Annotated in this window: 220 protein-coding genes, 9 pseudogenes and 2 riboswitches (1 of these 231 running past the window's edge); of the genes and pseudogenes, 57 read left to right on the forward strand and 172 right to left on the reverse strand. The window is 42.4% G+C overall.

The window, feature by feature from the left end:
• The 5 genes from mnmL to QM873_RS00275 form a co-directional block, all read right to left on the reverse strand.
• Positions 1–884: the 5' portion of a tRNA modification radical SAM protein MnmL/YtqA gene (mnmL, locus tag QM873_RS00255; RefSeq protein ID WP_048688267.1), read on the reverse strand. It extends 49 nt beyond the left edge of the window; the window shows 884 of its 933 coding nt (coding positions 1–884); the start codon lies at positions 882–884; its stop codon lies off the left edge, out of view.
• A gap of 23 nt (positions 885–907) precedes the next feature.
• Positions 908–1,219, reverse strand: coding sequence for an MGMT family protein (locus QM873_RS00260; protein WP_048688271.1), 312 nt, complete (start codon positions 1,217–1,219; stop codon positions 908–910).
• Between the two features lie 3 nt (positions 1,220–1,222).
• On the reverse strand, positions 1,223–1,873 hold the full coding sequence (locus tag QM873_RS00265) for a phosphatase PAP2 family protein (protein WP_414278603.1): 651 nt from the start codon (positions 1,871–1,873) through the stop codon (positions 1,223–1,225).
• Positions 1,863–2,420 (reverse strand): ECF transporter S component, encoded by a 558-nt coding sequence (locus QM873_RS00270; protein WP_414278604.1) that lies wholly within the window; start codon positions 2,418–2,420, stop codon positions 1,863–1,865. The genes QM873_RS00265 and QM873_RS00270 overlap by 11 nt, the downstream gene beginning before the upstream one ends.
• Positions 2,421–2,635: 215 nt before the next feature.
• Positions 2,636–2,870, reverse strand: a riboswitch (FMN riboswitch).
• An 85-nt stretch (positions 2,871–2,955) separates the two neighbouring features.
• Entirely contained in the window at positions 2,956–3,498 is a 543-nt protein-coding gene (locus QM873_RS00275) for a tRNA (cytidine(34)-2'-O)-methyltransferase (protein ID WP_048688281.1), read from the reverse strand.
• Positions 3,499–3,798: 300 nt separating this feature from the next.
• Between QM873_RS00275 and trkA the strand changes: the two genes are divergently transcribed.
• Together trkA and QM873_RS00285 are read left to right on the forward strand one after the other, a co-directional pair.
• A complete protein-coding gene (trkA, locus tag QM873_RS00280; protein WP_293872819.1) occupies positions 3,799–5,154 on the forward strand; it encodes a Trk system potassium transporter TrkA in 1,356 nt (451 codons plus the stop codon).
• 3 nt (positions 5,155–5,157) lie between these two features.
• The gene (locus QM873_RS00285; RefSeq protein ID WP_048688288.1) at positions 5,158–6,618 is read left to right on the forward strand and encodes a TrkH family potassium uptake protein; all 1,461 of its coding nucleotides are present in this window, start codon (positions 5,158–5,160) and stop codon (positions 6,616–6,618) included.
• Positions 6,619–6,695: 77 nt separating this feature from the next.
• Here the strand turns inward: QM873_RS00285 and yidD are convergent, their stop codons facing one another.
• From yidD to QM873_RS00355, 14 genes are all read right to left on the reverse strand, one after another.
• Positions 6,696–6,950: a membrane protein insertion efficiency factor YidD gene (gene yidD, locus QM873_RS00290; RefSeq protein ID WP_048688293.1), complete on the reverse strand. Its 255-nt coding sequence runs from the start codon at positions 6,948–6,950 to the stop codon at positions 6,696–6,698.
• Entirely contained in the window at positions 6,950–7,678 is a 729-nt protein-coding gene (locus QM873_RS00295) for a pseudouridine synthase (RefSeq protein ID WP_414278605.1), read from the reverse strand. Before QM873_RS00295 ends, yidD begins: the two co-directional genes overlap by 1 nt.
• Positions 7,668–8,237 (reverse strand): SMC-Scp complex subunit ScpB, encoded by a 570-nt coding sequence (gene scpB / locus QM873_RS00300; protein WP_023024095.1) that lies wholly within the window; start codon positions 8,235–8,237, stop codon positions 7,668–7,670. The genes QM873_RS00295 and scpB overlap by 11 nt, the downstream gene beginning before the upstream one ends.
• Positions 8,230–8,940 carry a segregation/condensation protein A gene (locus tag QM873_RS00305; protein WP_154853585.1) on the reverse strand — a complete coding sequence of 237 codons (711 nt, stop codon included), beginning with the start codon at positions 8,938–8,940 and terminating at the stop codon, positions 8,230–8,232. The genes scpB and QM873_RS00305 overlap by 8 nt, the downstream gene beginning before the upstream one ends.
• A complete protein-coding gene (xerD, locus tag QM873_RS00310) occupies positions 8,940–9,671 on the reverse strand; it encodes a site-specific tyrosine recombinase XerD (RefSeq protein ID WP_195323677.1) in 732 nt (243 codons plus the stop codon). The genes QM873_RS00305 and xerD overlap by 1 nt, the downstream gene beginning before the upstream one ends.
• Positions 9,668–10,129 (reverse strand): cyclic-di-AMP-binding protein CbpB, encoded by a 462-nt coding sequence (cbpB, locus tag QM873_RS00315; protein ID WP_048715404.1) that lies wholly within the window; start codon positions 10,127–10,129, stop codon positions 9,668–9,670. The genes xerD and cbpB overlap by 4 nt, the downstream gene beginning before the upstream one ends.
• On the reverse strand, positions 10,126–10,647 hold the full coding sequence (locus tag QM873_RS00320; RefSeq protein ID WP_048688308.1) for a metallophosphoesterase: 522 nt from the start codon (positions 10,645–10,647) through the stop codon (positions 10,126–10,128). Before QM873_RS00320 ends, cbpB begins: the two co-directional genes overlap by 4 nt.
• Complete coding sequence (locus QM873_RS00325) at positions 10,632–11,600, reverse strand: nucleoside-triphosphate diphosphatase (protein ID WP_023027152.1); 969 nt, start codon at positions 11,598–11,600, stop codon at positions 10,632–10,634. The genes QM873_RS00320 and QM873_RS00325 overlap by 16 nt, the downstream gene beginning before the upstream one ends.
• On the reverse strand, positions 11,597–12,391 hold the full coding sequence (gene racE, locus QM873_RS00330; RefSeq protein ID WP_023027153.1) for a glutamate racemase: 795 nt from the start codon (positions 12,389–12,391) through the stop codon (positions 11,597–11,599). Before racE ends, QM873_RS00325 begins: the two co-directional genes overlap by 4 nt.
• Positions 12,392–12,470: 79 nt before the next feature.
• A complete protein-coding gene (locus QM873_RS00335) occupies positions 12,471–12,713 on the reverse strand; it encodes a YneF family protein (RefSeq protein WP_006595782.1) in 243 nt (80 codons plus the stop codon).
• Positions 12,714–12,769: 56 nt separating this feature from the next.
• Positions 12,770–14,020 carry a diaminopimelate decarboxylase gene (locus tag QM873_RS00340; RefSeq protein ID WP_414278606.1) on the reverse strand — a complete coding sequence of 417 codons (1,251 nt, stop codon included), beginning with the start codon at positions 14,018–14,020 and terminating at the stop codon, positions 12,770–12,772.
• 82 nt (positions 14,021–14,102) lie between these two features.
• Positions 14,103–14,789, reverse strand: coding sequence for a Bax inhibitor-1/YccA family protein (locus tag QM873_RS00345; RefSeq protein WP_129270194.1), 687 nt, complete (start codon positions 14,787–14,789; stop codon positions 14,103–14,105).
• A 29-nt stretch (positions 14,790–14,818) separates the two neighbouring features.
• Positions 14,819–15,283, reverse strand: a complete 465-nt coding sequence (locus QM873_RS00350) for an HDIG domain-containing metalloprotein (RefSeq protein WP_414278701.1) — start codon at positions 15,281–15,283, stop codon at positions 14,819–14,821.
• 61 nt (positions 15,284–15,344) lie between these two features.
• On the reverse strand, positions 15,345–16,085 hold the full coding sequence (locus QM873_RS00355; protein WP_023024117.1) for a TrmH family RNA methyltransferase: 741 nt from the start codon (positions 16,083–16,085) through the stop codon (positions 15,345–15,347).
• Between the two features lie 73 nt (positions 16,086–16,158).
• Between QM873_RS00355 and QM873_RS00360 the strand changes: the two genes are divergently transcribed.
• Positions 16,159–16,437 carry an acylphosphatase gene (locus tag QM873_RS00360; RefSeq protein WP_023024118.1) on the forward strand — a complete coding sequence of 93 codons (279 nt, stop codon included), beginning with the start codon at positions 16,159–16,161 and terminating at the stop codon, positions 16,435–16,437.
• Positions 16,438–16,515: 78 nt separating this feature from the next.
• A complete protein-coding gene (gene yidC, locus QM873_RS00365) occupies positions 16,516–17,454 on the forward strand; it encodes a membrane protein insertase YidC (protein WP_414278607.1) in 939 nt (312 codons plus the stop codon).
• Between the two features lie 232 nt (positions 17,455–17,686).
• On the opposite strand, the gene greA is transcribed toward yidC, so the two are convergent.
• The 19 genes from greA to QM873_RS00460 form a co-directional block, all read right to left on the reverse strand.
• Complete coding sequence (gene greA, locus QM873_RS00370; protein WP_023024120.1) at positions 17,687–18,169, reverse strand: transcription elongation factor GreA; 483 nt, start codon at positions 18,167–18,169, stop codon at positions 17,687–17,689.
• Between the two features lie 68 nt (positions 18,170–18,237).
• Positions 18,238–19,839: an endolytic transglycosylase MltG gene (gene mltG, locus QM873_RS00375; RefSeq protein ID WP_462217792.1), complete on the reverse strand. Its 1,602-nt coding sequence runs from the start codon at positions 19,837–19,839 to the stop codon at positions 18,238–18,240.
• A gap of 62 nt (positions 19,840–19,901) precedes the next feature.
• Positions 19,902–20,402, reverse strand: coding sequence for a GNAT family N-acetyltransferase (locus QM873_RS00380; RefSeq protein WP_414278609.1), 501 nt, complete (start codon positions 20,400–20,402; stop codon positions 19,902–19,904).
• 12 nt (positions 20,403–20,414) lie between these two features.
• A complete protein-coding gene (locus QM873_RS00385; protein WP_023027159.1) occupies positions 20,415–20,843 on the reverse strand; it encodes a GNAT family N-acetyltransferase in 429 nt (142 codons plus the stop codon).
• 9 nt (positions 20,844–20,852) lie between these two features.
• On the reverse strand, positions 20,853–22,187 hold the full coding sequence (murC, locus tag QM873_RS00390; RefSeq protein ID WP_006595771.1) for a UDP-N-acetylmuramate--L-alanine ligase: 1,335 nt from the start codon (positions 22,185–22,187) through the stop codon (positions 20,853–20,855).
• A 14-nt stretch (positions 22,188–22,201) separates the two neighbouring features.
• The gene (locus QM873_RS00395; protein ID WP_023027160.1) at positions 22,202–22,870 is read right to left on the reverse strand and encodes a hypothetical protein; all 669 of its coding nucleotides are present in this window, start codon (positions 22,868–22,870) and stop codon (positions 22,202–22,204) included.
• A 57-nt stretch (positions 22,871–22,927) separates the two neighbouring features.
• Positions 22,928–26,023: a DEAD/DEAH box helicase gene (locus QM873_RS00400; RefSeq protein ID WP_414278610.1), complete on the reverse strand. Its 3,096-nt coding sequence runs from the start codon at positions 26,021–26,023 to the stop codon at positions 22,928–22,930.
• A 401-nt stretch (positions 26,024–26,424) separates the two neighbouring features.
• Entirely contained in the window at positions 26,425–26,871 is a 447-nt protein-coding gene (locus QM873_RS00405; protein WP_129270178.1) for a hypothetical protein, read from the reverse strand.
• A 6-nt stretch (positions 26,872–26,877) separates the two neighbouring features.
• Positions 26,878–28,188: a ribosome biogenesis GTPase Der gene (gene der, locus QM873_RS00410; protein WP_414278611.1), complete on the reverse strand. Its 1,311-nt coding sequence runs from the start codon at positions 28,186–28,188 to the stop codon at positions 26,878–26,880.
• Between the two features lie 16 nt (positions 28,189–28,204).
• Positions 28,205–28,921 (reverse strand): NADPH-dependent oxidoreductase, encoded by a 717-nt coding sequence (locus QM873_RS00415; RefSeq protein ID WP_414278612.1) that lies wholly within the window; start codon positions 28,919–28,921, stop codon positions 28,205–28,207.
• Positions 28,918–29,817, reverse strand: a complete 900-nt coding sequence (dnaI, locus tag QM873_RS00420; protein WP_414278613.1) for a primosomal protein DnaI — start codon at positions 29,815–29,817, stop codon at positions 28,918–28,920. Before dnaI ends, QM873_RS00415 begins: the two co-directional genes overlap by 4 nt.
• Positions 29,818–30,990 (reverse strand): replication initiation and membrane attachment family protein, encoded by a 1,173-nt coding sequence (locus QM873_RS00425; RefSeq protein ID WP_195213674.1) that lies wholly within the window; start codon positions 30,988–30,990, stop codon positions 29,818–29,820.
• Complete coding sequence (gene nrdR, locus QM873_RS00430) at positions 30,991–31,464, reverse strand: transcriptional regulator NrdR (RefSeq protein ID WP_006595763.1); 474 nt, start codon at positions 31,462–31,464, stop codon at positions 30,991–30,993.
• Positions 31,465–31,577: 113 nt separating this feature from the next.
• Positions 31,578–32,393: an endonuclease/exonuclease/phosphatase family protein gene (locus QM873_RS00435; RefSeq protein ID WP_129822394.1), complete on the reverse strand. Its 816-nt coding sequence runs from the start codon at positions 32,391–32,393 to the stop codon at positions 31,578–31,580.
• A gap of 63 nt (positions 32,394–32,456) precedes the next feature.
• On the reverse strand, positions 32,457–34,646 hold the full coding sequence (locus QM873_RS00440) for a PTS transporter subunit IIBC (RefSeq protein ID WP_154854190.1): 2,190 nt from the start codon (positions 34,644–34,646) through the stop codon (positions 32,457–32,459).
• A 276-nt stretch (positions 34,647–34,922) separates the two neighbouring features.
• Positions 34,923–35,612 (reverse strand): response regulator transcription factor, encoded by a 690-nt coding sequence (locus QM873_RS00445; protein ID WP_129822395.1) that lies wholly within the window; start codon positions 35,610–35,612, stop codon positions 34,923–34,925.
• 9 nt (positions 35,613–35,621) lie between these two features.
• Complete coding sequence (gene gndA, locus QM873_RS00450; protein WP_006151777.1) at positions 35,622–37,046, reverse strand: NADP-dependent phosphogluconate dehydrogenase; 1,425 nt, start codon at positions 37,044–37,046, stop codon at positions 35,622–35,624.
• Between the two features lie 169 nt (positions 37,047–37,215).
• Entirely contained in the window at positions 37,216–38,694 is a 1,479-nt protein-coding gene (locus tag QM873_RS00455) for a flotillin family protein (protein ID WP_003005145.1), read from the reverse strand.
• A gap of 124 nt (positions 38,695–38,818) precedes the next feature.
• A complete protein-coding gene (locus QM873_RS00460; protein WP_195323663.1) occupies positions 38,819–39,358 on the reverse strand; it encodes a DUF177 domain-containing protein in 540 nt (179 codons plus the stop codon).
• 206 nt (positions 39,359–39,564) lie between these two features.
• Between QM873_RS00460 and QM873_RS00465 the strand changes: the two genes are divergently transcribed.
• From QM873_RS00465 to QM873_RS00475, 3 genes are all read left to right on the forward strand, one after another.
• Positions 39,565–40,425, forward strand: a complete 861-nt coding sequence (locus QM873_RS00465) for a helix-turn-helix domain-containing protein (protein WP_414278614.1) — start codon at positions 39,565–39,567, stop codon at positions 40,423–40,425.
• 263 nt (positions 40,426–40,688) lie between these two features.
• Positions 40,689–40,865, forward strand: a complete 177-nt coding sequence (locus tag QM873_RS00470) for a hypothetical protein (protein ID WP_414278615.1) — start codon at positions 40,689–40,691, stop codon at positions 40,863–40,865.
• On the forward strand, positions 40,862–42,079 hold the full coding sequence (locus tag QM873_RS00475; protein WP_414278616.1) for an MFS transporter: 1,218 nt from the start codon (positions 40,862–40,864) through the stop codon (positions 42,077–42,079). Before QM873_RS00470 ends, QM873_RS00475 begins: the two co-directional genes overlap by 4 nt.
• Before the next feature lie 462 nt (positions 42,080–42,541).
• On the opposite strand, the gene htpX is transcribed toward QM873_RS00475, so the two are convergent.
• Positions 42,542–43,438: a zinc metalloprotease HtpX gene (gene htpX / locus QM873_RS00480; protein WP_048716550.1), complete on the reverse strand. Its 897-nt coding sequence runs from the start codon at positions 43,436–43,438 to the stop codon at positions 42,542–42,544.
• 1 nt (position 43,439) lies between these two features.
• Positions 43,440–44,000 (reverse strand): LemA family protein, encoded by a 561-nt coding sequence (locus tag QM873_RS00485; protein WP_003013312.1) that lies wholly within the window; start codon positions 43,998–44,000, stop codon positions 43,440–43,442.
• Between the two features lie 71 nt (positions 44,001–44,071).
• On the opposite strand from QM873_RS00485, the gene rsmG reads away from it, so the two are divergent.
• Positions 44,072–44,785 carry a 16S rRNA (guanine(527)-N(7))-methyltransferase RsmG gene (gene rsmG / locus QM873_RS00490; RefSeq protein WP_129270164.1) on the forward strand — a complete coding sequence of 238 codons (714 nt, stop codon included), beginning with the start codon at positions 44,072–44,074 and terminating at the stop codon, positions 44,783–44,785.
• 177 nt (positions 44,786–44,962) lie between these two features.
• Here the strand turns inward: rsmG and QM873_RS00495 are convergent, their stop codons facing one another.
• From QM873_RS00495 to QM873_RS00520, 6 genes and pseudogenes are all read right to left on the reverse strand, one after another.
• Positions 44,963–45,865, reverse strand: a complete 903-nt coding sequence (locus QM873_RS00495) for a carbohydrate kinase family protein (RefSeq protein ID WP_414278617.1) — start codon at positions 45,863–45,865, stop codon at positions 44,963–44,965.
• A gap of 72 nt (positions 45,866–45,937) precedes the next feature.
• Complete coding sequence (locus QM873_RS00500) at positions 45,938–46,693, reverse strand: SDR family oxidoreductase (protein WP_414278618.1); 756 nt, start codon at positions 46,691–46,693, stop codon at positions 45,938–45,940.
• 4 nt (positions 46,694–46,697) lie between these two features.
• Positions 46,698–47,528, reverse strand: a complete 831-nt coding sequence (locus QM873_RS00505) for an energy-coupling factor transporter transmembrane component T family protein (protein ID WP_414278619.1) — start codon at positions 47,526–47,528, stop codon at positions 46,698–46,700.
• Positions 47,521–48,324 (reverse strand): annotated as a pseudogene (locus QM873_RS00510) (energy-coupling factor ABC transporter ATP-binding protein); the annotation flags it as partial. The pseudogene QM873_RS00510 and the gene QM873_RS00505, both read right to left, overlap by 8 nt.
• Before the next feature lie 27 nt (positions 48,325–48,351).
• Positions 48,352–49,203: pseudogene (locus QM873_RS00515) on the reverse strand (ATP-binding cassette domain-containing protein); the annotation flags it as partial.
• Positions 49,204–49,977, reverse strand: a complete 774-nt coding sequence (locus QM873_RS00520; protein WP_223355557.1) for a nucleoside phosphorylase — start codon at positions 49,975–49,977, stop codon at positions 49,204–49,206. It lies immediately after the preceding pseudogene.
• Between the two features lie 550 nt (positions 49,978–50,527).
• Between QM873_RS00520 and QM873_RS00525 the strand changes: the two genes are divergently transcribed.
• The gene (locus QM873_RS00525; RefSeq protein ID WP_414278620.1) at positions 50,528–51,808 is read left to right on the forward strand and encodes a uracil-xanthine permease family protein; all 1,281 of its coding nucleotides are present in this window, start codon (positions 50,528–50,530) and stop codon (positions 51,806–51,808) included.
• Positions 51,809–51,842: 34 nt separating this feature from the next.
• Here the strand turns inward: QM873_RS00525 and QM873_RS00530 are convergent, their stop codons facing one another.
• The 24 genes from QM873_RS00530 to QM873_RS00645 form a co-directional block, all read right to left on the reverse strand.
• The gene (locus tag QM873_RS00530) at positions 51,843–52,739 is read right to left on the reverse strand and encodes a DUF4299 family protein (RefSeq protein WP_414278621.1); all 897 of its coding nucleotides are present in this window, start codon (positions 52,737–52,739) and stop codon (positions 51,843–51,845) included.
• Between the two features lie 94 nt (positions 52,740–52,833).
• On the reverse strand, positions 52,834–53,817 hold the full coding sequence (trhO, locus tag QM873_RS00535) for an oxygen-dependent tRNA uridine(34) hydroxylase TrhO (RefSeq protein WP_414278622.1): 984 nt from the start codon (positions 53,815–53,817) through the stop codon (positions 52,834–52,836).
• Positions 53,818–53,975: 158 nt separating this feature from the next.
• Entirely contained in the window at positions 53,976–54,452 is a 477-nt protein-coding gene (locus tag QM873_RS00540; RefSeq protein WP_414278623.1) for a DUF6773 family protein, read from the reverse strand.
• Between the two features lie 28 nt (positions 54,453–54,480).
• A complete protein-coding gene (locus QM873_RS00545; protein ID WP_003005328.1) occupies positions 54,481–54,675 on the reverse strand; it encodes a helix-turn-helix transcriptional regulator in 195 nt (64 codons plus the stop codon).
• Positions 54,676–54,813: 138 nt separating this feature from the next.
• Positions 54,814–55,407 (reverse strand): ECF-type riboflavin transporter substrate-binding protein, encoded by a 594-nt coding sequence (locus tag QM873_RS00550; protein WP_414278624.1) that lies wholly within the window; start codon positions 55,405–55,407, stop codon positions 54,814–54,816.
• Positions 55,408–55,420: 13 nt separating this feature from the next.
• Positions 55,421–56,269 (reverse strand): SAM hydrolase/SAM-dependent halogenase family protein, encoded by an 849-nt coding sequence (locus tag QM873_RS00555; RefSeq protein ID WP_006595737.1) that lies wholly within the window; start codon positions 56,267–56,269, stop codon positions 55,421–55,423.
• A gap of 17 nt (positions 56,270–56,286) precedes the next feature.
• Complete coding sequence (locus QM873_RS00560; RefSeq protein WP_411399989.1) at positions 56,287–56,865, reverse strand: MptD family putative ECF transporter S component; 579 nt, start codon at positions 56,863–56,865, stop codon at positions 56,287–56,289.
• A 15-nt stretch (positions 56,866–56,880) separates the two neighbouring features.
• Positions 56,881–57,573, reverse strand: a complete 693-nt coding sequence (locus QM873_RS00565) for a methionine ABC transporter permease (RefSeq protein WP_006595735.1) — start codon at positions 57,571–57,573, stop codon at positions 56,881–56,883.
• The gene (locus QM873_RS00570; protein WP_414278625.1) at positions 57,570–58,637 is read right to left on the reverse strand and encodes a methionine ABC transporter ATP-binding protein; all 1,068 of its coding nucleotides are present in this window, start codon (positions 58,635–58,637) and stop codon (positions 57,570–57,572) included. Before QM873_RS00570 ends, QM873_RS00565 begins: the two co-directional genes overlap by 4 nt.
• Positions 58,630–60,003, reverse strand: a complete 1,374-nt coding sequence (locus QM873_RS00575) for a M20/M25/M40 family metallo-hydrolase (RefSeq protein WP_414278626.1) — start codon at positions 60,001–60,003, stop codon at positions 58,630–58,632. The genes QM873_RS00570 and QM873_RS00575 overlap by 8 nt, the downstream gene beginning before the upstream one ends.
• Before the next feature lie 68 nt (positions 60,004–60,071).
• Positions 60,072–60,944, reverse strand: a complete 873-nt coding sequence (locus tag QM873_RS00580) for a MetQ/NlpA family ABC transporter substrate-binding protein (RefSeq protein ID WP_135782720.1) — start codon at positions 60,942–60,944, stop codon at positions 60,072–60,074.
• A 32-nt stretch (positions 60,945–60,976) separates the two neighbouring features.
• Positions 60,977–61,804, reverse strand: coding sequence for an amino acid ABC transporter substrate-binding protein (locus tag QM873_RS00585; protein WP_414278627.1), 828 nt, complete (start codon positions 61,802–61,804; stop codon positions 60,977–60,979).
• Between the two features lie 128 nt (positions 61,805–61,932).
• Positions 61,933–63,075: an amidohydrolase gene (locus tag QM873_RS00590; RefSeq protein WP_414278628.1), complete on the reverse strand. Its 1,143-nt coding sequence runs from the start codon at positions 63,073–63,075 to the stop codon at positions 61,933–61,935.
• 188 nt (positions 63,076–63,263) lie between these two features.
• Positions 63,264–63,980 carry a YebC/PmpR family DNA-binding transcriptional regulator gene (locus QM873_RS00595; RefSeq protein ID WP_006146163.1) on the reverse strand — a complete coding sequence of 239 codons (717 nt, stop codon included), beginning with the start codon at positions 63,978–63,980 and terminating at the stop codon, positions 63,264–63,266.
• Between the two features lie 217 nt (positions 63,981–64,197).
• Positions 64,198–65,010, reverse strand: coding sequence for a hypothetical protein (locus QM873_RS00600; RefSeq protein WP_414278629.1), 813 nt, complete (start codon positions 65,008–65,010; stop codon positions 64,198–64,200).
• A gap of 70 nt (positions 65,011–65,080) precedes the next feature.
• Positions 65,081–66,172: a nucleotidyltransferase gene (locus QM873_RS00605; protein ID WP_414278630.1), complete on the reverse strand. Its 1,092-nt coding sequence runs from the start codon at positions 66,170–66,172 to the stop codon at positions 65,081–65,083.
• Positions 66,173–66,178: 6 nt separating this feature from the next.
• A complete protein-coding gene (locus QM873_RS00610) occupies positions 66,179–66,919 on the reverse strand; it encodes a class I SAM-dependent DNA methyltransferase (RefSeq protein WP_414278631.1) in 741 nt (246 codons plus the stop codon).
• A gap of 208 nt (positions 66,920–67,127) precedes the next feature.
• On the reverse strand, positions 67,128–67,481 hold the full coding sequence (gene rsfS, locus QM873_RS00615; RefSeq protein WP_003014310.1) for a ribosome silencing factor: 354 nt from the start codon (positions 67,479–67,481) through the stop codon (positions 67,128–67,130).
• Complete coding sequence (locus QM873_RS00620) at positions 67,478–67,996, reverse strand: cysteine hydrolase family protein (RefSeq protein WP_414278632.1); 519 nt, start codon at positions 67,994–67,996, stop codon at positions 67,478–67,480. The genes rsfS and QM873_RS00620 overlap by 4 nt, the downstream gene beginning before the upstream one ends.
• Entirely contained in the window at positions 67,997–68,593 is a 597-nt protein-coding gene (gene yqeK, locus QM873_RS00625; RefSeq protein WP_120701678.1) for a bis(5'-nucleosyl)-tetraphosphatase (symmetrical) YqeK, read from the reverse strand. It abuts the gene before it with no gap.
• Positions 68,590–69,222 (reverse strand): nicotinate-nucleotide adenylyltransferase, encoded by a 633-nt coding sequence (locus QM873_RS00630; protein WP_120701677.1) that lies wholly within the window; start codon positions 69,220–69,222, stop codon positions 68,590–68,592. The genes yqeK and QM873_RS00630 overlap by 4 nt, the downstream gene beginning before the upstream one ends.
• 21 nt (positions 69,223–69,243) lie before the next feature.
• Positions 69,244–69,555, reverse strand: a complete 312-nt coding sequence (gene yhbY / locus QM873_RS00635; protein WP_006595720.1) for a ribosome assembly RNA-binding protein YhbY — start codon at positions 69,553–69,555, stop codon at positions 69,244–69,246.
• A gap of 218 nt (positions 69,556–69,773) precedes the next feature.
• Positions 69,774–70,880 carry a ribosome biogenesis GTPase YqeH gene (gene yqeH / locus QM873_RS00640; protein ID WP_023027189.1) on the reverse strand — a complete coding sequence of 369 codons (1,107 nt, stop codon included), beginning with the start codon at positions 70,878–70,880 and terminating at the stop codon, positions 69,774–69,776.
• A 2-nt stretch (positions 70,881–70,882) separates the two neighbouring features.
• Positions 70,883–71,410 (reverse strand): YqeG family HAD IIIA-type phosphatase, encoded by a 528-nt coding sequence (locus tag QM873_RS00645; protein WP_123159640.1) that lies wholly within the window; start codon positions 71,408–71,410, stop codon positions 70,883–70,885.
• Between the two features lie 173 nt (positions 71,411–71,583).
• Here QM873_RS00645 and QM873_RS00650 point away from each other — a divergent pair, with 173 nt between their 5' ends.
• The gene (locus QM873_RS00650; RefSeq protein ID WP_414278633.1) at positions 71,584–72,204 is read left to right on the forward strand and encodes a TVP38/TMEM64 family protein; all 621 of its coding nucleotides are present in this window, start codon (positions 71,584–71,586) and stop codon (positions 72,202–72,204) included.
• Positions 72,205–72,237: 33 nt separating this feature from the next.
• Here the strand turns inward: QM873_RS00650 and QM873_RS00655 are convergent, their stop codons facing one another.
• The 10 genes from QM873_RS00655 to QM873_RS00700 form a co-directional block, all read right to left on the reverse strand.
• Positions 72,238–73,149 (reverse strand): DMT family transporter, encoded by a 912-nt coding sequence (locus tag QM873_RS00655; protein WP_129822418.1) that lies wholly within the window; start codon positions 73,147–73,149, stop codon positions 72,238–72,240.
• Between the two features lie 124 nt (positions 73,150–73,273).
• The gene (locus tag QM873_RS00660; protein ID WP_414278634.1) at positions 73,274–76,972 is read right to left on the reverse strand and encodes a pullulanase; all 3,699 of its coding nucleotides are present in this window, start codon (positions 76,970–76,972) and stop codon (positions 73,274–73,276) included.
• A 155-nt stretch (positions 76,973–77,127) separates the two neighbouring features.
• A complete protein-coding gene (locus QM873_RS00665) occupies positions 77,128–78,168 on the reverse strand; it encodes a 2,3-butanediol dehydrogenase (protein WP_061564287.1) in 1,041 nt (346 codons plus the stop codon).
• Positions 78,169–78,276: 108 nt separating this feature from the next.
• Positions 78,277–78,657: a hypothetical protein gene (locus QM873_RS00670; RefSeq protein WP_195348043.1), complete on the reverse strand. Its 381-nt coding sequence runs from the start codon at positions 78,655–78,657 to the stop codon at positions 78,277–78,279.
• A gap of 100 nt (positions 78,658–78,757) precedes the next feature.
• Positions 78,758–80,200: an Asp-tRNA(Asn)/Glu-tRNA(Gln) amidotransferase subunit GatB gene (gene gatB / locus QM873_RS00675; RefSeq protein WP_154853633.1), complete on the reverse strand. Its 1,443-nt coding sequence runs from the start codon at positions 80,198–80,200 to the stop codon at positions 78,758–78,760.
• The gene (gatA, locus tag QM873_RS00680) at positions 80,200–81,666 is read right to left on the reverse strand and encodes an Asp-tRNA(Asn)/Glu-tRNA(Gln) amidotransferase subunit GatA (protein WP_129822422.1); all 1,467 of its coding nucleotides are present in this window, start codon (positions 81,664–81,666) and stop codon (positions 80,200–80,202) included. Before gatA ends, gatB begins: the two co-directional genes overlap by 1 nt.
• Positions 81,666–81,968, reverse strand: coding sequence for an Asp-tRNA(Asn)/Glu-tRNA(Gln) amidotransferase subunit GatC (gene gatC, locus QM873_RS00685; RefSeq protein ID WP_342991881.1), 303 nt, complete (start codon positions 81,966–81,968; stop codon positions 81,666–81,668). Before gatC ends, gatA begins: the two co-directional genes overlap by 1 nt.
• Before the next feature lie 136 nt (positions 81,969–82,104).
• On the reverse strand, positions 82,105–82,674 hold the full coding sequence (locus tag QM873_RS00690) for a cysteine hydrolase family protein (protein ID WP_342991880.1): 570 nt from the start codon (positions 82,672–82,674) through the stop codon (positions 82,105–82,107).
• Positions 82,674–83,462, reverse strand: coding sequence for a GTP-sensing pleiotropic transcriptional regulator CodY (gene codY, locus QM873_RS00695; RefSeq protein ID WP_342991879.1), 789 nt, complete (start codon positions 83,460–83,462; stop codon positions 82,674–82,676). Before codY ends, QM873_RS00690 begins: the two co-directional genes overlap by 1 nt.
• A 184-nt stretch (positions 83,463–83,646) precedes the next feature.
• Positions 83,647–84,861: a pyridoxal phosphate-dependent aminotransferase gene (locus QM873_RS00700; protein ID WP_023024219.1), complete on the reverse strand. Its 1,215-nt coding sequence runs from the start codon at positions 84,859–84,861 to the stop codon at positions 83,647–83,649.
• Between the two features lie 213 nt (positions 84,862–85,074).
• On the opposite strand from QM873_RS00700, the gene QM873_RS00705 reads away from it, so the two are divergent.
• Positions 85,075–85,527, forward strand: coding sequence for a universal stress protein (locus QM873_RS00705; protein ID WP_048716469.1), 453 nt, complete (start codon positions 85,075–85,077; stop codon positions 85,525–85,527).
• A gap of 41 nt (positions 85,528–85,568) precedes the next feature.
• Here QM873_RS00705 and QM873_RS00710 read toward each other — a convergent pair whose 3' ends face one another.
• Positions 85,569–86,981, reverse strand: coding sequence for a Cof-type HAD-IIB family hydrolase (locus QM873_RS00710; protein ID WP_343093843.1), 1,413 nt, complete (start codon positions 86,979–86,981; stop codon positions 85,569–85,571).
• 64 nt (positions 86,982–87,045) lie between these two features.
• Here QM873_RS00710 and QM873_RS00715 point away from each other — a divergent pair, with 64 nt between their 5' ends.
• The gene (locus QM873_RS00715; RefSeq protein ID WP_342991877.1) at positions 87,046–88,008 is read left to right on the forward strand and encodes an asparaginase; all 963 of its coding nucleotides are present in this window, start codon (positions 87,046–87,048) and stop codon (positions 88,006–88,008) included.
• A 359-nt stretch (positions 88,009–88,367) separates the two neighbouring features.
• On the opposite strand, the gene recG is transcribed toward QM873_RS00715, so the two are convergent.
• From recG to manA, 6 genes are all read right to left on the reverse strand, one after another.
• Positions 88,368–90,383, reverse strand: a complete 2,016-nt coding sequence (gene recG / locus QM873_RS00720) for an ATP-dependent DNA helicase RecG (RefSeq protein ID WP_342991876.1) — start codon at positions 90,381–90,383, stop codon at positions 88,368–88,370.
• Between the two features lie 97 nt (positions 90,384–90,480).
• Positions 90,481–91,608 carry an alanine racemase gene (gene alr, locus QM873_RS00725; RefSeq protein ID WP_414278635.1) on the reverse strand — a complete coding sequence of 376 codons (1,128 nt, stop codon included), beginning with the start codon at positions 91,606–91,608 and terminating at the stop codon, positions 90,481–90,483.
• On the reverse strand, positions 91,598–91,960 hold the full coding sequence (gene acpS, locus QM873_RS00730) for a holo-ACP synthase (RefSeq protein WP_023024231.1): 363 nt from the start codon (positions 91,958–91,960) through the stop codon (positions 91,598–91,600). The genes alr and acpS overlap by 11 nt, the downstream gene beginning before the upstream one ends.
• 83 nt (positions 91,961–92,043) lie before the next feature.
• Complete coding sequence (locus tag QM873_RS00735) at positions 92,044–93,075, reverse strand: 3-deoxy-7-phosphoheptulonate synthase (RefSeq protein WP_414278637.1); 1,032 nt, start codon at positions 93,073–93,075, stop codon at positions 92,044–92,046.
• A gap of 20 nt (positions 93,076–93,095) precedes the next feature.
• Positions 93,096–95,615, reverse strand: a complete 2,520-nt coding sequence (gene secA, locus QM873_RS00740) for a preprotein translocase subunit SecA (protein WP_023024235.1) — start codon at positions 95,613–95,615, stop codon at positions 93,096–93,098.
• Positions 95,616–95,822: 207 nt separating this feature from the next.
• A complete protein-coding gene (manA, locus tag QM873_RS00745) occupies positions 95,823–96,767 on the reverse strand; it encodes a mannose-6-phosphate isomerase, class I (protein WP_195323642.1) in 945 nt (314 codons plus the stop codon).
• A gap of 143 nt (positions 96,768–96,910) precedes the next feature.
• On the opposite strand from manA, the gene queG reads away from it, so the two are divergent.
• A complete protein-coding gene (gene queG, locus QM873_RS00750; protein ID WP_343093845.1) occupies positions 96,911–98,050 on the forward strand; it encodes a tRNA epoxyqueuosine(34) reductase QueG in 1,140 nt (379 codons plus the stop codon).
• 212 nt (positions 98,051–98,262) lie between these two features.
• Here queG and QM873_RS00755 read toward each other — a convergent pair whose 3' ends face one another.
• The 4 genes from QM873_RS00755 to QM873_RS00770 form a co-directional block, all read right to left on the reverse strand.
• Positions 98,263–98,778, reverse strand: a complete 516-nt coding sequence (locus tag QM873_RS00755; RefSeq protein ID WP_414278638.1) for a phosphatase PAP2 family protein — start codon at positions 98,776–98,778, stop codon at positions 98,263–98,265.
• Between the two features lie 44 nt (positions 98,779–98,822).
• Positions 98,823–99,233 (reverse strand): peptide deformylase, encoded by a 411-nt coding sequence (locus QM873_RS00760; RefSeq protein ID WP_343093847.1) that lies wholly within the window; start codon positions 99,231–99,233, stop codon positions 98,823–98,825.
• A gap of 108 nt (positions 99,234–99,341) precedes the next feature.
• Positions 99,342–100,235: a fructokinase ScrK gene (scrK, locus tag QM873_RS00765; protein ID WP_343093848.1), complete on the reverse strand. Its 894-nt coding sequence runs from the start codon at positions 100,233–100,235 to the stop codon at positions 99,342–99,344.
• A gap of 199 nt (positions 100,236–100,434) precedes the next feature.
• Positions 100,435–102,354, reverse strand: coding sequence for a sucrose-specific PTS transporter subunit IIBC (locus QM873_RS00770; RefSeq protein WP_195323638.1), 1,920 nt, complete (start codon positions 102,352–102,354; stop codon positions 100,435–100,437).
• Between the two features lie 380 nt (positions 102,355–102,734).
• On the opposite strand from QM873_RS00770, the gene QM873_RS00775 reads away from it, so the two are divergent.
• Together QM873_RS00775 and QM873_RS00780 are read left to right on the forward strand one after the other, a co-directional pair.
• Positions 102,735–104,189, forward strand: coding sequence for a sucrose-6-phosphate hydrolase (locus QM873_RS00775; RefSeq protein WP_195323637.1), 1,455 nt, complete (start codon positions 102,735–102,737; stop codon positions 104,187–104,189).
• The gene (locus QM873_RS00780) at positions 104,170–105,135 is read left to right on the forward strand and encodes a LacI family DNA-binding transcriptional regulator (RefSeq protein ID WP_023024250.1); all 966 of its coding nucleotides are present in this window, start codon (positions 104,170–104,172) and stop codon (positions 105,133–105,135) included. The genes QM873_RS00775 and QM873_RS00780 overlap by 20 nt, the downstream gene beginning before the upstream one ends.
• Positions 105,136–105,188: 53 nt before the next feature.
• On the opposite strand, the gene nusB is transcribed toward QM873_RS00780, so the two are convergent.
• From nusB to uvrA, 5 genes are all read right to left on the reverse strand, one after another.
• Positions 105,189–105,617, reverse strand: a complete 429-nt coding sequence (nusB, locus tag QM873_RS00785) for a transcription antitermination factor NusB (RefSeq protein WP_023024252.1) — start codon at positions 105,615–105,617, stop codon at positions 105,189–105,191.
• On the reverse strand, positions 105,610–105,999 hold the full coding sequence (locus QM873_RS00790) for an Asp23/Gls24 family envelope stress response protein (RefSeq protein WP_006595687.1): 390 nt from the start codon (positions 105,997–105,999) through the stop codon (positions 105,610–105,612). The genes nusB and QM873_RS00790 overlap by 8 nt, the downstream gene beginning before the upstream one ends.
• 36 nt (positions 106,000–106,035) lie before the next feature.
• Positions 106,036–106,596 carry an elongation factor P gene (efp, locus tag QM873_RS00795; RefSeq protein ID WP_023024254.1) on the reverse strand — a complete coding sequence of 187 codons (561 nt, stop codon included), beginning with the start codon at positions 106,594–106,596 and terminating at the stop codon, positions 106,036–106,038.
• A gap of 513 nt (positions 106,597–107,109) precedes the next feature.
• Positions 107,110–108,177 (reverse strand): M24 family metallopeptidase, encoded by a 1,068-nt coding sequence (locus QM873_RS00800; protein WP_023024257.1) that lies wholly within the window; start codon positions 108,175–108,177, stop codon positions 107,110–107,112.
• On the reverse strand, positions 108,174–110,999 hold the full coding sequence (gene uvrA, locus QM873_RS00805) for an excinuclease ABC subunit UvrA (protein ID WP_414278639.1): 2,826 nt from the start codon (positions 110,997–110,999) through the stop codon (positions 108,174–108,176). Before uvrA ends, QM873_RS00800 begins: the two co-directional genes overlap by 4 nt.
• A 121-nt stretch (positions 111,000–111,120) precedes the next feature.
• Between uvrA and QM873_RS00810 the strand changes: the two genes are divergently transcribed.
• Both QM873_RS00810 and QM873_RS00815 read left to right on the forward strand, forming a co-directional pair.
• A complete protein-coding gene (locus QM873_RS00810) occupies positions 111,121–112,065 on the forward strand; it encodes a magnesium transporter CorA family protein (protein WP_023024261.1) in 945 nt (314 codons plus the stop codon).
• A 28-nt stretch (positions 112,066–112,093) separates the two neighbouring features.
• Positions 112,094–112,768 (forward strand): DUF1129 family protein, encoded by a 675-nt coding sequence (locus QM873_RS00815; RefSeq protein WP_023027207.1) that lies wholly within the window; start codon positions 112,094–112,096, stop codon positions 112,766–112,768.
• A gap of 37 nt (positions 112,769–112,805) precedes the next feature.
• Here the strand turns inward: QM873_RS00815 and QM873_RS00820 are convergent, their stop codons facing one another.
• The 4 genes from QM873_RS00820 to rpsF form a co-directional block, all read right to left on the reverse strand.
• On the reverse strand, positions 112,806–113,324 hold the full coding sequence (locus QM873_RS00820; protein WP_023027208.1) for a GNAT family N-acetyltransferase: 519 nt from the start codon (positions 113,322–113,324) through the stop codon (positions 112,806–112,808).
• 310 nt (positions 113,325–113,634) lie between these two features.
• Complete coding sequence (gene rpsR / locus QM873_RS00825; protein WP_000068664.1) at positions 113,635–113,874, reverse strand: 30S ribosomal protein S18; 240 nt, start codon at positions 113,872–113,874, stop codon at positions 113,635–113,637.
• Positions 113,875–113,915: 41 nt separating this feature from the next.
• Positions 113,916–114,410, reverse strand: coding sequence for a single-stranded DNA-binding protein (locus QM873_RS00830; protein ID WP_006595680.1), 495 nt, complete (start codon positions 114,408–114,410; stop codon positions 113,916–113,918).
• A gap of 26 nt (positions 114,411–114,436) precedes the next feature.
• The gene (gene rpsF, locus QM873_RS00835; RefSeq protein WP_023024266.1) at positions 114,437–114,727 is read right to left on the reverse strand and encodes a 30S ribosomal protein S6; all 291 of its coding nucleotides are present in this window, start codon (positions 114,725–114,727) and stop codon (positions 114,437–114,439) included.
• A gap of 277 nt (positions 114,728–115,004) precedes the next feature.
• Between rpsF and QM873_RS00840 the strand changes: the two genes are divergently transcribed.
• Genes QM873_RS00840 through QM873_RS00850 form a run of 3 tightly spaced genes read left to right on the forward strand, consistent with a single transcriptional unit; the run spans position 115,005 to position 117,343 of the window.
• Positions 115,005–116,057, forward strand: a complete 1,053-nt coding sequence (locus QM873_RS00840; RefSeq protein WP_414278640.1) for a glycosyltransferase — start codon at positions 115,005–115,007, stop codon at positions 116,055–116,057.
• Entirely contained in the window at positions 116,044–116,946 is a 903-nt protein-coding gene (locus QM873_RS00845; RefSeq protein WP_343093851.1) for a phosphodiester glycosidase family protein, read from the forward strand. The genes QM873_RS00840 and QM873_RS00845 overlap by 14 nt, the downstream gene beginning before the upstream one ends.
• Positions 116,921–117,343, forward strand: a complete 423-nt coding sequence (locus tag QM873_RS00850) for a hypothetical protein (RefSeq protein ID WP_343093852.1) — start codon at positions 116,921–116,923, stop codon at positions 117,341–117,343. Before QM873_RS00845 ends, QM873_RS00850 begins: the two co-directional genes overlap by 26 nt.
• Before the next feature lie 107 nt (positions 117,344–117,450).
• Here the strand turns inward: QM873_RS00850 and QM873_RS00855 are convergent, their stop codons facing one another.
• Positions 117,451–119,835, reverse strand: coding sequence for a phosphoketolase family protein (locus tag QM873_RS00855; RefSeq protein WP_343093853.1), 2,385 nt, complete (start codon positions 119,833–119,835; stop codon positions 117,451–117,453).
• Between the two features lie 359 nt (positions 119,836–120,194).
• On the opposite strand from QM873_RS00855, the gene QM873_RS00860 reads away from it, so the two are divergent.
• On the forward strand, positions 120,195–121,166 hold the full coding sequence (locus tag QM873_RS00860; RefSeq protein WP_126404776.1) for a hypothetical protein: 972 nt from the start codon (positions 120,195–120,197) through the stop codon (positions 121,164–121,166).
• 109 nt (positions 121,167–121,275) lie between these two features.
• Here the strand turns inward: QM873_RS00860 and hutI are convergent, their stop codons facing one another.
• Positions 121,276–122,523 (reverse strand): imidazolonepropionase, encoded by a 1,248-nt coding sequence (hutI, locus tag QM873_RS00865; RefSeq protein WP_414278641.1) that lies wholly within the window; start codon positions 122,521–122,523, stop codon positions 121,276–121,278.
• A 200-nt stretch (positions 122,524–122,723) separates the two neighbouring features.
• On the opposite strand from hutI, the gene QM873_RS00870 reads away from it, so the two are divergent.
• From QM873_RS00870 to hutG, 8 genes are all read left to right on the forward strand, one after another.
• Positions 122,724–124,754, forward strand: coding sequence for a urocanate hydratase (locus tag QM873_RS00870; protein WP_414278642.1), 2,031 nt, complete (start codon positions 122,724–122,726; stop codon positions 124,752–124,754).
• Between the two features lie 82 nt (positions 124,755–124,836).
• Positions 124,837–125,736, forward strand: a complete 900-nt coding sequence (gene ftcD / locus QM873_RS00875; protein WP_023027213.1) for a glutamate formimidoyltransferase — start codon at positions 124,837–124,839, stop codon at positions 125,734–125,736.
• Positions 125,737–125,748: 12 nt separating this feature from the next.
• Positions 125,749–126,378, forward strand: a complete 630-nt coding sequence (locus QM873_RS00880) for a cyclodeaminase/cyclohydrolase family protein (RefSeq protein WP_023027214.1) — start codon at positions 125,749–125,751, stop codon at positions 126,376–126,378.
• Between the two features lie 52 nt (positions 126,379–126,430).
• Positions 126,431–128,104 (forward strand): formate--tetrahydrofolate ligase, encoded by a 1,674-nt coding sequence (locus QM873_RS00885; RefSeq protein ID WP_129270069.1) that lies wholly within the window; start codon positions 126,431–126,433, stop codon positions 128,102–128,104.
• A 15-nt stretch (positions 128,105–128,119) separates the two neighbouring features.
• Positions 128,120–128,698: a HutD/Ves family protein gene (locus QM873_RS00890; RefSeq protein WP_129270067.1), complete on the forward strand. Its 579-nt coding sequence runs from the start codon at positions 128,120–128,122 to the stop codon at positions 128,696–128,698.
• 20 nt (positions 128,699–128,718) lie between these two features.
• Positions 128,719–130,047: an APC family permease gene (locus tag QM873_RS00895; protein WP_414278643.1), complete on the forward strand. Its 1,329-nt coding sequence runs from the start codon at positions 128,719–128,721 to the stop codon at positions 130,045–130,047.
• Between the two features lie 229 nt (positions 130,048–130,276).
• A complete protein-coding gene (gene hutH / locus QM873_RS00900) occupies positions 130,277–131,818 on the forward strand; it encodes a histidine ammonia-lyase (RefSeq protein ID WP_023027218.1) in 1,542 nt (513 codons plus the stop codon).
• Between the two features lie 87 nt (positions 131,819–131,905).
• Positions 131,906–132,892 carry a formimidoylglutamase gene (gene hutG, locus QM873_RS00905; RefSeq protein WP_117744652.1) on the forward strand — a complete coding sequence of 329 codons (987 nt, stop codon included), beginning with the start codon at positions 131,906–131,908 and terminating at the stop codon, positions 132,890–132,892.
• Positions 132,893–132,994: 102 nt separating this feature from the next.
• On the opposite strand, the gene QM873_RS00910 is transcribed toward hutG, so the two are convergent.
• The 5 genes and pseudogenes from QM873_RS00910 to QM873_RS00930 all read right to left on the reverse strand — a co-directional run bounded on the left by QM873_RS00910 (position 132,995) and on the right by QM873_RS00930 (position 142,296).
• Complete coding sequence (locus QM873_RS00910; protein ID WP_414278644.1) at positions 132,995–135,931, reverse strand: AAA family ATPase; 2,937 nt, start codon at positions 135,929–135,931, stop codon at positions 132,995–132,997.
• 131 nt (positions 135,932–136,062) lie between these two features.
• Complete coding sequence (gene metF / locus QM873_RS00915) at positions 136,063–136,938, reverse strand: methylenetetrahydrofolate reductase [NAD(P)H] (RefSeq protein WP_123160586.1); 876 nt, start codon at positions 136,936–136,938, stop codon at positions 136,063–136,065.
• A gap of 72 nt (positions 136,939–137,010) precedes the next feature.
• Positions 137,011–139,260 carry a 5-methyltetrahydropteroyltriglutamate--homocysteine S-methyltransferase gene (gene metE, locus QM873_RS00920; protein ID WP_414278645.1) on the reverse strand — a complete coding sequence of 750 codons (2,250 nt, stop codon included), beginning with the start codon at positions 139,258–139,260 and terminating at the stop codon, positions 137,011–137,013.
• 272 nt (positions 139,261–139,532) lie between these two features.
• Positions 139,533–141,142: pseudogene (locus QM873_RS00925) on the reverse strand (alpha-glucosidase).
• Positions 141,143–141,255: 113 nt separating this feature from the next.
• The gene (locus tag QM873_RS00930) at positions 141,256–142,296 is read right to left on the reverse strand and encodes an acyltransferase family protein (RefSeq protein ID WP_195347710.1); all 1,041 of its coding nucleotides are present in this window, start codon (positions 142,294–142,296) and stop codon (positions 141,256–141,258) included.
• Between the two features lie 120 nt (positions 142,297–142,416).
• Here QM873_RS00930 and pabB point away from each other — a divergent pair, with 120 nt between their 5' ends.
• The 5 genes from pabB to QM873_RS00955 all read left to right on the forward strand — a co-directional run bounded on the left by pabB (position 142,417) and on the right by QM873_RS00955 (position 147,082).
• On the forward strand, positions 142,417–144,144 hold the full coding sequence (gene pabB / locus QM873_RS00935; RefSeq protein WP_123160589.1) for an aminodeoxychorismate synthase component I: 1,728 nt from the start codon (positions 142,417–142,419) through the stop codon (positions 144,142–144,144).
• Positions 144,144–144,794: an alpha/beta fold hydrolase gene (locus tag QM873_RS00940; protein WP_123160590.1), complete on the forward strand. Its 651-nt coding sequence runs from the start codon at positions 144,144–144,146 to the stop codon at positions 144,792–144,794. Before pabB ends, QM873_RS00940 begins: the two co-directional genes overlap by 1 nt.
• Before the next feature lie 372 nt (positions 144,795–145,166).
• Entirely contained in the window at positions 145,167–145,352 is a 186-nt protein-coding gene (locus QM873_RS00945; protein ID WP_195347711.1) for a hypothetical protein, read from the forward strand.
• 12 nt (positions 145,353–145,364) lie between these two features.
• Positions 145,365–146,273, forward strand: coding sequence for an ABC transporter ATP-binding protein (locus QM873_RS00950; protein ID WP_270308317.1), 909 nt, complete (start codon positions 145,365–145,367; stop codon positions 146,271–146,273).
• A gap of 56 nt (positions 146,274–146,329) precedes the next feature.
• Positions 146,330–147,082, forward strand: coding sequence for an ABC transporter permease (locus QM873_RS00955; protein ID WP_117744659.1), 753 nt, complete (start codon positions 146,330–146,332; stop codon positions 147,080–147,082).
• A gap of 30 nt (positions 147,083–147,112) precedes the next feature.
• Here QM873_RS00955 and QM873_RS00960 read toward each other — a convergent pair whose 3' ends face one another.
• Both QM873_RS00960 and QM873_RS00965 read right to left on the reverse strand, forming a co-directional pair.
• A complete protein-coding gene (locus QM873_RS00960; protein WP_414278646.1) occupies positions 147,113–147,994 on the reverse strand; it encodes a sensor histidine kinase in 882 nt (293 codons plus the stop codon).
• On the reverse strand, positions 147,994–148,683 hold the full coding sequence (locus QM873_RS00965; protein ID WP_023024311.1) for a response regulator transcription factor: 690 nt from the start codon (positions 148,681–148,683) through the stop codon (positions 147,994–147,996). Before QM873_RS00965 ends, QM873_RS00960 begins: the two co-directional genes overlap by 1 nt.
• 203 nt (positions 148,684–148,886) lie before the next feature.
• On the opposite strand from QM873_RS00965, the gene QM873_RS00970 reads away from it, so the two are divergent.
• The gene (locus QM873_RS00970) at positions 148,887–149,420 is read left to right on the forward strand and encodes a hypothetical protein (protein ID WP_120701646.1); all 534 of its coding nucleotides are present in this window, start codon (positions 148,887–148,889) and stop codon (positions 149,418–149,420) included.
• A gap of 125 nt (positions 149,421–149,545) precedes the next feature.
• Here the strand turns inward: QM873_RS00970 and QM873_RS00975 are convergent, their stop codons facing one another.
• From QM873_RS00975 to QM873_RS00995, 5 genes are all read right to left on the reverse strand, one after another.
• The gene (locus QM873_RS00975; RefSeq protein ID WP_120701645.1) at positions 149,546–150,985 is read right to left on the reverse strand and encodes a 6-phospho-beta-glucosidase; all 1,440 of its coding nucleotides are present in this window, start codon (positions 150,983–150,985) and stop codon (positions 149,546–149,548) included.
• Between the two features lie 208 nt (positions 150,986–151,193).
• On the reverse strand, positions 151,194–151,541 hold the full coding sequence (locus QM873_RS00980; RefSeq protein WP_123160597.1) for a VOC family protein: 348 nt from the start codon (positions 151,539–151,541) through the stop codon (positions 151,194–151,196).
• A gap of 152 nt (positions 151,542–151,693) precedes the next feature.
• Entirely contained in the window at positions 151,694–153,469 is a 1,776-nt protein-coding gene (gene spxB / locus QM873_RS00985) for a pyruvate oxidase (protein ID WP_195550343.1), read from the reverse strand.
• Positions 153,470–153,803: 334 nt separating this feature from the next.
• Positions 153,804–154,436 (reverse strand): SGNH/GDSL hydrolase family protein, encoded by a 633-nt coding sequence (locus QM873_RS00990; protein ID WP_414278647.1) that lies wholly within the window; start codon positions 154,434–154,436, stop codon positions 153,804–153,806.
• A gap of 50 nt (positions 154,437–154,486) precedes the next feature.
• On the reverse strand, positions 154,487–155,320 hold the full coding sequence (locus QM873_RS00995; protein ID WP_195550341.1) for a Cof-type HAD-IIB family hydrolase: 834 nt from the start codon (positions 155,318–155,320) through the stop codon (positions 154,487–154,489).
• A 249-nt stretch (positions 155,321–155,569) separates the two neighbouring features.
• Between QM873_RS00995 and QM873_RS01000 the strand changes: the two genes are divergently transcribed.
• Positions 155,570–156,445 carry an AraC family transcriptional regulator gene (locus tag QM873_RS01000; RefSeq protein ID WP_048688652.1) on the forward strand — a complete coding sequence of 292 codons (876 nt, stop codon included), beginning with the start codon at positions 155,570–155,572 and terminating at the stop codon, positions 156,443–156,445.
• A gap of 92 nt (positions 156,446–156,537) precedes the next feature.
• Here QM873_RS01000 and QM873_RS01005 read toward each other — a convergent pair whose 3' ends face one another.
• The 5 genes from QM873_RS01005 to QM873_RS01025 form a co-directional block, all read right to left on the reverse strand.
• A complete protein-coding gene (locus QM873_RS01005) occupies positions 156,538–158,220 on the reverse strand; it encodes a MutS-related protein (RefSeq protein WP_414278648.1) in 1,683 nt (560 codons plus the stop codon).
• Between the two features lie 18 nt (positions 158,221–158,238).
• Entirely contained in the window at positions 158,239–159,516 is a 1,278-nt protein-coding gene (locus tag QM873_RS01010; RefSeq protein ID WP_414278702.1) for a CapA family protein, read from the reverse strand.
• Positions 159,517–160,107: 591 nt separating this feature from the next.
• Complete coding sequence (gene msrB, locus QM873_RS01015; protein WP_414278649.1) at positions 160,108–161,043, reverse strand: peptide-methionine (R)-S-oxide reductase MsrB; 936 nt, start codon at positions 161,041–161,043, stop codon at positions 160,108–160,110.
• A 270-nt stretch (positions 161,044–161,313) separates the two neighbouring features.
• Complete coding sequence (locus tag QM873_RS01020) at positions 161,314–161,643, reverse strand: helicase BlpT (RefSeq protein WP_195213636.1); 330 nt, start codon at positions 161,641–161,643, stop codon at positions 161,314–161,316.
• Positions 161,644–161,853: 210 nt separating this feature from the next.
• Complete coding sequence (locus tag QM873_RS01025; protein ID WP_414278650.1) at positions 161,854–162,789, reverse strand: dihydroorotate oxidase; 936 nt, start codon at positions 162,787–162,789, stop codon at positions 161,854–161,856.
• A gap of 374 nt (positions 162,790–163,163) precedes the next feature.
• Here QM873_RS01025 and gdhA point away from each other — a divergent pair, with 374 nt between their 5' ends.
• Positions 163,164–164,510: an NADP-specific glutamate dehydrogenase gene (gene gdhA / locus QM873_RS01030; protein ID WP_117744673.1), complete on the forward strand. Its 1,347-nt coding sequence runs from the start codon at positions 163,164–163,166 to the stop codon at positions 164,508–164,510.
• A gap of 243 nt (positions 164,511–164,753) precedes the next feature.
• Here the strand turns inward: gdhA and dnaJ are convergent, their stop codons facing one another.
• The 12 genes and pseudogenes from dnaJ to QM873_RS01090 form a co-directional block, all read right to left on the reverse strand.
• Complete coding sequence (gene dnaJ / locus QM873_RS01035; RefSeq protein ID WP_414278651.1) at positions 164,754–165,896, reverse strand: molecular chaperone DnaJ; 1,143 nt, start codon at positions 165,894–165,896, stop codon at positions 164,754–164,756.
• A 267-nt stretch (positions 165,897–166,163) separates the two neighbouring features.
• Positions 166,164–166,796 carry a DJ-1/PfpI family protein gene (locus QM873_RS01040; RefSeq protein ID WP_414278652.1) on the reverse strand — a complete coding sequence of 211 codons (633 nt, stop codon included), beginning with the start codon at positions 166,794–166,796 and terminating at the stop codon, positions 166,164–166,166.
• Positions 166,797–166,987: 191 nt separating this feature from the next.
• Positions 166,988–168,811 (reverse strand): molecular chaperone DnaK, encoded by a 1,824-nt coding sequence (gene dnaK / locus QM873_RS01045; RefSeq protein WP_414278653.1) that lies wholly within the window; start codon positions 168,809–168,811, stop codon positions 166,988–166,990.
• 255 nt (positions 168,812–169,066) lie between these two features.
• Positions 169,067–169,609: a nucleotide exchange factor GrpE gene (grpE, locus tag QM873_RS01050; protein ID WP_023027243.1), complete on the reverse strand. Its 543-nt coding sequence runs from the start codon at positions 169,607–169,609 to the stop codon at positions 169,067–169,069.
• Positions 169,610–169,615: 6 nt separating this feature from the next.
• Entirely contained in the window at positions 169,616–170,650 is a 1,035-nt protein-coding gene (gene hrcA / locus QM873_RS01055; protein WP_313965727.1) for a heat-inducible transcriptional repressor HrcA, read from the reverse strand.
• A 167-nt stretch (positions 170,651–170,817) separates the two neighbouring features.
• A complete protein-coding gene (locus QM873_RS01060; RefSeq protein WP_414278654.1) occupies positions 170,818–171,591 on the reverse strand; it encodes a M15 family metallopeptidase in 774 nt (257 codons plus the stop codon).
• Positions 171,584–172,282 (reverse strand): histidine phosphatase family protein, encoded by a 699-nt coding sequence (locus tag QM873_RS01065; protein WP_023024350.1) that lies wholly within the window; start codon positions 172,280–172,282, stop codon positions 171,584–171,586. The genes QM873_RS01060 and QM873_RS01065 overlap by 8 nt, the downstream gene beginning before the upstream one ends.
• 41 nt (positions 172,283–172,323) lie before the next feature.
• A complete protein-coding gene (locus QM873_RS01070; protein ID WP_023024352.1) occupies positions 172,324–173,040 on the reverse strand; it encodes a histidine phosphatase family protein in 717 nt (238 codons plus the stop codon).
• A gap of 133 nt (positions 173,041–173,173) precedes the next feature.
• Positions 173,174–174,511, reverse strand: coding sequence for a PFL family protein (locus QM873_RS01075; protein WP_023024354.1), 1,338 nt, complete (start codon positions 174,509–174,511; stop codon positions 173,174–173,176).
• 18 nt (positions 174,512–174,529) lie between these two features.
• Positions 174,530–174,796, reverse strand: coding sequence for an ACT domain-containing protein (locus QM873_RS01080; RefSeq protein ID WP_023024356.1), 267 nt, complete (start codon positions 174,794–174,796; stop codon positions 174,530–174,532).
• A 146-nt stretch (positions 174,797–174,942) separates the two neighbouring features.
• Positions 174,943–175,547: pseudogene (locus QM873_RS01085) on the reverse strand (rhomboid family intramembrane serine protease).
• A 114-nt stretch (positions 175,548–175,661) separates the two neighbouring features.
• The gene (locus QM873_RS01090) at positions 175,662–176,369 is read right to left on the reverse strand and encodes a CPBP family intramembrane glutamic endopeptidase (protein WP_414278655.1); all 708 of its coding nucleotides are present in this window, start codon (positions 176,367–176,369) and stop codon (positions 175,662–175,664) included.
• A 458-nt stretch (positions 176,370–176,827) separates the two neighbouring features.
• Here QM873_RS01090 and QM873_RS01095 point away from each other — a divergent pair, with 458 nt between their 5' ends.
• A complete protein-coding gene (locus QM873_RS01095) occupies positions 176,828–177,031 on the forward strand; it encodes a CsbD family protein (RefSeq protein ID WP_021154436.1) in 204 nt (67 codons plus the stop codon).
• A gap of 716 nt (positions 177,032–177,747) precedes the next feature.
• Here the strand turns inward: QM873_RS01095 and QM873_RS01100 are convergent.
• Complete coding sequence (locus tag QM873_RS01100; protein ID WP_342992258.1) at positions 177,748–178,695, reverse strand: AEC family transporter; 948 nt, start codon at positions 178,693–178,695, stop codon at positions 177,748–177,750.
• 83 nt (positions 178,696–178,778) lie between these two features.
• A complete protein-coding gene (locus tag QM873_RS01105) occupies positions 178,779–180,404 on the reverse strand; it encodes a malolactic enzyme (protein WP_342992259.1) in 1,626 nt (541 codons plus the stop codon).
• Between the two features lie 353 nt (positions 180,405–180,757).
• On the opposite strand from QM873_RS01105, the gene QM873_RS01110 reads away from it, so the two are divergent.
• Both QM873_RS01110 and QM873_RS01115 read left to right on the forward strand, forming a co-directional pair.
• On the forward strand, positions 180,758–181,108 hold the full coding sequence (locus QM873_RS01110; RefSeq protein WP_342992260.1) for a helix-turn-helix domain-containing protein: 351 nt from the start codon (positions 180,758–180,760) through the stop codon (positions 181,106–181,108).
• A 132-nt stretch (positions 181,109–181,240) separates the two neighbouring features.
• The gene (locus QM873_RS01115; protein ID WP_342992261.1) at positions 181,241–182,119 is read left to right on the forward strand and encodes a LysR family transcriptional regulator; all 879 of its coding nucleotides are present in this window, start codon (positions 181,241–181,243) and stop codon (positions 182,117–182,119) included.
• 578 nt (positions 182,120–182,697) lie between these two features.
• Here QM873_RS01115 and QM873_RS01120 read toward each other — a convergent pair.
• Positions 182,698–183,285, reverse strand: a complete 588-nt coding sequence (locus QM873_RS01120) for an SMI1/KNR4 family protein (protein WP_342992262.1) — start codon at positions 183,283–183,285, stop codon at positions 182,698–182,700.
• Positions 183,286–183,712: 427 nt separating this feature from the next.
• Positions 183,713–184,225 carry a GNAT family N-acetyltransferase gene (locus QM873_RS01125; RefSeq protein ID WP_342992263.1) on the reverse strand — a complete coding sequence of 171 codons (513 nt, stop codon included), beginning with the start codon at positions 184,223–184,225 and terminating at the stop codon, positions 183,713–183,715.
• 120 nt (positions 184,226–184,345) lie between these two features.
• On the opposite strand from QM873_RS01125, the gene QM873_RS01130 reads away from it, so the two are divergent.
• A complete protein-coding gene (locus QM873_RS01130; RefSeq protein WP_075227838.1) occupies positions 184,346–184,540 on the forward strand; it encodes an integrase in 195 nt (64 codons plus the stop codon).
• A 612-nt stretch (positions 184,541–185,152) separates the two neighbouring features.
• Here the strand turns inward: QM873_RS01130 and QM873_RS01135 are convergent.
• The 14 genes and pseudogenes from QM873_RS01135 to QM873_RS01200 form a co-directional block, all read right to left on the reverse strand.
• Positions 185,153–186,202, reverse strand: a complete 1,050-nt coding sequence (locus QM873_RS01135; RefSeq protein ID WP_000126416.1) for a DUF389 domain-containing protein — start codon at positions 186,200–186,202, stop codon at positions 185,153–185,155.
• On the reverse strand, positions 186,199–186,522 hold the full coding sequence (locus tag QM873_RS01140; protein WP_001253404.1) for a potassium channel family protein: 324 nt from the start codon (positions 186,520–186,522) through the stop codon (positions 186,199–186,201). The genes QM873_RS01135 and QM873_RS01140 overlap by 4 nt, the downstream gene beginning before the upstream one ends.
• Positions 186,523–186,535: 13 nt before the next feature.
• The gene (locus tag QM873_RS01145) at positions 186,536–186,877 is read right to left on the reverse strand and encodes a hypothetical protein (protein ID WP_000397556.1); all 342 of its coding nucleotides are present in this window, start codon (positions 186,875–186,877) and stop codon (positions 186,536–186,538) included.
• Entirely contained in the window at positions 186,802–187,104 is a 303-nt protein-coding gene (locus tag QM873_RS01150) for a TMEM175 family protein (protein WP_004240734.1), read from the reverse strand. Before QM873_RS01150 ends, QM873_RS01145 begins: the two co-directional genes overlap by 76 nt.
• Before the next feature lie 353 nt (positions 187,105–187,457).
• Positions 187,458–187,565 (reverse strand): annotated as a pseudogene (locus tag QM873_RS01155) (30S ribosomal protein S9); the annotation flags it as partial.
• A gap of 108 nt (positions 187,566–187,673) precedes the next feature.
• Entirely contained in the window at positions 187,674–187,958 is a 285-nt protein-coding gene (locus tag QM873_RS01160) for a hypothetical protein (protein ID WP_227197827.1), read from the reverse strand.
• Between the two features lie 69 nt (positions 187,959–188,027).
• Positions 188,028–188,162: a hypothetical protein gene (locus tag QM873_RS01165; protein WP_023024363.1), complete on the reverse strand. Its 135-nt coding sequence runs from the start codon at positions 188,160–188,162 to the stop codon at positions 188,028–188,030.
• 43 nt (positions 188,163–188,205) lie between these two features.
• Positions 188,206–188,544 (reverse strand): Cd(II)/Zn(II)-sensing metalloregulatory transcriptional regulator CadX, encoded by a 339-nt coding sequence (gene cadX, locus QM873_RS01170; protein WP_000711078.1) that lies wholly within the window; start codon positions 188,542–188,544, stop codon positions 188,206–188,208.
• Between the two features lie 11 nt (positions 188,545–188,555).
• On the reverse strand, positions 188,556–189,170 hold the full coding sequence (locus QM873_RS01175; protein WP_002911684.1) for a CadD family cadmium resistance transporter: 615 nt from the start codon (positions 189,168–189,170) through the stop codon (positions 188,556–188,558).
• 299 nt (positions 189,171–189,469) lie between these two features.
• Positions 189,470–191,533, reverse strand: coding sequence for a heavy metal translocating P-type ATPase (locus QM873_RS01180; RefSeq protein ID WP_002893754.1), 2,064 nt, complete (start codon positions 191,531–191,533; stop codon positions 189,470–189,472).
• A 1-nt stretch (position 191,534) separates the two neighbouring features.
• Entirely contained in the window at positions 191,535–191,813 is a 279-nt protein-coding gene (locus QM873_RS01185; protein WP_002893755.1) for a DUF6110 family protein, read from the reverse strand.
• A gap of 180 nt (positions 191,814–191,993) precedes the next feature.
• Positions 191,994–192,584 (reverse strand): annotated as a pseudogene (locus QM873_RS01190) (IS256 family transposase); the annotation flags it as partial.
• 148 nt (positions 192,585–192,732) lie between these two features.
• A pseudogene (locus QM873_RS01195) lies at positions 192,733–193,066 on the reverse strand (diacylglycerol/lipid kinase family protein); the annotation flags it as partial.
• Between the two features lie 3 nt (positions 193,067–193,069).
• Positions 193,070–193,213 (reverse strand): annotated as a pseudogene (locus tag QM873_RS01200) (IS982 family transposase); the annotation flags it as partial.
• Between the two features lie 350 nt (positions 193,214–193,563).
• Between QM873_RS01200 and QM873_RS01205 the strand changes: the two are divergent.
• Together QM873_RS01205 and QM873_RS01210 are read left to right on the forward strand one after the other, a co-directional pair.
• The gene (locus tag QM873_RS01205; protein ID WP_002893760.1) at positions 193,564–194,172 is read left to right on the forward strand and encodes a DUF1269 domain-containing protein; all 609 of its coding nucleotides are present in this window, start codon (positions 193,564–193,566) and stop codon (positions 194,170–194,172) included.
• Positions 194,173–194,416: 244 nt separating this feature from the next.
• Positions 194,417–194,638 (forward strand): tyrosine-type recombinase/integrase, encoded by a 222-nt coding sequence (locus tag QM873_RS01210; protein ID WP_002893762.1) that lies wholly within the window; start codon positions 194,417–194,419, stop codon positions 194,636–194,638.
• Positions 194,639–195,024: 386 nt separating this feature from the next.
• On the opposite strand, the gene QM873_RS01215 is transcribed toward QM873_RS01210, so the two are convergent.
• Positions 195,025–195,351, reverse strand: a complete 327-nt coding sequence (locus QM873_RS01215; protein WP_040802962.1) for a helix-turn-helix domain-containing protein — start codon at positions 195,349–195,351, stop codon at positions 195,025–195,027.
• A gap of 141 nt (positions 195,352–195,492) precedes the next feature.
• Here QM873_RS01215 and QM873_RS01220 point away from each other — a divergent pair, with 141 nt between their 5' ends.
• Positions 195,493–195,732 carry a hypothetical protein gene (locus QM873_RS01220; RefSeq protein ID WP_414278656.1) on the forward strand — a complete coding sequence of 80 codons (240 nt, stop codon included), beginning with the start codon at positions 195,493–195,495 and terminating at the stop codon, positions 195,730–195,732.
• An 11-nt stretch (positions 195,733–195,743) separates the two neighbouring features.
• A complete protein-coding gene (locus QM873_RS01225) occupies positions 195,744–196,190 on the forward strand; it encodes a hypothetical protein (RefSeq protein WP_145958745.1) in 447 nt (148 codons plus the stop codon).
• A gap of 172 nt (positions 196,191–196,362) precedes the next feature.
• Here the strand turns inward: QM873_RS01225 and QM873_RS01230 are convergent, their stop codons facing one another.
• Positions 196,363–196,860: a hypothetical protein gene (locus QM873_RS01230; RefSeq protein WP_006595613.1), complete on the reverse strand. Its 498-nt coding sequence runs from the start codon at positions 196,858–196,860 to the stop codon at positions 196,363–196,365.
• 259 nt (positions 196,861–197,119) lie between these two features.
• On the opposite strand from QM873_RS01230, the gene QM873_RS01235 reads away from it, so the two are divergent.
• From QM873_RS01235 to QM873_RS01260, 6 genes are all read left to right on the forward strand, one after another.
• The gene (locus QM873_RS01235; protein WP_414278657.1) at positions 197,120–197,500 is read left to right on the forward strand and encodes a hypothetical protein; all 381 of its coding nucleotides are present in this window, start codon (positions 197,120–197,122) and stop codon (positions 197,498–197,500) included.
• 10 nt (positions 197,501–197,510) lie between these two features.
• Positions 197,511–198,065 (forward strand): hypothetical protein, encoded by a 555-nt coding sequence (locus QM873_RS01240; protein WP_414278658.1) that lies wholly within the window; start codon positions 197,511–197,513, stop codon positions 198,063–198,065.
• A gap of 2 nt (positions 198,066–198,067) precedes the next feature.
• Positions 198,068–198,790, forward strand: coding sequence for a hypothetical protein (locus QM873_RS01245; RefSeq protein WP_414278659.1), 723 nt, complete (start codon positions 198,068–198,070; stop codon positions 198,788–198,790).
• 406 nt (positions 198,791–199,196) lie between these two features.
• Complete coding sequence (locus QM873_RS01250) at positions 199,197–199,826, forward strand: replication protein (RefSeq protein ID WP_414278660.1); 630 nt, start codon at positions 199,197–199,199, stop codon at positions 199,824–199,826.
• Positions 199,827–199,877: 51 nt separating this feature from the next.
• Positions 199,878–200,057, forward strand: a complete 180-nt coding sequence (locus QM873_RS01255; RefSeq protein WP_414278661.1) for a helix-turn-helix domain-containing protein — start codon at positions 199,878–199,880, stop codon at positions 200,055–200,057.
• Positions 200,058–200,146: 89 nt separating this feature from the next.
• Positions 200,147–201,196 (forward strand): tyrosine-type recombinase/integrase, encoded by a 1,050-nt coding sequence (locus QM873_RS01260; RefSeq protein ID WP_414278662.1) that lies wholly within the window; start codon positions 200,147–200,149, stop codon positions 201,194–201,196.
• A gap of 56 nt (positions 201,197–201,252) precedes the next feature.
• Here QM873_RS01260 and rpsI read toward each other — a convergent pair whose 3' ends face one another.
• From rpsI to rlmB, 5 genes are all read right to left on the reverse strand, one after another.
• Entirely contained in the window at positions 201,253–201,645 is a 393-nt protein-coding gene (gene rpsI, locus QM873_RS01265; protein ID WP_000075969.1) for a 30S ribosomal protein S9, read from the reverse strand.
• An 18-nt stretch (positions 201,646–201,663) separates the two neighbouring features.
• Positions 201,664–202,110 carry a 50S ribosomal protein L13 gene (rplM, locus tag QM873_RS01270; protein WP_002876943.1) on the reverse strand — a complete coding sequence of 149 codons (447 nt, stop codon included), beginning with the start codon at positions 202,108–202,110 and terminating at the stop codon, positions 201,664–201,666.
• Between the two features lie 153 nt (positions 202,111–202,263).
• Positions 202,264–203,127: a DegV family protein gene (locus QM873_RS01275; RefSeq protein WP_155125085.1), complete on the reverse strand. Its 864-nt coding sequence runs from the start codon at positions 203,125–203,127 to the stop codon at positions 202,264–202,266.
• Positions 203,124–203,639 carry an NYN domain-containing protein gene (locus QM873_RS01280; protein WP_006595602.1) on the reverse strand — a complete coding sequence of 172 codons (516 nt, stop codon included), beginning with the start codon at positions 203,637–203,639 and terminating at the stop codon, positions 203,124–203,126. Before QM873_RS01280 ends, QM873_RS01275 begins: the two co-directional genes overlap by 4 nt.
• A 30-nt stretch (positions 203,640–203,669) precedes the next feature.
• Positions 203,670–204,398 (reverse strand): 23S rRNA (guanosine(2251)-2'-O)-methyltransferase RlmB, encoded by a 729-nt coding sequence (gene rlmB / locus QM873_RS01285; protein ID WP_195214171.1) that lies wholly within the window; start codon positions 204,396–204,398, stop codon positions 203,670–203,672.
• A 104-nt stretch (positions 204,399–204,502) separates the two neighbouring features.
• Here rlmB and QM873_RS01290 point away from each other — a divergent pair, with 104 nt between their 5' ends.
• Positions 204,503–205,468, forward strand: a complete 966-nt coding sequence (locus QM873_RS01290; protein WP_414278663.1) for an aromatic acid exporter family protein — start codon at positions 204,503–204,505, stop codon at positions 205,466–205,468.
• Positions 205,469–205,624: 156 nt separating this feature from the next.
• The gene (locus QM873_RS01295) at positions 205,625–208,864 is read left to right on the forward strand and encodes an LPXTG-anchored zinc carboxypeptidase (RefSeq protein ID WP_287516375.1); all 3,240 of its coding nucleotides are present in this window, start codon (positions 205,625–205,627) and stop codon (positions 208,862–208,864) included.
• A 316-nt stretch (positions 208,865–209,180) separates the two neighbouring features.
• Here QM873_RS01295 and QM873_RS01300 read toward each other — a convergent pair whose 3' ends face one another.
• The 10 genes and pseudogenes from QM873_RS01300 to QM873_RS01345 form a co-directional block, all read right to left on the reverse strand.
• Positions 209,181–210,848, reverse strand: a complete 1,668-nt coding sequence (locus QM873_RS01300) for an alpha-glucosidase (RefSeq protein WP_414278664.1) — start codon at positions 210,846–210,848, stop codon at positions 209,181–209,183.
• 66 nt (positions 210,849–210,914) lie between these two features.
• On the reverse strand, positions 210,915–212,045 hold the full coding sequence (locus QM873_RS01305; protein ID WP_129270011.1) for an ABC transporter ATP-binding protein: 1,131 nt from the start codon (positions 212,043–212,045) through the stop codon (positions 210,915–210,917).
• A gap of 123 nt (positions 212,046–212,168) precedes the next feature.
• Positions 212,169–213,029 (reverse strand): helix-turn-helix domain-containing protein, encoded by an 861-nt coding sequence (locus QM873_RS01310; RefSeq protein ID WP_414278665.1) that lies wholly within the window; start codon positions 213,027–213,029, stop codon positions 212,169–212,171.
• Positions 213,029–213,424: a Mini-ribonuclease 3 gene (locus QM873_RS01315; protein ID WP_061564386.1), complete on the reverse strand. Its 396-nt coding sequence runs from the start codon at positions 213,422–213,424 to the stop codon at positions 213,029–213,031. The genes QM873_RS01310 and QM873_RS01315 overlap by 1 nt, the downstream gene beginning before the upstream one ends.
• Entirely contained in the window at positions 213,417–214,760 is a 1,344-nt protein-coding gene (gene cysS, locus QM873_RS01320; protein ID WP_414278666.1) for a cysteine--tRNA ligase, read from the reverse strand. The genes QM873_RS01315 and cysS overlap by 8 nt, the downstream gene beginning before the upstream one ends.
• Positions 214,761–214,777: 17 nt before the next feature.
• Positions 214,778–215,299, reverse strand: a complete 522-nt coding sequence (locus QM873_RS01325) for a dihydrofolate reductase family protein (RefSeq protein ID WP_414278667.1) — start codon at positions 215,297–215,299, stop codon at positions 214,778–214,780.
• 148 nt (positions 215,300–215,447) lie between these two features.
• Positions 215,448–215,543 (reverse strand): annotated as a pseudogene (locus tag QM873_RS01330) (YdeI/OmpD-associated family protein); the annotation flags it as partial.
• A 30-nt stretch (positions 215,544–215,573) separates the two neighbouring features.
• Positions 215,574–216,191, reverse strand: a complete 618-nt coding sequence (gene cysE, locus QM873_RS01335; protein WP_048790006.1) for a serine O-acetyltransferase — start codon at positions 216,189–216,191, stop codon at positions 215,574–215,576.
• Between the two features lie 24 nt (positions 216,192–216,215).
• On the reverse strand, positions 216,216–218,432 hold the full coding sequence (pnp, locus tag QM873_RS01340) for a polyribonucleotide nucleotidyltransferase (RefSeq protein ID WP_368387768.1): 2,217 nt from the start codon (positions 218,430–218,432) through the stop codon (positions 216,216–216,218).
• A 953-nt stretch (positions 218,433–219,385) separates the two neighbouring features.
• Entirely contained in the window at positions 219,386–220,882 is a 1,497-nt protein-coding gene (locus QM873_RS01345) for a hypothetical protein (protein WP_368387770.1), read from the reverse strand.
• 174 nt (positions 220,883–221,056) lie between these two features.
• Here QM873_RS01345 and pepF point away from each other — a divergent pair, with 174 nt between their 5' ends.
• Entirely contained in the window at positions 221,057–222,853 is a 1,797-nt protein-coding gene (gene pepF / locus QM873_RS01350; protein ID WP_368387771.1) for an oligoendopeptidase F, read from the forward strand.
• Between the two features lie 53 nt (positions 222,854–222,906).
• Complete coding sequence (locus tag QM873_RS01355; RefSeq protein ID WP_368387773.1) at positions 222,907–223,698, forward strand: DUF2785 domain-containing protein; 792 nt, start codon at positions 222,907–222,909, stop codon at positions 223,696–223,698.
• A gap of 68 nt (positions 223,699–223,766) precedes the next feature.
• Here QM873_RS01355 and trxA read toward each other — a convergent pair whose 3' ends face one another.
• The 4 genes from trxA to QM873_RS01375 all read right to left on the reverse strand — a co-directional run bounded on the left by trxA (position 223,767) and on the right by QM873_RS01375 (position 226,007).
• Positions 223,767–224,081: a thioredoxin gene (gene trxA / locus QM873_RS01360; protein ID WP_006595584.1), complete on the reverse strand. Its 315-nt coding sequence runs from the start codon at positions 224,079–224,081 to the stop codon at positions 223,767–223,769.
• A gap of 12 nt (positions 224,082–224,093) precedes the next feature.
• Positions 224,094–224,318 (reverse strand): DUF4649 family protein, encoded by a 225-nt coding sequence (locus QM873_RS01365; RefSeq protein ID WP_003010037.1) that lies wholly within the window; start codon positions 224,316–224,318, stop codon positions 224,094–224,096.
• Positions 224,319–224,833: 515 nt separating this feature from the next.
• Positions 224,834–225,103, reverse strand: a complete 270-nt coding sequence (gene rpsO / locus QM873_RS01370) for a 30S ribosomal protein S15 (protein ID WP_004193424.1) — start codon at positions 225,101–225,103, stop codon at positions 224,834–224,836.
• A 175-nt stretch (positions 225,104–225,278) separates the two neighbouring features.
• Complete coding sequence (locus QM873_RS01375; RefSeq protein WP_140814328.1) at positions 225,279–226,007, reverse strand: pseudouridine synthase; 729 nt, start codon at positions 226,005–226,007, stop codon at positions 225,279–225,281.
• Positions 226,008–226,178: 171 nt separating this feature from the next.
• Here QM873_RS01375 and def point away from each other — a divergent pair, with 171 nt between their 5' ends.
• Positions 226,179–226,793: a peptide deformylase gene (def, locus tag QM873_RS01380; RefSeq protein ID WP_048688441.1), complete on the forward strand. Its 615-nt coding sequence runs from the start codon at positions 226,179–226,181 to the stop codon at positions 226,791–226,793.
• Between the two features lie 27 nt (positions 226,794–226,820).
• Here the strand turns inward: def and QM873_RS01385 are convergent, their stop codons facing one another.
• On the reverse strand, positions 226,821–227,672 hold the full coding sequence (locus QM873_RS01385; protein ID WP_140814329.1) for a mechanosensitive ion channel family protein: 852 nt from the start codon (positions 227,670–227,672) through the stop codon (positions 226,821–226,823).
• Between the two features lie 149 nt (positions 227,673–227,821).
• On the opposite strand from QM873_RS01385, the gene sstT reads away from it, so the two are divergent.
• Entirely contained in the window at positions 227,822–229,039 is a 1,218-nt protein-coding gene (gene sstT / locus QM873_RS01390; protein WP_048688436.1) for a serine/threonine transporter SstT, read from the forward strand.
• A gap of 29 nt (positions 229,040–229,068) precedes the next feature.
• Here sstT and QM873_RS01395 read toward each other — a convergent pair whose 3' ends face one another.
• On the reverse strand, positions 229,069–230,409 hold the full coding sequence (locus QM873_RS01395) for an alanine/glycine:cation symporter family protein (RefSeq protein WP_125334946.1): 1,341 nt from the start codon (positions 230,407–230,409) through the stop codon (positions 229,069–229,071).
• Positions 230,410–230,565: 156 nt separating this feature from the next.
• A riboswitch (glycine riboswitch) is annotated at positions 230,566–230,656 on the reverse strand.
• Positions 230,657–230,686 lie beyond the last annotated feature (30 nt).

Raw genomic sequence — 230,686 nt, forward strand, 5'->3', positions numbered from 1 at the left:
GCTTCAATGGCATTCAGAACTTCCCACTTATTGAGACTCCACATCGGTCCTATCAGCATTTCGCGTGGAGCATCTCCTGTAATCCGGTGGATGACGATCTCCTTGGGAATGATCTCCAGTTGGTCACAGATGACCGACACGTATTCCTCCTGACTCATCAATTGCAAGCGCCCTTCATGGTAGTCTCGTTGCATCCGGGTATTGGTCATGAGATGGAGCAGGTGCAATTTAATGCCCTGGATATCGTTGTCTGTTACACAACGGCGGACATTCTCCACCATCATCTCATGCGTCTCCCCAGGAAGACCGTTGATTAAGTGTGAAACAATCTCTGCCTTAGGAACCTGTTGGCGAATCCGCTTCACCGTTTCCACATAGAGTTCATAGCTATGGGCTCGGTTGATCAATTCAGATGTCGTTTCATAGGTCGTCTGCAAACCCAGCTCAATAGTCACATGCATGCGCTCTGTCAATTCTGCTAGATAGGCCAACGTTTCATCCGGCAAGCAGTCTGGTCGTGTCCCGATGTTAATCCCTACGACACCTGGTTCATTGATGGCTTGCTCATAGCGCTCCCGAATGACATCGACGGATTCATGCGTATTAGTGAAATTTTGAAAATAGACCAAATACTTTTTGACGTCGGGCCATTTGCGGTGCATAAAATCAATTTCTTTGTAAAACTGATCCCGAATAGGCGCATCTGGTGCTACGATGGCATCCCCAGAGCCAGAAACTGTACAAAAAGTACAGCCCCCTCGAGCAACAGTTCCATCACGATTGGGACAGTCAAAGCCCGCATCGATTGGGACTTTGAAGGTCTTTTCTCCAAATAAAGTTCGGTAATAATCATTTAAGGTCGTATAGGATTTCATACCCCTCATTATAGCAAAAAAGCAGAGTGAACTCAAAGTTGAGTCTCCTCTGCTTTCCATTTGTATTTCTTAAGATCCACACAACCGTTGGATTTGCATTCCACCCCTTCGGCCCAGAGAAGCGTGCCTTGCTCTTCCCAATCAGGAGCCAGGCGACCAGTAGAGGTCACGACCCGATGACAGGGATAGGTCACAGCTTTAGTAGAAGTGGCCAAGACCTTGCCGACCTGGCGGGCGTGGCGAGGATAGCCAATGAGTTGGGCAATTTGACCATAGGTGGCCACACATCCCAGGGGAATCTGAGCAACGACCTTTAGGACCTTTTCTTCAAATAAATCGTTCATGCTTTACTTCTGCTTACTCTTAAAGCGCCATTCAAAACGCAAACGGTCGTAATAAGGAAAGACCATTTGCAACAGACCAAATCCCAAAAGCATACTTCCTGTGACGTCTGTCGGGTAATGAACCCCAACATAGACACGTGATACAACGATGGTCACCATACAAAGAAAGAGGGCAATCTGAGCCAGGACTTTCCCGACTTGAGAGGTCATCCGTTGCCCTACCACAATGATCAAACTACCGAAGACGAGGGTGGCAGCTAAAGAGTGGCCACTTGGGAAAGAATAGCCCCCTTCTTGGACCAAATGTTGAAGTGCTGGCCGTGAACGTAAATAGATGTGTTTCAAGATTACCACGAGTAATCCAGTTGTAACTAAACTCCCGGTGAGGAGGAGGGCCTCCGTATACCATTTCTTCCAGACAAAGAAGAGGACAATGACGCCAACCCAGGATGCAACAATTGGTGTGTTCATCAGCACTGTTACACGGGTAAAGAAGGCTGTCAAATAGGCTGGTAAATCCCCGCGAATAGCCGATTGAATCGGTTGATCGATTCCGACTAAATTTTCCGGATAAAATTTGACTACATAGCCCAGAATCATAAATAACAAAAGGGCAAAAGAGCCCTTTAAGAAATGAGATTGTTTATTTTTCATAGATTTTAAGTAGGGGCTGTACGACGGTATATACCATCCAGAAGGTTACAGCCCAAATCAGTCCTTCTATTAGATTAAAGGGAACAACCATACTGAGAAGATACTTTTCAACTCCGACTATCTTTGCGATGTCAAAACCAACAAATTTAGCATAGAGAGGGATGGCATAATAGTAATTGACCAGGAGCATGGAAATGGTTAAACCAATGGTCCCAACTAGACTAGCAATCACAAACCGAACCTGGTTTTTCTTCTTATTCCAAATGACTGCAAATGCTAAGACAAAGACTAAGACAGCAATTATGTTAACTGGTAAGCCAACCAAGGTCTCAGCTCCTCGACCATTCAAAACCAACTTGAGAACCGATCGAATCAAAACCACCACAACTGAGCTCTTCAAATCTAATAGAACTAAGGCGAGTAAGATTGGAATCGTACTAAAGTCAACCTTTAAAAAATCAATCCCTATTGATAGTTGATAAAACATCAATAGAAAAGAAAGTGCAGATAAAACAGCCACTAGGGTCAGTTTACGAGTATTTGTCATCACAGGTTCCTCCAATTTTTACTAAAATTAGAAGAAGTTGGAAAGATTCCCTTAACCTTATTCTATTTCAATCGTTTTAAAGAAAACTTAAACAGTTCCTTAATACTTGACGAAAAAAGCCCTGATGCTACAAGAAAAAGCGCAAAGACTAATTTCTTATAAAATCAACAAAATTTCCATCAAGTCCATCATCAATAAGAACAGGTTTGTTCCTCTCTCGTCTTCTCCCATCCAGACTATACTGTCGGTTGTGGAGTCACACCACATCAGCTTGCGCTCGCGGACTTCTTTTAGAGTATGGAAATGGAGATTTTTCTTTTAGACGAGGCGACAAGCTCTAGGCATAACTTTTAGTTAGGCAAAGCTTGGCAACAAAGTAGAAAAGGAAAAGAGCATTTCCTAGTAAAAGTCACCGCCGGTCGGGAATTTCACCCTGCCCTGAAGACTCCTTAATCATAACAAAAAACACCTGCTATTGCAAGTGTTTTGTAATATCAAAAGTTACAACGAAACTCCTTTTGCAAAGAGCCTCTTCCTACTTCAACTTATCTCCCTCATACTGATGGACCAGCTCTAAGCCTGCAAACTCCTGTTGTCTGAGGGCTTCGTAGACAATCATACAAACGGTATTGGAGACATTCAAGCTTCGAACATGCTCATCATTCATCGGAATCCGAATCGCCTTTTCAGCATGAAGCCGCATAAAATCCTCTGGTAAGCCTTTGTCCTCACGACCAAAAATGAAATAATGTTCTGCATCATCATTATAATCCACATCTGAATAAGTCTGATCAGCAAATTTTGAAACCAGGTGGACCTTTCCTCCAGCTGCAGCCTCCATAAATTCATCCAAGCTGTCGTAAAAGCGAACATCCAACTTATCCCAATAATCCAGTCCCGCACGTTTCATCTTCCGATCATCGATAGGAAAAGCCATGGGCCGAATGATGTGAAGGGGGGCATTGGTAGCTGCACAAGTACGAGCGATATTCCCTGTGTTTTGGGGAATTTGAGGTTGGTAAAGAACTACATGGTTTTTTGATTTGGTTTCTGTATAAGCTAATTCTTCAATATTCATCACAATCTCATTTCTGGCAAAAAAATAGCCACACTGCCCGGAGTCAAGCTCAGCAAACAGCGTGGTTACGACTTCATTAACTTAACTCACAACAGGTTTGAGGTAAATCAATGAGGTTACTGTATCAGTATACCACTTTCATGCCTCCTGTCAACTATTTCGACAAAAAAATTTCACTTTTTTACATTCTCTTTCATGTAGTTTAGAGAATCTGCCCCTTTATGCCCTATTTCCACCATTAAGAGGTGATTTTTTTTTGAAAATAGAGTAAGATAGAATCATACTTTGGAGGAAATATTCATGAAAATTATTGTAGTTGGAGGCGGTAAAGTCGGAACAGCACTCTGTCGTTCCCTCGTCGCAGAAAATCACGATGTCATCTTGATCGAACAAGATGAAGCCGTCGTTAATCACATTACCAAACGCTACGATATCATTGGTATTGTTGGAAATGGTGCCAACTTTAAAATTCTCGAACAAGCAGATGTAGCGGACTGTGACATCTTTGTCGCCCTAACAGAGCAAGACGAAGTCAACATGGTTTCTGCCGTCTTAGCCAAAAAAATGGGAGCCAAAGAAACCATTGTCCGGGTCCGCAATCCGGAATACTCAAATTCTTATTTTAAAGAGAAAAATATTCTCGGCTTCTCTCTAGTTGTCAATCCTGAGCTTCTTGCTGCTCGCTACATTGCTAATAGCATTGACTTCCCAAATGCCTTATCTGTTGAGCACTTCGCTGGTGGGCGAGTAGCCTTCATGGAGTTCAAAATCAAGGAGGAAAGCCCACTCTGCCAGATGACTCTTTCTCAATTCAGAAAGAAATACGGAAACATCATTATCTGTGCTATCGAACGGCAAGGTCAATTAACGATTCCAGATGGCGACTTCACTTTACAAGCCTTTGATAAAATATTCATGACTGGAAATCGAGTGGAAATTGTGAGTTTTCACAATAGCATTCGACCGCAAGTTGTTAAAAGTCTGCTTCTGATTGGAGCTGGCAAGATTTCCTACTATCTCCTAAATATTTTAGAAAATAGCAAACGGAAGATTGACTTAAAAGTCATTGAAATCGATCAAAAACGGGCAGAATGGTTTAGTCAAGAATTCCCGGATCTTTATGTTATCCAGGGAGATGGGACATCAAAAGATATTCTAATGGAAGAGCGCGCAGGTAACTTTGATGCTGTGGCGACTCTAACAGGGGTCGATGAAGAAAACATTATCGCTTCTATGTTCCTAAATAGTGTAGGGGTTCAAAAGAATATTACCAAGGTCAACCGGACTAGCCTACTGGAAATTATTGATCGGCAAGATTTTTCAAGTATTGTGACACCCAAAGGAATTGCGGTGGACACCATCATGCACTTCATTCGTGGTCGCTATAATGCCCGCTATTCAAATCTTGAAGCCTTGCACCACGTCGCCAACGGTCAAATCGAGACCCTTCAATTCCAGATTCGCGAAGAAAACAAAATGACGGGCAAACCTTTGGCACAACTGAAATTGAAAAAAGGTGTTCTCATCGCAGCCATTATTCGAAACGGGAAAGCTATTTTCCCAACTGGAGATGACCATCTTTTGATAGGGGATCGCATTATCGTTACTACCCTAATCAGCAACATCACTAAAATCTATGATTTGTTAGAGGGGTAAGCCATGAACAAAAGTATGATTCGCTACCTTTTAGCAAAACTCCTTCTGATTGAAGCCATGTTGCTCTGTGTACCGATTGTGGTTGCACTTCTCAATCTAAAGAACGATTTTGTTGTCAAGGATAGCCCAACTGTCTTTATCTCCCTATTTGCAACTATTGCCATCCTCCTTGTATTGGGAGGCATTGGTTCCTTTTTCAAACCCAAAGATTTTCACATCTATGCCAAGGAAGGCGTTCTGATTGTGGCTTTGTGTTGGATCCTCTGGTCCTTCTTTGGTGCTCTTCCTTTTGTCTTTTCAGGACAAATCCCAAACATCATTGATGCATTTTTCGAAGTTAGCTCTGGTTTTACGACTACAGGGGCAACCATTTTAAATGACGTCTCCGTCCTCAGTCCTTCCCTTCTTTTCTGGCGTAGTTTCACCCACTTAATCGGAGGGATGGGGGTGCTGGTCTTTGCCCTAGCTATTATGGACAATAACAAGAACAGCCACCTCGAAGTGATGAAAGCAGAAGTGCCTGGTCCCGTATTTGGTAAAATTGTATCCAAATTGAAGAACACAGCTCAAATCCTTTATTACCTCTATTTGGCCCTCTTCTTCCTCTTTGTCGTGATCTACTTCTGTGCTGGCATGCCTCTTTATGATAGCTTTATCATTGCTATGGGGACTGCTGGTACTGGCGGGTTCACCGTCTTCAATGACGGGATTGCTCACTACCATTCGACGCTCATCACCTATTTGGTCAGCTTTGGTGTCTTGGTCTTTGGGGTCAATTTTAACCTTTATTACTACATCATGCTTCGCAAGTTCAAAGCCTTCTTCGGCGATGAAGAACTTCGCACCTACCTGATGATTGTCGGGGTTTCTTCCCTTCTGATTGCCTGCAACATTTTCCATCTCTATCATAATTTTGCAGATAGTTTTGAAATGTCCTTTTTCCAAGTCTCCAATGTCATTACCACGACTGGATTTGGTTTTGGCAATACTGTTGATTGGCCGCTCTTTTCTCAGTTCCTCCTTCTCATGCTCATGGTGGTTGGTGGATCCGCTGGTTCAACGGCTGGGGGACTAAAAGTGATTCGCTGCTTGATTTTAGCTCGAATCGGAAAGAATCAAATTCGTTCGACTCTCTCACCCAACCGGGTGATGACCTTACATGTGAATGGCACTGCCTTAGATAAAGACACCCAGCACAAAATCTTAAAATATTTCGTAGTCTATACCTTGATTACGATCGCCCTCATTGCGGTTGTCAGCTTTGACAGCAACAATTTTATGACGGTTGTCAGTGCTGTCTTTAGTTGCTTTAACAATATCGGACCGATGATTGGGACAACGGATACTTTCGCTATCTTTAGCCCCATCTCTAAATTCTTACTATCAATTGCCATGATTGCAGGACGGTTAGAAATCTACCCGATGTTACTGCTCTTTATGCCTCGCACTTGGTCCGATCGCTAAAAACAAAAAGTTTTGGAGAATTTCCAAAACTTTTTTCTTTGCTCTGAGTGAGACTTCTTATGAAAGTTTGCTCTAACTTAATTTTCGCTTTTCTCTTCTTCTAGGTGGCTTCTCAGACTGAAATGATCTGGAACTGGATCTACTCCAGTCTTGCTCCAGGGATGGCAACGAAGAATCCGGGCAAGCCCCATCAGAATCCCTTTCAAACCATGCCGTTCAATAGCCTGAATCATATAGTTGGAACAGGTAGGACTATAGCGACAGGAGGGTGGAAAGAGGGGAGAAAGAAGGCGTTGATAGAGACGAACAAGGCCAATCGCACATTTCTTCATTATTTTTTCGTCTTTGTCACTGCAAGGGTATGCAATTGGCTGATTTCTTTTTTATTGAGACGGCGGTATTCACCAGGACGAAGTCCAGAAACGTCTAGATTTCCAAATTGGGTCCGGGACAATTTATCCACCAAGAGGCCAACGGCTTCAAACATCTTTTTGACCTGGTGATTGCGTCCTTCATGGATGGTCAATTGGACAACTGAGCGATTCTTTTCTGGATCAACCTTTAGAATCTCATAGATTGCTGGCTTGGTCTTTTTGCCATCGATGGTCACACCACGAGTCAAGGGACGCAAGTTTTCTTTGTTCGCCAATCCCTTCACGCGCGCAACATAAACCTTATCAATCTCATTACGCGGGTGGATCATTTCATCCGTAAAATCACCATCATTGGTCAAAATCAGGACACCAGAAGTATCCCAGTCCAAACGACCGACAGGATAAATCCGTTCCTTGACTTGCGGTAACAAATCAATAACAGTTGGTCTCCCTTTATCGTCTGATACACTGGAGATGACCCCTCTTGGTTTATTTAAGAGGTAGTAAACCTTCTCCTCGTTGTATATTGGTTGACCTTCTACTTCTACCTTGTCTCCAGACTTGATCGTTGTCGCCAATTCACGGACCACTTGGCCATTTACAGTGACAAGGCCTTGCTTAATCAATTCCTCTGCTTTGCGGCGGCTTGCGACACCAGCATGAGCAATATATTTGTTAATTCTCATCAATTTCCTCAGTTCTTTCTGTAAATAATTGGCTTTCTTGACCGATTAACTCAGTCTCTTCAACAATTGGTAGCTCGTCTAGGTGGTTAATCCCCATGTAATCCAAAAAGTAATCTGTCGTCACATAGAGATTAGGTCTCCCAATGACTTCTTTCTTCCCATCTTCTCGAATCAACTCAAAAGAAAGTAATTTTGAAATAGCCCCGCTAGAGTTCACCCCTCGAATATCATCGACTTCAATCCGAGTAATCGGCTGTTTATAGGCAATGATGGAGAGAGTTTCCAAGGCGGCACGAGAGAGACTTTGATTCATTGGTGACTTTGAATACTCACGTAACAGCTCTGCATATTGGGACTTGGTCACTAATTTATAGGTTGACGCTGTCTCCAATAAGGCCATACTAGAATCTTGATCCTGCTCATATTTCTGGGCCAATTTTTCTAAACTCTGAATCACCCCTGTGGGAGGAAGGGATAAGAGGTCGGCAATCTGCCTCACCGTTAAACCATCTTCTCCTGCAACAAACAAGAGGGCCTCCATCTCTGCAATTTTACTCATTCTTTAATCCTACTAAAATAATATCTCCAAATGGTTCTTCCTGAAGAGCCTCAACTTCTTGTACTTTAATTAATTCCAAAGTCGCCAAAAAGACTGTAATCAGTTTGTTGACATCCTTGGCTTCCTCAAAAATATCTTGTAGTAAGATTCTCTTACCAGGTTGACACAAGTGACGAACAACATTCATCAGGTCTTCAATTTTATACTCGTCTCGAACAATGGTCGTATGATTTTGTCGAAATTCTTCCTTCTTTTTCGTTAACAATTTTGAAAAGGCCAAGAAAAGATCTATCGTGGTCTTGTCATGGACCAATTCAGCATCATCATAGACTAATTCCGTTTTGGGTTTTGAAAAGTACTGGGCTCTCTCCTCGTGTTGAAGGGCCATCTTTTCACCCAATAGTTTAAACTTCCGGTACTCTTCGATTTGAGACAGGAGATCCTGCTCCAAATCTTCTTCATCCGTTGCTTGCTCCGCAATTTTTGGAAGGAGACGCCGACTCTTAATCAAGGTCAATTGACTGGCCATCAGCATGTATTCACCAGCAACCTCAAGTCGCATGGCTTGAAGGGTCGTTAGATAGGCCAAGTACTGCTCGATCACCTCAATTAGAGGAACCTCATAAATATCCATTTGGTATTTTGAAACGAGGTGTAAGAGAAGATCCAAAGGACCTTCAAAATCCTTTATTTTAATATCCATTACTTATACTTTTCTAAGGTAACAAGAGTTTTTAAACCGAGCTCGCGGGCGATGCTAAACAGATCCATCCCCTGTTCTCTTTGTTTTAAAATGTATTGTTCTCGTAAGGATTGTGCCGAAAGATTCTCAAATCCTTTTTCCAATAGGAAGGACTCTAATTGACGGAAGCCCCACTGACGCGAATAGGCCTTGCCCTTGTTATCAAATAAATAAGTCCCCGTCATCAAATCCGTCAACTCTCCTAGAAGAGCATCCGGAATACGCAAGACCCGTTTTTGTCCTTCTTTTCCTACTCGTAAAACCTGAAAATCGAGTTCAATATCAACGATTTTCAACTGAAGAATTTCACTGGGCAACAAGCCCATCTCGACAATCAATAGGGCAATCAAGCGACCTTGGGATTGCTCTGACCCTTCCCACAAGAGGGATAAGTCCAATAGTTCTTGATCGTGGCTTTTCGGCACAGAGACTTTTGGAAGGACTAAGCGATGGTAATCCTCGATAACTTGATGTTGATAAAGATAAAACAAAAATTGGTTGACGGCTGAAAGCTTCCGTTTTTGAACAGCTGGTTTAAAATCTTTAATCGAAGCTTGATAAATTCGAAGATTGGTATCTGAGACATGGTTATGAACAGTATCCACGAACTGATCCAAATCATAAGAATAAGCCGTCTGTGAATTTTCACTTAAGTCTTTTTCTTTGATAAAACTAGCTATGTATTCTTTCATTTTTTCCTCATCTCATATTCATTTGAGAAATTGTGCATGAGGGAGTTGATGGCTTTTAAAATAGATTTTCGAGTGATGATCCCTTCAAAGATTCCATCCTCTGAAACAACCGGTAGAAAGGATTCCTCTACCAACTTATGCAAGACTTCCGTCACAGTATAGTCTTTTCCAAGGCGCTCCCCATCCGTTTTTGTCATATGAACGATGTCCATGGATGAAAAGACTTCATCAGAATAATCATGTTTCATTTGGTAAGAAAGAATATCTGTTAAAGAAATCGTCCCTACGTATTTCATTTGATCGGTCACAACAGGAACACGAGTGTAGCTAATTTGACTCAGCACCAAGATGGCATGATCCACATTATGCGTATCAATCAAGACAGCCAAATTGCGCGCTGGAGTCAAAAAAGTCTTTTCTTCTCGGAGAATAAACTCCTCAAATTCCTTGGCGATCATCGATCAAACTCCTTTGTAAGAGGTTCATAGACCTCATGTTTCCGATTTAAAAATTCAACTCGATAGGAATCTGCATCAATTTCCACTTTAGCATAGAGGCACTCTTGAATAGGCCCCCTCGGTAAACTGACTGACCCAGGGTTCAGAAAAAGGGTACGCCCTTCCTTCCAAGCATCCGGAATATGCAGATGGCCATAGAGGCAGATATCTGCATCTTCTTCCTGGGCCCACAAATCTAACTTTTGAAAACTAAAATTAATTTGGAAAAGATGACCATGGGTTTGAATAATCCGAGTAGGACCCAATTGCGTCACCAGACGTTCAGGGTACTCCCCATAAAAGTCCATGTTCCCTTTGACAACATGAATGCCTTCCCATACAGGGTCGGTACTTTCTAACTCAGAATCCCCGTTGTGAAAAATGGCATCGACCTTTCCTTTATAGTGGTTTTTGATCTCTTCTACGATCTGACGATCTCCATGAGAATCACTCATGACGATAATTACTTGTTCTGCCATGCTGGGAACACCTCCACTAATTTCTTCACGGCTAAAGCACGATGCGATTGTTGATTTTTCTCCTCTAGAGTTAGTTGAGCAGATGTCTTACCTGTTTCTCCTACTAAAAAGAGGGGATCATAGCCAAACCCGTTCTCACCTTTTGGTTCAAAATTGATATATCCTGGCCAATCCGCCTCCACAACAAGGCTCTCCTTACCAGGACTGGCAACGACTAAGGTTGTGTGAAATTTAGCTGACCGATCCTTCAATTCAAACACCATCGCCAACTCATGTAAGAGCTTGGCATTGTTCTCTAAATCAGTCGCTCCCACACCTGCAAAGCGAGCAGACCAGACACCTGGTAAGCCCCCAAGGATGTCAACCATAAGGCCTGAATCATCCGCCAAGACCATTTTCCCTGTTAGCTGTGAAATCGTCTCAGCTTTTAGGCGAGCATTTTCTTCGAAAGTCATTCCTGTTTCAACTACTTCTGGAAGATCAGGATAATCATTGAGATTCTCCACTTCAAAGCCCATTTGCTCAAAAATCTGACGAAACTCTTTGGTTTTTCCTTCATTCCGAGTAGCGATTAACAAGCGATCCTTGAGGCCTTCCTGCCCCAAAAAATCTGCAAGTGGAAGACCATTTTGGGGCAGATAAACCGAGAGCAATTGTTCTCCTTCTACAATGAGAAGGGCTCCTTGGCGTTGCACGATTTCAATTTTCCGGCCTAGTGTTTCCTCCACGATTTGAAAGAGGAAGGTTAAAAACTGCAAACTAGAGGCGTAACGGACAACTGTAACATTCAGCGGGAAGCCCAAGTCTGTGTCTCCAACTAGTGATTCTACTAAGTCAACAAGCTCAGAAGCTTCTGAAGTGACTTCACTATATTCGTTATAGTCACTCCGCTCTCCCCATTCAGCTAGAAACCAATTTAAGGCATCTTTGTATTCATATATCTTTTGGTTCATAATTCTACATGCTCCACATGAACGACTTGCTGCAACCAAGTCTTGGCAATCGCTGCAAAACTGGCTGCATTGGCCGTTGTATAAAATTGATGGTGGCAATCCTCCAATTGGCGACTGCGATTAATCTCAAAGTAGTTGAGTAAGACCGAGATATCCCGGACACACTCTGCCCCGCTATCAATTAATTGAACCTCTGGCCCCATGACATTTTGGATAATAGGACGAAGAAGAGGGTAATGGGTGCAGCCCAAAACCAGCGTATCTACCTTCCCGGCAAGGGGTTTCAAGGTTTCATAGACGACTTTTTTTGTAACACTGGACTGCAACTCATTGGATTCAACCAAAGGGACAAATTTCGGACAAGCTAAACTCTCTACTGCCATTTCTGGTGACAGGCTTTGAATCTTCTTACGATAAATATCTGAGGCGACTGTCATCGGTGTCCCAATTACGCCAATTCGTTTGCTTCTCGTCGCCTTGATCGCTGCGGAAGCACCTGGTAAAATCACTCCTAAAACAGGGATATCCAAGGCTTCTTTTACCTCTTCCCATACAACAGCTGTCGCTGTATTACAGGCCAAAACAATCATCTTCACATTTTTCGTTAGGAGAAAACGAACCATCTCCCAAGTATAATCACGAATTTGATCTGCTGGTCTCGGGCCGTAGGGTGCTCTGGCGGAATCACCAATATAGACGACCTCTTCATGGGGTAGTTGTCGCATCAATTCGCGTACAACGGTTAACCCTCCGACACCCGAATCCAAAAAACCAATTGGTCGATTGTCCATCTGCCTTCCTTTCAAAACAAGGGACTAAGAAAAATCTTAAAGTCCCCCTACTTATTTTATTGTGTAATCAGTCTTGCTTTTATTTCTTCTTCGTATTCAAAGATGCTTTTTGTTGGTTCAAAATTTGACGGTAAACTTGTTGTACCTTCGCTTCACTTGGACGTTGACCGCTAGCTCCCAATAAGGTACGAACCGCTTCAACATTCAAACGTGGGTTTGATGCAAATTCTTTTTCAAACTGCTTGCGAAGTAGGTACATACCTGCCAACATCCCACCAAAGAAAGCAAGGATAATCAATAAAATTGTCAAAAATGTAGACATAAGTGTTTTTCTCCTAAATTCAATATTTACACATTTTCTATTATACCAAAAAGGCACTATTTTTCAAAGTCAAAGCCATACAATGTTGCAAAGTAATCCTGTGGTTTTTCGGCCCGTCGGATGAGACGAGTTTGGCCCGATTCTTCTAATAAAATCTCGGCAGAGCGAAGCCTGGCATTGTACTGATAGCCCATGGAATAACCATGCGCTCCTGTATCATGGATGACCAAGAGATCCCCAATCTCAGAGATAGGAAATTCCCGATTCTTGGCAAATTTGTCATTGTTTTCACACAAACTACCAACAATGTCGACTACTTCTGTCTCACCTTCTGGACGATCGAGATTGGTGATATGGTGGTAGGCCCCGTACATAGCAGGACGGAGGAGGTTGACAGCCGAAGCATCTACTCCTAGATAGGTCCGATAAGTCTGCTTCTTATGGGTGACATGGGTGACTAACAAGCCATGTGGTGCCAACATGAAGCGGCCTAATTCTGTATAGATTTTCACTTGATCTAAGCCGGCTGGAACTAAAATGTCCTCGTAAGCCTGACGAACACCCTCCCCAATCACAGCGATGTCATTCGGATGGTCTTCTGGTTTGTAGTTCACTCCAACCCCTCCAGAAAGGTTGACAAAGTCCAAGGTCACCCCTGTCTTTTCAACAACTTCTACAGCCAACTGGAATAATTGCTTGGCCAATTCTGGATAGTAATCATTAGAGACGGTATTTGAAGCCAAGAGGGCATGAATCCCAAATCGCTTAACCCCCAAGTCTTTTAACTCACGGAAGGCTTGGATCAATTGCTCCTTGGTCATGCCGAACTTAGCCTCCTCAGGGTGATCCATGATATCCGTTCCCAGTTCAAACACCCCTCCTGGATTATAGCGGCAAGAGATAACCTCCGGTAGAGTCGCAACTGACTGTAAAAAAGCTACATCTTCGTAGGCATCCAAGTTGATAGTCGCTCCTAGTTGACGGGCAAAGACCATCTCTTCAGCCGGCGTATTATTCGAAGAAAACATAATCTCTTGGCCCGTAAATCCTAATTTTTGAGCCATCAACAATTCCACATAGCTAGCACAATCCACGCCACATCCTTCTTCTTTGAGGATTTTTAGGATGGCTGGATTAGGGGTTGCTTTGATAGCGAAATACTCTTTAAAACCTGGATTCCAAGAAAAAGCTTGATGGAGGGCACGAGCTGTCTGCCGGATACCAGCTTCATCATATAGGTGAAAGGGAGTTGGATAGGTTTCAGTAATTTGTTTTAATTTCTCCCTGCTAATAAATGGACGTTTCATTTGAAGATTCTCATTTCTATCAATTTTCTTTAGTATATCACAAGTTTTCCAACAAAAAAAGCCGGTTCCCCGGCTCTTTCTATTAATCATTGCGTCCAAAAATACGTAAGATATTGATGAACAAGTTGATAAAATCAAGATAAAGTTCCAAAGCCAAGGCAACTACCCAACCATTGGTTGGTTGACCATTGGATTGTTCATAGACATAACGAATCTTTTGATTATCCCAAGCAGTCAAACCTGCAAAGATAATCACACAAAGGATGCTAAGGACATAATCCATACCAGAGCTTTGTAAGAAAATATTCGCAATTGAAGCAATGATGATACCAATCAAGGCTCCCATAAAGGCTCGTCCCATTCCAGACAAGTCTTTTTTGGTCACACGACTAATCGCTGACATGATGAAGAACATCAAGGCACTGACTACAAAAGCTTTATAAACTGTCGCTTGAGCATAGCGAGCAATGATAAAACTCAAGGTAAAACCATTCAAAGCGGAATAGGTTAAAAAGAGAGGCAAGGCCATGGGATTGTTTTTCACCGATTGTCTAGAAGCGACAAGGACTAAAATCAATTCAACGGCAATGGCAATATAGTAGACCCATGGAGCCTGAATTAGAATATACATGAAGGTTTCTTGGAAAAGGGTCATCATCAAAGCTGATACAACAGCTGAGATTCCAACTCCAACTCCGACTAGAGAATAAATTTTGCTATAAAAGCTATTAAGGCCACTTTGTTCGTGGATAACGGTTTGTTGATTCATAATCAATCATTCCTTTCAAACTTAAATTATTATGATTTTAACATTTTTCGATGGAAAAGTCTCCTCTTTGACCACTTTTTTCTCATTGGTTCTGAGGCTTCTTTGATAGCCCAGTACTTATCGACCATGGTCACGAGGAAAGATTCTTTGTAACGTGGTGGAGCAAGCGTCAATCCCCACATGTGTTTGAGGATGATATCCTCTTCTTTTTTATTGAGGCTTGTTATCTTTTTTGCGTTTCGGACAGCTATCCGAGGATGTACCCAGGTATGGCTCTTGTTAAATTTGACCTGTCGCCAATCGTAGTAAAAAAGATCGTGTAAGAGTGCTCCCCTTGCTGTACTTTTGGTATCCCAGCCCATCTTCTTAGAAATACGGTAGCTGGTGTAGCTAACATGAATGGAATGCTCCAAACGATTGGAGTGAATATGATGCGGAATTTCCTTTAATTTTTGAAGTTTTGGGTGTTGAATCAAATGCCCCACTTCAGCCATATATTCTTTATCTTTCTGATACACAAGTCTTACCTCCTTAAATCTAACTAGCTCACTCTTCTTAAATCATAGAAAACATTAAAATCCCTGCTGCAACTGCGACATTCAGACTTTCTGCTTGACCCGGCATCGAGATATGAATCAGCTGATCTGCCTTCTCAGCCATCTGGTCACTAATACCTTGTCCTTCATTCCCCATGACCAGCACAAAAGCAGGGACTTTTTCCACTTTCTTATAGTCAACGGAGTCCTTGGATAAGGTGGTCGCATAGATGGGGAGCTGGCTCTCTTTAATACCTGTCAAGAGTTGCTCTCTGTTTAAACGGATAACAGGAAGATGAAAATGACTTCCCTGCATGGAGCGCAAGGTTTTCATATTATACAAATCCGCAGATTGATCGGTTAAAAACACTCCGTCAAAGCCTGCTGCATCAGCAGTCCGAATCATGGTTCCAACATTGCCTGGATCTTGGACATCCTCTAACAACAAATACCTTCCTTGGGTCAGCTGAAGATGGTGGATCGGATTTATCTTGACTTCAGCCACAATTCCTTGAGGACTTTTTGAATCAGAAATTTCTGCTAAAACCTCAGGAGATACGATGGACACCTTCGCATCTATCTTGATCTTATCTACAAACTCTTCCAAAACAAAGACTTGTTCAATCGGTGCCTGATGATTGACAGCTTCTTCATAAAGATGCCATCCTTCGATGAGGTAGGAGTCTGTTCTGTATTTTTTTTGATGAAGTTTTTTAACTTTTTTAATCCCATTATTGGACTTAGAGGTTATAATATTCATAAGACTATTATACCACATTCACAGGAGGAGCTTCTCCGTCCTGAGTAGGAATTCAATCACAAGGAGAACAAGCATGCAAAAAGTTGAAATGACAGCCCAAGGTCGGGTCCAAGGTGTTGGCTTCCGTTGGGGAGTTTATAGCTTAGCATTAGAAATCGGAGGCATTACAGGTCGGGTCTGGAACAATGATGACGGCACAGTCACTATCCTTGCCGCCTGTGAAGACAATGCCCTCATGGCCAAATTTATCCAAGAAATACGAAAAGGTCCTACTCCTTTTTCCAAAGTTTCTTATCTGGACGTCCATCTGGCAAACTTCGAACCCTACAAAGATTTTAAAATTTCAAATTAAGTCCAGAGAACTATTGTTAATTTGATAAAAAAACAGTAGAATAGAAAGGTATTATTTAAAATTAAAGGATAAAAACTCGTGAAAAAATATAAACGTTATCTACTTGCAGCCCTCAGCTTGTCTGCCCTCCTCCTCTTAACGGGATGTGTCAGCATTGACAAGACGACCAAACAACCGACCGGTTTCGTCTGGAATCTCATTGGAAAACCAATGGGAGAAGCCATCAATTTCTTTGCGACGGATCTTGGACTTGGCTTTGGTTTAGGGATTATCCTAGTAACCGTAATCGTTCGAATCATCATCTTCCCTCTAGGTATTTATCAATCTTGGAAGGCAACCTACCAATCAGAAAAGATGAACTACCTCAAACCGATCTTTGCACCGATTCAAGAACGCATCAAAAATGCAGAGACTCAAGAAGAAAAACTTCTTGCCAACTCTGAATTGATGAATGCCCAAAAAGAAAACGGCGTCAGCCCATTCGGCGGTATTGGATGCTTGCCCTTGTTGATTCAAATGCAATTCTTCTCAGCTCTTTATTTTGCAGCTCAATATACTCCAGGAGTCAACAAGAGCAGTTTCCTTGGCATTGATCTCGGTTCAAAAAGTCTGGCTTTAACCTTAGTTGTTGCTGTTCTTTACTACATTCAAAGCATGCTCTCTCTCCATGGTATCGAAGATGAAACCCAAAGAGAAACTATGAAGAAAACGGCTCTCATGAGTCCAATTATGATTGCAGTCTTCTCTTTGATGGCACCAGCTGGTGTAACCCTCTACTGGGTAGTCGGTGGTTTTGTACAAATTATTCAACAATTTGTCATCAACTACCTCATCCGTCCAAGATTGCGGAAACAAGTAGCTGAGGAATATAAAAACAATCCTCCAAAAGCTCCAGCATCCAATGGACATCGCGTAAAAAAAGATATCACACCTACCAATCCAGCCAACGCTCAACGTTCCCTTCCAACTAACGGAAACAAAAAACGAAACGCTGGAAAACAACGCAACCGTAACTAATACATACAAATAGGCCGAGATAATATCTCGGCCTTTTCCATTACTATAAAAAAAGAGGCTAGGACAAAAGTCCTAGCCTCTCAATTGTCTTTGGATTGTCGAGCAAGACGCAGTGGTTGAGTGGGCTCTACTACGCTGCTTTCATCAGCTTTTACAGCCCTACTCAACTGTGCGGAGGTGGGACGACGAAATCGAATTCTAACGAATGACCGATTTCTGTCCCACTCTCTTTTTATTCTGTTTTTTCAACGTTCAAGATTTTCACTTGGTAGCTTCCTGCTGGAGTTTCAATCGTCACAGTATCCCCTGTTTTCTTACCAATTAAGGCATGACCAATTGGACTTTCATTTGATATCTTACCAGCAAAAGCATCTGCTCCAGCTGAACCAACGATGATGTAGACATCTTCTTCGTCTTCACCAATTTCTTTTACGGTGACTGTTTTTCCGATCGCTACTTCATCAACAGCGACTGCATCACTATCTACAATTTCAGCATAGCGAATCTTTGTTTCTAGGCTGGAGATTTGCCCTTCAACAAAAGCCTGTTCGTCTTTAGCTGCTTCGTATTCACTGTTTTCTGAAAGGTCTCCGTATGAACGAGCAATTTTAATCCGCTCTACAACTTCTGGACGACGAACTAATTTCAATTCTTCTAATTCAAGTTCTAACTTTTGCTTTTCAGCAAGGGTCATTGGATAGGTTTTTTCTGCCATATTTATTTCTCTTTTCTCTTTTCTATTATTTTTTTCGAACTAAAAAGGTGTGGCATGCCACATCCTCCTTAGTTTGAGCTGCTTTCTGTTAATTTGCTATTCACGTGTTCTTCCACGTTTTTAGTGTGTTCCTCAAAAGTTTTCGCAAAATAGACTTCCCCTGTCTCTACATTTGCGACAAAGTAGAGGTAGTCTGTCTTGCTTGGGTTGACGGCTGCTTCAATTGCAGATAGCCCTGGACTATCTACTGGACCAGGCATCAAACCAGTATTCTTGTAGATATTATAAGGTGAATCAATATTGGTGTCAATCGTTGCGTCTTCTTTCAGAGTCGTCTTCTTGCCTAATTGACCTTGTGCGTATAAGATGGCAATATTACTTTGAAGAGGCATATCTTGATTCAAACGGTTATAAAAGACACTGGCAATATCCTTGCGGTCTTTATCTGTAGCGCCTTCTTTTTCAATCAAAGAAGCCAGAGTCAATGCCTCATTGACATCAATGTTTTTAGCTTCCATAGTGTCATAGTAGGCTGAAAGATTTTGGTCCATTGCAGCTAACATTTGGTCCACAAGATCTTCCATTTTACTATCTTTTCCATAACCGTAAGTAGCTGGGAAGAGATAGCCCTCTAAGCGATAGCGTACGCCACTTTCTTTGGACGGCAAGGTTGCGAGTAACTTAGGATATTTGGCTATCATCTTTTCAATAAAAGCATCATCTTGGATTACTTTTAAGAATTCTTCTTGCGTATATGGAGTCTTGGCACCAGATTTAGAACTAGCATCCACAGAAACCACTTGCGCGATTTGATCAATTGTGTAGCCCTCAGGAATCGTAATTTTTCCTAAGACCGGTGGTTCCGGAGTTTTGGTCCCTTGCTCTTGCAATTTTTGAATAATGGTCTCTAGATCCATACTCTTTTGTAGATTGAAATAACCGGATTGGAAGTTTCCATAATTCTTAAACTTGGTGTAATAGTTGAAGAACTGACCATTCTTAATCAAGCCTTTTTTCTCCAAGATAGTCCCAATTTCACGATTGCTAGATCCAGCAGGAATTTCAACGGTTACAAACTCTGTAGACTTGACATCCATTGCATTTAAGTTAGATCGAACATAGGTCACTGCGAAAATTCCAGTTGCAACCATTAAGACAAAAAGAATTCCTAGAACCGTCAAGACGATTCGTTTAGCAATAGTATTCTGTTTTTTCTTTTTCTGAACACGTTGGTCACGATCCTTGCGCGAAACACTAGATACCGGGGTTTCTTTTTTCGAAACTTTTACGGGCTGACTTGAGACTTCTGGTTCTCGAGTTGGCTCTTGAACTGGTAGAGGTGTTTCTTCTTGAGTTTCATCTTCTCTACCTTTAAGGTCGGGAATTTCCGTAACTTCTGGTACTTCTGCTTCCTCTGGAATTTCTACTTTGTCCTGAACTTCGGACTCTTCTGACACAAGTTCAGGAAGTGATCCTTCCGTCTCTTCTTCTTTGTTTTCTGGACTAGAGATTTCTTGAACAGGTAAATCATATTCTTTTTCAACCTGTACAATCTGCTTATTTGCTTCTTCAAGATCACGGAGAATCCGCTCTTTAAAGCTTAATAATTTTTCATTCTCTTGTTGGTTATCAGTCAAATACTTGACCCCCCTTGTCATAATCCTTAATATTATATCTTAAAAGGGATAGAAAATCAATAGGAACGAGGCTTGAGGGCCTCAAATCCTATTGATTACTTACTTGATGGGACCTCCCATACTAAATCGTACCAGACTTCCCCAGCATAGTTAGAGGCCGAGCGACCTTCGTTTACAAAGCAGTTCCTTTCATAATACTCAATCAAGTAATCATGACAGGTCAGGCTGATCCCTTCCCGTCCTTCTTCTAAAGCAACCCTCTTCATGGTCTCAAGCAGGGCTTTCCCAACCCCTAAGCCTTGTGCAGACTGAGCTATCGAAAGACTTGTAATGGTAATAAAACCTCCTGCTAGATGCGACTCATCCCTTACATCCACTGTAAAAGAACGGTCATCCACATATCTCTTTTGAGTAACTGGTCCTTCTAGATAGCCTAGGAGCTGGCCATCCTTTTCAGCCACTAAAAAGCTATTATGAAACGATTCGATATGTTTGGCAAGCACTGTCTCATCTATTGCTTCTTCTGGACTAAAATTTTCCAGTTCTATGGCAAGAATGGCTTCTAAATCATCAATAGTTGCACGACGAATGTTCATTTTTCTTCCTTTCTATAGGGACAGGCACCAACTTAGTTGATAGCCCTCAACTCCTTCTTCGTTATCCCCTATCTCTAGTTGGAAATCATTCATTTCAAAATACGGAATCAGTTCTTCCTGGCAGAGCACATGAATTCCTAACAAGGATTCTTGAGCTACAAGAGACTTGAGTGAGGCCAGTAACAAGGTACCAAAACCTTGTTTTCTAAAGTTTGGAAGAATTTCCAACCACAATAATTTTAAAGAGGGATTTTCGAGCTGATCCTCTGTTTGAATCAGGCAACTCCCAATCACTTGCTCTTCAAATTCCAAGACCAGGGTCCTGAATCCGTTCAGTTCTTGTCGTTTAGCACTTTGAAAAGAAAAATTTTGGGACGTGATCTGTTCGATCTCATCCCAATCAATTTCTTTAGCAAACCGAATCCTAAGGTTTGGTTGCATGGTATCTCCTTATTGAACGTTATTGGTCAAGTTCCCAAGTAAACGTTCAAATGAATATTCATAGGTCTGGATATCTCCTGCTCCCATGAAGACATAGACAGCATTGTCATGATCCAAGAGTGGAGAAACGTTTTCAGCTGTAATCACACCTGATTTCTTGATGATTTTCGCTTCTAGATCTTCCACTTTTACATCCCCATGATCCACTTCACGGGCTGATCCATAAATCTGTGCCAAGTAAACTGCATCGGCCTGGTTCAAGGCATCCGCAAATTCATCCAAGAGAGCAATCGTCCGAGTAAAGGTATGAGGTTGGAAGACCGCTACGATTTCCTTACTTGGATACTTTTGACGTGCCGCATCCAAAGTAGCAATGATTTCAGTTGGATGGTGGGCAAAGTCATCAATGATGACGGTATCGTTGACAATCTTTTCTGTAAAGCGACGTTTGACCCCGCCAAATGTTTTTAAGTGTTCCCGAACTAAATCAAGATCGAATCCAGCGATATAAAGCAAACCAACGACCGCTGTAGCATTCATGATATTGTGACGTCCGAAGGATGGGATTTGGAACTGTCCCAAATCTTCTCCACGGAAGTGAACAGTAAAGGTTGATCCAGTAGTAGAACGCAAGAGATCACTGGCTACAAAATCATTGCCCTCTTCTTCAAAGCCATAGTAATAGATTGGGGCATTAGCTGTAATCCGACGAAGCTCAGGATCTTCCCCATAGATGAACAAGGCTTTGGAGATTTGTTTGGCATAATCATTGAAGGCATTAAAGACATCTTCTAGGCCAGTAAAGTAGTCAGGATGGTCAAAATCAATATTGGTGATAATCGAATACTCTGGGTGGTAAGGCATAAAGTGACGTTCGTACTCGTCTGATTCAAAGACAAAGTACTTAGCACCTTTGGAACCACGGCCAGTTCCATCACCAATCAAATAGCTGGTATCTGTGATATTAGACAAGACATGGGACAAAATCCCTGTAGTAGAAGTTTTCCCGTGAGCTCCTGCTACTCCCATGCTGACAAAATCACGCATAAATTCACCCAAGAATTCATGGTAGCGTTGATAGGTGTAGCCTTGAGCATCTGCATAAGCAATCTCTACATTATTTTCAGGTTTAAACGCATTCCCTGCGATCAAGATTTGATCACCGGTAAGATTTTCTTCACTGAATGGTAAAATGGTAATCCCTGCCTGCTCTAAACCTCTTTGTGTAAAGTAGTATTTCTCCACATCAGATCCTTGTACAGTGTGTCCCATCTGATGGAGCATCAGAGCCAAGGCGCTCATACCTGCTCCTTTTATTCCGATAAAATGAAATGTTTTTGACATAGTTTCTCCTCCTGCTAGTCCAGATTGGTCACATCGAGTTCTTGTTTAATGGGTCTCGTTTGGATGTTTTGATGATCCTTGTTATAGATTTGACTCTTTTTCAAGAAATCATAATTATTCTTCTTTGGCTTTTCTTCTTGGTGAGACTCTTGAACCGGAAGTTCCTCTGCCTCCTCTAAAAGAATCAATTGCTCTTGTTTCAGTCGCTCGCCATATTTGATTAATTCACCTGGATTTTCTTTTTGAAAAGGAGCTGTTGGCTTCACTTTTGGTATGAAAGAAGGGGTGAATTTTTTCCGATTGGGTTTAGAGGCAATATCTGCTGTTAAATAAGGAGCCGTTCGCTTCTTTTTCAAATCAGCTCGCGCTGCTTCACGCGCCTCTTCTGCGTAGCGATTTGCCGGGCTCTTTTTATCAACAGGTTCCTTGAAATCCGGAGCCATTGGCTGCCTTCTTGACTTGGGCACTTCAAATGGTTTTTGAAGAGACTTTTGAAGGGATTTCTGATAGGGCTGCTCTGCAGTCTTTCCAGTAGCAATCGGCTCCCATTCTAAATAATTTTTATCTGTATACTCTCCAAGAATATTACTAATGAAGTCCCCGTCATCATATAAATTCATATGGGGCATTTGAGTTAGCATGATTTCATCATCTGCTACTTGTGGGAAATGCTTATCCGTCATCCTTCTTCTTCCTTTCGACACTTCATTAATTATAAACTATTCATTTTATTTTTCAAGTTATTCCACCGAAATACCCAAAATTTCCCGAATTTCTTCAATAGAAAGACTAGAGCGCGTTTCGGTACCATCTAATATGGTAGAAACTAAATGACGTTTGCTGGTCTGGAGCTCTTGTATTTTTTCTTCAATGGTCCCTCGAGTGATCATCCGGTAGACCTCAACATTCTTATCTTGTCCCATTCGATGGGCACGGCCAATGGCTTGATCTTCTACCGCAGGGTTCCACCATAGGTCAACTAGAATAACCGTGTCCGCACCTGTCAAATTCAAACCAACTCCACCTGCTTTCAAGGAAATGAGAAAGGCATCTCCTTGACCGGAATTAAAGGCATTGGTCATGTCTTGGCGTTCATTAGCTGGCGTAGATCCCGTGATTTTAAAAGAAGTCATCTTCAGAGCATCCAACTCTTTTTCAATGATATCCAACATACCCCTAAATTGTGAGAAGATCAAGACACGTTGGTTGCCGTCTTTGATCTGCTCTAGCAGTTCTCGAAGGCTATCCAACTTCCCGCTTTCCCCAGTATAATCCTCTAAAAAGAGGGATGGCGTATCACAAATTTGACGAAGACGCATCAGGCCAGATAAGATTTCCATCTTACTGCGATTGAGTTCCTCTTCAGAAGAGCTTAGAATGCGGTCTTGCATTTGCTTCAACTGAGCCAAATAGATTGTTTTTTGATCGTCAGCCAATTCATTCTTATAGGTCATCTCTATCAGATCCGGAAGTTCCTGCAAGACTTCACTTTTTTTCCGTCTCATGATAAAAGGCTTGACGTAGTGAGAAATGGTCTCTGGACTCAATTGTTTAAATTCTTTTTTACCGGGAAATAAACCAGGAAGAACAATTTGGAAAATCGACCAGAGTTCCTCCACATGGTTTTCTATTGGTGTTCCCGACAAAGCAAAAGTATGAGGAACATCGAATTTCCGTAAGTATTGAGCAATTTTGGTTTGGGAATTTTTCATGACCTGCGCTTCATCCAAGATTAAGTATTGGTACTGATTTTTTTCGTATTGCTCTACGTCCTGACGGAAGGAAGCATAACTGGTAATCGCTACCTGAGGATTGCTTGCAATAATCTCGTCGCGACTTGCTTTAAGGCCATAAATGACCTCTACTTTCATTTGTGGGGCGAACTTTTCGAACTCCTCTTTCCAATTATAGATTAAACTAGATGGAGCTAAGATCAAAATCTTAGAATCTGCTGTCACAACACTCGAGAGAAAGGCAATAGTCTGGAGTGTCTTTCCAAGTCCCATATCATCTGCCAAAATTCCCCCAAAGCCGTAGTGATTGAGCATGGATAGCCAGCGGACTCCTACTTCCTGATAATCTCGTAGTTTAGCTGTTACTTGCAGCTTACCTAATGGAAATTGCTCTGGATGAATCAAATCATGAGCCAAATGACGAAACTCTTCAGAAAATCGGACATTGTCAGCTAACTCAAATAACTGGGAGAGCTGGAAGGCTGCAATGCGATTGGTTTGTAACTGACCTGTTTTTGTCTTCTTTGCACGAAGATTCAATAAAGTCTGACTGATCCGCTTGGTTTCTTCATCAAAGATTAGAACCTTTCCTGATTGACTGATATAATAGTCATTCTTCTCAACCAAGGCACTCATCACTTGCTCAACCTCAGAGGGATCAATGGAGTCAAATTCAAAACCAATCTCAAGGAGACGACCACTGGTTTGAATGGCAATCTTTGGCTTTTCAACCTGATACAGATCTAACAACTTATCCGAAACTTCGACCTCTCCCAGTTCTTCAAACAAGGGAAGGGTCTGCTGAAAGAAGGGATAGATCTGCTTGGGAAGGAGAGGAGCTCGTTTTGTTTGAAATTGATTGGTAAAGCCAGCTGTCAAGATGGTTTCAAAAACCAAACGTTCCTTATCAAAATTACTGGAATAAGGCAGATCCTTAAGTTCTTTCTCAGAGCGAACGATACGGTCCTCGTAGACAAAAACTAGATCCAGCAGCACTTCTCCTTGCTCCGATAAATCAAAAGCAAAGTGAGGTTGAAAATCGTGAATATAGAAATTACTTGGTGCTTTCACCTCACCAATTTTCCTGAATTGCTCTAAGCTATAGGTTAATTTGGTCTGATCAGACAAATCAAATTGAACATGTCTTTTCTGATCACTGGAGAGGGGTAAACTCTGCACAGCCTCAATCAAAATCTTTTGAAGCGGTGATATTTGATAAAAATGGCCATTTGCCAAAAGAAAGCGACCTTCCACCATTTTATAGGAAGCCACTTTGACCTGTAGTTCGATAAACTCCTTCATTTCCACTACTTGGAAAGAAAACAAGCCTGAATCTTCCTGGAGTTCTTGAAAGAATACTTCCTGATAGGTATCCAGTCCGACTTCAAGGGTAAAGGACGGTAGGTCCATCAATAATTGCACAGCTTCTTCAAAGAAACTCATTGGAAAGTAAAGATGACGACCCCCATTTGGAAAGAAGAGGGCATCATGCACCGTATCTCCCGATAACAAGCCTTCTAAGAATCGAATTAAGGCACGACTTTCAGGGTCAAATGCTGCGTAGGAAATCGGCTCGTAATAACTTTTTCCAATCGCAAAATGGGACTGTTTTCTGATGGCTTGCAAAAAAGCTACAACATCCCGCACCACATAAGATCTCTCATCCGGTCTGCGATAGATACGAAGGGTCCACAAAAACTGACCGGAATAGTCGTCTACATGACCGGTTGCTGAGAGACCAAAACGGACTTCTTTGCTTTCAATTTTTGGTAGGACTTGATCTAAAAACAAACTTCCAAAAGATACTTTTTCCTTTGTTTCTTGACTTTCTGTTGCATCTTGCTCCAAACCAAGCAAGAGTTCCTTCCCTTCTTCATCATTTTTTAAAAAGGCTTCTCCTGCGGCTAAATGCACACAGAATTTTTTCTTCTGGAAAAACTCACAACTACAAAAAATTGCTTGATCATCTAGACTATAGCGGAGGGACTCATTGTCAATTCTGAAATAGAGGTACTGATTCTTCATTTCCTGTAGGGATACTTTCCCGTTTTCATAGAGAAGGATTCCTTCTGAACGGATTTTCCCAGGAATTAATTTTGCCATATTTACCACCTTATGTTTATCCCTTTATTATATCATATCCCCTCTAAAATAGAAAAAAAAGACAAAGAATTGTGAAGAATTCAATGCCTGATTTTACTATCACCTACTCCACTTTTCTTTTTCCATTCAAATTAAAGAAGAGTTATTCTTAGAAACTTCCCTTAGGTGAGTACGGACGTCAGCGAACTTCTATGAAGTTCCATGACTTAGTTTTGGACCCAAGGTTCCAAAACTCCCGAGTGCTAGAAACAATCTTGTTTCTAGCACTTTTCTCACGGCGGAAAGTTTCAGATCTACTTGAATGACTCCAAAAATAAAAGTCATTATTTGAAATATAGCTAGCTATTTTATGTTAAAAATGGTTTGTTTACATTTTAAAAGGAACACCAAGTGTGTTCCTTTTATTTTATTCTCTTATAGCCTTCTTTTTTGAAATTTTTGATATGTTCTGAATAGTTGGCCAGTTCTCCAAACGTTTTTTTCTCATCGTTGGCTTTATTTAAGGCTTCAATATCTAAGTCTTGGTAGACGATCTTGGTATGAATCATCAGTCCACCCTCTTTCGTCCGACTCACATCTGTTGTATAGCCCGAAATTCCTTTTTTAGGTTCAACAATTTCTTTTTTAATATATTCGAACTCAGAGTCATCTTCAATATTTACATTAAAATTATCAGCCCAAAACTCTTCAGAGATCATTTGATTGGCTCTATGTCGAATCGTCACTCGAAGAAGAATGTCTTTATCTTTTTTCTCATAGGTTTCTTCTCTTTCAATGCTACAAGCTGTTAGTCCTAGAAACACAACGAATGGGACAGCCAACATGAGTCCTTGTTTCAAAATTTTCATAAATACCTACTTCCGTTTCCGAGCAATCAAATGGATTGGGGTTCCTTCAAAGACAAAGGCTTTCCGAATTTGATTTTCCAAGAAACGAAGATAAGAAAAGTGCATAAGCTCTTCTTCATTGACAAAGACCACAAAGGTTGGTGGCTTGGTAGCAACCTGAGTCGCATAGAAGATTTTTAGACGTTTTCCTTTATCTGTCGGTGTCGGATTAATGGCAATGGCATCCATGATAACATCGTTCAAGACAGCTGAAGGAATCCGTGTATTTTGGCTCTCACTGATCTGCTTGATCATATCTGGTAACTTGTGCAAGCGTTGCTTGGTCAAAGCAGAGACAAAGATAATAGGTGCATAAGATAAGTATTGGAATTGATCTCGAATATCATCTTCCCATTGCTTCATGGTGTGGTTATCCTTTTCAAGGGTATCCCACTTATTGACCACGATGATCATCCCTTTTCCAGCTTCATGGGCAAATCCGGCAATCCGCTTATCGTACTCGCGGATTCCTTCTTCTGCGTTCAAGACTATCAAGACCACATCCGAGCGATCGATAGCCCTCATAGCCCTCATCACAGAATATTTCTCTGTATTTTCATAGACCTTACCAGATTTTCGCATTCCGGCTGTATCAATCATGGTGTACTCTTGGCCTTCTGCATCCGTGAAATGGGTGTCAATCGCATCCCGCGTAGTCCCTGCTACAGGACTGGCAATGACGCGGTCTTCCCCAAGGATGGCATTGATCAGACTAGATTTTCCGACATTTGGGCGGCCAATCAAGCTGAACTTAATGACATCTGGATTTTCTGGTTCACGATCCGTCGGAAGGTTTTCAACAATAGCATCCAAGACATCCCCTGTACCAATCCCGTGCACAGATGACACTGGCAAGGGTTCTCCCAGGCCAAGAGCGTAGAAATCATAGATGTCAGTTCGCATCTCTGGATTATCCACTTTATTGACCGCTAAAATGACTGGTTTGTGGGTCTTGTAGAGCATCCGAGCGACATACTCATCTGCATCGGTAATCCCTTCTTTTCCAGATACGACAAAGACAATGACGTCTGCTTCATCCATGGCAATCTCCGCTTGGTGCTTGATTTGCTCCATGAAAGGTGCGTCCACGTCATCAATCCCGCCAGTATCAATAATACTAAATTGGTGGTTGAGCCACTCTGCCGTTGCATAAATACGGTCCCGAGTAACCCCTTCGACATCCTCGACAATGGAAATCCGCTCACCGGCAATCCGGTTAAAGAGCGTTGACTTCCCGACATTTGGACGTCCTACAATGGCAACAGTAGGTAAAGCCATGGTGTCCTCTTTTCTCTTATTTTTCTAGTTGGTGTTTCTTTAATAATTCTGCCGTAGCAGCTGGTTCTTCCTGTCCAAATTGGGCAGCCAAGCGTTGGCTCCAAGTATCCGTTGCCCGTGCTCCAGCATAGGCAGTCTGTACTCGATTAAAGGCTTCAATCACTTCAGGAGTCTGCTCCTGGTAACTTTCTTCGAAGACAACAGCTTCCAAAGGAAGGCGGGGCTTCACAGGATGGTTCTGATTTGGCACTCCTAAAGCCATCCCAAAGACAGGATAGGTGTAGTCTGGTAAGTTAAATAGTTTGGCCACTTCAGCCGCTTCATACCGAACCAAACCAATAATGACTCCTCCGTAGCCTAGACTTTCAGCAGCCAGCAAGGTATTCTGACCTGCCAAGGCCGCATCTACAGAAGTAATCAATAAATTATCTGGTCCTTCTGGATGGAATTGATCCGTATGCATCCGAACCCCTTTTTCAGCTCGGTTAAGATCTCCTACAAACAGTAAGAAAACAGAGCATTGACGAATCGCCTCCTGAGGGACGAATTGATAGAGCGCATCTTTCTTCTCCTGGCTTCTCACTAAGATAATGGAATAAGACTGGAAGTTCTTCCAAGAAGAAGCCATCTGTCCTGCTGTTAGGATCGCTTGAAGGTCTTCCTCTTTGATGTCCTCCTCCTTAAAACGACGGACAGAGGAATGAGATTTCATCAAATCAATAACAGGATTCATCGGCGATTTTCTCCTTCTAGGCGCACTTCTTTAGCCAGGAACTTAATTCGCTCCATAACACGTTTGGCTTGCCAAGTCTCATCTCCATTCCGAGATGTAGCAAAATGACGTTCTAAATCTTCAAAATTGAAATTCGAAGTAAAGAAGGTTGGAAGAATCTCCTGCATCCGATGTTGCAAAATCACTTGCAAGACTTCATCCCGGACCCAAGGCGACATTTGCTCTGCCCCAATATCATCAAGAATCAAGATTTCAGCCTTCTTGACCTGATCCAACATCTCTTTTACTTGCCCTGTATTAATGGCATTTTTGACATCGATAACAAAGCTTGGGAAATGCAAGAGAGTTGAAGATGCTTGCCGTTTTTCAGACAAGTCATGAGCAAGAGCTGCCATCATATAGCTTTTCCCAACTCCGAAATCTCCATATAGAAAAATCCCTTTACGAGCTTGAGGATAGGAAGCAACAAAATTGGCCAACTCTTCAAAGGCTCCAAAACGCCCACGATCATCCAAGTCGACTTTCGCTAAGGAAGCTTCCTTCAAGGTGCTTGGTAAGTTGATCAGCTGCAAGCGTCTATTGATAGCGGCTTGTTTTTGTGCCTCGATTAATTCAGGTGTCTCCTCATAGGAAACATCCGCATAACCTTCATTCATGACTAAAACAGGCTTATACCCTCTTGCAATATAATCTGCATCCCCAAGGACAAAGCGATTGCGCTCACTGATGTATTGGTTAAATTTGGAAATGCTACGACGGATTTCTACATCCGATAAACCCTCCTTTTGAATAAAGGTTGCAATCTCAGGTTCGGCGAGAATTTGAGCTACCAATTCTTCATAATTGAACTGCTGTGATCGATTCATCTGGGACATGGTTTTCCCTACGCTCTCCATTTACTCCCCTCCTTGATTTAATTTCTCGAGCAAGGCTCGTTTTTGTTGTTCCAGATTAGCCTGTTCTTCTTGGCTAGTCTGATTGGTATAGTTAGGCTGACTCCACTTCGGAACATTGGTCTTTCCTGTCGCTGACCCACTCTTAGCTACTTTCTCTTTTGCTTTTTGTAAATGGGAGTCTTGGCGCTGGCGGATCTTCAGAACGGCCTCCTCAGCCGTCTTTATCCCCTCATAAGCAAAGTCATTTCCAACTTTTAAGGCATACTTTTCATTGAGATTGGCGGAAGCAACCTTGTTAAAGGTAAACAACAAGATCACATTTATAACTTCATCTAACAGGCCTAAACGGGCCAAGTCAGAAATTACTTGGCGTTCTGATTGGGTCACAACAGCCTTACGCGCTTTTTTTATTCCTGCTAAAAATTGACGACTGGTCTTATTTTTAGCTTCCCGGATAATGGCCCTTTCCTGCGGAGTGAACTCATCCTTACCTTTTTCTTGTGGCTCTTGGGTCAGTTTTTGTCTCATCCGTTTGGTCGAAATGACCAAATTAACCGCTGTCTCCTTGGCCAACAGATAGGTCTCGTACCAAGTCCAATTCTTCTCTTCGGTGATGGCATAAAGAACTAAGAGGTCCTCTTGTTCGTTCTCAAAACGAAGGCCATCCCGTACCATTAATTGTTTAAAGTGCTCTAAACTGAAGGAAGATACTTTCCTCTGAGGGGTCGAAACACCATCAATCCCAAAAATAGAGGCAAAGTTCACCTTCCGTTTCTCTCCCTCTGGTTTTTCAGGAAGCAAGTCACGAACTGCTGCTTCTCCTATTTTTTTCTCCAGCAACTTCTGATAAGCGATATTCGCGAAAAATTGATCTGCTTCTAGCGGAGCCAAAAATCGGAACTGAATTCCTTCATCTGTCTCAAAAACCTCTAGTAAATTCATGGCAATCAAACGGTCTAGACTTTCGAGAAAATGAGCGAAACCTAGATCCAAATGATTTAAAACAACAGCAATCAGCCGTTTTTCTTTCCCCTGATCATAGAGACTCAGCAGAAAAGTATATAATTGACTTGCTTGAACACCTAATATTGGTCCATACAGATGCGTGAAAGAGGCTCCTGTAGGCGCTAAATAATTATTCTTCAAGAAAGAAAATGAAGTATTGGGCTTCATCTATTTTTCCTTTTTCTTCTTCGTTCCTTTGGTAATCTGCTTTAAGAGACTTTCCAATTCACCAACATCCTTGAAACTACGATAGACACTCGCAAATCGAACATAGGTAATTTCGTCCAATTCTGCTAACTCGTCCATGACAAGTGATCCGATATAGTCACTCTGGATCTCATTTTCACTCTGACTACGAATCTTTTGTTCGATTCGCCCCACAATTTCCTCAATTTCGTCACTCGACACGGGACGTTTCTGAGCAGATCGAATAATCCCATTAAATATTTTATCTCTAGAAAACTGTTCCCGGGTGCCATCTTTTTTCACCACAACAAGAGTCCGCTCTTCTACTCGTTCATAAGTGGTGAAGCGATGATGACATTCATCACATTCTCTTCTTCTACGAATCGTTTTTCCATCTTCTGCCTGGCGACTATCTACAACACTAGACTTATTTCCGCCACATTTTGGACACCGCATGGACACCCTCCTTATCGTTTCTTAATACTTTATTCTATCATATTTAGGGCTAAAGTGAAAGCAAGGGAAATAAAGAAAATCCCTAGCCTCCTGGAGGGATAGGGATTTGAATATTATGGTAAATACAAGTCAGCTGACAAACCATAATGGTCGCTGACGAGAGGCTGACTAGAACCATCAAACACAACTTCTAGCCGTTCGATAACCCATTCTTTTGAGGTGAAAATATAATCAATCCGCAAGGGTACTTGATTATCATCCCATCCATCAATTCCAGGACCTACAGTGTAAGTCCCCTTGGTCTGGCGAGCTTCAATAAAGCTATCTTGAAGAGCTAGCGGGCTCGCTAAAATGGCTTCATAACCTTCTTGCCCAGCTGGATTATTAAAGTCCCCAGCTAAAATCAAAGGCTTTTGCAATTGGCTAAAGCGTTCTTCTAAACGCGCCCACTCTTGCTGGAAGCCTTTGTCCCACCAAGAGAGGTGAACACTGGCAACAGCAATGTCTTTCCCATCAACTTGGGTTTCTGCAATGGCAATCCGTCGTGTATGATAATCTGTTGGATCATTCACATCTGAAACCAAGAGTTCGCTTGCCTGGATTGGGGTACGCGATAGAATCGCCACACCTTCATGATAACGGTCATAGCCGATATGGTTATAAGCCCAGGTCCAGTGGTAGCTCAATCCTTCTTCTTCTAATTTTTCAACTAAACAACGAACATAGTGATCCTGATGGATCGGCTCCGAAGAAGGAGTTGGATGGTACAAGTCATTAACAGGAACAACTGGACTTTCGATGGTCTGATTAATTTCTTGGAAACAAATCAAGTCGTATTGCTTTTCAAGAATGTCTTTTAATAAGTCCTCAAATTTTTGTTGGGGATTTTCTTCCATCCAACTATGAGTGTTTAAAGTTAAAAATTTCATGATCCTACTCTCCTAATAGAGAATTCCCTGTATCCAATAGATACAAGGAATAACTCTCATAGATTATAATTCAACCTTAGCAACCACAGCATCTGCTGGAAGTTGACCAGTTTGTGTAAGAGTAACAGATTTAATTGCTGCACCATTTGTGAAGACTACAACTGTTGAAGTTGCACGTCCAGCTTCACGAATAGCATCCAAATCTGCTTCTACCAATAGGTCTCCCGCTGCCACTGTTTGGCCTTCTTCTACCTTCACTGTGAAAGGTTTACCTTCCAAACTTACAGTATCAAGACCGATATGAACGAGGACTTCAAGACCAGATTCTGTTACCAAACCAAGCGCATGTTTGGTAGGGAAGACGCTTGTCACCTTACCAGCTACTGGTGAAACAATCTGACCATTTGCTGGTTCAACTGCAAATCCGTCACCCATCATTTTTTGTGAGAAGACTGGATCTTGAACTTTTTCTAATTCAATGACTTGTCCTTCAGCAACTGAGTGAACTTCTTCCGTCACCCCTTTAAAGGCAACTTCTGCTTGTTGAACCGCTGTCTTTTGACTTGGAAGAGTTTCAGGAATCACTTCACCTGAGTCTAACAAATCTTGGATATCTGATTTCAAGACGTCCGCTTTTGGACCGTAAATCGCTTGGACACCTTGTCCTTTCATGACAAGTCCCATTGCTCCTTCAGCCTTCCATTGTTCTTCTGTTCCGACTTTAGTTTCGTCTTTAACAGTAACACGAAGACGAGTCATACATGCATCTACATCGACGATATTGGCACGACCACCAAGAAGGTTAATGATGTTAACCGCTTGAGAAGCAGCAGCCACTTTACTTGAACCTGAAGTTTCAGACTCTTCTGCACCACCCTCAGCTTGTTCGTAGTTTCCATTACGTCCAGGAGTTGCGTAGTTAAATTTCTGGATCATGAAGTTTGCAATGAAGTACATGATCACTGCAAAAAGTACAGTTACCCAGATGAAATTAATGATATCCATACCAATACCAGCTTTAATGGTCATTGGTGTACGAGTCAAGAACTCAATTGATCCAAATGAATGGACACGGAGATTGACGATATCTGCCATCGCGAAGGCTGCACCTTGTACCACTGCATAAACGAGGTAAAGAGGCATTGCTACGAACATAAACATGTACTCGATTGGTTCTGTAACCCCTGTGAGGAAGGTTGCAAGAGCAGTCGCAATCATCATCCCTTTGTATTTGTGTTTCTTATCAGGGTCTACATTACGGTAAATGGCAAGGGCAACCCCCATCAAGATACCGAATGAACCGATCATTTGTCCCACTTTGAAACGAGCAGGTGTGACAGTATCCAACAAGTGTTGGTAAGTAGCAGGGTCAGAAACTTTTGTATTTCCTAAGTCTGTAATCCAAGCCAACCAAAGTGGATCTTGACCAAATACTTGAGTGCCTTTTGCTGCACCAGTTAACACTTCATAAGTACCACCCAATTGAGTATAGTTGATTGGGATAGTCAACATGTGGTGAAGACCAAATGGAAGCAAGAGACGTTCCAAGGTACCGAAAGCAAATGGTGCTAAGATTGGAGCAGTCTCTTTTGAGTTAGCAATCCAAATACCAAAGTTGTTAATTCCTGTTTGGACTACTGGCCATAAGAATGACAAGATAAGAGCCACAATTGCAGAACGAAGGATAACGACAAATGGAACAAAGCGTTTCCCGTTAAAGAATGATAGGGCATCTGGTAACTTGCGGTAGTTGTAGTATTTGTTAAAGGCTGTTGCCCCTACAAAACCGGCAATAATCCCAACGAAAACTCCCATATTCAAGGCAGGTGATTCTAACACACTCGTGAAGTAATCAGCAACCTTGATAGATCCACCAAGAAGTGTTTTCACCTTCGCTTCTGGATCTTTCAGCATATCTCCTGTTACACCGAACATCACACCAGTGATCCGGTTAATCAGGATAAAGGATAGACCTGCTGCAAAGGCCCCACCCGCACGTTCTTTCGCCCAGCTACCACCGATAGCGAGAGCAAAGAGGATGTGGAGGTTTCCGATAACCCCCCAACCGATCTGTTCAAGAACACCACCGGTAGTTACCAAGAAACCAAGTTCTGGATTAATCATTGCAATGGTTTTACCAAGACTGATCATCAGACCTGCCGCCGGCATAACTGCAATGACCACCATCAACGCTTTACCGAATTTTTGCCAAAATTCAAAGCTTAATAGACTTTTGAATGATTGTTTATTCATCATTCGACCTCCTTATAAAATTGAAATGCCCGCAATACGAGAAAACGTTTGCATATTTCACTTACTATTATACCACTTTTTTTCTTTTTGTAAAGCCCTTACATGTAAATTTTTAATTCACAAACATTATATACAAAGGCCTTGGAAATACTGTAATCCAGGCAAACGTTTGCTTCTTTCACAAGATTTTAAAAAAATTTTTTTAAAAAATTTTTCTTTCTTCCTTTTTGACAAACAAAAAAATCCCTTTGAGATTTCTCATCAAAGGGATTGTTGTTATTCTTGCATTTGGTAGCCGACACCTCGGACAGTTTTGATATAGCTCTTTTGTCCTGGAAGATCTATTTTCCCACGAAGATAGCGAATATAGACATCAACGATATTGGTTTCTGCTGTACTCTCATATTTCCACACCCGCTCTAAGAGTTGCTCCCGACTAAGGACATGTTTGCTTCCCATCAAAGTCGCTAACAGGTCATATTCTCGACGTGTCAGGTCAATCACTTCTTCTCCCCGATACACCATATGATTCTCGACATCAATACGCAAATTTCGATAGGAAGTAGGAGCTTTCATCTGATTACAATGTTGGTCAATAAAATCACGACCTCTAAAAATAGCGATGATTTTCTCAACCAAATCACTGATCACGAATGGTTTGATGACATAAGATACTGCAAATCGTTGGATACTCTCCATATGCTCTGAAATTTTCTCACGACTATCCAAGACAATCAAGACTGCTGCAGGACGAATCTTGCTCAGACGCTGGGCAAACTCTTCCCCACTCATATCTTCTAGTTCGTAATTGAGAAGAATTAAATCATATTCTGTAGCCTGCAGGAGTTTCAAGGCGAGTTCCCCTTGTTCTACCAAATCAACTACATAGCCTGCTTTCTGAAGTTCTAAATCAATAAAGCGCGCTAAATTCTTTTCATTTTCTACTAGTAATATCCGCTTTGTCATAACCTACAATTATTTTTCGTCGTACCAAGAATAGTGGAAGGTACCTTCTTTATCCTTACGTTGGTATGTGTGAGCACCGAAGTAGTCACGTTGTGCCTGGATCAAGTTCGCTGGAAGATCCGCTGAACGGTAGCTATCAAAGTAAGTGATAGCTGCTGAGAAGGTTGGGACTGGCACACCAGCTTGAACAGCAAGAGCTACGATATCACGAACAGATTGTTGATACTTAGCAGTGACATCCAAGAAGTACTCATCCAAAAGAAGGTTAGCAAGGTCTGCATCACGGTTGTATGCATCCGTGATCTTTTGCAAGAAACGAGAACGGATGATACAGCCATCACGCCAGATAGAAGCGATGTCTGCAAATGGCAAGTTCCAGTTGTTTTCTTTAGATGCAACACGCAATTGTGCAAAACCTTGTGCGTATGAAATGATTTTTGAGAAGTAAAGGGCTTGACGGATCTTTTCGATCAACTCAGCCTTATCACCTTCAAATTTGAAAGCAGCTGGTTTTGGAAGCACCTTGCTAGCGTGTACACGTTCTTCTTTGTATGTAGAGATGTAACGGGCAAATACTGACTCCGTAATGAGTGACAATGGCACACCAAGGTCAAGCGCTGATTGGCTAGTCCATTTACCAGTTCCCTTGTTTCCTGCGGCATCCAAGATGTAGTCTACGATTGGGCCATCTTGACCTTCATCATCTTTACGTCCAAGGATGTCAGCCGTGATTTCGATCAAGTAGCTGTCCAATTCGCCCTTGTTCCACTCAGTGAAGATTTCAGCCATATCTTGAGCTGAAAGTCCAAGCAAGTGTTGCATCAAATCATAGCTTTCTGCGATCAATTGCATGTCCCCATACTCGATACCGTTGTGGACCATTTTCACGTAGTGACCAGCTCCATCAGGACCGATGTAAGTCACACATGGTTTGCCATCTTCTGGTGCTTTGGCAGAGATTTCTTCAAGAACGTCTGCTACCAATTCATACGCTTCTTTTTGTCCACCAGGCATGATAGAAGGACCTTCAAGGGCACCTTTTTCACCACCAGAGACACCAGTACCGATAAAGTTGATACCAGAGTTGGCCAACTCTTCATTACGACGGATAGTATCTTTGTAGAAAGTGTTTCCTCCGTCAATCAAGATATCGCCTTTATCCAAGTGTGGAAGAAGGGCTTGGATGGTTGCATCTGTACCAGGTCCTGCTTGAACCATAAGCATGATACGACGTGGTTTTTCAATTGAGTTTACAAAGCTTTCGATATCATAGCTTGGCACAAAGTTCTTTTCAGGATGGCAAGCAACAACATCTTCTGTTTTTTCTTTACTACGGTTATAGATAGCAACTGTGTATCCACGAGATTCAATATTAAGGGCAAGGTTACGACCCATTACGGCCATACCAACAACACCAAAGTTTGCTTTTGTCATGTGACACTCCTCTTTATAGTTTGCCTTTATTCTACCATTTTTTGACATCAAATGAAAGTAGAAAATCATACCCTGCCCCTTCATGTAGAAAGATAGCTCCTATCTACTTTGAAGCAAAAAACAAAAAGTGCCTGAGTTACAGTCCTCAGACACTTTCTGATGAATGACATTAATCTTCTTTTGAAGCTAACTCTTCTGCTTCAATGACCGGTTGTTCTCCTTCTTTGAGTTTGTTGACCGTCATATTAACTCCAAGAGCTCCTGCTAGCAATTGACGAATATCAAATCCAGCTCCTTGAGAGACTTGGTCGATACTTTGCATAATATCGCCCACCATCTTAGAAGCATTGCCTTCCCCGTACATGGTGATCTTATCCACCTTGGTTAATGGTTCTGCGACAGCACGCGCAATTTCAGGCAACTTGTCAACGACCATTTCAGTAATGGCTGCTTCTTGCATTTTCTTCATTGCTTCGGCCTTTTGGTCCAAACCTTTGGCTTCCGCTTCCAGTTTCAAGCGAATGGCTTCGGCCTCGGCGCGACCTTTGGCTTCAATAGCTTCGGCCTCTTGCAATTGGGCGAATTTCTCAGCTTCGGCTTGGGCTTTCCGAGCTTCTGCTTCTTTTTGTGTTTCGAAGAGTTCTGCTTCCGCCTTGCGTTGGCGTTCGATCAATTCTGCTTCTGCAGCTTGTTGACGCGCATATTTTTCAGCTTCAGCTTGTTTGCGGATGTTGGCATCCAATTCTTGCTCACGAACCTTAACTTCGCGCTCTTTGACTTCCGCTTCTTTTTCCTGTTTCATGATATTGGCTTCGGCTGCCACGCGCTCTTGTTCACGACGTTGCACTTCTGCCTCAATCCCTTTAGCGGCATCTGCTTTTGCTTGGGCAATATCTGCTTCTTGCTTGAGGGCTGCTTGTTTGAGTTTTAATTCGTTTTGTTTTTGCGCGATTTCAAGATCAGCAGCGACGCGTTTGTCGTTGGCTAATTTATCTTGTTCTGCTTCGACTTCCTTGCGTTCGCGTTCCGCTTTGGCTTTGGCAATCAAGGCATCTTTCTTGATGGTTTCAACATTTTCAATCCCGAGGTTATCGATGACTCCCCCTTCATCAGAGAAGGATTGAACCGTAAAAGCGATGACTTCCAGACCCATTTTGGCCAAGTCTGGTGCTACGTTGTCCTGCACTTTTGAAGCAAACTCTTGACGGTCATTGACCATCTTACGGAGCTCCATCTGACCGATCACTTCCCGCAAGTTTCCTTCCAAGACATCTTGGACAGAATTGGAAATATCTGTCGTATTCCAGTTCAAGAAGTTTTCTGCAGCCCGGGCAATCATTTCATCGGTTGTACCAATTTTTAATTTAACAGCTGCATCGGCACGGACGTTAATGAAGTCCAGTGTTGGGACTGCTTCTGACGTCCGAACATCTGTCGAGAATTGCTCAATATCAAGATAAGAGCGTTGTTCGACAAAGGGAATCATAAAGCCAGCTTTCCCACGCAAGTGACGTTGTTTCCGAAGACCTGTAATGACCACGACTTCGTTGGGTTTAGCGTTCACATAACCTTTAACAAGCAAAATCAAAATAATAACTGCGACTATTAGGCCGGTTATCAACCAGCCTGGAATAAATAATGTATCCATACTTTTCTCCTTTTTTCAGAGGTCTCCCCTCTGTTGTTTATAAATCTTAGTATATCAAAAGAAATCTTTTCCTCAAAGAAAAGACCTGTATTTATGTTTAGATTTTTAATATGTCATCCCTAGCCTATTCTTCCTCAAATAAACCTTGGAGACCAGCAAAAGGACTATTTTCTTCTTTCTTAACCGCTTGAGCTTCTTGGTACTCTTCTTCTGTCATGATTTTCCAATCATTGCCCTCGATAAAGCCGTGTCCGGCCTCTTCTTCCGGAGTGAGAACCTTGAGAGGAATATTGAGCAGGATATTATCTGCCACGCTTTCACTCAGATCAATTCTGCCCCCTTCGATGGGAAGGATCAGATCTTCCTCAAGAGCTTCGATATCTGCCTCTGACTGTGCGTCCTCAGCGAACACCTCTGTCACAGGATAGCTCTCTTGAAGCTCAACGGGTTCCATGCTTCGGCTAGAGGCCAAAACGATGGTGTAGGTCAACTGGTAATCCAAGACATAAAGACCTGTATCATAGGCTACTCCCCCTGTCGCTGTCACATTCTTCAAATCAAGAATTTCTGGATTGCGCTTTTGCAGATCCTTTAACAAATCCAACTCTTGATTAAATGCTAGTCCTTCAGGATTTTTACGGATTTCTTGTGTAAATAAGTTCATTCTTTTGTCCTCAAATCTTCTAGATACTACTAGTATATCATGAAGCTGTCCCTTCAACCAAGATGTCTCCTCAAAAATTTGTTATAATCATGAAAAAAGATACAGAGACTAGGCAAATTGGTGTTGTACACAAGGGTCCCACCATCTCTTGGACAAAAGAGGTTCACTTGCTAGGGCATTGAGCAATGTTAGATAGAGGAGAATTCATGAAAGAAATCGGAGCAGTTTTTCGGCAAATACGTGAAAGTCGCCACATCTCTTTAGAGGAGGCTACAGGTGGTGAATTTTCGCGCTCCATGTTATCTCGATTTGAAAGAGGGGAAAATGACCTGACGACGCAACGGTTTTTTCAGGCCCTTCAACAAATCAAAACCAGCCTCAGTGAGTTTTCCCATCTAGCTGGAATCGATCAGCACTCTTTTATTCCCAAATTGTTGAAAGAGCACTATGAAAACATGAGCTTGGAACATGATCAAGCCTTGTACCAAAGCTACCAGCTAGCCTATCAGAAAGATCACAAAAAAGAAGACTTATTAGCCAGCATTATTCTCAAGGCCCAAATGCTTGGCAACTATCCTGAGGTAGAGTTGGCCGCTAGCCAAGAGGAACTAGATTTCCTCTATGACTATCTCTTCTCTGTCATGATCTGGGGAAATTTTGAGTTAAGCCTATTTTCACTGACCTCTCCTCTTTTCTCTAGTCAGCTCTATCGACAATACACAGTGGAGTTGGTCCAACGTGAGGATTTCAAGCTTCTCCTAGATTCCTCTCGTCCTGCCATCAATTCTATTTTCCTTAATGGCTTTTTTCTGGCCATTAATTCAAATGAATTTGAAGATGCAACCTATTTTGATCACCTGATTAACAACCACTTTTACTCTGAGAACGAAGCCTACCTTCGGACGGTTTATCTCTACGCCAAAGGAGAATTTCTTTATCGGAAGGGTGAAAAAGAAGCTGGTCTTGAAAAGATGGAGCAGGCCATCCAGGTTCTCTCTATTCTGGATTGTAAGGACAGTGCCAACTACTACAAACAGGGCCTGCAAGAACTGATCAAGGAATCCTGAAAAGAGAGTGGGACAGAAATCGGTAATTCGTTAGAATTCGATTTCGTCGTCCCACCTCCGCACAGTTGAGTAGGGCTGTAAAAGCTGATGAAATCAGCGTAGTAGAGCCCACTCAACCACTGCGTCTTGCTCGACAATCCAAAGACAATTGAGAGGCTAGGATTTTGTCCCAGCCTCTTTTTGTTGAAAATATGCAACATTTTGTTTTTCTTGTTTTTGAGGTCTACAATAGGATCATCAATCAAAGAAAGAAGGCCCCTTCCATGATGATCAAACTAAAAAGATACTTACTTCATTTGTTTCTCAAGCATACCAGCGTCTACCTAAAAGATCAGAAACTTCTTCTCTCTGATGATGAGAAATTACAAGTCTTAAAACAAATCTTTCGATCCATCAAACAAGCTCTACCCACTGATCACGTGAAGGAGGAAGGCTTATGAAACTCTTAGCTCGAAATAAAATTTTTGCCTTACTCAGTCTTTCTCGCTTTTTGAATACCCTTGGTGCCGCCATCTACAATCTGGTCTTCGTGGTCTTTGCTGCCAGCATGCCTCAGCCTAGTCTGGCGGTTGGCATTGCTAATCTCATTGTGTTTATTCCAAGCCTCTTTAGCATTTTTGTTGGCATGAAGGCTGATCATACGAAGAAAAAAGCTTACTGGTTGATCCGTATCGGTTATCTCCAAGCGATGCTCTTCATCCTTATTGCGCTCATGACCAAGATTCCAGGTTACCTAGCCTTTTCGATTGTTTGCTTCTTAAACATTGTTTCAGATTGTTTGAGCGATTATCGCGGGGGGCTACAACTCCCCATCATGAAAAAGAACATCTCTAGCGAGGATTTGATGGAAGCCTATTCCTTCAACCAACTGCTAAGTATGGTCTGCTCGATTTCTGGACAAGCCCTAGGGGTTTGGCTACTAGCCATCAGCCATCAACATTTTGCCCTGGTCGCTTCGATCAATGCAGTGACTTTTCTCCTGTCTTCCACTTGTCTCCTGCTGAGAAAAAAGCAGCTGACACATGATCCCATCATTGATCCTCAAGTCAAGAATTCTTTGGTACACGAATGCCAAGAGATGTATTCCAATGCCAAAAATATTTTTGCAGATGAGGACGTTCACCACTTTGGCAAGTTGCTCTTCTCTTTGGTTCTCATCAATGCTTTAGGGGGATCCATCTCTGGTATCTACAATTTGCAACTGCTTCACTCCCCCTTCTTTCAGTTGAGCTTTAGCCAATCCCTCTTGATCTTAGAGGTTGTAACTATTTTAAGCATGGTCTGGGCTAGTCTGACACCTCACGATTATTTTTCCAAGCAAAGCCTCCACCATATCCTCCTTTGGATAGCAGGTGGGCTGACTATGCTTGGGCTCACAAATATTCTGGTGCACTGGGATTTCCTTTCCCTTCTACTCATCACTTTCCTTGGTTATCTTGTTGCAAAAATCAACCCAAAAGTTTCCAGTCTTTTAATGAGTAAATTACCCGCTGAAAAATTAGCGTCTACCTCTAGCTTTTTGGGACTGATGGTCAGCTTTGCCATGCCACTTGGGACAGCTCTCTTTTCTAGTCTAGCTATCTGGAGCCTTCCCCTAGCTTGGGGGATCTTTGCTATCCTTGGTTTCACTACCCTCCTCTTAACAACTAAATAAAAACCCACCATTGGGTGGATTGAGCTTAAAGACAAAGTTATCTTTTATACAATTCTATTAACTTCTATAAAGATAAATACTTTTTATTCTTTAGAGTTATTCAATCATCTACTGAAACTTTCCGCCGTGAGAAAAGTGCTAGAAACAAGGTTGTTTCTAGCACTCGGGAGTTTTGGGAGTAAAACAGTTTGGGAAACTGTTTTAGCCTGAGCCTGGAAATTAAAGAGCGAGGGGGTTCAAAACGAATTGAACACGGGCTGCGGATTGTGTCAAAAAGATAAGTTCTCCTAGAATCGAAAGATTCTGCGTCAAACTTCCTATTTTGACTTTATCCGCAGACGCCCTTTGTATCGTAATTTAGTCATGGAACTTCATAGAAGTTCGCTGACGTCCGTACACACCTAAGGAAAGGTTCTAAGATGATTGTATCTTCAATCTGAATCCACTGTTTGGTGGATTTTTTTACATATTTCTTAATCTTTCAACCCGCTCAGCAATGGGTGGGTGGGTATAAAAGAGCTTTTGAAAGCCGGATTCTTTTTTAGGATCGTTGATAAAGAGAGCACTACTTGCACTATCAACTTCTCGTTGCATAGGCACACTGTTATCCAGCTTCAAAAGAGCATTAATCATCCCTTGAGGATTCCGTGTCAATTCAACACTTGAGGCATCCGCTAGGAACTCCCGTTGGCGAGAAATGGCTAACTGAACCAAGGTCGCCGCTAATGGAGCTAATACGATGGCAATCAAGGAAAGGATAAGAATAATAATTTCTAAACCACTTCCCCCTTCTCGATCATCATCCCGTCTACGGCCACCGCCCCACCACATCATACGGCCACCAATACTCGAGAGCATGGTGATGGCACTAGCAAGGGCAACAGCAATCGTCGAGATGCGAATATCGTAATTGCGAATATGGCTGACTTCGTGTCCGATGACTCCCTCCAATTCCTCACGGTTCATCACAGCCAGAAGACCTGTCGTTGCTGCAACAGCAGCATTTTGAGGATTGGACCCTGTCGCAAATGCATTCATGGACGGATCATCTACAATATAAACTCGAGGCATAGGGATTTGAGCTACCATGGCCATATCTTGGACAATATGGTAGAGTTGAGGGGCTTGCTCTTCCGTCACCTCACGCGCCCCGTTCATCCGCATCACAACTTCGGTTGATTGGAAAATCATGCTAAAGGCATAAATCCCACCAATGATCAAAGCTAGGATGACGCCGCCAAGTGAAGAGCCTAACCAGAGGTAGCCAACGGCTGCTCCGATAAGAGCCAAGAGTATGAAAAAAGCAATAAGGAGAATCCAGGTTCTCCTTTTATTGCTTGCAATTTGGTCAAAGAGCATATTAGTCTCCTAATCCGCTAAAGTCCACCTTTGGTACTGCTTTTTCTTCTTCAGGCACTTGAAGGAATTCGGCTTGTTTGAAGCCAAACATTCCAGCAATCACGTTTGTTGGGAAAGTTTCCAACTTGACATTGTAGTTGCTTGTGACACTGTTGTACAATTGACGAGCATAAGAAATTTTGTTTTCTGTGTTGGTCAATTCTTCTTGCAATTGCATGAAGTTGGTGTTAGCTTTCAAGTCTGGGTAATTTTCGGCAACCGCAAAGATACCTGCCACTTGACGGGAAAGAGCATCACTGGCTGCCATTGCTTCTGCAGGTGAAGATGCTTGCGCTACTTGTTGGCGAAGTTGAGTTACTTTTGCTAGTGTATCTCCTTCGTACTTAGCATACCCTTTAACGGTTTCGATCAAATTTGGAATCAAGTCATTCCGACGTTTCAATTGCACGTCAATTTGACTCCAAGCTTCACGAGTTTGCATCCGACTTTTCACTAAACCGTTGTAAACTCCTACTACCATCAACACAAGGACCACTAGGACCCCAAGAATAATCCAAATCATTTTATTGAATTCCTTTCATTTCTTTAGTACCAGTATATCAAATTTCCCTTATTTTGTGGTAAAATTATCTTATGAAACCAGAAGAATTTTATGACCGTTTAGCCGACCTCGGCTTCCTACTAACTGATCGACAAAAAGAGCAATACGAACGCTATTTCGAGCTCCTCGTGGAATGGAATGAGAAAATTAATCTCACCGCTATCACCGATAAAGATGAAGTCTATCTCAAACATTTTTATGATTCTATCGCACCCATTTTGCAGGGTTTAATCGAAAATCAACCCATCCGTCTCTTGGATATCGGAGCTGGTGCCGGCTTTCCAAGCCTACCAATGAAGATCCTATTCCCTGAGCTAGATGTGACCATTATTGATTCCCTCAATAAGCGGATCAATTTCCTTCACTTGCTGGCTGAAGAGTTAGGCTTGAGCGGAGTTCATTTCTACCATGGACGAGCTGAGGACTTTGCACAAGACAAGGCCTTTCGTGCCCAATTTGATATCGTAACTGCCCGCGCCGTTGCCCGCATGCAGGTCTTGTCTGAACTGACCATTCCCTATCTGAAAGTAGGGGGACAGCTTCTTGCTCTCAAGGCTAGCAATGCTCCAGAAGAGTTGGAGGAAGCCAAAAACGCCCTCAATCTGCTCTTTAGCAAGGTTGAAGACAATCTACAGTATGAATTGCCTAATGGGGATCCACGCTATATCACTCTTGTAGAAAAGAAAAAAGAAACCCCTAATAAATACCCAAGAAAAGCGGGCATGCCAAATAAGCGTCCGTTGTAGTAAGATACAAAGGGCTAAGCGGATAAAGTCAAAATAGGGAATACGACGCAGAATCCAAAAGATTCTAGGAGGATTCATCTTTTTGACACAATCCGCAGCCCGTGTTCATTTCAATAAGATACAAAGGGACAAGCGGATAAAGTCAAATAAGGAGTAGGACATGTTACCTACTCCTTTTTAATTTTGTGCGAGTTCTGCTCTTAGTACTTGGTACTGTTCCTGAGTCAGATGAACGCCCTTACTTGCAACAATCTGGCTAGAGACTTTGTTGGCAAACCTTAAGGCATCCTCCACATCTAGCCCTTGCAAAGATGCCGCTAAAAAGGCTCCCAGATGACTGTCTCCTGCTCCTACGGTATCACGAACTTCTGTCGGAAATCCGGCCACCTCGTAGAACCTACCATCGTATGCGATCGCTCCTTTTTCTCCCAAGGTGACGATGACTAACTGCCCCGTTCTTTGGTAGAGCTTCTTAGCTGCGTCAGCAATCTCTTCACAAGCCGAAAAAGCCTTGGCTTCTGCCTCATTGACATGGAGAATGGGGTGAAGATCATAGATGGCTTCCAAACGCTCCTCGGGAATCAAGAGTCCTCGAGGTCCTGGTGCAAAGATGACTTGACCTTTGATTTTTAACACAGATTGAATCAGTTCCAATCCAGTCGGCTCTTCTACTTCAAGGCCACAGAGATAAATAAAATCGTAGCTTTCCTGCTCCAGAGACTGGAGCCATTCCTTCTGAAAACTATATTCTACTCCATGATCTGATAAAAAGGACCTCTCACCATCCGACTCAATAAAGCAATAACAACAACCATTTGCTCCGGTTACTGAAATTGGAGTCTGGATACCCAGCCTCTCGAGTTCTGCCTTGACAAAGTCCCCGTAGACACCTGTCCCCACTGGCGAGATGAAATCAACATTTTGACCTAAAGCATGAAGCACTGAAGTGACATTAAAGGCACACCCTCCAAGTGACCAAGTCTGCTCATGGATATGGGCGTCTCCTTCACGACTCGGTAGTCGATCCAGATAGACCATAACATCACAAACAGTTGAACCAATCACTAAGGCTTTTGACATGGTTTTCCCCCTCCTATTCTCTATCCTCAACATGGAAAAATAACCAGCACCGGATCGTACTGGTTAGTAAAACTAATCACCCCGATAGATCGGTTGCGGTCCAAATGTTTGGGAAACCGGCATGATTTCAATGCGGTTGACATTGACATGCTTGGGTTGTTGGATGAGCCAAGCCACAGTGTTGGCAATGTCTTCAGGCTGAATGGCATGGGCATCTCGATAGAGAGCTTCTACCCGTTTTTCATCTCCTTTAAAACGAACCTCCGAAAACTCGGTCCCTTCGCAGAGACCTGGCTCAATATTGGTCACCCGAATCTGTTTTCCAGCCAAGTCCGCACGTAGATTTAATGAAAACTGTTTAACGAAGGCCTTGGAAGCACCATAAACATTGGCCCCTGGATAAGGCACTGTCCCAGCAGTTGACCCCATATTGATGACATAACCATCATTTCGTTCCACCATTTGGGGGATGATTTTCCGGGTCAAATAGGTCAGACCGATAATATTGGTCTGAATCATGGTCAACCAATCTGCAAGCTCTGCTTCATGAGCTGGGGCGAGGCCTAGGGCCAAGCCAGCATTATTGACCAAAACATCCACTCTCTCCCAAGCTTTTGGCAAACTGGCAAGTGCATGATCCACCTGAGAAAAATCCGTCACATCCATTTGAAGGGGATAAAAAGCTTCTCCCAGCTCTTCTTGAAGAGCCTGTAGTTTTTCAATGCGTCTAGCAGCGCCAATCACGCGATGCCCATCGGCAACTAAGCGGCGGCAAATCGCTTGACCAAAGCCAGCAGATGCTCCCGTTACTAAAATTGTTTCTGCCATTTTCTTACCTCCAAGGATTATAGAAGCGACCTTTGTTTACCCAAATCAGGACGATACTCAAGATCACCATGAAGATTGACCCCAAGATAATCAAGCGATCACGAGTGGTCATCTCCTGATAGGTGTACCAGGTCCGTTTTTTATTTTTTCCAAAGCGACGCAGTTCCATGGCCGTAGAGATCGTTTCAATCCGCTCCAAAGAACTAAAAATCAAGGGAGAAATCATCTGAAGATTTCCCTTCACCCGTTGGAAAAAGTTGGCCTTTTTGGACAACTCCAAGCCTCTTGCTTCTTGCGAGAGCTTGATAATCTGGTATTCCTCCTGCACATCTGGAATATAGCGCAAGGTCAAGCTCACTGAGTAAGCAATCTTGTAGGACACCCCAATCTGGTTGAGACTCGAAGCAAACTGACTGGGATGGGTGGTCATCAAGAAAATGAGAGCTAAGGGGATGGTACACACATACTTCAAAGCTAGGTTGAAGAGATAAAATAACTCTTGGGCTGTAATACTATATGCCCCTAAACCATCTAGAAGAACTGTCTTTGCTCCATAGATTTCTACCCCATATTGAGGGGCAAAAAGATAGACCATCAAGACATTTAGCAGGGCAAAAGCTAAGGCAAAACTCAGAACAAAGGAGATGTCTTTCAAACGAATGCCTGAGGTTGCAAATAAGGCGAGGGCACCTAGACCAATGACCAACAACAAGCGAGTATCGTAACTCAACATGGCAGCTAATGATACCAAGAGTAAGAAAAGAAGCTTGCTAGCGCCTGAAAGGCGATGCAGAAAACTGGTTCCGGCATGGTAGCCGACTAAGCGATTATTCATGACCTTCCCCCTTCTGATTCATATAAAACTGGGTCAAGGCAAGAGGATCGACACCAAGTCGATTTGCCAAGGCGAAAATAGACGTTTCTTTCAAATTAGCCCGTTTCAAAATTTCTGGTTGGGTCAAGAGCTCTGCCGGTGTCAAATCAGCCAAAACCTGCCCATCCATGACCACGACTGCCCGGTCCGAATAATCCAGCATGAGCTGCATATCGTGGGTAATCATAACAATGGTATGCCCTTTTTGATGGAGTTCATCAAGGAAATCCATAATTTCCGTATAGTTTCGTTGGTCCTGACCAGCCGTCGGCTCATCGAGGACTAGAACATCTGGTCCCAAGACAAGGATAGAGGCGATGGTCACCCGCTTTTTCTGACCATAAGATAGAGCAGAAATCGGCCACTTACGAAATTCGTAGAGACCACAGGTTTTCAAGGCTTGATGGACACGACTTTCGATCTGGTCCTCTGGAACATTTCTCAAGCGAAGACCCAGGGCCACCTCATCAAAAATCATGTTGGTCGAGATCATCTGGTTGGGGTTTTGCAGGACATAGCCCACGCGCTCTGCCCTCTCCTTGACACTATCACCCTTGATATCCTCTCCCTTTGAGAAATAGGTTCCTTCCGTCTGGATGAAGCCACAAATCGCCTTAGCAAGGGTTGATTTTCCAGCCCCATTTTTACCAACAATGGCCAACCGTTGGCCTTTTGGAATGGTTAGAGAAAGGTCTTTTAGAATGGGTTGCCCTTCTCGATAGGCAAAGTTCAAATGACCAAGTTCTAGGATTGTCTCTGCCTCTGCTCCTTTTTCAAAATGAGGAGTTGGAATATCCACTGATACATCCCCAAGTGGTAGTTTTTCTACCTTGTCCAAATGCGGTAGCTTGCTGATATCCTGGCCTAACTGGCGAAGAGTCGTTAAATAGAGAGGTTCACGAATCCCATTTTCAGCCAGCAGTGTCGTCCTCAACAACTCATCTGGGCTCCCATTAAAGAGGACTTGCCCTTGATTGATCAAGATGACCCGATCGATGGGACGGTAGAGTACATCCTCTAACCGGTGTTCGATAATAATGGTGGTCGTCCCCTGTTCTTCATGAATCTGATCGATCAGATCAATAATATCCTGACCCGATTTGGGATCTAGATTAGCCAGTGGCTCATCAAAGAGTAGGATCGGACTTTCGTCAATCAGGACACCCGCCAAGCTGACCCGTTGTTTTTGCCCACCGGATAAATCTTGAGGCCGATGGTCCAAGAGCTTGCTCAAATCTAAACGCTCCGCCCAGGTATGGACCCGAGATTTCATACTTTCCAGCTCCACCATATCGTTTTCAAGGGCAAAAGCTAAATCTTCTGCAACACTGAGACCAATAAACTGACCATCTGTATCCTGCAAGACCGTACTGACCAAATGAGACTTCTCGTAAATACTGAGATCAAAGGCTTCTTTCCCCTGAATGAGGAATTGCCCACTACTAGTTCCCTTATAGATATTAGGGATAATCCCATTTAAACACTGGCCAATGGTTGACTTACCAGAGCCAGATGGCCCGACAATCAGGACCTTTTCCCCCTTATAAATGGTTAAGTTGAGATTTTTCAAAGTTGGCTCAGACTGGGCCTTGTATTGGAAGGAAAAATCCTTCAGTTCAATCATTGCTTCTTTCATTTAGTTCGCCTTTTCCCATAAGAGCGCAAATTGGATGGCTAAATCCGCGATTCGATCCTTGCTATCTAAATCCTCATGACTAGATAAGGTTCGGATATCCCATTTTTCTTCCGAGAGGTGGTCTGCTGCGTAGAAGAAATGGCAGAGCTCAAAGCCCCGAAAAGCTGCTAAAGCTGCCACTGCCGAACATTCCATATCTACACAGATGGCTCCTGCTTCCATTCGTCGCTTCATCTTGTCGATGGTTTCCCGGTAGGGAGCATCTGTCGTCCACACTTTTCCTTTCTGATAGGAAACCTTGTGACTATCCAGAAAAGCTTGGAAGAGAGGAAGGCTTTCCTTATTTACTTCCACTTCATCACTAGCCGGAAGATAGTGATAGCTGGTCCCCTCGTCTCGAAGAGCAGCCGTTGGAATGATAATGGAGGTCGCTTCGATATCTCGATCTAAAACCCCACAGGTCCCAAAGAGCACCAGTTTTTCCATCCCAAATTGAATCAAATCCTCTATAATCCCTACACAGGAAGCAGCCCCAACTGGTGCATTAAAGACAGCAATCTGTTGGTCTTCAATCGAAATCCCATAGACAATGACTTCAAAGTTGGCCATGGAAGTTCTTGTAATTACCTCATGTTCATAATTTTCAAGGAGGCGCGCAAAAGTTACTCTTGAAAAGCAAGAGATGACTACTTTGGGAAATCCTTCAATAGGACCATGTAGGTCTTGTGGGTTGATAATCGCCTGTCGATTGGCATCAAATTCTTCTAACAGCATCTCTGACTTCTCTTTCATTCATTCTACTTCTAGTCCTCTATTATACCACAAAATCGGCCTCTTTCCTTCTAACAAAGGGAAAAGCAAGCTCACTTGTTCGCCTTTTGTGGTAGAAAATGATACCGAATCTCTCAAAAAGTAAAAGAAAATGGGCCACTCAACCACTGCGTCTACCGTTGACCTCTTTCATGATGAAAATAGATAGCTCCTGCCTCGCTTGTTTATTTCTTGACTCGGGAAAAAAATATTTACAAAATAGACCTCGCTTTTTTATTTTTGGGCTTGGGAAAAATTCGTTTACAAAACGAACCTCGCTCTCTCGTTTCTTGGCTCGGGAAAAATTCGTTTACAAAACGAACCTCGCTCTCTCGTTTCTTGGCTCGGGAAAAATTCGTTTACAAAACGAATTTTTTCTGCTATACTTCTTAGAAGCAAAGGTTTTTAATGTCATCCTGTGAGGTGACAAAGACACAGAATATGAATAATCTGAGGGCCCTTGCTATGCAAAAAAATCATGGGCTCTTTTTTGGTGCCCAAAAGTGAGGTTATTATGAAAGAAGAATCAACTGTTGATTTGCTCCTGGATGTCGACCAAAGTCCGGCACCCCTAAAAGGAATCTTATTAAGTTTCCAACACGTTTTCGCCATGTTTGGGGCAACCATCCTGGTACCACTCATCTTGGGTATGCCCGTATCCGTTGCCCTCTTTGCATCAGGGGTTGGGACACTGATCTATATGACTTGTACCGGCTTTAAAGTCCCTGTCTACCTCGGCTCTTCCTTCGCCTTCATCACAGCCATGGCTTTGGCAATGAAGGAAATGGGAGGAAAAGTCGATGCAGCCCAAACAGGGGTTATCCTGACCGGTCTGATCTACGTTCTTGTTGCTGCAGGTGTTAAAGTTGCTGGGACCCGCTGGATTGACAAATTACTTCCTGCCGTTGTTATTGGACCTATGATTATCGTTATTGGTCTTGGACTTGCAGGATCAGCCGTTAAAAACGCTGGTTTTGTCGAAGGGGGAGATTGGAAAAATGCCCTTGTCGCTGTCGTGACCTTCCTGATCGCCGCCTTCATCAACACCAAAGGAAAAGGTTTCTTCAAAATCATTCCTTTCCTCTTTGCCATTATCGGTGGTTATGTCTTCGCAGTTTGCTTGGGCTTGGTGAACTTTGATCCGGTCCTCAAGGCTAACTGGTTTGAAATCCCTGGTTTCTATCTTCCTTTCAATACGGGTGGGGCCTTCAAACAATACAACTTATATTTCGGTCCTGAAACCATCGCCATCTTGCCAATCGCTATCGTAACTATTTCAGAACACATCGGTGACCATACCGTGCTTAGTCAAATCTGTGGCCGTCAATTCTTGAAACAACCGGGACTCCATCGTACCCTTCTTGGTGACGGGATTGCAACATCTGTATCAGCCTTCCTTGGTGGTCCAGCCAATACCACTTATGGAGAAAACACCGGTGTAATCGGAATGACCCGTATTGCTTCTGTTTCTGTTATCCGAAATGCTGCCTTGATCGCTCTTTCCTTGAGTTTCCTTGGTAAGTTTACTGCCCTCATTTCTACCATTCCAAACTCTGTTCTCGGTGGAATGTCCATCCTTCTCTACGGAGTTATCGCAAGTAACGGTTTGAAAGTCTTGATTAAAGAACGCGTCGACTTCAGCTTAATGCGCAACTTGATTATTGCAAGTGCTATGTTGGTTCTTGGACTTGGTGGAGCAACTCTGAAACTCGGTCCAGTGACCCTCGCAGGAACAGCTCTCTCAGCTATGACAGGAATCATCCTCAACTTAATCTTGCCACATGAATCAAATTAAAAGAAAAAGTTCTCAGAATTGAGAACTTTTTTTATTAGAGTTGGGCTAATTGCAACAAGCGTTCCTTAGACAATTTTTTGATTTCAATTTGATTGGCATCCAACGATTCAAATTCACTTGAGTCCAAAGAACTCAGTAAGGCTTCTAAATTCACTGCTGCAACTGGCTTATAACTCTCTGGCATATCGGGATTTCCAGTAATTTCCACTAAATTCACTTTCCAGTCGATGATTTCATCCATATTCACCTTTTCTACAAACTCCGCAGGTACAAAAGGCACTCGTGGCAAGACAGTATCCGTATCTTCTGTTAGACTGTAACTGCCAATAATACCTCCCGTTTCGTTCTGACGGTAGAAACGAACTTGACTAAAGAAGGCGGAGCTGTATTGAACCTTTTTAACCACTTGACTGAACTCCTCTAAAGGTTGAGCGGAGTCTAGAATTTTACGAAGGAGCTCACGATCTAAAATCACAGGATGAGCGAAGCCCTGAAGCTGATATTGATGAAGGTCTGGATCTTGTACTAGATTCTGTAGATTCTTCAGCAAATAGTTCTCATAGTCAAAAGAGAAAATAGAGTCTGCGTCATAGCTGGTCCCCAAATTATCGTGAATCTCATTTCCTAACTGGCGAGCTAGGGCACTGAGCCATTCCAAGATGAGTCGCCAATCTTCAAGGGTGGCAAAATCTGCAAGGATGAACTGGTAAGCATGTTCTTGATCCAGATAACGAAGGATGATGGGCAAGCAGCTCTTGCCATAACGGATACACATCATAGCTGGAAAATCTTTGAGAGAGCGACCAAGCATAGCTTCCTCAAAACTGTAAGTAAGAACTCCCTCCACCAAATTTAATACATCTTTAGCTGGTATCACCTTTTGATAGCCAAACATACTCTTTTTATTTCGAATTGAAAACACAACGGACATTTGTTTTCTCCTTTTTTTGTAATCGCTTACCAAATTATAGCACAAATTTTCATGACTTTCCATAGAAAAAAACAGCCAAAAGGCTGTTTTTAACTTATGCAAGAGTTCCATCAAGCGTCTCACCGATAACGGCCAAACGCTCAGCAACCTCTGCTTGTGACAAGTTGTGTTCTTCTACATAGCGATTGCGTGGATGAACACGGCACTCATGTGAGCAGCCACGGAGGTACTTGTCTTCGTTTTCTTCTGAAGTTAAGATGCGACGGTTACAGAAAGGATTTCCACAGTTGACATAGCGCTCGCAAGGTGTACCATCGAACCAGTCTTTTCCGACAACACTTGGATCGACATGGTTGATATCAACCGCAATGCGCTCGTCAAAGACATACATCTTCCCATCCCACAGTTCTCCTTGAACTTCTGGATCTTTTCCGTAAGTTGCGATACCGCCGTGCAATTGGCCGACATCTTTGTAGCCTTCACGGACCATCCAACCTGAGAATTTCTCACAGCGGACACCACCCGTACAGTATACTACAACCCGTTTGTCCATGAATTTTTCTTTGTTATCACGAACCCATTGTGGCAACTCGCGGAAGTTGCGAATGTCTGGACGGATAGCCCCACGGAAGTGTCCAAGGTCGTACTCGTAGTCGTTACGAGTATCAAGAATAACGGTATCTTCATCTAGAAGAGCTTCTTTGAACTCTTTTGGAGACAAATAAGCACCTGTTGTTTCAAGTGGATTAATATCTTCATCGAAGTTTTCATCCTCTAACCCAAGATGAACGATTTCCTTTTTGTAGCGAACAAACATCTTCTTGAAAGCTTGCTCTTCTTCCTCATCCATCTTGAACCAGAGGTCTTCCATACCTGGAAGACTGTGAACGTAGTCCATGTACTTTTGCGTAGTTTCGTAGTCACCAGAAACAGTTCCGTTGATCCCTTCGTCAGCGACTAGGATACGCCCTTTGAGGCCAATAGACTTACAGAAAGCCAAGTGGTCTGCCGCAAATTGTTCTGCGTTTTCGATGGGAACATATTTATAGTAAAGTAAGACACGAATAGGTTTTGCCATAAGATTCTCTTTTCTAAGATTAAATTATCAGAATTTTTCATTCAACTATACCAGTATACTCTCCCAAGAAAACGAATGCAATTTATTTGACCGAAAAATAAAAGCCTGGGATTCCAAACTTTTATTCAAATTCTTTAAAAACTTTTTAAGCTACCCCCTTAGTCCTCTAACTCTGCCTCGATCTTCTTCTGTTTTTTCCGATTAATGAAGGCGAGTGGCTTTTCTAACAGATAAGTCAGAAAGGCAAAGACTAAAATGGCAAGAACGATTTTGAGCAGATACTTGGGACTAAGCATAAAGCTCATCGTTTCCCGCTTTCCAATCACATCCATTACGATCACAAATAAGGCAAATAAGATACCTGCCCCGATGCGGCTGAACCAGCTATCTTTTTCTAACATATCTCGAATGTCAATCCCAGAGCTGATCCTTCTCACAAAGGCATAAACTCCCATGACAATCAACAAAATGAGCTCTGGAATATAGGCTACTAGGGCTAAGTCCAGAATACTAGCTTTCACAAAGGCTGATAGGGCGATAAAGCAGGTCATTCCTAGAACAAGTTCCCCTGCAATTTTTCCATCAAGCAACATGGTCCGTTCATCTTTTACAATTGGTTCTTTCTTTTGTTTCATATACTTCCTCTTTCTATTGTTAAAACTGTTACTCCCAGAACAGTTGATCCAGCGTCTTATCTAAGGTCTTACAAATAGCAAGGCAGAGGCTGAGGGTCGGATTGTACTTCCCTGCCTCAATCAGTCCAATGGTCTGGCGTGTCACCCCAATGGCATCTGCAAGATCCCCCTGGGTCATATCATGCTCGACCCGGGCCATTTTTAATTTGAGATTTTTCGCCACATGATTTTCCTTTCTTGTTTTTATAGCTCTATTATACACTATATTTTCTATTTTGCAATATATATCTTACATTTTGTAAAAAATATTTTTAGCAAATAAAAAAGCCTGGTTTCCCAGGCTTTATCTTCTTAGTTATGATTAATCTTTAGACAAACTTCCGTCTTTTGTTTGGGTACGAGCATAGGCAATCAAGAGGAGTGAACCTGCAATAGCTACCACTAAAGCATTGACAGAACCTGCTACAACACCTTGTAGGAAGACCTTGTTGGCACTTTCTTTGTAGATCCATACATCCCCAACCGGAGCAATCAATCCCCAGATGACAAGATTGGCTACGATTTGAACGACGTTAAAGACGATCAATTCTTTCTTGGTCACTTCTCCTTTGAGGTCACCGATTTGTTTGCGGAAGAAACCGACAAAGAGACCAAACAAACCACTAGAAATGATCCAAGTCCACCAGAGGCCATAAGTCATCGCATCTTTAATAGCATGACCGATAAAGCCCATTAAGAAACCAACAATCGGACCAAAGACCACACTAAAAAGAGCTTGAAGAGCGTATTGCAACTGAATGTTGGTATTTGGAGCTGGTGCTGGAATTGGGATCATCGCAATGACCACAAAGAGGGCTGCTCCAACCCCGATGGCTACAACATCCTTAATCGAAAAAGCTGGTCTTTCTCCAATAGCTAAAATGTTCTTAATTGAAAAATCTTTTTTTTGTTTCATATTTTATCTCCTATTAATTTTCCATTTTTCTAATCTCAATATGCCAAGAAGCCCCAACTCCTACATTATAGGCCTTGGCAAAGGATCCCTGGTTGATGGCAAGACCAACACGGTAGAGGGAATTGATATAAAGGATTGGCTGTCCAATACGCACATCTGCGAAAGACTTGCCGTAAGTTACTTGGTTTTGGTAAACCAGCATGTCATTGTTATAGATGGTCACTTCAAAGCGTTCCCCAAATTCGGGTTCCAAATGATTGAACTCTTCTCGGGTAATCGAAGTCCAGAGAGAACCAAAGCGTACATCCAAGATGTCAACTGCTCCTTTGACAAGATTGTCCTCCATAACAGTTTCCACCACAGGGATTTCTACAATGTGTTCGACACTGAGTTCTGGTCCCACTTCCTCAAAGCTGATATGGCCACTAGCCAACTTAGCTCCTGTATAAGCATAGACATCACGCCCATGGAAGGTATAAGAAAACTCTGTATTGGCCCGGCGGTTCTTCACCTCTGAAATCTCACGGATAGCAACAATCCCTACATGTTTCTTGATGAAAGAGAGGGTTCCATTATCCGGAGTAACAATGTATTGATTCTTCGCCGTTTTAGCTACGACGCTCTTTCGTTTGGAACCAACACCCGGATCGACTACCGAAACAAAGGTTGTCCCTTCTGGCCAGTAGTCTACCGTCTGAAAGAGGCGGTAACTTCCTTCAAAGATATTGTAAGGGGTAATGTCATGGGTCAAGTGGTGAATCTTGAGGGTGGGCGATTCCTCTAAAGCAACCCCGATCATAGCAGAGACGGCCCCGTCTACCAGACCAAAGTCTGACTGAAGGACTAATAAATTATTGTGCATATTTCTTCTCCATCATGTCATTTTCTATCTAGCTTTTGATAGACCAATTGTCCCAGAAGATAACCTAGTAGAGCTCCAAGAAGAAGGGTCAATAAAAACCAGCTCACCGTCTCCATATTCGACGGTACCATAACGCGTTCAATATAATCCATCGACTTCCCACGGGCTAGTAAAGAAGCACGGTAACTAGCTGGTTGGATCCACATCATGAGAATGGGCCCTGTCGTCGTAAAGGAAAAGAGGAGGAAGGAAAGCGCATTGCCTAACTTCGACTGGTAGCGACCACGGGCTGCGACCAATTCGGCTAAAAGCCCCCCAACAAGAGCAGGAAGAAAGGCTCCAGCTCCATGACGAGTGAAAAGGAAAAAAGCACCAATCACAAGAGCAACTACTAGAATAGCTCCTGTCCGTTGAATTTTCTCAACATAGACGCGATAGATCCCTCCACCAACTAGGGCAGAGAAGGCTGGAGCATAAAACATATTCCCTCGATGGTCAACCAGACTTCCAAGTAGGACACCTAATCCAATGGCAAGAAAATACAAGCCTGCAAAGGCTGCAACCTGCTTAAATTGATGTTTCTGTATCATGTTCATATACTTCACCCATCCTTACCGGTGACTAATTTTCTTGGTCAAGAAATCACCGATAAACTGAATAAAGAAGATCAAAAGCAGAATCAAGAAGGTTGCTAGCAAGGTGACATCATTATTAAAGCGTTGGTAACCATAGGAAATAGCCACGTTTCCGAGACCACCGGCTCCAATCGCACCCGCCATGGCTGTTTCACCAACCAAGGAAATAAGGGTAACAGTTGTCACACGAATCAAATCTGGAAGACCTTCACGAAGATAGACACCAACGATATCCCAAAATGTTGCCCCACTGGCTTGGGCCGCTTCAATTACACCTCGGTCAAGCTCAGATAAAACGACTTGAACTTGGCGAGCAAAGAAAGGAAAGACAGCTAAGGATAAGGGAACTAAGGCTGCTGTAGGACCGATCCCAGTTCCAACAATCATACGAGTAAAGGGATTGATCAAGGCTAGCAAGATGATAAATGGAATCGCACGGAAGATGGAAGTGATTTTATCCAAGATATGGAAAACCAATTTATTCTCGATAATCCCACCTGGTGCTGTCAAGACTAGTAATAAACCTGCAATGAGTCCCAATAAACCACCAATCACAAAAGAGATAAAGGTCATGTAAAGGGTCAGATAAATCGCTGTTCCCCATCCAGCTTGGCCACTCCAGCCCATCCGGTAAACATTTGGTAGATAGGTTTGAATAAAGTCAATCATGCATTACTCCCTTCTTTTAAAACACGAACAGAAACACCTGCAGCTTGTAGATCCCGTTGCGCTGCAGATAGGTTGGCTGCTTCTCCAGTCAGGATAACAACCAACTCTCCAACAGGGGTATGATCCAAAATTTCAATATTTCCGTGTAGAATATTTGCAGACACCTGGTACTGTTTATAAATATCGTTGATAATCGCTGTGTCTGTTACCGATCCAGAATATTTCAAATGAGCTAAAACAGAATCCGCTGGCAATTTCTGAACAATTTGTTGCTGGTTGATTTTCACCATAGCTTCATCGATTCCTGTTGCTGTTGTGATGAAGTCTTGCGTCAATTCATTCTTAGGATTAGAGAAGATATCTAAAACAGAACCTTCTTCAATCAATTCACCATTTTGCATGACCGCAACCCGATTGGCAATATCTTTAACGATCTGCATTTCGTGGGTAATTAAGACCACTGTCAAGCCCAACTTCTGGTTCAGCTCTTGCAGAAGAGCAAGGATTTGTTTGGTCGTTTTTGGATCTAGGGCAGATGTTGATTCGTCAGAAATCAAAATCTTTGGATCGTTGGCGAGCGCACGAGCAATCGCCACCCGTTGTTTTTGTCCACCTGACAATTGAGCAGGATAGTTGTCCGCCCGATCTGACAGTCCTACTAGTTCCAACAACTTAGCCACTTTTTCAGCCTTTTGCTCTTTAGACAAATTTGAATGTTTGAGGGCGAAGGCCACATTTTCAGCTGCAGTCATTTGGGCCATAAGATTGAAGTGTTGGAAAATCATACCAATGTCCCGGCGTTTTTGGCGTAAAGCCGCAGCATTCAAGGTCACCCGATCTTGATAGATGACATCACCATCTACGGTGATAGTACCTGCTGACGGTACTTGCAAGAGATTGATGACCCGTACAAGCGTTGACTTCCCTGCACCAGAATATCCAACGATTCCGTAAATATCCCCTTCATTGATATGAATGGTCACATCCTTCACGGCTGCAATTTCACGTTTTTTCTGATGAAAGGTAACATCGATATGGTCCAGTTTGATAATTTCTTTACTCATAACTTGTGATTAACTCCTTAATTAATTCAATATGGGTATAGTAGTCTGCAATTTTCACATTCTCATCCCCACCATGATCTCGACTATTGGCATTTCCGATACCAAAGGCAGCCATTGGAACTTGCAAGGCCTCAAAGACCGTATGCATGGGACCAGTTCCTGCAGTTGTCGGAAGGACACAGACCCCTTCTGGATAAAAGCGTTTGGCCAGATCAATCACATTGAGAATGGACGGCGCACTCATATCACTCCGATAGCTCATTTCCCCTAGTGTGAAAACAAGTTCAATCTTCTCAAAGCCATTCTGATCCAATTGTTTACGGATTAACTCCAAGACTTGTTTAGGCTCCAAGCCTGGCACCAACCGAACTTCCATCTTGGCTCGAGCTTCTGCAGGGAGAATCGTCTTGACTCCTTGTCCCTGATACCCTGTTCCCAAGCCTTCAATGTTCATAGCTGGCTCAAAATAAAAACGTTTTAAGAACTCACTTCGTTCTTCTTTCAAGATAGGCAATTGGAGATTGTAGATTTCTGTCACATCGTCCGCCGTTTTATTGGCATACCGATCAATCAGGGCCAGTTCCCGCTCGTTAGGCTCCTCAATCAAGTCATAGAGGCCATCCACCAGGATACGACCGTCTTTATCTCGAAGACTGGACAAACCATTGAGCAGATACCAAGATGCTGATTCCACCACTCCACCATAGCTGGAATGGATATCCACATCTGCACTTTTGACCACCATGTCAAAGGTAACAATCCCCTTGTTGCCACCGGAGATTTCCAGTTCCCCTTGTTGGTTACGAGTCCCTTGTTCCCAGACTAAGAGATCTGCCCCACGCAAGTGTTTTTTGTGTTTGGCTAGATACTTGTCTAGGTCGGTCGAGGCAGATTCTTCTGCTCCTTCGATGATAAAGGTAATGTTGACCGGCAGGTCGCCATTCTCACGGATATATTTGCGAATAGCCGTCAAGCGTGCTGTAATATGCCCCTTGTCATCATCTACCCCTCGACCATACATGGTCCCGTAATGGACCGACAGCGTAAAGGGATCACTTGTCCAAGGTTGGTCGCCATCTGCTGGAACAGTATCGTAATGGTTGTAGAAAATGATGGTCTTCGCTTCCGGATTGGGTGAAACAAATTTAGCAATGACAAATGGCGCTGTGTAACTGTCATCCACAGTTACCTTAGCTCCTGCAGCTGTGAAAATTTCTCCCAAATAGGTCGCTACTTCCTTTAAGCCAGTCTGCTGGGCAAAGATGGAGCGCTTGGAAATGAGGGTCCTCAGGACTTCAAAATAATGCTGAGCCACCTCATCATTTTCAAATTTGCGTATTTGTTCTGTCTCTCTTGGATTGGACATCATTTCCTCCTACTATACACGATAAGAGGTAGAGAAAACCTTCTCCACCTCTCTATTCATCCTCTCAATTACCAAACTGGTTGGTCCATACCGTCTGAAGATTCTTCAATGACTTTCTTCACGTTGTCAGTATGGTAGGCTTTAATAATGGCTTCGATTGCTTTTGCTTTATCAGATGATTTCCAATCTTTCTTAGCTGCAATCAAGTTGTACCATTGTTTAGAGTTGCTGTTTGCTTTTTCTACAAAGAGAGCTTTCTTGTAATCAATACCTGCTTCACGAACAAAGGTGTTATTGATGATTGCTGCATCAACTGATGGAAGTGAAGAAGCTGTTTGAGAAGCGTCCAACTCAGAAATTGTCAAGTTCTTTGGATTGTCTTTGATGTTGCTGATGGTAGCCAATTCCCCATCTTTTGTATCCAACTTGATCAAACCAGCTGATTCCAATACATACAAAGCACGGCTTTCGTTTGTTGGGTCGTTTGGTACTGCAATGGTTCCTTTTTCAGGAATGTCTTTTACATCAGTGTATTTATTTTTCCCATCTTTTGTACCAGAGTAAAGACGGATTGGCGCAATGTAAGTATCTGCCACAGAAACTAGGTCTGCGCTGTTTTCTTTGTTCCAGTTTTCAAGGTAGTTGTAGTGTTGGAAAGCGTTGATATCCACATCCCCATCACGAACAGCTTGGTTTGGTTGAGAGTAGTCTGTAAACTCAGTGAATTCCAACTTGATGTTAGCTTTTGCATCATCCAAGTTCTTTTGCACTTCTTTCCAACGAGCTTCTTCTGTATCGCTTAAGCTCATCACCCCAACTTTAACAGTTGTCACACCATCTTTATCAGATGATTTAGATGATTTTGAAGACCCACATGCTGCTAAGGCAAAGGTTGCAACGGTAGCAAGAGCTGCTACACCAAAAAGTTTTGTTAATTTCATATTCTTTCTCCTTATGATGTTTTTAAATAACCTTATTTAATATCAGAAGCTTCTGGAAGGTAGGTTCCACCAAAGTACTTCTTAGACAACTTTTCAAGTGTCCCGTCTTCGTACAACTCTTTGATCCGTTTGTTGACGAAGGTTTCCAATTCTTTCTCACCTTTAGCAAGGATTGGGTATACATATGGTTGTTGATCACTTGGAAGTTCAATCACTTCCAAATTATCCAACCCTTGATCCTTGATCAAGGCTTCAACTGTCAAACGTTCAAAAATCTTATAATCTGAACGGCCATCGCTCAAATTAGCAAGAATAGATTGGATGGTCCCATCTGTATATTTGAGCTCTGTTGGATTGTCCTTGTGCTCTTCATTGTATGCTTCCAACTGTTTCGCTGTAGAAGTTCCTTGGATGACCTCTGTAGACTTGCCACCGATATCATCCAGTGACTTGATCCCTGAATCTTTGCGAACCACTAGGACCACTGGGTTCTTTGCGTAAGGATTTGGGTACAAGTATTTTTCCGCACGTTTTTTATCATAGCTAAGGTTGCTGACACCGATTTGGTAACGATCGCCGTCTAAGCCAGCAAAGATAGAAGACCATTCTGTCTTATTAAAGTTGACTTCATACTTATCTGATCCTTTGAAGATTTCACGCATGACTTCGATTTCATAACCAGTCAATTCCCCGTCCTTATCATAGGTGAAGGGTTTGGTTGTTCCAACCGTTGCGACTTCAATGGTCCGTTTTCCACTTGATTTACTTGATGACTTGGATGAGCAGGCTACCAAAGTCCCAACTGCTGCTATGCCCACAAGGCTTAAACCAACATATTTGATGAATTTATTCAATTTCATTTGTTCTCCTTTTTCACTAAAATTGTTTATTCCTCTTAAAAAAAACAGCTTTTTCCATCATATCAAAATTCCTGACTCTTGGGTATTATATTTTCTTTATGGCGGTGATAGGTTTTACCTATCACGTCTCATTTGGTTGAAAATTTTTCCAGTAAAGCGAGGGCATTTTCTACGTAATATGGAACTGATACTGCAAAAGCTGCATCATCTATGACCATGCTATCATGGTGGAGATCCGGTGCATCCGCTGCACCATTCGATCCGATAAAAGCAAAGACTCCTGGGATTTTCTCTTGATAGAAGGCAAAATCTTCACCCGCTGTCGATGGCTGGGCCTCGACAACTTCTGCAAAAGACTTGGACCAACGAAAGACTTTTTTAGCCAAAGCCTTATCATTATAGGTAACCGGTGGTGTCTTGCCCCAATCAAATTGGACCATGACTCCCGTGCTGTTGGAGATCTGTTCGATCACGCGAATGAAATCCGCCTTGAGCCGTCTCTGGAGATCCGGATTAAAGGTTCGAATGGTTCCTTCAAAGTAACCAGACTTGGGAAGAACATTCCAGGTTGAACCAGCTTCGATATGGCTCACCGATAGGACAGCTGTCTCAAATGGCGAAACCGTACGCGAGACCAAGGTCTGCAACTGCTGGACCATACTAGTGATTGCTACAACAGTATCCAAACCGAGATCCGGTCGAGCCGCATGACTGCTCACCCCAGTGACAGTCACCTTGAACTTTTCAACCCCCGCCATCATGGCACCTGGACGCAGGGCCAACTGACCCGCAGGCAATGACGGCATGTTGTGAAATCCAAGGATGGCCTGTACATTCTCTAGGAGCCCGGTCGCTAATACCGCAGATGCTCCTTCAGAAGTCTCTTCAGCCGGCTGAAAAATCAACCGAATCGTCCCCTTTAAGTCTGCTTCCATACTTTTTAGGACTTCTGCAGCCCCTAATAGGCTGACCTGATGGAAATCATGGCCACAGGCATGCATGACACCAGGGTTTTGACTTTGGTAGTCGAGACCCGTGTTCTCCTGAATTGGAAGGGCATCAATATCTGCGCGAAGGGCAATGACTGGTTGACCGCTTCCGATTTCAGCAATCAGACCTGTCTTTAATCCACTGTTTAAAATGCGTACACCAAGCTTTTCCAAATAGGCTTTGAGATAAGCTGTGGTTTGGTATTCTTGTCCAGATAACTCTGGATGCTGATGTACATAATGCCGAATGGGCACTAGATGTTCATAGGAAAATGATACCATTTTTCGTCCCCTTTCTAGCATAGTTCTATTCTATCACTGCCTCCCCTATTCGTCTAATTCCTATTTTTTTCTCTCAGTTATAGCCAGGAACTATATCATTATTTTTTTGACCTCTGCCTTCCTTCCTAAAAATGCCAAACCTCAAGAAAAAAACCTTTGAAGAAATTATCTTCAAAGGTCTATTTCTATTAGAATCCATCTACGTTAGTGTAGATCTTTTGCACGTCCTCATCATCTTCAAGAACGCTGTAAAGTTTTTCAAAGGTTTCCAAATCTTCACCTGACAACTCAACTTCTGATTGAGGAATCATTTCCAATTCGGTTACTTGGAATTCTTCGATACCAGATTCACGCAAAGCAACGATCGCTTTGTGAAGGTCAGTTGGAGCAGTGTAAACAGTAATTGTTCCTTCTTCAGCTTCAACATCATCTACATCCACATCTGCTTCCAATAAAAGCTCAAAGATGGCATCCGCATCATCACCCGCAAAGACGATAACACCTTTGTTGTCAAAGAGGTAAGATACAGAACCAGAAGCTCCCATGTTTCCACCGTTTTTACCGAAGGCAGCCCGGACATTCGCAGCTGTACGGTTAACATTTGATGTCAAGGTATCAACGATCAACATGGAACCATTTGGTCCAAATCCTTCGTAACGTCCTTCTGTAAAGGTTTCGTCTGTATTCCCTTTTGCCTTATCGATCGCTTTATCAATTACGTGTTTTGGCACTTGCGCTTGTTTAGCACGGTCGATAACGAATTTCAAAGCAGTATTCAATTCTGGATCTGGCTCACCTTTTTTAGCGGCTACATAGATTTCTACTCCGAATTTCGCATATACTTTTGAGTTAGCACCATCTTTGGCAGTTTTCTTGGCTACAATATTGGCCCATTTACGTCCCATTGGAGGTTCTCCTTTTAATAGTTTACATTTTAATCTTCATTATTATAACACAGTAACCATGAAAAATCACTAAGAAAAATAGTAGAATTCGTTCTCTTCTATATCTTTTCTTTAATAGAAAAGAAGATGTTTACTTGTAGATCCTAATCTAACATTTCCTATTGACTGGTTCCTTATGAGCTTTGCCTTTGGAAATAGCGAAGCTAAACATAGCAGCTTATTCTTCTGTCTTCTCGTCAGTGATAGTTGGAATATCTTCCTTTTCAACCGAGTTCCAGTCTGAGTATGTCGTCTCACTCTTGATCGTCAGTAATCCTTTATTACTTAAAGTAGATACTGTCATCTTGAATTCTTTAAGGAATTTAGTTTTTTTGTCAATCTTTACGATCAAGTCATTCTTGTATTTTGAATCAGGGAATTGTGATAAGTTAAACTGGAACTCATCTTCATAAATGCTTATTAAGTCAGCATCCTTATTTTTCAACTTGAAGACATAAGCGTCATCCGTTTCTTCTAGAGCTAAATCTTCCGTTAGTTCATTCAAACCCTTTAAGAGCTGGAAATAATCCGGGTTAACAATATATTTACCGTCTTTTCCATAAATCTCCTTATCCCATTCTCCACTTTTATTATAACGGGTATACATTGGAGTCATTTCACCACCCGGCATCAAGAGTTCTTTAAAACTTTCTTCTCCATTCTCCAAGGTCTTAACACTAATGTATGCCATCTCTACTTCTTGCTTTTCAGTCTTATAGATAACTTGCGAAGTCATTTTTTGTTTTTTTTGAATAGTTTCTTCTTTTGTATTTAATGAACCACTTATATCCGTTTTCTGACGAACACTAGTCATTTTTTCATTAGTGGTCTCGATTTCTTCTAAAAGACTTGTTATATCCACTGCTTTACGTGAACTTTGACTTGTTTTTTTCTGAGTACTATTTCCTTTATTGTTAATGCTCGAGCAAGCACCTAGGCTGAGGGCAATTATAGCCAAGAGGCAAAGTAAGATTGATTTTTTCGTTCTCATAAAAGAAGATTCCTTTTTCTGTTTTTATATGCTTCTACTTTTATCTTTTTAGTTTAGATAAAAGTTTTCTTTACAAAACAATCACTGGAACGCGTCCAAAATTTTGTTCCTTAAGTGCAGGATGACCTAGCTGATACACCTGATCCGCTTGCTGGGTCAAATTGTCCCAAGGTTCCTTACCGATTCGGGTCACGATTTCTACTGATTTTTTCAAGCCTTTGAGGTGGGCTTGTCCCTTTGCGGAAAATCCTAAGACATGAATGGCATCTGGAAGAGCTTGATCCATCGCCCCTACCAAGATGTAGGTCAAGATGCGGCGGACTCGCGCCTTGGTATAGCGCTTGGTTGCGACTTTCTCCACCAGGTCTTCCACAGAGCTAGCACTTCGAACGGCCTCCTTTATCCGGTTGGCCAGTTCCTCATTGACCTGAAAAATCTGTGTCAGATCCGGATGGGTTATAATTTGATAACGGAGCAGTTGGTCATAAACCTCCCAAGATACCTGTGGAGCCGACTGAAAGAGTTGGCTATTGGGCATGAATTTAGCGACAAATTCCTGATCTTCCTTGTGCAGGCGTAGACTAGTGGCAGAAGCATAGGCCACTTCTTTTTCTTCTGAATGGTAGCCTGCACCCTGGCGTTGGACGGGCTTGAGCGCAATCCCCTTTCCAGCACAGGCCTTGGCATAAGCCAAGCCCAGGATATGATTGGGAGTATCCCCTGTGAACTCCACTCCAGCAAAGCTTTCCCACATTTTTTGGGTCTTTTGTGGATAGGATAAATCGTCTGAAAGGCTTCGCAGGAAAGCTTCCATTTCTATTTTTTTCTCCGAATAAACTGTCGCAATCGCTTGGTAATCCAAGACTTCTTCTGTCCCAAAGGTCAATTGGTCGATTTCCAGACGGGACAAAATCTCCACCGCTCCCTTGGCAAAATGATCAGCCGACTGAACAGCCACGAGAAAGGGGAGCTCGACCACCAAATCCGCTCCATTTTCCAAAGCCATCTGGGCCCGTGTCCATTTGTCTACAATGGCAGGTTCACCACGTTGGACAAAATTCCCAGACATGGTGACGATTTTCACCCCTTCTGCCTGTTCTAGCAGGTACTTGTGTCCATTGTGAAAGGGATTAAATTCTGCAATAATACCTGTAACTGTCATGCTGTCCTACTTCTGTGCTACGAAGAACCAACGTTTGCTGGTCTTTGTTGGCTCCTTGTCTTCAAAGTCAGCGTACAAATTGAAAGATTTAAAGCCAGCCTGCTCCAATAAGATGTCATAGGTTAAAACTTCATAGGTACGCTCCTCATGGACTTCATCGTGGCGACTAAAGGATCCATCTTCTTCTTGGACAAAGAAGGTCAGCTCATGGACGATCGAGTGAGGGGCTTCATCCTCGTAGGTATCCCAAAGCATGGCAAAGTCTTCCGCATTTTCATGATAAGAATAGCCTGGGAAGACCTCATCTGTCTGGTAGGTTGAATGGACATCAAAGATAAAGACCCCGTCCTCATTGAGGGCATTGTAGACTTCTTTAAAGACGTCTCCTACTTCTACCTCGTCCTGCATATAGCAGATAGAATCCGAGTAGCAAGTCACGAAATCATAAGTGCCTGCTTGCGACAGGTCCAGCATATTGCCCTCGATAAAATCAATCTTCTGCTTAGCTGAAGCAGCTCTTTTTTCAGCAATTTTCAGCATGTCCGCACTCAGGTCTAACCCTGTCACATCAAATCCAGCTTGGGAAAAACGAACAGATTGAATCCCTGTCCCACAAGCCAATTCCAGTAATTTTTTCCGATCCTTGCTTTTAGGGAGATGCCGGAGAGAAAAATCCGTCCACAAATCATACAGACTGTCATCCATGACCGCATCATAGACCGCCGCAAACGTTTCATAAGTCGCCATAAATCAAGATACAAAGAGCGTTAAAAGCATAGAGGAAATAGGAAACTTTCCGCCGTATCGCCAGATACAAAGGAAGTTAGGCTCTTTCTCTCAGCTTTTGGCTCGTGTTCCGTTACCAACCTAACTAAACACAAGGCCCTATCCTTTCTTTCCATAGAATTTCAATTTAACCAACAAAACTCAGTTGCTGCCAACTGAGTTTACCTGCTTATGCTAGGGCTGCTGAAAGATCGACAGCACTTGCTTCGTGCCATAGCTTTTCTAGGTTATAGTGGGCACGCATTTCTTCTGAGAAGACATGGACCACTACACCACCTAAGTCAAGAAGGACCCAACCTCCAGCTGAGTCACCTTCGACGTGGCTGGCATTGCCCCCAGCTTCAACGACTTTCTCACGAATATTTTCAGCGATAGCTTCCAACTGACGGCTATTCATAGAGCTTGCGATGACAAAGTAATCTGTCACACTGGTTAAGCTTTGAACATCCAAAGCCACAATATCTTCTGCACGTTTTTCATCGGCAGCTTTAACAACAAGTTCAAGTAATTCTTTTTCTTTCATTTAGTCCTCTTTCCTAAAAAAATTGATTTGTAATCTAAGACATCCGCAAAACGTTCTTCCCAAATATTTTCATAAAATTCATTGAGCGTTTCTGCTGGGATATCCTCTCCATCAAAGGTTGTAACAGCTCCTTCTGGAATGACCAGCTTATAGCCGTATTCAAACCCCACTTTGACGGATGTATCGACACAATATTCTGTCTGCATGCCACACAGGACCAGTTGTTCAATCCCTTGTTGATCCAAGTATTCTTTTAATCCTGTCTCTTTAAACATGCTATTGTATCGCTTCTGAAATACCTTTTCATTTGCCTGTCTCTTCAACAGTGGAGATAACTGCCAATCTTCCGAGGTGATAGCCTCTGGCGTTTCAATATGTTGAACATAGATAATTTCGATATTCTTGCTTCTAGCCTGATCTTGTAAATAAGTAATCTTCTCTAAGAGCTTTTTTGTCTCAAAACCTGTTTCCACTAAGATATTTTGTACATCAATAATGATAAAAGCTGTCTTCACTCACTGCTCCTCTTTCAAATACTTCACAAAGGCGTTGTAGGTTTCAAGGGTTTGGGGATAAATGGGCAATCCTTGGTGGGCCAGGTGTTCGACTGTACGAGCTGTTTCATAGGCCACGGCACGATCCAAAGAGACTTGAGCGATGTCGCGCGCTTGCTCCACCCCTGGAAAGGCCCGGTTGTGTTCAATGTAATCTGCTACATAGACAATCTTGTCTAAGGTTGACATCTGCCCACTTCCCACTGTATGAATCTCAATACTGCGAAGAATAGCTGGATCTGTCAGCCCGAGATCTTCTTGGATCTTGTAAATCCCAACCATTCCATGCCAGACATTGTTGCCCCAGTTTTTTAAAGCTGGATCCAACTCATAGCGATCAATCAAGTCTAAAAATTCCTGATCCGATAATTTCTTAGCATAGTCATGCAACAAACCTGCTAGGCCAGCCTGTTCTTCATCTGCACCATAGCGTTTGGCCAAGTCACGTGCGGCCTTCTCAACTCCTAAACAGTGGGTTAACCGTTTTTCTGGCAGGATTTGACCCATTTTTTCGAGCAAGACCTCACGAGAAAATCCGAGATAGTTTTCATAGGTCATTGATACAAACCTTCTTTCTTGATGAAGTCCAAGACTGGTTTTGGAAGCATAAAGTTGGGCGTCCGACCTTGAGCGATAAACTCGCGAACCATGCTAGAAGAGATATCCATCAAGGGAACATCGACCCAAATCACGGGGTAAGAGGTTCCCGCCTTGTAACGGGGACGTTGAACACCGACAAACTGGACCATCTCCACTAACTCGTCAATCCGATACCATTTTGGCAGGTAGTCCACCATATCGGCTCCAATGATAAAGTAATAGTCTGTATCAGGGTCTCGCTCATTGAGTAACTTCATCGTATCGTAGGTATAAGAAATCCCTTTACGCTCTAGCTCAATCGTCTCGATTTCTAGTCCTTCAATCCCTTCAATGGCTAGTTCTAACATTTTCAGGCGATGACGCTCATCAATGGTTTCTTTTTTATCCACATGCGGAGGCTCATATTCTGGCATGAGAAGGACCTTGTCCAAGCCCAATTGTTGGCGGACCTGGTCCGCAACTACAAGATGGGCATTATGGACAGGATTGAAATTCCCTCCGAGGATTCCCACTTGTTTGCGTTTCTTATCTTTGATCTCTGGCTCTAACTCCACCTTGGTAAAGGGGGTTAATAGTTCAATGGCCATATACCTGCTCTCCTGTGTCTCTTAGATCTCTTTTACTTTGACTGAAATCTTCCGGTTTTCTTTTTTGCTTGATTGTTTGTACAAAATCAGGATGCGTCCAATTTTTTGAACCGTATCCACACCGATTTCTTCTTCCAAGATTTCCGCTACTTCATGAATGTTCTCATCTGTATTTTGAAGAAGGGTCACCTTGATCAGTTCGCGAGCGTCTAGTGCTTGGCGAACACTGGTTTTGATTTGGTCATTGAGCCCGTTTTTCCCGATTTGGATAATGGGTTTGAGGCTGTGGGCTTGGCTATTGAGGAAAGCCCGTTGTTTGGATGTTAATGTCATGTTTTTACAATGCTTCTTTTTTGATACTTTTCTCTTGTGGTGGCGGTCGTCAGCGACCTCCTTACGGAGTTCCATGACTTAAATTTGAGCCTAGGTCTCAAACTTTCCGCGCCTAAGTAGTAAAACATCTACTTAGGCTTTCACCACAGTGAAAAGTATCCTTTCTAGGCTCGTTGCACTCGCCCCTGTCTAAAAAGAAACGGTTTCCTTTCATATTTTTAAATGATAGCTTTGCGTGATACGACGGCGACGCCTTCTGGTGCCCAGACGGCTACTTTAGCTTCTCCATTGACACGGATCCAGCCAAGTCCAGAAATGACGAGGTCCGTCTTGTCCTTGATGGTAAACTCATGGGAAACCAATGGTGGGAAGTCTTCCTTTTCCTTGCTATTAGGAGGGGTTAGTAAGCCTCCGACATGCTTGTCGTAAAAGGCCGTCGCTCCTTCGAGTTTGGTTCGGTGAAGCTTGAGTTCGTTATCAAAGAAAGCTGTGAAACCTTGCTTTTCTCCCTTGATAAAGTCAAAGCGCCCCAAACCACCCAAGAAGAGGGTTTGCTCGGGGTTGAGCTGATAAGTCTTGGGCTTGATTTCCTTTTTAGGGCTGACATACTTGAGGTTTTTAGCTGTCAAGTAGTGAGCCATCTGGTGGCGATGGATAATCCCCGGTGTATCGTAGATGTAGGATCCATCGTCCAGTGGGATTTCAATCTTATCCAGTGTCGTCCCTGGGAAGCGAGAGGTCGTGATGATATCCTTGTCCCCAGTGATTTCTTGGATAATCGCATTGATGAGGGTCGATTTCCCTACGTTGGTCACACCCACCACGTAAACATCACGGCCTTTGCGGTGTTGCTCAATCTTTTCCATCAAATCCTTGATGGCACTCTTGTTTTGGGCAGAGGTGAGGACCACATCGACAGGACGCATACCTTCTTCGTGGGCTCGCTCCATCAACCAATGGGTCACCTTGTTGTCCTTGACAGACTTGGGCAGGATATCCTTTTTATTTCCGACCAAGAGGACATCATTTCCTGCTACAAAACGAGGCAATCCAGGAATGACGGAGCCATTAAAGTCAAAAATATCCACTACATTGACCACGAGGGCATCACTATCTCCTACTTCGTGAAGCAATTTTAGGAAATCATCATCTGTCAGATGCACATCTGTAATTTCATTGTAGTGACGGAGACGGAAACAGCGTTGGCAATAAACTTCGCCTGTTTCCAATCCCTTTTCAAGAGCTGATTGGGGAGTATAGCCTAGTCCCTCTTTGTTTTCTGTCTGAATGGGCGCTCCACAGCCAATACAGAATAATTCTTCCATTCTTAAATTCCTTTTTTGTATACAATCGGACCATATTTTTCGGCCATTTGCTTCATAACACGGCGTTCACGCGCTCGGTTGATCTGGGTCTTGATGGAATCATGCTTGACCAAAGGCTTAACCAAAATCGAACGAATGCCCGCCCGATGAGCAGCCCGAATATCGGTCATCAGTTGATCCCCCACCATGACCACTTCATTTTTCTCATAGTGGAAACGCTTGAGAGCCCGATCAATCCCAAAGGTAAAGGGCTTGAGTGACCAAGCTTCATAGTCAATATCAAATTTCTCAACCGCACGTTTGACCCGTTTAGGACTATTATTGGACACCACGATGACCCGAATCCCGCCATCACGAAGGTCATGCAACCACTGGCGCATTTCAGGAGTTCCATCCGGATTATTCCAAGCAATCAAGGTATTATCCAAATCCACAAGGACCGCCTTGATGCCCTCTTTTTTCAAGTCTGCAACGGTGAGATCGTAGGCCGCTTCCACCGCAAAATCTGGTTTGTAATTTTCGATTGACACGTTGTTCTCCATTTTTTATATTCTCTTCATTGTAGCATAATTGGACGTATTTTGCACTTGCTTCATCGCCCCTATTGGAAAAAGCATAGTTTGGTTTGTTATCTAAAATAGACAAAATCGTTACAAACTTTCAAAAACATGATATAGTAGTAGAAAAACTACACGGAAGAGTTATGATAGCAAAAGAAAAAAAATTGAGGGAGGTTTCTCCTCTCCTCCAAAAAATCATCAATTGGTCCTCCATCATTGGAGCCCTTGCAACCCTTGCTTTCTGTATCTGGGCCTACTTTGCTGGTATCCTCCAATCCAAGGAAACCTTGTCGGCCTTTATTCTCCAAGCAGGAATCTTTGGACCTCCTCTCTTTATCCTTCTTCAGATCCTTCAAACAGTGGTCCCTATTATCCCCGGCGCTCTAACATCTGTCGCTGGTGTCTTTATCTATGGCCACATCGTTGGGACCGTTTATAACTACATTGGAATTGTCATTGGCTGTGCCATTATCTTCCAGCTCGCAAGAATGTACGGGCCTAAGTTTGTCCAGTCTATGGTCAGTCAGAAGACTTACGACAAGTATATTAACTGGCTCAATGAAGGCAAACGGTTCGATCGCTTCTTTATCTTCATGATGATCTGGCCCATCAGCCCTGCAGACTTCCTCTGCATGTTAGCTGGTTTGACCAATATGACCTTTAAGCGCTATATGACCATTATTATTCTCTGTAAACCGATTACTCTGGTCATCTACACTTATGGTCTCACCTATATCATCGACTATTTCTGGCAAATGGCCTAAAAAAGATGTTGGGCAAACACCCAGCATCTTTTTTTATAGAATTCCTTTTTCTTTTTGAATAATGAGGTCTTTCAGAGAAATCAGAAGAACTGCTAACAAAATCATCCCCATCCCTATAAAATCAATCGCATAGAATTGATCGTTCATGATTATATAGGCAAAAAATACAGCGGAAATAGGCTCAATAGAAGCTAATAAACTCCCCTTGACTGCCCCTACCATCGAGGTTCCTTTAAGAAAGACCGTATATGCAAAAATGGTTCCTAACACAATCAAGCCAAAGAGGGCCCAGAGGTTATCTGAAGAATAGTGTCCTTGAAAGGATACCAAGCCACTAAAAGGAAGCATGAGAATCCCTGGCAAGAGCATGCCCACCCCAATGACCAACATACTTCCCCATTTTTTGATTAAATTGAGGGGTAAAATGATATAGAGAGCGTAGGCAAAGGCCGAAAACAAGCCCCAGCCTAGACCTTTGGGCGTAATAGCCAGCTGATTCAACTGTCCATGGGTGGCAATCAGGAAGGTCCCCCCAATTGCTAGTAACATGGAAGCAATCTCAGAGACAGTAGGCCCAACACGATCCTTGATGCAGGTATAGGCTAAAACACCAACCGGGCAAACGTATTGAAGCACTGTTGCAGTTCCAGCATTGGTTTCTGCAATAGCAATCAGATAGGTCAACTGAGTCAATAGCAAGCCAAAAAAGGCAAAAAGAATCAAAGAGATATAAGAACTTTTATCCTTAAAAAAGGCAACAAACTTCTCCTTGTCAGACAGATAGGCAAAGAGAAGGAGGACGGCACCTGAAATTAGTAAACGAATATTGGTTAAAACGATAGCTGAAAAACCGTGGGCCATCAAATATTGCCCGCTCACTCCAGAAAGCCCCCAGGCAATTCCAGCAATCACAGTCATCACGGTTCCTTTGAAAGATGTAGACATGTTGCCTCCCAAAATTAATTAATACGGTACGCTACTTCTTCTCTATTCTATCACAAAAACCAGCCCAAAAGGGCTGGTTTTATGTAGGATTTAAAAACTATTTTTAAATCCCATCTAGAAGATTTCATTCTTCTTTTCTCCCGTTCTTAGCCATTCCTAACCCGAGACCTCCTAAGAGAAGGAGCCCAGCTAAGCTAGTTAGGTTGGAGCTCGCTTCTCCTGTTTCAGGAAGCGCGCGAGCTGGACTTGCTTCTTCTCCATGTTCAACTGACGCAGAGTCAGGATGAGGAGCTAAAGCTTGAACCTCTGGCTCTTCTTTCTTTTGAGCAAGAAGTTGTGACGTCGGTTTAACAGTTTGTGGAGGAAGGACTTTCTCTGGAGATGGAGATACCGGTGTATGGTATTCAGGACGATTTGGAAGAACAGGATTTTCAGCTTCTTCCTTAGTAGACAAACGCAAGACAGTTGCTGTCAAAGCATCTAGTCGAAGGCCTGTTTCTGTCCAAGAGATTCCTTTTGGATCAGTTAGATTGCTAATACCTGCTCGTTCACCATCCACTAGAACATCTGCCTTTCTAAAGCGTTCGAGGTCCGTTCCTAATGCAAAGTCACGCGCCTTGGTATCAGCATTAACTAATACTAGATAGACATCTCCATTGCTAGCAGTGATTTGGTAGCCAATCACCTGATCCTCTTCTTCCACTCCATTCTCACCTGGAATCGTCAAGAGCTTGACGCGGTTCTTCACTTCCTCCATGTTGTCCATGCGGAAGGCGTCTGTTGACTTACGAAGGGCAATCAAGCCTTTGGTGAAGGCGCGAGAGCGCGTATTCTCTGGATAGAGGGCTTCATTGGTTGCCTTCTCCCAATCAAAGTGGTTGATAGCATCGCTTGAATCATAGGAATCATGGATGAAGTAAGGGTAGTCAAATGGTTTTCCATTTTCATCTACTAATAAATGAGATTTGTTTGGAACCTTGTCATCGGAAACAGGCGTGCGGTAAGCTGGATCCTTGAATTGCTTGGTTCGACCATATTCTTGACCAGAATGAAGGAACGGTGTTCCTTGAGCTGTCAGAACGAGCAGGTTTCCTAGACGCAAGCGACGATGAATCTCTGCATTATTGGCTGGGATACTAGGGTCCTTCTTGATAGACTGAGCGATAATATCAAAGAGGGTCAAGTTATCATGGGCCGCAATATATTGGATGACATCTCCTGGGCTATCTGCCTCAAAGTTGGTTGGTTGTGCGATGAGATTCTTAAAGATAGTCGCAATCTTTCGTTTTCCATTGGTGATAAAGGCTGGTTGTCCCTCATTTGGATAACCTGATTTTAGATTGTTTCGAACATCATCTGAGAATACAGCAACGGTGTCTGTTTTCTTCATCCAGGATTGGTCTGCTGGTTGTACAGGACTATTTTCATCACCTGCATAGGTCACCCAGCCTTCTCCCAACATGATGAGATTTGGATTCAGAGCCCGAGCCGCCTTGTAGGCTTCTTCGATAGAGGCCGCATCATGGTCACCCATCATGTCAAATCGGAAACCGTCCACCTTATAAGTATCTACTAAATACTTAATTGAATCGACCAAGACTCGTTTGGACATGTAGTGGGTTGTTCCCAAGCGTCCACCACCAAAGCTTGTCCGAGGTGTACCGTCCGCATCCATGAAATGGTAGTAATTTGGCTCAATATCTTCAAAGATGTCCACATTAGCTGTATGGTTATAGACAACGTCAAGCACGACTCCCATTCCACGCTTGTGAATTTCATTGACCAAATTCTTGAATTCTTGAATTCGTTTTTGAGGATTGCTTGGATCTGTTGAGTACATACCTGTTAAGGCAAAGTAGTTCTGTGGATCATAACCCCAGTTGTAATTGCTGTTGCTTGATGCATACTCTAACAAGCGCTCGCTGTTTTTCAATTCATTAACGTGGTAATAAGATAGAACTGGCAAGAGTTGAACGTGGGTTACACCAAGGTCTTTGAGGTAATCCAATTTTTCAACAAAGGAAGCAAAGGTCCCAAATTGGCTCTTAAGCTCTGATGCCAAAGCCGGATCAGAAGTGAAGTCGCGGACATGAGCTTCATAGATGATAGCATCTTCTCGCTTCTTAAAGTTTGGAATGGACGCATAGGTTAAGTCACTCGGACCTAATCTACTTGGATCTACAAAGGCTGCTTTTGCTACCTTATGAACCGCATCTGTCTTGGACAATTCACTGTTCCAAGCTGCCAACGATTTGGCATACGGATCAAGAACGGTAAAGGTCTTCCCTTGGCGTTCAATTTCATACTGGTAGAAATAGCCCGTATAATCTTGGATATCCAGTCCTGAATCAGCAGAAAGAGTCTGCTTCCAAGTTCCTCGCTCCCCTTTTTCTAGAGTCACACGGCCAACTAGTTTTTCAGAATCGTTCTTATCATAGATGACAACGGATACCTTGTCCGCACTTGGTGACCAGAGGGTGAGATCAACCTTCTTCCCTCCTTCATGAAGATGAGCTCCGAGCGTTCCATCGTAGCTATAGGCTTCATCCTTGAGGCGCCAGTTCATTTTGGTTGTAAAGCGGTCATTGTCGTATTGAACCGTATAGGATTGATCAACCTGAGAGAAATCTCCTGTATAGGTTACTTTCTTTCCTGCTTCATCTAAAAGCAGGTCCGAGATGGTGACAGGATTTCCCTGAGCATCCGTGATCTTGGTCCGCTTGAGCAATTCTTCTTTCTGTGCCCCCGCCAAGGTCGAGAAGCTGGCTTCAATCTTTTCCTTACCGACATGCTGGGCACCTGTCATACGGATATCGTTGACATAATATGGGTTGGTGTAAACAGTCGGATCATCGTCCCGTAAGAAAATCTGGCTATGGTTCTTCAAGTCAGCAAATTTATAATCTTCTTGTCGAATTTTCACATCGTCTCCAGACTTACTCTCATCCAATAATAAGAAACCAAATTCTTTTGCAGCTTCCTTTAAGGGGATATCGATGTAACGACCGTATTTCCCTGTCGCTACAAAATCTGTCCCATCCGGCCAAGCAGCACTGCTCGGATTCTCTACATCTCCCCAATACCAGAGAGATTTTTTATCATAATTTCCATCTGTCCGATAGTAATTGACTCTGACCGTTCCCTCTGCTTGAGGCTGATAAGAATAGACTTTAAATTTGTCATCCAACCAAGCTTCATTCATTTTTGGAGAGAGCAATTCAATGGACTTGTCCCCTGTGATATTGTCCCCTTTAACATTGTTGATGAGGAAGCTAATCTTCTTAGCCTGATCATTTTTAAGCTTGACATCTAGATAATAGCCGTAGTCATCCGTCTTTGCATCCTTAAAGGATTGGGCACCTGTCGGCCAGTTTTCCGAAGGTTTTTCAACATCATCCCAGGTCCAGAGCCCCTGAGTTTCCTTGTTTTCTTCTGGTAGCTTTTTCACGTGAATCCGGATAGTCTGATCAGCAATCGGCTCCTCTGCCTTCTCAGACTGAGGAGAAGCAACCTCTTCAGTGAGGGCGCTTACATTTTCAGGTGCAGTGACACTTTCTTCTGCTACTTTTGGAGTTTCACTTGTCTCAGTGTTCGTAGCTGGTTTCACATCCGATGAAGAAATGCTTGTTTCATTTGACGGGGCTGTCACCACTTCTGAAGCTGGTGTAGGGGTATTGCCCACCTCATCTGCACTGACCGGACCAGCAAAGGCTGTTAATAAAGCCAAGCTCGTCGCAATCGCCACCGAACCAACGCCATTTTTCAATCGACGAATCGCATAGACGACTTGTTTATCGCCTGACACAGAAGGTTTCTGTTTCATATCTGTCTCCTTAAAATGATTAGTGTTCAACCAGTATAGCATGTAAGAATTATTTATGCAAGCGTTTTCTTAATTTATACTATCTTTTTATATTGTCCTCCCTAGTAAAAAAAACCAGCCCAAATGGACTGGTTTTATTCATAAAATATACTAATTTATGGCTCAACCAAAATCTTGATTTGCGATTTATCTTGCGTTAATTCGATAAAGCCATCTTGAACAATATTTTCCAATTTGATTTTCTTAGTAACCAATTTTTCAGCAGAAAAATAGCCTTGTTCCATCAATTCCAATACTTTAGGGAAGATGTGGCGATAAGCGATAATCCCTTTAAGAGTCTTTTCTTGAATGGCAAATTCATTTGGATTGATGCTTGCTTCGCGTTCCCAAATAGAAACAACCATACACTCACCAGCCTTATGAACTGCTGCAAGAGCTTGTCCAAGAACAACAGGAACCCCTGTTACTTCATAAGACACATCCGCTCCACCATCCGTCAAGCGATGGATGGCTTCAACGATTGATTCACCTTCTTCTGGACGAACTACAATGGCACCTAGCTCTTCTGCTTTTGCTTGACGTTCAGGAGACAATTCAACTGCATAGATTTTTGATGCTCCTGCTGCACGAAGGGCTTCCACGATCAAGAGACCGATTGGACCTAAACCAAAGATAACAGCTGTATCCCCTGTTTTCAAAGCAGATTGACGAACTGCATAAACAGCCACAGCAGCAGGTTCTGTAAGTGCTGCTTGCTCATAACTCAAGCTATCTGGAATCACATGGACTAAATCTCCATCTAGGACACAGTATTTAGCAAACCCACCATCTGCCGCAAGACCGACGAAGTTCAAGTTTGGATCAAGGTTGTAGTCACCAATTAAGTTGTGTTTTGCCAAAATTGGTTCAATCGTCACACGATCACCGACTTTAACACGAGTCACATCGCTTCCAACCTCAACAATTTCTCCAGCAAACTCGTGACCGAGGGTAACGGGTGCTTTTTGACCAGAATAAACATGCTCCTCTGTTGGAATAAAGATTGGCCCATCCAAGTATTCATGCAAGTCTGTCCCACAGATTCCTGTGAATTTGACCGCAACCTTTACTTGATGAGGTTGTACTTTAGGGACTTCTACTTCTTCGATACGAACGTCCTTCTTGCCATGCCAGCGAGCAGCTTTCATTGTTTCCATATAATTCTCCTATTTTTCCATGAATTGCAATTCCCTTTCAGGAAACCCGACAACCATATTGTAAACCCTTTCACAAACTTTGTCAAGAAGAAACAGACGGTTAATATCTTAATTATCGGCCCGAGATGACTCTAATTTCCAACCGACAATCCATCCCAGAACAAGAAGATAATTTTCAAAAGCTCCAATAGCATTTACTGGCAAATGATAGTTGAGATAAGCAAATAAATGATTGGTCCCAATCCCAAGCCCACCAATGATCAAGGCCAATAAAACCGTACGAAGATAAAACCAATCATATTTGAGATTAACAGCAATGAGAATCACAAGAACTGCCACATTCCAAATCCCAATCTCCCGTTGCCAACCGATAGAAACACCATATCCCGAATGACTTCCCATATAAGATGGAAAGAACAACTGGAAGACAATCGCTCCAGACATGGCGATGATAACCAGGACAAATAAGACTCTTAAAAATTTGTTCATGTAACTCCTCCTAATGCCAGTTGATATGTAATGATCTTTCCTATTCTAACACAATTTTATGGATAGTAAAAACCAACCTCTCGGCTGGTTTTTTTCTCTATTACTCTTCTTTCAACTTCGCCAATTCTTGGGCAAGTAACTTAAGGGCTACTTGTGGGTTGGCTTGGCCTTTAGTTGCTTTCATGAGGAAGCCGGTGAAGGCCTTGTCCGCATTCCGCTTCCCTGACTTGAAGTCAGCTACGGCTGCTTCATTGTCTGCAAAGACTTGGTGGATGATTGGGATCAAGACTTCAGGATCTGAAATCTGTACCAAACCAGCTTTTTCAACGTATTCACGTGCGCCACCACCGTTTTTCGCCAAGTGAACAAAGACTTTCTTGGCAATCTTAGAAGAAATGGTTCCATCTTCGATGATAGCAATCATTTCGACCAAATTTTCTGGTGTCAATTGGATTTCTTCCAGCGTTTTGCCTTCTGCATTCAAGAATTGTGCCACTTCCCCTTGGAGCCAGTTAGACACTTGTTTGGCATCGCCACCAAGGGCTACGGCTGCTTCAAAGAAGTCAGAAGTGACTTTCGTCGCTGTCAATTGGTTAGCATCATAGTCAGACAAGCCAAGCTCTGCCACGTAGCGAGAACGACGGTCTTTTGGAAACTCTGGCAACTCCGTACGCATTTCCTCGATCCACTCATCTGAGATTTCAAACAATGGTAGGTCTGGTTCTGGGAAGTAACGGTAATCCGCTGCTCCTTCTTTGACACGCATAAGAATCGTGCTCTTGTTAGCTTCATCATAACGACGTGTTTCTTGGCGAATGACACCACCTGAACGCAAGATTTTCGCTTGACGCTCAACTTCGTATTCAAGACCTTTACGGACGTTTGAGAAAGAGTTCAAGTTTTTCAACTCCGTCTTGGTACCAAATTCCTCTTGACCGTATGGGCGAAGGGAAATGTTGGCATCGACCCGCATCGATCCTTCTTCCATCTTGACGTCTGAAATACCTGTGTATTGGATGACTTCTTTCAAAGCTGTCAAATAAGCGTAGGCTTCTTCTGGAGAACGCATATCTGCTTCAGAAACGATTTCGATCAATGGCACCCCTTGACGGTTAAGGTCTACATAAGAGAAGCCGTCTGTTCCGTGGGTGTTCTTACCGGCATCTTCTTCCAAGTGGGCCCGTTCAATCCCGATTTTCTTAGTTGAGCCGTCTTCTAATTGTACTTCAATCCAACCGTTATAACCGATCGGCTCGTCAAATTGCGAAATTTGGTAGGCCTTTGGATTATCAGGGTAGAAGTAGTTCTTACGGTCAAAGTGCATATGCTGATGGATATCCATATTCAGCGCCAAAGCAGCCTTGATACCAGCATCCACAACACCCTTGTTCAAGACAGGAAGCACCCCTGGGAAAGACCAGTCGATCACATTGGTATTGGCATTTTGCTCGTTCCCAAAGTGGGCAGAGGTTGGTGAGAAAATTTTTGAGTTTGTATTCAATTCAACGTGGACTTCAAGTCCGATGACTGTTTCAAAGTTCATTAATTGTCACCTCCGAAAATAAGGGGTTGTTGCTTGTGGTAATCCGTCGTTGCTTCAAAGGCAGCTGCAGCTTGGTAGATGGTTTCTTCAGAATACTTGGGACCAATCAACTGCAAACCAACTGGAAGACCTTGCGCAAAACCTGCAGGAATCGAAATTCCTGGAAGACCTGCCAAGTTGACTGGAATGGTCAACAAGTCCGCCAAGTACATGGCAACCGGGTCATGGTTGAGCGAATCCAAATCAAAGGCTACACTTGGAGCGGTTGGACCAAGGATAAGGTCGTAATCCGCAAAGACTTTTTCGAAGTCTTGGATAATGAGGGTACGGACTTGACCAGCTTTCTTGTAGTATGCATCGTAGTAACCAGATGACAAACTAAAGGTACCCAGCATGATCCGGCGTTTCACTTCATCACCAAATCCTTGACTGCGAGTGTTGACATAAATATCATCCAAATTCTTGGCATCTTCCGCACGGAAACCATACCGAATGCCATCGAAACGTTGCAAGTTTGAAGAGGCTTCCGATGAAGCGATGATGTAGTAGACAGCAACCCCGTATTTAGAATGAGGCAAGCTGACTTCTTCGACAGTTGCTCCCAATTTTTCAAAGTGTTTGGCCGCATTAAGAATGGTTTCTTTGACTTCTGGGTCAATTCCTTCGCCAAGGTATTCCTTAGGAAGGGCAATCTTCATGCCTTTGATATCTTGACCGATCTTAGAAGTATAATCTGCTACGCGGACGGGCGCTGAAGTTGAATCTTTGACATCTTCACTGGTAATGACATTGAGCAAGAGGGCATTTTCCTTAACGGTTGGTGCAAAAGGACCAATTTGATCCAATGAACTACCAAAGGCAATGAGACCAAAGCGGGAAACCGTTCCATAGGATGGCTTGAGACCAACAATCCCATTAAAGGCAGCCGGTTGGCGGATAGAACCCCCGGTATCTGAACCAAGGGACAGACGGACTTGCCCTGAAGCCACAGCTACAGCAGAACCACTAGATGATCCACCAGGAACCTTGCAGTGGTCCCAAGCATTCTTGGTTGGTCCATAGTAAGAAGTTTCACCAGATCCCCCCATGGCAAATTCATCCATGTTGGTCTTCCCGATGACAATCATATCTTTAGCTTTGGCATTGGCAACAGCTGTCGCATCAAAGATTGGCTCGTAGTTATAGAGCATTTTTGATGCCGCAGTCGTCAAGATACCATCTGTTGAGATATTGTCTTTGACCGCGAGCGGAATCCCTGATAGGAGGTTGTCTGCATCGATTCCTTTTTCATCAATAGCCTTGGCTTGTGCAAGGGCAGCTTCTTCGGCCACCGTTACAAAGGCATTGATTGCTTCTTCACGCGCCTTGATATCATCAAGCGTCGCTTGGGTCAATTCGGTTGCTGAAATTTCCTTAGAGACAAGGAGGTCGTGCAACTCTTCAATGGTTTTATGGTTGAATGACATTAGGCATCTCCTCCATCTTCTAGGATAGCTGGTACCTTGATGTAGTAATTATCTTTTTCAGGTACATTTTTAAACAAACGGTCACGGTCCGTCCCTTTTTCAGCAACATCCGGACGCAATACGGTCTTGCGATCCGCCATGGTTGTTGTTGGAGCCACACCGGTTGTGTTCACTTCTTCCAACAATTCCACCATGTCGACAATTTTAGACAAGGTTGTCGCAAACTCAGCTGTCTCTTCTGGAGAGAATTTCAATTTTGAAAGATTGGCAACGTGGGTTACCTCTTCTTGCGTAATTTTCATCTTGCTTCCTTTCGTGAAATGATGATTTTTCAATACCCTCTATTTTACCATATTTTTAGTATTTATGCGGTAGTTTGGCAAGAAAATAGAGTCCGAGGAAGGTTAGGCATTAGGCCATTCTCCTCGAACTCTAATCTTACAATTCTTCTAATTGTTCATTCACCACTTTTGCTCCCAAAACATGTTTGAAATGATTTAAAGCAAACTGGTGATTTTCAGGAGTGAGCGACGCCACTGCAGGCGCGACCACTTCGATCTGATAGCCCAGATTATAGGCATCTACTGCTGTATGGAGGACACAAATGTCCGTTAAGACTCCCGTCAAAACAACTGTATCTACGCCACGTTCCCGGAGGCGGATATCCAAGTCAGTTCCTGAAAAAGCAGAATAATGACGCTTGTCCATCCAAAAAACACGTGGATCCGCTTTGTGTTCCCGATAAAAATCAGCTAAGGGACCATACAAATCCCGTCCACTAGTCCCAATGATATTATGAGGTGGGAAGAGCTTGCTTTCTGGATGAAAGGGATCGTCTACATCATGAGCATCAATCGCAAAAAAGACATAGGCCCCTTGGTCAAAGGCTAACTGGGTCACCTGGGCAATGCTCTCAGAAATAGCTTGTGCAGGAGCTCCTGCCGTTAGCTTACCTTCATCTGCTACAAAATCAACGGTGTAGTCAATCGAAATTAACGCTTTAGTCATTAGTAATCTCTTTTCTTTATTTCTTCAAAAATATCTGGGATCAAGACTTTGAGGTAGGTTCCCTTCATCCCAAGAGAGCGGCTTTCAATAATACCGGCTGACTCCAGTTTCCGCAGCGCATTGACAATCACAGAGCGGGTAATACCAATCCGATCCGCAATCACGGAAGCAGTTAACTGCCCTTCATTTCCCTTCAATTCACTAAGGATAGCGGAAACTGCCCGCAATTCTGAATAGGACAAGGTATTGACAGCCATATTGACCGCAGTCCGGCGACGAATATTTTTCTCATCTTCCTCTCGTTGGAAGTTCAACATTTGAATCCCAACTACGGTACTAGCAATCTCAACCAAAATCAAATCATCATCCGCAAATTCCTTATCATTGCGCCAGATAATCAAAGATCCCAAGCGAATCCCAGATACATGAATAGGAGCAATGGTCGTCAAGCCATCAGGAAATTCAGACTTGGTCTCTACTGGAAAGATACTTAAATCGTGGTCCACATCTAAATTTGCCTCTGTATCATAGACTAAACTAGCTGCTTTAGCATAATCTTCTGGTAATTTTTTATTGTCAAAAAAAGCCTCAACCCGGTCATTATTAGTCTTGTAACGCATGAAATAACCAAGGAGTGTCCCCTTGCTATTAATAATACAAGCATTACAATGAATGATATCAGCCAGTTGACGGGCAATTGCATTGTAAGGCATTTCGTCTTGCAACTGTTCTTCAGAACGCTTCAAGATAGATGTAATTTTTCTCGTTTTTTCTAATAATTTAGCCATAATAAACCTCGCATATAGTCAGCTAAAGTATATCATATAAGCGAGGGAATTTCAATCAAATTATCTGAAAATTATTTATTTTTTCTACAATTCTATTCAATTCAGAATAATTATCCTTATGTAACAAAATATTCGCTGGATTCATTCAAAAAAAGAAAGCGCCTAATAGCGATTTCTCTTACACTTATCGTTTGTATTGTTTTAAGAAACGAGTCATCTTCTCTTGAATTTGAGCCAATTCTTCTACTCGAGGAAGGTAAACAATCCGGAAATGATCCGGCTCTTTCCAGTTGAATCCACGTCCGTGAACCAAGAGAACCTTTTCTTGTTTTAAGAAATTCAAGACAAACTGCTCATCATCATCTACTCGGTACATTTCACGATCAATCTTAGGGAAGATATAAAGACCAGCTTTTGGTTTGACAGCTGAAAGCCCTGGGATATCGTTGATGGCCTTGTAGATAAAGTTCCGTTGCTCGTAGATTCGACCACCTGGGAGCAAGAGTTCGTCCACTGACTGGTAGCCTCCCAAAGAAGTCTGAACCACTTGTTGGGCCAAGACGTTTGAACACAGACGCATATTGGAGAGCATATTGAGCCCTTCGATATAGCCCTTCACATGGTGTTTTGGTCCAGACAAGACCATCCAGCCCACACGGAAGCCCGCGATGCGGTGTGATTTGGACAAACCGTTCATGCTGACACAGAACAAATCTGGCGCGAGACTAGCAATGGCTGTGTGTTTGGCACCATCCATGACCAAGCGATCATAAATTTCATCTGCAAAGATAATCAAGCCATGTTGACGAGCAATTTCGACAATTTCCAACAAAATCTCATCTGGATAGAGAGCTCCGGTCGGGTTATTTGGGTTAATCACGACGATAGCCTTGGTGTTTGAAGTAATTTTTGACTTGATATCATCAATATCAGGGTACCACTCAGCCTCTTCATCACAGACATAATGTACTGCATTTCCACCTGCTAGGCTGACCGCTGCTGTCCAAAGAGGATAGTCTGGCATTGGCACAAGGACTTCATCACCATTATCCAGCAAGCCTTGCATGGACATCACAATCAACTCACTGACACCATTTCCGATATAGATATCATCAATCTCAACATTCGGAATCTTTTTCAATTGGCTATATTGCATAATGGCCTTACGGGCAGAAAAAATTCCTTTTGAATCCGAATACCCTTCACTATCCCGAGCATTCATAATCAAATCATGAATGACTTCGTCGGGAGCCGTGAACCCAAATTCAGCCGGATTTCCTGTATTTAAGCGAAGGATTTTCTCCCCGTTTGCCCGCATGCGCATCGCTTCTTCTAATACTGGACCACGAATATCGTAAGCAACGTGCTCTAGCTTGACGGACTTATTGTATTCTTTCATGATTTTTTCCTCACTTTATCAAACTGCTTCCATTATACCACTAGTTAATCTTGAGTACAACTGAGCAACCTCTTTCATTCTAGATGAAATCCTATAGATAGCTTATTTGACCTTTACTTTCTATGCTAAAAAGTTTAAAATATAATTATAGGTAACATAAATGGGCTCATCCATTTCATTTTCACGTTTTCAAGCAGTAAAGGAGGACGGAACATGTCTCAAAAATACGAAAACATCATGGTTGCAGTTGATGGATCTCGCGAAGCTGAACTTGCTTTTGAGAAAGGGGTCAATGTTGCGTTGCGAAACGGATCTAAACTTACCCTTGCTCATGTCGTTGATACACGTGCCTTACAAAGTGTCTCTAGTTTTGATGCCGAGGTGTATGAAGGATTCCAAACAGAAGCTAATGAACTATTAGAAGGGTATATCAAACGTGCAAAAGAAGCCGGAGTCCAAAACATTGCTTCGGTGATTGAAATGGGGAATCCAAAAGTCCTCTTAGCGACTGATATACCAGAAGAAGAAGGAGTTGATCTCATCATGGTTGGGGCAACTGGTCTCAATGCTTTTGAACGTTTACTAGTCGGATCTTCATCTGAATACATCCTCCGCCATGCCAAAGTCGATTTGTTAGTGGTTCGTGAGACAGAAAAGACCTTATAAACTTTATAAAAACCAAAAGGTGTGAAGGAAAACGAATTTCCTCACACCTTTTTATTTTCTTCCGATTCTGCTGTTTTTTCAGAGCAGTGTTTTTGATAAGCTTTGATTTGCCGTTCCAACTCTTTTTGAATGGCTGGCTCAGGTGCATACTTTTCTTCCCAGTCGTTCGGTTTTAAAATTTTATGCGTGACTTCATCAAAGTGAGCCTTTTCATCTGGGAAAATCTTCCCCATGTTTGCGCGGTGTACAATCTCAAAGACTTCTTCAGGATCGACCCCCATTAGAACAAAACTACCATAAGTCAGATACAAGTTATCAATCAAAGCATCGACCTGCCCCACCATGGAGATCTCAGCTGGATGCTTGCTACGAACTTTATTGGCTGCCTCATCTAGGGCTTGATGCAAGCTTTCGATTGAACGATCAAAGGTTGTTTCATCCTTACTCGCTGCTCGAATAAATTCAACCAATTCCTCCTGCTTAAACATGGTTCGGTAAAGAGCCTCTTGATTGTCCCAGGCCTTTGGTTCTTCCTGAGTTTGACCATCCATGAGTTGATGGAAGGCTTTGACCTTATTAAAGTGATCGTCACGACTAACAAACAGTGACTGATCCGTGATAATGCCAAAATGTTCCAGCGCTTTTTGGATCCCGTCTTTGGTATTACTGGTCGTCGTATGCTGAGCTACTTCTTTGACCCTGCTGGTTCCATTGCCCATCGCAATCGATAAGCCAACACCCGAGAGCATTTCCAAGTCATTATCTGAATCTCCAAAGGCCATCACCTGGTCCATTGAAAATCCAAATTCTTCTCCTACGATCCGAATCCCTTCCAATTTTGAGTTGTCTGGATTGATAACGTCCGCCGCAAAGGGGCTGGAACGAGTAAATTTTAATTCAGGAAAAGCTTGCTCAACTTTTTGAGTGTCTTTAGGACTAGCTAATAAGAGAACCTGATAAACCGGTCCTTGGGCAATTTGTTGCAGTTGCTTTTGATCCTGAGGGACAGCCTTGCTAACCACCTTGTTGAAGCCCTGACTAACTGCCTTCGAAAAGCCTTTTGGTACAAACCGTGCAGACCATAGAGAAATCGGACTCAGACCAAAACTCATAATGCGAGAGCCTTCAACTCCATCTTCTGTTCCTAAGGCGATCTCAATGCGATGTTTTTTTGCGTAGTCAATCAAGTCATGCAGATTCTTCTTATCAATTGGAGAAGCAGATAAGACCTTGTCCTTGGTAAAAATATACTGACCATTATAGGTGACCGCAAAATCAAAGTCATAGCGCTCGATAAAAGGACGGACAAAGAAGGGTCCTCGCCCTGTTGCCAAACCAACAAAAATTCCTTGTTCCTTTAAGGCGCGAATGGCTTTTTCAGTTGACTTCAAGACCATTCGACTATCATTGACCAAGGTTCCGTCAATGTCAAAAAAGACCGCTTTTATTTCCATGATGACTGCTTTCTTTCCGTTTTATGATACAATAAATTATAACACACATTCCAAGGAGACACACATGATTAAGAAAATTTTGGCCCTTCATACAGGAGGGACCATCTCCATGCAGGCGGATGACTCTGGAGCTGTCGTGACCAATTCATCCAACCCCATGAACCATATTGATCTGTCACTGGCAGGGGTTGAGCTTACTTCAGAAGATTTTTTAAATTTACCCAGCCCTCATGTAACTCCTCAGCACATGTTACAACTCTATCATAAGATTCAGAAAGAGGCTTCCCACTATGATGGGATTGTCATTACCCATGGTACCGATACTCTTGAAGAAACAGCCTACTTCTTAGATACCATGAACTTGCCAACTATTTCAGTAGTCTTAACAGGAGCCATGAGAAGCTCCAATGAATTAGGAAGCGACGGCGTCTATAACTATCTGACCGCCATCCGAGTAGCAGCAGATCCCAAATCACAAGACAAGGGTGTCTTGGTCGTGATGAATGATGAAGTCCATGCAGCCAAGTACGTGACCAAAACACATACCACCAATGTCAGCACCTTCCAGACTCCCACACATGGCCCTCTAGGCTTGGTCATGAAAAAAGAAGTTCTTTTCTTCAAAACAGCTGAACCCCGTGTGCGTTTTGATTTGCAAGAAATCAAGGGAGTTGTCCCCATCATTTCAGCCTATGCTGGCATGAAAACAGAACTCCTTGACCTACTAGATGTCCAACAAATGGATGGTTTGATCATTGAAGCCTTTGGAGCTGGAAATCTTCCTAAGGAAGTAGCTGAGAAACTCTTTGAATTTCAAGAGGCTGACCTTCCTATTGCCTTGGTTTCCCGTTGCTTCAATGGAATTGCGGAACCTGTCTATGCTTACGATGGGGGCGGAGTCAAACTTCACGAGCACGGCATCTTCTTTGTCAAAGAGCTCAATGCAGCTAAGGCCCGGCTGAAACTATTGATTGCTCTCAATGCCGGATTAAAAGGCGATGAATTGAGAGACTATATAGAAGGTTAAAATATAGATAGAAGGCACGATGATGGATACATCCGCCTTTTGTATTTAAAAATAGCTCTGATGGACTGAGATAATGATTGACAAGATGAATTTTAACATGGTTCGCATAGCTAAGACCTCTTTTCTATTTTTTACGATTATAGGTCCACAAACTTAAAATAAGATAAAAAGAGAGTGGGACAGAAATCGGTAATTCGTTAGAATTCGATTTCGTCGTCCCACCTCCGCACAGTTGAGTAGGGCTATAAAAGCTGATGAAATCAGCGTAGTAGAGCCCACTCAACCACTGCGTCTTGCTCGACAATCCAAAGACAATTGAGAGGCTAGGACTTTTGTCCCAGCTTCTTTCTTATTCCTTCTTAATCCAGGTGTTCTTTCTGTTCCAAATGCAGAGACAGACAGTGCCAGTCTGAGTGTTCACGCCAATTAGGAGTTGTCACCACTTGAACAGCTACCTTTCGCGCTTCCTCTAAAATCGGATAATCTTCAATGAGGTTGGCTACTTGAAATTCTGGTATACCTGATTGACGCGTTCCAAAGATTTCCCCAGAGCCTCGTAGCTTGAGGTCTTCTTCTGCCAAGACAAACCCATTGGTGGTTTCGGTCATGATTTTCATCCGACGCTTACCAGATTCTGTTTTGGGATTGGCAACTAATACTGCGTAAGACTGCTTATCACCACGCCCTACCCGACCTCTCAACTGGTGCAATTGGCTCAAACCAAAGCGGTCTGCATCCATGATAATCATGACGGTAGCATTGGGAACATTGACGCCGACCTCGATTACAGTTGTAGAAACTAGTAAGTCAATTCCTCCCTGCTTAAAGGCCTGCATAATGGCCTCTTTTTCTTCCCCCTTCATCTTACCATGAAGGAGAGCAATACGGGCTCGGTCTCCGAAGTATGCAATCAATTCTTCCTCTAAGGCAATAGCATTTTTGAGGTCCAAGGCTTCAGATTCTTCAATCAAGGGTGAAATAACGTAGGCTTGGGAACCTTTTTGGATTTCTTTGACCAGCCAATCCAAGACTAAATTTAACTGTTGGTGCTTGACCCAGCGGGTGATAATCTCTTTTCGACCTGCTGGCATTTGGTCGATAATCGAAACATCCATATCTCCAAAAGCAGTGATTGCTAGAGTCCGGGGAATTGGGGTCGCTGTCATCATCAAGACATCCGGATTTTGGCCCTTTTCACGCAGGATCCGTCTTTGGGCTACACCGAAACGGTGCTGCTCATCAATAATGACCAATCCGAGATCATGAAAATGAACCCCCTCCTGAATCAAGGCATGGGTTCCCACAATAAGGTCCACTTGCCCTGTCTGAATCAATTCCAAGCGTTCTCTTCTCTCCGCAGCTTTTAGACTGCCTGTTAAAAGAAGAATTCTAAGACTAGGAAAGAGAGAGGTCAAACTTTGTAAATGTTGCTCAGCTAAGATTTCAGTTGGGACCATCAAGGCCGCTTGCTTGCCAGCTGTCACAGCAGCATACATGGCCAACCCAGCCACAACGGTCTTCCCGCTTCCGACATCTCCTTGCAAGAGGCGATTCATGTGGTAAGGAGAGCGCATATCTGCTAGAATTTCGTTCAGACTTCGCTCCTGGGCTTCTGTTAACCTAAATGGAAGTTTAGCTTGAAGAGCTTTTAACTTCTTCTCATCCCAATCCAGCACGATTCCCTGTCCAACGGAACGATTTTCTTCCTTCAAGACCTGCAGTTGCAATTGGAAAAAGAGCAGTTCTTCAAATTTTACGCGTCTCAGGGCCTGCTTGTACTCCTCAAGATCCTTGGGAAAATGCATGGCTCTGACTGCTTGTCTGCGAGAAAGCAAGTGGTACTTGTCCATTAAGATTTGGGGGAGATTTTCTTCCAATAGTTGGTCCAAGCCAGCTTCAAAAGCCGTTTTGATGACCTTTACTAGAGCAGACTGGCTCACCCCCTGAGACAAGCGGTAGACTGGTTGAAGGTCGTCTTCGACTTGGACTAACAGCTTCATCCCTGTCAAGGCTCCCTTGGCCTTGTCCCACTTACCAAAGACAGCCACCGTTTGCCCTAGTTCAATCTTGTCCGCTAGATAGGGCTGGTTAAAGAAGCTAACCGCTAGGACCAGCTCTCCTTGTTTAATAGTAAAGCGAAGACGGTTACGCTTGTAACCATAATACTGGACATTGGCTGGAGTGGCAACAATTCCAGAAACAACTGCTTTTTCTCCATCTTCCAGATCTAAAACATTTTTTGATTTAAAATCTTCATACCGAAATGGGAAGTAGAGCAAGAGGTCCTCAACCGTTTCGATTCCCAATTTCTTGTATTTTTCTGCTGATTTCGGTCCAATTCCTGGCAGGACAGAAAGTGGTTGGTGTAAGTTCATTCTTTCCTCCTAGATAAGAAAGGAGGCTGGGACCTCCGTCATCAACCTCTTTCATCTCGAACTTTTTATAAAAGGAAGCTGGCAAAAGACAAACAACTTACTTCCCACTGTCTTCCTTTGTTGGACGATAAACTCTTGGTACGCGATCGCTCAGGACACAAACAACCTCATAGTTGATGGTGCCTCGATAGACTGCTACATCCGTTGTCGTTATAGCTAGATCACCATCTCTTCCGATCAATACTACCTTAGTCCCAATCGGGTAGGCCTTCGGTAGGCGAATGGTGATTTGGTCCATGGATACGCGACCGACAATCGGGCAGAATTGCCCATCAACAAGGACATGAAAACCTTGCATATCTCTGGTCCAGCCATCTGCATAGCCAATCGGAATGGTCCCAATCCACTCTTCCTCACTAGTCTGATAGGTCGCTCCATAACCAACAGTCTGACCCACTTCTAGTGATTTGATATGAACCAATTCTGTTTCCAGACTCAAAGCAGGACGGATGCTATAGGGAAACTCTAACTCTCTTCCACTTGGATTGAGCCCATACATGACATCGCCCAGTCGGACAGCATTAAAAATGGTATCAGCATGCCATAAAGTCGTTGCTGAATTGCTGGCATGAACGATTTTCGGAGTATAGGGCAAGAGTTCCAACAAGCTCTTAAATCGTTGCAATTGGCCTTGGAAATGCCGGTCATCTTTCTCATCAGCTGTAGCAAAATGAGTAAAGATCCCTTCCACTTCTGCTCCATGGTCTCTTAATAAGATCATAGCTTCCTGCAAGTCTTCTGCCGAACGAAAACCAATTCGTCCCATTCCTGAATCCACTTTAATATGAACCTTCAACCCAGTCAAATCAGACTTTTCAGCCAACAATGCTTTCAACCACTCGAGACTAGCCACTGTATAACGAATTCCTTCTTTGATGGCAATCTCTATGAAATCTATTGGAGCAACTCCCAAAATTAAAATCGGCTTTTCACCAGCTACTTGGCGTACTTCTATGGCTTCGTCTAGGTTGGAGACACAAAAAGCATCTACCATTGGCAATAAGCGTTCTACCACTGGCTGAACCCCATGACCGTATGCATTGGCCTTGACAACCGCAAAGGTCAAGGTCTCTTTCGGAATATGGGCCTGTATTTGTTGAACATTATAGGCAATAGCCTCTACATCCACATATGCTCGCGTTGGTCTATGTATACTAGCTTTCATTTCTTTCCTCCAAAATGACACTGGTCGAAACTAAATCGCCTGAGTGACTGATTGAAACCCAAATCTTTCCACTAAAAGGGGCTTTTGAAAAATAGGGAGCTCCTTTTTGATTGGTTAGAATTTCCAGATCCTGAAATCCTACTGGACCAATTCCTGTTCCCCAAGCCTTGGAAAAGGCTTCTTTTGCAGACCATCGTCCGGCCAGGTATTCCATTTTCCGTTTCCCGGATAATTGATCGAATCGTTCTCGTTCTGTCTCTGTTAATACCTTGGACGCAAATCTGGGATGTCTCTGGTAGGCTTCTTCAATGGATTGGATGGATTCGATATCTATCCCATGTCCAACAATCATATCTTTTCCTCTTTGATAATTCTCTATCCGCAACTCCATTTAAGAAGGAAAGGGCTGAGAATGTTTTCTCCAGCCCTCTCCTCTTATTCAGCTACATACTGATATATTTCTCGTACTAAGCTTTCTGTCTTTTCCCAACCCAAGCATGGGTCTGTGATTGATTGACCAAATACTTCTGGTTGATCTTGACGACCGTCCTCCAGATAAGATTCAATCATAAATCCACGAACCACATCATGGATAATTGGATTCCAGCTTCGATTACTAAGGGTCTCTCTGACAATGCGAATCTGTTCAGCAAATTTTTTCCCAGAATTATCATGATTGGTATCAACCAAGATAAATGGATGTTGCAAGCCCAAGGCTTGGTAACGATGAGCAGCTTCTAGCAAATCTTCATAGTGGTAGTTTGGAATGTTTTTCCCATTCGCGTCTAAAGCTCCACGCAGAATAGCGTGTCCGAATGGATTTCCACTTGTCTCCACAGAACGACCATTATAGAAGAAATGATGCCCATGCTGTGCGGCATAAATCGCATTAAACATGACAGACAAATTTCCAGATGTCGGATTTTTCAATCCAGTTGGGACTGAAATTCCACTTGCTACAAATCGATGACCTTGATCTTCTACAGAACGGGCCCCAATAGCAACATAGGAAAGTAAATCTTCAACAAATGGGTATGTCTCTGGATACAAAAGTTCGTCTGCTGTTGTCAATCCGGTTTCGGTAATCACTCGATGATGCAGGCGACGAACTGCCTTTAAACCAGCTACAAAACTTGGTTCTGAAGCAGTATCCGGCTGATGCATCAAGCCTTTATAGCCATCTCCATTGGTCCGAGGCTTGGCAGTATAGACCCGCATCACAATGAAGACCCGATCTTTGACTTCTTCTTGAAGGGTTGCAAGGCGACGAGCATACTCCATCACTGCTTCCTCATTATCTGATGAACATGGTCCCATCACAAGCAAGATACGCTTGTCTTCTCCCTTTAAAATAGAGGCTAGTTCACGGTCACGCGCTTCTTTGCGGGCCAACTGTTCACCTTCTAAGCGATAAAGAGAGGTCACAGCTGATTCATCAATGATTGGGCTAGTAACTGTAAAAGACATAGGCAGATCCTTTCAAACGATTAGAGTTTTTTACCGTGGCAGTTTTTAAATTTCTTACCAGATCCACATGGACAAATGTCATTGCGTTTGATTTGACTCAAATCAAGATCTTCTGGTAGATCAGTTTTTTGAGCGGCAATGTTACGAGTCGCTGTCGTTGAAATACTATGTTCTGTACGTGGGCGCTCTTGTTCGTGAATTTGAGCTTTCATCATGAGACGAGTCACATCAAACTCGATAGAACCAATCATATCGTTGAACATACGGAATCCTTCAGATTGGTATTCGACCACTGGATTGTTTTGCGCATAGCCACGGAGACCGACAGCATTACGCAATTGGTCTAAGGCATCGATGTGATCTGTCCATTTACTATCCACAACACGAAGGATCAAGACCTTTTGGAATTCTCTAACTGCTTCTTCATCGCGTAATTTCGCTACTTGGTTTTCATAAACCTCTTCAGCTCGTTGGAATAAGTAATCAATCACATCTTTATCAGATTTGCCTTCAATATCGCTCTCTGAAATGGTATCTTCAGGGACCAAATTGTATTTGGCAAAGTTCAAGATAGCTTCCGTACGTTCTTCCTTGCTTGAGTGACTTGCCCCTTCAACGATCCGTTTAATGGTTCGTTTGATCATGGCCTTGATTTCTGGAGCCAAATCACGATCCGCTGTAATCACATCATAGCGTTGAGAGTAGATAATCTCGCGTTGCTCCCGCATGACGTCATCATACTGAAGGACTTGCTTACGAGTGTCATAGTTGTTCCCTTCCACTCGTTTTTGGGCTGCTTCAACTTGACGTGTAAACATGTTAGATCGGATGACAGATTCTTCTTCGCTTAGTTTGAAGCGGTCTAGCAAGGCTTTGATGCGCTCTGAACCGAAACGACGCATCAACTCATCTTCAAGAGAAAGGTAGAATTGAGATTCACCTGGGTCCCCTTGACGTCCAGAACGTCCACGCAACTGGTTATCAATACGACGGCTTTCATGACGCTCTGTACCAATGACACATAGTCCGCCCAATTCACGAACTCCTTCACCGAGCTTGATATCGGTACCACGTCCGGCCATGTTAGTCGCGATGGTAACGGCACCACGTTGACCCGCATTCATGATGATTTGAGCTTCTTTGTAGTGGTTTTTCGCATTCAAAACTTCGTGGGGAACTCCTGCTTCGACCAAGAGACGAGATAAATAGTCACTGGTTTCAACGGCAACGGTACCCACCAAGACTGGTTGCCCTTTTTCGTAACGTGCTTTTACATCTTCTACTACAGCCTTAAACTTCGATTTCAAGCTTGGGTAGAGAAGATCTGGATGGTCGATACGAGCAATCGGACGGTTTGTTGGAATTGGAATGACGCGAATGTTGTAAATTTCACGGAATTCTTCTTCTTCTGTCTTACCAGTACCTGTCATCCCTGAAAGTTTTTTGTACATCCGGAAGAGGTTTTGGTAAGTAATAGAAGCTGATGTTTTGGTTTCTTCTTGGACTGGTACACCTTCTTTAGCCTCAATCGCTTGGTGCAAGCCGTCTGAATAACGACGTCCTTCCATGGTCCGACCTGTAAATTGGTCGACGATCAAGATTTCTTGATCCTCACTGACCACATAGTCGATGTCCAAAATCATGATATAGTTGGCACGGAGGGCATTGTCAATGTAATGCGTTAAAGCAACATTTTCGATGTCATACAAGTTTTCAAGCTTAAAGTAGCTTTCAGCCTTATCAATCCCAGAATCTGACAAACCAATCGTTTTTGAAGGAACATCAATGATATAGTCTTCTTCTTCCAAAGATTTCACAAAGGCATCCGCCATGTGATAGAGTTGGCTAGTTTCTGTAGAAGTCTGACCTGAAACAATCAATGGAGTACGGGCTTCATCAATCAAGATCGAGTCTACCTCATCGACCAAGGCATAGTTCAAAGGACGTTGTACCATATTTTCGGCACGAACAACCATGTTATCACGCAAGTAGTCGAAACCGATTTCCGCGTTGGTTGAATAGGTGATATCACAAGCATAAGCTTCTTGTTTTTCAGAAGGTGATTTTGCAGCCAGGTTGATCCCAACTGACAAACCAAGCCATGAGTACAATTCACCCATCTCTGTCGCATCACGTTCTGTCAGGTATTCATTGACCGTAACAACGTGAACCCCTTTACCAGATAGGGCATTCAAATACACCGGCATGGTCGCAGTCAAGGTTTTCCCTTCCCCTGTACGCATTTCTGGAACGTCACCATGGTGAAGAACAATCCCCCCCATGACCTGTACTTTATAAGGGAACAAGCCCAAGACACGCTTAGCACCTTCACGAACTACTGCGAAAGCTTCATAGAGGAGATCATCCAATGATTCACCATCTTGGTAGCGTTGTTTGAACTCTTCTGTTTTCGCCTTCAGTTCATCATCTGACAAGGCAGCCATTTGATCTTCATAGGAGAAGACCTTGTCTGCCATCTTTTCCAATCGTCTTAATTCACCTTTATCATTTTCGATAATTGTTTTTAATAAATTAGCCATTAGTATCCTTACTTTTCAAATTTCTTAAATTTTAAACGTTCTTTTTATTATAGCACACTGTAGCTTATCCATCAAGAAATTCCATTGATTAGAAGATGGTTTCCCCCTCTTTTTTCCCTTATCCATTTCACCTTTTGCTCATCTATTAGAAAAATCCTTAAAACAACAAAAGGCTGAGCACTTGATGACTCAACCTTCTACCTACATTTATGGATGACTGACAATTAATTCCATCTCTTCTCCTGATAAGGTCCAATTCTGGATATCACTCGTTAAGATAAAATGTTCTCCTTTTCCAATCGGATAATCTACCCCATCTACCCGAAGACTTCCTTGCCCTGAGAGAACGCTCATCAAACTATAATCATGGGTCTTTTCAAATCGAACTTCCCCATTGATGACCCATTTGTGAACACCAAAGAAGTCATTGGCCACTAACAAAGTCGATGACAAGTGGTCAACTTTTTCCTCAACTGGTCGGCTATTTGCCGGAGCACCTAAGTTCAGTACATCAATAGACTGTTCAATGTGCAATTCACGTAAATTCCCTTGATCATCTTTGCGATCAAAGTCGTAAACTCGATACGTCGTGTCGCTTGATTGCTGAGTTTCCAAAATCAAGATACCCGAACCAATGGCATGCATGGTTCCACTTGGAACATAGAAGAAATCTCCCGCTTTCACAGGAACCCGTGCTAAAAGATCATCCCATTCTTTGGCTTCGATCATCTGACGTAATTCTTCCTTGGACTGGGCGTGGTGACCATAGATAATCTCCGCACCTTCATCAGCAGCAATAATATACCAGCATTCGGTTTTCCCAAGTTCTCCTTCATGCTCCATTCCATAGGCATCATCTGGATGAACCTGAACACTGAGCCAGTCATTGGCATCCAGAATCTTTGTCAATAAAGGAAAGACCGGTTCTGTTCGATCTCCAAATAATTCACGATGCTCTGCATAAAGTTGGTCTAACCCCATTCCAGCAAATGGCCCATTTTTAACAACAGAAACACCATGTGGATGGGCCGAAATCGCCCAATATTCACCAACATGATCGCTCGGGATTTCATAGCCAAACTCATCTCGTAATCTAGTTCCACCCCAAATTTTTTCCTGCATGACGGATTGTAAAAATAACGGTTGTGACATACCTGCCTCCATATATCCTTGTATTCAATACCTTATTATACAAAATTTCATTCGTTTTTGAAAGCCCTGCCAAGCCCTTCATCCCCTTTTTAATTTTTTGCACGTTTTTCGCATTTTTACCGGCTTTTCGCTATAATAGGTATATGAATCTCAAAGAATCCATTATCGAGTTGGCTCACTCCATCGGTATTTCAAAAATCGGTTTTACCACTGCAGATGATTTTTCCTATTTAGAAAAATCTCTCCGCCTAGCTGTAGAGGAAGGCCGAAATTCAGGGTTTGAGCACAAAAATATCGAAGAACGAATCCAGCCGCGCTTAAGTTTAGCTTCTGCTAAAACGATTATTTCCATTGCCGTTGCATATCCTCACAAGTTAAAACAACAACCTCAGAAGACAGCCTATAAACGCGGAAAATTCACTCCCAACAGTTGGGGCATAGACTATCACTATGTCCTACAGGATAAGTTGGACCGCCTGGCTAAAGGGATTGAAGAATTGACGGCTAACTTCGAATACAAGGGCATGGTGGATACCGGAGCCTTGGTGGATACTGCCGTTGCTCAACGGGCTGGCATTGGATTTATCGGCAAGAATGGCCTTGTCATCTCAAAAGAATATGGTTCTTATATGTTTTTAGGAGAACTTATCACTAACCTAGAAATTGAACCCGACCAAGCAGTCGACTATGGTTGTGGAGATTGTGACCGCTGTGTAGAAGCCTGCCCGACATCTTGCTTAATTGGAGATGGCACCATGAATGCCCGACGTTGTCTGTCCTTTCAGACCCAAGACAAGGGGATGATGGATATGGAATTCCGTAAAAAGATTAAAACGGTCATCTACGGCTGTGATATCTGTCAAATCTGTTGTCCCTACAATCGTGGTCTGGATAACCCACTAGCTACTGACATTGACCCTGAACTAGCTCACCCAGAATTAATCCCCTTTATCGAGCTATCCAATGGTCAATTCAAAGAAAAATTCGGAATGGTCGCTGGTAGTTGGCGGGGGAAAAATATCCTGCAGCGAAATGCCATCATTGCCTTGGCCAATGCTAATGACCGGTCTGCCATCCCTAAACTTCTAGAAATTATCGAAACTTCGCAAAACCAGATTCATATTGCAACAGCCATTTGGTCTCTGGGGGAGCTGATTCGAGAAGTCACACCTGACTTGGTTGATTTATTAACTTCCCTCAAAAACCCAAGTCCTGCTATTATAGAAGAACGCGAACGGTTTTTCCAAAAATTCTATCTAGATGAAATAACGATACAAAAATAGAGAGTGGGACAGAAATCGGTCATTCGTTAGAATTCGATTTCGTCGTCCCACCTCCGCACAGTTGAGTAGGGCTATAAAAGCTGATGAAATCAGCCTAGTAGAGCCCACTCAACCACTGCGTCTTGCTCGACTATCCAAAGACAATTGAGAGGCTAGGACTTTGGTCCCAGCCTCTTTTATAGTTCACCTCATCCTTCTTCCTGACCTTATTCTTAAAAAAGCCCCAAGGGATAAAACCAAAAGAACCCCCAAAGAATAGCAGATAAAAAACCAACCACAACATCACGAACAAAATGGACTCCAGCCAGAACACGAACCCCCGCCAATAGAAGAGCCAAGGACAGACCAAGGACCGATAGAAGAGGATGCACTCCCCAGGCTACTGTAGAAATGATCGCCGCAGAAAAGACGTGCCGACTTGGCATAGAACTCCCCTTCCCCTCTCGATTCAGTAACGGAGGGAAAGTCCCCAGCTCATAGGGACGCGGCCAATTCATTCGTTTTCGAATGACACTTAATACAATAAAACCAGTTGCTGGTACCAAAAGATAAGCAAGCACAATCCAAGTCTTGCTAGCCTTTAGATAGACTGCCCAAAGAACATAGAAATAAAGGAGAGGCATCAACAAGGTGACGAGCCGATTGGTCCACTTTAATAAAGAAAGATAATAGGGATGGGTCACAAAAAATGGTCTAACCCGTTCATAGAACAAATATTCTTTTTTCATAAGGATTCTCTCTTCAATCAGTCATTTAACAAGCAACAGCTCAGCTAGATCAAAATCCCTTCCAGGTGATCGAGCTCATGCTGGCAAATCTGGGCCGCAAAACCTTCTAAGCTTATGAGCTGAGGTTTCCAATTGGTATCACGGTAGGAGACTTGAATCTTTTCAAAGCGACTTGTCTTTCGACTCCCTGCTAAAGAAAGACAGCCTTCTTCTGCCTCGTACTTCCCTTCTTTCTTAACTAGAACAGGATTAAAGAGAACTAAGGGCATCAAACCTAGTTGGATGATGATGACTCGCTTACGTACACCAATCATATTAGCAGCCATGCCAACGCAGGCTTCCTGGTGAGCTCGTAAGGTATCTCGTAAATCTTGCGCCAAATACAAATCCTCTTTTGTCGCTTCTTCAGACACTTGACTCAAAAAGAAGGGATCCTTCATAATGGCTTTTTCCATCATTTTTCCTCTCTTGCTTAAAAAAGAGAAGGTTATTCATCCATCTTCCCGACGAAGAACTCCCTCCCCTAGCATTTTGATGCTTTATGTTATTTCAACCTTAACTTATTAGTCTTTTTTGCTGACTTGTTTTGCTAAGACAAAATTCCCTAAAGTAGCTGAACCGTTTCCTGCTACTGCTGGTGTTACGATATAGTCACGAACATCTGGTACTGGCAAATAGCCGTTCAATAAGACGGTGAATTTTTCACGGACGCGATCCAACATATGCTGTTGTGCCATCACTCCTCCACCAAATACAATCACATCTGGACGGAAGGTTACAGTCGCATTGACAGCAGCTTGAGCAATATAGTAGGCTTGGATATCCCATACAGAGCTATTCAGTTCAATATTTTCCCCACGAATACCGGTACGAGCTTCCAAGCTTGGACCAGCCGCAAAACCTTCTAAACAGCCTCTGTGAAATGGACAAACTCCATTAAATTCTTTTTCAACATCCATTGGGTGTTTAGCAACATAGTAGTGCCCCATCTCAGGATGTCCCACTCCACCAATGAATTCACCACGCTGGATGACACCTGCACCAATCCCTGTACCAATTGTGTAGTAGACTAGATTTTCGATCCGCGCACCCGCATTATTACGAGCAACAACCTCACCATAAGCTGAGCTATTTACGTCAGTTGTAAAGTAAATCGGTACATTCAAGGATCGACGGAAAGCTCCCACCACATCTACATTTGCCCAATGTGGTTTGGGAGTTGTTGTAACGAATCCATAGGTCTTTGAATTCTTATCAATATCAATCGGGCCAAAAGAACCAATGGCTAAACCTGCAAGATTTTCAAACTTAGAGAAAAATTCAATACATTTATCAAGGGTTTCTATAGGGGTAGTAGTTGGAAACTGTGTTTTCTCAATGACGTTATAATTTTCGTCACCTACAGCACAAACAAACTTTGTTCCACCTGCTTCAAGACTTCCATATAATTTAGTCATATCAAACCTCTTCTTCAATTCTCTTTTTTTCTATTATATCACAAAGGGAAACGGTTCACTTCTATTCCTTATAGAAAAAACTACTCTTATTTATGTTTAAACAGTAGATGAGCGACTTTTTTATTCCAAGCCTCACCTCCAAACAAAATTCAAGGACTGGAGGAAGCCCTAACCAGTCCTTGAGTAATACTATTTTAGATTATGCTTTTACTTCAATAATCGCATCACCTTTAGCAACTGCACCAGTAGCTACTGGAGTTACTGAAGCATAATCAGCTGTGTTTGTGACGATGACCATTGTTGTGTCATCAAGACCAGCTGCCGCAATTTTAGCAGAATCAAATGTTCCAAGAACATCGCCAGCTTTGACCTTATCGCCTTGAGCAACTTTCTGATCAAATCCTTCCCCGTTCATTGAAACTGTATCAATCCCAACGTGGATCAAAACTTCAGCACCATTGGCTGTCTTCAAGCCAAAAGCATGTCCAGTTGCAAAAGCAATGGTTACTTCAGCATCCGCCGGAGCATAGACAACACCTTCAGTTGGTTTGATGGCAATCCCTTGTCCCATAGCACCGCTTGAGAATACAGGATCATTTACGTTTTCTAAAGCAACCGCTTGACCAACGATTGGAGAGATGATGGTTTCATCTTGAAGAGATGCTGGAACAGTTCCAGTTGTTTCTTCTTCAATAATTGCACCAGCTTCTTCGTCTTCTGCAGGAACTGATGAAGCTTCATCTTCGTAACCGAACATATATGTCAAACCAAAACTTAGTGCAGTTGTAAATACAACCATAAATACATATTTCAATAATTGACCGTTTAGATAGAGAAGTGTTCCTGGAATAATTGTAATACCAAATCCTGTACCAGCAAGGTTTAACATAGATGCAATCCAACCACCTACAGCACCTGCTCCCAAAGCAATAACGAATGGTTTCACATAACGCAAGTTCACACCAAAGATTGCAGGCTCAGTAATACCTAATAAGGCAGAAATAGTTGCAGGAAATGCTAAAGCTTTCACTTTTTGAGATTTTGATTTCACTGCCACCGCTAAAGTCGCACCAGCTTGTGCAGTCATAGCAGCTGTAATAATTGCATTAAATGGATCTTTTTTATCCGAAGTAATTAATTGCGATTCAAGAAGGTTAAAAATATGATGGACACCAGTAACGACAATCAACTGATGAACCCCACCGATAAGAAGACCTGCAAGGCCGAATGGTAAATTTAAAATAAACTTAGTTGCATTCAGTACATGTTCCTCGATGCTGTGGAAGAATGGTCCAATAATAAACAAAGCGAGGAATGACATGATTGTTAATGTAAATAATGGAACCAATAACAAATCTAAGACATCTGGAATTTTCTTATGGAGCCATTTTTCAAGTTTCGCACCAATTAGACCAACGAAGAAAGCGGGAAGAACTGAGTTCTGGAATCCAACTACATGATGGAAGATACCAAAGAATGTTGCTGCTTTAGAAGGATCTTCCGCTACAACCCACGCATTAGGAAGTGTCGGACTAACCATCATCAAACCAATTACAATTCCAAGAACAGGATTTCCTCCAAACACTCGGAACGCAGACCATGAAATCAAGGCTGGGAAGAAAGCAAACGCAGTATCTGTCAAAATTGTTGAATAGGTATAGAAATCTGTAGATTTAAATGCGTCTGCTGTAGTACCAAACAAAGCCAGCACTTGATCTTGAGCAATAGCACCACGAATTCCCATAAACAAACCAGTTGCAACGATTGCTGGCAAAATTGGGACAAAAACATCTCCGAAGGTACGGATTGCGCGTTGGAACCAATTTCCTTGTTTCGCTGCTTCAGCTTTCATTTCATCTTTTGAAGAAGTTGGCAAGCCTAGAGCTACTACTTCATCGTAGATCTTATTTACAGTACCAGTACCAAAGATGATTTGGTATTGACCTGAGTTAAAGAAAGCTCCCTGTACTTTTTCAATGTTCTCAACAACATCTTTGTTGATTTTTGATTCATCTTTAACCATCACGCGAAGACGAGTCGCACAGTGAGCAACACTGCTAACGTTCTCAACTCCACCGATTGCATCGATGACTTTTTTTGCAATTTCTGTATTTGACATTTGCAAAAATCTCCTTATTTTTTATTGTTTTGAAAACGGTTAAACCATCTCTACGCTCTTAATTGTACCACGTATTAAGAATATGTCAACCGTTTTGCAGAATGTTTTTGGTGTTTATTTGCGATTTTTGATTGTTTGAAAGATGGATTTCTTATTTTCATTCACTAAAAAGCCCGTATGCTCTATATAAAAACCTCTATCTTGTTTTTGAATTTTCAAAAACTTTCATACTTTCATTTATTTTCATAAACCGAAACTAGGCTTGACTTCGATATTTTATGATAAACGTTTGACATTTTTTCTCAATTATTTGGCCAAATTCTTGCTTTTTTTTTTAGAAATCGGTACTATGGAAGTAAGAAAAATTTTGGAGGAGTCAAATGGAATGGACAACCGAACTTCGGTACAAACGGTATGAAGACTGGACCGAAGAAGAAAAGAAACAAATTAAAGAAAATATGGCCAAATCCCCTTGGCATACTCACTACCATGTTGAACCAACATCTGGTCTCTTAAATGATCCAAATGGTTTCTCTTATTTTGACGGCAAATGGATCCTCTTTTACCAAAACTTTCCGTTTGGAGCCGCACATGGATTGAAGTCTTGGGTACAACTCGAAAGTGACGATTTAGTCCATTTTAACGAAACCGGAGTGAAGGTCTTTCCAGACACACCTTTAGATAGCCATGGAGCCTATTCTGGTTCTGCTATGCAGTTTGATGACAAACTATTCTTATTCTATACTGGAAATGTTCGCGATGCAGAATGGATCCGTCATCCCTACCAAGTCGGCGCTTTGATGGACAAAGAAGGAAAGATTGAAAAAATTAACAAAATCTTGATTGATCAACCTGCTGATTCTACTGATCACTTCCGCGACCCACAAATTTTTAATTTCAAAGGCCAATACTATGCCATTGTCGGTGGTCAAGATCTTGAGAAAAAAGGATTCGTTCGTCTTTACAAAGCAGTGAATAACGATTATACCAACTGGGTTGAAGTAGGAGATCTTGATTTCAACAATGATCGTACAGCTTATATGATGGAATGTCCTAACTTGGTCTTCGTCGGCGAGCAACCTATCCTTCTTTATTGCCCTCAAGGTTTGGACAAAGCGGTCCTCGATTACGACAATATCTACCCAAATATGTATAAGATTGGGGCTTCTTTTGATCCTGAACAGGCTCGTTTAGTTGATGTATCTGAATTGCAAAACTTAGACTATGGCTTCGAAGCCTATGCAACTCAAGGCTTCAATGCTCCTGATGGAAGAGCCTTAACTGTTAGCTGGTTAGGTCTACCAGATGTCGCTTATCCATCTGATCGTTATGACCACCAAGGAGCTTTCTCTTTGGTCAAAGAGCTAAGTATTAAGGACGGTAAACTTTATCAATATCCAGTTGAAGCTATAAAAGAGCTCCGCTCCTCTTCATCCGAGTTTCGTAACAAAGAGGTTACCAACAATTGTTACGAGTTAGAATTAGCCTTTGAAGCGAATAGCAAAAGTGAGATTGTTCTCCTAGCAGATAAAGAAGGAAAAGGTCTTTCTATTACTTTCGATATTGCAAATGGTCAAGTCATTGTCGATCGTAGTCAAGCTGGTGAACAATATGCCCAAGAGTTTGGGACTACTCGTACTTGCCCGATCGAAAACCAAGCTACAACTGCTACTATTTTCATCGATCATTCTATTTTTGAAATTTTTATCAACAAAGGAGAAAAAGTATTCTCTGGTCGCGTCTTCCCGCATGCTAATCAAACTGGTATTTTGATTAAATCTGGAACACCTACTGGAACATACTACGAACTAGACTATGGTCGCAAAGCTCACTGATGTCGCCAAATTAGCTGGCGTCAGCCCTACGACAGTTTCACGAGTCATCAATAAAAAGGGCTATTTATCTGAAAAAACTATCTCAAAAGTCAAAGAGGCCATGAGGGAGTTGGGCTACAAGCCTAATACAATCGCTCGGAGCCTACAAGGAAAATCAGCCAAATTAATCGGCTTAATCTTCCCAAAAATCAGTCATGTCTTCTATGCAGAATTAATCGATAAATTGGAAGAAGAACTGTTCAAACATGGGTATAAAACCATTATTTGTAATAGCGAGCATGATTCTGAAAAAGAACGTGAATACATTGAAATGCTAGAAGCCAATCAAGTAGATGGTATTATTTCTGGTAGTCATAATCTGGGAATTGAAGATTATAACCGAGTTACAGCTCCTATCATCGCTTTTGACCGAAACCTATCACCTGAGATCCCTGTCGTCTCCTCAGATAACTACGCCGGTGGCGTCCTTGCTGCGGAAACCCTTGCCAAGACAGGTGCAAAGAAGATTATCATGATTACGGGGAATGATAACTCCAATTCCCCAACAGGTCTTCGCCATGCAGGGTTTGCTTCGGTACTGCCAGGAGCACAAATCATTAATGTTTCTAGTGATTATTCCCCCATTCGCAAAGAAATGGAAATCAAGTCTATCTTGACCCAGCAAAAACCTGATGCTATCTTTGCATCTGACGATCTAACGGCGATTTTGGTGATGAAAATTGCTGATGAACTCGGCATTTCAATTCCAGAAGACCTCAAAGTCATTGGCTACGACGGGACCTACTTTATTGAAAAATTTTTCCCCCGTCTAACCACCATCAAGCAACCTTTACAAGAGATTGCTCACCTGACGGTCGATCTTCTTCTACAGAAAATCGAAGGGAAAGAGGTAAAGACTACAGGCTATTTTCTCCCTGTTAGTGTTTTACCCGGCAAAAGTGTGTAAATGAGTAAGAAATTAATCACAAAAAAGAAGCCACCTTTTAGGTAGCTTCTTTTTTATTCTGCTTCCGTCACAAATTGGCTTAAGACACCATTCACAAACCGAGCAGATTTCTCATCTGAAAAAGTTTTTGCTAATTCAATTGCTTCATTCACCGCAACCAATTGAGGTGTATCAAAGGAAGTCATTTCAAACACACCCAAGCGAAGAATGTTTTTCTCCACTAGAGTCAAGCGTTCTACGGTCCAGCCAGTTTTCAAGTGTTGGGCAATCTGTTGATCCAATTCATCCTTTGATTGACGAACACCCGATACCAAATTGAGGAGAAAAGCTGGAATTTCCACTTCCTGGTCTGTTTCCTCTTTGTCATGAGTAAAAGCAAATCGACACGCTTCTACAACATCCCCTTCATACTCTAAACTCATCAGAGCTTGAAAGGCACGCTCCCGTAGATCACGACGTGATTCAAATAAAATATCAGTCATTGAGGAAATCCTCATTAAACAAATCTTTCAAATCAGGTTTCGCTGCTTTTTCAGTCACGATTCCAACTACATGGATGTTGACATCATCCAATGTGACATCCGCCATATTGTAGACAGCTGTTTTTACTGCTTTTTGGATTGCAACCGCTACTTTAGGGACTGCCACACCATACTCTAGATAGAGGTAAATATCAACAGAGATTTGACCATCTTCTTGTGTACGAAGGTAAACCCCACGACCAAGAGCACGTTTTGAAAGGCTATCCGATACACTCTTGTTTTCAAGAGAATGAACACCATCTACTTTTGCAGTCGCAATCGCAATAATTTTTTCTAGCACACGAGGTGCAATGACGATTTCGCCGTATTGTTCAGTTGCCATAGAAGTTCCTTTCTATCAGACCTATTTTAGAGCTGATTAGGCACGAGAAACGTAAGTTCCTTCAGCTGTATTGATAATCAATTTTTGTCCTGCTTCGATGAAGTCTGGAACGTTAACCACAAGACCTGTTTCCATTGTAGCTGGTTTACCAGAACCTGTAACTGTAGCACCTTTAATAGATGGTTGAGTTTCAGCAACTGTCAATTCAACAGTTGTAGGAACAGTCACCCCAATCACTTCGTTTCCATAGAATTGGATTTTCACTTCTGAGTTTTCAAGGATGTAAAGCAATTCGTTCTCAACATTGGCAACAGGAATTTCATATTGGTCGTATGTTTCAGTATTCATGAAGTAAGCTGTATCATCCATTTTATACAAATATTGAGCTGGTACTGTTTCAATAATAGCTTGCTCAAATTTTTCTTCTGGACGGTAGCTTGTATCAAAAGTTGAACCAGTACGAACATCACGCAATTTCATACGCATGATAGTATTTCCTTTACCTGGTTTGTGGTGGCTAGCTTCCAAAACGCGGATCAATTTTCCATCAGCTGTTTCAAAGGTCATACCAGCTTTCAACTTACTTGCTTCAATCATGTTTTCATACCTCTTTTTAAAAAATATATTACTCTTTATTTTACAGTTTATATCTCGTTTTGTCAATTTGTAACTTCAAACCCCTTGATTTTACTAGCTTTTTAGAAAATTATGATCTTTTCATTACCATATAGTTTTTTTCAAAAAGTTCCTAAAAAAGGTCACAAAAAAATACCCCATAGAGTATCTATCAATTTATGAGTTCAGCAGGCAAGATCTAGCACCCTCACACGGTGCTTTTTTTCTTTGAAAAAATGGTAGGCGTCCGCGTACCAATGGGTACTCGAAGGCCTACCACTAGTTCAATTATAGCATATTTTATACACTTTTTCACATTTTAAAAGCTTTTAAAGAATTAATAATGCAAAAGGTGGCGTGTGCTTTTTATGTCAAAAACAAAAAATGGTAGGCCACCGCGCACCAATGGGTGCTCGACCGCCTACCACATATTCAATTGTAGCATATTTTATCATAAACAGCTCAGATTTCTCAAATCTGTCTCTGCAAATTTCCTTAGATCACAATCAATTCTTTTGGCGCAAGGGTCAAGACTTCACAGCCACTTTCCGTAATCAAAAGATCATCTTCAATCCGGACACCAGATAGACCTTCAATGTAGATTCCTGGCTCATCTGTCAGGACCATCCCCGCCTTGATAACTTCTTTTGATGCTTGGTTGAAGTAGGGTTCTTCGTGGATATCCAAGCCAATTCCATGTCCAATTCCATGGCTAAAGTACTGACCGTATCCTGCAGCCTCAATAATGTCTCGAGGAATTTTATCAAAATCACGGAAACCTAGTCCATCCTTCGCTTCAGCAATGAGAGCTTGGTTGGCTTTCAAGACCGTTTCGTAAATTTCTCTTTCCTTATCGCTGACATGACCTGCATAAATGGTCCGAGTCATATCACTCACGTAATGGTTGTAAAGACAGCCAAAGTCCAAGGTCAAGGCATCCCCAGCAGAGATAATTCGATCACTAGGAGTCGCATGGGGCATAGCAGAGCGTTCTCCCGCAGCAGAGATGATATCAAAGGATACACCTGAAGCTCCCAATTCCCGCATTCTGAAATCCAGGAAGGTCGCAGCTTCTAACTCTGTTGTTTGACCAACCTTGATAAATTCAAGCACATCGAGGAAGGCTTGATCTGAAATACTGCAGGCCTTACGGATGGTTGCCACTTCTGTCTCATCTTTAATCAAACGAAATTCCATCACAAAATCAGACAAGGCCCTTAGAGAGACTCCTGAGAAAGCCGTTGCCAGACGGGTCTGATAGGCAACTGTGATCTCATCCTCAAAGCCAAGTTCTTGGATAGCTGCATCTTTGACAATTTTTGCTGCTTCTTCCAATTCATTGCGAGTTTCAACAATCTCAACAAAGGGGAAACAAGTCGCATGGGCATGAATGGTATAGCGAGAATCTGTAAAGAGCACCACGCGCTCTTCTGTTACTAAAACAGTCCCATTTGATCCCCAGAAACCTGTCAAATAGTATACATTTTTCAAGTTGTTAATGAGGACAGCTTTTAGATCCTGTGCCTTCATTTTAGTTCGTAGATTTGTAATTCGTTGGTTCATTGTAATTTCCCTTTCAAATACTGTCCTGTAAAGCTAGCTGGGTTGCTGGCTACTTCTTCTGGTGTCCCTGTTGCAATAATGGTACCACCACCGACACCACCTTCTGGTCCTAAGTCGATGATATGGTCCGCTGTCTTAATCACATCCAAGTTGTGCTCAATGACCAAAACGGTATTGCCATCATCTACAAAGCGTTCCAAGACCTTGAGCAAACGAGAGATATCCTCTGTATGAAGACCTGTTGTCGGCTCATCCAAAATATAGAAGGACTTACCAGTTGAGCGCTTATGAAGCTCGGAAGCCAACTTCATCCGCTGGGCTTCTCCTCCGGAAAGTGTCGTTGCCGGCTGTCCCAGGGTCACATAGCCCAAGCCGACATCCTTGATGGTTTGTAATTTGCGATTGATCTTTGGAATGTGTTTAAAGAAATCGACTGCATCATTGACGGTCATGTCCAAAACCTGGGAGATATTCTTTTCTTTATAGTGAACTTCCAGGGTTTCACTGTTGTAGCGGCGCCCATGGCAGACTTCACACGGGACATAGACATCCGGTAGGAAATGCATCTCAATCTTGATAATACCATCTCCCGAGCAAGCCTCACACCGGCCCCCTTTGACATTGAAACTAAAGCGGCCTTTTTTGTAGCCTCTAATCTTGGCTTCATTGGTTTGGGCAAAGAGATCGCGAATATCGTCAAATACTCCTGTATAGGTAGCTGGATTTGAGCGTGGAGTGCGCCCAATCGGACTTTGATCGATATCGATCAGTCGATCAATGTGCTCGACACCTGAAATGGTTTTGTATTTCCCTGGTTTCTCCGAATTACGATTCAATTTTTGCGCCAGCGTCTTTTTCAAAATACTGTTGACTAAGGTTGACTTCCCCGAGCCAGAAACGCCAGTTACAGCAATGAACTTGCCAAGCGGGAAGCGTGCTGTCACCTCTTTTAAGTTATTTTCAGCGGCCCCTGTCAGCTCGATAAAGCGTCCGTTGCCTACCCGCCGTTCAGTTGGTACTGGAATGGCCCGTTTACCAGAAAGATACTGACCAGTGATGGATTTGCTATTGCGGGCTACCTGCTTAGGCGTTCCAGCCGCAACAATCTCGCCTCCAAAGACTCCGGCTCCTGGACCGACGTCGATCAGATAATCAGCTTCTCTCATGGTATCCTCATCGTGTTCGACGACGATCAAGGTATTTCCCAAATCACGCATCTTCTTAAGACTAGCAATCAAGCGGTCATTGTCCCTTTGATGGAGACCGATTGACGGCTCATCTAGGATATAGAGGACTCCTGAGAGATTGGAACCAATCTGAGTTGCCAAGCGAATCCGCTGACTCTCCCCCCCAGATAGAGTCCCGGCCGAGCGAGAAAGGGTCAGATAACTCAAGCCAACATTGTTCAAGAAGCTCAAGCGATCCTTGACTTCTTTGAGAATCGGACGAGCAATGGTCTCTTCATTCTTGGTTAATTGGAGATCAGCTATCACCTTCAGATGGTCCTCAATGGACAAGTCAGAGATTTGCCCGATATGTAGCCCCTTCTCTCCTCCTACTCGGACAGACAAGGCCTGGTCATTCAAGCGATAACCATGGCAGGTGGCACAAGTCAATTCATTCATGTAGGACAACATCTGATTGCGGGTGAAGTCACTAGAAGTTTCGTGGTAGCGGCGATTGATGTTGGTGACGACTCCTTCAAAAGGAATGTCAATATCGCGAACCCCACCAAATTCATTCTCATAATGGAAATGGAACTCCTTGCCATCAGACCCATAAAAAATTAAGTGGCGGTCTTCTGGAGATAAGTCTTCAAAGGGCTTGTCCATATCAATCCCAAACTGGATCATGGCCTGTTCCAACATCTGAGGATAGTAATTAGAGGAAATCGGGTTCCAGGGTGCAAGCGCTCCTTCACGCAGAGTCTTGCTAGAATCTGGAACAACCAAATCCAAGTCTACCTCTAGCTTGATCCCTAGTCCATCACAATCTAGACAAGAGCCAAAGGGGGCATTAAATGAAAAGAGACGAGGTTCCAATTCAGGGACGGTAAAGCCACATACCGGGCAAGCATAATGCTCTGAAAAGAGCAGTTCATTATCGTCCATGGTATCAATGACCACGTAGCCATCTGCGATCCGGAGGGCTGCTTCTACCGAATCAAAGAGACGAGAACGAATGCCGTCTTTGATGACAATCCGGTCTACAACAACCTCGATGGTGTGCTGCTGGCTTTTTGACAACTCTGGGACCTCTGTCACATCAAAAATCTCACCATCCACACGCACCCGGACATAGCCATCTTTTTGAACCTTTTCGATGATATTCTTATGCTGGCCTTTTTTCTTGCGAACAATGGGAGCTAAGATTTGCAGGCGTTGGCGATCTGGCAGTTCCAAAACTTGGTCTACAATCTGCTCGACCGAAGAAGCGGTGATCGCCCCATGGCCATTGATACAGTAGGGAGTCCCCACACGAGCATATAAAAGACGTAAGTAATCGTTGATTTCCGTTGTCGTACCAACCGTTGACCGCGGATTTTTGCTGGTTGTTTTTTGGTCAATGGAAATGGCGGGGCTTAAGCCATCAATCGAGTCCACATCAGGTTTTTCCATATTTCCTAAAAACTGGCGAGCATAGGCTGATAAACTCTCTACGTAACGTCTTTGTCCTTCTGCATAGAGAGTGTCAAAGGCTAAGCTCGATTTCCCAGAACCCGATAAACCAGTGACCACGACCAGCTTGTCTCGAGGGATTTCAACATCAATATTTTTTAAATTATGAGCACGCGCTCCATGAATGACAATTTTATCGAGCATTTCTTCCACTTTTCATCAATTTATTTATCCTTCATTATATCAAATTTTTCAGCATTCTTTTATCCAAAAGCGTGCTTTTTCTGTTATAATGTTAAGGTGTAAAAAAACAAGGGGAGGCACCATGAAACAGGTCTTTTTATCAACAACGACTGAATTTAAAGAAATAGAGACACTGGAACCCGGTAGCTGGATCAACCTTGTCAACCCTTCCCAAAGTGAATCGATGGAAATCGCCTCTGCTTTTAACATCGATATTGCCGACTTACGGGCACCACTCGATGCGGAAGAAATGTCTCGTATGACCATCGAAGATGAGTATACCTTGATCATCGTAGACGTTCCCATCAAGGAAGAACGGAACAATCAGACCTACTATGTCACCATCCCTTTGGGAATCATCCTAACTGAGGAGGCCATCATCACCACTTGCTTGGAAGAGTTGCCTCTCCTAGACACCTTTATCAATCGTCGCTTGCGGAATTTCTATACCTTCATGCGGTCCCGCTTTATCTTCCAGATCCTTTATCGCAATGCTGAGCTTTATTTGTCTGCGCTTCGTACCTTGGATCGTAAAAGCGAGCAGATTGAAAGCCAATTGCACAAATCGACGCGTAATGAAGAGCTGATTGAGTTGATGGAGCTGGAAAAGACCATTGTCTACTTCAAGGCCTCTTTGAAAACCAATGAGCGCGTGATCAAGAAATTGACCAGTGCCACTAGTAACATCAAGAAATACCTGGAAGATGAGGATCTGTTGGAAGATACCTTGATCGAGACCCAACAGGCCATCGAGATGGCGGATATTTATGGAAACATCCTCCACTCCATGACCGATACCTTCGCATCAATTATCTCCAACAACCAGAATAATATCATGAAGACCTTGGCCATGGTGACCATCGTCATGTCCATCCCAACCATGATTTTCTCAGCCTACGGGATGAACTTCAAGAACAATGATCTTCCGCTCAACGGGGAACCCAATGCCTTTTGGCTCATTATCTTTATCGCCTTCGCCATGACCGGCTCCCTCGTCGTTTACCTCATCCATAAAAAATGGTTCTAACACCTACAAATATAACTAAGGAGTATGTATGTCTCAATTTGATCTGACCCAATTAAGTAAGAAAAACCAAGAATTCGTTCGTATCGCTAAACACCAATTGATTGAAAATGGCAAAACGGAAGAAGAGGCTACCAGCCTAATTGAAGAGATTCTTCCAGCTATCTTTGAAAACCAACCAAAAGGAGTAACGGCGCGAACTCTCTTTGGAGCGCCAACTGTTTGGGCCAATGCATTTAGTGATAAGGAACGCTACGAAAAAGAGCATCCAAAAGAAAATGATACTCCTCTTCTCATGATTACGGATTCCTTCCTGCTCGTCTTTGGCCTCTTTGCTGCGATTTCAGCCTTCATGAACTTATTTGCACCTCAGGGAACTACTTATGGACTTCTCACCTTGACTCTTGGTAGCTTGGCTGGTGGGGTGGTGCTCTATTTGATGTATTACTACTTCTATCAGTACTACGATGTTTCAAAACGTGGAATGAAACGTCCGGCTCTAACCAAGTCACTTCCCATCTTAATGTTAGCGATGATCCTTTGGGTGGTGATTCTCATGGTTACTGCTTTGCTCCCACAATTTCTCAACCCGCGTGTACCAAACTGGTTCATGCTCTTACTCGGTGGTGGAGCACTTCTTCTCCGCTACTACTTGAAGAAAAAATACAATATCAAGAGCGCCAATACAGCACCTCAACGACGCTAAACAAAAACGGATGAAGTTTTCATCCGTTTTTGTTTTACTACATTTCCGTGTTCAACCTTTTTGAAAAATAGAGAACTAAGTCATCATCGTTTTCACAAGAACTGTAAGGGGCCAAGGGCTGATCCCTAAACCAAATTCCAGATCCATCTGGGATATACCCCCGTTTAACATAAAGCCTTTGAGCTGGGCCATAACCCGAGTGTAAACCAACCCCTAAAGTAACAATCTCTGACAGTAGCCCGACTCTTTTTTCCGCCTCCTCTAGGAGTTGATTCCCAATTCCTCGATTTCTAAATGGCTCAAAAACATTAAAATCAGTTAGTTCAGGATAGACTCCCACGAAAGGACCGTGCTTGGCATCAGGCAATATAGTGATATAACCTGCCACAAATCCATCCGACTCAGCTACTAATACGTCCCTCTCTCCATTCTCCTGATCCTGCAAATAGCTGGTCAAGATATCCTCTCTACCCGGCCACCCTTGATGGATAAAGGCTTGAGAGATCTCTTCAATATCAGATTTCATCATCCTTCTGATGATCGTACTTTCCTTCATGTTGCGCTCCTTGATACATTTCTCCCTTCATTATAGCATGATTAGAGCTTGGGAAAGGTCAAAGAGGTCCCTCGGACCTGAAAAAAAAAGACCTGTAAGGTTCTCACTCGCTCTCTTGTTTTCAAGCTCATGAAAAAGAGGTCCACTGGACCTCAACTCGCTCTCACATTCCCAGGCTCGTGAAAAAAAGACCCGTAAGGGTCTTAATTCTCTTTCCTGTTTTCAAGCTCATGAAAAAGAGGTCCACCGGACCTCAACTCGCTCTCACATTCCCAGGCTCGTGAAAAAAAGACCCGTAAGGGTCTTTTCTTTAATCTTCGTTTACGAAAGGCATCAAAGCCATTACGCGAGCGCGTTTGATAGCTGTTGTTACTTTACGTTGGTTCTTCGCTGAAGTTCCAGTTACACGACGAGGAAGGATTTTCCCACGTTCTGAAACGAAACGGCTAAGAAGCTCAGTATCTTTGTAATCAACATATTCAATTTTGTTTGCTGCGATGTAATCAACTTTTTTACGGCGTTTGAATCCGCCACGACGTTGTTGAGCCATGTTTATTTCTCCTTTATAGTTTTAATTCGTTAAACCCATTCTTAGAATGGTAGATCGTCATCCGAGATGTCCATTGGATTAGCTCCGAATGGATTGTCATCACGTCCAAAGTTTGGTGTTGCGTTCGATGGTTCAGATCCTCCAAAGCTTGGAGCTGCATTTCCTGCAAATCCTCCAGCTGAAGCATAGCCTCCACCAGCTTGTCCTTCACGATTCGCGCGGCTTTCCAACAATTGGAAGCTGTCCGCTACGACTTCAGTGACATAAACACGTTGACCTTGCTGATTCTCATAATTACGAGTCTGGATACGACCTGTAATCCCAACTAAGGCACCCTTTTTAGCCCAATTTGCTAAATTTTCAGCTTGTTGACGCCAAATCACACAGTTGATAAAGTCCGCATCTCGTTCACCATTTTGGTTTTTAAAATTACGGTTAACAGCAAGTGAGAATGTCGCAACAGCCTGATTTTGAGGGGTATAACGAAGTTCAGCATCTCGAGTCATACGACCTACAAGTACAACATTGTTAATCATTAGTCACCTTCTTTATTCGTTAGGGCTTACGCGTCAACTTTTACGATCATGTGACGAAGAATGTCACCGTTGATTTTTGAAAGACGGTCGAACTCGTTAAGAGCTACATCGTCGTTCGCTTCAACGTTTACGATGTGGTAAAGTCCTTCACGGAAATCTTGGATTTCGTATGCAAGACGACGTTTTTCCCAATCTTTTGATTCAACAACAGTTGCACCGTTGTCAGTCAAGATAGAGTCAAAGCGTGCTACCAAAGCGTTTTTAGCTTCTTCTTCAATGTTTGGACGAATAATATAAAGAATTTCGTATTTAGCCATTGATATGTTCCTCCTTTTGGTCTAATGACCCCAAGTCTTCGCAAGGGGTAAGTGAGGTTTGCTCACAAGAAACTATTATACCAGACTTTAGGATAGAAGGCAAGTGAAAATACGCTCTCTTTATTCTTTTTAAAAAGATTTCTTTTCCTACTATTGCTCTCTATGATTTTTTTCAGCAAGGGAATCTCTCCCTTTCCTTAAAGAAAACTGATATCAGTTAGCTTTAAGAAAGGGCCGTTATAATACCTTCATCACAAACAAGAAACGAGGAACGCTTATGAATTATTTAGTCATCCCCGCTTATCAACCCGATCAAAAACTTCTCAAACTGGTTCAAAAATTGAGAGAAAAATGTGACTTCTCCATTATCGTTGTGGACGATGGTAGTTCTGAGGAGTGCCAAGCTATTTTTGAAAAATTAGACGGACTAGCTACAGTCCTTCACCACGAAGTGAACCTTGGTAAAGGAGGGGCTCTCAAAACAGCCTACACCTACATTCAAGAGCAAGGGCAATACGGGACAGTCATCACTGCCGATGCCGATGGCCAACATAAGGTATGGGATATCTTCCGCGTGGCCAAACAGTCGCAAGAAAATCCGAACCAATTGATTCTAGGAGCCCGCGCCTTCTCTGGTAAAGTTCCTTTGCGTTCTGACTTTGGAAACAAGTTGACCCGCTTCTTGTTCAAGCAACAAACAGGGGTCGCTGTGACAGATACGCAGACTGGACTTCGAGCCTTTACAACTAATATGATCCCCTTTATGTTAGAAATCGAGGGGCAACGGTATGAGTACGAAATGAATGTTCTCCTCGCAGCGAGCAAGTCCTTCCCCATCTTGGAAGTTCCGATTGAAACAGTCTATATCAATGATAATGAAGGGTCCCACTTCCGCCCTGTTCGAGACGGCCTCATGATCTACAAGGACATGTTCAAGTTTGCCCTCTCTTCCCTGAGTAGCTTTATCGTGGACTACCTGGTCTACGCCTTCTTCCTTTTCGTGATGATGGCGGTGCCGATTAGTCTCCGGATCCTCCTTGCAAACGGGATCGCTCGTGTGACGAGCTCCATCTTTAACTACTCAACTAACAAACGGCTAGTCTTTAAGAACAAAGACAGCGTGGCCCGAACAGGAAGTGGTTACTTGGGACTTGCTATTGGACTCTTTATTCTCGATACCCTCTTGATTCGACTTTTCTATACAAGCTTTGGTCTCCATTTGCTCCTCAGCAAAGTGATCGTCGGACTCTTGCTCTTCGTCGTCTCATGGTTGATTCAGAAAAAAATCATTTTCAAGGAAAGGACTGCACCTACACATGAAATTCTTTAAAAAATCTTATACCTATGCTACTTGTTTCGGTATCCTGCTAACAAGCTCCTTCAGCTATTCTATGCTCAAGACCTTTGTCTTATCCGATGCTATCCAAACAGTCAAAGCTACGACCACTGATACCAAGGCGGCTGAGGAGGCAGCAGCCTCTGCTACTACAACAGATACCAGTTACTCCGATGACAATATCCAGGTGAGCTTGACAGAAAAAACAGTTGAAAATACCCAAGTTTACATTGCAGATATTACGGTTAGCTCTTCTGACTATCTAAAAACTGCTTTTGCTCAAAATACCTATGGGACAAACGTGACGGCTAAGACTTCCGTCACTGCAGCTGAAAATCATGCTATTCTAGCCGTCAATGGAGACTACTACGGAGCTAATAGCACCGGCTATGTCATCCGAAATGGAGTGGTCTACCGTGATACGGTTCGCGAAGACTCTAGCAATGGCGACCTGGCGATTTATAAAGATGGTTCCTTCAAGATTATCTACGAAGATGAAATCTCTGCGGATCAGTTGGTCAAAGACGGGGTTGTTAATCTCCTTGCCTTCGGACCTTCCTTGGTTGAAGATGGGGAAATAACTGTCGATACCAATTCAGAGGTGGGACAATCCATGGCGTCTAATCCACGTACTGCCATTGGGATCATCGACGAAAACCACTACATCATTGTCGTCTCGGACGGCCGGACTTCAGAGAGTGAAGGGCTTTCTCTCTACCAATTAGCGGAAGTGATAAAATCGTACGGCGTCAAAACAGCCTACAACCTTGATGGTGGTGGATCTTCTACACTTTACTTCAATGGCCAAGTTATTAACAAACCAACTACAAATGGTACTATCTCAGAAAGGGCGGTGAGTGACATTGTCTACATCGGTTACTAATCCTATCAAACAACGGTTGAAAAAGACCATCCTCTGGTACAGTCTGATTTCAGCTTTCTTCTTCGTCGGAAGTCGCATCTACGAACACTTTAGTTTTGGCGAAACCTCTGCCTTCATGCACTACCTCTTCTTGATTCCTTTGATCGGCGGCGCCCTGCTCGTAGCTCTGCAACTAGTGGTAATAGGCCTTTCTCGAATCACTCTCAATCTTTGGAACTCAGCAGTTGCCACGGCAACTGCGGGGGCCCTCTACCGAGGTATTGTTAACCTCTCTGGTCGTTCAACAACTCTCGACCAACCCTACTATTATGTTGCAGGGTTCTTCCTATCCCTTGCCCTCATCAGCATCTTCTTTGTCCGCAGCGTCTGGGTGGAGAAAACAAAGTTAAGTACTTAATATTGAAAGCTCTTATCCAATTATTATGGATAAGAGCTTTTAGATTTTTTACAATACTATCTATCAAAAAAGAAACCAGAATAGCTTCTGATTTCTTTTGAATAAACTTATTTATTTACGTTTTCCCATTTCCAGTTGTGTACTTCTGGAATATCATCACCATGTTCACGGATGTAAGCATTGTGGAAGGCAATTGTTTCGTCCATTTGAGCTGCAAATTCAGCTGCTTCTGCTCCAAGAGCTGCATTAGCTGCATCTTGTGCCAAGTGGAAGCGATCCAATTCAGACATGACACGCATATCGAATGGTGTTGTGATATCACCGTTTTCACGGTAACCATGCACACGAAGGTTATGGTTGTGACGGTTGAAGAAGATATCACGAATCATGCCTTCGTAACCGTGGAAGGCAAAGATCACTGGTTTGTCAGCGGTGAAGACTTTGTCAAACTCTTCATCTGAAAGTCCACGCGCATCGACTGATGGGTGACGCAATTTCAAGATATCCACAACGTTGACAAAGCGGATCTTCAATTCTGGGAAAGCCTTGTGCAAGATTGTGATGGCTGCAAGAGCTTCTAAGTTTGGCTCTGTACCTGCAGCTGCAATGACAAGATCTGGCTCTTCATCTGCTGAAACAGTTGATGCCCAATCAATCACCTTGTATCCTTCACGAACCAATTCTTCTGCCTCATCAGCTGAGTAGAATTGAGGACGTGGGTGTTTAGAAGAAACGATCAAGTTAATCATATCTTCTGCCTTGAAGGCTTTATCCATCACTGCAAGCAAACTATTGGTATCTGCTGGCAAGTATTCACGGATGTATTCAGGAGTTTTCTCAGCCAAGTGAGTCAAGATACCTGGATCTTGGTGAGTATAACCATTGTGGTCTTGTTGGAAAACAGTTGAAGTCGCAATCAGGTTCAAGGCTGGGTAGTTTTTACGCCATGTCGTATGTGTCTTCGATTTACGCAACCATTTGAAGTGTTGAGTAATCATAGAGTCTACGACACGAAGGAATGATTCGTAAGATGCGAAGAATCCATGACGACCTGTCAAGACATATCCTTCGAGCATTCCTTCTGCTTGGTGCTCTGACAATTGAGAGTCAATCACACGTCCAGCAGGGCTCAAAGCTTCATCGTAGTCTGGTTTCATACGTCCTAACCATTGACGGCTTGTCCGAGTGAAGACTTCTTGAAGACGGTTTGATTTGGTTTCATCTGGTCCAAAGATACGGAAGTTATCTGGGTTCGCATCCACAAGATCTGCTGCATACTTACCAAACTCGATCATATCTTGCGCCATGATGGCACCTGGTGTTTCGATCTTGAAGGCATGTTTCTTCCAATCAGCAGTGTCCATTGGTTTGATGACACCTGCGTTTGTGATTGGGTTCATAGCCATGCGACGGTCACCTTTTGGTGCGATTTCAGCAATTTCAGGAACTAGTTTACCAGTTTCGTCAAACAACTCTGCTGGGCGGTAAGATTCCAACCATGAAAGAAGGGCATCTACATGCTCCATGTGGTGAGCATCTACTGGGATTGGCACTTGGTGCGCACGGAATCCACCTTCGATTGGAGTTCCTTCCCAAGCTTTTGGTCCAGTCCAACCTTTAGGAATACGAGCAATCAAGACAGGGTATACTGGTTGAGTTGCTTCTTCTGCAGAACCTTTACGAGCTTCTGCTTGGACTTTCTTGATTTCTTCAATCGCTTCGTCCAATTTTTCTGCAAACAAAGCATGAGCTGCTTCATGGTCGTCAGAAATAGCCGTTACGTCTGCAAAAATTGGTTTCCATCCAAGACCTTCAAAGAAGAGGGCCAATTCTTCGTCTGTTTTGCGTTCGAAGATTGTTGGATTGTGGATCTTTCCACCGTTGAGGTAGAAGATTGGAAGAACAGCACCATCATTGACTGGGTTCAAGAAGGTATTGGCCAACCAACCAGCCATCAATGGACCAGTTTCCCCTTCACCATCACCGATTACGGTTGCAGCAATCACATCTGGATTATCTAAAACAGCTCCAGCTGCGTGAGAAAGAGCATAACCAAGTTCTCCACCTTCGTGGATAGATCCTGGAGTTTCAGGTGCCGCGTGAGATGCAATCCCTCCTGGGAATGAGAAGATTTTACATAGGTGTTTAAATCCTTCTTCATTTTGTGGGATATTTGGATTCAATTCTGTGTAAGAACCATCTAAGTAAGAGTTGGACACCATAACTTGTCCACCATGACCTGGTCCTTCAATGTAGAACATATCCAAGTCATACTTGTTGATTGCACGGTTCAAGTGTGCGTAAATAAAGTTTTGTCCAGGTACAGTTCCCCAATGTCCGATTGGGTGAGCTTTCAAATCGTTTTCAACCACTTCACGTTTCAACAACGGGTTGTCTTTTAAGTACATTTGAGCAGCTGAAATATAGTTTGCTGCGCGCCACCACGCATCCACTTTATCCAAGTATGCTTTGCTGTTAAAATCAACAGTCATATTGTCTCCTCTCAAATTCTAGCTATGATTCTGATGAATTAGAATCCAGTGCAAGTATTTAGGTTATAAACATTCTGTTTCACTAACATGAAGACAGAATGAGCGCGAACCAAATTTAATTCAATTCTTTTCTATTCTATCAATAATTTATCTTTTTGTATATAGAAAAAATTAAAAAAAATATAGTTTTTTATAAAAAGTTACAAATCTCTTTTAAAATCAAACCATTTTTCAATCATTTTACAGACAGCTTTTGGGTAAAACTACTAAAAAGCCTTAGAAATCAGCCGTCTATAAATTTCCTTGTCACATAAAATCTTTCATGATATACTTTAGATATCAAACTAAAGGAGGTCGATATGATTAAGGAAAAACGCAATAAAGGATTTGTTTCAGGTCTGGTGCTTGCCCTTGTCTTCCTAGCATTCGCAGGATTAATATTTTCATTATGGATTCGTCACCAAAATCCTGCTACTAGCTTTGCTAAGGCAGAAAAGTCTGGGGATCCTGTAACGATGCAAGTCTATGATATTTATCCAGAACCTGTCGGAACTGTGGACAAAAGGCATGTACTCTATATTGTCCAATACGATAACCAAAATGATGGTAAGTATGCAGGGATCGAAACCAAAAAAGACGATGCGACGATTAAAGAAATCATTGATAAAGCGAAGAATGGGGAACTGCAGACCGATCCTTATCAACTAAAGGGAACGCAATTAGCCCCTTTGGCAAAGGATAGCAAGAATACATCTCGCAATGGTCGCCTTGTCGGTTATAGTGAGTACATCCATTCCCTCCTTGACCCGACTTCTGTCGTGTCACTCAATATGACGACCAACTATTATCTAAGCCTTACGGAATATAACAAAGACTCCTTATTCCTCTTGCTAGGTTCAGTTGCTTTAGCTGGACTTACCATTACAATGGTTGTAGCCAGCTTCTCTGTTCGGAAACGGACCATTGCTTCCTATCAGGAACTCCACCAAAACTATCCCGAACTCCAAGGAGATCTAAACCGTTTGGCTGATGAGGCCAGTTACTACAATCAAGACTTAAAAGTTATCTTATACAAAAATCATTTGATCACCTATTTCAGAGGAACGCAAACGATTGATTTACGAGATGTTCAACAACTATACTTACATGTCACTCGAGTTCGTCAATCAGGTATTGCCCGCTCTATCTTCCAATTGTGCTACATCCGCAAGGACAAGCCAAAGAAACAGCACCGCCTAGCCATTAAAAATAAGAAGAACGCTGAAGAACAACTCTACACTCTCTTTGCACAGGTGTCTGAGCGATTCCCAGATGTCAAGGTTGGAATTTAAAGCTTTCTAACTCCTCTTTTGAAATACTTTTCTAAGCCCTAAAAACCCCTCATCAACCAATTCTGATGAGGGGGTTTTTCTATTTAGGTCACATTTAAAACGAAGAAAATTAAATCACTTTCTTACCATTCTTATAGACATCTGTCACTAGGTTGGTCGCAAAGAAATAGAAGAGATAATCTAGATTTGGTGCGTCATAAATCGTGATATCAGCTTGTTTTCCAACATCGAAAGAGCCAATCGTTTTGGCACGATCTACTGAGTAGGCTGCATTGATGGTCACTGCATTGAGAATTTCCACTGGAGTTAGGCGCATCATGAAGCAACCAAGGTGCATAGCAAACTGGAGATTGGCTGTCGGACAGGATCCTGGATTGCTGTCTGTTGTTAGGGTAATAGCCATGCCAGCGTCCAACATCTTACGAGCTGGTGCATAGGTATCTTCCATGAGGCTGAAGGTTGTTGCAGGCAAAAGATTTCCAATAACTTTTGCTTTTGCTAGTTTTTGAATACCCTCATCAGTAATGACCATCAAGTGTTCTGCACTGGTAGATTCCAATTCGGCTGCTACATCCACGCCACCAATGGACTCAATTTCATCCGCATGAATTCGTAATTTGAAGCCCATTTCCTTGGCTTTCGACAGAAGATAGCGTGATTCATCCGCTGTAAAGACACCCTTTTCACAGAAGATGTCACAGAATTCAGCCAGATTGTCTTCTTTTACCTTTGGAAGCATTTGTTCAATAATCAGATCTAAATACTCTTGAGAACGGCCCTTGTACTCTGTCGGGATCGCATGAGCTGCCATAAAGGTTGAAACCAGATCAATTTCATGGTCTCGGTCCAAGGCTGCTACTACATCTAATTGGCGTTTTTCCGTTTCCCAATCCAAACCATAGCCACTCTTAGCTTCAACGGTGGTCACTCCATGACGCAACATATAGTCCAACAATCGTTTGGACTTGTTATAGAGATTGTCAAAAGATGCTTCACGAGTTGCCCGAACAGTGCTCAGAATTCCACCGCCTTGAGCGAGGATGTCTAAGTAAGAAACACCCGCTAACTTTTTCGCAAATTCATGTTCACGACTGCCTCCATAGACCAGGTGGGTGTGGCAATCGATCAGACCGGGGGTCGCAACTTTTCCTTCACAAGACTTCACTTCCGTATGGTCGTCAATCAATTCTGGATCTGGTTGACCTGTTCCAACTGCAAGAATCTTTCCATCTTTAATGGCAATATATGCATCCGAAAGAATTTGGGCATCTGCCATCTCCTTGCCATAAAGAGGATGGCCTAGATCATTTGGACAAAACAACTGGTTAAAGTGGGTTAATAGTACATCAGCAGACATATGAAAACATTCCTTTCTATTTCCATTATTATTCATTTTACAATTCTAAAGAAAAAGCGTCAAAAAAAAGTCAAAAAGTTTCTCCCTCATTATTTTTTGCTTTATTAAAAATTAAATTTATTTTTGACTCTTTATTGACGTTTCTTGGATACAATAAAGAAAATATAAATTCATAGTCTACACATAAGGAGGTTCCTACTATGTCATTTATAGACGATAAAGAAATTGCAGCTGCTATGTCTGTCAAACTTGACTTTGATGTCCTACCTGAAAAGGCAACTTTTCAAGAAGGCATCCGTCGTGCACCTGATAGAGGGCTCCGCTTAACGCAAGCTCAGACTGAGATTGCTCTTAAAAACGCTCTGCGTTACATCCCTAAAAAATTCCACCAAGAGTTGATCCCAGAATTTCTGGAAGAACTAAAAACTCGCGGTCGGATCTATGGCTATCGCTTCCGTCCAAAAGATCGGATCTATGGCAAACCAATTGATGAGTACAAAGGAAAATGCACTGCTGCTAAGGCTATGCAGGTTATGATTGACAACAACTTGAGCTTTGAAATCGCCCTTTATCCATATGAATTGGTCACTTACGGAGAAACAGGTTCTGTCTGTGCTAACTGGATGCAATACAACTTGATCAAGAAATACTTGGAAGTCATGACAGAAGACCAAACCTTGGTGGTTGAATCTGGTCACCCTCTCGGCCTCTTCAAGTCTAAACCAGAAGCTCCTCGCGTCATCATTACCAACGGTCTCTTGATCGGTGAGTATGACAATATGCGCGACTGGGAAATCGCTGAAGAAATGGGCGTTACCAACTACGGTCAGATGACGGCTGGTGGCTGGATGTACATTGGTCCTCAAGGGATCGTTCACGGTACCTTCAACACTCTCCTTAATGCTGGACGTCTTAAACTCGGTGTGCCTGATGATGGCGACTTAACTGGTAAACTCTTCATCTCGTCTGGTCTCGGTGGTATGAGTGGAGCTCAAGGGAAAGCAGCTGAAATTGCAAAAGCTGTTGCCATCGTTGCAGAAGTAGACCGCTCTCGGATCGAAACCCGTCACTCTCAAGGTTGGATTAGCCAAGTAACCGACAGTGCCGAAGAAGCTGTGAAATTGGCTCAAGCAGCACTGGAAGCTGGTGAATCAACTTCTATTGCCTACCATGGTAATATCGTAGACTTGCTCGAATATGTCAACGAACACCAAGTCCACGTTCACCTCTTGTCTGACCAAACCTCTTGCCACAACGTCTATGATGGTGGCTATTGCCCAGTTGGGATCAGCTTTGAAGAACGGACACGTTTGTTGGCAGAAGACAAAGAAACCTTCCATCGCTTGGTCGATGAAACCTTAGCTCGTCACTTTGCAGTGATTAAAGCTTTGACGGCTAAAGGTACCTACTTCTTCGACTACGGTAATGCCTTTATGAAATCTGTTTACGACTCTGGCATCAAGGAAATTTCTAAGAATGGTCTCGATGACAAGGACGGCTTCATTTGGCCATCTTATGTAGAAGATATCATGGGACCTATGCTCTTTGACTATGGTTATGGTCCATTCCGTTGGGTCTGCCTAAGCGGTAAACACGAAGACTTGATTGCAACTGACCACGCTGCTATGGAAGCGATCGATCCAACTCGTCGCTACCAAGACCGCGATAACTACAACTGGATTCGCGATGCTGAAAAGAACCAATTAGTCGTTGGTACACAGGCTCGTATCCTCTATCAAGATTGTATGGGACGTGTCAATATCGCTTTGAAATTTAATGAACTCATTCGCCAAGGCAAGATTGGACCGGTCATGATTGGACGTGACCACCATGACGTATCTGGTACAGATGCTCCATTCCGTGAAACCTCCAATATCAAAGATGGTTCAAACGTTACCTGCGATATGGCGGTTCAATGTTACGCCGGTAACGCCGCTCGCGGTATGAGTCTCGTGGCTCTCCACAATGGTGGTGGTACTGGTATCGGTAAGGCCATCAACGGAGGATTTGGTCTCGTTCTAGACGGTAGCCACCGGATCGACGAAATCATCAAATCTGCGATTGCATGGGATACCATGGGTGGGGTTGCTCGTCGGAACTGGGCAAGAAATAACCATGCCATCGAAACAGCCATCGAATACAACCGCCTCCATGCAGGAACAGACCACATCACCATTCCGTATCTGGCAGATGAAGATTTGGTCAAAGATGCGGTTCAAAAATTGTTTTAACATCAAAAAATAAAAATTGAGAAAGGGGAGGAAATACAAAGACTCCTCCTCCCCAACTTCTCCTATAAAAAGAGGTAATCATATGGCAAAAATTGTTGAGTGTATTCCAAACTTCTCTGAAGGACGCAATCAAGCTGTGATCGACGGATTAGCAGCCACAGCAAAAAGTATTCCAGGTGTTACGCTGCTGGACTACTCGTCTGACGCCAGTCACAACCGGAGCGTCTTTACACTCGTTGGGGATGAAGAAAGCATTCAAGAAGTTGCTTTCCAATTGGTAAAATACGCATCTGAAAACATCGATATGACCAAGCACGAAGGCGAACACCCTCGTATGGGGGCAACAGACGTTTGTCCTTTCGTTCCAGTCAAAGATATCACAACAGATGAATGTGTCGAAATCGCCAATAAAGTAGCCGAACGCATCAATCGTGAATTAGGTATTCCAATCTTCCTTTATGAAGATGCTGCAACTCGCCCAGAACGAAAAAACTTGGCGAAGGTTCGCAAAGGACAATTTGAAGGAATGCCAGAAAAACTGTTGGAAGAAGACTGGAAGCCAGACTACGGTGAACGCAAGATTCACCCAACTGCAGGGGTTACAGCCGTTGGTGTCCGTATGCCACTCGTTGCTTTCAATATCAACCTTGACACAGATGATCTAGAAATTGCCAACAACATTTCTAAAATCATTCGTGGATCTAGCGGAGGATACAAATACTGTAAAGCAATCGGTGTCATGCTAGAAGATCGCAACATCGCCCAAGTCTCTATCAACATGGTCAACTTGGAAAAATTCCCATTGTATCGCGTCGTTGAAACCGTTCGTTTCGAAGCACAACGCTACGGGGTTCGCATCACTGGAACAGAACTCATTGGACTGGCTCCTGCTAAGGCTTTGATTGACTCTGCTGAATACTACTTGCAATTAGAAGACTTTGACTATAGCAAACAAGTCTTGGAAAATCACTTGTTGGGTTAGAAAGGGAGTTCTATGAAACTAGTTGACTTAAGTATTACAGAGTTTGCCAAGGTTCTTGGTTCAGATGCCCCAGCTCCAGGTGGCGGTTCTGCTGCTGCCCTATCTGCTGCAAACGGGATTTCACTTACAAAAATGGTCTGTGAACTGACCATCGGTAAGAAAAAATACGCTGAATTTGAAGACCACATCAAAGGGGTTCACGAAAAAAGTGCCCACCTCCAAGACCAATTACTAGAAGCCATCGACAAAGATACAGAAGCTTTCAACGTGGTATCAGCAGTCTTTGATCTTCCAAAGGAAACGGAAGAAGAGAAAGTCGCTCGTCGTGAAGCCATGCAAAAAGCTTTGAAACATGCGACAGTATCTCCTTTCTCTATGATGGAGCTCATCGTTGAGGCGCTTGAAACAACAAAAGAAGCTGTTGGTAAGTCCAACACCAATGCGGCGAGTGACCTAGGAGTGGCTGCTCTCAATCTCAAGGCTGGACTTCAGGGGGCTTGGCTCAATGTCCTGATCAACATTTCAGGAATCAAGGACCAAGACTTCGTCCAAGAATACCATAGCAAGGGACTCGAACTCCTCCAAACAGGCTCTGAGCTTGCAGATAACATTTACCAAAGCATTTTAGAAAGCCTATCTTAAACCTACCAATTAACGTTATAACTTTAATACCTACAAAGAAAGAAGGGATTCTATGGTTTTATCGGATATTGAAATTGCCAATTCTGTCCAAATGAAGCCCATCATGGAAATCGCTGCTGAACTTGGATTGACTGAAGACGACATTTCGCTCTACGGAAAATACAAGGCAAAAATCGATAGCAACCAACTGGAACAACTAAAGGACAAGGAAGATGGAAAGCTAATCCTCGTGACAGCCATCTCTCCGACACCTGCTGGAGAAGGAAAGACAACCACCTCTGTTGGACTAGTGGATGCCCTCTCTGCTATCGGTGAGAAAGCGGTCATTGCCCTCCGCGAACCTTCACTTGGCCCTGTCTTTGGGATCAAGGGTGGTGCTGCCGGTGGTGGGTACGCTCAAGTGGTTCCAATGGAAGATATCAACCTTCACTTTACCGGAGACTTCCATGCCATTGGGATTGCCAACAACTTACTTGCAGCCTTGATTGACAACCACATCCATCATGGCAATGAGTTGGGCATCGATTCTCGTCGCATCACCTGGAAACGGGTGGTCGACATGAACGACCGGCAACTCCGCCATATTGTAGACGGCCTTCAAGGAAAGACAAACGGAGTTCCTCGTGAAGATGGCTTTGACATCACGGTGGCGTCTGAAATCATGGCTATTCTCTGTCTCTCAGAAAATATCCTTGACCTCAAAGAACGCCTCGATCGCATCATTATTGGGTACAACTACCAGGGACAACCAGTGACAGCCAAAGACCTCAAGGCTGGAGGTGCCATGGCAGCTGTTCTCAAAGATGCCATCCATCCAAACTTGGTACAAACCTTGGAGCATACTCCGGCTATCATCCACGGCGGACCATTTGCCAATATCGCTCATGGCTGTAACAGTGTGCTGGCTACCAAACTAGCCCTCAAATATGCAGACTATGTCGTGACAGAAGCTGGTTTTGGAGCAGACCTCGGTGCTGAAAAATTCATCGACATCAAATGCCGCATGGCCGGACTCAAACCTGCTGCCGTTGTCCTCGTCGCGACCATCCGTGCTCTCAAGATGCATGGTGGTGTCGCCAAAGCGGACTTGGCTACTGAAAATGTCCAAGCCGTGATCGATGGTCTGCCAAACCTGGACAAACACTTGGCCAACATCCAAGAAGTCTACGGTCTACCTGTGGTCGTTGCCATCAACAAATTCCCGCTGGATACAGAGGCTGAGCTAGAAGCTGTCTATGAATCTTGTAAGAAACGCAATGTAGACGTGGTCATCTCTGATGTCTGGGCACATGGTGGAGCTGGCGGCCGTGACCTAGCTGAAAAAGTCATTCAACTAGCTCAAGAAGAAAACCACTTCTCTTATGTTTATGACCAAGAAGACAGCATTGAAACAAAATTGACCAAGATCGTCACAAAAGTCTATGGTGGTAAAGGCATCAGCTTAACACCCGCGGCCAAACGCGAACTAAAAGAATTGGAAGCACTTGGTTTCTCCAACTACCCAATCTGTATGGCCAAAACGCAATATTCCTTCTCGGATGATGCCAAGAAGATCGGAGCACCGAAAGATTTCACTGTCAAAATCAGCAACCTTAAGGTGGCAGCAGGAGCTGGCTTTATCGTTGCGCTCACAGGAACGATCATGACCATGCCTGGCCTACCAAAAGTTCCAGCCAGTGAAAAGATTGATATCGACGCCCAAGGCAATATTACTGGTCTCTTTTAAGAAAGAGGAGGTCCTATGGTGACTATCCTTCATCTCACCCCCGCAGATTATCAGATTTCTACTTGGTCTGGTGGTCAAACCACCCAACTCTTCCTCTCTCCAAAAGAGGGAAGTTATCCAGATCGGACCTTTGACTTTCGCCTCTCTACTGCAACGGTGGAGGTTGAAAAAAGTGATTTTACTGATCTCACTGGCTACCACCGAATCTTGATGCCTCTGACTTCATCGATTACACTCACCCATCAACATAAAGAAGTTGTTTTGAAGCCATTTCAAAGCTACTTCTTTGACGGGGGAGATCCCGTATCTAGCCAAGGGACCTGTCAAGATTTTAATCTAATCTATAAACCTTCTTATCAGGGGCATATGAGTGCTATATCCCCAAAAGAAAGTGTCACGAGCCAGAGTCGCTATCAATTGATCTATGCTCTCTGTCCACTAACACTTGAATGGAAAAAGGGACAACTTTACTCCCTCAAAACTCACGAGCTCCTGTTTATCGAACAAGCATCTCCTCTTCAAGAGATGACAATTACGTTTTCACCCCTTCAGTCTGGGAAGCAACCGATTGCTATCTGGACTGCGCTAAGATAATGTTTTAAAGGAGAGACATTATGAACGGAGCACATAAACAGTCGATTGAGGAACAAGAAAAAGCGAAATTCAGCTTTAGCGGTGCCACTCTATACGGTATCAATGCCGTGATTGGGTCTGGTATCTTCCTCTTGCCCAAAAAGATATATTCTGGCCTCGGACCAGCTTCCCTGGCCGTCATGTTTGGAGTAGCTATTCTTGTCATGCTACTATCAGCCTGTCTGGCTGAAACGGCTGGCTACTTCGATAAAAACGGTGGAGCCATGCAGTACTCAAAAGCAGCTTTCGGAGACTTTGTCGGCTTTAACGTCGGGATCCTAGGATGGGCCGTTACCGTTATCGCTTGGGCTGCTATGCTAGCTGGTTTTGCTAAGATTTTCATCATTACCTTCCCAGCATTCGAAGGCTACAACTTACAGATTAGTATCGTTATGTTGGTTCTCTTGAGTATTATGAACATTGCCGGTTTGAAAACATCGAAAATGTTCACACTGACAGCTACTGTTGCGAAATTAATCCCAATCGTCCTCTTCTCACTCTTTGCCATCTTCTTCATTCCAGGTGGTATAAGCAAGGGCAACTTTACTCCTTTCCTTCAACTAGAAAGTGGTTCAAGTCTCTTTGGTGCTATTTCTAGTACCGCCGTTTACATCTTCTACGGTTTCATCGGATTTGAAACCATGTCCATCGTTGCAGGGGAAATGCGCAACCCTGAAAAGAACGTTCCCCGTGCTATTTTAGGCTCTATCAGTATCGTCTCAGTTCTCTACATGTTGATCATCGCTGGAACAATCGCTATGCTTGGTGGAGGCATTATGGGAACAGAGGCACCAGTACAAGACGCATTTGTTGAAATGATTGGCCCTATCGGAGCTCCTCTCATTTCATACGGTGCCCTCATTTCAATCGCTGGTCTAAACATTGGTGAATCCATTATGGTTCCTCGTTTTGGGGCAGCCCTAGCAGATGAAAAACTCTTGCCAGCAGGTCTTGGAAAAACAAACGGTAAAAACGCTCCTGTCATTGCCATTATCATTTCCGGTGTCTTTGCATTCTTACTCTTGTTATCTGGATCTTTCGAATCATTAGCAACTTTCAGTGTTGTTTTCCGTTTCTTCCAATATATTCCGACTGCTTTGGCAGCGCTCAAACTCAGAAAAATGTACCCAGAGAAAAAGGTTACCTTCCGAGTGCCATTCGGTCCAGTTATCCCAATTTTGGCTGTTGTCATCAGTATCTTGATGATTGCAGGGGACAATCTAATGAACTTTGTATGGGGAGCTATCGGTCTAGTAATCGCTAGTGGACTTTACTTTGTTTTCCACGGTGACAAACTAGCTAAAAAATAAAACAGTCCTCACCAATTCTATTTACACATTAGATGGGAACTTAGGCAGGAGCAAAGCATTCCTTTGCTCCCTAGCCCATCTAAGAAGCCACGAATATCAAACCTGAGCTCTTTTCTCTAAGACTTCTTTCAATCCTTCTAAGAATCATAGACAATGGGCTCACGTTTGGTATTCAAACCGAAGTAAACAAATCTACTTCTACAGAACAATTCATAATCGGAGGTTTTATATGACTCAATTGATTCATTTAGATGGTAACAGCTTAACACTGGAAGAGGTCATCGCCGTCGCTCGGCACGGTGCCCAATGTGAGTTAGACGAAGGAGCAAAAGAAGCTGTCATCGCATCTCGTAAAATTGTCGATGATATCGTCCGTGAAAAACGTGTTGTCTATGGTGTGACCACTGGATTTGGTTCCCTCTGTAATGTCAGCATTTCTCCTGAAGATACTGTCCAACTTCAAGAAAACTTGATTCGTACTCACGCATCTGGTTTTGGCGATCCACTTCCTGAAGATGCCGTTCGTGCTATTATGTTAATCCGTATTAACTCACTCTTAAAAGGTTATTCTGGCATTCGTCTATCAACCGTTGAAAAACTGTTAGAATTGCTCAACAAAGGAGTGACTCCTTATATTCCAGAAAAAGGTTCTCTTGGAGCATCTGGTGACCTCGCCCCTCTTTCTCACATGGTTCTCCCAATGTTGGGACTTGGACATGCCTACTACAAAGGTCAACTTTTGAGCGGTCAAGAAGCTCTCGACCAAGCTGGTATCGAAAAGATCCAATTGGCTGCCAAAGAAGGACTTGCCTTGATTAATGGTACAACGGTCCTAACCGGTATTGGAGCTCTTGCAACTTACGACGGTATTCAATTGCTCAAACTCTCTGATATTGCAGGTGCTCTCTCAATGGAAGTTCACAATGGTATTACCAGTCCATTTGAAGAAGACCTTCATACCATCCGTCCTCAAAGTGGACAATTGGCGACTGCTCGTAACATCCGTAATCTCCTTGAAGGAAGCAAAAATACCACTGTTGCGACTCAACAACGGGTACAAGATCCTTATACACTCCGTTGTATCCCTCAAATCCACGGAGCCAGCAAGGACTCTATTGCTTATGTGAAAACAAAAGTTGAAATCGAAATCAACTCTGTGACGGATAACCCAATCATCACCAAGGAAGGTCACGTCATTTCAGGAGGTAACTTCCACGGTGAACCAATGGCTCAACCATTTGACTTTTTGGGTATTGCCCTTTCTGAGATTGGTAACGTATCTGAACGTCGGGTAGAACGCTTGGTCAACAGCCAACTCAGCAAATTGCCATCCTTCTTGGTCAAACACCCTGGCCTTAACTCAGGCTTCATGATTACGCAGTATGCTTGTGCATCTCTTGCATCTGAAAACAAAATCTTGTCTCACCCAGCTAGCGTAGACTCTATCCCATCTTGTGAAAACCAAGAGGACTTCGTCAGCATGGGAACTACAGCAGCTCGTAAAGCGGCTGAGATTCTTAAGAATTCACGCCGCATCGTTGCTACTGAAATCATGGCAGCTTGCCAAGCCTTGGATCTCAAACCAGAAAATCATGAACTTGGTAAAGGTACAAAACCAGCCTATGACATGATTCGCAGCAAGGTGGCCTTCATTGAATTTGACAAGGACATCGAAATCTTTGAAGAACTCAATAAGGCATCTGCTGTCGTTGAAAGTGAAGAATTCTTAGCAACCATCGAAAAAGCAGTTGACTTAAGCATTCAATACTGATACAGTAAGGATACAGCAAAAAAAGGCTGAGAAATTTTCTCAGCCTTTGCCTTTCTAGCCAAATACAAACAAACGGAGGCATGTAACGTGCTTAGAGATTATTACCCAATGACTTACAGTTATTACCAAGGCAGTATTGAAGACAATCCCTATACAGCCAAATGGGGAATGCTGACGAAGTTTTTGGATTTGAATGATGAAAGCTTGACTCCTTTTGAAGAAGTCACCTTTGGAATCCTTGGCTTTAAAAGCGATAAAGGAGTCTATATCAATAACGGTCGCGTCGGTGCTGTCGAAAGCCCAAACGCTATTCGAACCCAACTTGCCAAACTTCCTTGGCACTGGGGGACCAATGTCACAGTTTTTGATGTCGGGAATATCGATGGCCCCAATCGCTCTCTTGAAGATTTGCAAGAGAGTCTCTCTCAAACCGTCAAACGAATGTTGGAGTTAAATATTCAACCAATCGTCCTTGGGGGAGGTCACGAAACAGCTTACGGCCACTATCTGGGCCTCAAATCCTCCTTGCAACCAGATGAACAATTGGCTGTCATCAATCTAGATGCTCACTTTGACCTGCGTCCCTATGACCAAACAGGTCCCAACTCTGGAACAGGATTTCGCCAAATGGCAGACCATGCAAAAGAAGAGAGCCAAGATTTCCCTTATTTAATCTTGGGCATTCAGGAACATAGCAACAACCTTTTCCTATTTAACTATGTGGCTAAGACACCAAGTATTGATTTCTTAACAGGACAAGACCTCTTCCGGATGACTCATCAAGCAATCCTTGATCGGATTGATCGCTTCTTAGAAAAACAAACAGCAGTCTACCTCTCTATTGATATGGACTGCTTTGCCGTCGGATCTGCCCCTGGCGTCAGCGCCATCCAGTCACTTGGGGTGGATCCAAAACTAGCCCTAATGCTGCTCCAACACATTGCAGCTAGTGGCAAACTGATTGGATTTGATATTGTCGAAGTTTCCCCTCCTCATGATATTGACAACCACACCTCCAATCTTGCCGCCACTTTTATCTTTTACTTGACCCAAATCTTGTCTCAACAAAATTAAGATTCAAAACCTCTCTAACATACAAAAGGCTTATCAACATCCAGCCATTGGGTGTTGATAAGCCTATTTTCATTCTTCCTTCATGACACTTGATGAGCTACACTAGAGATTTTTTAATCTCTTGAGGAAGGGACGGTCTCTATACGGAGTCAGATGTTGCTCTGCCAGTTTCTTGTAGTAGTCCTTATCTTCTTTCAAGAAAGCGCTCAAAGCAGGAAGCAATTGCTCTCCTTGCTCCTTCTGGGCCGCCAAGAAGGCTAAGAGATAACAAACCATCCCCTTGTCTCGCGCATTCGTCGTTTGCTTCATGGTTCCTTCTTTACGAGCCAGATAAGTTGCCACCTTCTCTTGCTCTCCAAAATGACAGGCGATTAAGGATTGATAAAATTCGAGCAATTCTTCCTTCCAAGGGAAGCGAACCCCGGACAAAACCTTTTGAGCCCTGTCAAAATAGAAGCGGGCTTGGACCAAATCTCTCTTCCAATAGTAGGCAATCCCAAGATCAATTTCAAACACCACTCGGACTGAATCAACAGATTGATCTCCCACCAAGCGTAGGACCTCTTCCAAATGGGTGACAGCTACTTGAAAATGCCCTCTCACTTGCTCTATTTCAGCCAGGTAGGCTAAAGATGCTGCAATTTGAATGGCATACTTGGCCTGCATGCTATTGGTCAGACTAAAGCAATCAATGGAGCGATAGAGGTGTCGGGTCGCCTGCTCCTCATCCCCTACCATCAAATGGTACAACCCCTTCAAGCGTAACTGAATCGCAATCGCTTCATGGTTGTTGGCCTGAATCGCATCTTCTAAAGCCAAATCTGTGTAATAGGCCATTTCAGAAATATTTTCTGTTTGAATGCAATAATAAATGATTTGCCGGTACCCTTCTAAAAGAAAGTCGAGCCGTTTGAGTTCCCGCGCATAGGAGATGACCTTTTGAATATCATGAATCCCCTTTTGGTACTCACCACTTCGAATGAAGTAGCGCCCCTCTAGATACAAGTAGCGCAGTTGCAAATACTTGTAGTCTCTATCTTTTTGGTGTCGTGAAAAAAGCTGATCCAGTTCTCGACGAAGACGAGAGAGTTCCCCAAAAATGTCCAAATGGCTATTTTTCCCATCGGATACTCCCCCTTCTTCTCCCTTGGAGTATATTGGGAATAGTTCATGTTCTAGCTGGAGGATTTCTTCCAAGTAGGTCAGCTCAAAAGACAAGGAATGCAAGAGATTTTGGGACTGCTTATATTGGTAAGCTATTTCCTTATAGAAAAGCAGGTCTGTCGAATCTTCTAAGGTTTCTTCCAGTTTTTGCGCGATTTGTTGGTGGAAGAGACGCCGTCTAGCTGGTGACAGGAGTTGGTAGAAGTACATAGCTACCAATTGCTTGCAAAATTGGATTAAGAGATCCTCCCCTTCCTCCACTATTGAGATGATTCCTCTTTGAGCTAAAGGATCTAATAATGCAGTTAAAACAGAAAGATCTGTAGCTGTCAAATCGGCCAAGATAGACATGGATATCGGCTTATGAAAACAAGACAAATAATGAAGAAGGGACTCCTCTTCACTGCTCAAGTCACCCAGCTCTTGAGACAGATAGGCTTGAATAATATCAGGTAAGGGCTCTAAACTTTCCTTCTCTTTCCACTCTTCTATATAGCTGGACAACAAGAAGGGACTACCTTCACTCCACTCCATCATTTGCTCGATCAGGGCTGGTTCTATCTGCCCCAGTTGCCCTTGTAAGAGTGATCGACTTTCACTCGGATCAAAATTGGTCAACTCTAGCTGGGACAACCGTCTCTCGACTTTTAAACTCCCAAAGAAGGTGACCAAGAATTCCGGCAAAGGCCCCTCAGCTGTAACAATCAGTTGCCATCTTTCCCCGCTACTTTTCTCCTCCAATTGCTTTACTTTATTGAATGAGGCCGCATCCATCCACTGAGCATTTTCAAGCAGAATCAGGAGAGGTTTTTCTTGGCTGAGTCTTTGAAGGTGCTTCCGGACAGCAGGGAGATCGTCCGCTTTTCCTAGAGGAGAGACTTCTAGCTCTTCACTCACTTTCTCTAGGGAAGCTTTGAGGTCACCCCAGATTCCTCCTTCTTCTTTGCGACTGCCGACTTTGCCTTCCACCTTAACAAAGCTAAAACTGCGATTGGACATCAAGACCAATTGACGCATCAAACGTTTCTTGCCTGTTCCCGATTGCCCCATGACTAAGAGAGGGCCAATCGCTTCCCCCTTCTCTACTAAGGAGAGGTATTCTTCTAGTTGGGACAGTTCTTGTTTGCGACCAAAGAAAGGGAGTTCTCGGACATTCACACGATTGCTCTGTTTATGGGTGCGTTTAGCTTCCAAAACAGAATGATACAGTTCTTCTATCACTCGACTGGGACGAACATTCAGCTCACGATCCAATAAATCAACCAGCTTGTAATAGGTCTCAAAAAATTTCCCCAGCTGGTGATGGACTCTATAATACTCCATCAAGAGTTGGTAGTTCTTTTCTTCAAATTCATCCAGCTCTACTAAATGGTGGAGTAAGGACTCTATACCAGGATCCCCCAGCCCCTCTTTGTCAATCTTTTGATAACAGCTTTCAATATAGAGTTGCTTATAAGCGCTCCGTTTACGGGAAGCCCACTGGTCAAAGTCCTCATCATCCTTGACGTAGAAGCCTTCTAGAAAATCTCCCTGATAAAGATGTAAATTGCTTATTGGATCCCTTTCAAAAAGCTGGACGTCCAAAGAAAGATTCAACTCAGGATTAAGGGCCAGGCTACTCCTACTTGGAGAAACAATGACATCTCCTTCAAAGATTTTATTGGCTTGGTAAACAGTATTCCGTAGATTTTTCCGAGCGACTTGGTTTTCCTTATCCCCCCAGAGAATACCCGCAATTTCATCACGGTTAACCTCACCCGATACAGCTAAGTAATAAAATAAAGCCTCCATCTTCGAGAAGGAAAAACGGATGTCTTTCTGTTGGAAAACAACCTTAGGGGGTCCAAATAACTTCAACGTGAGTTCTCTCTTCATTGCAAGCGCCTCCAAAATCTTCATATTAATACTATAAAAAAAAAGTTGTCTTTTAGCAAGCAATTGGCCCAAGAAAAAAAAGACTGAGAAAAATTTTTCTCAATCTCTACAATTCCTTCTTAGACTGTTGATTAGATCACTTCTAAGTTTGGTTGATGATCAAATAAAGCTTTTGTTGCATGATGGACATGATAGGCTACATCTTCATTGTTCATGGTATAGAGATGGACACCTGCAACATCTTGTGTGACCAAATCTACGATTTGATCTACCGCATAAGCTAAACCAGCTGCACGAAGGGATTCTGGATCATGCTCATACTTATCAAGGATGGCTTTGAACTTCCGTGGGATATGAACATTTTCACAAGTCTTCAACAAGCGAAGGGCCTGGTTTCTGTTAAGAATTGGCATCACCCCTGCATGAATGGGAACATCAATTCCCGCTAAGATACACTTATCTTGAAAATCGTAGAAACGCTCATTGTCAAAGAAAAGCTGAGTCACTAGACTTGAACATCCAGCATCCACTTTCTTTTTAAGGTTTTGAATGTCTGAAATCTGACTAGGTGAATCCGGATGCCCCTCAGGGTAACAAGCACCGATTACATCAAAATGAGGAGCTTCCGTTTTAATAAATTCAATCAAATCTGTTGCATAACGAAAGTCTTTCAGAGGCTCCACACCTGGAATAATATCTCCACGAAGGGCCAAGATCCGATGAACTCCCACTTGGTCTAAGTCATGAAGGGTATCTGCCACTTTTTCCTTACTCAGATAGATGGCAGGCAAGTGGGCAATGGTCGGAATAGACAATTCATTTTGAATATGATTGGCTAAGGCAACCGTCGTCTCTTTGATATTGTATTTGTTATTGCTAGCGGTCACACTGATAAAGTGAGGGGCTAATTCCTGCATATTTTCCAAGGCACGTAAGAGCTTGGCATTGCCTACTTCAGGATTTGGAGGGAAAACCTCAAAGGAGAGCGACGGTGTTTGCTTAGTCATCAAATGTATTCCTTTCTTGATTGAGCAATTCTTTCTTTTGCTAACCAGCAAGCTTAGGAATTTCTACTTGCCTTATAGCGCTTTACGAGCAGCTTTTGCCGCTTCTACAAGACGGATCAAGCTTTCTCTCGTTTCTTTGATACCACGTGTTTTCAAACCACAGTCAGGGTTGATCCATACTTTCTTGCTTGGTACTTTCGCAAGGATGGCTTCGATGGTGTGGTCGATTTCGCCTTCATTTGGCACACGAGGTGAGTGGATATCGTAAACCCCAGGCCCCACTTCTGTTTGGAAGTTTTGAGCTTTGAGTTCGTCCAAGATTTCAAGGTTTGAACGGCTCGCTTCAAATGAGATCACGTCCGCATCCATGTTATCGATAGCTGGGATGATATCTGTAAATTCTGAGTAACACATGTGAGTGTGGATTTGTGTGTCTGGTGCTACTGTTGAGTGTACCAAGCGGAAGGCTGGAATAGCCCAGTCAAGGTAGTCTTCGTACCAGTCGCTACGACGGAGTGGCAATTTTTCACGAAGAGCAGCCTCGTCGATTTGGATAATCTTCACACCTGCAGCTTCAAGGTCAAGAACTTCTTCCTTGATAGCAAGAGCGATTTGAAGAGTCGAATCTTTGATAGAGATGTCTTCACGTGGGAATGACCAGTTAAGGATAGTAACAGGTCCAGTCAACATCCCTTTGACAGGTTTGTCCGTACGGCTTTGTGCATAGCTAGACCATTTAACAGTAATAGGGTTGAGACGAGTGACATCACCCCAGATGATTGGTGGTTTCACCCCACGCATACCGTATGATTGTACCCAACCATTCTTAGAGAAGAGGTAACCTGACAAGTTTTGACCGAAGTACTCAACCATGTCGTTCCGCTCGAATTCACCGTGTACAAGCACATCAAATCCAACTTCTTCTTGCCATTTGATCCATTCGTCGATGGTTTCAGCAAGGAAGGCATCGTATTCTTCTTGCGTCAATTCACCCTTACGGAAGGCCAAACGTTTAGCACGCACTTCCTTGGTTTGAGGGAATGAACCGATAGTTGTTGTTGGAAGAGCTGGAAGTTTAAAGGCTTCTTCTTGGATGGCTTCACGTTCAGCAAAGGCTGGCAAACGAGTATAGTCTGCGTCTGTCAATCCAGCGATACGCGCACGAAGTTCCGCATTTGCTCCGACACGTTCTGTTGCAAAGAGTTCTTTGTTGGCTGCAAGAGCTTCTTCACCTTGACCATTGCGGATAGCATCCAAGTCACGGAGTTCTTCCAATTTTTCAACTGCAAAAGCAAAATGATTCAAGATAGCTGGTTCAAAGTCTTCGTTAGCAGTCGTAAATGGTACATGAAGCAGTGAGCAAGAAGTTGTCAAGACAACATTTTCAGCTGGAACTTGTTTCAAAATTTCCAAGCTTGCTTCGTAGTTATTACGCCAGATGTTTTTACCATTGACAATACCTGCATAAAGAGTCTTATCTGCTGGGAAGCCACCTTTAACGAGTTCAAGAGTTTTCTTCCCTTCAACGAAGTCAAGACCAATCGCATCTACTGGCAAGTTCACAAGGTCAGCGTAGATGTCACGCACGTCACCAAAATAAGTTTGGATCAAGACTTCAAGACCTTTTTTGTCAGCCAAGAGTTTGTTGTAGAGGTTTAAGAAGAGTGCTTTTTCTTCAGCTGTCAAGTCTTTGACAAGAGCTGCTTCATCTAGTTGGATACGAGTTGCACCAAGTTCAGCCAATTTCGCAAAAACATCTTGGTAAGCAGCCACTAAGCTATCCACGAAATCTTCTGCTTTCACACCTTCTTCAAAGTCTGACAATTGAAGGAAAGTGAATGGACCGACAAGGACAGGACGAGTGTTAAGACCCAATTCTTTAGCTTCTTGGAACTCATCAAAGATCTTGTGACCAGCCAATTTTACTTGAGTGTCTTTTTCAAATTTAGGAACGATGTAGTGGTAGTTGGTGTTGAACCATTTCTTCATTGGAAGAGCACGCACATCCCCTTTTTCTCCTTGGTAACCACGCGCCAAAGCAAAGTAGCGTTCAAGGTCAGACAAGTCCAAGTTTTGAACCGATGCAGGAACCACATTGAAGAGGAAAGCAGCATCGAGGAAGTTGTCATAATGAGAAAAGTCATTTGATGGGATTTCAGTGATCCCTTTTTCTTTGACAATGTTCCAGTGTTTGGCACGCAATTCTTTTGCAGCATCCAACAAATCTTCAGCTGTAATTTCGTTTCTAAAATATTTCTCAGTTGTAAATTTTAGTTCGCGGAATTCACCCAAACGAGGGAATCCGATAATTGTAGTTGACATGTTTTGTCCTCCAAAAATTCAAGTTGAGTCTATCTTATCAGAAGAAGCGCCTTCTGTATAATTGCTTTTCAATGGTTTATGGTATAGCCAGAAGCTATAACCTTATAGATCAAGGGTTTTCGCCTCTTGCCATTATGGGAAACTAATAGTCCTTATAAAAAATAACTATAAGGTTTCTACCAGACAGACTGAGCCCCCTCCCATTGGACAGTCCTCGTCCCCTCTAAAACAAAAAAGAAGCTATCCGCTTCTTTTTTTGTAGAAACTTATGCTTAAGTTAGTTGCACACAAAAAGCATCCCAAGGTTCCAATACTTTTGTCTGTTTGACCTGCTCTACATTGGTATTGCTAATGAGGACCTCCTGATAGTCTTGCTTCAGTTCAAAGCTCTGAACTTGACTAGACAAATTGACCACAATCAAATAGCGTTGATTCCCATTTACTCGTTGTTAGGCAAAGACCTGGTCGACTGTATCCACTAGCTCAAAGTCTGCCGAGATCAACCAGTCTTGCTCCTTACGGAGGGCAACTAATTGTTGGTAGGTATAAAAAATGGATGAGGGATCAGCCAAAGCCGCTTCTACATTGATTTCCTGATAGTTTGGATTGACAGCTAGCCATGGGCGACCGGTTGTAAAACCAGCCTGTGGCAGCTTGGACCACTGCATAGGGGTTCGAGCATTGTCCCGGCCAATATGCCGGATCTGGTCCATAATGGTGTCGAGGTCTACTCCCTTTTCTAGGCTTTCCTTAGCGTAGTTAATAGATTCAATATCTTCGATTTCGTCTAGGCTCTTAAAAGGATAGTTGGTCATGCCAATCTCTTCCCCCTGGTAGATATAAGGTGTCCCTCTCATCAAATGAAGAAGAATGGCTAGGGCCTTAGCGGACTTCACCCGGTATACTTGGTCATCTCCCCAGGCAGAGACAATCCGAGGAAGGTCATGATTGTTCCAAAAGAGGGAGTTCCAGCCTTCATCCATGCCCAGTTCCGTCTGCCACTTGTAAAAGATTTCTTTCAATTTAGGAACATTGAGCTTCTTCGCATAGTGCCATTTGGGCTGACCCTCTTGGAAGAGAAGCCCAATGTGTTCAAATTGAAAGACCATCGATAATTCTTCATTGTCAGGACCAGAGTATTGCTTAGCAATCTCAGGTGTCGCTCCCCAGGTCTCCCCGACCGTCAACAAATCCTTATCTCCGAAGGTTGTTCGATTCATTTCTTTCAGATAGGGGTGGAGCATAGGACAATTGGCTACGATCTTCTGATCCGGAATTTTCCCAATCATGTCGATGACATCCATCCGAAAACCACCGATCCCCTTGTCAATCCAAAAATTCATCATGTCGTAAATCTTCTGCCGAAGGCTCTCATTTTCCCAATTCAGGTCCGGTTGCTTCTTACTAAAGAAGTGCAAATAATATACTGCTGGGAAGCTGGATCAAATTCCCAAGCTGAACCACTGAAGTTCGAGAGAAGATCATTGGGTTGGTCCCTCCAAATATAGTAGTCCCGCTCTGGATTGTTTGGATTTTCTTTCGCTTCGATAAACCAAGCATGCTCATCCGAGGTATGGTTGACAACCAAATCCATAATAATCTTAATATCGCGCTTTTGCCCTTCCGCAATCAGCTTCTCCATATCCTCCATGGTCCCAAAGATAGAAGCAATATCCTCATAATCAGATATGTCATAGCCATTATCATCCATAGGACTTTAGTAAACAGGAGACAGCCAAATGGCTGTAATGCCTAGTTTCTCCAAATAATCCAGCTTACTGATGATCCCCTTGAGGTCACCAATTCCATCCCCATTGCTATCTAAAAAACTCTTGGGATAGATTTGATAAATCACAGCATCATGCCACCTTTTTTTCTTCATGTACTTCTCCTTTTTGATTTTACTTGTAATCCCTTTCAACATAACCAAACTTGAAAGAAATTGCAACTCTTAGTAGCTCTATCAGTCTCCTTTAAAATAAAAAAGAAGTCACTTTAGAAAACTTCCTTTTTTAACCTTCTCATCCTCTTTTCATTTTGCCAATTGTGATAAGAGAGCATGGCCAACCCAAAGAGATGGCTTCCAAACAAGGCCACCACAAAAATCAGCTTGCCTCTGTCTGGATAGGAAAGTGGGAGATTGCTAAAACCATAGCGAGCCCACTCGATGAAGATTGGATGCGAAAAGTAAAGCGCCATACTCATCTGTTTTAAATACTGTAAGTCATAAGATTTTAAAAAGGACGATTTTAGGCAAGCATTGACCAAATAGACCGTCACAAAAGGAAGAAGAAAGAAAAAGTTCTTATCCATTCCTTCATGTTGAAAAATAACTACGCCTTCTAAACAGAGGAAACCAAAAGTCAGAGCAAGCTTTTGCCAACGGTGAACCCTAAAATTTTGTGAATGAAAATGATCAAACAGATAGTAACCCATATAGATAAAAATAGGCGTGTAAAAGAATCCATTTCGAGCAGTGAAAAATAAGTTGCTGTAGAGCTGGTAGCCCTTGAGAAGACTCGTGGTGTCTAGATAAGCCGAATAGGTCTCAACCAAGCCCCAGCAATAGAGGAGCAAGCTGATCACCCCCGCCCAAACCATGCCCAAGCGTTTGACCAGTTGATTGACCAAAAACAAACCTAGCAAAAAAGCTGGGATATACCAGAGTTGGTAACACATCCCCAAATAGACTAGAGCGATGAGGACGCCAGCTGGAAAGAGAGATACTGGGAGGTTGAGACTAGAAAAAAAGACCCAGGCATAGGGAAGATAGACACAACTCCAAAATAAATAGGTTTTTACGATTTTGACCAGATAGGCCTTCATTTTCCTTGCATCTCTTAGTGATGGCTTGAGGAAAAAGCTGGCACAGACGATAAAAAATGGCACCGCTAGCCGTCCAAGGATACTCTTGAGACCAAAATGCACCGACTCATAGGAAGTTAAGCGACCACTATGCACCAAAATCACTGCAATCGCAAAGAGGTATTGAAAAAGACTAATACTGGAAGTGTTATAGAGGGAATTCTTTTTCATGGTCCTACTCCTTCGCCAAATGCAGATTCTATGGTTATTTTAGCATGAAAGAGAGGACCAAGCAAGGAATCCTTGCCTCCTTATCTACCTTTTTTCCTCTATTTTTGATATACTCAAAGCATGCACAAACAAACGATTATTGATTTTAAAGAGCTTGGATTGCGACAGCTTTTCACCAAGCCCATAAGGGAATTAAAAACCAGAGACCTCGACCAAGTAGAGACTCTTCTGAGAGAGGCGGAAGCCTATCAGGAGGCTGGTTATTATGCCGTAGGCTATGTCAGTTATGAAGCCGCTCCTGCTTTTGAGAAAAAATTAGCCGTCCACCCAGCACCACTCATGGGAGAGTATCTCCTCTATTTCACCATTCATGAGGAGGTCGAGACCCTTCCTTTCCCAGAGGACTATGAGGCTGTGGACCTACCTGCCAATTGGAAGGAAGAGGTCGAGGCGCCTACCTATCAAGAAGCCATTGAGACCATCCAGCACCACATCCGTCAAGGAGACACCTACCAGGTCAACTATACCGTCCAGCTTTCTCAAGAGCTAGAGGCTGATCCTTTGGCCATCTATAATCGCTTAGTGGTAGAGCAAAAGGCCCATTACAATGCCTTTATCCAGCACGATGATGTGTCCATCCTCTCTATCAGCCCTGAACTCTTTTTTGAACAAGAAGATCGGCTATTGACCACGCGCCCCATGAAGGGGACGACTCGTCGTGGCCTCACCAACCAAGCCGATCTTGAAGAGGCAGCTTGGTTAGAAGCGGACCCCAAAAATCGAGCGGAAAATATGATGATTGTAGATCTCCTCCGCAATGATATGAACCGGATTTCGGAAATTGGAAGTGAGCAGGTGACCCGTCTCTGCCAAGTTGAGCAATACTCTACCGTTTGGCAGATGACGTCGACCATTAAAAGTCGCTTGCGCCCAGAGATCGACCTGGTTCAAACCTTCCAGGCCCTCTTTCCTTGTGGTTCGATTACAGGGGCACCGAAAATCTCTACTATGGAAATTATTCAAAAGACAGAGGTTGCTCCTCGCGGAGTCTACTGTGGAACGATTGGGATCCTTCTTCCAAAAGGGAAACGGATCTTCAATGTGGCTATCCGAACCCTTCAAATGCAAGGCACCAAAGCCATCTATGGCGTAGGAGGGGGCATCACTTGGGACAGCAAATGGAAATCCGAATACCAGGAAACTAAGCAAAAGTCTGCTGTTCTCTACCGTCAAGAGCCTCGATTTGATCTCTTGACAACTGGTCGTATCCACCAAGGAGAGTTGACCTTCCTGAAGCAACACTTGACCCGTTTGCGAGAGGCCAGCCGCTACTTTGCCTATCCTTATAATGAGCAAAAGCTCTTGAACAAACTTCAAGAAGAGCTCACTCATGTTGATTCTAGCCTTGACTATCGTTGTCGGATAGCCTTGCAGAAAAACGGAAACTTCCAACTGACGATTACGGAGCTAACAGACTTGCCAGCTAGCTATCTACAGGCTCAATTACGAGAACAAACTGCACCATTAAACCGACCTTTTACCTATTTTAAAACGAGCCAGAGAGACCATCTCATCCAGTCAGATCGGGAGCAGATCTACTATTTAGAAGACGGAACCTTACTAGAGACGACCATCGGCAACCTCATTCTAGAGATCGACGGCCAACTCTACACTCCTCCAGCTCATCTCCCTCTCCTCGAAGGGATCTACCGCCGCCATCTATTGGAAACTGGACAAGTAGAGGAAAAACGATTGACACTGAAGGATTTAGAAGTTGCTGACAGAGTCTATGCCTGCAATGCCCTTCGTGGACTTTATCCACTCGATTTTACAAGAAAGAACCCATAATGAAACTTGTTTTTTTACATGGCCTAGGCCAGGATGCTCATTCTTGGCAAAGTGTTCAAGATGCACTTTCCCCCTTGCCTTCTGACTCTTTCGCTATTTTCTCTTATCCAAGCGAAAGCTACCAGGAGGCCAAAGAAAGACTGACGGAGTGTCTCCAACAAGAAAGCGAGCCCTTTATTCTGGTTGGACTCTCACTGGGTGGCGTTCTCGCTCTTGAACTCTCCAGCCAAGACTTACCACACCTCAAGGGCTTGGTGCTCTCAGGGACACAATACAAACTCAAGACCAATCTCCTCTATCGGCTCCAGATCCTCCTCTTTCGTCTGCTTCCCAAACAGGTCTTTGAAAAGCAGGGGGCCAACAAACAGCACATGTTGCAAATCTTGACCGAGTTAAAAAGTCTTAATCTAACCAATACTGCTAAAACTTGTCAGCTCCCTAGCTTAGTGATTTGTGGCAGCAAAGATTGGGCCAATCAAGCTTCTTCGAAAAAGTTGGCAAATCTCCTGCCCAAAGGGCACTATCAAGAAATCGCAGATGGAGGCCATCTACTCAATACTCAGAAACCCAATGAACTGGCACAAGTCATCAAGGAGTTTGTTGGTGAATTTAAAAATGAAGAGGCTAGCTTAAAAAACAGTTCCTCTTAATGTAGATAAAGTATTTTTTCATGTTACATAACTTAAAAAATCAAGATATTTAAAGAAATGTTTATTTTCTAAAGTTACTCATGAATACCTTGAGGCTTTCCACCGTGAGAAAAGTCCTTGAAATAGTGATATTTCAAGGACTCGGGAGTTTTGAAACTTTAGGTTCAAAACTAAGTCATGGAACTTCTTCGAAGTTCGCTGACGTCCGTACTCACTTAAGAAAAGCCTCTAGAAAACTTAAACTACAAGTAACGACTAACTTTTAAAAGGTTAGTCGTTTTTTTAGAAATATTTTAGAATTACTTGATAGTTATTTGAAAAGCAAGCTGTATACTAAGAGTGTAAAGAAAATAACCAAGAAGGAGTTCTCTTATGAAAAAGAAACTAATGGTTGTCGCTATCGCCTCTATCATTGCTCTTAGCGTCTGGAGCCTCGTACATAACGATTTTAACTTTGAGGTCACATTCAACGATAGTCAAACAAATTTTATAGAGCATAGCTACGAGCATGAAGCCTACGGAATCGTTTTCGATTTGCTAGAAAATAAGCTGTACTAAGGAGAAGAAACCATGGAAAAAGTATTAGAAATTTCCCATTTGAGTAAAAAATTTGGTCAACAATACGCCTTAAACGATGTGAATCTGAGCATTCGCAAAGGTGATGTCTACGGCCTGATCGGTAAGAACGGAGCTGGGAAAACCACCCTCATCAAGGTCATCACCCAGCTGATTCAGGAAACCGACGGAAGCGTCTCCCTCTTTGCTTCTACAAATCGCTCCCAGTGGACCCAAGCCCTGAAACGTGTCGGATCCGTCATTGAGAGTCCCGTGGCACACAAACATATGACTGCCTATCAAAACTTAGTCTACTATTGCAAGGCTCGCCATATCCCAAACCCCGACCAGGTCATCAAAGAAACCCTGAACTATGTCGGCCTGAACAATACTGGTAAGAAGAAATTCCGTGATTTTTCACTGGGAATGAAACAACGGTTGGGAATTGCCATTGCCCTTATTGCCAAACCCGACTTCCTCATTCTGGACGAACCCATCAATGGTCTTGATCCGGTCGGAATCAAGGAATTTCGTCAGATGATCAAGCGCCTCAATGATGAACTCGGCATGACCATCCTCATTTCCAGTCATATCCTCTCTGAACTCTATCTGGTTGCTAATCGCTTTGGCATTGTCGACCAAGGACGCCTGATCAAAGAAATTAGCAAGGCCGAATTCGAGGAGCAAGGCGAAGACTATATCATCCTCAAGACCAATCAACTAGCCCTCGCGAGTCAACTGATCCAGGATCAACTCCATCATCGCATCAAGGTCATCGATAAGGATGGAGAAATCCATATCTTTGGCCAGACTCACGATATTAAAGTCATCGTCAAAGCCCTCGTTCAAGCGGATATTGACGTGGACGAAATCTACTATGCCCGCCAAGATCTAGAAAAATTCTTTACAGACTTGGTAGACTAGTACAAATACCATCTTCCTGTATAACCTATCCACACATTTCATTTAGGAGATTTATCATGTTGCATACCATTCAAGCAGATTTTTATAGACTTTTTCGCTCCAAAGGCTTTTGGATTACAGAAGCCATTCTCGTTCTCAACATCCTGTCTGGAGTCATCTTTGGAGCTACCGGACACGTCGGTGTCAATACGGAATCCAAATTACCCCAAGCGACCGAAGTTTGGACTGGCTTTAAAGCCTTGACCAACTATTCCTCCAGCATCAGTGTGACCATCCTCTTTACCATTATTGTCATCACCCTGGTCCTGGGAACAGACTTAACACAAAACTTATACAAGAATAGTTTGGCCTATGGCGTCTCTCGCACCAGCTACTACTTTGCTAAAAGTGCTGTTGTCTTGACCATTGCTCTTTTCCAATTCCTCGTTTCTTATGGTCTTGTCTTCTCAATCGCGACCCTCTACAATGGACTTGGCACCATGCCAGATCACTTCTTGGCTCATTTTGGACTGACCCTACTGATTCAGTTCCTCTCCACCTTGGCTTGGGTCAGCATCATTTCCTTCCTCCTTTACGCTAGCCAATCCATCACTTTGGCCTTCGTTGGCTACTTCGTTGGAAATATCTTCTTAAGCCTTCCTGCGCTCTTCTTTAAAGACATCGACATTTTGCACTATCTAAACTTGGAATTCCAATATTCCATGGTCCAAAGTACGACAGCAACAAACAATACCCTCTCTATCGCCCTTGGATTCATCCTTGTTTTCGGATTCCTGGGACTAGCTACCTTTAAACACAAAGATTTATAAAAACAAAAAGGCTTGACGATTGGTCAAGCCTTACTGTTTTAATGTAATGGTTAAGATAAACCATTCTGCCTCCGTTGCCAGTTGAAAATCTCCCCCTAAGATTTCTACAAAATTTTGAATGATGTAGAGACCCAGGCCAGAAGACTCCTCTGTGTCCGATAGATTTTCGGAGTAGAAGCGACTAGCTAATTGGTCTAAGTGCTGAATCGGTTGTTGAACGATATTGCGCAGCTCGACCCGAATCGTGTCCGCGTCCGAAGTCAGGGTCAAACGGGCCTGCTCCTTTCCATGCTTGAGGACATTGCTGAGCATATTTTGCAAGAGGCGCTCCCAAAGCTCAGGATCGGTAGCATAATGGAGATGCTCTTCTAGCTCTACCTCTAGTGCAATCCCCGCCTCAGACAAACTATCATAATACTGGAACAACTGCTGGGTTAGGACTTGGCTGAGATTAACGTCTGAAAGCCGAGGCTGAATGGCACCCTCCATCAAGCGTCTGTATTCCAAGAGTGATTCCAAGCGTTTTGAGACGACTTGAAGATTGGAAGCAATTTTTTTCAGTTTTTCCTCTTCTTGCGTCCCACCCTTGATGATTTGTTGGGTATAACCAGACGCAATGGTCAAAGGCGTCCGAATATCGTGAGCAATATTACTGATGGCCATATCCAAGGTTTTCTTCTCTTGAAAGGCAATCCGATTGGTCCGCTCGATCTGGTCAAAGAGCTCACTGACCTGTTTGGTCAAGGCGACCAATTCTTTATTTGAAACACGTGACGTCAACCGTACCCCACTCCCATTTTGGAGCTTCTTTTGAATCTGCTCCTGCAAATCTCTTAAGGCAGAAAGCAGGCGAACGTAGCCCAGTCCCAAGAGAAGGACAAGGAAGACTAGAACTAGAACGACTCCCCACATTACTTGTCTCCTTTCAAGCGAACACCCAAGCCCCAGACGGTTTCAATGTAATCCTCATTAGGATCGAGTTGGGCAATTTTCTTTCGGAGATTGCTCAATTGGGCATTGAGCGTATTGTCTCCAGGCAGATAGACTTCTTCCCAGACTGCCTCATACAATTCTTCTTTGGTGAAAATCTTCTTTGGATGCGCCAATAAAGTTTCAAAAATTTGAAATTCCTTTTTACCTAAGCGAAGCGTTTTTTCTCCAGACTCCAGTTCAAAGGTTTCTGGGTTCAGAACCAGATTTTTAAAAGTCAGCTTTTTCGATGATGGAGCTTCCTGTGCCGGAGTGAGGTTATTTCTCAGTTGCACCGTCACCCGAGCCGCCACCTCATCCAGATTAAAGGGCTTGACGATATAATCATTGGCACCTGCAAGGAGATACTGGCTAATGAGGTGTTTATCACCAAGAGCTGTCATCATGATGACCGGTACCTGACTCTGCAAACGGATTTCCTCAAGGACCTGATCCCCATTTTTCCCAGGGAGCATGATATCGAGAAGGACCAAATCAATGCTTTCTTGCTGGAAGAGTCGCAGCCCTTCTGTACCTGAAAAAGCCTGAAGCACCTCATGGTCTTCGCTTAAGAGACTATACAAAATTTCTTGGATATCATTATTATCTTCAATTAATAAGATGCGTGCCACTTGCCTCACTCCTCTTTTCTATGCTTACGAAATCATTTCTATTCCCCTAGCCTATCAAATAAAGGGACCTTCGTCAATGAAAATCTGATAAAATCCTATAGTCCCCAGGTAGAGCTGCATGGTAGGTCATCACAAGATGAACTTGACTATCCTTTCTTTCAAAGGGTATAATAGGACCAATGACACAATAGGGAGAATCATCTATGAAAAAAAATGCCAAAACTCAAATCAGCCTTGTATCCATTCTCGTCATCCTGGGCGTTGGTGCAAGAATGATGCGAGTCATCCACCGCCAGCAAATCAGGGAGCAAAACAGACAAACCGTCCAAACGACTAAAAAGGTTGCAGAGTTTCAGAAAACACTAGACGAGGAAGAAACCAAGAAACGGAACGAAACCTTCAACAAGATTTTTAATGAATCCCTAGTTCAGAAAAATTTTGAAAATTGGCAAAAAGTCGATGAACTTCATGGTTTAGGGCAAAGAACTGGGCAATTTTATATCTATAACTTTGAAAAAAAAGAAGAGATTCTCTTAGAGAATACAGATCAAGCATTTGTTCTGCCGATTCGAGACAAGAGTGATAACGTCACATTTCAGGCTATCTTTGCCCACAAGGACGGTCAGTGGCACATCATGAAACCAGACGGAAGTTCTCAGTTGCAACTAGGAGAAGCCAGCATTTCCGCTGAATCTAAGTTTGTCATCGAAAACAATGTCTTAGACTACGACCAGTAAATCAATAAGGACTTGCCTTAACGACATACAAAAAGCTTAGGACCCCAGCTTTGGTTGGGATTCTAAGCTTTTTAGTTTGCTGTCAGAGAGTCATCCAGAAGATGGTTTAGCTCTAGAGGAGACTTTTACTCAACAGAAGCCCCATTGGTCGCAATGACCTCTTTGTACCAATAGAAGGATTTCTTACGCGAACGGGCTAAGGTTCCCTTGCCTTCGTTGTCCCGGTCAACATAGATAAAGCCGTAGCGCTTCTTCATTTCTCCTGTCCCAGCAGAGACCAGGTCAATACAACCCCAAGTCGTATAGCCCCAGAGGACGACGCCGTCTTCATGGATGGCATCTCGCATAGCCTTGATGTGGGCAGCCAGGTAGGCAATCCGATAATCATCCTCGATTTCCCCCGCTTCATTAGGTGTATCAACTGCCCCTAATCCATTTTCCACGATAAACATAGGCTTTTGATAACGATCCCAGATGGTATTGAGGGTAATGCGGAGACCCAGAGGGTCAATCTGCCAACCCCATTCTGAACTTTCTAGGTAGGGGTTCTTCAGAGAGGCAAAGATATTGCCCGCTGTTTTCTCCCTTTCAGCTGGATCGCCTGAAGCGACCCGACTGGCATAGTAGGAGAAGGAAATAAAGTCCACTGTATAGTCTTTTAATAATTGAAGGTCCTGCTCGGTCATCTCAACCGTGATTCCCTGACGTTCCCACTCTTTCTTAGCATAGTTAGGGTATTCCCCACGCGCCTGCACATTGATGAAGAAGTAGTTCTTGCGGTCTTCTTCTAGACCCGCCCAAACATCACGCGGAGCACAAGTATGCGGGTAATTTTGCCCTGCTGCCAGCATACAGCCGACCTTGTTGTTCGGATCAATCTCATGGGCAAGCTTAGTGGCAATGGCTGAAGCGACCAACTCATGGTGGGCTGCCTGGTATTTGACCTGCTCCTCATTCTCCCCTTCCTCGAAGCAGAGACCCGCTCCCATAAATGGCGCATGGAGGATCATATTGATTTCATTAAAGGTCAGCCAGTAGTTGACCAAGCCCTTGTAACGAGTAAAGAGGGTCCGACAGAGACGTTCATAAAAGCCCAACATCTTGCGGTTGCGCCAACCACCGTACTCGGTAATCAAATGCATGGGACAGTCAAAGTGGGTAATGGTCACCAAGGGCTCAATGCCATACTTGTGACATTCCTTAAAGAGGTCTTCATAGAACTGTAGTCCCGCTTCGTTTGGCTCCAGTTCATCCCCTTGTGGGAAGATCCGTGACCAAGCAATAGAAAGTCGATAAGTTTTAAAGCCCATTTCCCCAAAGAGGGCAATGTCTTCCTTGTAGCGATGGTACATATCAATACCATCTTTAGCCGGGTAAAAATAGCCCTCTTCAAAGTCGAACATCTTTTTCTGACCCGTAATAATCGCGTGACGATCAGGCCCAATCGGTACCACATCCACATTGGCCAAGCCGCGGCCATCTTCATTATAAGCTCCTTCACATTGGTTGGCAGCCGTCGCCCCACCCCAAAGGAAACCATCTGGAAATTGTAGTTTGTCAGTCATATTCCTACCTCGCTTTCATCCTTAAATCTATTATATCCCTGTCTAATCCGAAAGTCTTACAGCATCCTAGGAAAAACTGATACTATTCTAAGATTGTTTCTATTCAAGCGCAACACAAAAAGACCGGATGACTCCGATCTTTTAATAGTTCATATTCTCATATTCTGTTTTAAGAATAATTATGGTTAACTTCAAATGACGAAGCATCCTATTTCATACGATAAAAATCAATGACTAGACCAGCAGGGCCTTCAACTAACAGGGATTCTGTTCCCCAATCGGTTACAACTGGGCCGTTTAAAATTTCAATCCCTAATTCTTTCAAACGCTTTTGATTCTGTTCCAAATCTTCAACTTCAATGTGTAGAATGATTCCTGACTGAAAATTTTCCAGAGGTATCAAATGATTTTGTGAGAACATGAGACAGTGACTGCCAATCGTGAACTGAGCAAAAGCATCATCAACATAGTCTGCCTTCTTATCCAAGATATGCTCCAGTTCCGCACAGACTTGGGGTACATTTGAAACAATAATATCTAATTGATTTAAATTCATTTACTCTCCTCTAAAAAAGACCGGATTGCTCCGATCTTTTAAGCTTCTCTCAAAGAAAATCAAAGAATAAACAAGGCATCGAACCGCAGGCAGTACTGGAGTACGGCAAGGTGAAGATAACGCAGTTTACATTTGATTTTCGACGAGCAGGATTATTTGATTGCGCGTGATTGCAACCCTTCTTCTTCCAAGAAGAGGCGGAATGGTACGAGTTCTTCTGCTTCGTATTTTTCCTTGAAGGCTTTAATCGCTTCTTCTGAGTGAAGTTTTGGATCCAACTCAAGAACTTCTACTGGAAGTGGACGGTGTTGTGTGATGCGAGCATCGATGACAACTGTCTTACCTTCTTTGTTGAGTTTCACAGCTTCTGCAACAACTGCATCGATGTCTTCGATACGGTTTACTGTAAATCCTACAGCACCTTGTGCTTCAGCGATTTTAGCGTAGTCAGCATTTGTGAAGTCTACACCAAACAAGTGTTTGTTTGTATCTTCATATTTGTTTTTGATGAAGGCATACTCATCGTTTGTGAAGACAACGTTGATAACTGGAAGGTTGTATTGAACGTTGGTAATCACGTCTGGGTAAACCATGTTGAAGGCCCCGTCACCCATGATGTTCCATACTTGGCGATTTGGGTTGTCCTTCTTAGCAGCAATACCACCAGGGATAGCGATACCCATTGTCGCAAAGAGTGGAGATGTACGCCACATGTTCTTAGGTGTCATGTGAAGGTGACGAGTTGATGTTTGAGTAGAGTTACCTACGTCGATTGAGTAGATTGCATCTTCATCAGCGTATTTGTTGATAGCGTTATAAACTTGGTACAATTGAAGCGCACCCTCAGTTTTACCTTCGAGTTTGTTCATGTAATCGCGCCAGTTTTGGTTGTTCTTCACGTTAGCACGCCACCATGGAGTAGACTCAACTGGATTCACTTTGTCAAGGATTGCTTTCGCTGCTTGACCTGCATCTCCAAGGATGGAAGCGTCAAGGGCATGACGTTTACCAAGTTTGTAAGGGTCGATATCGACTTGAATGAATTTTTCAGTGTTCTTGAAGGCTTCGTAAACTTCAGCAAATGGGAAGTTTGAACCAAGGAAAAGAACTGTGTCTGCTTCAAAGACTACTTCGTTGGCTGGTTTCCAACCAACACGGTAAGCAGAACCTGTCAAACCTTCGTAGTTCCATTCGAAAGCTTCAAAGTTTTTACCAGTTGTGATGATTGGTGCTTTGATTTTACGTGACAATTCAGTAATCACTTCACCAGCTTTCACACCACCGTAACCAGCATAGATCACTGGGCGTTCAGCATTGTTTAAGATTTCAACAGCTTTATCGATTTCAACTTCGTTCAAAGCAGGAGCGATGAATGAACGCTCGTAAGAACCAGATCCGTAGTATGAGTTTTCGTCGATTTCTTGGAAACCAAAGTTTACTGGAATTTCAACAACGGCTGGACCTTTTTTAGAAACGGCAGCACGGCAAGCTTCGTCAATCACTTTTGGCAATTGCTCAGCGTAAGCTACACGTTTGTTGTAAACAGCGATACCGTTGTACATTGGGTTTTGGTTCAATTCTTGGAAGGCATCCATGTTCAATTCGTTGTTTGGACGTGATCCAAGAATGGCAAGGAATGGAGTGTTATCCATAGCTGCATCGTAAACACCATTGATCAAGTGAGTTGCACCTGGACCACCTGAACCAACTGCAACACCGATAGATCCGCCGAATTTAGCCTGCATAACCGCTGCAAGAGCACCGGTTTCTTCGTGGCGAACTTGCAAGAAACGGATATCTTTGTCTTCAGCCAAAGCGTCCATGAGTGAGCTAAGTGTTCCTGATGGGATACCGTAGATCGTGTCTACGCCCCATGTTTTCAATACGTTGAGCATTGCTGCAGATGCAGTAATTTTCCCTTGAGTCATAATGATAACTCTCCTTCAATAAAAATAATTGTCAGTCTTTGAACTGAATTCGACAAAGAGTGAAAACGTTTCAAATAACTTTACTATATCAATTTATCACGTTTTATTGTCCTTGTATAAGAATATGCTCACCGAACGCCTGGAACTATTACATAACACAAAGCAAAAATCTGTTCTGTTTCCGCAAACTATTTTATAACAGAAGTCATAAACCGCATAAGGGCAAGGTTTTTGCTTGTTGTAGAATTAGTACAAAATAGAGTGTTTCCCCAAACTGTTTTATAGAAAGCATAAAAAATCCTAGCTGGAAAATCATTTTCCTTGCTAGGATGGGTTAGATTTCGCTTTGAAGAGCCTTACTCAAGACTCTGTATCCTTCGATGGTTAGATGAAGACCATCTGTTGTATAAGCCGGTTTGAGCTGACCATCCTCTCCAAGCAAATGGTCAAAAACATTGATAAATTCAACATTTATCATCCCTTGGGCCAATTCGTGGTAGGCCTGGTTCAAGGTCTGAATCTTCTGATTGGTCCGGATATAAACTGTCCCCTTGTAGGGCTCTCCCTCATTCACAGGAAGAACCGAAACGAGTTTGATTTGCACCAAGGGCAAGAGTCGTACCATCTCCTGCAAGATGATGCTCATGTTATCAATGGTTTCCGACAGGGGCATTTCCTTACCAATGTCATTAGTTCCAATCAGCAAAAAGACCTTGTCCACTGCTTGACCAAAAATGTGGGCATCTAGATGCTCTCTTAAGAGGTCTGTCTTGTAGCCTCTAATCCCCCGATTCACCATATACTGATCCGTCAACAGCAACTCTTGAAGGGGATAGTATTCGACGATAGAGTCTCCTATAAAAAGAATATCGGGTTCCCTCAAAGGATTTTGATTCAGTTCTCGGTAATTCTTCTGTATTTTTGCCTGTTCTTTCAACAGCCAGGTCTCCAATAATTGTACAGCCATAAAGGCTCCTTTCGATTCGTATAGTAGAAACTGTGCAAGGTAGGATAGGCCTAGTCGAAGCAGAGCCTTCCATCCAAGTAAGCTTCGATGACTTCGTAGACCCCCTGATTCTGATGAGAAGGTGCCGTATAGCGGGCTGCTTGTCGCGCATGGGGATCCGCATTTTCCATTGCATAGGAATAGGTCGCTAACTCAAGCATCTCGACATCGTTTTGGCTATCGCCAAATGCCATCAGATGCCCACCATCCACGCCCCAGCGTTCTTCTAAGAATTGAATGGCCGTAGCCTTATTGACACCCGGTTGCAGAATATCAATGGCTCCATAGCCACTAGCTGCTGGAAGCAGGCGCTCTCCAAACTTTTCTCGCAGCTCTTGCACAAAATCTTCGACTTTTTCAGTCTCCGTGACGACACTTAACTTCAAAACTTGCTCGCCATGTTCATGGACCAAATCATCCACAAAGCGCATCCGTTTGTAAAAAGCAGCCGCTAACTCAGGCGTCATCAATTGCTCTAAAAGAGGAAACTCTGTTCCTTTCTTGGCATAGCCTCCCGATAAGCTACTAACGACCAGGTGGAGTTCTTCTTCTCGGCCTTCTAGATAACGCAAGACCTCCTGCACCAGCTCTTCCGGCCAGCTGCACTCTCGGATGAGCTTTCCCTTCTCTAATATCCGTGCCCCATTAGCCAGCACCAAGGTGACGCGATCTTTCAAGTCTTCCAATACATGAGCCATACGACTATAGCCATTTCCTGTCGCAATGACAAAGGGAATCCCTCTTTGGTCTAACTGATCCAAGATGCGGCTCAAGCGCTCATGGTCTACTTCTCCTTGCTCGTCCATCAGAGTGCCATCCATATCTGTCGCAATCATTTGTAGCATACCGCCACCTCTTTCCATCTTTCCCCTATTATACACCATTCCCTCATCATTTTGGAACCTTCTCTCCCTTAAATCCTCCCTCTCCTCCTTCCTTAAAATTTAAGAAATTCCATCGAATCCTCTTTAATTTTTGGTCCAATTTTATTATAATATAGATAGTAGATTTTCCCTGTATGAAGTAACTAGCAGACCCTTTCACACACTTGGAAAAAACGTCTGCTACTCCCGAAAAAGATCTAAGAGGTAGGCATGAACACAAAGACCTTATACCGCCAAACATCCTTTACCAATAGCGATTTCCCTTTTTCAATCAAACAGATTAGCACCCAAAATGGCCAGCCAGATATCTTATTTCATTGGCACACCGATATTGAGATTATTTATGTCAATGAAGGGACTGCTCAGTTCCATATCGACTATGAATATTTTAATAGTCAGCCTGGTGATATTATTTTGATCCGACCCAATGCACTTCACTCCATCCACCCCATCCAGAGTTCTTCCCATACCATGGATGTCCTGCATTTTAATTTGGACCTGATTGGGATTACCCATAAAAATATCGCCACTCTAAAATATTTACAACCTCTCTACAATGGGGATTTTGAATTTGTCCGACGCATTCAAGCTCAATCACCCGGTTACGAAGAAATCAAACAGAGCCTCTTAACCTGTATGGCAAACGGAAGAGAACAAGGCCCCTTCTATGAACTCCGACTTAAATCCCAGCTCAATGAACTCCTCTATCTCCTCTTCTCCCATAACTATATCGTCGAGAAAAAGTTCTCAACGGACGCTTATCGGAGAGAAGAAAAAATCCGCTTAGTCCTCGACCATATTTCGAACCATTACCAAGAGGAGCTCATGATTGAGCATTTGGCAGAGCTGTGCCATTTTAGCCCGACCCACTTCATGAATTTCTTTAAGAAACAATTAGGGCTCTCTTGTATGGAGTACATCATTCAATATCGGCTGAAAAAAGCGGCCCATCTCCTCCAGCATTCCGATCAGGCAATCATTGATATCGCGAGCCAATCCGGCTTCAACAACCTCTCAAACTTTAATCGCCAGTTCAAGAAATACTATCAGGTTACTCCAAGCCAATACCGAAAAGCTTGTCTTTAACCAATAGAACAAATAATAAAAGCACATGAAACACAAGTGAAGTTTGCGTTTTATGTGCTTTTAATGTTTTTCAACAGAAGATCTGATACAACCTAGCAACCTTCCTCTTTATCACTCAACATTCTATTTAAAGACCATTTCCCTGTCTTTTCATATTGTCCAATTAATTTTTGGGAAGCTTGAGTGATTTCCGAAGGAAAATAGAGGCTTTTTAATGTATTGACCGCATTCTTCGTTACTGCTGCTCCCTGCTTTATCTGATAATCAAAGACGATTTTCCCGTCAACATAGCGACTGTCAAAATGATAATTATCATTTACTGCACCAGATGCTGCAACTAGCTCAATATCATGACTCGAAATCATATACAAGCAATCGTGTCTCGATAGCCAGCGGACAATCCCTAAGCCAGACCCAATTCGCTCAATGGTATTGGTTCCCTTAAAGAGTTCATCAATAAAGAAATAATGAAAACCTGACTTTTCCAGACTCTCAATCATTCGGAGAATTGTTTTACTCTCTGTAATAAAATAACTATCTCCAACCTCGATATCATCGCTGACATCCATAGAGGTCATGACATGTCCATAAGAAAGCTCCAAACTGTCACCATAAGCGAAGCCCAAGCCCTGCGCTAAAATACAGTTAATGGCTACCATTTTCAAATAAGTGGATTTTCCGGAGGCATTATCTCCACTGATCACCATATTTTTTTCAAAAGTGACGTCATTAGCAACCGGATCCGCTAGTAAAGGATGGTAGATCCCCTTTCCTTTAATCCCAGCTTCTTCCTTAAAATTGGGATGACAAACCAAATTACCATCACGCTTATGGCGTAGAAGGCTGATAGCTACTTCCAATTCGCCCAAAAGATTGATTGTTTCCTGCGCTTCTTTCTGATGAGTCCTCACTTGCTGGTAGATATAGATTTGGGCAATCTGCGGAATTAAGAAAAGAAAATTAAGGTAAATCAGGATAATTTCCATCTCGGAGCTTCCTGTTGGACTTTGTAAGATGCTGGAAATGACTTTCGTCTTCTTAAATGGTTGGACAGCCTGTTTGAAGGCTTCTTGTTTTGGTAGCGCTAGACGGCTCAGCTTTTCCGCTGAAGCAAAGATACGAACCAAGTAACTAACTTGATCCAAGCGCAGTTTATTCGACCAATTCCGAATGCTCGAAAAAATGATATTAAACGTCACACTCGCTATCAAGACTGACATGGCTTGAATTTGAAAAAACGGAAGAAAGAAAAGAGAGAGGACTGGCAAACACGCTAAAAAAATATAGAGAGAAAGATAAATCCTCGAATCTTGCTTCCCTGGATTCGCCACAATACTTCTAGCCATATTGTGGTTCTTTTTTCCTAACTGGTTCATAACAACCTGAACCTTCAGACGAAGATCCGTGTGATGTTCAAAGAAATCTTCTAACTCCTGCAAAGATGCATCTGGTTGAAAGTTTATCAAACGCATCTTCTGATACAAGGCCTCTGCCCCAATACTAGACTGTGTATGGTTCAGCTGATCAAAGACTCTATGCATGTCTAAATCATGCCAAGTTTGACCATCTACTTGACTATCCGTTGGCTGGAATGTAGATGCCAAAAGCATCGTTTCCACTAAACTCTCTTCACTATCATTTTTTATAAAAAAAGGTTTTCCCTCCCAAGCCTTGGCTAATTTTTTTCTCAGACGAATCGTTGCTATCCGATTTGTTAGAACCATAATGATGATCAGTCCAACAAATCCAATTGGTAACCATCCAAGTTTATCCATTCCTACATTCGCCCCTTCCTACTGCCAATTCAGATTCACACGGTCCTTCACTTCCTGGTAGGCTGTATCGACACGCGCCTTTGTTTCATCATCCAATTGGTCCCGGTACTTGCCGCCTTCAATCCAGTCCTCCAAGATATAGGTCTGGAAATGATAGAGTTCATAGCCTTCAGGAGAATAACTGTCCTTGGGCGTCCGGTTGACCCAAGTAGGATGAGCTGTGGCCGTTTTGATCCGTGTCTTGCGCCCTACCTTCTCAATGGTGATATCCATCAGGACCCCTCGTTCGGTCCATTGCGCATTGTCTATCCCTTCCATGGTTTCCATCCGCTGATTGGAAAGGAAATTCCCCATAGAATAAACGACCAATTTCTGTTGCCCATCCTTATCCACAATCTCAGCAGGCTGGACGACATGAGGATGACCGCCCAAGACGATATCCGCCCCCCAAGAAATCATCTTATGGTATAGCTCCTTTTGTTCCTCTGATGGCTCTAACTCATATTCAATCCCCATCTGAGGCATGACAATAGTTACGTCCGCTTCCATCTCAGCTTTTTGGATTTCTTGACGCATCCGCTCCTCATTGAGGTCCGATAGACGATTATCATAGTCCTCTTGTTCTAGATTATATTCCATCCCATTAAATCCGTAGGAGTAGGCCAAAATTGCAATCTTGATTCCATTTACCTCCTTGATCAGGATAGGGGCTTGCTCTCTCGTCTCATGCGGGTAGACACCAACCGTTTGGATCCCCTCGTCTTCAAAGGCCTTTGCAGTCGAAAACAGCCCTTCCAAGCCAGAATCGAGGATATGGTTATGTCCCAGGTCCATCACCTGATAGCCTGCATCCTTAATCGAAGCAACCACCTCCCCAGGGGCATTGAAAATCGGATAGCCCGAAAGCCCATAATCCGAATTAATGGTCCCTTCAAAATCCCCCAAGACCAGATCTCCTTGCTTCAACCATTCCTGAGCATAGTGATAATTCTCAGAAAAATCATAGCTTCCATCTTCCTTGGCGGCACTCATATAAATCAAGTCATGATAGAGTTGATCTCCATTTGCCATGATCCGAGCCGTATGAGGTAACTGATCCGGATGAACTTCTTCTTGCTTTTCAACGACTTCCGGCATTTCTAGCGCTGTAATGGGAAAACCATTCCATTTTTGAACCCACAAGACCAGATTTGCTGCCGCAAATACTGTAATCAGCAAACCGTAGACAAACTGTTCGTTGGTCAAGCGAAAAGCGGTCACTTTTCCCAAGCCAATATCAAGCCAGTCGTTGAGCATCCTGAGGATATCTTTCCCAAGCTCGCTCCATCTCTTTAAGAGATCCTTCCAATTCTTCATCATCTTCTCTTCCTATTCAATTCTCTTACACTTGTCAAAGGCCTCTCCCTAGCATCTTGATGCTACCTTTTACATTCTCACACTTCTCTAACATTCCAACTTTCTCATCTCAGGTTTATACAATGAGCCACTAAAACCACATCAAACCTAGTATTCATTGAAATGCTTTCTCTTCATTGTATCACAAATTTTAAGAAGAGAAAAAAGAGAGCAGGACAGAAGCGCCATTGTTTAGAAACGCTTCATCGTCCTGCTCCTGCACAGTTGATTAATTCATGTAAATGATCAATCATCACTTCTTATCGTTTGATTTGGACAAGCTAATCGCAACCATGACAAGACTCAGGAAAAAGGCCGAAAGCAACCCTTTTGTTGTCCCGATTCATAAAAGGTTGATGGAATACAAAATGATTATAGGCAGTAAATCCTAATCCAATCAGAGTTACCATAGCCGAAAGTGAAAAAATTGTTAACCACAAATTTCTATTTTTCATCATAAACTCCGTTTTTCGATCTAATAGAAAGGCCCTCTTATTTCAAAGCCTTTAACAAATATCCATAACCTTCTCGCTCCATTTCCTCTTTTGGAACAAAACGCAGAGAGGCCGAATTGATACAGTAGCGAAGGCCTCCTTGGTCTTTTGGTCCATCGGTGAAGACATGGCCGAGATGGGCATTGCCTGAGCGGGAACGAACTTCGATCCGCTCCATTCCGTGGCTATGGTCCTGGTAATAGTGGAGAACATCTTTGGCAATGGGACGGGAGAAACTTGGCCATCCACAGCCAGACGCAAACTTGTCCTTTCCAAAGAAAAGAGGTTCCCCAGTCGTAATATCCACATAAATGCCCTCTTCAAAGGTCTGGTCATAGGCATTGTTGAAAGGACGCTCCGTCGCACTTTCTTGGGTGACTTGGTACTGCTCCTCTGTCAATCGTGCCTTTAATTCCTCCTGACTAGGCTTTGGATAAGTTGCCGGATCAATCAAGGGTTGATCGGCATCTGTCACATCGATATGGCAATAGCCTCCAGGATTCTTCTTGAGATAGTCTTGATGGTAGTCCTCAGCCAAGATATAATGGCGTAACGGTTCTAGCTCAACTGCGATCTTACTTCCCAGTTGCTTTTCTTGTTCCGCAAACACTTGGGCGATCACCTCACGATCTGCCTCGTCTCGGTAATAGACACCCGTCCGGTACTGGCGCCCTCGATCATTTCCCTGCTTGTTAATGGACAAGGGATCAATTACGCGGAAGTAATAGAGCAAAATCGCACGTAGAGTGATCTTATCTGGATCATAGACGACCTGAACGGTCTCTGCGTGATCCGTTTCTTTGATCAATTGGTAATTGGTCGTTTCCACCTGGCCATTGGCATACCCCACCGTTGTCTTTTCTACACCAGGGATCCGTGAGAAATACTCCTCTAAGCCCCAAAAACAGCCACCTGCTAGATAAATCTCTGCCATCTTTTTTCCTCGCTTCCCGCATTCCCTACAAGGAACGCTTGACATCTATTAGCTCCATCATAATCCAATAGCCTCAGATTTTCAAGGATTCTGCATCAAAAATCCCTTCTACTGTACTAGTAAAAGGGATTCGGAGATGCTTATTTTTCAAATAAGAAAAAGAGCGAGTAACCAAGATTCCGTATAGATACTAAAAACTGATGAAAAAAATCATGCACGAGAGACATGTCACACACCTCCTCAATATTTCTTAAGCAAACACTCAGTGGCTTACAAGATCATGCTTGGTCCATATACCTGTAACTGAGGCTTCACCCTGTCATAATGAAAGCGATCATACACTTTCCAAGCTTGGAATGTTGCTTCATTTAAGCGCAGGGCACTCAAACCGATCAAGAAGCTCGCTCTTTGATAGAACTTCTCTAGCTCCATTAAGACACGATTGTCCACACGCTCTGCCTTTTTTAAATAACGAAGGATATAGTCCAGATTTTCCTGAAATCGGACTGCGTCTGAACTGGTCTGGGAATCCGCCGAAAAGGAGTCCTCAATAGCTTGAATAGGAAGCAAGGCTTCCTGAATAAAGTCACTAGCCCCCATGCTAATCACCTTCCTTTCCAAACCTTCCAAAAAAGAACCAAACTCTATCTCCACCTATCTCTTTCCATCTTCATTGTACACCTTTTCCTTTAAAATGGAGCACTATATAGGTGAAAAACACCTAAAACTAGGAACAGTTTTGTTCATCGTTGACACGATAACTTTAAAAACCTCCCCAAGTTGGTACTTGAAGAGGTTCTTTTAGAAAGATTAGTCAATGTAGTGCAATTTCCCACGGAAATCTTCTAGGCTTTGGTAGCCTTTTTCTTCCATGATGGCTTTGAGCTCCGCAGTGATGCGGTCAAAAGCTCCAACTCCTTCTTTATGAAGCGTGGTTCCGATTTGCACCATGCTAGCGCCACAAAGGATATGCTCAAAGGCATCACGACCAGTCAAGACTCCACCGGTTCCCACTATCTGAATTTCTGGATTCAAACGTTGGTAAAAGGCATGGACATTGGCCAGAGCAGTTGGTTTGATATATTCACCACCAATTCCACCAAAACCGTTCTTCGGACGAATCACAACGGATTCATCCTCGATATAAAGGCCATTTCCGATCGAGTTGACGCAGTTGACAAACTTGAGTGGATATTTGTTAAAGATCGCTGCCGCTTGATCGAAGTGGACAATATCAAAATAAGGTGGCAACTTGATGCCAAGAGGTTTGGTGAAATAGGCAAAGACCTCTGACAAGATCCGATCAGTTGTCTCAAAATCATAGGCAATCTGAGGTTTCCCAGGGACATTGGGGCAGGATAGGTTCAATTCTGTCAAGCCTTTAAAATCACTGTTTTGCACCTTTTTCAGGATGGTATGGGTCTCTTCAGGAGACATGCCGACAAGAGATAGAAAGAAGGTCCGATCTGGATCGCTTTCTTGCAATTCTAACAAGTAATCCAAATAATAGTCCAAGCCTTGGTTGGGAAGGCCCATCGAATTGATTGAGCCAAGTGGCACGTCTTGGTAGCGTGGCTCTGGATTTCCAGCGCGGAACTCCAAGGTTGCTGTCTTGGTCACAAAAGTCCCAGCAGCTGAATTCTTCACTTCCTCTAATTCCTCAGTAGTCATACAGGCTACCCCTGCCGCATTCATCAGGCAGTTGTCAAATTCAAAACCAGCAATTTGCGTCTTTGTCGATACCATCTTCTACTCCTTGAAATAAGTTCTTACAGTCATTATAGCATGAAAATGTCCCCTAGAGTTCAGAAAACTAGAAATTCAGATAGAACGTCCGGAAATAGAAAAATTGTCCTCTATTTCTCTCTCTTTCTAGAGATTATTGTAAAGAAATACCGTACATATTCAGATGATTGTTACCTATATGAAGCTAATTCAGTCTACTCAAATTCAAGTCGTGAAAATTTTCAGAAAATTCAACTTTTTTCTTTACAAGTCAAAAAAAGTCTGCTATAATTGTCCACGTAATAAAATATGACATTGCTTCTAGCAGTGCCTTCATACTCCAGTAAGACAGCAACCTTGCTGGCATTCGTTTCAATAAAAAAAGGAGAAACAAGATGACAACTGCAAAAGAATATATCCAAAGCACTTTCGAAACCGTAAAAGCTCGCAACGGCCATGAAGCAGAATTCCTTCAAGCTGTTGAAGAGTTCCTAAGCACTTTGGAACCTGTATTTGAAAAACATCCAGAATACATTGAAGAAAACATCTTGGCCCGTATCACTGAGCCAGAACGCGTGATTTCTTTCCGTGTTCCTTGGGTAGACCGTGATGGAAAGGTGCAAGTGAACCGTGGTTACCGTGTCCAATTTAACTCAGCTGTAGGTCCATATAAAGGCGGACTTCGTTTCCACCCAACTGTAAACCAAGGGATCTTGAAATTCCTCGGCTTCGAACAAATCTTTAAAAACGTCTTGACTGGCCTTCCTATCGGTGGAGGTAAAGGTGGTTCAGACTTCGATCCTAAAGGCAAAACTGATGCTGAAGTGATGCGCTTCTGCCAAAGCTTCATGACTGAATTGCAAAAATACATCGGACCATCTCTTGACGTCCCAGCTGGTGATATCGGGGTTGGTGGACGTGAGATTGGTTACCTCTACGGTCAATACAAACGCCTTAACCAATTTGATGCCGGTGTCTTGACTGGTAAACCTCTTGGTTTTGGTGGTAGCTTGATCCGTCCAGAAGCAACTGGTTACGGCTTGGTTTACTATACTGAAGAAATGCTTAAAGCTAACGGCGACAGCTTTGCTGGTAAGAAAGTCGTGATCTCAGGTTCTGGTAACGTAGCCCAATACGCTCTTCAAAAAGCAACTGAACTTGGTGCAACTGTCATCTCAGTCTCTGACTCAAACGGCTATGTCATCGACGAAAACGGTATTGATTTTGACCTTCTTACAGACGTCAAAGAAAAACGCCGTGCTCGTTTGACAGAATACGCTGCAGAAAAACCAACTGCTACCTACTACGAAGGTTCTGTATGGACTTACGCTGGCAACTATGACATCGCCCTTCCATGTGCGACTCAAAATGAGATTAACGGTGAAGCTGCGAAACGTTTGGTTGCTCAAGGGGTTAAAGTTGTATCTGAAGGAGCTAACATGCCTAGCGACCTTGAAGCTATCAAAGTCTACAAAGAAAATGGTATCCTTTACGGACCTGCTAAAGCTGCCAATGCTGGTGGGGTTGCTGTATCTGCTCTTGAAATGAGCCAAAACAGCCTCCGTCTTTCATGGACACGTGAAGAAGTGGATGGTCGTTTGAAAGATATCATGACCAACATCTTCAACACTGCTAAAACAACTGCAGAAACCTACGGTCTTGGTAAAGATTACCTTGCTGGTGCCAACATCGCAGCCTTTGAAAATGTTGCAAACGCTATGATTGCCCAAGGTATTGTTTAATTTGATTCTTTTGCCACACCTCTGAAACTCCTAGTTTCGGAGGTGTTTTTTTGATAAAAAAAGAGAGTGGGACAAAAGTCCTAGCCTCTCAATTGTCTTTGGATTGTCGAGCAAGACGCAGTGGTTGAGTGAGCTCTACTACGCTGATTTCATCAGCTTTTATAGCCCTACTCAACTGTGCGGAGGTGGGACGACGAAATCGAATTCTAACGAATTACCGATTTCTGTCCCACTCTCTTATTTTTATAAATCATCTAAGGCATCTTTCACCTTATCAAAGAAGCCTTTTTTCTTTGGACTTACCTTGATATCACCAGCTTCCGCAAATGCACGAAGGGCTTCTTTTTGCTTGTCATTTAGACCTGTTGGTGTCACCACATTAACAGTTACATATTGATCTCCCACAGATCCACCACGCAAGCTTGGTGCTCCTTTGCCACGGAGGCGGAATTTCTTACCAGTCTGGGTTCCTTCAGGGATGACTAAGTCGACATCGCCGTGAACCGTTGGTACATGGACCGTATCTCCAAGAGCAGCTTGAACAACGTTCAAGTTCAATTTATAGTAGATGGTTGATCCATCCCGTTCGAATTTGTCGCTTGGCTCAACATTGACGACTACATAAAGGTCTCCGTACGGGCCCCCATTAAAGCCAGCTTCTCCTTGTCCAGAGAGGCGGATTTGTTGACCTGTTTCGACCCCAGCAGGGATTTTCACGCTAACACTGTGGGCTTGTTTCTCATGCCCAGTCCCATGACAGGTAGTACAAGGATCCTTAACTTCCTTTCCTCGACCATGGCAGACATCACAGGTGACTTGGCGACGCATCATCCCAAGTGGAGTTTGCGTATCCACATTGATGACACCCGAACCATGACAGCGTCCACAAGTTACTGGACTTGTTCCTGGCTTAGCACCAGTTCCATCACATGTCCGACAGCTAGCTTCCCGATGGTACTTCACTTCCTTCTCAGTTCCAAAGATGGCTTCTTCAAACTTGAGATTTACGCGGTACTGAAGATCATCCCCCTGACGTGGAGCATTGGGATTGCGACTTCCACCCCCACCAAAGAAGCTTGAGAAAATGTCCTCAAAGCCACCAAAGCCAGCGCCATCAAAACCACCGAAACCACCAGCTCCGCCACCGAAGCCACCAAAACCACCGTTGGCTCCTGCAGCACCGTATTGGTCATAAGCCGCCCGCTTTTGTTCGTCACTTAAAGTCTCATAAGCTTCTTGAACTTCCTTGTACTTTTCCTCAGCGCCAGGATCCTTGTTGATATCTGGGTGATATTTCTTAGATAATTTCCGATAGGCTTTCTTGATCTCATCTTGAGATGCATTTTTCGAAACGCCCAAACGGTCGTAAAATTCAGTATTGTTCATGCAAGATACTAAGAGCGAACAGAAAGCGACTGAAATTTAGGAAACCGACAAGAAATCCTGATTTCTTAGGAGGTTTATCTAATTTCCAAGCTTTCCGCTCGAGTTCAATTTCTCGAACACTCTTTATCCTTTCTATTGATATTGTGAATCAAACCACGATTTAGGTCGGGTTCAATTCTTTTCTTTTACATTGAGTAAGAAACTTCAGAGCTCAGCTACAATTTACCAAACACTCCTTGTTCCTTTCTATAATTTTCATGTAAATCTTTAGAGGCTGTTTTCTATACTCTGCTTCACTTGATCAAACTCTTCATCTGATAGAGTAAATATCAAATCCTCTTCAGCATACTCGTTCTGTTCTTTAAAATAGTTGTCCGTATTCTCTGCCAACCCTAGACTTAGAATCACTTTCCTTGCAAACTCTTGATGTGCAAAACCGATAGCCGTAATAATTTGTTTATCTTGGACAAGAACTTTCGGTTGGAAATTTTCACGTGGAAGAAATTCAAAATAGTCAAAGAAGTTTTGCCAAATTCCACCCGTAAATTTCGTGTCGTTCAACAAGCCTGCTTTGGCTAATAAAAGGGGGGCTGAAGAAATGGCTGCAATTAGGATATCTTGCTCATCAAGACTTCTCAAAAACGAGATCAATTTCTCATCTTGTAGAGCAGGTCCAATGTTAACCATTCCTGGCAAAATCACACAAGAATACTCTTCTATACGGATTTGATCTAGTGTTTTCGTTGGTTGACAGGGCAAGCCATCCTCAGAAACCACTATCGAATGATTTGAAGCGACATAATCAATCGTGATATCAAAAGACAGAGCTAAAGTACTTGTTAAAGCGGTTATCTCATAAAGAGAAAAATTAGGATAAATGATACAAAGTACTTTTTTCATACGCAACATCCTCTATTTTACCGAAAAACAGAGGCTGGGTTGCAACCTCTGGATTTCTTTTTATCATTTAGTTGTTAAGCTGAATTGAGCACGCCCTAACCTCTTGGTGAAAAAGATAAATCTTCCTAGAAACTAAAGTTTCTGCGTCAGATTTCCTATTTTCACTGTGAGGTTTTAACGGGCTTTGCATCTTACTTTTCAGTAAACTCTCCGTCTACGACGTCATCGCCTGCGTTGCCTGTTGCTTGTGCGCCTTCTGCTCCTGCTTGAGCTTGTTGCGCTGCTGCGGCTTGTTCGTAGAGTTTCACAGCAAGTCCTTGAGCTTTTTCGTTCAAGGCTTCAAGTTTTGCTTTCATTTCGTCCAAGTTGTTATCTTCTTGGGCTTTCTTAAGCTCATCAAGGGCAGCTTGTGCAGCATCACGTTCTGCATCGAAGCCTTTACCTTCAGTTTCTTTGATGGTCTTTTCAGTCGCAAAGATAGCTTGGTCTACTTCGTTACGAAGGTCTACTTCTTCTTTACGTTTCTTATCCGCTTCAGCGTTTGCTTCTGCATCTTTCATCATGCGGTCGATTTCTTCGTCTGTCAAACCTGAGTTTGATTGGATAACAATTGTTTGTTCTTTTTGAGTTCCAAGATCTTTCGCTTTAACAGATACGATACCATTCTTATCGATGTCAAATGTTACTTCGATTTGTGGGATACCACGAGGTGCAGCTGGGATATCAGTCAATTGGAAACGTCCAAGAGTCTTGTTATCTGCTGCCATTGGGCGTTCCCCTTGAAGAACATGGATATCAACGGCTGGTTGGTTGTCTGCTGCAGTTGAGAAGACTTGTGATTTAGATGTTGGGATAGGAGTGTTGCGGTCAATAAGTTTTGTGAATACTCCACCCATTGTTTCGATACCAAGTGACAATGGCGTTACGTCAAGAAGGACAACGTCTTTCACATCACCAGCGATGACACCACCTTGGATAGCAGCACCCATGGCAACAACTTCATCAGGGTTCACTGATTTGTTTGGTTCTTTACCAGTTTCAGCTTTAACAGCTTCTACAACGGCAGGAATACGAGTTGAACCACCGACAAGGATCACTTCGTCGATATCTGACAAGCTCAAACCTGCATCTGAAAGGGCTTGACGAACTGGAACTTTAGTACGTTCAACAAGGTCACGAGTCAAATCGTCAAATTTGGCACGAGTCAAAGTCATTTCCAAGTGAAGAGGTCCAGCCTCGCCAGCAGTGATGAATGGCAAGCTGATTTGAGTTGAAGTTACACCAGAAAGGTCTTTCTTCGCTTTTTCAGCTGCGTCTTTCAAACGTTGAAGCGCCATCTTGTCTGTTGACAAGTCGATACCGTTTTCTTTCTTGAATTCTGCAACCAAGTGGTCGATGATTTTTTGGTCAAAGTCGTCACCACCGAGTTTGTTATCCCCTGCAGTTGCCAATACTTCAAAGACACCATCACCGAGTTCGAGGATAGATACGTCGAATGTACCACCACCTAGGTCGAATACCAAGATTTTTTCTTCTTTGTCAGTCTTATCCAAACCGTAAGCAAGAGCCGCTGCAGTTGGTTCGTTGACGATACGTTCTACTTCAAGACCAGCAATTTTACCAGCGTCTTTAGTTGCTTGACGTTGAGCATCGTTGAAGTATGCAGGAACTGTGATAACAGCCTTGGTTACTTTTTCACCAAGGTAGTCTTCAGCGTAGCCTTTCAAGTATTGAAGGATCATAGCTGAGATTTCTTGTGGAGTGTACTCTTTACCGTTTGCAGAAACTTTTTCAGAAGTACCCATTTTAGATTTGATAGAGATCACTGTATCTGGGTTTGTTACTGCTTGACGTTTTGCTGCGTCACCAACGATGATTTCACCGTTTTTGAATGACACTACAGATGGAGTTGTGCGGTTTCCTTCAGGGTTTGCGATAATTTTTGATTCAATTCCTTCAAGAACTGCTACTGCTGAGTTTGTTGTACCTAAGTCAATACCGATAATTTTAGACATATGTTTTTCTCCTTAAATTTTATCTTCTTTTTTTCTTTTTGATACTCTTCTTAAGTGGCGACGCCGTCAGAGCTTGACTTCGTCAATCTCTTTGACTAAACTTTGAGCCTAAAATCTCAAAGTTTACGAAAATAGCGCCACGGCGAAGAGTATCGCCTTTGGTTCGCTTCGCTCACTATTGGCAAAGCTAAACCATTGTTTATCTTTCTTTCATAGTTTATTGTCGTTTCGGACAAGGTTTTTAAGTTCTCTAGCCTAGTTGTAGACAACCACCATGGCTGGGCGTAGGATCCGGTCATGGAGTTTGTAGCCTTTTTGGAAGACTTGTGCGATGGTATCAGCCGGATGCTCATCATCCGCTGGAACTGTTTGAATGGCCATGTGGTAGTTATGGTCAAATTCTCCGTCCGCTGCGATTTCTTCGATTCCTTCTTCTTTCAGAGCATGAATCAAGCTTTCTTGCACCATTTCCAAGCCTTTCTTCACATCATCTGTCAACCCTTCTACAGCAAGGGCACGTTCAAGGTTATCAAGTGATGGCAAGATTGCTTTTGCCAAATCTTGGCTACGATAGCGTTGCAAGAGCTGGCGTTCTTCATTGGCACGACGTTGAATATTTTGCATTTCTGCGTGGGCACGAAGGTATTTGTTTTCAAATTCTTCGGCACGCGCTTGTGCTTCTTCTAATTCAGAAGGTTGGTTGGTTTCCTCTACAACTTCTTCAGTTGTCTCGACAACTTCCTCTTCTTTCACGTCTTCTTTTTTGATTTCTTCTGTCAAGGCATACACCCCTTTCATTTGGTCTTAATTTACTTCATAATGGTTGCTGTTGAGGTAACGGTAGTAGTCCGTTAACTTCATGACCAGCACTCGGCCGATAACATTGACGAGGCTAATCACACGCCTGTAATCCATCTCTACGGGACCAATCACATGCATGAGGGCCATCCCACGATAAGGAACCAGGAATTTGTGACTAATCACGGTCACATTTTTCAAGGCCTTCTCTTGGGATTCAGCAACCAGGATCTGGGTCATTTGGTCCTCCGCCATCCCCCCTCGCAACTCAAGAGCTACGTGTTGAGGGTTATCTAAGAACTGATAAGTCTGAAGATCGGCGTAGGTTAAGGATGAAACCTTTCCTTCTACAAAGACCAGTTCTTGAAACAATTGCGAGAAGACGTAATCAAACAGATCCAATACATTGTCTGTCGTCTTAAAATAGCGCTGTACAATCTGTGGAATCTCCGTCCGCAAGCGGTAGTGGATATCCAAAACTGTATTTCCAATGAAACGTTCTTGAACCAACTGATGGAAGATTTCCAAGTCACTGGTTAAGAAATTCTTTGGAATCGCAAACTGGACGGTAACAGGCTTTGATTCATCCAAGGTCAGAACCGCTAAGGCATCGTGGTTGGATAATGGAACAATCTCAAAACCAGTCAAGCGCTGTCGTGTCGGTTCAACATCCTGAATGACTGCGGTGTAGCCCGTCATCTGGGCCAGCAACTTAGCCGTAGCATCCAAAATATCATCTAACTTAAAGGCCTCAAAATCAAAGGCTTTCACCACCTGGTAGACATCTTGTTCATCAATCAGCTCTAGGTCAAGTGAGTTCTGAACAAAATATTGAAAACCAGCCCGGCTAGGCATTCGGCCACTCGAAGTATGGGCTTTTTCTAATAAGCCTTGCTTTTCGAGGGCAGCCATGTCGTTTCGGATAGTAGCACTACTAGATTGAATGACATCTTGCAGTGTTTTTGAACCGACTGGTTCGTGGGTCTTGGTAAAGATATCGACGACAAGATTTAGAATCTCATTTTGACGTTCTGTAACCATGACCTCACCTCTCTTTCGTATTTAGCACTCTAAGTGTTTAAGTGCTAAACCATGATTCTATTATACACCCTCTCAAGAGAAAGTCAAGAGAAAAATCCAAAAAATTAGCACTCTTTTTCAAAGAGTGCTAAAAATCATTCTTAAGACCGATACTTGTCTAAAAAAGCCTATAAACCTGCTTCTTTCAATTTTTGAATGTATTCTTCTAAAACCAGCTGATGCTTGACCATATACTGGGCATTTTCTACACCAACGTAGCGGAAATGCCAGTTTTCATAGTCCACACCTGTAATCGCATTTTTCCCTTCTGGATAGCGGAGAACAAAACCATACTGGGGAGCCAAAGCAATAATCTGCTGGGCTACCTCTTCAGACTGTCCATTTGGAGCACTCATATCAATCGCAAGACCCGTTTGGTGTTCACTAGCACCTGGAACCTGTACTTGAGCTTGAGCTTGAGCTTCTGCTTCCTCATGAGAAAGTCCCGTAGCTTCTAACTGCGCTACTCGCTCATTATAGAGTTCTGTTTGCTCCTCCACACTTCGATAACCCGAAATCAAGGATTCTTCTGGCGCGACTGCTCTCGCCGCTGCTAGAAATTGTTTCGTTTGCTCTGCAATCCGACTATCCACCTTGATTTCTTCAACATCAACTAACTGAGGGTTCAGCTCGGCTAACTTGTTGTCCCGATTGACCAGGACTATGTTCCAATCCTTGCTAGAAGCTTGAGGAAGGTCTGTTTTAGGTTTTTCTTCTTTTTTTTCAACCTTTTTTGGAGTGGTTGTTTCTACTTTTTTATCTTCAACAGCGCTCATATGAAGCCATTGAGGTTTCAAATAGAAAATACCCACTCCTGCTCCGATCAGACAGAGACCTAAACAGCAGAGCACGATCCAGCTAACTTTCTTTTCTCTTTTCTTGGCAAGTTTGTATTTAGTCATGATCTTCCTCTAACAATTTTGCTCCAACCTGTCGGTATGACATATCTCCAACTGCTTCTAGTTTAAGTTGGCCATCCTCATACTCAATAACAGTCACACTACCATTGTCCAAGACCAATTCTTTAAAAGCCTTTGGATCAATCAGGTAAATCAAGGTGCTGATGGTCATCCCATGACTGACCACGATAGCATTGCCACCACCTTGAGACTCAACATCCTTGGCAATTGCCGTAAAGCCTTCCAAAATTCGATCGCGAAGAGTTTCCCAAGACTCTGCCCAGCCTGCTGTATCCACTTCGACAATTCCTTCAGCCAACTCCATCAAGCTCAAATGATGGAAATCATCGACCCGAAAGACACGTGGCAGAACCCCCATAAAGAGTTCTCCATCGTAGGCGCCATCAAAGCTTCCAAAACACCATTCGCGAATACGCTTATCATAGCGATAAGGAATTTTACCTGTTAACCCTAATTCTTCTAGCACAATCCCCATGGTTTGAATGGTTCGACCAGAGTCACTGGACACAGCTTGTTGGAACTGGATTCCTGCTTGACGCAGACCAATCCCTAATTCATGAATCCCTCGTTCGCCAGCTTCCGTCAAAGGACTATCGGACCACCCTTGGGCGCGACCGATAGTATTAAACATGGTTTTTCCGTGACGGGCAATATACAATTTTGTCTTTGCCATTTCTATCCTCCTGCAATTGTTTTCTTCTTATATAAGATATCTTATTTTTTCACATCAATTTCTTCTGAATGGGCCTCTAACCAGTTAGCACCTAGCTTGCGATAAGATTCATCTCCGATGGTCTGGATCGAGAAGTGTCCATTTTCATATTCTACCAGGGTAACACTGCCATTTTCAACCCTTGGATCTAGCACAATCTCTGGATTTAAAATACACACAAAGGAACCGATCGTCATGCTATGACTGACAACAAGAACATTTCCACCACCCTTAGCTTCAACTTCTTTAGCAATCTCTTCAAAACCATCTACAATCCGTTTTTTTAACACATCCCATGGTTCAGCCCAACCGGCTGTATCCACTTGGTAGATCCCATTCGCTAACTCTTCTAGTGTTAACTTCTTGTAGTCTTCTATATCCAGAACACGGGGAACGACTCCACGGAACAGCTCTCCTCCATAGGCACCATCAAAACTTCCAAAACACCATTCCCGGATCTTTTTGTTGAAAGTATAAGGAATCTGATCTGTGAGTCCAAGCTCGTCTAAAACAATCCCCATAGTTTGAATGGCACGACCTGAATCACTGGAAACAGCACGGACAAAGTCCAAACCAGATTCTCTCAACCCAACCCCCAATTCACGGATACCTTCTTCTCCTTGAGTAGTTAAAGGCGTATCCGACCAACCTTGGGCACGACCTATCGTATTAAACATGGTTTTTCCATGCCGAATAATAAATAATCTTGTTTTCGCCATGTGATCTCCTTTTACGTTCTTCTATTATATCATTTTTTATAAGGAAACTGGCAGCGATGACCTCTAGATTCACTTTCACTACCTTGGTCAACAGTAAAAGCCCTGAGCAAAAATTATGCTCCAGGGCCATTTTTTAATTTTTAAAACTATGAACTGGGGCTGGAATTTGACCGCCACGGGCAATAAAGTCAGCTGACGAAGCTTTGTTGACCTTCATCACTGGAGCAGAGCCAAGAAGTCCTCCAAGCTCTAACATATCGCCTTCTTCTCCATAAGGAATAATCCGAACCGCTGTTGTCTTTTGGTTGATCACTCCGATAGCTGCTTCATCGGCAATCATAGCCGCAATCGTCGTAGCTGGAGTATCAGCCGGGATGGCAATCATGTCCAGACCGACGGAACAAATGGCTGTCATGGCTTCCAATTTTTCCAGGTTGATATGACCTGACTGGACTGCCGCAATCATCCCCTCATCTTCTGAGACCGGAATGAAGGCACCTGACAAACCACCGACTTGGTTACAAGCCATGATGCCACCTTTTTTCACTTGGTCATTGAGCAGAGCGAGCGCTGCAGTAGTTCCATGGGTTCCTACTACTTCAAGCCCCATAGCCTCAAGGACACGGGCAACCGAATCCCCAACAGCTGGTGTTGGCGCGAGAGACAAGTCGACAATACCAAACTCAACACCGAGACGTTCACTAGCCATTTGACCAACCAATTGCCCAACACGAGTAATCTTGAAGGCTGTCTTCTTGACTGTTTCAGCCAATACATCAAAGCTTGCCCCAGGAACTTTTTCAATCGCCCGTTGGACAACACCAGGGCCTGAAACCCCAACGTTGATGACAACATCCGCTTCACCGACACCGTGGAAAGCCCCTGCCATAAAAGGATTATCTTCTACTGCATTAGCAAAGACCACCAGTTTCCCTGGCCCCATCGGATCTGCTTGGGAAGCTTCTTTAATGATACGACCCATGTCTCGGACAGCAGTCATATTGATCCCTGTCTTAGTGGAACCAATGTTAACCGAAGAGCAGACAAAGTCCGTCTCTGCTAGAGCGCGAGGAATGGAATTGATGAGGATTTCATCCCCCTTTTGGTAGCCTTTTTGAACCAGGGCTGAGAAGCCACCGATAAAGTTGACCCCAACTTCTTTAGCAGCACGATCCAGCGCCTTGGCAAAGGGCACATAGTCTGTCGCATTGGTTGCTGCTCCGATAATGGAAATCGGAGTGACCGAAACCCGCTTATTCACAATCGGAATGCCGAGTTCTGCTGCAATCTCATCCCCGACAGCTACTAAGTCCTTGGCCTTTGTTACAATCTTCTGGTAGACTTTTTCAACCGCTTTATCAATATCTGGATCAATACAATCTAGAAGGGAGATGCCCATGGTGATGGTTCGAACATCAAAGTTCTGCTCCTCAATCATGGCAATGGTTTCTGTTACCTGTCTAATGTCCATAAATTCTCAACTCCTATCTTACAAATTGTGCATGGCATCAAAAATCGCAGCGCTCTGGATATTGATTTTTACATGAAGAGACTGACCGAATTCTTCTAATTCTGAACGAAGCAGGGTGAAATCTTTTTTCTCATCCGATGTCACGACCGCCATCATGGTGAAGTACTCATCCAATACCGTTTGAGAGATATCATCGATATTGAGTCCCAACTCTGCCACCTTAGTCGCAACACCTGCTACGATTCCTTTTTGGTCTTTTCCGACAACTGTAATAATTGCTTTCATTTCACTGCTCCATTCTATTTATTTGCTTCCATTGTAGCATATTCCCCTTAAAATCGCTTAAATGTTTTAGAAAAGGTTCGGTTTTACAAATAAAAATAAGACATCCAAGAGAATCTCTTGAATGTCTGTAAATCTTAATATCATGATCAATCAACGGATGGCTCAAGCATTTCCCTTAAGGTAGTAGCTGAAGATAAAACCAAAAGGTAACTAGCAATCCCCGAAAGATGCAAGAAGGTCGAGATCCATCCGGTGATCATTGGTAGTAGCATCAGGATAGATAGAAGGATTAAGAAAAGATAACACAGTTTTACGGTGCATGAAAATTCTTTCCAAATATTCAGTAAAAGTATGACTCCTCCAGTTATAAAAGCATAGCCAACCGCAGAAATCCCCGTCGCCTGAATTTTTTGCCCCTGTGTTAAGAAGTGAAAGGCGATGGAAGAGATGACTGTCGCGGTAACAAAAACAAGCAAGACATATTTGGAGCCTCTTTTCCTTTCCAGTAGTCCGCCAAAAGGTAGAATCATGAGCCCATTTAAAAATAGATGTACCCATAAAAACCAGAGGGGGCTCCTTTACTTCCATGCATCAAGGTTCCACTCATATACTGCCAATAATAAACCGGTTTTGAATGAAAGGCCAATAGGTCGTACATAGCATTCCCATAAATAGAAGTGAGAATTCCTAACAATAAACAAATAAAAGTTAAAGTAATGACAACTGGGTAGGTTTTGAGGATGTTTTTCATGTTGCTAATTCTCTTCTATATACTTCTAATTTTTGCAGTTCTTCATCTATGTCTATTATACTACACTCCGATTTCTAATTTCCCATTTTATGCCAACTTCAAAGACAATAGATATTAAACAAGAAAATGCCAGTAGATATAGTTGTAGATGAAAATCCAGATTGGTTTCCAAAAAGTGAGAAAATTGCTAAAGGCATGCAAGAAGATGGGCAACCGGATATCTTTGTGTTTCTTGTAGACAGCTGCCAAGAAGAGTCCTGAACAGAAATAAAGAGAAAAGGTTATAGGGTCCCGATATTGATGGATCAAATGAAAGACCGCAAAGAGAAAGCCCGAAAGCAAAACATCTAAATGAAACTTACTTTCTTTAAAGAAGACATTCATCAGATAGCCTCTAAAAATAAATTCTTCGATCATAGGAGATGTAACAGTTGCTAGGACAAAAAACAGAGTACCCGAAATACCAGGGCCATTTAGATAAATGGAGGATGGCAATTTGGTTTGATGAACGACAGGAACCAGCAAATCCTGAAAAGTTTGCAGCACCCATCTTTCAACAAAGAACCACAAGAGCACCAAAGCAAAATACCCCAGATAGGACCACTTCCATTTCTGTCTGTTTGAATGGGTGGCTATCTTCTGTCTTTTAAACCAAAGTAGAATGCCGATGAGAAGCAAAGAGTAGAGAACCAAATACATGAAATAAAGAAAACTTACATCACCATTGAAAACTCCGGTTAGGTAGATAACAAGGCCATCGATCCCAAAAACAAATAGATACAACAGGAATAGGATAGCGACTCCATGTTTGGCATATTTCATATCATCTTTTCTCCAATATCATTCTTCCATTCAATTATGTACAAGTATAGCACATGGAAAAACTTGTAAGCAAGGAAGGCCTCAATTGTCCCTTTTTGAACAGAAAGTGGCATCTTCTTTTGTTTTTTACTCCGCTTTGATAGGAGAAAACAGCCGTTTAGGTTTTCTACCCTGACGATTCTACAATATATTATTCCTTAATCATCTGGACGATTTTGTTATGAAATAGCTGAAAACCTTTGTTTCTTCAATTAAAGAACAAGGCAAGGACCTATTCATCCCTCTTTTTCACGATAACGTAAGGACTCACTCCAACTTTCAGACTAGCGTAGCGAATATTTGACTTTCCATTTCAGAGGGTATATACTTATATTAATCTGAACTAAATAGTTTTAATTTTTTAAATGAACTGTCTTGAATTCAGATTAAAAAACTATTTACTTAACGGAGGTGGCGCTATGTCATTAGAAGATAAATTAAACCAAGTTAAAGGTTCTGTTAAGGAAGGTCTCGGTAAAGTAACCGGCGACACAAAAACAGAAGCTGAAGGCGTTGCTGAAAAAGTTGCATCAAAAGCTAAAGAAGTTGCTGAAGATGCAAAAGAGGCTGTTGAAGGAGCTATCAACGGTGTGAAGAATATCCTTCACAAAGACGATAACTAATTTTTAACGTTCTAGAGCTACTCTATTTTCTACCGTCACGTTTGACTGTGGAAGATAGGGTGGTTTTTTGTTTGTCATTCACTTGGTGAACTATATATCAGGAATAGAAAAAACACCTTGCAAACTGCAAAGTGTTTTCGTTTGTATTCTGCTGTCCAGCAACGAATTAACGTTTAGAGGCAATTGACTTCGTCGAATTGCAGCCGTATTTGTAAGCGGCTAAAGCCACAACAACTACGTCAACTGCCACAATTTAGTATGAAAATACAAAAAGAACACCCCAAAAAGGTGCTCTTTGTAAGTATAGTAATTCTTTCGAAGAACGTTTTGAGTGCAGTGGTTGCCATCCAATCAAACATCGCTTCGCTTGTTTTCTTGGGGCAACTGTGCATAGCATATCTCTATGCGACTAAAGTCGCTAGAGCTATCCTAATTGCGCACCGCCAGTTCTCATAGAAAAAAACACCTTGCAAGATGCAAAGTGTTTTCGTTTGTATTCTGCTGTCCAGCAACGAATTAACGTTTAGAGAACTGGCTAGCTTTACGAGCTTTCTTAAGACCTAGTTTGAACAGTCTGGCTTTTAGGACAGCTCAAAAGCGCTTGATAGGAAACGTCCGAAGAGTTCTGCCGATTTTGATTTCAAGAAATAAGAATAGATGTATCTATAATAGTGCAATTTCTTAACGTAAAACTTTCAATCCTATCCTCTTTCTTCTTATCCTAATAAAGTTTGTAATATTGGAATAACAACAATAAATAGAACCGTACTTAGAGTCACCACATTCGTAGAGAATTCCACATCTCCTTTTCCCTGATTAGCAAGGATTGGGAGAACAGCTAGAGCTGGTGTAGCAGACTGAATCATAAAGGTCTTAAATTCTGCTGTTGCCATATTTGGGGCAAAGAACTTCAATACAAGAAGCATGATCAGAGGAGCTAGAATAAAGCGTCCAACCAAAGTGACAATTGTATCTTTATCAAAACGAATAGACTTAAGACCAGCCTTAGCTAGAACAATACCAATGTATATGAGTGATAAAGGTGTGGTGAGGCTTCCAATATAAGTCAAGGTGCTTTCTGCAAAACTTGGAACAGGAAGACGTAGCACTAAAAATACGAGGGCTACGAGAAATCCCAATAAAGGTGCTGGGAAGAGCTTCTTCCAATTGAATTTTTGAGCTTGCTTTGAGGCCCCTTCTTTGCTATCTGAGGTCATGAGATAGACACCTAATGTCCAAGTGGATACCGTATTTGTAATATAATACACCAAGAAGTAGGGAAGAGCTTGATTTCCAAATAGAGCTATATTTAAAGGCAAACCAATAAAAATGGTATTGGCATTCACGAAGGTATTAATCATGGTTCCTCGACGGCCTGGGCGCACTCTAAACAGTTTCACCGCTATAAAGGCCATTAGGTAACCGAGAATGAAGGCGATAAACGTATACAATAAACCGCCAGACAAGCTAATCAATTTATCTAATGTTAAATATTTAAGAACAGAGGTAAAAATTGCCACTGGCATGGCCACATTCATAATGAGTTTAGATAAATCATTTCCAAAACTCTCTTGAAACCAACCACGAACTTGTAAGAAGTAACCTAGAATGATAATGACGATAATAGGTACAATACTCTGAATTGAAGTTAAAAAGATTTCCATAGTCTCCCTTTCTGTATGACCTAGCATATACTAGGAGGTGTACGAAGCATCCAGTCGCACTCGTACACCCCATTTCTATTTACTTATTTATAGGTTGGATACCATTTCAAATCACGAACTGCTTTAGCCATATCTGTTTCCTTAGCACGCGCAAGTCCTTGTTCTTGCGCTTTTTTAGCGACTGCTTCTGCTACTTTAATAGATACATCTGCTACATACTTGAATGGTGGCAAGACAGGAGCTCCTGGTTGGCCTGGATTAACAATACCACTCAACGAATGAGCCGCTGCTCCAATCATTTCATCCGTCAAAAGACTTGCTTCAGAAGCTAACATACCTAGACCAAGACCTGGATAAATCAAGGCATTATTGGCTTGACCAATCACATAGTCTACACCTTTATAAGAAACCGTATCAGCAGGAATTCCTGTTGCGACAAAAGCCTTACCATCTGACCATTCGATCAAATCCTTAGCAGTAGCTTCTGCTAATTTGGTTGGATTTGATAATGGGAAGATCATTGGACGTTCAGTATTTTCGCACATAGCTTCTACTATTTCTTTAGTGAAGGTATTAGGTTGAGTTGAAGTTCCTACAAGAATGGTTGGCTTCACAGTCTTCACTACTTCAAGCAGGTCAGTCAACTTGTCTGCGTTGCTAAAATCAGCACGTTTCTTAGCAAATGGTTTTTGCTCTGGTGTCAAGTCATCCATATCATCAAAGAGAAGACCTTGTTTATCAACCATAAAGAAACGTTTATAAGCTTCTTCTTCGGAAAGACCTTCACTCACCATTTCACGAAGAACACGAGAGGCAATTCCTGCACCCGCAGTACCACCACCATAGCAGAGATAAACTTGATCGGTTAATTTTTCACCACTAATATCCAGTGAACCAAAGATACCACCTAAGGTAACGATTCCTGTACCTTGAATATCATCATTAAAGGTTGGAATTTGTTTCCGATATTTTTCAAGAATATTGGCAGCATTCAAGCGACCGAAATCTTCCCAGTGAAGGTAGAGTTTAGGAAAGAGACGTTCTGCTGTTTGAACAAATTGATCAATGAAGTCGTAGTAACGATCTCCGCGAACCCGTTCGTGACGATTTCCTAAGTAATTAGGATTGTTCCGAAGTTCTTCACGGTTAGTCCCTGCATCAATGACTAAAGGAAGGACCATAGAAGGATCGATTCCTGCAGCACCCGTATAGACCATCAATTTCCCAACAGAAATATCGACACCATTTGTTCCCCAGTCACCGATTCCAAGGATTCCTTCTGCATCTGTTACAACAATGAGGCGAATCTCGCGATCCCCGGCAGCATTTTTCAAAGTAGCTTCAATATTTTCAGGATGATTGATATCAAGATATCCCGCATATTGGGGATCTACAAAGAGGTCACTATAGCCTTCAATGGTATCTGCAATGGTTGGGTCATACACGATTGGATTGAATTCTTCCAAATGTTGAGAAAAGAGGTAATAGAAAAGAGTACGGTTAGTATTGAAAATTTCCATTAAGAACAAACGTTTTTCCAGATCATTGACCTTTGTTTGCATTTGTGCATAGGTTTGCGCTGCTTGCTCTTCAATCGTTTGAACATAAGGTGGCAGTAAACCAATAAGTCCAAGTTCCTTTCGTTCCTCCAAGGTAAAGGCAGTTCCCTTATTAAGGAAAGGATTGTTTAAAATATCATGTGCAGTCATAGTGCAACCTCCTTTTTACGAATATTATACCATCAAAATAAATCGTTTACAAAACTTTGTTGTATATAAAATACAATCGTGTACGCATATGTTATAATGGATCTACGAGAACAATTTTCTAATAAGCTATTTTATACTTAAAACACTATTATGGATGACATGTTAAGCTGTTTTATAAATTTCTAAACTCATCAAATCCTCGACAATGACTCTTTCCTAAAAGTTTCGAGTATAGCAAAATAATCATAGAAATTAGCAATCCTAATCAAAATAAGCATCCTCTAGGTTCGCTATATAGTACTTTGTATTTTTCAAGGTGTTTTTTTGTCATACAAAACTTGTATGCTATTTATATGACAACTAAAAACTATTTACAACAATATATTTCCCAAAAAGTGAAATATTTTCGGACAAAAAACAAAATGAGCCAGGAAGAACTTTCGGAACAGGCGGGACTTGGTCTTAAGTATATCAATCAACTAGAAAACCAAAATGTGAATCTGACCATTCACAGTCTAGAAAAAGTGATTGATGCCTTACAGATGACCCCAGAGGAGTTTTTCAATTTTAGTAGCCTTGAATCCACCTCTGATAAGACTGAAAATCTTTCACTAAAGAGATTTAACATGAAGATTAAACAACTTCCTGTTGATAAACGCGAAAAGATGTTAAGCATTTTCGAAAGTATCTTAGATAACCTCTGATATCCCTGACTCACCCACATTATAACTGGTAAAAAAACGTATAGTCAAATGAAGTGATACGGATAAATATTGTTTATCTGGTTATTTCCCTTAACTTATATTTTTTTCCCTAGATGTTGAAAGTGAGCCCTTATGAACTTAAAAGACCTTCAATATTTTTATGATCTCTGCCAAGTCCAATCCTATACAGACGTAGCAAAGCAACACAAAGTCAGCCAGCCTTCTATTTCTTATGCCATCAAACGATTAGAGGAGGCTTTTAATTGTAAGTTGATTCACCACGATCCCTCACACCGATCCTTCAAACTGACTACTCAAGGAGAAATCCTTCTAAAACACACAAAACTAATCTTACCTGAGATCAGTTCTGCTCACAAAGAAATTAATCGCTCCTTGGCCCATTACTCTACTGTAGGATTTCCTCCTATTATCGTTCAGTATCTCTTTGCTTCTCTAAATAAAGAAAAGGAATTTGATTTTTTAAAAAAGGTACGCCCTATCCGCGGTGGTTCCGTGGAGTTATTAAACCTTCTCCTCAAGGGAGACCTTGATGCAAGCCTACTCGGTTTGATTGAACCACTCAATCACCCTTCAATAGAGACGCATGAACTATTTCATAAAGAACTGTATGTCGTTTTATCTAAGAACCATCCTCTTGCTGCTGCTTCTTCCCTCACTTTTGAAGATCTAGTAGATCAACCCTTCATCCTTTTAGATGAACACTTTGTGCACCTAAAAGCTTTTGATCTCCTTAATCAGAAGTATCAAAACAGGGCAGAAATATTTTTTAAGAGTGACGACATTGTCATTCTTAAAGAACTTTTAAAGAAAGGGATTGGAGTTAGTTTACTAGCTGATATCGCACTTTCTGACGAAGATGATGATTTAATAAAAATCCCTCTAATACCGGAGGACCAGATCACATTTACAGTTTATTACGCTTACCTTAAATCAGCTACACCGTCATCAGAAGTAGAGGCCTTATTTAACCTAATTAAATCATATGAATAGAAAAAACTCTAACTATCAACTACCTGATAGCTAGAGTTTTTTTACATTATAGGTATTAGACTAAAGTATGAAGAAATAGGATCTTATCAACGAATCTTTTCATTTACCTTATACCTTTCAACCAGATCCCTAATTATAAACCTACAAGGTGTCAATAAAAAAGAACACCCCGAAAGGTGCTCTTTGGATGTATAGTCATTCTTTCGAAGAACGATTTGAGTGCAGCGGTTGCCATCCAATCAAACATCGCTTCGCTTGTTTTCTTGGGGCAACTGTGCATAACATATCTCTATGCGACTAAAGTCGCTAGAGCTATCCTAATTGCGCACCGCCAGTTCTCATACAAAAAACACCTTGCAAGATGAAAAGTGTTTTCGTTTGTATTCTGCTTTCCAGTAACGAATTAACGCTTAGAGAACTGGCTAGCTTTACAAGCTTTCTTAGGACCTAGTTGGAAAGTACGGGTTTTAGTTGGACTAAAAACAGCGAAATCTCAAGGCTTTTCAGAACTATATCTACTGATTAATTTCATAAAATATGAATCAAATTTTTTAGATAGGCGAATATATTACCCTCTTTTATACGATCACTTCTATTATCCCTTCAATCAGCTCCGTAAAACTTTTTGCCACATAAATAATTTCATCAGGGTCATGAATGTAGCAGATAATCTGCCCTTCTTGCCCCTCCTTGTCTGGATCAAAATCAAGCATGAGATAACAAGAATCGCAATATTCCGCAAAAGGAAGCCATTTTTTATTAAAAAGATAGGGTTTAACTCTACTATCACGCATTTCTTCAACATCTTCGCTCGAAAAATAGTCGGGAAATTCTGTTAACAGGGCATCCCTATTTTGAAAATATCTTTTCCCAGCTTCTATTTCCTGCAAACTCATCAGAGAAAAAGCCATTTCTCTTTGGTCAATCACACAGGGTAAGACTGCTAAGAATTTACTGCCGTTTTTGTAGCGATAGACTTTCTTAAGTTCATCGGGGAGAGAAATTCCAAGTCTCTTCTCAAACTCCTGAATTTCCTCCTCAGATGCTCCAGAAATTTCCTGATAATCTTCCAGGTATCCTTCCTCTACAGGATCATCCAAACCCCAGTCTTCAAAAGCTTCACAAATATAAGTTGCTATTTTCTTAACTTGGTCAACTATACACATAAGAACCTCCTTTTTTGATTTCTCTTACCCATCAAATGTTTCATCTCAAAATATGTTCAAAATACTGATAGAATTCCAATTTATTAAATTAGAATATCACAAGAAATACATTAAATACTTATCACTTACTTAAGTTATATCATAATTTATGGCCAAATTCTAACTTTTAATTACCTAACTTGTAAAATTAAGCTAGACAGAAAAAGCATCCCGTATTTATGATACGAAATGCTTTCAATAAGTTTAAATAAGTTTTAACGTTTACTAAATTGTGATGCTTTACGAGCTTTTTTCAAGCCTGGTTTATGAAGCTCTAGTGGAGGAGTTAGAGTAGATGTTGCACTTATTCTTGCAATTTATCATATATAAAGTAGACGAATGTCTACTAGAAATGTTGAGGTTTGGCAAACGTCTGGTAATGATGATGCTATAGATTCCTTATCTCAAATACTGCCGTATTAATCCACTCGTTATTCATTTGAAAGTCATTTTCTATGATTTTACTAAAGGTAAAACCATTTTTTAAAAGCACTCTCTGAGAAGCCAGATTGTACGTTGCCGTCCCCGCGATAATCTTATGTAAACGATAAGTAGTAAAGGCCTTTTCTAAAACGAGTTTAACCGCTTCACTTGCATAACCTAAATTAGTAACATTTTCTCCGATCCTATATCCAAGTTCTGCTGTTTTTCGATCATCCTCCAAGACACTTAAATTGATTCTTCCGACCATAGTACCTTGTGCATCTCTAATAAGATGCATGTAGACATCATGATTCTCTTGTTCCCTTAACAATTCCCTTGTAATTTCTTTAAAACCTTCTGAATCAAAATAGGTAGCTGGTCTAGGAGGTAAATTCCGCTCAAAATACTCCCGATTTTCTTTTTCAAAAGAATAAACATCTATGCTATTTTCTTCAGACATCAGCTCTAAACTTATCATTGTAAACCACCTCCTATCATTCTATAAATTCAAATGTCCTCATGTTCACACAAAGTGACATTTACATAATTTACAGAGATACTTTATTTTTTCATATCGTATCTACATTATAACATACTTATGAAGAAAAATAATATCCATCAAGGACCTCATAAATTCCAACATCTTGCTAAACAAGCAGGTTTTTCTCTTGAGGCCATTTCAGAAGCACTTACTCATAGTGACATCCAAATAACGAAGACTTATGTCAATACTACTGAAAAAGTAAATCAAACAGCAGGAGAAATAGCCTTTAGAAGTCTCAAAAAGCAATAGGGTGAACTTGGGGTGAACTTTAGTTTTTTGAACAAAAAAAGACATCCAAGAGAAAATTCTTGAATGTCTGTAAACGTTGATAGTATCGTATTGATTAACGTTTTGAGGCAACTGACTTCGTCAGGTTGCAGCCACATTTGTAAGCGACTAAAGTCGCAACAACTGTGTCAATTGCACCAATTTAGTATGGAAGCATAAAAAAGAACACCCCGAAAGGTGCTCTTTGTAAGTATAGTAATTCTTTCGAATTAACGTTTACTAAATTGTGATGCTTTACGAGCTTTCTTAAGACCTGGTTTGGAAAGTATGAATTTCAGTTGGACTAAAAACAGCGTAATATCAAGACTTTTCTCCGCTTTTATAAAAGCGTTTTTCCAATCAAATTCAACTAATTTTATCTAAATGGTGTGGATTTTACCCCCAAAATTACAGAGAATGGAGCTGATAAACACTAAACGTTCACACCATTAGTTAAATGATTTTTTTCATCATTTTTCTTAGATGATAGAACTTCTAATTTATTTCTTATTCAAGCAAAAACAACCTGCTATAAGTAAGAAAGAGGAAGATACAAGAAAAACACGGCGTAAAAACCGATTCAGTTCATTGTCCTCAATCCTTGTCTGCTTCATTTTCTTTTACGAGATCGTTTTGTGAATCTTTTTCAGAGAGTTTTTGATCAATATACTTGTCAATGTTTTCATAAAATTCCTTGGTCGCTTCACTATCTAATGTTGGCGAGTTCTGAACTTGATTCACTTTCAATTGAACAGATTGAATACCGTAAGAGGCTTGTTTTTGGTGGAGTGTTTCTAATTCTTCTTCTGAAATCGGATCTCCAACAACCGTCAAGACCAATTCATTGTTACTTGACTTGTAGACTTGATTAATAACCGTATAATTGGCGAACTCTTTTCCTACAAACTGTTTGATCCCTTCTTTGCGCGCTTGTTCTATTGTCAGAGTAACTGCCGAATAGCTAGCTGGAAGAATCAACAATACAATCAAAGAAATCAAGCCAATTCTCATTTTAATGCTCAGCTCTTTAAATGAAGTTAAAGGAGATTTTCTCATCAAAATTCTTGTTCCAACAATGTTGGCTAGCATGATAAAGACACAGTTGATCAAGAAAAGATAGAGAGCCCCCAATAAAAATCGTACATTCCCATTAGCTAAACCATAGCCAGCAGTACAGATAGGCGGCATCAAAGCTGTAGCAATGGCTACTCCTGGCACGATATTGTTTGCTTCTTTTTTCCTTGAACCGATCACACCAGCAATCCCACCAGCAATAGCAATGAGAACATCCCAAATGGTTGGAGAGGTTCGTGCGATCAACTCGCTACTTGCATAAGACAAGGGAGAAATCCAGAAATACAGAGTCGAGACAAGCAAACTGACCAACACTTGAGTCAATAAAACCTCTAGAGATTGCTTGATTAAACGCGTATCAAAAATAGCTAAACCGAATCCCAGTCCAACAATCGGTGTCATGAGAGGTGAAATTAACATGGCTCCAATAATAACAGCTGTTGAATTCATATTTAGACCGATAGAGGCAATAAAAATTGCACACATCAAAATCGCTGTATCTCTCAATCGAACATGAAGGTCATCGTATAATTTCTCACGGTATTCCCGTGTTGAATAATTGGCAGTCATTTGTCCTCTCCTCTTTCCTTATTTAAATCGGTATAATAATTAATAATAACAGCTGATAAACAGCCAAAAAATATGAGCCCATAAATCGTCAAGAAGACACTGGTAATCCTTCCAATCAAGGTCACAGCTAGGAGATCCCCGTAGCCGACAGTCGTCGAAGTCACAAAAGCATACCAAAGACCGTCTCCGTAATTTGTGATAGCAGGTTCAACTAGGAAAAGCACGCCTCCTGACCCAAAAACAAAGGTCACAAAACTCAGAGCAAACCGAGTAAAACCCGTAACCTGTATAATATGCCATAACATTTTTAAACGTCTCATTTGTTCTCCTTATTCATACTAGCTCCTGACCGAGCCGTTTTTTCCAATAATCAAAGTGAAGATAGGACATGATCTCCATCAGAGAAAGATAGACAAACTGATAGATCTGATTTAAGCTGATTATCAACTGATATTGTTTGAAAAATGACTGGAAGAAAGACCAGATATGACTGTCTTGAATCAGTCCCTTCTTAACATCAGACAGGATATTAGCTAAAGCTCCCAAGGACTGAAACGGTAAATCCTTGACATTTATATAGATCCGGTCCACCACATCATTCAGACTGGTATCTTGGATGGCATGAAATTCTCCAAAGAGAACTCCTGCCGCTCCAAGAGTAGAAACAAATTCCACCAAATAATTTCTGAGGAAATTTTCTCAACCTTTTCCCATAATGTGTTTAGTGCCATCCATAACGATCCCAACCAGAAAAAGGAAAGAAAACAAGCAAAGAAATTTTGCCGTAAATCCCAAAAAGCTTCAAGACTTGGTGTTGTTGGTTTTTCTAACTCTAAAATCAAGATGGTCATAATAATTGCTAGAACAGCATCTGTCAATACAATTAATCTGTCTTTCTTCATCGGATTGCATCCCCTTTCTTTTTTGTAACATTCTATCTTATCGCATAATATTGGATATTCTTTCATAATCCGACTACAAACAAAAATAAACCAAAAAGTCTGTCCCTATTATGCTATATTTAACTCTAGAAGTATTCATCCATCTAATTAATAAATATATCATATTTCACAATAAATGAATACTATCAAAGATTCATCCCCTTTCACTTCATCATTTAGTGTTGCTTAGATTTATCAAAAACAACCAAATTTGTATTAATTTCAAGTATCACCTAGTTACAAAAATTTGGGGTGAACAGAAAAAGCATCCCGTATTTTTGATACGAAATGCTTTCAATAAGTTTAAATAAGTTTTAACGTTTACTAAATTGTGATGCTTTACGAGCTTTTTTCAAGCCTGGTTTGGAAAGTATGGATTTCAGATGGACTAAAAATAGCGTAATATCAGGGCTTTTCAGAACGATATCTACTAATTGATTTCATAAAATTTGAATCAATATTTTTTAAACGGGGAAATAGTTTAGGTCTCTAAGCATTAAAATAATACACCTAACTTTGGTCACCGTTTTTTAGTTATTCACTCTTTTTTCGGATAGTGTTTTTAAAGTTATGATGTAAAATGCCGCAATTAAAACACTATACATCATAATCAGAGGATAGACAATTAAGGATAGAATCAATCCCACTCCTTTAATTATTAGGTCAGGTATCAATAACTTCCTATATTGTGCGGTAGCTTCAAGTAATTCTTTCTGATCTATATTGGGTTTATCAATTACTTTATGTAAAAAACAGTTTGCTACCGTTGAAACAATAACGATCAGTCCATAAAAGAGCTGTGCCGTATGATTCATGAAATGACTACTAACTATTCCAGTAGCATAGGGCATAAATGAAACAAAAAATAAAAGATACAAATTCTTTCAAATTTCTCCCTTTTCAATTTGCCTAACTTGACCTGCATTACCTAGGTCGCTTTGCTTTAAATTATACTTTTTTCTTAAACATTTAATACGAGTAGGTATTTCTTGTGAGTAATTTTCATCAAAAAATTTCATATATAATCTCCCTATAATCATGGAAAAGTAGTAAAAATAGTTGTTATCCTAGTTGATTAAAAAAATCTCTGATTTCCTCATCTTTTATAAAATAATATATAATTTTCCCCTCTCTTCTAGTGTCCAAGATGTTTTGATTGGCTAGTTTACGAAGATGGTGGGAGGCAGATGCCATACTGAGATTTAATAAACAGGCTATATCGCAGACACAGAGTTCTTCGACGGCAAGGAGATAAAAGATGATATTTATCTGTTTATTATCGGTAAATTTTGATAAAATGCGAAGTGATTTTTGGACTTTTTCCTTTTCAAGGTAGTTCGTTGCGGTTGTAACATTTTGTTGATTTATAACATCCACTTGACAGATACTATCTTTTTTCATAATTTTTTCTCCTAGCCTAACACAGCCCATAGCATGTCAAAGCTGTTGTTTTCAATCAGGATATACATCCCCAATCCTAAATAGACAACGGCAATAAACCATCTGCTATATTTTTCCAAAGTTTCTCCAACAGAAGGGACTTGTGCTAATTTTTGGGCAGAAAAAACCAAGAGATAAATCATGACTAGAAAAGTAAGTAAAGTCACTATCAAATTCGCTAAATTTAAGGTGGTAAAATATGGGACAAAGACACCAATATTGTCAGCGCCACAACTTGCAAAAGTAATCATAGCGACTAGAAAAATCAGGTTTTTATTGTCTTTTCGCAAACCATCTTTTGCAATAGCTTCTCCATCAGAATCTCCTAAAAGCAAAACTTTGAGGCCTAGGAAAATTGGAATCAAACCGAGTAAACCTAAAATCTCTTTACTAGGAATATAATTTAAGACAAATGCAAAAAGCAAACTTAGGAATATTAGACTAACAGAGCCTAGAAATTGTCCTAAATAGATGTTAATGATGTCCTTTCTGCTTTTTCTTTTGGCAAAAAATAACATTAGGATAATAAGTAAGTCTACGGCTGTCCCAGAATACAGGATTATTGAAGTAACAATATTTTGAATCATAAAACACCTCATTCAAATATATTTTTGAATGTATTCTAACATTAACCTTTGTAGATGTCAACTTAAAATCCACCAATTAATAATTGCATGTCAATATTTGTATTGTGAAACTAGTTTCAGAAATATATAGTCTTAAAGTATGTCCACTGCCAATGGTTTTTTCAATATTTAAAAGGAGAGAACCAATTTGGTCCTCTCCAGGGTATAATTTTCCACCAACCCACTACAGTTGACAAAGAACCGTTATTCTCAAATGAGACAACTCCTTTTAGTTTTTATAACCTCAGCTTCTCGGTCTCTTACCTACTTTTAATAGAAAGACTACGAAGGACGATTCTTAAAGTAGTCAGATTGTGCAATATCGAAAGATTAGATGGGCTTAACCAATTTAACAACCCAAATCCAATTAAACTTCCATTTATTACAACTGTTTCTTGAATATTTCTTTGAATTAATTTCTGCAACGATTCAGATAAAGAATTCAATTCCTCGAAGAAATCTAAACGATTATCTAATAATAAAATATCACTCATCTGCTTAGAAATATCAGCACTTTCATTCATCACAACCCCAATATCTGCAAGCGTCAAGGCAGCAGAGTCGTTTAACCCGTCTCCAACCATCAAAATAGTTCGGCCAGCTTTCTGTAATTCCTGAACCAACTGAAACTTACCATCTGGTTTTAAATCAGTATAAACGTTGTCAAATGGCAGATCTTTAACCAACTCTTCTGTTCTAGCCAACGTATCACCAGTTGCCAGAATCAGTTTTTTCCCTTGGCGCTTTAGCTTTTTCAATGCAACTTTCGCCTCGCTTCTCAAGGGAGTGTGGATACAAAACATCCCAATTAATTCTTTCTTATAAGCCAAAAACAATAAATTGTAATGAGTCTTATATTGCTCAATCAAGGCCAGCTGCTCAGAACTAATTCTTACCTGTTCGTCTTGCATTAGTACATAATTTCCAATGACAACCGATTGACCATCAATTTGCGATTTAATCCCTTTGCTTGCAACATACTGAAGCTTGCCATGCATTTCTTCGTGTTCAATGCCTTCAATTTCAGCTTGTTTAACAATTGCATTGGCAATAGGATGATAGATATGTTCCTCCAAACATGCACTTATTCTTAAAATATCTTTCTCAGTATAATCTCCGAAAGGAAGAACCTTTTCAACCAAAGGATAACTCGTCGTGATGGTACCCGTTTTATCAAACAAGAAAGTATCCACTTCCAGATATTTTTCTAATACATCACCATCTTTAATAACCATTTCTCGATTTAGACCTTCCTTTATGGCCGTAAGGTAGGCTACAGGTGTGGATATTTTTAGAGCACATGAAAAATCCACCAATAAAAAGGAAATGGCTTTTGAAAACGAACCTGTTAACAGATAAGTCAAACCAGCACCTAAGAAGTTATATTTTACAACCTTGTCTGCCATCCTAATAAAATGACGTTGTTTTGTCTTCTTACTCTCTTCAGATTTTTTCATCAGATTGATGAGTTGCAAAATACGACTGTTTATCTGATTATCAGTCACACGAATTCTTAACTCTCCTGTTTCCAAAACAGTATTCGCACATACAGAATCTCCCTCTTTCTTTTCAACAGGGAAGCTCTCTCCAGTCAAGGAACTCTCATTGACCATGCCTAATCCTGAAACCACTTGGCCGTCAAACAAGATTTCATTCCCTTGGGAGACAACTAATACATCACCTACTTGAACATCAGAACTCTTGATGCTGATGACCATGTCTCCCCGCACTAAGAAAACATCACTTTCTTTAGCAAGAAGGCTTTGTTCCAAATCTGTTGCTGTTTTTTTTAAAGACCACTGATCCAGATGATTACCCAAATCAAGCATAAACATGATGTTGCTAGCTGTCTTGGATTGGTTCATAAACAAGGACAACAAAATGGCCGAACAGTCCAAGACCTCCATGGTTAGTTCCTTGCGCGCTAAAGTTTGATAGGCTTCTTTGACATAACCCAAAGCCTGATAACAAGTCCAAATATAACGAATAGGGTAGGGTACAAAACTTCGAAACAGCAAACGCTTAATCGCTGCACCCGATACAATTGAATAAGCACTCTCTTCTCTACGAATGGGAAGAGTCATCAAGTCCGAAACTTTCCCCTTGTCAATTTTTTTTAAAAAGGCCTCTGCATTTTCTAATACAGAGAAGCCTTCTTTCATACGTAGAGTAAAGTGCTGCTGATCCATATAAAACTGAATAGAGTCGATCCCTTTTTCATCTTTAGCCAAGGAACGAAGATAATCTTGAATATCCAAGGTCAGTGAAAACGAGGACGATAATCGGATATGTTGATATCCTCTGTGTAGCACTTTAAAAGACATATTATTCACCTGTCAGGCTATCTAATTGTTCTTCTTTCTTTTCCTGTTCGTATAAATATTTAGCGTCTTGTAAAACATCATCACCGTGTTGTTTTACAACAGAAACAGATGCATCCAGTCCATCTTTCAATTTGTAAGCTTTAGCCAAGGCCTTAGAATAGCCTTTCTTAGCTTCTTTACTTGCTAAGACTTTCAAGCCAAGCGTCCCAAATGCTACCCCTCCTAAGAAGAGAGATGATTTTTTCGCAACTTTTGCGACGTTTAATACTTCTTTTAACATGTTTATTTCCTCCTTGTAACTATTGTAGCGAAAAATGACAGCAAAAGCAATTGCTGATATCTGATATATAGATAAAATTCTCTATACTGATATTTAATTATATTATGATGAAAACAATATACTTTATTTTTTGATACTGTCAATAATTATGTGTAAACACTTAAGTAGAGTTACGGAGTGTTAATTAAATAAGCTTTCAAGTGTATCAGAACATTGACCAAACCCTTTATGGATTCGTTGACTTTGCTTGAAATTATAATCTTCAAACAACGTAACTAAGTAACGTTCCAGAGCCTCCTCATTAGGAAAAAGAACCTTCTTTTTCGTTTGATGTTTGATTTCTTTGTTAAGAGACTCAATGAGGTTTGTCGAATACATGCTGTGCCAAATCTGGTAGGGAAACTGATAAAAAGTTAAAAGATTATCCGTCTTCTCCAGACTTTCCATGACTTTCCTATACTTTGGTTTCCATTCGGCGAGAAAGTCCTCTAAAGCTTGTCCTGCCATTTCTAAATTTTCAGCACGATAAATCATTATAAATTGCCCCAGAATAACCGCTCTATCTGCTCGTTTCACTTTACTAGCTAGATTTCGACTAATATGAATTAAGCAACATTGTTGTTTAGCTAATGGGTGAGCCTGACTGATAATCTGCTCAAGCCCCTTAAAGCCATCTGTAACTACAAGAGAAATCTGTTGGATTCCTTGGTTTTGAAGCTTGTCTAACAGGGTGGACCAAGAAGCATTGTTTTCTTGAGGCAACTGTGCATAGCATATCTCTATGCGACTAAAGTCGCTAGAGCTATCCTAATTGCGCACCGCCAGTTCTCATAGAAAAAAACACCTTGCAAGATGCAAAGTGTTTTCGTTTGTATTCTGCTGTCCAGCAACGAATTAACGTTTAGAGAACTGGCTAGCTTTACGAGCCTTTTTCAAGCCTGTTTTCTAGTATTTTTATATCTATTGGCAGATTATCCGACTTATCCCCATCAACATCTGACTCTAACTCAACCTCTGAAGAAATCCTAATATTGCGTACTTTGATATATTCGATATTATTGTTACCTACTAGATCCCCTTTTTAATAAATCTGGGATAGCCGATAATTTAGAAATGATGGATGAATCCTTTAAAATCAAGATATTTCCATATTCATCTGTATTTTCATCAAATAGTTTTTTGTCTGCATAGTAATTGGATAGAAGAACTAAGACCTGAGTAGCTTCACCTTCATAATTGCCATTTTTGCTTTCAAAAGGTAATAATTGCTTGTTCATAGCTTGGCGAATCAGTTGCACCAGCCAAATTAATTGTCTTGACCGACGAATAAAGCGACTTCTTTCAAGGATTCGACCATAAGGAAACAGTTGGCAGATTCTATAAAAGTGTCGATGTGATTCGGCACGCTCATCAGACTCGCTACACAGAGCTGGTACATAATATCTGCTATAATTTTCTGGAAGATTTGGTCAAGCGGTCTTTTAGCCGTGTGACAGGCATACAGGAAAAACACTATTTATTTACTTTTTGCACGGGAGGCTTTAAGATGTTGCTGGACGCCTTTCTTGATAATCACTCAGAGTCGCCAGAGTGTCTGGGCTGGGATATGGCAAAGATATACCGCTGCCTGAAACTGTTCTTTGACGCTGATAAACGCGACATATCAATTAAAATGTCGCACTAAAATGATTGAAAAGTGATTGAAACTGTATTATAATGAACGTATATATTTAGAAAAGAGGTACTAACTATGGAAAACCTAGTAGTTTCAGTCTTTAACACTGAAAGCGAAGCTTATCAGTCCTTTGCGGATTTGAAGGCTTTCCGCCAAACTCAGACGACCAAGGTTGCTCAAATCGCCTTGGTCAAAAATGAAAACGGTCACATCGTTGAAAAAGAACGCTATGACTTTGAAGATTCAACGACGGATGCAACCCTAGAAGGTGGCTTGCTCGGTGCAGTTATCGGGCTTTTGGGTGGTCCTATCGGCGTCTTGTTTGGTTATGGTATTGGCAGCCTCTATGGTTTGGCTGCTGGTGATACCGTTGATACGGCAGAAGCTGGCTTGATTGACGTTGTGTCTCAAAAATTGATCGACGGCGAAACAGCCGTTGTCGCCTTGGTGCAAGAAAACAACGAAGCAGTCATCGATGCTTACTTCACCAAGTACGACACCCAAATCGTGCGTTGGGATGTAGCAACCGTCGTAGCCGAAATCGAAGCAGCTCTGCAAGTCCAAGAAGACCTCTACAACCAGGCACGTGCACAAATGAAGGCTGAACGTAAAGCCGAACGCAAGGCTAAACTTGAAGAATTCAAGGCAAATGTCAAAGCAAAATTTGACAAATTGAAAGCCTAACGTCTAAGCGTCTCATAAATTTAAATGTGACTGAGACGCCATTTAAAATTTATGTGCGTCGGATTCTCACAGTTAAATAATTGCGTTGACAAAGCCGTTACAGCCGTTCTTCCATTCTTTGAAAAGAATGTTTAATAGACAAGAAATCTGGACTAGTATTGGTCTGGATTTTTTTGTGAATATAGAGGTCATAGCTTTTTGACTATGCTTCGTTATAATTAGAAAAATTTTAAGTTTTATCAAGATGAAATCAGTCAGACGAAGACATCCCGAATTAGCACCAGCATCACCACACAAACTAAGACATACTGGTGCTACTCTTGCTAAACAAGCAGGTGTTTCTCTTGAAGCCTTCTCAGAAGCTCTTACTCATAGTGATAAAGAGATTACAAAAACTTACGTTAATATCAAAGATAAAGTCAATCAGACTGTAGGTGATATTGCTTTTCGTAGTTTAAAAAATTGATGGGGTGAATATGGGGTGAATTTTGGGGTGAACTTTGATTTTTTGAAACAAAAAAGACATCCAAGAAATAATTCTTGAATGTCTGTAAACGTTGATATAATCGTATTGATTAACGTTTTGAGAATTTTTATACTATAAACTATGGATACTCTATCCAAATAAATCCCTTTATATCAGCATTTTAGAATTTGAAATTTCCATGAAAATGGATTAAAATCCTCCACTCTGGATAAAATTAACACCAATTAACACCGTAAAATAGACTAGTCAGCTATCTCGATTTCGAGATAGTTTTTCATTCATCAAAGATTATCCATTCAGTCAGAGAAAATTTTATACTTAAGTCTACATCAATTTCTAATTATTCTTTCTCACTAAAAATTGCATCAGTTTGAATTAGGTATATCCAGAATGTTATTAAATATATTTATATATTTGTCTGAGTTTTGATTTGTCTGTAGCTTACCTACTAACTCTGATAAGTCTGGACTAATATCTTCAGAAAAAGGAAGGAAGAACTCTGAAGGAGAAATTTCTAAGCCGTCAAGTATTTTTAGTAAAGTTTCAACAGATAAATTTCTCTTATCATTTTCAACAAGGTTCATAAAGGGAAGACTTAGTTCGCTTCGCTCAGCAAGTTCTTGTTGCGTAAGTTTCAATTTTATACGATAACTCTTAATTTGAGAACCGATAGATAATTTTTTTACAGACACTAAAAATCCCCTTTTACTCTTTTTTAACTATTGTATAAATAGCTGGTAAAAAGATATATGCAATATTGTATATATATTTCGTTTTATATTTACAATAAAATAATCTTATGGTAAGATATAAAATGAGGAGGTTTAATTTAGATGGCATTACATATTCAAGAAGTTACAGACGAGCCAGGATGTGCTGGGTGTGGGTGTGTCGCAATTTTAGTCCCAATAGTAATAATTTATTTATTTAGAGACTCCATTATAGGCGGTATTATCTCGTTATTATCAGGATTGCTTACAATCGCCTTATGGTTAATTGGACTTGCAGCAATCGCCATTTTAGGTTTTTATTTGATAAGATATCTAATAGAAATAAATAAAAATAAGGAGTAAAGCAAAATACTGTGAGCATGATAATTATTAGAGAAAAAAAACTATCCTCAATCTGGATTATATTAGGAGGCTTAGTTGCTACTATACTGCTAATATTTATTTTATTAAGTAATAGTGGTTTCTTTTCAAAAAATCATACTTATAAAGAAGGAGAAATAGTAACTCTACACAATGTGGATTTTAAGTACAAAGGATCTATTACTTTGGATGACAAAAACGGCAACCACATACTAGAAGAATTAACAAGAAAAGATTTTAAGAACACATTAGAATACAATGGGAATACCTATGAGTATTTTGAAACCTACTATAACGATTTTACCGATTACATTTATCTTGATAGATATCGTAAAGTAGAAGAAGATACTGTCGAATCACAATGGGGTAACTCCTACAAAAATATGTTTCTGAATGTAGAAGCTGATTTTGACGGCACAGTTATAAGAATAGCTGACTAAAACACTTAATTAACAAGGCAATCTGAGAAAATCAGGTTGCCTTGTTGCTTTCAGTAAAACAATAACGATTGTTCTTTGTACAATTAAGGTTTGGACTAACATCCCATACAATAACACATAGCAAAAAGCCACTCTATTTCTAGAAGTGGCTTTCATCCTGAATAAATGGAAATTATTCTATAATGTCGCAATAATCCCTATAAGCATCATCCAATGCTATTTTTAATATCTCAATTTTATCTCTTATACTATTACTTTTATATTTTTGTTGAAGATATAAATCATCAACAGCATTTGAAACAATAGTCAATAAGCCAAGTGCCGATAAATGTTGACCCATTTTCAACTGAAAATGCCTCTCTTGTTTGGAAACCTGCTTATTGTAAAAATTACGATAAAAGTCTGATAAAAACATATTTTCCAATTCTGGCATTTCACGAAAATCTTTAATAAATCTCTCTTTAAGTTTCTTAGTTTCTCCTTTTTTCCATCTCTCTAGTTTTTTTACGTTAAAATCATCATAATTAAAATATTTTCCAATAAAATCTTCAGGATTCAGATTATCTTTGTTGAATTGTTTATTAAGAATTTCAACAAAATTCTCTTTTATATATTGATTAACAACCTCATCTTTAAATGATTCAATTACTAACGTTTCATACTCAATCATAATTTCCCCTTGTCAATGACATTTTTTTAATAGAAAGTGTCGTTACATTAGTTTCTTTTCATGTTTGAATATAAGTATAGAATATTTCAACAAAATGTTCAATCTAAAACGAAAGTAGATGTATTATGAAAACAATCTAAGTTTGTCCAGCTCATGACACATTAAACCGAGCGGACAATCGTATCCGTTATACATTCATATCTGCAGACGGACAAGTAATTTACTTGTGTAGATGTTTTAGCCAAAGGAGGTCTTTCTTATGGCATTACAATTAGGACTTTTTGAGAGTCCAAAAAAACTCACGGAAGAATTAGCTTCTTTAACAAACATCCCTACTACAATTAAAATTGTAGATTCATCTACAGGATTGATGAACGAGGGTACCGACAAACAACGCCCATGGGGAAACCTGATTGGTGTTGATGTTGAGCTTTTTGAAAAATTCAAAAGCATCGGACAAGAACAATTTTGTCCTTCCTTCAAGGTAAAATTGAAAAATTATCAAGAAGAAAGCTTGTCAACATTAGTCGGTACTGAAATTTCTTTCAGTAATTATGAAATTGCCTTTATCTTTGACAAGTTCAAACAACCAGTCGGTCTAGCGTTAGTTCTTGGACTTGCTGATATTTCTGTAAATTAGAAGGCACTCTATGCAAAATATTATATCTTTTATCAAAAAAATACTCACTTTAAAGTGGTACTATCAGCTTAGCATTGCTCTAGCTGGATTAGTTCTAATTGCTCTGTTAATCAGATTTTTAATTTGGTTTGTTCCAATTTTACTAGCAATTTTAGCTCTACTATTTATTCTCACTGATGGAGAAATTTTCACTGATATTTGGAATAGCTATAGAAAGAGTAAGCAAGAACCAACCAATCCATTATTTACTAATATCTATCATTGGTTAACAGAAAATGTCAATGATCTACCACTAAATACTAAGGAATATAGCCAAGGTATTGAGTGGCATAGTCAGACAGAGGCAGGTGTTTACTACGTTCACCTAAAAAAGAGGATTGATAACGATGATTCACTTTCTGATTTCAAAAGGAATCTTCGACAAGAAATTACGATTCGCTCAAATAAAAAAGTTGACGCTATCGTTAATACAGTAGAAAAAGACCCATTTTTAGCGATTAAAATTCGTCTAGTACCCGCTGTAGAAACATTAGCCAAAGAGCAACGATTCGAGGAGGATTTCTAAACATGATTCACAACGTTTTTGAGGTCAATAACAGAGGACGTCCTGCGCCTGTTTCTATTGACATAAATCGACACTTTGCGTGGCTGATTGCAGGGCCATCTGGCTCAGGCAAGTCAACGTTTTTACATAGGGTAATCGGATTGATTTCATTTCATGATAGAACTGCTGAGGCTTATTTTATGGATTTCAAGGCTGATGAAGAGATGTTTTCAATGATGGGAAATCATGTTGCTAGACGTTTTGAATGCCTTGAGTTGTTTGAAACAGTCTATCAACGCTTTGAGGCAAGACTAAACAAGTCAGAAATGAATACTCACAATGTCTATTTAATATTCGATGAGTGGCAAGTATTCCTAGCTTATCTTGAACAAACTGATAAAAAGAAACACAAGGAAATACTGTCTAAAATGCTAATGATGAATAGTATGGGTAGAAGCCTAGGCTTCAGGATAATTTTATCCAGTCAGCGGTTCTTAATGGTAGATTTGCCTGGACGATATAACTTTAATTGTGTCATCAGTTTATCAACTAGCTTTTTGAATGCAAGCAATAACAGACAGTTACTTTTCCCAGATATGGAAAAAGACGAGGTCATCGTCAAGCCTAGAGGATATGGGTATTTTCAAATAGAAGGCGAACCTGTGAGAATGTTTCGGACTATTCCAGTTAAGAATCAGCAAATTTTGAATCTACGAATTCAGGAGCTTTTCTCGAGGTATGAGTAGCGATTTTCCTGCTATGCTTGTCTTGGCGACAGTATGCTTCCTAATTGCTTGCTCATCGGTATAGTGTCGGCACATACCTATTGTCAGGAAAATGAGGTTTTGCAAGGGCTTGAGGGGTGGAGATTTTTTCTGCGTAGTGGAGCAAAGCCAAAGGCGAGAGCGGAAACGTAGCTGTAAAAATACTACCCCGTCCCTTGCCAGTTCTCAAGCGTTTCATGGGTATTAAGCTACTCATCGGGCAGGAGAGGCTGGATTTTGGGACAAAACCCCATAGTTATTATTCTTGTCTTGAGCTGAGAGTAAGTATCATATTACTTTGAGCTGAGGACAAGAATTCATTTTTTAATTCATTGGGGTTACTACGACCCCCAATGAATCAATAATCAATAATCAAGAAAGAGATAATATGGCAAAAGAAAAACGTTCAAATAAATGGGCATTTTTACTGTATCAGGACAGTAGCCCCGAAAACTATTTAGATATTCTTGAGGAATTACACATTCCTTTTGTATTGAGTCCTTGGCATGACAAAGATATAAACAAAGAAACAGGCGAGTTTAAAAAATCACACAAGCACGGTGCGCTATTCTTTGACTCCCTTAAGAGCTATTCTCAAGTATCTGAGTTACTTACCGAGAAATTAAATACACCAGCACATGTTGAACCTGTCATGTCTCCAAAAGGAATGTATGACTATTTTATACATGCTGAGAACCCTGATAAAGCTTTATACAGTATTGAAGATATTGAATCAGGATGTGGATTTGAACTTGAGAAATTCCTAATAGAGCAAAACTCAAATCTCTACTTAAAAACTGTTATCGATATCATTACCGATAATAATTTTACAGAGTTTGAAGATTTAGTACACTTCGCTAGGCATAATGATACGTTGCTACTTGGACTAATTATCGAACGAACTTATTTCTTTACGAAATTTTTAGATTCTAGGAGACACAATCCTCAAAATAGCAAAAAGGCCCCATCAGAAGATACTTTGGTGAGCAATTCTGATAGGGATGCACAAAAGACATAATGGAATATCTTTTGATAACTCCATTATAGCATATATCATTGGAGAAAGATTATGACACAATATCCGCTACTTTTAACACGTCAACAAGCTTCCGAGTTACTCGGTATCGACCCCAAATCATTTGATAAGTACATCAGAAATCACCCTGATTTCCAATGTTTCATGGTTGGGAAACAAGAACGATACTTAAAGTCTAAGTTGTTAAAATTCATTGAAAATCATTGCGATTGATGGATAATGATTGATGAAATTAGATTTTTCATATATCCTATATGTGACTAGTCTATTTTATCAATCATTTTTATAGAAAGGCTGATAAAATGGCAACAATAACAAAACGTGGACATTCTTTCCGTGCAACTGTATCACTATATCACAAAGGAGAGTACAAAAGAGAAACAAAAACTTTCAGCAATAAAAAAGATGCTGAACTTTGGGCTTTAGAAATGGAACTTGAAAAAGGGCGTGGAAAAAACATTGCGGAACGCTCCACACTATTTACTGATTTCTATCGGAATTGGGTAAACACGGTTAAAAGAAATGATGTTCGTGAAGCAACCTTTGTAAACTATAAACGAACCCTTGTAATTGTAGATGAGTTATTCAAGGGAATGCAGCTAAAACACTTAGATGATTTGGTCATGCAGAAAAAACTCGATAAATATGCTGAAGCTCATTCTAAAAAGACTACAAAAGAGCTAGTCTTAAAAATCAGAGGTTCTTTAAAATATGCTTACGCCAAAGGACTTATCACAAATGATTTTGGTTCACTCCTAAAAGCAAAAGGGAAAGAGCAACCCAAGAGAAATATTCCTTTATCAGTTACAGAGTTTAAAACTCTTCGTAAGTATTGTCTTGACCACCATGAAGAAGATGAGTTTAATGTACTTGTACTACTAGCTCTTGAAACTGGGGCAAGACGTGGAGAACTACTTGGATTAGAAAAAGAAGATATCTTTGAATTTGGTATCAATATCCGTAGATCAATCAGTCCTATTAGCGAGGACACTCAGCTAAAAACTAAACATTCCAAACGAGATATTTCTATCAACAAAGATGTACATTCTGTACTTGTATCACTAGCAGATAAAAAATCTGATTATATCTTTGATTGGAATGGATTCCGTCAAGCAGTTCAACTTCAAAACCTACTCAAAAAATTAAAACTGACAAAAACCACTTTTCATGCCTTACGTGATACTCACGCTTCATTTCTTTTTTCTAAAGATATTAGTTTAGACTATATTTCCCGTCGTCTTGGTCATAATTCAATCTTGACAACTCAACAATATTATCTAGAATTGATGCCAGAAAAAAAGCACCAGCAAGATGCCGATGCTTTAAGTCTCTTAAACGACTTATCACTATAATTAACACCAACTGACACCAAAAAGTGGCTGTAAACGCTGGTATAATAAGGTTTTGATTAACGTTTTGAGAATTGTGATGCTTTACGAGCTTTCTTAAGACCTGGTTTCTTACGCTCAACTTTACGTGAGTCACGTGTAAGAAGTCCTGCGCGTTTCAATGAATCGCGGAAGTCTGGGTCTACTTGAAGAAGGGCACGAGCGATACCGTGACGGATAGCTCCTGCTTGACCAGCGTATCCACCACCTACAACGTTAACGAAAACGTCGTATGAACCTACAGTTGAAGTAACTGCGAATGGTTGGTTGATTACAAGACGAAGGTCAGCGTGTGGGATGTACTCTTCAACATCTTTTTTGTTAACAGTGATTTTACCAGTTCCTGGAACAAGGCGAACGCGTGCAACAGCGTTTTTACGACGTCCAGTACCTGCATATTGTGCTTGTGACATACTTTATTGTTCCTTTCCTTAGATAAGTCCTGAAATATCAAGAACTTCTGGTTGTTGTGCAGCGTGAGTGTGCTCAGCTCCAACGAATACTTTCAATTTCATACCTTGAGCGCGGCCAAGAGTATTGTGTGGAAGCATACCTTTAACTGATTTCTCGATTAAACGAACTGCATTTTTAGAACGAAGTTCACCAGCAGAGATTGATTTCAATCCACCTGGGTGGTTTGAGTGAGTGTAGTAGATCTTATCAGTTGCTTTTTTACCAGTCAATTTAACTTTTTCAGCATTGATAACGATTACGAAGTCACCTGTATCAGTGTGTGGTGTGAATGTTGGTTTGTTTTTTCCGCGGAGCACGCTAGCAACAACTGCTGAAAGGCGTCCAAGAGGTACATCAGTTGCGTCAACAACGTACCATTTGCGTTCTACTTGGCCTGGTTTAGCCATGAATGTAGTTTTGTTCATGATTTCTCCTATTATGAATATCGTTTTTGTTTACAGGGCGGATGTTCCGGTCCGCGAGTTATTTGAAAGGTTCCGGGGCCTTACAAATGGGGTAAACAATACCGCCTACTATTGTATCAAATTTTTCAAATAAAAGTCAACCGATTTGAAAAATTATTTGCGATTTTCTTTTCCTATGACAAAGCCGATGAGAGAATTAGGACCAACGTGGGCAGCAATGACGGGACCTAGTGGCATAATCAAGACTTGGGAGATAGCTGGATTCTCCAACAATTGTGCCTTGAGTTCTTCTGCTCCTGCTAGATCATCCGTGTAAGAAACCAAAGCTGTACTGTGGCCGATATCTTCCTGGATAAGTGAGAGCATTTCCCTCATGGCTTTTTTACGTCCACGAATTTTGGCTATAGGGGCTAACTTGCCTTCTTCATCAATCCAAAGAAGGGGCTTAATGTTCACCAAACTTCCGACGATAGCTGAACTCTTAGAAAGTCGTCCCCCGCGCATCAGATGGTAGAGATCATCCACCAAGAAATAGGTCCGCAACTTAGGAGCCACTTCCATCAGTTCTTCCTTAACTTGATCCAAACTCTTACCTGCATCACGCGCCTCAACTGCTAGCATAGACAAGTACCCTTCTCCAATCCCCGCAGCCTTTGGATCGATGATTTCGATCACAGCTTCTGGGTAGTCTTCAAGGACCAAGTCTCTTGCCATGACCGCACTCTGGTAGGTCCCTGACAAGACTGAAGAAAAGGCGATATAAAGGAGATTTTCCTTTCGTTGAGCATAACCTTTGAAAATCTCTTGGAATTGCCCAACATTGACCTGACTGGTCGTTGGTTTAGCACCTTTTTGCATCTCTGCTAATAATTGGGGGCTGGTGAGTTTGTCTGGACCCACTGTCTCATAATGAGCCCCATCGATTTGGATTGACAAACCGACGATCTCTACATCATGCTCCTGTGCCCATCTTTCATCTAAATCTGCAGTTGAATCTGTTAAAATTTTAAAGGTCATTTACTTGCTCCCATCTCTTTTTGTAGTTGACGTAGGCCCTCTTGGTCAAAAGGCCGTATCGGTGGTTTTTGATCGTTGACGGCTCCTCGCGCCTGGTTCAAGTCGGCCTTGACAACGGCAACTCTCTTCTCCAGCTCCCGCGCCGAAACACGAAGTGCTCCTTGAGCAAAGACCGTCCATTGCTCATTCAAGTCACTCGTCGCGACTGATACTTGATGAAGGGGTGTATTGAGCTCTGCTGCCAGACGTTCAATGTAGTCATCGGCGGTCTCCTCCTCCGCTGTGAAGACCACTTGGACCTGAAATTCTTCATAGGTCTGGCGAATCCCTGGCATGTATTGGGCATCAAAGACACAAATTACGCGAATGCCTTCAAAGCTGGCATAGTGGCTCAGCTTCTCTAGGAGGATCGTTCGTGCAGCATCCAGCTCACTCTTCTTAAAGAGTTGGCGGGTCTCCTGCCAGAAGGCAATCATGTTGTAGCCGTCCACTAACAAAATCTTTTCTTTCATCGGTTGCCTCCTTACTACGATTTTCCTCTACTATAGTTTGTTGCGAAAGACCTCATACATAAGGATCGCTGCTGCGACACTAGCATTCAGACTTTGGACATGGCCCTGCATCGGAATCGTAATCATTTCATCCACTTGCTTTTTAATATTGGACGAAATGCCCTTGCCTTCGTTTCCAATGATGAGGGCCAACTTCCCACTGGTATTCCATTTGTGAGAAGGCGTTCCATTCATATCGGTCCCAAAGATCCAAAAACCTGCTTCTTTGAGCTTATCCAAGTTTTGGCTAAGGTTGGTCACTCGAGCAATAGGGACATGCTCTACTGCTCCAGTTGAGGTCTTGGCAACAACAGGTGTCACCCCAACAGCACGGTGCTTGGGAATGATGACTCCAGCCACCTGGGTAGCGTCGGCTGTTCGGAGAATGGATCCTAAGTTATGCGGATCGGTCAAGCCATCCAAAATCAAGAGCAAGGGATTGTCTTGATCAGCTACTTGGGCCAAGATCTCATTCAAGTCCGTATAGGCAAATTCTGAAACTCGCAAGACAAAACCTTGGTGGACAGCCCCTTCTGTCATTTCTTGTAAGGTCTTCTTAGGAGTCCAAGAAATGGACACCTTCTTATCTGCAGCCAGATCCTTGATTTTTTCTACATTCTTTCCACGCAAATCGTCCTGGATATACAATTTATTTCCTGTATTTGCGATCAGTGCTTCTGTGACGGCATGAACGCCGTAAACAATATCGTTTTTTTCCATGAAACTAGTATAACACAATTGCCATATCAGGTGAAACATTTGAAGTAGCCCACTTTGCTTGTGGTATAATAAAACTAGTTTAGAAAAAGGAAAGAATCAGCATTATGCCACTTATTCACCGAACCATCAAGATGGTCCTCGCCACCTGTTTGGCCATCTTGCTTGCAGAGTTTTTAGGTCTGGCCTACGCCACCTCTGCGGGGATTATTGCCATCCTCAGCATTACCGATACCCGTCGCAGTACAGCTAGATTGGCCTACAACCGCTTTATGTCCATGCTTCTAGCCCTGTTCCTTGGAAGCTTAGCCTTTCAGATTCTCGGCTACAATCTCTGGGCTCTTGGTTTTTATCTAGCTACCTATGTCCCACTTACTTTTCTACAAGGCTGGGAAATTGGCATCACACCAAGTTCTGTCCTGGTTACCCATCTCCTGCTAGAAAAATCCACTTCTCTAGCCCTATTAGGAAATGAAGTGGCTATTTTCCTAATTGGAACCAGCTTTGCTCTCCTTGCCAATCTCTATATGCCTTCTCGACAAGAAGAAATTGATCGCTATCACGAGATTGTTGAGGAACAACTCAAGAAGATTCTCTATCGGTTTGCAGAATTTTTAGGAAAAGGAGATGGAAGCAACGATGCCAGCTTGATTCGTGAGCTAGATTCTATCTTAAAAGAGGCTCTCGATTTGGTATATCTAGACCATTCCAACCACCTCTTCCATCAGACCAACTACCATATCCACTATTTTGAAATGCGCAAGCGCCAAAATAATATCCTGCGAGACATGGCCAACAACGTAAACAACTGCCAATTAGCCGCGAGCGAGAGTCTTATTTTGGCTCAACTCTTTGCTAAAACAGCCAGCCAACTCAGTCAGGAAAATCCAGCTCAATTCCTTCTTGATGAAATCAATCGCTATCTAGCAGTCTTTCGTGAACGACCTCTTCCTCGATCACGTCAAGAATTTGAAACCCGAGCGACCCTTCTGCAACTCCTCCGTGATCTTGAAACCTTCATCTCCATTAAGGTGGAATTCTATCAAACCTACCAGAAGGAACTTCAAGCATAAACCCTTCTTTAGAGACTGGGAAGATTTTCCCAGCTCTTTTCTTTGCCATCAATCTGTAACGAATTTCAAGAGAAAAACTTCCATATATATTGAAAGCGCTGTCATAAAGTGTTATGATAGAGGTGCATACATGCAAAGAACAAAGGAGGTCTCTTTATGCATTCTTCTTATAAGAAGCGTTTGTACACAAACGCACTCAGTCTCTCTACCGCTGTCCTTTTAGCCTTCCTCGCACAAGGCCAAGTTGCTGCGGACACTGTTGAGACAGCTAGTCCTGCCGCACCTGTCGAAAACGTCCTCAAGCCACAGGGAACAAACGCTAGCCCGGCAACAAGCACAGAGGCTAACAGTCCGGCTCCTGCAACAGAAGCGACTGCAAGTCCTGCAGAGACTGCTCCAACTAATCCTTCTAGCCCAGTTGAAGCCTCTCCTACCGCTTCAGACACTACTAGCCCTAGTGCTAAGCCAGAAAACACAGGAACAGAGCGAGCAGCAAACGCAGAGCCAGCTATCAGCCTTAGTGACAGTCCTGTTTACATGTCTGAAAAAGGAACGCTGACGGATACCGTTAAGGATCAAGCTCAGGCTGCTGGCAAGATTAGCTGGACTTTGGACGACAAACCACTGGAAGAGTGGAAAACTTGGGACATGGAGACAGGAACTCTGTCCAAAGATCCCTTCATCACAGTTGAAGAGAACAAAAACGGAAACGATTTGGATCTGACCTTTACGGTCAAGGAACTCTTTGGCGAAGATTTAAGCCTTCGGAGCCCTAATAATATCCGTCGGACCTATCGGAACTATATTGGCGAGCATACTTTAGTCGGAACTAGTTCAGATCTTGGGCTGACTATTCGCAAGAATCTAACCTTCCGTCCATATAAAGATTTCCATACCCACGAGGAAATGCTAGCTTCCATTGAGCAGACAAAGGCAGAAGCCAAAACGGACCGTCTAGTTCAGCTTGAAACTCTTGGTAAGAGCGCCCAGGGACGGGATATGAAGATGGGAATTATAAGTAAGGACCAAGCAAGTATTGACCACTACCTCTCATCTACCAATCCAAAAGCCCTCACCAAACCAAGCGAGATGTTGGCAGCTCTGAAGGACAAGACCTTGGATTACAAACTACCTGTCCTGGTTCATAATACGCATGCGGATGAACAACCTGGGATTGACATCATCACCGGTCTCTTCCGTACCTTCGCTACAGAAAATCAAGTCACTTTTAAAACGACAGACGAAGCTGGTAACGTCAAGAATGTGACTCTGGACATCCCAACTCTTTTAAACAAATTTATCTTCTTGTTTGACTTCACGGAAAACCCTGACGGGGACGCTCTCAACCTGCGTGCCTTGGCCAACGGACTAGATCCAAACCGGGATGCTAGTTACCAAACCAACCCAGAAGTGCGCACCGTCATCCAAATGATCAACAAATGGAATCCGATCGCTCTCTATGATATCCATGGATTTGTCAAAGAATTCTTGATCGAGCCTGCAACACCTCCACATGATCCGAACTTTGAATACGACCTCATGTCCAATCTCATGCTGGAAAATGCCCGTCATATGGGGCGCGCAGGGGTTGCCAATTCCAAATACGACAGCTACATCATTCCAAAACTGGATTGGGGAGATGGCTGGGATGATTCCTTCTCTGGTTATACAGGTGTCTATGCCGTTTACCACGGCATCTTGGGCCATACCATCGAAATTCCAGAATCCAACCAAGAATCCTATTATGCTGGTCGTAATGCTGTCCTCGGAGGAATTGACTTCCTCAGCCAAGATCCCGACAAGCTTCTTGAGATGCGCCTCAACTTCTACCTACGTGGTCTCAACAAGATTGAAGATCCAAAAGCAGAGAACGAACTAGTTGGACCAACTGGTGAAGTTGTCGGTCGTGTGAAGAATGGTCGTCCGAAATTCTTCCCTGACTACTATGTTATCCCAATGGGCCTCGACAAGGACAATGACGCCCAAGAAGCCTTCAATATGATTGACTACTTCAAACGCAATGGTGTCCTCGTCAAAGAACTCAAAGAAGATACAGGTACCTACAAAAAAGGAGACCTAGTCATTGACATGGCTCAAGCTAAACGGGGCTATGCCAACCATATCCTCTATAAAGGGTCTAACGAATCCGCCTGGGCAGCCATGTATGCGGAACTTCTCGTTAACTTCCCTGATATGAAAGGCTTCAAGGCAGAACCTGTGTTCAAAGACGGTCTCTTTGCTGGAAAACTTGGAGAAGTCACCACCACTCGCGCGACTAGAACCTCTGAGATCGATCCTAAAGCGCCTTACTACGTCATTGCCAATACCTCAGCCAGTGCCGTTCAAGCAGTAAACAAGGCGATTTCCCAAGGTAAATCTGTCTACCTAACAGATGATGGCTACATCGTTGACCGCGATACTTTTGCATCGCTCCTACCAAACTATGCCATCTACGGCGAAGCCCTCTACAAGGTTCCAAACGGTCCAACCTTGAAACCATTGAAGATCTATTCTCCAAACTATCACTACGATTGGACCGGCGTAGATGCGCCTGCTCATACTAGTTTGGTCCTTGAAAAATTAGGTTTCCAAATCGTCGATACTCCTGACGAAGCAGATGTCATTGTGCTTGAAAATAATCGCTTTGATGCCTCCATCTTCGGCAAGAAACCAACTCTCGTCATCGGCGGGGAAGCCATGCAGAAACTGGAAAAATTGGGAGTTCTTTCAGGTTTTGACGCTGAAAAACTTAAAGGTGGCAGTGACTACGAGGGCTTGATGAAAGCCATCATCGATGACCAAGACCCACTGACCAGTGGCTACAAGAAGAACGCTCTCTTCTACTCCAACTCAGGAAACTGGATTGAAAAGGTTCCAAGCAACTTTAAGACCTTGATGAGTATCGCTTCAAGTGACTACTACATTGCAGGCTGGTGGCCAAAAAATGAAGTCCTAGCCAATAAGGTCATGGCCATCTCTGGAGAACTTCTTGGCCAACCACTCTTTGTCTATGCCGGAAATCCAACCAATCGCCAACACCCAGTCCACTTCTTCCGCTGGGTAACCAACGCGATCTTCGGCAGCAAGTTGGCAAGCTTGATGGATTACGTACCAGCCAAAGAACCAGATCGGGTGGTAGTCCCAATCTACAATCAAGCAGAGCAGAAAAAAGTAGAGCAGTCTCAGACTACTTTACCAGCTTCTCCTAAAGTTGAAAAAGAATCTGGTGTCGTTCATCCACTTAGCTACCAAGTAGGACAAAGCTTCCAAGAAAATCCAGACAAGGCGCAATTGCCACAAACTGGAGATCACTCAACCGGACACTTTGTTCTTTCAAGCTTCTTGCTAGCCGTTAGCGGAGGCTTCCTCCTCTTGAAAAAGAAAGAGGTTGAGTAAGATTTTAGACTAGCTATGAATCTCAAGTTCATCTTTTCATAGAAAATCAGTTTTTCATATGAAATAATCTAAGAAATGAGACAAAAGTTATAAAACTCGCTCTAGTATTTAGCAGTATTCAGTCTTATACTGAAATTTTCCGCCGTGAGAAAAGTGCTTGAAACTGTTATGTTTCAAGCACTCGGGAGTTTTGAAACCTTAGGTTCAAAACTAAGTCATGGAACTTCGAAGAAGTTCGCTGACGTCCGTACTCACCTAAGGAAAGTTTCGAAAGATATATCTTCAAAAGAACCTTCGCGTCTGCGAAGGTTCTATTCTATTCCACCAATTCCAACACAACAGTTTGGTAAGGGGCCAATTCTAGCACATGGTCTCCTTCTTGGAATAATCCTACAGTATTATTTAAAATGACCGTTTTAATCGGAGCTGGCAGCTCCAAGGTGGCCTGGCGATTTTGGAAATTGCTGATCACCAAGAGACGCTTGTCCCCACGGCGTTCAAAGGCGATGATGTTCTCACGGTCTCGATAAGCTGGGATCATATCTCCAAACCGGATGGTATTTCCATAGAGGGGATGGCGATACAAGGCCGTCAACTGGCGGTAATAATTCAAGATGGAATTTGGATCCTTTTCCTGGTCTTCCACATTGATGGCAACATTTGGTTTGGGACTGATCAACCAGGCTGGCCCATCACTAAATCCCAAACCTGGCTCCGCTGACCACTGCATCGGTGTCCGCGCATTGTCTCGGCTATAGTTGGCAATCACTGCTAAGGCTTCTTCCTCACTCAAACCAGCTTCTTTAGCCACATGGTAGCCATTGATGGTCGCGATATCATCAAAGTCCTCCACTGATTCAAAGACTTGGTTCTCCATTCCAATTTCTTGACCTTGATAGATAAACGGAATTCCCTTGCGCAAAACCTGAATGGTTCCCAGGGCTTTTTTACTGGTATCGTTTACTGGACCTTCTGCAATATAGTGGGACACCCCACGAGGCTCGTCGTGATTCTCGATAATGGTCGAGAGCACCCCAATGCTATCCGCGCGCTCATGCGCTTGAAAAATACTTTCCTTGAGTTCATCTGCTGTTGGAAGACTATGGTCAAACCAGCCTTTTCCTTCCTGCCCCAAGCAGGTTTGCTTGAAGTCAAAGATGGAAGAGAAGACGCCATCTTTTCCGATGAAGAAATGTAGTTCTTCATCGGTTTCATTGAAAACTTCCCCTACCGTGAAGGCATTGTACTTGGCAAAAGTACGCTCTTTTAATTCTTGCAAGAAAGGTTCAATCGGTTGGGCATTGACCAGCGATTCCGGCACTGGGACCAGGCCATTGTCACGATCGGACGGAAGCGAACGCCATTCTAAATCCTTTTTGATATTGATAATAGCGTCAATCCGGAATCCCGCGATTCCCTTGTCCAACCACCAGTTGATCATCTTATAAATTTCTTCGCGCAAGACAGGATTTTTCCAATTGAGGTCTGGCTGATCCTTGTGGAAAGAATGGAGATAGTATTTGTTGGTGCCAGGAACCGGTTCCCAGACACTGCCTCCAAAGTAACTTTCCCAGTTGTTGGGTTCCTTGTCGCTTTCGATGAAGTAAAAGTAGTCTGCATAAGGGCCATCTGGATCCGCTAGAGCCTTTTGGAACCATTCGTGATGACTGGAGCAATGGTTGACCACCAAGTCCATAATGATGGAAATGCCTCGCTTCTTTCCTTCCGCGATCAGCTCTTCCATATCTTCCATGGTCCCAAAGAGAGGATCAATGGCATAATAGTCAGAAATATCATAACCCTGGTCAATAAACGGACTCTTGTAAACAGGAGATAGCCAGAGAATATCAATCCCTAAGTCTTGAAGGTAATCGAGTTTCTCTGTGATGCCTTTCAAGTCTCCAACACCATCTCCATTGCTATCCTTAAAGCTTTTTGGGTAGATCTGATAAGCGACCTTCCCCTTCCACCAGTCTTTTTCCATGTTTTGTCTCCTTAAAATGAAAGAGACCGAGACACATTGTCTCAGTCTCTATAGTGTCAGTACTGATTAGTATACTGTCTTTTCAGTTTCTTTGTCGAAGAAGTGAGCTTTGTTCAAGTCAAATCCAAGTTCGATGGTTTCACCAGTTCCAAGATAGTCACGCGCATCCACTTTCGCGATGAATTCGTTGTCACCAACTTGGCAGTACAAGTGTGATTCAGAACCAAGCAACTCAGATACAGAGATGGTTGCTTTCACCACTGATTCTGGGAAAGTTTCAAGGAAAGCAGCTTCTGTATTCACGTCTTCTGGACGGATACCAAAGATCAACTCTTTGCCTTCATAGCCTTTTTCACGAAGAACTTTCAAAGCACCTTCTGGAACTTTCAAATTCAATCCGTTAGTAACGATGTGTCCACCTTCCAACTTGACGTTAATGAAGTTCATGGCAGGGCTTCCGATGAATCCAGCTACGAATTTGTTAACAGGGTTCTTGTACACTTCTTGCGGAGAACCAATTTGTTCCACACGTCCAATTGTACCAGTACCAGCTGGGTTTTTAGTCGCAGACATGATAACGATACGGTCAGCAAGAGTCATCGCTTCTGTTTGGTCGTGAGTTACGTAGATAGTTGTAGCTCCGATACGGCGGTGGATTTTCGCGATTTCAGCACGCATGGATACACGAAGTTTCGCATCCAAGTTTGACAAAGGTTCGTCCATCAAGAACACTTTTGCATCACGGACAATGGCACGACCCATAGCCACACGTTGACGTTGACCACCAGAAAGGTCAGCTGGTTTACGATCCAAGAATTCTTTCAAGCCAAGGATTTCAGCTGCTTCTTGTACACGTTTGTCGATATCTTCCTTGCTGTATTTACGCAATTTCAAACCAAAGGCCATGTTATCGTACACAGTCATGTGTGGGTAAAGAGCGTAGTTTTGGAATACCATGGCGATGTCACGGTCTTTAGGTGCCACGTTATTTACAACAGTACCATCGATGGAACATTCACCTTCTGTGATATCTTCAAGACCAGCGATCATACGAAGAGTTGTTGATTTACCACATCCTGAAGGACCTACGAAAACGATAAACTCTTTGTCTTTGATGTCCAAGTTGAAATCTTCAACTGAATAGTGTTCACTGTTTGGATATTTTTTGTAAATATTTTTAAGATTTAATTCTACCATGATGGTACTCCTTTGATTTTTATAATTCTATTGTAAATGAAAACGCTTTACAAAACTATGGCAAGTCTCACAAAAAAGAAAAAGAGTTTTGTGCAAGTTGCACAAAACTCTCAATTCATTCCGTTAAATCACATCCTGTAGAACCAAATGGTAACAAAGGGCTAGATCAGTCAGATTTTTTAACTGGAGACCCGTTAGCTCTTCCCACTTATCAATCTTGTATTGGAGTGAATTGCGATGGAGATAGAGTTGCTGGGCCGCCTTGGTCACAACTGCCCCATTGTCCCAGAGGGCAACAATGATATCCTGCAACTGGTCTTGACTCCCAATCAACTGATGCAAGCGTTCTTTGATAGGATGGAGATCCAAATCTGCCTGCTCGATTCCCCATAGGTAGAGTTGAGAAAAGCGGTAAACACCTTGATGGCCTTCTCGGATCCAGGCTCGAAAGGCTGCCCGTTCTGCTCGGATGACAGGAGATACTTTCCCAGCTTTTGACTCGGTCCATACCTGCCCGACCATGATGGATAAACGAATGTTAAAATCATACTCCATGGCAGAGACGGTATCTTTTAAGATATCAGCCACAGCCAGCGACTGCTCTTGATCTAGAATGAGTACATAGTCCTGTCCACTCAGTTGCAAGACTGCCCGAAAGTTGGGCAAAAGCGTCTGCATCATCTCTAACCAGGAAGCCGTTCCTTCCGCTGTCGAGTGCGAGAGGTGGCAATAGACAAGTTGCATTTTTTGGATAACTTGAGGGGCTTCTCCCTTTCCATCGATCAGGTATTGGTACCAAGGATTGGGAACAAGATCTTCCTCACTAGCCAACCAGGCAATCAATTGTTTCTCTCTCTCGGTCAGCTCTTCTTCCTTCAGTAGCAACCATTGCTGGGCCTGCAGGGGAATGGCTACATAACCAACTGGTGGATTGGGGTGATCCGTCACCTCTGCCTGAGGGAACCACTCTCTGATATTTTTCACTATTTTGTTCCTTCTTCCACTTTTTGGATACACCAAGCTACCAATTCCTCTAAGCGACTGATTTCATCTGTCAGATGCAGGTAACCCATGACCGCTTCAAAACCCGTCGACATGCGATAGGTCACGACATCTGCATTTTTGGCCTTGGTATGGCTATTGGTATTGCGACCGCGCTTATAGATCTCGACTTCTTTCTCTGTCAAAAGCTCTTCTTCCAACATCATCGCAATCAGACTAGCCTGAGCCTTGGCAGAGACGTAGCGGGTAGCTGCCTGATGAAGTTTATTGGGCTTGGTCATCCCTTGCAAAATCAGGTGCTTGCGAATATACATAGAATAGACCGCATCTCCCTCAAAGGCCAGGGCAATTCCATTGATTAGATTGACATCAATCACGTGTCCACCTTACACCTTCTTTTGTATCCAAGAGCTTGATTCCTTGCGCAGCCAATTCATCGCGAATGGCATCTGCTCGCGCAAAATCTTTCTTAGCCCGCGCTTCCTGGCGTTCAGCGATCAAGGCTTCAATATCTGCATCCAAGACTTCTTCGACAAAGACCACTCCAAAGACTTCTAACATCTTGGTCAAGGCATCCTTGACGTCTTGATTGTAGTGACCTGAATTGATCCATTTAGCCAAATCAAAGACGACAGTAATTCCGTTCGCTGCATTGATATCTTCATCCATCGCCGCGATAAACTTGTCCACAAAGCCTTGCAAGTCTGCTGGATCCACTTCTCCTGTGAACGGTTGCTCATAGGTATTTTTCAAATACTTGAGGTTGGTCTCCGCATCGCGTACCGCTTTTTCTGTGAAGTTAATGGGCTTGCGGTAATGCTGGGTCGCAAAGAAGAAGCGAAGGACTTGGCCGTCAATGGTCTTCAATGCATCATGCACAGTAATGAAGTTACCTAAGGACTTGGACATCTTGACATTGTCGATATTGACAAAGCCATTGTGCATCCAGTAGTTGGCAAAGGTCTTGCCCGTTTTAGCTTCAGACTGAGCAATTTCGTTGGTATGATGCGGAAACTCAAGGTCGGCTCCACCACCGTGGATATCAATAGTATCGCCTAAAATCCCCGTTGACATGACCGAACACTCGATGTGCCAACCCGGACGACCAGGTCCCCAAGGGCTATCCCAAGAAATCTCTCCTGGTTTAGCAGCCTTCCAAAGGGCAAAGTCGACTGGATTTTCCTTGCGGGCCGTCTCTTCATCTGTCCGACCAGAAGCACCTAGCTCCAAGTCTTCTAGAGTTTTGTTGGCTAACTTAGCATAGTTGTGGGATTTTTCCACACGGAAATAAACATCCCCTTGGCTCTCGTAGGCATAGCCTTTTTCAATCAAATCAGCGACAAAGCGAATGATGTCGTCCATAAACTCGACCACACGAGGGTGGCGGGTTGCAGACTTGACCCCGAGAGCCGTCACATCCTCACGAAAGGCTGCAATATACTTGTCTGCCACTTCCTGAGGAGTAATGCCTTCTTCTTTGGCGCGGTTGATAATCTTATCATCCACATCTGTAAAGTTGGAAATGTAGTTAACCTCGTAGCCACGATACTCAAAATAGCGACGAATCGTGTCAAAGGCTACCGTTGAACGGGCATTCCCTACGTGGATATAGTTGTAAACTGTTGGTCCACAAACATACATGCGGACCTTTCCTTCTTCGATTGGGACAAATTCTCGCAAATCACGAGACATGGTGTCATAAATTTTAATCATGCGGTCCACTCCCTTCTCTATTTCTGATTTTTTCGGCTGAAAACCAGCTCTGCAAAAGGGCCAAATTGTCTGAGACTATCCAGTTGGTAAAAGCGTTGCCCTTCCTCTTGGGTAAAGAGCGGGACCCCCTTTCCTAGGATAAGGTGCGCTATCTGAATAATGAGGTGGTCGAAAAGATCCGCATCCAAGAGCGGTCCTACCAAGGAATTACCACCTATCACAAAGACATTTTTGCCTTTGTCAATCTGGCGAACAAAGTCCACCACATCCCCAGCTACTGGCTGGTAATTGCTGACAGGCAGGTGCCTATCATGCGTAAAGACATAGTTTTCCGTAGCTTGATAAAAACTTTCTACATCTTGCAAATCTTGGATTTCCTCAAAGGTCCGCTTACCCATGATGGTGATATCCATTTGCCTGTAAAAGTCATCATAGCCTGTATCCTCTACAGAACCAAGCTGATGCAGCCAGTCTATCCTGTGCTGGCTGTCTGCCAAGTAGCCATCCATGGTGATACAGCCGTAAAAATAAACTGCCATTCTTGTAGTTACCTTTCTATTTCCTTTGCTATTCAAAGCGATAGTAAAAAAAATCATGGCATCAGCTGTCTGCTCTTCATGGCGGGTATCCCAGGTTCGGTTATGATGATCTACATAGTCAGCTGTGTAGAAGAACTGATAGACTTTACTCTTGCGAAATTGACTCCAAGCCTTCTTTCAGTTCAAGGACTACCTGGTTCAAAATAGCATCTGGTAAATCTGACAGGTCGGTTCCTCCTGTCATATTTCACTTCGATAACTTTTCCAACCTTTTCTAAAGACTTGATGAATGGTGACTAGCTTCCTTGGCGTGCTCCATCTTATTCACGTAGTATTCGCGTTTTTCCTCTTCTTGGTGAATGATTGGCTCATCCTTCTTACCGTGAACACGAACAATCTTGGCAGGAACACCGACAACGGTCACATCACTCGGTACATCGGAGACAACGACCGCCCCCGCTCCTACTTTGGCCTTGGCTCCAATCTCAATCGGGCCGATGACCTGAGCATGAGCGGAGACCAAAGCTCCCTCACGAACCGTTGGATGACGCTTCCCTGTATCCTTTCCAGTTCCACCGAGCGTCACCCCGTGGTAGAGCATGACACCTTTTTCAACAATAGCTGTTTCCCCAATAACGAGGCCTGCTCCATGGTCGATAAAGACACCAGAAGCAATGGTCGCTCCTGGATGGATTTCGATCTGGGTCCAAAAGCGCCAGAACTGACTGTGCATCCGAGCTAGAAGCTTAAAGCCATGATTCCACAAAAAGTGAGAAACACGGTGAGCAGCTAACGCTTTAACGCCTGGATAGGTCAAGAGGACCTCCAGCGAGGTACGTGCTGCTGGGTCATTTTCTTTTACAATATCAATGGTTTCACGCCACCATCCCATACCGTGCTCCTTTCTTTTAAATGCTTATTCTTTCGTTGCTTCGCCTGCATCTTTGGCAAAATCTTTTCTAGGTTTGTAGTGACGAGGACGGTCGCCATGACGATGACCCTTCTCACCTTTTTCTTCTGAATGTTCTGTTTTTGGCGGACGTGGCAAGAGTGCTTTCATAGAAGCATCGACACGACCTTTTTCATCGATTTTGATAATCTTGACATCCACTTCATCACCGATGGCTACCAAGTCTTCGACACGGTTGGTACGAGTCCAAGCCATTTCAGAGATGTGAACGAGGGCATCCGTCTTGTCAAAGAGGTTGACAAAGGCACCGAATTTCTCGATACGCACAACTTTAGCATGGTAGACTTCGTCCACTTTCGCTTCACGAACCAAACCAGCAATGATTTCTTTAGCACGGTTAATAGCCGCTTGGTCGCTCGAGTAGATAGACACATTTCCTTCTTCATCAATATCAATCTTAACACCTGTTTCAGCGATGATTTTATCGATGGTTTCTCCACCCTTACCGATGACAATCTTAATCTTGTCCACATCAATCTTGATGGTATCAATTTTCGGAGCAGTTGGAGCCAATTCTGGACGAACTTCTGGAATCGTTGCTTCAATCACGTCAAGGATTTCAAAACGAGCTTTCTTGGCTTGGGCAAGAGCTTCCGTCAAGATTTCCGCAGTAATCCCTTGGATCTTGATATCCATTTGAAGGGCTGTAATCCCGTCACGCGTACCTGCAACCTTAAAGTCCATGTCTCCAAAGTGGTCTTCCAAACCTTGGATATCTGTCAATACGGTGTAGTTGTTTCCATCTGAAATGAGACCCATAGCAATACCTGCTACTGGCGCCTTAATTGGCACACCACCAGCCATGAGGGCAAGAGTTCCCGCACAGATAGATGCTTGAGATGAAGAACCATTTGATTCCAATACTTCTGCTACCAAACGGATGGCATATGGGAATTCTTCCAAGCTTGGCAAGACTTGAGCAAGGGCACGCTCACCGAGAGCACCGTGACCAATTTCACGACGACCAGGTGCACCGTAACGTCCAGTTTCCCCTACAGAATATTGTGGGAAGTTGTAGTGGTGCATGAAGCGTTTCTTGTACTCTGGATCCAAACCATCGATGATTTGCGTTTCACCCATTGGTGCTAAGGTCAAGACAGAAAGGGCTTGCGTTTGTCCACGCGTAAAGAGACCTGAACCGTGAACGCGAGGAAGGTAGTCAACAACCGCATCCAAGGGACGGATTTCATCGACCTTACGACCATCTGGACGAACCTTGTCTTCTGTAATCAAACGGCGCACTTCTGCGTGTTCCATTTGTTCCAAGATTTCAGCCACGTCCCGCATGATACGGTCAAATTCTTCGTGGTCTGCATATTTTTCTTCGTAAACTGCTGTGACTTGGTCTTTGACTGCTTGAGTTGCAGCTTCACGCGCCAATTTTTCTTCAACTTGAACAGCTTTTTGAAGGTCGCTGTTGTAGGCTGCAATGATTTCAGCTTGCAATTCAGCATCCACATGAAGCAATTCAACTTCTGCTTTTTCCTTCCCAACTGCCGCAACGATTTCTTCTTGGAAGGTAATCAATTCTTTGACAGCTTCGTGTCCTTTAAGAAGGGCTTCCAACATGATTTCTTCTGACAATTCTTTGGCACCAGACTCTACCATGTTGATAGCGTGCTTAGTACCAGCTACTGTCAATTCAAGAAGCGATTGCTCTGCTTGCTCTTGAGTAGGGTTGATGATGATTTGGCCATCAACATAACCTACTTGTACCCCAGCGATTGGTCCGTCAAATGGAATATCTGAGATAGAAAGTGCCAAGGATGAACCAAACATCGCTGCCATTGGGGCAGATGCATTTTCATCGTAAGAAAGGACTGTGTTGATGACTTGCACTTCATTACGGAAACCTTCCGCAAACATTGGACGGATTGGACGGTCAATCAAACGTGCTGTCAAGGTCGCATCTGTTGAAGGACGTCCTTCACGTTTCATAAAGCCACCAGGAAACTTCCCAGCCGCATACATTTTTTCTTCGTAGTTTACTTGAAGTGGGAAGAAATCCCCAGTTGCCATCTTCTTAGACATAACGGCAGCAGTCAAGACAGTTGACTCACCGTAACGTACCACAACAGAGCCATTTGCTTGCTTAGCAACCTGACCAGTCTCTACGATCAACTCACGACCCGCAAAAGTCGTTTGAAACACTTGTTTTGTCATTTTAATCCCCTTTGGATTGATAAAATTATACGACTTGCCTACAAAAATCAGGATACAAAGGGCGTGAAGAATCCCGTATGAAAATAGGAGATTGACGCAGTGTGCCACGCACACTAGGAAATCTATCTTTTTCACTAGGGATTTAGCCCGTGTTCAACTATCAAGATACTAAGGCCACAAAAAGCAAAGTAAAAATAGGAAACTGACGAAGTCTTCGATGAAGACAAGACAGTTTATCTTTTTTACACAGCTTTTCGGCCGGATTCAATTAATCAAGATATTTAGGACGGTTCGGCTTGCCGAACATTTCTGTAGAAAAATAGAAAGGTGACGTCGCACTCGATGAGTGCTAGGAAGCTTATCTTTTTTCCTAAGAAATGAGGCCAAAATTCAATTACCCAAGATACTAAGCCGTTAAGCAACTCAAAGGAAAATAGGAAATCGAACGACGGAGCGAACGCTCCTAGGTAGATTTATCTTTTTCCACAGAGTTGTAGGCGTGTTCAATTACTCAAGATATTTTGGACGATTCGGCTTGCCGAACATTTCTGTAGAAAAATAGGAAGGTGACGCCGCACTCGATGAGTGCTAGGAAACTTATCTTTTTTCCTAAGAAATGAGGCCAAAATTCAGTTCATCAGGATACAAAGGGCGTGAAGAATCCCGTATGAAAATAGGAGATTGACGCAGTGTGCCACGCACACCAGGAAATCTATCTTTTTCACTAGGGATTTAGCCCGTGTTCAACTATTAAGATACTAAGGCCACCCAACTCAACGAGATCGGGATTTCAACAGCCCATCTGTATGTTATATCCTCATCTTTGTATCCAAGCACGTATAACCTTTATTTTACCATATTCAAGCCCAAAAGAAAAAGGCTTTAAAAGCCTTTTTCGAGGAATATTTGATTTCCACGTATTTTAAAATTCTAGAGCTAGATATAGCTACCGTCTATTTTCCATTCCACACATTTTCTTTACTAACGACATAGAATCGCGTTTTATGTTCTCCACCTGAATAATCTTTCTTGCTCCGCTTCAACACATAGCGCTCAAAAGGTTGAGAAGAGGTCTTAACTCTAGTTGTTACTGTAACTGTATCATTCTCAACGACCCACTCATCTGCTGAAGGAATAACAACCTCTGGGCCAGCACCTCCACGTCCACCTGGAACGAATTCAAAAAACTTCTTATCTTTCGAAGAGTATATCCAGCCTTGTTTTCTTTCTTTCGCAAGTTGAATTAATTGATCTGTAGTCATAGATTGAATGGATTCTGATGTTTCTTGAGCTTCCAATTTTTTAATGACATCTGCAAGTTGATAGGTGCCTGGAGTATAAGTATTGAAATAATCTAAGAACATGCCTTCTGTATAAGAATAGATACCGCTATGATCATTTGATAAATCTAATATAAAGGTTGGTTTGACCAATCTAGAATACATTAAAGAATAGCCATTCTCTACTACCGAGTGGATATCCTCTTGATCTTCCGCACTCAATCCTTTAACAGTAGATGCATTTCCCCCTTCCACTCTCGTCGTAAATTCAAGCGCGATCCAGCCTTGGCCAGATTGGAGCTTGCCCCAGGTATAACCGTCAGCTGACACCGTCTCAGTTATCGTGTAAATACCTTGCGGGATCATTCCAACTTCTTCCCCCTTGATCGATGCTTCTTTACGAATTCGAAGATCTGGAACTGCTACACGGACTTGGAAACTACTTGTTTGCTGTTCTGAGTTATTTGCTTGGTTCTTCGCCTTCTTTCCGGTTTCTAGTTCTTTCCATTCAAATTTTGCTTGATCCAATTCTTTTGCTGTAATCCCTAAGGCTTTTTCTGGCTTCTGACCGTCCCCATTTTTAATTTGGATCTTATTGACAGTCTCCAACTTTCCTTTTTGGAACTTGTAATGGATTAAATCTACTTCTGGTTGAAGAGACGAAAAGCTAGCATAGATGACCGAGCCATCCTCAAAAATTTGAAAACTTGAACGAGAGCCACCAGAGGAAGCTACAAAAGCTGTATGGAGTAATTCTGGTTGCTGTCCTTTCAGATAGTAGATTGCTGAGACTGTTTGGCCAGTCCCAATCAAGAGTTCATCCCGCCCATCCTTATCCAAATCTGTATAAAAATAGGAAAGATTTGGTTTACTACCCAAAGTTTGAAGATACATGGCATAGACATACTCATCCGATTGAGGATCTATTTCTTTTAGTTTGGTCTCTAGACCTGCACTATCACCTTCTTCGATAGCCCTAGAGTAGGCCTGGTAACGTTCAAGCACTGTTTGATAGTACTCATGCCCAGACGATGCTTTCTTGGAACTTTTTCCATCTGTTACTTCACTCTGAGCTGTAGAGGGTTGCGTCCGAGGACGTCGCTTAGGTCCACATGCCACCAAGGTTAGCATGGTCATCACTGCCAAGCTAACTTTATAAATTTTTTTCATTGTATACTCCCTAAAACTTTCTCCACTTTATTATACCAAAAGAAGGTAAAAAAGCTAGAAAATCCTTGGTTTCTTATTGGATCCAGCTAGCTTTGATAAGTTCTCCTTTCGCCTATCATTCTCCCCTATTTTCTGCTATACTGAGTATAGTTATTTGATCAAAAGGAGAACACTATGGAATTAAAAAAACGTTCTGAATTTCCTGAGAACGAACTCTGGGACCTCACAGCCCTCTACCAAGACCAGGAAGATTTCTTGCGTGCCATCGAAAAGACGCGTGAAGAAATCAATGAATTTGTCCGCAACTACAAGGGCAAGCTCCACACTTTTGAAGACTTTGAAGCTGCCTTTGCCATCTTTGAACAAATTCAGATCCAACTCAGCCACATTGGTAACTACAGCTTTATGCCCCAAACGACGGACTTTGGCGATGAAGCTTTTGCAGAGATTGCTCAAGCGGGGATGGATTTCGAAACTTGGGCAAGCGTCGAACTTTCCTTCTTTGACGATGCTTTGGTCGAAGCAGATGAAGAAGTCCTCGAACGCCTCGGGCAACTCCCTCACCTCACTTATGCCATTCGTCAGGCTAAAATTAAAAAAGCCCACTACTTAGGAGCTGACGTAGAAAAGACCTTGACCAACCTGGGTGAAGTCTTCTACGGACCACAAGACATCTATACTAAGATGCGGGCGGGTGACTTTGAAATGGCTGATTTTGAAGTGGATGGAAAAGTTTACAAAAATAGCTTTGTTACCTATGAAAACTTCTACCAAAACCATGAGAATGCGGAAGTCCGTGAAAAAGCCTTTCGTTCTTTCTCAGAAGGTCTCCGCAAGCACCAAAACACGGCTGCTGCTACCTATCTAGCCCAAGTCAAGTCTGAAAAACTGATTGCAGATATGCGAGGCTACGACTCTGTCTTTGACTATCTCCTAGCTGAGCAGGAAGTGGATCGTTCTATGTTTGACCGTCAGATTGACCTGATTATGAAGGACTTCGCTCCAGTCGCTCAAAAATTCCTCAAACACGTGGCCAAGGTCAACGGCCTTGAGAAAATGACCTTTGCTGATTGGAAGTTGGACTTGGACAGTGCGCTCAACCCAGATGTTACCATTGATGATGCCTATGACTTGGTCATGAAATCTGTGGCACCTCTTGGAGAAGAATACTCCCGCGAAATCGCCCGCTACCAAACCGAACGCTGGGTCGACTTTGCGGCCAATGAAGGCAAGGATTCCGGTGGTTATGCCGCTGACCCATACCGTGTCCACCCTTATGTCCTCATGAGCTGGACAGGACGCATGAGCGATGTCTACACCCTGATCCACGAGATCGGACACTCTGGTCAATTCATCTTCTCAGACAACAACCAAAGCTACTTCAACGCCCACATGTCGACCTACTATGTGGAAGCTCCTTCTACCTTTAACGAGCTCCTCCTCAGCGACTATTTGGAACACCAGTTTGACGACCCTCGTCAAAAACGCTTTGCCTTGGCTCACCGTTTGACAGACACCTACTTCCACAACTTCATCACCCACTTGTTGGAAGCAGCCTTCCAACGCAAGGTCTACACCTTGATCGAAGAAGGTGGCACCTTCGGTGCTAGCAAGCTCAATAGCATCATGAAGGAAGTCTTGACCGAATTCTGGGGAGACGCCGTTGAAATCGATGACGATGCAGCGTTGACCTGGATGCGCCAAAGCCACTACTACATGGGGCTATACAGCTACACCTACTCAGCTGGCTTGGTTATCTCAACAGCGGGATACTTGCATTTGAAGAACTCCGAAAACGGAGCAAAAGATTGGCTAGACCTCCTCAAATCAGGTGGCAGCAAGACCCCACTTGAGTCAGCCATGATTATCGGAGCAGATATCTCGACTGACAAACCACTCCGCGACACCATCCAATTCCTTTCAGACACAGTGGATCAAATTATTGCTTACAGTGCAGAATTGGGAGAATAAACTCCTCTACAGCCAACTCTAAAATAAGCTAGTAGAAATTCAGAGGTGTAGGGATGTATCAAGAATTACAAAGTAAAGTGAAAGAAGAAAAACCAAGCTATAACCGAGAAGAAATCCAGTGGTTGCTGGAACATTTAGGAGATCCCTCACCAGAAATTCGCGATGATCTCGTTTTTACAAGCTTGGCTAGAGGGATTCAAGAAGAACTCTTTACACAGGAACAGTTTCATTTCATTTCTGAGACGATTATATCCGATGAAGGAGTAGAAAAAGAGATTGACAAGATTGGACTATCGACACTTGATCGTTCTTTTAGAGCACTGATTTATGCCAATCTCTTGTCTGCAGATGCCAACCAACAATCGATTTTTTATCAAAGATTAAAAGCTGATATAAGATATATTTTACTGGATCAAGGCTTACACTATCTTTTAAAAGAAAAGGATACAACAGGTTTTTCCAGCCAGTATGGTTGGGTTCACGCTTTTGCGCATGGAGCTGATCTTTTAACAGAAGTAGTTTGTCATCCAGACCTTCCTAATAACAAAGTTCATGAAGGATTGAACATACTTGGCCAAGTCTTTAAAAGAATTTCAATTCGTTTTACCGATGATGAGGATTGGCGTTTAGCTAGAGTGCTCTATGAACCTATTTTGCAAGGGAAAATCGAGCAAGAACAAGTAGCTTCTTGGATAAAAACGCTTGACTTTCCAATAGAGGAGAGGGGAGATTTTTATAAATTTTCCAACCTTAGATCCTGTCTGTTAGAAGTCTATATTCAACTTGATCAGAGAGACTTTTTACAAGATGAGTTGAAAGAGGCCATTCAATCTTTTCAATACTAACTATTGCACTCTTGCAATTTATCATATAAAAAAGCACTCCCATTTTATTAATGGGAGTGCTTATGCTTTTAACTCAACTCAGCCACAATGGCCTTGATTTGTTCTGCTGTGTGAACACCAGCAACTTGTTTAACCACTTGTCCATCTTTTTTGAAAAGAAGAGTAGGGATAGACATAATGCCGAAAGCACGCGCTGTATTTGGATTTTCATCAACGTCCATTTTAACGATTTTCAAGACATCTTCTGAAAGTTCTTCAGATAATTTATCCAAGATTGGACCTTGCATACGACATGGACCACACCAGGTCGCCCAGAAGTCTACCAAGACCAATCCTTCTTTTGTTTCTGCTTCAAATGTAGCATCTGTAATTGCTTTTGCCATTGTTTTTCTCCTTTAGTTTTTGTATTGATCGAGGTCTTGCTTCATCAAATAGAAGAAGACATCTCCGTAAGTTCCATGGTAATCGAGTTCGTGCCCATTATAGGTCAATTTTTGTACGGGATAGTAATCCGCTACACCAATCAAGCAGGTCTGTTGGGAGCGTTCAAATTCTTCATAGGAATCAAAATGCATGACTCTTTCTTGTTTTGCACCATCTAGATATGTAATATCAATCATATCGATAACCTCTATTTCTTAAGATGTGTCTATTGTAACTCTGTTAATTACATCTGTCAAACAAAACGACTTACTCAGAATAATGAATCTTGTCCGAAAAAAGATAACAAAAAAGCCCTCTGAATTCAGAGGGCTCCATTCTTGCTGTATAAAACGTTTCTAGACAAGGCGACGAACCGAAGATTGTACTAGATTTCTTCTGAAAACAAAAAATCTCCCCGAAGGGAGATAAATCTGGTCTATTTTACCTTACGATGCTAGGAACCGTAGCCGAAGATTATACTATAATTCTAGTGAAAAAGAAAAGCTACTCTACAAATAGAGTAACTTAACTTTTTTGTATTCAATTGAACACGGCCTAAGCACTTGGCAAAAAATAACAGCCCTCTGAATTCAGAGAGCTGTTTTGAGCTCGGGCTAAAATCCTAGTGAAAAAGATGAAACTCCTTGTGTTCATCGAACACTGTGTCGTTTCCCTATTTTCATACGGATTTTTGGCGCCCTTAGCATCATGATTAACGACGAAGTCCAAGAGAGTTGATCAACTCACGGTAACGGTTAACGTCGTTCTTACGAAGGTAAGCCAACAAGTTACGACGGCGACCGATTTTCTTCATCAAACCACGGTAAGTAGCGTGGTCTTTTTTGTGTTGTTTGATGTGGTCGTTCAAGTGGTTGATTTCCCAAGTAAGGACAGCAACTTGTACTTCTACTGAACCAGTGTCACCTTCGTGACGTGCGTATTGTGCAATAATTTCATTTTTTTTCTCTTTTGAGATTGCCATGATAAGCTCCTTTTCTTTATGCTCTATCCGAGTGGCAGGTTTGGCATAGCCTGCTACCAAGAAAGAGTTAGTTGTCTATTCGACCTATTCATTCTACCAAGATTTCATCTTTCTGTCAAACACTTCTGCTTTTTCCAACAGAGTTCTTCAAACCCAAGACTACAATGACTTCTCATTATATGTTGACCCGAAAGTCAGTTAAGAGCTTTATTTCTTCTGCTGTCAATCTACGCCACTCCCCCAATTCGAGACTAGGATCCAAGCTCAAGGGCCCCATGGAAATCCGCTCGAGATCGGTGACTTCTTTGCCACAAGCTGCGACCATGCGCTTGACCTGATGGAATTTTCCTTCAGCGATGCGGATCTGAACCAAGCAACTATTAGCTTCTTGATCGACCTCCAATATTTCCAACTCCGCTGGCAGGGTGGTGAAATCCTTCAATTCTATTCCTTCTTTGAAGCGGTCGATATCTTCCTGGGTCATGATTCCAGCTACTTGAGCACGGTAGACCTTGTCCACATGCTTCTTAGGCGATAGCATGGCATGAGCCAGCTTACCATTATTGGTCAAGAGGAGTAAACCATGGGTATCAATATCCAATCGTCCAACTGGAAAGACTTCCTTGTGTCTGGCCGTGTCATCTAGCAAATCTAAGACTGTTTGATGGCGGTCATCTTCCGTTGCTGAAATGACCCCTTTGGGTTTATTGAGCAGATAGTAAACAAACTCTTCATGGAATAAACTTTCTCCCAGATAGGTCACTTGATCCTTATCTGGATCAATATGAACCTTGGCAGAGGTTTCCACCTTTCCATTGACCTGAATCTTTTTTTGCTTGAGGACTTGCTTGACTTCTGTTCGGCTTCCCACTCCACAGTCCACTAAATATTTATCTAGACGCATGCTTGTCTCCTTCATTCTTCTTATCATTATACCATGAACCGGACTAGGATTCTTTCCTTTTCTAATTTACGGTCCGTCTGGTCCATTAGCACCCATCAATCAATTGGCAAACTTTCATTCTAAAAGGATTTATGATATGATGGTTTCTAGAAAAAAGGAGTGAATGAGAACATGTCTGCAATCGAAACCATTACAAAAGCTGCCCATCTAATTGATATGAATGATATTATCCGCGAAGGCCACCCAACTTTACGTGCTATCGCTGAAGAGGTCACTTTCCCACTGTCAGATCAAGACATCATCCTAGGGGAAAAAATGATGCAGTTCTTGCACCATTCGCAGGATCCTGTCATGGCGGAAAAATTGGGTCTCCGAGGTGGAGTTGGACTCGCTGCCCCTCAGTTGGACATTTCTAAGCGCATCATTGCCGTTCTCGTCCCAAATCCAGAGGACGAAGAAGGAAATCCTCCAAAAGAAGCCTACTCCATCCAAGAAGTCATGTACAATCCTAAAATTGTCTCCCACTCAGTCCAAGATGCGGCTCTAGGAGATGGGGAAGGGTGTCTCTCTGTAGACCGCAACGTTCCTGGTTATGTGGTTCGTCACGCACGTGTAACGGTAGACTACTATGACAAAACCGGAGAAAAGCACCGTATCAAACTCAAAGGCTACAATTCCATTGTGGTCCAACACGAAATCGATCACATCAATGGCGTTATGTTCTACGATCGGATCAATCCGAAAGATCCTTTCGCTGTCAAAGATGGCATGCTTATTTTAGAATAAGAAAAAAGACCAATAGGTCTTTTTTTGTTAGGGTGTGACAGAGAAAGTGGTTGGAATCTCGATGCCATTTTGTAAGAGGGCATCATGATAGAGTTTGTAATAAAGATGGTAAATGGCCACTTGGCTTCCCGACTGGACCATCATGGCGACGCGGAAGGAATAACGGCCTGTCCCCTTTTCGATTTGAGGGCCTAAAATCGTCGGACCATCTAAGATTTCTGGATGCTTTTGGGCTTGTTCATCGTTGACTTGCTGGAAGATTTGATAAATCTTGTCTAGGTCAGTTTGAGCTGAAATTGGCATATCGATGAGGACGCGCTGGTTCCCCCGAGAGAGATTGCTGACAACCATAATATTGCGATTGGGTACATAATGCAAGGTCCCATCTGCGTCTCGCACCTGAGTCGTCCGAATGCCCACACTAGAGACGGTTCCAGCGATGGTAATCGGACCATTGGTCAAACGAACGGTATCTCCGACGTCTATCTGACGTTCCAGAAGAATAAAGAACCCATTGACCAAGTCTGATAGGAAGCCCTGTGCTCCTAACCCAATGGCAACTCCGGCAATTCCTGCACCTGCTAAGAGACTGGAGACTGGTAAGCCCAAGATAGAAAGAATCCAGTAGATCAGGATAAAATAGAGGCAGTAATTCAACAGACTCTCTACCAGCCTTAAAATAGTATTCTTACGCGCTTCGTCTTGGCCTACATAATTCAGAGAAGGCTTCAAGATGCGTTTCACCAAACTATGGATTAGTTTTTTTGCAAGAAAAAATAAAACAAATAAAACAGCTAACGAAATCAATTTTGAAACCAATTCATCCATGATCTTGGTCCAATCAAACTGACTGACATAGCGGGAAAAAATATTCTTCATACCTTCTATCAATCTCCTTCTCTTTTTCTAATGGTTTGATTATATCAGATTTTAACCTTTAGAACCACTAACCTCCTCTTATGCTCACCTTGATTTTAAGACTTATCTATCGTATAATGGACGGTAAACTTTCAATAAAGGAGGTCCTTATGGTCAAACGACTCATTCAAACTTGGAACAAAACCAACCTGATGAAGCGGATTGCAATCGGAATCTTCGTTGGAGCCCTTTTAGCTCTGCTACTTCCTAAAGCATCTGCAATTGGTCTATTAGGGGAAATCTTTGTAGGAGGTTTGCGGGCTATTGCTCCTCTTCTAGTCTTCGCCCTTGTCGCTAACGCCCTCTCCCAGCACCAAAAGGGAACCCAAACCAATATGAAATCAGTCATTGTCCTCTACCTCCTGGGAACTTTTGCGGCAGCCTTGGTAGCGGTCCTGGTGAACTATCTCTTTCCTATTACCATTTCTTTAACAGGAACTAGTGCTGAAGGAACTTCTCCCGATGGACTAGGGGAAGTCATCAGCAACCTTCTCTTAAAAATCGTGGACAACCCGCTCAATGCCCTTATTCAGGCCAATTATATCGGGATTCTATCCTGGGCCGTCGTCTTTGGTGTTGCTATGAGAGAAGCGAGTGAGCACAGCAAGGACCTCCTTCAAACCCTGGCAGATATCACTTCCAAGATTGTCGAATGGATCATTAACCTTGCGCCATTTGGGATTCTTGGCTTGGTCTATACAACGATTGCAGGACAAGGATTTGATGGACTTAAGAGCTATGGCCTCCTCTTACTTCTCTTGGTTGGCACCATGTTCTTCGTCGCTCTAGTCATCAACCCGATTTTTGTCTACATCATGATTCGCAAAAATCCTTATCCGCTCGTCTTCAAATGTCTACGAGTCAGTGGACTGACTGCCTTCTTTACTAGAAGCTCTGCTGCTAACATCCCTGTCAATATGAAGCTCTGTAAGGAACTAGGTCTCAACCCTGATACTTACTCGGTCTCTATCCCTCTGGGATCTACTATTAATATGGCCGGAGCTGCCGTTACCATTAATACCTTGACCCTAGCTGCTGTCAACACCTTAGGCATTCAAGTCGATTTTGGGACTGCCCTGGTCCTCAGTATCGTTGCAGCTGTTTCAGCCTGTGGGGCTTCTGGAGTAGCTGGTGGTTCCCTCCTCTTGATTCCTGTCGCCTGCAGCCTCTTTGGTATCGACAATGATATCGCTATGCAAGTGGTTAGTGTAGGCTTCATTATCGGCGTTATCCAAGATTCTTGTGAAACAGCCCTCAACTCATCAACAGACGTCCTCTTTACAGCCATTTCTGAAATGAAAGATTGGCCCAAAGAAAAACGCTATTAAGACAGAAAGACCAGATCACACGATTTGGTCTATTTCTTTTTCTTAAAATATCGTTTGCTTTCCTTTAGAACAATAGGCGATAAGGCTAACAAGGCGATGAGATTCGGCAAGGCCATCAGTCCATTCACAATATCGGCAATGATCCAGACTAACTCCAACTGAAGAAAGCCTCCTACCCCCACCATCAGGATAAACAGAAGACGGTAATAGGGAATGAGTTTGACACCCGCCAAAAATTCGACACAGCGTTCACCATAATAAGACCAACCCAAAATGGTCGTCGTCGCAAACAGGACCAAACAAAGGGTCAGAATGATCCCACCGATGTGGCCAAAGGTCGAAATAAAGACCTGTTGGGTCAAATCACTCCCAACTTGCCCCACTGTTGTCCACTGGCCAGATACTAAAATAGCTAGACCAGTTAGGCTACAAATAATAATGGTATCGATGAAGGTCCCAGTCATAGAAATCAAACCTTGCTCCACTGGCTCTTCCGTCTTCGCTGCGGCTGCTGCAATCGGCGCAGATCCCAGTCCTGACTCATTGGAGAAAACTCCACGCGCCACCCCTTTTTGAACTGCCTCTTTCACCAAGGCTCCAGAAAAACCACCGATAGCCGCGGTTCTTGTAAAAGCACCTTGGAAAACTTGGGATAGAACGGTCGGCACTTGGTCCATATTCAAGACAATAATATAAACTGTCGCAAAGATATAGGCTGCAGCCATAAAAGGAACCACCTTTTCTGAAACCTTGGAAATCCAATGAATTCCCCCAAATATGACAGCCGATACAATTCCTGCAATGACCAGACTAGCGACTTGAGGAGAAAGTTGAAAACTAGTCTTCAAAGCGCCCGTAATGGCATTCACCTGGGTCATGGTTCCAATCCCAAAGAGAGCCACCAAGACACCTGCTAGGGCAAAGAAGATGGCAAGGGGACGCCACTTCTCTCCCATCCCGTGAAGAATGTAGTACATCGGACCACCAGAAATGTGACCATTGTCATCCTTGGTTCGGTAGCGAATGGCCAACAAACCTTCTGCATACTTGGTCGCCATTCCAAAGAAGGCTGCCATCCACATCCAAAAGAGGGCACCTGGGCCACCTGTCTGAATCGCTGTCGCTACTCCGACAATATTTCCTGTCCCAACTGTCGCCGCCAAGGCTGTTGCCAAGGCTCCGAAGCTAGAGATATCCCCTTCTCCTTGATCTTCTGTAAAAATGAGCCGAAAGGCTTGGGGTAAACGAAAAACTTGAAGCAAGCCCAAGCGTAAGCTCAGATAAATCCCAGTCCCCACCAAGAGGATCAAAAGGGGAGCCCCCCAGACCACATTATCTACTTGTTTAAAAAACGCCAACCAATTTGTCATCCTTATCTATTTCTCCTTTTATCATTTGTCTAGCTTTAGAAAGGGATAGCCATCCACTTCCTCCACATCATCCAAGCAATCATCCAAAGAGAAAAAGAAAGAGCACATGTCAAAACATGTACTCTGGTGCTCCAAATAAAAACCAAAAAGGCTTCTATCTTTTGCTCTGTCCTTTTACCTGAGAGTTTGAGTAGAATGCTCTACCTTGCCCCTTCGGTGCCTTTACGGTCTCTCCAGAGTTCCGTCCATTTCACAGTCATAGGAAGGCCCTACTTCT

This window comes from Streptococcus australis (assembly GCF_047463015.1).
GTDB classification, from domain to species: Bacteria; Bacillota; Bacilli; order Lactobacillales; family Streptococcaceae; genus Streptococcus; species Streptococcus australis_F.

Coding starts and splice junctions, on each gene's coding strand:
- nrdR (WP_006595763.1), bottom strand. CDS start 31,464: ATGCGGTGTCCAAAATGTGGCGGAAATAAGTCTAGTGTTGTAGATAGT.
- QM873_RS01130 (WP_075227838.1), top strand. CDS start 184,346: ATGAAGAAAAATAATATCCATCAAGGACCTCATAAATTCCAACATCTT.
- QM873_RS00575 (WP_414278626.1), bottom strand. CDS start 60,003: ATGTCCAATCCAAGAGAGACAGAACAAATACGCAAATTTGAAAATGAT.
- QM873_RS00485 (WP_003013312.1), bottom strand. CDS start 44,000: ATGATTTGGATTATTCTTGGGGTCCTAGTGGTCCTTGTGTTGATGGTA.
- QM873_RS00505 (WP_414278619.1), bottom strand. CDS start 47,528: ATGAATAATCGCTTAGTCGGCTACCATGCCGGAACCAGTTTTCTGCAT.
- QM873_RS00980 (WP_123160597.1), bottom strand. CDS start 151,541: ATGAATTTAAATCAATTAGATATTATTGTTTCAAATGTACCCCAAGTC.
- nusB (WP_023024252.1), bottom strand. CDS start 105,617: ATGACTGATATTTTATTTGAATCACGTCGTGATCTACGGGAGCGTGCC.
- QM873_RS00715 (WP_342991877.1), top strand. CDS start 87,046: ATGATTAAGAAAATTTTGGCCCTTCATACAGGAGGGACCATCTCCATG.
- QM873_RS00580 (WP_135782720.1), bottom strand. CDS start 60,944: ATGAAATTAACAAAACTTTTTGGTGTAGCAGCTCTTGCTACCGTTGCA.
- QM873_RS00405 (WP_129270178.1), bottom strand. CDS start 26,871: ATGAAAATTTTGAAACAAGGACTCATGTTGGCTGTCCCATTCGTTGTG.
- msrB (WP_414278649.1), bottom strand. CDS start 161,043: ATGGCAGAGATTTATCTAGCAGGTGGCTGTTTTTGGGGCTTAGAGGAG.
- scpB (WP_023024095.1), bottom strand. CDS start 8,237: ATGAGTAAAATTGCAGAGATGGAGGCCCTCTTGTTTGTTGCAGGAGAA.
- QM873_RS01375 (WP_140814328.1), bottom strand. CDS start 226,007: ATGCGTCTAGATAAATATTTAGTGGACTGTGGAGTGGGAAGCCGAACA.
- QM873_RS01165 (WP_023024363.1), bottom strand. CDS start 188,162: ATGAAATTTTTTGATGAAAATTACTCACAAGAAATACCTACTCGTATT.
- QM873_RS01260 (WP_414278662.1), top strand. CDS start 200,147: ATGGCAACAATAACAAAACGTGGACATTCTTTCCGTGCAACTGTATCA.
- dnaI (WP_414278613.1), bottom strand. CDS start 29,817: ATGGAGAGCGTAGGGAAAACCATGTCCCAGATGAATCGATCACAGCAG.
- QM873_RS00975 (WP_120701645.1), bottom strand. CDS start 150,985: ATGACTGACAAACTACAATTTCCAGATGGTTTCCTTTGGGGTGGGGCG.
- secA (WP_023024235.1), bottom strand. CDS start 95,615: ATGGCTAATTTATTAAAAACAATTATCGAAAATGATAAAGGTGAATTA.
- QM873_RS00355 (WP_023024117.1), bottom strand. CDS start 16,085: ATGAATATTATAACCTCTAAGTCCAATAATGGGATTAAAAAAGTTAAA.
- QM873_RS01005 (WP_414278648.1), bottom strand. CDS start 158,220: ATGGATAAACTTGGATGGTTACCAATTGGATTTGTTGGACTGATCATC.
- QM873_RS01230 (WP_006595613.1), bottom strand. CDS start 196,860: ATGATTGAGTATGAAACGTTAGTAATTGAATCATTTAAAGATGAGGTT.
- hrcA (WP_313965727.1), bottom strand. CDS start 170,650: ATGGTTACAGAACGTCAAAATGAGATTCTAAATCTTGTCGTCGATATC.
- QM873_RS00890 (WP_129270067.1), top strand. CDS start 128,120: ATGGTGACTATCCTTCATCTCACCCCCGCAGATTATCAGATTTCTACT.
- QM873_RS00930 (WP_195347710.1), bottom strand. CDS start 142,296: ATGAAAAAGAATTCCCTCTATAACACTTCCAGTATTAGTCTTTTTCAA.
- QM873_RS01220 (WP_414278656.1), top strand. CDS start 195,493: ATGGCATTACATATTCAAGAAGTTACAGACGAGCCAGGATGTGCTGGG.
- QM873_RS00830 (WP_006595680.1), bottom strand. CDS start 114,410: ATGATTAACAATGTTGTACTTGTAGGTCGTATGACTCGAGATGCTGAA.
- xerD (WP_195323677.1), bottom strand. CDS start 9,671: ATGAAAGAATACATAGCTAGTTTTATCAAAGAAAAAGACTTAAGTGAA.
- yhbY (WP_006595720.1), bottom strand. CDS start 69,555: ATGACATTAACATCCAAACAACGGGCTTTCCTCAATAGCCAAGCCCAC.
- QM873_RS01235 (WP_414278657.1), top strand. CDS start 197,120: ATGGCATTACAATTAGGACTTTTTGAGAGTCCAAAAAAACTCACGGAA.
- QM873_RS00600 (WP_414278629.1), bottom strand. CDS start 65,010: ATGAGAACGAAAAAATCAATCTTACTTTGCCTCTTGGCTATAATTGCC.
- QM873_RS01070 (WP_023024352.1), bottom strand. CDS start 173,040: ATGGCGAAAACAAGATTATTTATTATTCGGCATGGAAAAACCATGTTT.
- gdhA (WP_117744673.1), top strand. CDS start 163,164: ATGACAACTGCAAAAGAATATATCCAAAGCACTTTCGAAACCGTAAAA.
- QM873_RS00810 (WP_023024261.1), top strand. CDS start 111,121: ATGAAACAGGTCTTTTTATCAACAACGACTGAATTTAAAGAAATAGAG.
- QM873_RS00360 (WP_023024118.1), top strand. CDS start 16,159: ATGCAAAAAGTTGAAATGACAGCCCAAGGTCGGGTCCAAGGTGTTGGC.
- QM873_RS01395 (WP_125334946.1), bottom strand. CDS start 230,409: ATGACAAATTGGTTGGCGTTTTTTAAACAAGTAGATAATGTGGTCTGG.
- QM873_RS00895 (WP_414278643.1), top strand. CDS start 128,719: ATGAACGGAGCACATAAACAGTCGATTGAGGAACAAGAAAAAGCGAAA.
- QM873_RS00380 (WP_414278609.1), bottom strand. CDS start 20,402: ATGAACATTCGTCGTGCAACTATTGATGATTTAGAAGCCATTCTTGCC.
- QM873_RS00295 (WP_414278605.1), bottom strand. CDS start 7,678: ATGAGAATTAACAAATATATTGCTCATGCTGGTGTCGCAAGCCGCCGC.
- QM873_RS00790 (WP_006595687.1), bottom strand. CDS start 105,999: ATGGCAACTGAACAATACGGCGAAATCGTCATTGCACCTCGTGTGCTA.
- greA (WP_023024120.1), bottom strand. CDS start 18,169: ATGGCAGAAAAAACCTATCCAATGACCCTTGCTGAAAAGCAAAAGTTA.
- QM873_RS01115 (WP_342992261.1), top strand. CDS start 181,241: ATGAACTTAAAAGACCTTCAATATTTTTATGATCTCTGCCAAGTCCAA.
- QM873_RS00780 (WP_023024250.1), top strand. CDS start 104,170: ATGGTCGCAAAGCTCACTGATGTCGCCAAATTAGCTGGCGTCAGCCCT.
- QM873_RS00305 (WP_154853585.1), bottom strand. CDS start 8,940: ATGGATATTAAAATAAAGGATTTTGAAGGTCCTTTGGATCTTCTCTTA.
- metE (WP_414278645.1), bottom strand. CDS start 139,260: ATGTCAACTACAATTATCGGATTCCCTCGTTTGGGTGAATTCCGCGAA.
- recG (WP_342991876.1), bottom strand. CDS start 90,383: ATGAACTTACACCAACCACTTTCTGTCCTGCCAGGAATTGGACCGAAA.
- QM873_RS00855 (WP_343093853.1), bottom strand. CDS start 119,835: ATGACTGTTGATTTTAACAGCAAAGCATACTTGGATAAAGTGGATGCG.
- hutH (WP_023027218.1), top strand. CDS start 130,277: ATGACTCAATTGATTCATTTAGATGGTAACAGCTTAACACTGGAAGAG.
- QM873_RS00880 (WP_023027214.1), top strand. CDS start 125,749: ATGAAACTAGTTGACTTAAGTATTACAGAGTTTGCCAAGGTTCTTGGT.
- QM873_RS01210 (WP_002893762.1), top strand. CDS start 194,417: ATGAAATCAGTCAGACGAAGACATCCCGAATTAGCACCAGCATCACCA.
- yqeK (WP_120701678.1), bottom strand. CDS start 68,593: ATGACCTATGAAAACTATCTCGGATTTTCTCGTGAGGTCTTGCTCGAA.
- QM873_RS00605 (WP_414278630.1), bottom strand. CDS start 66,172: ATGACAGTTACAGGTATTATTGCAGAATTTAATCCCTTTCACAATGGA.
- QM873_RS00565 (WP_006595735.1), bottom strand. CDS start 57,573: ATGATTGACTTTATTCAAACCTATCTACCAAATGTTTACCGGATGGGC.
- QM873_RS01305 (WP_129270011.1), bottom strand. CDS start 212,045: ATGGTAGAATTAAATCTTAAAAATATTTACAAAAAATATCCAAACAGT.
- QM873_RS00630 (WP_120701677.1), bottom strand. CDS start 69,222: ATGGCCATTGAACTATTAACCCCCTTTACCAAGGTGGAGTTAGAGCCA.
- QM873_RS00550 (WP_414278624.1), bottom strand. CDS start 55,407: ATGAAACAAAAAAAAGATTTTTCAATTAAGAACATTTTAGCTATTGGA.
- QM873_RS00475 (WP_414278616.1), top strand. CDS start 40,862: ATGAAACTCTTAGCTCGAAATAAAATTTTTGCCTTACTCAGTCTTTCT.
- QM873_RS00470 (WP_414278615.1), top strand. CDS start 40,689: ATGATGATCAAACTAAAAAGATACTTACTTCATTTGTTTCTCAAGCAT.
- QM873_RS00335 (WP_006595782.1), bottom strand. CDS start 12,713: ATGTCTACATTTTTGACAATTTTATTGATTATCCTTGCTTTCTTTGGT.
- rpsR (WP_000068664.1), bottom strand. CDS start 113,874: ATGGCTCAACAACGTCGTGGCGGATTCAAACGCCGTAAAAAAGTTGAT.
- hutI (WP_414278641.1), bottom strand. CDS start 122,523: ATGTCTGCTGATGTACTATTAACCCACTTTAACCAGTTGTTTTGTCCA.
- htpX (WP_048716550.1), bottom strand. CDS start 43,438: ATGCTCTTTGACCAAATTGCAAGCAATAAAAGGAGAACCTGGATTCTC.
- QM873_RS01020 (WP_195213636.1), bottom strand. CDS start 161,643: ATGGGGGCTAGTGACTTTATTCAGGAAGCCTTGCTTCCTATTCAAGCT.
- gatA (WP_129822422.1), bottom strand. CDS start 81,666: ATGTCATTCAACCATAAAACCATTGAAGAGTTGCACGACCTCCTTGTC.
- QM873_RS00660 (WP_414278634.1), bottom strand. CDS start 76,972: ATGAAACAGAAACCTTCTGTGTCAGGCGATAAACAAGTCGTCTATGCG.
- QM873_RS01135 (WP_000126416.1), bottom strand. CDS start 186,202: ATGACTGCCAATTATTCAACACGGGAATACCGTGAGAAATTATACGAT.
- QM873_RS00320 (WP_048688308.1), bottom strand. CDS start 10,647: ATGGCAGAACAAGTAATTATCGTCATGAGTGATTCTCATGGAGATCGT.
- gatB (WP_154853633.1), bottom strand. CDS start 80,200: ATGAACTTTGAAACAGTCATCGGACTTGAAGTCCACGTTGAATTGAAT.
- QM873_RS00345 (WP_129270194.1), bottom strand. CDS start 14,789: ATGAATCAACAAACCGTTATCCACGAACAAAGTGGCCTTAATAGCTTT.
- gndA (WP_006151777.1), bottom strand. CDS start 37,046: ATGACAAAAGCAAACTTTGGTGTTGTTGGTATGGCCGTAATGGGTCGT.
- QM873_RS00270 (WP_414278604.1), bottom strand. CDS start 2,420: ATGACAAATACTCGTAAACTGACCCTAGTGGCTGTTTTATCTGCACTT.
- QM873_RS01110 (WP_342992260.1), top strand. CDS start 180,758: ATGACAACTAAAAACTATTTACAACAATATATTTCCCAAAAAGTGAAA.
- QM873_RS01000 (WP_048688652.1), top strand. CDS start 155,570: ATGAACACAAAGACCTTATACCGCCAAACATCCTTTACCAATAGCGAT.
- QM873_RS01255 (WP_414278661.1), top strand. CDS start 199,878: ATGACACAATATCCGCTACTTTTAACACGTCAACAAGCTTCCGAGTTA.
- QM873_RS00770 (WP_195323638.1), bottom strand. CDS start 102,354: ATGTCAAATACAGAAATTGCAAAAAAAGTCATCGATGCAATCGGTGGA.
- QM873_RS00415 (WP_414278612.1), bottom strand. CDS start 28,921: ATGAATCCTGTTATTGATTTGATGAAATCTCATTCCTCTGTCCGTCGT.
- manA (WP_195323642.1), bottom strand. CDS start 96,767: ATGTCACAACCGTTATTTTTACAATCCGTCATGCAGGAAAAAATTTGG.
- QM873_RS01180 (WP_002893754.1), bottom strand. CDS start 191,533: ATGTCTTTTAAAGTGCTACACAGAGGATATCAACATATCCGATTATCG.
- gatC (WP_342991881.1), bottom strand. CDS start 81,968: ATGAAAATTACGCAAGAAGAGGTAACCCACGTTGCCAATCTTTCAAAA.
- cadX (WP_000711078.1), bottom strand. CDS start 188,544: ATGAAAAAAGATAGTATCTGTCAAGTGGATGTTATAAATCAACAAAAT.
- QM873_RS00945 (WP_195347711.1), top strand. CDS start 145,167: ATGAAAAAGAAACTAATGGTTGTCGCTATCGCCTCTATCATTGCTCTT.
- trhO (WP_414278622.1), bottom strand. CDS start 53,817: ATGGCAAAACCTATTCGTGTCTTACTTTACTATAAATATGTTCCCATC.
- QM873_RS00845 (WP_343093851.1), top strand. CDS start 116,044: ATGAAATTCTTTAAAAAATCTTATACCTATGCTACTTGTTTCGGTATC.
- QM873_RS00655 (WP_129822418.1), bottom strand. CDS start 73,149: ATGTCTACATCTTTCAAAGGAACCGTGATGACTGTGATTGCTGGAATT.
- def (WP_048688441.1), top strand. CDS start 226,179: ATGTCTGCAATCGAAACCATTACAAAAGCTGCCCATCTAATTGATATG.
- QM873_RS01280 (WP_006595602.1), bottom strand. CDS start 203,639: ATGAAAGAAAAGATTTTGTTAGTGGACGGCTACAACATGATTGCCTTC.
- QM873_RS01275 (WP_155125085.1), bottom strand. CDS start 203,127: ATGACCTTTAAAATTTTAACAGATTCAACTGCAGATTTAGATGAAAGA.
- QM873_RS00815 (WP_023027207.1), top strand. CDS start 112,094: ATGTCTCAATTTGATCTGACCCAATTAAGTAAGAAAAACCAAGAATTC.
- metF (WP_123160586.1), bottom strand. CDS start 136,938: ATGACTAAGCAAACACCGTCGCTCTCCTTTGAGGTTTTCCCTCCAAAT.
- QM873_RS00910 (WP_414278644.1), bottom strand. CDS start 135,931: ATGAAGAGAGAACTCACGTTGAAGTTATTTGGACCCCCTAAGGTTGTT.
- QM873_RS00350 (WP_414278701.1), bottom strand. CDS start 15,283: ATGGCTGAAGTGGGGCATTTGATTCAACACCCAAAACTTCAAAAATTA.
- QM873_RS01095 (WP_021154436.1), top strand. CDS start 176,828: ATGTCATTAGAAGATAAATTAAACCAAGTTAAAGGTTCTGTTAAGGAA.
- QM873_RS01125 (WP_342992263.1), bottom strand. CDS start 184,225: ATGATAAGTTTAGAGCTGATGTCTGAAGAAAATAGCATAGATGTTTAT.
- QM873_RS00570 (WP_414278625.1), bottom strand. CDS start 58,637: ATGAGTAAAGAAATTATCAAACTGGACCATATCGATGTTACCTTTCAT.
- QM873_RS00530 (WP_414278621.1), bottom strand. CDS start 52,739: ATGTCCGTTGTGTTTTCAATTCGAAATAAAAAGAGTATGTTTGGCTAT.
- QM873_RS01150 (WP_004240734.1), bottom strand. CDS start 187,104: ATGAAGAAAGACAGATTAATTGTATTGACAGATGCTGTTCTAGCAATT.
- QM873_RS01245 (WP_414278659.1), top strand. CDS start 198,068: ATGATTCACAACGTTTTTGAGGTCAATAACAGAGGACGTCCTGCGCCT.
- yidD (WP_048688293.1), bottom strand. CDS start 6,950: ATGAAGAAATGTGCGATTGGCCTTGTTCGTCTCTATCAACGCCTTCTT.
- QM873_RS00990 (WP_414278647.1), bottom strand. CDS start 154,436: ATGGCTGTACAATTATTGGAGACCTGGCTGTTGAAAGAACAGGCAAAA.
- rpsF (WP_023024266.1), bottom strand. CDS start 114,727: ATGGCTAAATACGAAATTCTTTATATTATTCGTCCAAACATTGAAGAA.
- QM873_RS00700 (WP_023024219.1), bottom strand. CDS start 84,861: ATGAAAGAATACAATAAGTCCGTCAAGCTAGAGCACGTTGCTTACGAT.
- QM873_RS00755 (WP_414278638.1), bottom strand. CDS start 98,778: ATGAAAAAAGAATATTTGTTCTATGAACGGGTTAGACCATTTTTTGTG.
- QM873_RS00555 (WP_006595737.1), bottom strand. CDS start 56,269: ATGCACAATAATTTATTAGTCCTTCAGTCAGACTTTGGTCTGGTAGAC.
- efp (WP_023024254.1), bottom strand. CDS start 106,596: ATGATTGAAGCAAGTAAGTTGAAAGCTGGTATGACCTTTGAAACAGCT.
- QM873_RS00590 (WP_414278628.1), bottom strand. CDS start 63,075: ATGGTATCATTTTCCTATGAACATCTAGTGCCCATTCGGCATTATGTA.
- der (WP_414278611.1), bottom strand. CDS start 28,188: ATGGCTTTACCTACTGTTGCCATTGTAGGACGTCCAAATGTCGGGAAG.
- QM873_RS01355 (WP_368387773.1), top strand. CDS start 222,907: ATGTATCAAGAATTACAAAGTAAAGTGAAAGAAGAAAAACCAAGCTAT.
- alr (WP_414278635.1), bottom strand. CDS start 91,608: ATGAAAGCTAGTATACATAGACCAACGCGAGCATATGTGGATGTAGAG.
- QM873_RS01010 (WP_414278702.1), bottom strand. CDS start 159,516: ATGCTCAACGACTGGCTTGATATTGGCTTGGGAAAAGTGACCGCTTTT.
- QM873_RS00435 (WP_129822394.1), bottom strand. CDS start 32,393: ATGAAATTTTTAACTTTAAACACTCATAGTTGGATGGAAGAAAATCCC.
- QM873_RS01205 (WP_002893760.1), top strand. CDS start 193,564: ATGGAAAACCTAGTAGTTTCAGTCTTTAACACTGAAAGCGAAGCTTAT.
- QM873_RS01385 (WP_140814329.1), bottom strand. CDS start 227,672: ATGAAGAATATTTTTTCCCGCTATGTCAGTCAGTTTGATTGGACCAAG.
- QM873_RS00445 (WP_129822395.1), bottom strand. CDS start 35,612: ATGACAAAGCGGATATTACTAGTAGAAAATGAAAAGAATTTAGCGCGC.
- cysE (WP_048790006.1), bottom strand. CDS start 216,191: ATGGGATGGTGGCGTGAAACCATTGATATTGTAAAAGAAAATGACCCA.
- QM873_RS00495 (WP_414278617.1), bottom strand. CDS start 45,865: ATGTCAAAAGCCTTAGTGATTGGTTCAACTGTTTGTGATGTTATGGTC.
- QM873_RS01065 (WP_023024350.1), bottom strand. CDS start 172,282: ATGGCAAAGACAAAATTGTATATTGCCCGTCACGGAAAAACCATGTTT.
- QM873_RS01365 (WP_003010037.1), bottom strand. CDS start 224,318: ATGATTGATATTACATATCTAGATGGTGCAAAACAAGAAAGAGTCATG.
- QM873_RS00710 (WP_343093843.1), bottom strand. CDS start 86,981: ATGGAAATAAAAGCGGTCTTTTTTGACATTGACGGAACCTTGGTCAAT.
- pabB (WP_123160589.1), top strand. CDS start 142,417: ATGCACAAACAAACGATTATTGATTTTAAAGAGCTTGGATTGCGACAG.
- QM873_RS00440 (WP_154854190.1), bottom strand. CDS start 34,646: ATGAATAAACAATCATTCAAAAGTCTATTAAGCTTTGAATTTTGGCAA.
- QM873_RS00460 (WP_195323663.1), bottom strand. CDS start 39,358: ATGAACTTATTTACACAAGAAATCCGTAAAAATCCTGAAGGACTAGCA.
- QM873_RS01120 (WP_342992262.1), bottom strand. CDS start 183,285: ATGTGTATAGTTGACCAAGTTAAGAAAATAGCAACTTATATTTGTGAA.
- QM873_RS00705 (WP_048716469.1), top strand. CDS start 85,075: ATGTCTCAAAAATACGAAAACATCATGGTTGCAGTTGATGGATCTCGC.
- QM873_RS00385 (WP_023027159.1), bottom strand. CDS start 20,843: ATGCAACCAAACCTTAGGATTCGGTTTGCTAAAGAAATTGATTGGGAT.
- ftcD (WP_023027213.1), top strand. CDS start 124,837: ATGGCAAAAATTGTTGAGTGTATTCCAAACTTCTCTGAAGGACGCAAT.
- QM873_RS00800 (WP_023024257.1), bottom strand. CDS start 108,177: ATGAACCAACGAATTACAAATCTACGAACTAAAATGAAGGCACAGGAT.
- pepF (WP_368387771.1), top strand. CDS start 221,057: ATGGAATTAAAAAAACGTTCTGAATTTCCTGAGAACGAACTCTGGGAC.
- QM873_RS00425 (WP_195213674.1), bottom strand. CDS start 30,990: ATGAAGCCCAATACTTCATTTTCTTTCTTGAAGAATAATTATTTAGCG.
- QM873_RS01240 (WP_414278658.1), top strand. CDS start 197,511: ATGCAAAATATTATATCTTTTATCAAAAAAATACTCACTTTAAAGTGG.
- uvrA (WP_414278639.1), bottom strand. CDS start 110,999: ATGCTCGATAAAATTGTCATTCATGGAGCGCGTGCTCATAATTTAAAA.
- QM873_RS01175 (WP_002911684.1), bottom strand. CDS start 189,170: ATGATTCAAAATATTGTTACTTCAATAATCCTGTATTCTGGGACAGCC.
- grpE (WP_023027243.1), bottom strand. CDS start 169,609: ATGAAAGGGGTGTATGCCTTGACAGAAGAAATCAAAAAAGAAGACGTG.
- QM873_RS00525 (WP_414278620.1), top strand. CDS start 50,528: ATGAAAGAAGAATCAACTGTTGATTTGCTCCTGGATGTCGACCAAAGT.
- QM873_RS00325 (WP_023027152.1), bottom strand. CDS start 11,600: ATGAACCAAAAGATATATGAATACAAAGATGCCTTAAATTGGTTTCTA.
- trxA (WP_006595584.1), bottom strand. CDS start 224,081: ATGGCAAAAGCAATTACAGATGCTACATTTGAAGCAGAAACAAAAGAA.
- sstT (WP_048688436.1), top strand. CDS start 227,822: ATGGTCAAACGACTCATTCAAACTTGGAACAAAACCAACCTGATGAAG.
- murC (WP_006595771.1), bottom strand. CDS start 22,187: ATGTCAAAAACATTTCATTTTATCGGAATAAAAGGAGCAGGTATGAGC.
- QM873_RS01325 (WP_414278667.1), bottom strand. CDS start 215,299: ATGGCAGTTTATTTTTACGGCTGTATCACCATGGATGGCTACTTGGCA.
- QM873_RS00500 (WP_414278618.1), bottom strand. CDS start 46,693: ATGGCAGAAACAATTTTAGTAACGGGAGCATCTGCTGGCTTTGGTCAA.
- QM873_RS00735 (WP_414278637.1), bottom strand. CDS start 93,075: ATGTCTTTTACAGTTACTAGCCCAATCATTGATGAATCAGCTGTGACC.
- QM873_RS00955 (WP_117744659.1), top strand. CDS start 146,330: ATGTTGCATACCATTCAAGCAGATTTTTATAGACTTTTTCGCTCCAAA.
- QM873_RS00285 (WP_048688288.1), top strand. CDS start 5,158: ATGAACAAAAGTATGATTCGCTACCTTTTAGCAAAACTCCTTCTGATT.
- QM873_RS00540 (WP_414278623.1), bottom strand. CDS start 54,452: ATGAAACAAAAGAAAGAACCAATTGTAAAAGATGAACGGACCATGTTG.
- QM873_RS01160 (WP_227197827.1), bottom strand. CDS start 187,958: ATGAATCATACGGCACAGCTCTTTTATGGACTGATCGTTATTGTTTCA.
- QM873_RS00455 (WP_003005145.1), bottom strand. CDS start 38,694: ATGGATACATTATTTATTCCAGGCTGGTTGATAACCGGCCTAATAGTC.
- codY (WP_342991879.1), bottom strand. CDS start 83,462: ATGGCTAAATTATTAGAAAAAACGAGAAAAATTACATCTATCTTGAAG.
- racE (WP_023027153.1), bottom strand. CDS start 12,391: ATGGACAATCGACCAATTGGTTTTTTGGATTCGGGTGTCGGAGGGTTA.
- QM873_RS01345 (WP_368387770.1), bottom strand. CDS start 220,882: ATGAAAAAAATTTATAAAGTTAGCTTGGCAGTGATGACCATGCTAACC.
- QM873_RS01060 (WP_414278654.1), bottom strand. CDS start 171,591: ATGACTAAATACAAACTTGCCAAGAAAAGAGAAAAGAAAGTTAGCTGG.
- QM873_RS01105 (WP_342992259.1), bottom strand. CDS start 180,404: ATGACTGCACATGATATTTTAAACAATCCTTTCCTTAATAAGGGAACT.
- QM873_RS01140 (WP_001253404.1), bottom strand. CDS start 186,522: ATGAGACGTTTAAAAATGTTATGGCATATTATACAGGTTACGGGTTTT.
- dnaK (WP_414278653.1), bottom strand. CDS start 168,811: ATGTCTAAAATTATCGGTATTGACTTAGGTACAACAAACTCAGCAGTA.
- QM873_RS00260 (WP_048688271.1), bottom strand. CDS start 1,219: ATGAACGATTTATTTGAAGAAAAGGTCCTAAAGGTCGTTGCTCAGATT.
- QM873_RS00950 (WP_270308317.1), top strand. CDS start 145,365: ATGGAAAAAGTATTAGAAATTTCCCATTTGAGTAAAAAATTTGGTCAA.
- QM873_RS00970 (WP_120701646.1), top strand. CDS start 148,887: ATGAAAAAAAATGCCAAAACTCAAATCAGCCTTGTATCCATTCTCGTC.
- QM873_RS00650 (WP_414278633.1), top strand. CDS start 71,584: ATGATAGCAAAAGAAAAAAAATTGAGGGAGGTTTCTCCTCTCCTCCAA.
- QM873_RS00395 (WP_023027160.1), bottom strand. CDS start 22,870: ATGACGGATAAGCATTTCCCACAAGTAGCAGATGATGAAATCATGCTA.
- QM873_RS00560 (WP_411399989.1), bottom strand. CDS start 56,865: ATGAACATGATACAGAAACATCAATTTAAGCAGGTTGCAGCCTTTGCA.
- QM873_RS01250 (WP_414278660.1), top strand. CDS start 199,197: ATGGCAAAAGAAAAACGTTCAAATAAATGGGCATTTTTACTGTATCAG.
- QM873_RS01185 (WP_002893755.1), bottom strand. CDS start 191,813: ATGTTAAAAGAAGTATTAAACGTCGCAAAAGTTGCGAAAAAATCATCT.
- rpsO (WP_004193424.1), bottom strand. CDS start 225,103: ATGGCAATCTCAAAAGAGAAAAAAAATGAAATTATTGCACAATACGCA.
- rlmB (WP_195214171.1), bottom strand. CDS start 204,398: ATGGAAAAAAACGATATTGTTTACGGCGTTCATGCCGTCACAGAAGCA.
- rsmG (WP_129270164.1), top strand. CDS start 44,072: ATGAAACCAGAAGAATTTTATGACCGTTTAGCCGACCTCGGCTTCCTA.
- QM873_RS01300 (WP_414278664.1), bottom strand. CDS start 210,848: ATGGAAAAAGACTGGTGGAAGGGGAAGGTCGCTTATCAGATCTACCCA.
- QM873_RS01090 (WP_414278655.1), bottom strand. CDS start 176,369: ATGAAATATGCCAAACATGGAGTCGCTATCCTATTCCTGTTGTATCTA.
- QM873_RS00820 (WP_023027208.1), bottom strand. CDS start 113,324: ATGAAGGAAAGTACGATCATCAGAAGGATGATGAAATCTGATATTGAA.
- QM873_RS00610 (WP_414278631.1), bottom strand. CDS start 66,919: ATGGCGACTTATGAAACGTTTGCGGCGGTCTATGATGCGGTCATGGAT.
- QM873_RS01295 (WP_287516375.1), top strand. CDS start 205,625: ATGCATTCTTCTTATAAGAAGCGTTTGTACACAAACGCACTCAGTCTC.
- dnaJ (WP_414278651.1), bottom strand. CDS start 165,896: ATGAACAATACTGAATTTTACGACCGTTTGGGCGTTTCGAAAAATGCA.
- QM873_RS00465 (WP_414278614.1), top strand. CDS start 39,565: ATGAAAGAAATCGGAGCAGTTTTTCGGCAAATACGTGAAAGTCGCCAC.
- QM873_RS00585 (WP_414278627.1), bottom strand. CDS start 61,804: ATGAAATTGAATAAATTCATCAAATATGTTGGTTTAAGCCTTGTGGGC.
- QM873_RS00400 (WP_414278610.1), bottom strand. CDS start 26,023: ATGGCAAAATTAATTCCTGGGAAAATCCGTTCAGAAGGAATCCTTCTC.
- QM873_RS00265 (WP_414278603.1), bottom strand. CDS start 1,873: ATGAAAAATAAACAATCTCATTTCTTAAAGGGCTCTTTTGCCCTTTTG.
- yqeH (WP_023027189.1), bottom strand. CDS start 70,880: ATGGAAGAATTATTCTGTATTGGCTGTGGAGCGCCCATTCAGACAGAA.
- QM873_RS00870 (WP_414278642.1), top strand. CDS start 122,724: ATGTCATTTATAGACGATAAAGAAATTGCAGCTGCTATGTCTGTCAAA.
- scrK (WP_343093848.1), bottom strand. CDS start 100,235: ATGACTAAATTATATGGAAGTCTTGAAGCAGGTGGAACAAAGTTTGTT.
- QM873_RS01080 (WP_023024356.1), bottom strand. CDS start 174,796: ATGAAAGCAATTATTACAGTTGTCGGAAAAGACCAAAAAGGAATCGTA.
- cysS (WP_414278666.1), bottom strand. CDS start 214,760: ATGATTAAAATTTATGACACCATGTCTCGTGATTTGCGAGAATTTGTC.
- spxB (WP_195550343.1), bottom strand. CDS start 153,469: ATGACTCAAGGGAAAATTACTGCATCTGCAGCAATGCTCAACGTATTG.
- QM873_RS00520 (WP_223355557.1), bottom strand. CDS start 49,977: ATGCTGTTAGAAGAATTTGATGCCAATCGACAGGCGATTATCAACCCA.
- QM873_RS00775 (WP_195323637.1), top strand. CDS start 102,735: ATGGAATGGACAACCGAACTTCGGTACAAACGGTATGAAGACTGGACC.
- QM873_RS00690 (WP_342991880.1), bottom strand. CDS start 82,674: ATGACTAAAGCGTTAATTTCGATTGACTACACCGTTGATTTTGTAGCA.
- QM873_RS00940 (WP_123160590.1), top strand. CDS start 144,144: ATGAAACTTGTTTTTTTACATGGCCTAGGCCAGGATGCTCATTCTTGG.
- QM873_RS00760 (WP_343093847.1), bottom strand. CDS start 99,233: ATGGAAAAAGCCATTATGAAGGATCCCTTCTTTTTGAGTCAAGTGTCT.
- QM873_RS00670 (WP_195348043.1), bottom strand. CDS start 78,657: ATGAACAAATTTTTAAGAGTCTTATTTGTCCTGGTTATCATCGCCATG.
- rplM (WP_002876943.1), bottom strand. CDS start 202,110: ATGAACAAAACTACATTCATGGCTAAACCAGGCCAAGTAGAACGCAAA.
- QM873_RS00860 (WP_126404776.1), top strand. CDS start 120,195: ATGATTAAGGAAAAACGCAATAAAGGATTTGTTTCAGGTCTGGTGCTT.
- QM873_RS00885 (WP_129270069.1), top strand. CDS start 126,431: ATGGTTTTATCGGATATTGAAATTGCCAATTCTGTCCAAATGAAGCCC.
- QM873_RS01025 (WP_414278650.1), bottom strand. CDS start 162,789: ATGGTATCGACAAAGACGCAAATTGCTGGTTTTGAATTTGACAACTGC.
- QM873_RS00995 (WP_195550341.1), bottom strand. CDS start 155,320: ATGCTACAAATGATTGCGACAGATATGGATGGCACTCTGATGGACGAG.
- QM873_RS00275 (WP_048688281.1), bottom strand. CDS start 3,498: ATGAATATTGAAGAATTAGCTTATACAGAAACCAAATCAAAAAACCAT.
- rsfS (WP_003014310.1), bottom strand. CDS start 67,481: ATGAAAGAAAAAGAATTACTTGAACTTGTTGTTAAAGCTGCCGATGAA.
- QM873_RS00840 (WP_414278640.1), top strand. CDS start 115,005: ATGAATTATTTAGTCATCCCCGCTTATCAACCCGATCAAAAACTTCTC.
- QM873_RS01040 (WP_414278652.1), bottom strand. CDS start 166,796: ATGAAAAAAGTACTTTGTATCATTTATCCTAATTTTTCTCTTTATGAG.
- QM873_RS00340 (WP_414278606.1), bottom strand. CDS start 14,020: ATGAAACGTCCATTTATTAGCAGGGAGAAATTAAAACAAATTACTGAA.
- pnp (WP_368387768.1), bottom strand. CDS start 218,432: ATGACAAAACAAGTGTTTCAAACGACTTTTGCGGGTCGTGAGTTGATC.
- QM873_RS01100 (WP_342992258.1), bottom strand. CDS start 178,695: ATGGAAATCTTTTTAACTTCAATTCAGAGTATTGTACCTATTATCGTC.
- acpS (WP_023024231.1), bottom strand. CDS start 91,960: ATGATTGTTGGACATGGGATAGATATCGAATCCATCCAATCCATTGAA.
- QM873_RS01290 (WP_414278663.1), top strand. CDS start 204,503: ATGCCACTTATTCACCGAACCATCAAGATGGTCCTCGCCACCTGTTTG.
- QM873_RS00665 (WP_061564287.1), bottom strand. CDS start 78,168: ATGGAAACAATGAAAGCTGCTCGCTGGCATGGCAAGAAGGACGTTCGT.
- trkA (WP_293872819.1), top strand. CDS start 3,799: ATGAAAATTATTGTAGTTGGAGGCGGTAAAGTCGGAACAGCACTCTGT.
- QM873_RS00595 (WP_006146163.1), bottom strand. CDS start 63,980: ATGGGACGTAAATGGGCCAATATTGTAGCCAAGAAAACTGCCAAAGAT.
- QM873_RS01075 (WP_023024354.1), bottom strand. CDS start 174,511: ATGGACATTAGACAGGTAACAGAAACCATTGCCATGATTGAGGAGCAG.
- QM873_RS00960 (WP_414278646.1), bottom strand. CDS start 147,994: ATGTGGGGAGTCGTTCTAGTTCTAGTCTTCCTTGTCCTTCTCTTGGGA.
- rpsI (WP_000075969.1), bottom strand. CDS start 201,645: ATGTCACAAGCACAATATGCAGGTACTGGACGTCGTAAAAACGCTGTT.
- cbpB (WP_048715404.1), bottom strand. CDS start 10,129: ATGATCGCCAAGGAATTTGAGGAGTTTATTCTCCGAGAAGAAAAGACT.
- queG (WP_343093845.1), top strand. CDS start 96,911: ATGAATCTCAAAGAATCCATTATCGAGTTGGCTCACTCCATCGGTATT.